A 230686-nucleotide genomic window follows, 5' to 3' on the forward strand; every position below is an offset into this window, starting at 1 on the left:
TCATGTCGGTTCAACGGGAGAATCCGGTGATGTGATTTCAGTGGAAGAACAGGGCAACAGAACAACCGATTTTCTGCTGGTGGTTCTGGAACATCTGGAGCGCAAAAGTATGCCTGAATCACTGCGTCAGGGAATGCTCGGTGTATTTGAAGTGCTTTCGAGGAATGAGCAGCAACGGCCCCGCTGTCGTCTTCTTCAGAGTGTAAAAGATTATTATCAGGAACACCGGGATTCATGGATCAAACATGTGCTCAAGCGTTTTGTCGCCGCAGAAATCAGCCGTAATGGTTTCCCATTTATTTCTACCACACCGGCAGGAAAAGACTATGGAACGACTCTGGAGGAATGGGCGGCTACTCTGTGCCTGAGAACGTTATCATTGCGTCTTTTCCTGACAACTTCAGCCGTTCATATAGCCACTCCTGAACAGCCGGTGCCGGATGAAGACACGATTGTCGGATGGGTTTATCGTTTTTGCCGCCGGATAAACCATGATACAACCGGTCCGCTGGAACTTCGTATGCGCCAGATGATTATGGAATCTGAAAGTACACGGTTACGTGAATACCTGGACTTCAGCCGACTCTGAAGTGGCTTTGATACAACTGGCGGATGAAAACAAAGGAGTTTTTGGTGTCATGGCCCGACAGTGATACAATCCGCCCAGTTTTAATCAGTACACAATAGGATTCGCTTTGACTTCGTCACAGCCTCAGCCTCAACAACCGCAGGCGCAACCCAATTCCCCTGATACACTTCGTCATGCTTTGAACGAATGTATGCTTAAAGACCGGTTTCGTCTGAACAAACGGATTCAGGGGGCAAACAGAATTAAAAATCCCAAGGCCAGACAGGCTGTCTTTGATGAAATCGCTCAGGAAATCGCCAAATCAATGATGACGGCCGAGCTCAGACAGCAAAGTTCTGCGACGTTGGAATATCCGGAAATTCTTCCCGTCAGTCAGAAACGGGATGATATTGCCCGGGCTATTGAAAATCATCAGGTTGTTATTGTCGCCGGGGAAACCGGTTCAGGAAAAACGACCCAGCTTCCCAAAATCTGTGCCGAACTGGGCCGGGGAACTTATGGTGTGATTGGTCACACGCAACCGCGCCGGCTGGCGGCACGCTCCGTTGCTGCGCGAATTGCTGAAGAGACCAAAACATCTCTCGGCGATTTTGTCGGTTATAAAGTTCGCTTTAACGATCAGATATCCGAACAGACTCAGATTAAACTGATGACTGACGGGATACTGCTGGCTGAGATTCAGCATGATCGGTTTCTCAATCAGTACGACACGATCATTATCGATGAAGCGCATGAGCGGAGTCTGAATATTGATTTCATTCTCGGCTACCTGAAACAGCTGTTGCCCAGACGCCCGGACCTGAAAGTTATTATTACGTCGGCAACAATTGATCCTGAACGTTTTTCCCAGCATTTTGACGGTGCACCAATCATTGAAGTTTCCGGAAGAACTTATCCGGTTGAAACCCGTTACCGGCCTTTAGCCGGTGAAGATGACAGCGAGCGAGACCAGCTTGATGGTATTTTTGACGCTGTCGATGAACTGTGTGATGAAGGACCGGGAGATATCCTGATCTTTATGAACGGAGAACGGGAAATCCGGGATACGGCAGATGCACTGAGCAAACGAAATCTGAAACATACCGAGATTGTTCCTCTGTATGCCCGTCTTTCTGCCGGTGAGCAGAACCGGATTTTCCAGTCGCATAGCGGCAGAAGAATTGTGCTGGCGACGAATGTTGCCGAGACTTCTCTGACGGTTCCGGGGATTAAGTATGTGATTGATCCGGGAACCGCCCGAATCAGTCGTTATAGCTACCGGACTAAGGTTCAGCGTTTGCCGATTGAACCGGTATCTCAGGCGAGTGCCAATCAGCGGAAAGGACGTTGTGGCCGGGTTGAAGCCGGGGTTTGTATTCGTCTTTATTCAGAAACCGATTTTCAGTCGCGTCCGGAGTTTACCGATCCTGAGATCCTCAGAACCAATCTCGCATCGGTTATCCTGCAAATGACAGCTTTGGGACTTGGTGATATTGAAGCGTTCCCTTTTGTTGAAGCGCCGGATAAGCGAAATATTCAGGATGGTGTACGCCTGCTGGAAGAATTAGGTGCGATTCAGACGCAGAATCAGGAACGTAAAAAACGTCTGACGGCTGTCGGACAAAAACTCTCCCGTCTACCGATCGATCCTCGTCTTGCCCGGATGGTGCTTGAAGCGCCAAAATGGGGATGTCTGAAAGAAGTCATGATTATTACATCCGCACTGTCGATTCAGGATCCCAGAGAGCGTCCTTCGGACAAACAGCAGTCCGCTGATGATAAACACCGGCGCTTTTACCATGAAGAATCCGATTTTCTGACTTTTGTAAATCTCTGGGATTATGTGAAACAGCAGCAAAAATCCCTGACAGGCAGTCAGTTCCGGCGTCAGTGTAAAAGCGATTACCTGAATTATTTACGCATCCGGGAATGGCAGGACGTCTATTTTCAACTGCATCAGAGTATGCATGAAATGGGGATGAAGCTGAATGAAGAACCCGGTAGTTATCAAGGGGTTCATACGTCGATTCTGGTTGGTCTGCTTTCTCATATCGGGATCAAAGATCTGGAAAATAAAGAATATCAGGGAGCCAGAAATGCCCGTTTTCATATTTTCCCGGCTTCAGGTCTGTTTAAGAAGCAGCCTAAATGGGTTATGTCGGCCGAGTTGGTGGAAACCTCGAAGCTCTGGGCCAGAGTTGTCGCAAAAATTCAGCCGGAGTGGGTAGAACCGCTGGCACAGCATTTGATCAAACGGAGTTATAGTGAGCCGCACTGGTCGAAAAAGCGGGCTGCGGTCATGGCTTATGAAAAGGTTACGTTATTCGGTATACCGATTGTTGCAAAGCGTCTGGTCAATTATGGTCCGATCGATTCGGTTCTCAGCCGGGAGATTTTTATTCGCAGCGCGCTGGTTGAAGGCGACTGGGAAACCAGGCATGCATTCTTTAAACAGAACCGGAAATTGTTGCAGGAAGTCGAAGAGCTTGAACACAAATCAAGACGCCGGGATATTCTGATCGATGATGAGTCCCTGTTCCAGTTTTATGATCAACGGGTCGGAACTGAAGTTGTCTCCGGGCGCCATTTTGATTCCTGGTGGAAAACGGCCTGCCGGGAGAATCCGGAGCAGCTCCATTTTGAAAAAGAGATGCTGCTGAGAGGAGATGCGAGTCATGTCACTGAGCTTGATTATCCGAACTTCTGGCATCAGAACGGTATTAAACTCAAGCTCAGCTATCAGTTTGAACCCGGTGATGACAGCGATGGTGTCACTGTTCATATTCCTTTGGCGGTGTTGAACCAAATTGAACCGGTAGGCTTTGACTGGCAAATTCCGGGGTTGCGTCATGAGCTGGTGGTCAGCTTAATCAAGTCATTACCGAAAACAGTGCGGAAGAACTTTGTACCGGCACCGAATTATGCTGATGCATTTCTGGCCCGGACAACAGCGATGGAGCTGCCATTGCTGGATGCGCTGGAAAAAGAGCTGAAACGGATGACAGGTGTAACCGTATTACGGGAAGACTGGCATGTTGAACAGATTCCTGATCATTTGAGAGTTACTTTCCGGGCGGTCGATCATCACCATAAAAAGCTTAGGGAGAATAAGGATCTGTTCGAACTGAAAGAGAGCCTGAAGGATAAGGTGAAAGAAACCCTGTCACAGGTTGCTGATGACGATATTGAACAGAAAGGGTTACATACCTGGAGTTTCGGTGAACTGCCCCAGGTTTACCAGCAAAAAAGGGGCGGCTTTGATGTAAAAGCCTATCCGGCATTGGTTGATGAACGGGATAGTGTTGCGATTCAGTTGTTTGAAACGGAGCAAGAGCAGCAACTTGCCATGCGAGGGGGTGAACGGCGGCTGATTTTGCTGAATGTTCCGTCTCCGGTGAAGTATCTGCATACGAATTTACCGAATAAATCCAAACTGGGACTTTATTTTAACCCTTATGGCAAAGTGCTGGATCTGATTGATGACTGCATTGCCTGCGGTATCGATAAATTAACCGAAGAGCAGGGCGGGCTGGTCTGGCAGGCTGAAGCTTTTGAAGCGTTAAAAGAGCATGTTCGTGCTGAACTGGGAGATACTGTTGTTGATATTGCTAAACAAGTTGAAGAAATCCTGACAACTGCCTACCAAATCAACAAGAAACTGAAAGGAAAGGTTGATTTTACGATGGCATTTGCACTTTCGGATATCAAAGCTCAGATTGAAGGGCTGATTTTCAAGGGCTTCGCGACGGAATGCGGTTGGAAAAAGCTACCGGATATCCTAAGGTATATGAGAGCAATCGAGCGCAGACTGGAGAAATTACCTATTGATCCGAATAAGGATCGGCTGCATATGCTGAAAATAGAATCGGTGACACAGGACTATCGGGAGTTGTTGAACAAAATCCCGAAAGGTGTGGCAATACCGGAAAATGTTAAGGAAATCCGCTGGATGATTGAAGAATTGCGAGTGAGTTTTTTCGCACAACAGCTTGGAACACCTTACCCGGTTTCTGATAAACGTATCAAAAACGCAATCAGCGAATGTTAGAGCAGGTCTGTTTTTTGCATATTGAGAGTGAGTGCAGAAAATTCTGTTAAATTTTTGGCGATAGGCGGCAATGTGATGCCGTCTGATACGACCATCGATGGAAAGTAGAGAAGGTTCATCATGAAAAAGACATTAATTGGATTGGCACTGCTGGGTGCTTCAACATCTGCCTTTGCAGACTCATGGATTTATGGCGGAGCCTCAGTCGGACAGTCTGACTATAAAGGTGAACATGGTACTGCTTATAATGTCCATGTCGGTTCAGGTATCCTGCCATTGATTGGACTGGAAGCAGGTTTTACTAAGTTTGAAGAGATCGATACGTCTGCGACAGATAAAACCACAGCAAGTACAGTTTATTTTGCGATTAAGCCTAGTGTCGATTTTGGTCCGCTACATATTTATGCCAAAGGCGGACTCCATTCCTGGGATGAGAAGGTCAATGGTGCCAAAGTTGATGATGGTGTTGATATTATGTACGGTGTCGGTGCCGAATATTTCCTGATGGGGCCGGTCTCAGTCGGCGCAAGCTATCAGACTTATGTTCTGGGTGATAATGACATGAAAACTTTCAACCTCAACGCGACATTCCATTTCCTTTAATCACATTTTATTTTTATATAAGCCAGCATTTTGCTGGCTTTTTTACATTCAGAGCCTTTCGCTATCTGTGGTTATCCAGCCAGTTTTTCAGTTTATCTATCTGTTGTAATGTCTGAATCATTTCCTGTTCGTTCCAGTCGGCGAACATTTCTGCCATCCGGGGTGCAAAGCTCTCGTAGGCGGCAGCAAGTTTTTCCAGTCCTTTGTCATTCACGGTGATCCACTTTTTTCTGCCGTCAAATGCATCTTTCTCTATATCAATCAGACCCATTTCATCAAGTTTATTGATGACTTTGGTTATGCCTGGCTGATTCATTTGCATCACTTGTGCAAGCTGACTGATGGTACATGGCTGCTCCTTATGACGGGAAAAATGAGTCAGTACATGAAACTGAGACTGGTTTATGCCATGTGGTGCCAGCTGTTTAGTTAAGAAACTGTCTGTAAGTTGATGAACAATTCCTAATGAAATAAATAACTTATTGGATAGTTCTTTTTTATTGAGTGACATTTCGGATAAGACTCCTTGAAACTATATTCCTTGAAATTACATTCCTTGGAATGTATATTTATATTCCAAGGAATGAATTTTAGCAGACTAATCCAGAGGAGAACAGAGATGAATAGACGTCAATTTATTCGGGTGATAGGTGCCGGAACGGTCATATTTGCCGCTTCTTCATTGATGATTGAACAATTTAGTTCAGGGAATCGACAGGCTTTAAGGCCTCCGCTGAAACATTCAGATCTTCGTGAAACCTTGCTTGGTTATGCGATGTTATGCCCGAATCCTCATAACAAGCAGCCCTGGAAGGTCGCATTCATCGGGAAAAATGTCATTCGTCTGTATGTAGATGAGGAAAGGCTGTTACCACAGACCGATCCGGTTTACCGACAAATACATATCGGGCAGGGGACATTCATTGAAACTTTAGTGATTGCTGCCAGCCAGTTCGGTATTTGGGCTGAAGTCGTTTATTTCCCATTGGGAGAGTATGACAATCAAAGTCTCGAAGCCTTACCTGTTGCAGATATCACTCTGATTCCTGACACTCATATTCAACCTGACAAATTATTCTCTCAATTGTTGACCCGCCAATCCACAAAAACACCTTATTCAGACGAGTCATTTGATACAGCGCTACTGGCAGAAGTACTGGATGTAGTGCAGGAGGAGCAATTCGGACTTAATATGATTCACCGGGAACAGGATAGGGCTGCGATGAGAAATTACCTGACTCAGGCCATGGAGATTGAAGAGAGTGATCATAGGAGAAGTCTGGAAACAATCGCAATGTTTCGTTTTAATGATCAGGAACTTGCCGAATACCGGGATGGTTTCGGGCTTGAACAGAATGGCATTGTGGGTGTGAAGAGAAAGCTGGCGGAGACATTTTTTATCAGCCGGGAAAAAGCTGAAACAGATCCAGAAGCTTTTGGCCGGGAAAGTGTTCAGCAAGTCCGGAAAATCGTTGCGAATACACCCTATTATGTTTTGCTTTCCAGCCATGATAATCAACGTACAACACAGCTCCGGATTGGAAGGGTCTATCAGAGAATTAATCTGCTGGTGAATTCACTGGGATTGGCCATGCATCCAATGAGTCAGATTCTTCAGGAATATGATGACATGCTGACGTTACAGGATGAGTTTAAACAACATTTTGGAATCAGCCATAGTGATACTGTGCAGATGTTGTTCCGATTAGGAAAAGCTGAAGCAACACCTTTAACACCGCGCCGGGAGATTGGTGCGATTATCATATAGAGATTCTGCGATGCGACATTGGTGGATTTTGATGTGGATCGGATGAAGTCGGCCCCATATCTGGGGGAGTGAACCATCTTGGTCCAAGGCCATAGATACGGGGCAGACAGGCAGTGTAATTGAGGCTTAGAACAGGTATTTAACCCGCAGACGTGCGCCACTGTCTGTGTTGTCGGAATCTTTTACGTCAGAGTAATAGGCACCGACATATAGCGCCAAGTCTTCAACATCCATGATATTCGCGAATTTATAGGATGAATAGACAGTTTTAACTTCTGAAGTTGTTCCGGTGTCAGTTTCACCGTATACATAGGCGATAAAGAAGTTTTTATACTGGGCATTAATGCCGTATGTAGTATCTTCCTGTACTGTTGTATCAAAGTCACGGGTTGCATAACTAACGTTCATGTTGAAGTCGCCAGTTGCATAATTCAGTGTTGCACCGTAGCCGGCAAAATCGTTAGCCGCATCTTCAGAATCAGCCGTAGCGTTAACTTCAGCACCAGCAGATAATTTCAGTGAATCGGTCAGTGTGACTGCGACGACCGGGCGGAGGAAAACAGCATTGTTTCTTGCGCCTATATTGTCATCATTATTTTCCATGAAGTTTGTGCTCAGCTCGAAATAGACGCGCTCAGTTGTTTTGGAAAGGTTGATTTGACCATTATCACTACGACCACGAGCATACTTAGTCATATATACATCCTGAGCATAGTTGACCACGGTATCCTGACCTGCCGGGAATAAGTCGTATGCTTCAAAACGTCCTAGTTTGATTTCCCAGTCAGCTTTCTCACCGATTGCAATCCAGGCATCATCAGCAGTGATATCACCGTCCAGATGAAGCAGTGTCTGAGCATTGGCACTGATATAGCCATTGCTACCTACATCACGCATGCCGGAAACGCCAATCAAAAGACGACCGGTTTGATCATAAGTTGTTGTATCCGGACCTGATACTTCTTCATTGCGATAGTTGGTATCAAACTCCACATCTCCGCTGATCGCAAAAGTTCCCATATCGTTTGTAATACTGGTTCCGGCGTTGACGTTTAGTGCTGCAGAAGTTAGTAGGGCGACAGCCGATAATTTCAAAATACCACTTGCTTTCATCGTTATACTCCATAAATGTTGCTAAGTTTTGTCCCGGTAGCGATTTATTCCGCGATTATTATTTTCCGGGGGATACAACCATTGATTGAATTTGATTTCATCCTGGTGATGGTTTTGAAGATTACATTTGTTATTTGAATGAAACTTTCGGTTGGATCACCTTTTGGTATCGTTCCCAGTTTTTGTGCTGTGAAATTTGATTACCTTCATATAATTGACTTTGTAATTAGTAATTGATGCTGATTATCTATAAAGTTGATCGATTTCTCAGTATGAATTCATGCTTTTTTACCGTGAATTTCCAGCTATATTGCTTGTTTTATTGCTTAACACGGATGGGAACGTTGTCATTTTTGCTGTTGGTGCCAGCGGCAATATAGGTAAATGGCGGGTTATTGAAAGGTATAAAATAAAAACCGCCTCAAATGACAGATTTGATAAGCGGTTTCTTTATTTACTCGAAGGAGCAGCTTGAATTCCGTCCAACATGTTTGCCCTTCAATCTAGTGAAGGGCAGATATTACAAATAACGAGTTTTTTATAAATAACGAATTCCTTATAAATAACGAGTAGTTAAATGCTCTTTGAAGTAGTATGCATTGAGTGTCTCACCCGTTGCCTGTTTAACCAGTTCATCTGTGAGGAATAAGCTCCCTTTACTCCAGATTTTTTCAGATAACCAGTCAAAGACTGGTGTTAAATCTCCGGATCGGATCGCGTCATCTACATTAACGGTTTTCTTCATAGCTGCCATAAACTGGGCAGCATACATGGCGCCGAGTGTGTAGGAAGGAAAATAACCAAATGAACCATCGGTCCAGTGGATATCCTGCATACATCCCTGACGGTAATTGCCCTGAGTTGATAAGCCCAGATAATCCTGCATTTTCTGGTCCCATAGCTCCGGGACATCACGATATTCGATCGCTCCGTTCATAAGATCGCGTTCGATTTCATAGCGCAGGATGACATGAGCAGGGTAGGTTAATTCATCAGCATCAACCCGGATAAAGTCTTTTTTGACTCTGGAATAAAGTCTTTGCAGGTTTTCAACAGCGAATACCGGATCATTGTGAGCATTAAAATGCTGTGTAGCCAGGCGAGCCAGATGCGAGATAAACAACGGATTCCGGCCAATCTGCATTTCGAAGAAGAGAGACTGCGACTCATGAATTCCCATTGAACGGGCTTCTCCGCCGGCTGTGCCTGCATAGGATTTGGGTAATCCCTGCTCATAACGGGCGTGTCCGGTTTCATGAACAATCCCCATCAGCGACTGAACAAATTCCGTTTCGTTATAGCGTGTCGTGATGCGTACATCGCTTGGGACTCCGCCACAAAATGGATGAACGCTTTCATCGAGACGACCGTGATTAAAATCGAACCGGAGTAGTTTCATCACATCTAATCCCAGTGCCTTTTGATTGGCACACGGATAGTTGCCCTGCGGCATGATAACGGATTCACCTGATTGCTTTTCAAGGACATGGTTAATCAATTCTGGCAGCCAGGATTTAACATCATTGAATAAATGGTCCAGAGCTTCACTTGATGCGCCGGGTTCATAAATATCCAGCATTGCATCATAAGGCGTTTTTCCGGTGGCTTCTGCCCGAATTTGTGCCTCTTCCCGTGAAAGTTTCACCACTTCTTCCCAGTTAGCAGCAAACCCTGTCCAGTCATTTTCCTGTCGTTGTGCACGCCAGGCATGTTCACACCGGGCTCCGGCGATCGATTTTGCCTGAACCAGTGATTCAGGCAGGACGGTGGCCTGTTGCCAGCCCCGTTTCATTTCCCGAAGGACGGATTGCTGGTCTGCTGATAACGAGGCTTGTTCTGCCTGTTCAAACCATTCAGCAAGCTGAGGCTGATTCATCAACTGGTGAATATGGACATGTAATGCTGCCATCGCCTGAGCGCGTGCTTCAGCACCACCGTTTGGCATCATTGCTGCCTGATCCCATCCGCATATTGCAGAAAGATGATGGAAGTTGGAGATGTTTTTCGCATGTTCGACCAACTGATGATATGCGTCCATAGATTCAGCCTCTGTTTCAAGTGGTGATAAATGAACTAAAAGGGTATACCAAGATGTTGTGAAACACACAATGATTTTTAAATTTTATGACTTATTGATTTTTATATAATTTTTCTATTGTTCGGTTGAATTGTTAAGTGACTCTCAAAAGTGATCCAAAACGCAAAATATGGGAGTCATGATGAGATGAATATTGATAATATCGTTTGATTTATTCATATGAGTTTACAATTATTCTCAAAAGAGATTTTTACGGTAGAAATAAGCTGCTTACTGGATCTCAGAGGAGCCCATGGGAGAATCTTTTTATTCTCCGGTATAGTAAGGAATGATAATGACAGTCGCTTTCAGTTCTCTCATCAGTCATCACGATCACATCATGATTAAACGGAACTTACCCGGTTTGCTCTTTTGTATGAGACGAGGCTGAGAAGATGAGTGCATTTCAAACGGAGCAGGCAATACCTGATATGACACCGGAGGATTCACGCTGTTGCCTCTATCTGTTTGTCGATGGCAGACAAGTTGCTCCCTATAGCCGTTCGAACTTTCCCGACGATGATATTGTCGAATCTGATGCAGTTTATCTACATGAGTCAGATGAAGAGCCTTCACCGTATCTGTTAGCCGCAGATTGTTCGATCAGGCAATGGTTCCTCGCACAACAAGAAGGGTGTGGCGGTTTTTTCTTCACTTCATTCTGGTCTATCCGGAAACTACGTGAACACTTCAGACAACTGATACAGGTACAGTCTCCATATGGTACGGGAAGCTATCTCAATATGGCTCATCCAGAAGTGGCATGGACTCTGCTCAGTTCATCATGTTGCTGGTTCTGGCGACCGATAGAAAAGGCTTGGCTTCCGACTCACTCAGGATGGAAAATCCTCTCACGTTTCGACGCTGAACCAATGATAGAGGTTCCACTGCCGTTACAGTTAACACCGTGGCAATGGCAGAGACTGGACCACATTGCGTGGAGGAACCTTCTGAAAGTGGTATACCATCATGTTCAGCATCACTTCCCTGAGATTTTGTTTCAGCAGGAACGTGGTGATTTATGGATAGAAGCTCATGCGCAGATTGCCCGTCAGAAGGGATTCATCACACCTCATGACCAACTAAATTACTTTAATATCATTGGATTACTGGGAGAAACTGCGGTTACCGGAGAGCAGTATCCGGAAATTTATCGGTTACTTCATTTTCCTTCGCCTGTTCTGAAGACCCCCGGACAGCGGGTGCGTCATGCTGCCCGGCTGGCAGAACAATACGTTCAGAGAGATTGACGAATGAGTTATTAATAGTTTTGTCTTGTGAATGTTTATGCGGAATTATATCTAATTTTTATGGGTTTATTTTTGCTAAATTTTAGTTGAGTGGACAATTTTAAGAGAAGGTTCCATGCTGTAACCGATTGTTTTGAAATAGATCTGATTATTGATTTGATTCTTTTTTTGTTATTGAAGTCAGTTGATTGAAATGCATAATCAATCACTTGTCAGCATCATAAAAAACAATAGAGGTGATAAGATGAAAGTAAGTCAGCTGGTTAAAGCAGTGAGTCTGCTTGCTCTGGGGGCAGTATCGACAATGGCTGCCGCAGAATCAAAAGTATCGTGGGAAGAAATGATTCCATATTCACGCGCACTTTCCAGTGTCAGTTCGGTGACAAATGCACTTGAAAACGGCGCTCAGGTTAATGCAACGGTTGATCTGTCACAATGTGCACGTCAGGGCGGGGGAGCAACGTCAGAAACCAAAGGTGGTTTAGTTGTCTCTCCATTCCGGATTCAGGGAAATGGTATGCTTTCATTCTCTGATTCTCACTTTACCGTTTCAAGCCGGACGAATTCTCCGATCATGCAGTTCCTTCGTTATCAGGTAGCTCCGGAAGGTGGAATTACGGTGACTTCGTACATCTATACGGTGCCTGATTACAGTCTGTTGAGTCAATCGGCGTTTGATTGTCAGATCAACGAAGGTGTTAATTTTTACGCGGCATACTAATTTACGTTGCATATTAAGCTGTAGCGTTCTGCTGTAAAAACCACGAGAAATTTTCCTTTTGGAAGAAATTCCCCAATCACCCTCAGTCCAGTATCTGAATATTCTGTTGCTGTGGGTTTCTTGTCTTTTCCCTATGCAATGCAAATGTCATATAACTCACGTAACGTCATCGTTATCCGTCAATCTGCGCTAAGAAAATTGTGATGCCGGGAGCTTTTGCTCATATCACTGCGGTGAATCAGGCTTTTATGCGGGGAGAGGAGAAGTATCATCTGCCCAGCCGGTTGCAACGAATTCTGCTGGTCAACCAGCGTTATGTTGAAATGGGGGCCGTTTCCCCGGATTTTCCCTATCTGAAACTAACCGACTCTCTCCAAAGCGTCTGGGCTGACCGGATGCATTATGACTGTATCGGCGATTTGCTGCGTAGCATGATTAACCGGGTACGTCGTTTGCACGGGGAGCAGCAGGATCGGGCTTTTGCCTGGCTCAGTGGTTTTCTTGCACATGTGATCACTGATATTAGTATTCATCCGGTTATTGAATTCAAAGTCGGGGATTACCGCCAGAACAAACAGTTGCACCGGGAATGTGAAATGCATCAGGATGCATTTATCTGGCAGCGGATGGGGCTTGGCCATATTGGTCATGTTGAACGATTATCACGTCATTTACTTCATTGTGCTGAGATCCACTCACCGACTCATATCGATCATGTGATTGAGGCTTTGTGGCGGGAATCTTTACTGGATACTTATGGACGACGAGCTTACGGACAACAAACCGGTATACCGGATATTCATGCCTGGTATATGGCTTTTATCCGGGTCATTGAACTGGTTGAAGATCAGTATCGGTTGTTTCCGTTTTCCCGCCATGTTGCGGCTTTCCTCGGTCTGGTGTATCCACAGCAACAGGAGGTTGATCAACAGTATATTGAGAATCTGCAAACGCCTTATGGCTGTTGGCATTATGACCAGATTTTTGATTTCACTGTCGAAAAGATCGTTTTATATCAACGCTTACTGGGAAATGCTGTATATGAGTCAGGAGCAACAGACTGGTTGAAAAACTGGAATCTGGATACCGGGCGGTGTGAACAGGGAAATCTGACACTCTGGACGGGAGAGTTAATGTTGAGCGCTGACATGGTAGATCTTCTGCCGCGCTCAACTGGTGTTATTTAGGCTTTCACAAGTGAGGACGTGATACCGGAACGGAAAAACATCACTGTTTCTTCGACAACAACTTTTCTTAACAGCAACAGACCGATCAGGTTCGGAATTGCCATCAGACCATTCACAATATCAGCGATGATCCAGATCAGTTCCAGATGCAGAAAAGCACCAGAAGCAACCAGAGCGATGAAAATCAGTTTATATGGAAGTACACCCTTCGTACCGAACAAGAATACTACACAGCGTTCACCGTAGTAGTTCCAGCCGAGAATGGTAGTAAATGCAAAAAATATCAATCCGATCGAAACCAGAAGAGGTCCGATTGTGTCAGAGTTCAGGCCAACAGCAAAAGCGTGTGTGGTCATTGCCGCACCGGATAAATCACTTTGCCAGGCATTGGTGAGAATTAAAGCCAGCCCTGTCATCGTACAGATCAGGATTGTATCGAAGAATGTTCCGGTCATTGAGATCAGCCCCTGACGGACACAGGAATCTGTTTTTGCTGCGGCAGCAGCCATTGGAGCACTTCCCAGGCCAGACTCATTGGAGAATACTCCCCGGGCAACGCCGGACTGAATTGCCAGCATGATCGTTGCACCTGCGAAACCACCTGTTGCCGCCGTTGGTGTAAATGCCGAATGAATGACCAACAGAACTGCGGGGATAAACTGATCGGCCTGCATGACCAGAATTGCTAAGCAAGCCAGAATATAGAACAGAGCCATCGTCGGTACAATTTTACTGGCTACTTTAGAAATTGACCGGATACCACCAACAGTGACAACTGCAACTAAGAGCGTCAGAATCACAGCTGCAACTTCTCTGGAAATTCCGAATGAGAGATGGGAAGCATCAACAATAGCGTTAACCTGAGGGAATGTGCCTATTCCGAAAAATGCTACACCAATGGCAAATACTGCGAAGGCGGTTGCCAGTAGTTTCGAGCCGACACCGTACTGAAGAAAATACATCGGGCCGCCAACCATCTGACCTTTCTCATCTGTTTTGCGGTATTTTACGGCCAGCAGGCACTCTGCATATTTTGTTGCCATCCCGAATAATGCGGCGAACCACATCCAGAAGAGTGCGCCGGGTCCGCCAAGTTTGATTGCCGTCGCTACCCCGACAATATTGCCGGTACCAATAGTGGCAGATAATGCAGTACATAAGGCAGCAAAACTGGAAACATCGCCGGTTTTACCTTGCTGAGTACGGCCAAACACCAGTTTTAATGCGGTCGGTAAATGACGAAACTGGAGTAATCCGAGACTGAATGTGAAATAAATACCGGTGCCAACCAGCAGGATTAGTAATGGCGGACCCCAGATAAAGCTATCGATAGAATTGAATACAGATTGCAGGTGGTTCATTATTTCCCCTTAAAATAAATTTCTATAAGGAGAAGAGGAAAGGTAGATCATAAAGTGAACGTCCCGGAAATACGGGGCGATACTAACAAATAAGTTTTCAGAAAATGTGCCTTTCACTCCTCTGTCCTTTTGCCTGAGAGTTTCATCCCGGATGGGACTTGCTCCTTCGGCGACCGATTCAACGGTTCTCTCCAGAGGTTCCTCCAACTACAGTCCTCGTATACTCAAAAGCAGAGTGATACACCTGAAAGATTTACTTCTTCGGCGGGATATGCCAACCTTAATGTTAATATTAGGTTAACAGCCTCTCTCCTGTAGTCTTCACTGGAACAATCATCTTGACTGATGATTAACGAAACGATGGTAATCCAAAAATTTTGTGATGTCACCAACAGAATTTACGTAAATATATAAAAATTGATGACTTGGTACATTATCAACTTTTCTCTGACCTTAAATATAAGAATCATGATATAAATTCAATGAGGTAAGGCGGAATTATTATGGTTAGACTAATTGCAATTGTTGCTTTAATCGCTCTTGCATATCTTCTGGTTCGATATCAGACTCGGGAAAACATACAGAAGGGCATTATTGCCGTTCTTTGTGGCGCTTTTGCAATTTACCTGATTACCGTTGTTGTGATTGAATTGATGCGTTAAAGCAGATGGAGTCATCGTGAATAAACAATCTGACGGCTTAGATGATGAAGACGTAGTCGTTATCGAGCAAAGAGATAAAAAAACATATATCTATATTGGTATTGCAGCTGTCATTGGTATTGCAGCTGGCGGTCTGCTGGGTGGTATTCTGTCAGGCCAACGCTGGGAGCAGGCTTATCAATCTCTGGAATCCCGGTATCATCAGCTTGAGCAGGCTAATCAAAAGACACTTGTTACTTCAGATCAGCAGACTCGTGCACAAATTCAGCAACTGACAAAAGAGTTTGATCAGAAACTGGCGGAAGAAAAGAGTCATTATCAGCAGCAAGTGGATGAACTGAATGCACAAATAGCTACGCTGACGCAGGAAAAATCAGCGTTGGATAAGCAATTATCCGATCAACAGTCACAGATGAGTCAGGTGAATGAAAGAAACAACCGGCTGAACCGACAGGCTGATTTGCAGGCATCATTATTTGAACGTTCCAGAGAGCTATTTCAGAAAGAGCTGAAAGTAAAACAGTCACTGGAATCTCTGGAGAAGGAAAAGGAAACGTTACAGCAGAAGATCAAGGCACTGAAAAAAGAGTGTGACCTTTATCTGGAGGGAACATCATGGGATGCACACTCCGATGCGTGTGACCAGCAAGATGAAGCCAATGGACGTTTAGGAAAGGTGAATCAACTGATTCGGGTGAATCAGATGGATTTGAAAGAGATTCAGTCACTGGCAAAAGAGTTGGGGGTTGAATAATTCCTATCGGTGAACCGGAGTTATGCCTTCCGGTTCACTGAACTTATGATAAAAACCGTTCCGGAACGTCACTGAATATTGCATCCACTTCAGACATCCAGCGAAAGCGCGGATTGTTCACCGTATAGCACCAGATTTCTACTTCTTTTTCCCGGAGTTTCTTAATTTGTCTTTTGGTGAGCCAACGTGCATTGACGTGACAACTGAAAGCTGACGTTTCATCAATTAATCTCATTATCTTCCGATTAACTCTCTCCGTTAGTACTCCGAGACGAAAGCCGGGAAGTTGTTGGCTCATCTCGCGCATCACATCATGATGGAAACTGGATAATAAAATGGCGTCCGGTGAAATCTCATTTTCCTGAAGCTCTTTTTTTAACCGGGTTATTACCGGTCCGACGGCATGATGATCCAGTTTTACTTCCAAGTTCACATGCAGACCCGAGGTCTTTGCCAACTGCAATAGTTGTTGCAATGTCATGATTTTTTCTCCGGCAAACTCTGGGGAAAACCAGCTTCCGAAGTCAAACTGCTGTAGCTGTTGCAGGGTATGATGATCAACCCGTCCGCTCCCGTTACTGCACCGGTCGATCTTGTGGTCGTGACAGACAACCAGCTCCTGATCCTGTGTCGGCTGGATATCGACTTCTACCCACCGGAGACCCAATTGAATGGCTGCCATGATACTGGCCTGTGTATTTTCCGGATAACTCCCGGCGACACCACGGTGTCCGACGATCAGCGGTGACATATTGTACTCCTTACGGAAAGATGGATTGAATATATACCGAACTGACTTCAAGGGGTAGGATTTCACAGAAATTCAGGCTATCCAGCCCGTTTTCATACAGTCCGAAAGGGTCATTTAAACGAAGATGAACAGAGAATTGATTTACCTGTTGATAATGAGAGTTTTTCTCATTAAGATGGAGGCAATTTCACATAAACCGTTTTTCACTATGAATCGTTTCAGATACAGCGCGATAGTTTTAGCTGCACTGTCAGCTCTTCCGACGTTTGCTACACAAATAGATCAGGCAAAATCCATTCAGAACCGAACCAATCAGGCATCGGCTCACAGTCAGACCGTCATTGATAAAAGCGCATCTGCGTCGATTGAACTCAAAACGTCAATAGAAAGATTGAGAGAAGAGGTCAATAATCTGCGGGTTTACCGCAATCACCTCAATACGTTGATCCAGAGCCAGAATTCTGAGATGGCGAGTCTGGAGCAGCAGATTAGCGATATCAAAGAGACCCGTCAGGGAATTGTTCCCCTGATGTATCAGATGATTGAAGGACTCAGACAAATTGTGGCTCAGGATAAGCCGATCAAGCTGACACAACGACAGGAACGAATAGAAAAGCTGACTGCTCTGATGGGAAGGGCTGATGTCAGTGAGGCTGAAAAGTATCGTCGTATTCTGGAAGCCTATCAGATTGAAATGGATTACGGCAATAAAATTGCAGCCTATCAGGATGAAATTACAACTACAGATGATGTTACCCGTGAAGCCGATATTCTCTATGTCGGACGTCTGAGTCTGGTTGCCAGAAGCTTGAATCATCAGCAGTTCTGGTCTTGGGACACTCAATCCCGTCGCTGGGTTGATGGAGATATTTCACATCTGGCACAAATCAATCAGGCTTTTGACTTAGCCAATCAGCAAATCGCCCCTGCTTTACTGGATTTACCGGTTTCTCTTACCGTTGCGGAGGCGAAATAAGATGAAATTGAACCTCAAGATGAAACTGAATGTAGCATTCAGCCTCTGTCTGCTCAGTTTGACCACTTCAGTGATGGCCGATAATGCGGGAGAGAATAACTTAGTCGATCAGGCTCAAATGTCTCAGCGGCAGGAACAGCAGCATAACCGCACCAGAGAAGCATCGTTTAAGGAAACGGAGCAAACGTTACGTGCGGAAGCTGAACGTCTGGAAAAAGCAAAAGCGACACTACAGAAAGAGATCGATTCTCTGACAGCACAATTCAGTAAAAACGAAAGTTCGCTGGCAAAACAGGAAGAAAAACTCCGGCTTGAAACCGGAACTCTGGGCGAAATATTCGGGGTTGTCCGCCAAAATGCCAAAACCCTCAAATCAGATTTGTCTCATTCGATCACCAGTGTTGATCGGCAGGTTTATGCTCCGATTGTGGATGATATTGTCGAAGCCAAGTCTCTTCCTTCTCTGAAACAGCTCAATGGTCTGTGGCAGAGCATGAACGAACAGATTCAGGCTGGCGGTGAAGTTGCTCAGGTGAATATCCCTTATGTCAATGATGGCGGTGTCAAAAACACTGAGCAGGCCGTCCGTCTTGGTTCATTTGGTTTAATTACGGCTCAGGGCTATGTGGCCTGGGACAATGGCAAACATGTTGCGATACCTTATCTGAAGCAACCTGATGATGGTCCGACTCTGACAACTGTTTCGCCGCTACTGGAGGGACAAACTCAAACTCTGGTGGTTGACCCGTCGAAAGGAACTCTGCTGGCTCAGTTAGCAAATGCTCCGACACTGATGGACCGTCTGAAAGCCGGTGGTGTGGTTGGGAATATTATTCTCGTCATTCTTGCGATTGGTCTGATCATCGGGCTTCTGCGCGGTATCTCACTGGTGGTAATCAAACAGAAAATTAAAGTCCAGCTGAAAGATCCGCAGCAACCGGGAAATAACCCGTTGGGCCGGGTTCTGAGTGTGTACGACAAAGAGAAGCACCGCAGTGTTGAAGCACTGGAATTGCGCTTACTGGAAGTTGTTGTCGATGAACAGAGCCATCTGGAAAAAGGCTTGTCCATGCTGAAACTTCTGGCTGCTCTGGCGCCAATGCTTGGGCTGCTGGGAACTGTAACCGGCATGATCGACACATTTCAGGTGATTACTCAGTTCGGTAACGGCGATCCGAAGGTAATGGCCGGTGGTATATCGATGGCACTGGTGACGACGGTTCTCGGGTTGGTGGCAGCGATGCCGATGTTGCTTGCTCATAATATTCTTTCTTCTCAGGCTGAAAGTATTCGAACCATTCTTGAGAAACAGGGCATTGGCTTAGTGGCTGCGCAGGCAGAAAAAGACCACTCCACTGAGGGTGAACTGGAGCAAGCTGCGTAATGGAAAGCTTTATCCCGTTTCACCAACTGTTTCTGCCACTGAGTCATTTTATGGCTCAGGGTGGTACGGTTTTATGGTGGCTGGCTGCGGTTGTCTGCCTGAGCTGGATTTTGGTGATTGAACGGTTGATCTATCTGTTTTTTTACTTTCCTAAACAGAGACAGCACTGGATTCAGGCCTGGACTCTGCGTCATGATCAGGCTTCATGGTATGCCCGCTCAATTCGGGAAGGATGGTTAGGGCAGGCACATGATGCGCTGTATCAGAATCTGAATATCATTAAAGTTCTGGTCAGTATTTGCCCCATGCTGGGGTTGCTTGGAACGGTTACCGGAATGATTTCTGTATTTGATGTTATGGCTAATCAGGGCAGCAGTAATCCGAAACTGATGGCATCCGGAATATCGCTGGCAACATTACCGACAATGGCCGGTATGGTTGCCGCTCTGGTAGGGATGTTTATTCATGCCCGGTTGTATAAAAAATGCCAGTGGCTTGAAATGAAACTGGAAAAATCACTGAGGAGCCGCTTATGAGACTGGGAAGACGCCCGGTAAAGCAGGATGAGGCTCAGGTCGATCTGACCTCAATGCTTGATATTGTATTTATCATGCTTATTTTTTTCATCGTGACCAGTTCTTTTGTCCGTGAATCTGGGGTAGAAGTGAATCGTCCTCAGGCTGCGCATGCAGTGAGTCAGAAGCAGGCCGGTGTTTTTGTTGCGATAACCGCAGCCAATGATATCTACATCGACAAACGGCGGGTAGATGTCGAGCGGGTACAGGCAACACTGGAGCAGATGTTGCTGGACAAACCGGATGCATCCTTGGTTATTCAGGCCGATGAACATGCTTACAACGGAACCGTTGTACAGGTCATGGATGCCGCAAAAAGTGCCGGTGTGAAGCAGATTGCCCTTGCTGCGGAGAAGCGGCAATGATGCGTTGGTTGCTTGCGTTGCCGGTCGCCATTGTATTCTCTTTCGGCCTGTTCAGTTTCATGGCCTGGATGGTAGATAACGGTTCGCAGCAGAAACCAGCAGACCGGTCAGCTTTGCAGTTTGATATGTTCATGGCTGAACAGGAAGATGCAGTGCAGCGGCGCCAGAGAACTGTTCCGGAAAGGCCTAAGCCGCCGGAAGCACCTCAGATGACACCTGTTTCCCAGCAGCAGGCCTCTGTTAACCATATGCCGATGACTGCAACTGTGCCGGCATTGGGATTGTCATCAGGTTTACAGGGTATCGAGATTCAGGCGCCTTCTTTTGATGTCAGTGCAATCGGAAGCAGCCAGCAGGCTATCCCGCTGTATAAGGTGAAGCCTGACTACCCGCCCCGGGCAAAGCGACGGGAGATTGAAGGGACAGTAACATTAAAGTTTGATATTGATGAAACCGGCAGGGCTGTGAATATTCATGTGGTTGATAGTCAGCCGAAACGGATTTTTGACCGGGCGGCCAGAAGGGCTCTCAGATACTGGAAGTTTCAGCCTCGTATTGTTAACGGAAAGGCAGAGAAGCAGAATGGTATGACCCAGATCATTAAGTTTGAGATGGATAAATGAAGATGAAATACATTCTTGTCGGCTTACTATGGTTATATGCGGGGGTTGTCCCGGCGGTTGAGCTGAGTAGTCATGTTGCATCCAAAATTGTTCTGGCACAGAAGCAGGCTGCTAATCAGCACCTGGATAAAGCGATTCAGACTCTGCAATCGGTAAAAAGTGCCAAGCCTCATGATCAGGCTTATGTTGCTCTGATTTTAGCAAACTACTACTGGCAGAATGATCAGAGTCGACAAGCAATAGAGCAGGCGCGTTACGCGGTCACATCTGATCAGCTCAAAGATGAGTTAGGCTGGAATGCAAAGCGGATGTTGGCGGATCTGTTGGCGAATGAGCAGCAGTATCAGGAAGCGGTCGCTTATTATCAAGAGTTGACAGATAACGCACCAGCAAAAGAGAAAATTTCAGAATTATGGCTGCGTATCGGACAGATTCATTATCAGTTATCACAGTGGAAACCTGTTCTTCAGGCTGTTGCTAAATATGAGCAGTTTCACCTTCCGGATGCCGTAACACCGTTGTCGATTAAGCTGGGTGCTCAAATCCAGCTGGAGCGTTACAAAGCTGCAATTCCGACCATCAAACGTCTACTGACGCTCGAACCTGATCATAGAAACTGGTGGTTGCAACTGGTAAATATGGAACTGAAAACCGGACAGTCCGGAGCTGCCCTCAGTTCACTGGAGCTGGCCCGGATGAAAGGGGTCGAATTATCCGGACAGGATTTGAAATTACTGGCCAGCCTTTATGCCCGTAACGGCATTCCTGAAAGAGCTGCAAGGGTGATGATGTCGCTCTCAGAGAAGTCTGAACCGAAGCTGGATGATATCACGCAGACTGCCTATTACTGGCAGCGGGCAAAAGAATGGGATAAAGCAATTGATAGCTGGCAGTTGGCTGCACAACAGGATGCCGGCTATTATCGGGAAATTGCCCGTCTGCAATTACAGCAAGGCCGTTATCAGGCTGCACTTGATGCTTTGGCTCGGTTGAAAGGGCATGATCAAGAAGCTCGTATCGCATTGTTGCGGACTCAGGCACTGTATAAACTGAATCAGTTCGAGTCAGCATTAAGTCAGGCGAGAAAGTCTGACAGCATCCAACCCTCTCAGGAAGCGAAAAGCTGGATCAAATATCTGACTCAGTTACGCCAGTACCAGCAAAAAAGAGAGTCTTAACCGAATCTCCCCGGTGACATATCACATGATTGATGAAACTGATATGTCACCCATTGATGGGAGAGTTTGTGATGGCATGAAGCCTCACCCAACATGATATGACATTCCCTCTACACTCAGTCATTTTATCCATGAACCAACGGATTAAAGGATATGACTGCTGTGAAAATCAAAATGACACTTCTTTCACTCCTGCTACTGACTCATTTCTCTGAAGCTGGGGTTGTCCATGAATCTTCCGAACCGGTGATGCTGGCGAATACATACCACCCGGAGCAGGATATTGTGTTCAGTCACTATCGGGTCAGCGAAAAACTGGACGGTATCCGGGGAGTCTGGAACGGAAAACAGCTGATGACCCGCAATGGTAACCATATTTACGCACCGCGGTGGTTTTTGCGGCAGCTTCCGCCATTTCCTGTTGAAGGTGAGTTGTGGGCTGGGCGGGGATTGTTCCATGTGGTTCAGCAGACAATTCTGGATCAGCTCCCGAACTCGCAGGCCTGGCACCGCATTTCTTTCATGTTGTTTGACATTCCTTTCGGCCTTGGGCCTTATCATCAACGCTACCAGAAAATAAAGTCCTGGTTACTCAGACAGCCAGAGACAAAGAATCTTCGTCTGATCCGACAATATCCACTGGCATCTCAAAAGGATCTGGATAAGTTTATGCAGCAAGTGGTTCAGGATAATGGGGAAGGGATTATGCTGCGTGACTGGTATGCTTCCTATCATTCGGGCAGGAGTGATACTTTGCTTAAGATGAAACCTTATATTGATGAAGAAGCTCAGATCATCGGTTATAAGAATGGAAAAGGAAAGTATGAGAACCAAATTGGCGCCTTACTGGTCAGAAATCGTCGCGGAACTGAATTTTATATCGGTAGTGGTTTAACGGATCAACAGAGAGAATCTCCTCCGGAGATCGGTTCCTGGATTACTTATCGTTATGATCGGGTGACTCAGAAAGGAAAGCCCCGTTTTGCCCGATTGTTACGTGAGAGAGTTTATTAGAAATATGGTTTATAGAAATATGGTTTATGCAAAAACAATGAGGATGCTAAAAGCATCCTCATTGAACGACGTAACGCATTGATCAAATTAATAATTGTGATCGTCAGGATGATGAAATGGCATTCAGTTTCGAGATATCATGTTGCTTGAAAATCCAGGTCAACCGAGCCCCCAGCATCAGTGCGGCAGAAGAAAGACCGATGATAAATCCGATCCAGAATCCGGCGACTCCCATGGGTTCAACAATCCAGTCAGTCAACGCCAGAATACAACCGAAAGGCAATCCAAACAGCCAGTAGGCAATGAAAGTCATATAGAAGATTGCTTTCATGTCTTTGTATCCTCTCAGAGCACCGGCAGAAACGACCTGAATAGAGTCGGTACACTGATAAACGGCAGCAATAAACAGGAGCTGAGTTGCCAGTGTGATGACTTCCGGGCTTTGTGTATACATCCACGCGAGTTGTTCACGGAAGAGAACCGTTAATGTCGCGGTAATAATTGCCGTACTGAGACCCAGCCCGATTCCGACTTTGGAAGAGATGACCGAACCTGCAAAATCATTTTCTCCCAGTGTATGGCCGACACGGATACTGACCGCTGAACCGATACTCATCGGTAACATAAACACCATTGAAGAGAAGTTAATAGCAATTTGGTGGGCTGCAACAACCGTAGCACCAAACGGAGCAACAACCAGAGCTACCACAGCAAATAATGTGACTTCAAAGAAAAATGCCGCAGAAACAGGGAAACCTAACCGGAAAATACGAATCTGCTCATTTTTATCCAGACGGGAAAGTGACTTGAATGGTGATAGATGTGCAAGTCTCTGTGAAGTGATGACGTAGAAACACAGCATCAAAAACATCAACCAGTAGACGATTGCTGTCGCAACACCACATCCCACACCACCTAAGGCTGGTGCGCCGAATTTACCGTAAACGAAAATCCAGTTCAGCGGAATATTTATCAGTAAGCCAAGAAAGCCGATGACCATGGCTGGTTTAGTCATTGACATACCATCAGTGAAGTTTCTGAGCGCCTGAAAGAGGAGAAAGGCTGGAACACCAAACATCATGGCATACATGTAATTGCCGGTTTTTTCTGCTAATGGGCCGTCAACATCCATCCATTCCAGAATTTGATTAGTCTGAAATAACACCAGAATGATCGGGATTGTCAGCAAAAGCGCGGTATAGATACCTTGCTGAACCTCATAAGGGATCCGATCCTGTTTACCTGCACCATTCAACTGGGCAATTACAGGAATCAGAGCCATCAGAATACCAATACCGAACAAAATGGTTGGCATCCAAACACTGGCGGCAACCGCAACCGCTGCCATGTCCACTGCACTGGCGCCACCCGCCATTACCGTATCTACAAATCCCATCCCAGTCTGTGCAACGGATGCAATCAGAACCGGGACGGCAAGATTAAATAATTTTTTCGCTTCTGCTTTATATAGGTGCACAAATTTACCCAATGAGACAAAAAATAAAACGTGTTAGATTTACTGCTATTCAAACAACAGCAGCCCGATAGTCTGAGCCCTGCCTGAGATCACACGGTATATCCAGGTAACCTCATCATATATCTGCTTATCCCTGCACCTGGTGACTCTCAATGAGACTATTTTTGAGGTCACTTGAACATATTCTATCACTGTCATACCAAGGAGGCAGCATAATGTTTACAGGAATCGTCCAAGGTACAGCAAAAGTTATTCGAATAGAAAGAAAAAATGGTTTGCACACTCATACCCTGGAACTAAAACCCCCTCTGAATAAAGGGCTGATGATCGGTGCTTCGGTTGCCCATAATGGCTGTTGCCTGACAATTACTGACATCCGGGAAGAATTGGTATCCTTTGATTTAATTGAAGAAACTCTCCGAATCACTAATTTAGGACAGCTTGAAGAAGGTGAATGGGTGAATATCGAACGAGCAGCAAAGTATGGTGATGAAATCGGTGGTCATACCATGTCCGGTCACATTGCATGTACCGCAGAGATAGCTCGTATTACGGCATCGGAAAACAATCGTACACTATGGTTCAGATTACCACCGGACAAAATGAAATACGTCATGGCTAAAGGTTTTATCGGGCTGGATGGTTGTTCTCTGACTATTGGAGAAATTCATGAGGATATGTTCAGTGTTCATCTGATCCCGGAAACACTTCAGCAGACCTTATTCGGACAACGTCAGACCGGCGATCAAATCAATGTTGAGTTCGACCCTCAAACCCAGACAATCGTAGATACGATAGAAAGAGTTCTCAAAGAAAAACAGCTCGGATGAGGTGTGAGCTTTCCCTGCGCTGAGAACTATGAAGATTCTTCCAGAATATTACGGATAATCTGCTGTGCATCGTTGAGATAGTGTCCGCCAAAGCAGTTACAGTGGTTGAGAATGTGATACAGGTTATAAATATGCTTACGTTCTTCATAAGCGAGTTCTAGCGGTAAAATACTTTCGTAGCCCTGATAAAATTCAGGTTCGAAGCCACCGAATAGCTCTGTCATCGCGATATCACATTCTCTGTCTCCCCAGTAGCAGGCAGGATCAAAGCAGAAAGGTTCCAGTCCGCTGTCTGCGACATTACCATGCCATAGATCACCGTGAAGCAGGGATGGCTTTGGTTGATGGTGGGCGAGTTGTTGTGCGATAAGTTCAACAAATTTGTCGATATCAATAAAAACAATACCTTTCTCATAGAGCAGCTGTAATTGCCAGCCAATTCGCTGTTCGGCAAAAAAACGGTGCCATTTTTTATTCCATGAGTTCGGCTGGATTGTCATACCAATATAGTTATCCTGATCAAAACCGTATTCTTTCTGTTCTCCCCATTGATGGAGACGGGCCAGTTGTTCTCCGAATAGGTAGCTGCGTTCACCACTTTCCAGTGGTTTCAGGCTGATGTGTTGCAGAACCAGAAATGAATGGCTCTTTGAGCTGCCGACTAAGAGTACCTTGGGTGTATTGACGCAGTGAGTCTGAGCGAGTGTTCTGAGATTATCCTGCTCACAGATAAACTGAGAGAGATCCTCTTTCTCATTGATTTTTACAAAATATTTGTAACGTCCATCGCTAATCACATAGCTGGCATTGATATCACCACCATGGATTCTCTGCTTATCGAGAATTTGAAATTCTCGGCCTAATGTCAGTGATAATTGCTGAACTATACCTTGCCACATAACGGTTACCCTGCTGACCACGCCTTCATAAGTCTAGGTGAGAGTTAATAATTTTTCCTATTCTTTACGAATGAATCGTTACTTGAACATGTGGCATAACCCGGAGAATGTGATTTCCTGCATATTCTGTTGAGCGGATTCGATCATTCTGTTCTTGAAATCAGCTACGGATTGTCTATAGACTGTGGTAAACGTTCAAAAACCAATAATTTTCTGAACGGCACTACTGTAAAAATTACATTCTATACTTAGAATAAAAGTATTGCTGGCTTGGACATGAATCGCGGAGTACAAAAGTGGTTGTAGAAACCGAAGGCTATTTGGCATTAATTGAGCATTTATCGCTGAACCTCGATGTATTCATGCACGAAGGCGATACAGGGCAGGAGAGCGTCGAAGATGTTGTTACTGATCTGGTTGCAAGTAATATCATGGATATTTTCGAGCAGAACCCGGAGCTCCACTCAAGTGTCCGCTTTCAACTGTTGAAAGAGGCCGATATGGTTGCCGAAGATCTGGAAGAAGTTTTGGCCGGATGCTGGAAGAAAAAAGCAACCAATGAACAGATTGGTTTTCTGGATGAGTTTATCTCTCTGATGAAAAACCTGTTTGATACGGCTGTTGCAAAATATGATTGAAGGTTTTTCAGACGCTTTAGCGTTTGAATTACTAACATGATTATCACTGTCATGGTTTTGTCATATAACTGTTACACGACTGCAATTTTTTGTTCTTAGCATCTACGCAGGATTCACCAGATGACCAACTCAGATGCTACATATTCTCAAGTTCTTTTCTTCATCTTCTCTTATCAGGATCATCAGCGCTTGTTTCGTTGGATTTATTCTGTTTGTCGTCCTGCTGTCCTATCAGGGACTCAGCGGGCTCAATTCTGTTGCCGGGCAGTTTAACCATTTATCAAACCGGGCACTTCCTCTGGCAATCACTAATGCCAGACTGGTTCAGGCGATTCTGGAAAATACCAAGTTAATGAGTGCCGGGATCCGAACTGAAGCACCTTCTGAACTGACAACTATTCAAGCCGACATTCAGCAAAAAATCAGCGTTGCTCAGACTTCTCTGGAGCAGCTCCGACAATATGTCGATCATGGCAGTCAACAGAGTATTCTGAGCGAAGAACAGGTCAGTGCAATTACCACTGATGTAAATACTCTGGAAAAACTCAGTCAATCGCTGATGTCGATACAGGCACAAAAACTGAAGGAACAGGCTCTGTTAAAAGATCTGGCAGAAACTTTTCGTTATGGTGTCAGTTCTATCGGGCCAGAGATGAGCCGTATTGCCAATATGCTGGCTTTTGAAAATCCGGAAGCGATGGATGCAGCAAACCGCTTCGTTGCAAATGCATCAAAAATGGAAAGCTTATTTTTGATGCTGATGATGGAGAAAGATGAAACAACTGCCCGGACATTTTACAAAACGCTGAGAACTCGGGAAGCAGGTGTTTCGCTGGCTTATGATGATTTTCGGGAGTGGTATCCGGAAGTGACCGAATTTACCAGTCTGACGGCTCCGTATGAACTGATGGAAAAAGGATTCGCTGACAACGGTGTTATCCGGCAGGTTCTGGCTCAGATTGAATTGGTCCGTAAACAGGGCGAGCAACTGAATCAGGCCATCAGTATTTCAACCGGGACAATCCAGAAACTGGACGAAATATCACAGTCAGCAGGCAGTCAGATTCAGGATAAGCAGTCATTAGTTGAAGATACCATTTCTCTGACAACTACGTCTCAGGTGTGGTTCATGGTTGTTGCGATCCTTGTATTGGTTGTCATCTGGTTCCTGTTACGCCGCTGGGTTCTGCATAGCTTGCGGCATATTCTGGAAGAGCTGCATTCGCTTGCGCAGAAGGATTTCTCAGATAATCTGCTGGAATCCGGTCCTTCCGAGCTCAGAGGTGTTGCCAGAAATCTGAATGAAGTAATTGATGCGATGCGTTTATCACTCAATCAGGTAACAGAAACTTCCTCGGCACTGTATCAGGCTTCTGAAATCAGTCATCAGGCTTCAGAAAGCAGCCAGCGACGTCTGACACGGCAGAATGAGGCTCTGAGTGGTATGAGTACGACGATGACAGAGATTGAAGCCTCTATCAGTGATATCGCCTCGATTACCAGTGAGACTTATCAGGAGAGTCAGGTATCAGTTTCTCATGCTCAGAAAGGTCTGGAAGTTCTGACTCATAATCAGGATTCGCTGAAATCGCTGAATTCCCGTCTGGACAGTAATGATGAGGCCATGAATGAACTGGTTGAGCGGGTTGACCAGATTCAGGGAATGGTCGATTTGATCAGTGGTATTGCTGAAAATACCAACCTTCTGGCTTTAAATGCAGCGATAGAAGCGGCACGGGCCGGAGAACAGGGAAGAGGATTTGCCGTTGTGGCGGATGAAGTCAGAAAACTGGCTAGTGGGACTTCAGAACAGACCATGAACATTCGTGGCTTAATGGCGGAGCTGGTTTCATCCGTTAACCGTTCCCGCCAGGCAGTGAAAGATTCCCGTGAACAGATGTCTTTTGCTTTGCAATCCGGGGAAGAAGTTAAATCATCTTTCACGTCGATTGAATCATCGGTACAGGAAATCTGTGCCCGAATTGAACAAATCTCCGTAGCTGCCGGCCAGCAGGAAAAAGCAACGGCAGAAGTGAACCAGTCTATTGTGCTGATCGCTGAACAGGGGCATCAGACTGCACTAAGCTTGCAGGAAGTTGTTGGTAGTGCGGGGCAGGTATCCGATATTGCCAATCAGCAGCAGACTATGTTGTCACAGTATCAATTATCATCGTCAACGTCTGTTTCATAACTCATTCGGCACCATTCTGAAGTCTTCTCTATTTGGTGCCTCTCCTCCTATGGATGTATCATGACTGAACCGGATACAGCTGAAACTGTATCCGGACAAAACGTGTGTTGACGGAGCGAATGTCAGCCGGACACCGATAAATATAATGAAACACGCGTCTGAACACTCTAAATCATGTAGGAGTCAGTACCATGTATTACGGCTTTGATGTCGGTGGAACGAAAATTGAGTTCGGTGCATTTGATACAACGCTGACGCGGGTCGCAACCGAACGGGTATTTACCCCACGGGAGGATTACGAGCAGTTTATCGAAGTCATTGCTGAACTGGTCGGGAAATACGATGCAATTCTGGAGTGTACCGGTATGGTCGGATTGGGATTGCCTGGTATAGAGCAGGCTGACGATGGGGTGCTTTTGACAGCCAATATTCCCTGTGTAAACGGACGTTGCCTGCGTCAGTATCTTGGAAAAAGACTTAATCGTCCGGTCAGGCTGGAGAATGACGCAAATTGTTTTGTTCTTTCCGAAGCATGGGATGATTCAATCCGAAACAGCCCTTCCGTTATGGGGCTGATTCTGGGAACCGGACTTGGCGGCGGCTTGGTTTATCACGGGGAAGTATTTTCCGGCAGAAACCAGGTGGCCGGAGAAGTCGGTCATATGAGAATGCCGATTGATGCGTGGTTCCTGCTGGGAGATAACCCGCCATTGTTATCCTGTGGATGCGGCAAGCAGGGATGTCTGGAAAATTATATTTCCGGCCGGGGATTTGAAATATTGTATGAACACCGGCATGGCGAAGCGAAAAATGCAGTTGATATTATTCAGGATTATCAGGCCGGAGATGCAACAGCAGTTACTTTCGTCGACTTTTTCATGGAGCTTCTGGCGATATGTCTGGGGAATATATTTACGGCCTGTGATCCCCACATTGTTGTTCTGGGTGGTGGACTGGCGAATTTTGAACAGCTTTATCAGGAGCTTCCCCGCAGGATTCCCCGCTATTTGCTGCCGATTGCCCGATGTCCGGAGATCAGGAAAGCCAAATATGGTACCAGCGGGGGCGTCAGAGGAGCTGCATTTCTGAATCTGAAGCCCTAAAAATTCCGTATATATTGCTGTATGAATTCAGCGATCTGAACCACATCGTTTAAGTTCAGACACGGAAGGCGGCAGTCGATGGTTACATCCGTTGCGACGGCAATAATATCCGGATCATCCGGATATAACCACGGGCGTGTGATTTCGTGACGATGTAGCTCAATTTTTGGCAAGTGTTTTTCTTTACATCCTTCAATCAGGATCACATCCAGATTCTCAGTGTCGAATTGTTGGAGTAAGTGATAGAAATCGGCAGAAGAGTCTGGGAATTCAGTCGTCAGTATTGCACGCTCCGGTGTTGCCAGCAAAGTTTGAGATGCGCCGGCCTTACGGAGCCGGAAACTATCTTTTCCGGGTTGATCCTGTTCAATCACATGGTGTGAATGTTTGTATACACCGACCCGGATTCCCTGTCGGATCAGTTCGGGAATCAACGATTCCAGCAGTGTTGTTTTTCCCGTTCCGGAAAACGCCGCAAAGCCGAGAACAGGAATATTCGGTAGTATGGATGAATTAATCGTCATAGTGTTTTACTCGCGGTTGTTCTTACTGGGTCTGCTGTTTTTCCAGATTTAATAGCTGTTCCGGAGTATTTACATTCATGAACATAGATGGAATATCATGACAGTCAACGAGATGAGCTCCGACTTGATCAAAAAAGAGTGCGACTTTCCGGTCACCCTGTTCCAGAAAACTTTCAAGCTGACTGAGCACTGAACGATGGGCAAGGGCGTAAACAGGCTGGCGTTTTTCACCATCATGGGCGACATAAATTTTTCCGTCTTTAGTGACTGCCCGGCAAAAACGCTGAACCAGATCACTACTGATTAACGGACCATCGCAGGGAAGGATACCAATCCATTCGGTTTCGGCATGCTTTAGTGCGGTATGTAATCCTGCCAGAGGACCGGGATAATCCGGATAGAGATCTTCGATAACAGGTGCATATTGCCGGTAAGCCGACTGATTACGATTTGCACAAATCCAGATGGAGGAAGCCTGAGGTTTCAGTGCTTCAAGTACGTGTTCTATCAACGGGCGTCCCTGATAAAGAAGCAGGCCTTTATCCTGACCGCCCATCCGTGAAGATTGTCCTCCGGCAAGAATGACCCAGGTAACTTGATGTTCTTCGAGCATATTGCATTCACTTCATATTGGTATAGGGACTCACTTTATCTCAACTACAATATAATTTGAAATAAGATCACGAATCTATCGTAGAAATGACAGTGAATAGACGATTATTCCGGATAAATGACGACAATAGTTTATGAGTGAGGAAAAAATATTCCGCACATCATTCTGAATAAATGATATGTTACTTTTAGTTATTAACATATTTATCGATAATAGTAACCCGGCAGCCAGGAATGACGACACTTGTGAAACCACTGACTGAACGACAGTACCAGACATTTTCTGTTTTGGTTATCAGCCATCAGACTGAAACGCAGATGCAGCTTCAGCAGGCATTGTCCGGTCATGTTTCCCGATTAGATACAGTCACCACTCCTGAAAGCATGATGCACAGTAGTCAGTTACTTGCACTCTATGATCTGATCATATTTGATACACGTGCCTGCCAGCAACATGAGCTAAACCATATCGTATCCTTTTTCGAAGGGGAGATTTTACTTATCCTCAGTGAAAATGAACTGAAATCGGAGATCGTTCAGGGCCGGTATTATCTGTTGTATCCAATGACTGATCATCAGATCCAACAAGCGGCTAAATGTGCGCTGCAGCGGTTGATTGAGACCCAAAAATATACGGCACTTGCTCAGGATCTGCAGAAATATCATCAGACTACCATTGTCGGAGCTTCAGAGAAGACCAAGCAACTCAAACAGCAAATTAAGCAGTACGCATCATCCAAAGCCCCGGTTCTTATTGAAGGAGAAGCTGGTACAGGTAAAGAACTGGCTGCCAGAGCGATTCATGAAGCAAGTGGGCGTGTCGGACCTTTCGTTGTTGTCAATTGTTCAAAACTCAGCTCTGATTCAGCAACGGCTGAACTGCTGTGTAATCATGGTGGTTCACTGCGCCTTGCAAATCACGGCACTCTGTTTCTGGATGGAGCCGAAAACATTTCTGCTGATTTTCAGCATATTTTAGTTCAGCTACTTGAAGGACGGACAATTCAGTCTGTCAGTGGAAATTCTTCTTATCTGATCGATGTTCGTCTGATCTCTGCCAGTACGAAAGGAATGCTCAATGCTGTTATGGAGAATACTTTTTCCAGAGAATTATATGAGCGATTGTCTGTACTGAAAATGAATATCTCTCCTTTACGTGAAAGGCCTGCTGATCTGAGAGAATTATTCCCTTATCTGACCGGCCGTCTTTGCAATAAACTGTCACTCCCGGTGCCGGAATGGCAGAATGAATATGATTTTGAACAGGGAACATATGAGTGGCCTGGAAATATCAGAGAAGTGAGAAACCTGATTGAACGCTGTTTACTTTTGAATAAATCGCCCAATGATTATTGGCAGGAATATATGCTTCAACAGTCACGTCATGCCTCAAAAGTTGTGATTGCAGTTTCTCATCATAGTGAAATCCCTGAGTTTCAGACAATAGGGACGTCATCAAGGCGAGGTTATCCGAGTGACTGGAGTCTCCGGGAAACAGAAAAAGCACATATTCAACAAGTAGTTGATTTTTTTGATGGGAATAAGTCTGCTGCGGCCCGTCAGCTTGGCATTTCGCGCAAGACACTCGACAGAAAATATAAAGAGTAGCAATCAGCAGAAGATAGGGCAGATTAAAGAATGGTCTATTATTTTCGTTATTCTCTTTTTCTGAATCTATACCCGGAATAAATACCGGAATCCTAATGTTTATACCCTCCCAAAAATGAGACATCGTCTGGTTTTTCTATACGTTATCCTATCTGTCATACCCGAACTCAGATCTTTATTTCTGCCTGTATTTATACTGACGTTATATACAAACCAGCAGGAACTGTTCGGATATTTTTATACTCAGGTCACCTCAAAATACAGCAGTCTGAGTATTTTGATATCGCTTGGGTGTATCAGTCTAATAAAATTAAGAGAATAGTAATGTCACATTCAACAAAACGAATTAAATCAGAGACGATGTGGCCGATTGAATGTCAGTTTATTGAGCATCAAATCACATCGGGTGCATGGGTTACTCAGCAGACCCAGCTTGTCGGTTTCAAATTGATTCCTGACGATTTATCGGCGAATCTCGGAGTTTTACAACTTCAGCGTAGTGAGAGGAAAGACTATCGGAATAATCTGAAAGCAGATCCTCCCAAACTATACGCGATATTATATACAACGCCTCAACGGGAAATCTGTACCCTGACGGCTTCTCCCAGAGCGGCTCAAAGGTTTATGGATCAGAAATTTCTGGTTTTATCAAATCAGATGCCGGAAGAAGTCAGGTTGTGGATTGAATCATATGTACATAAGCGCTAAGAGTACTTGATGATTATATTTGCACCAGAATGATTGCCCAATATTGATGCAATTATTCAATAATGGTGCACTATGCCTGTTTTTATTGTTTGATTATTACAGTGTAACTTTTATTTAATTTATATAATTCAGTGTATTAGTTGTATTTTTTACTTTGGTATTCATGTCTCCTTAAATTGGCATGAATACTGCTTGTTTCGCATCAAATAACAATTTTCCCCAAAATGGGGATTTTTCATTTTTATTGGCACTATCTTAGGGCGTGTTGTGACAGAAGCGTTTCACTTCCGTCTCTGCCCGGTGCAAGTTTATGGAGAGAACGCGAATGGAGCACAACTTAAGCCAGGTGCAGGGTGCTGTACAAACACTGACTCAAAGTTCGGATACACTGTTTTTGCTGTTGGGAGCCATCATGGTTTTCCTGATGCATGCCGGATTTGCTTTTCTGGAAGTCGGGACTGTCCGGAAGAAGAATCAGGTCAATGCTCTGGTCAAAATACTGGTTGATTTCGGCGTATCGACTATTGCTTATTTTTTCATCGGTTACTGGGTTGCATACGATACGACTTTTTTCTCCAGCGCCGAAGTTCTTGCGGCCGGTAACGGTTATGAATTGGTAAAATTTTTCTTTCTGCTTACCTTTGCGGCAGCTATTCCTGCAATCGTCTCTGGTGGGATTGCTGAGAGAGCCCGCTTTTACCCAATTATGATCGCAACATTTTTTACGGTTGGTGTGGTTTATCCCTATTTTGAAGGCATTATCTGGAACGGTAACTATCAGTTTCAGAACTGGCTTGAGAGTCACTTCGGTTATGCATTTCATGATTTTGCCGGTTCGGTTGTCGTGCATGCTGTTGGCGGATGGATTGCCTTGGTTGCTGTGATTTTTCTGGGAATGAGAAAGGGGAGAATCCGTGCCGGGAAACATACTAACTTCGCACCGTCAAATATTCCGTTTCTGGCTCTGGGAGCCTGGATTCTGAGTGTCGGATGGTTTGGATTTAATGTGATGTCAGCCCAGACACTGAACGGTATCAGCGGACTTGTCGCAATGAATTCTCTGATGGCTATGGCCGGAGGAATTCTGGCAGCATTTGTTGTCGGGAAAAATGACCCCGGATTTATTCACAATGGTCCTTTAGCCGGTTTGGTTGCTGTTTGTGCCGGTTCCGATCTGATGCATCCGCTTGGGGCATTGATTACCGGTGTGGTTGCCGGTGTACTTTTCGTTTGGGTATTTACCTGGTTACAGAATAAAACCCATATCGATGATGTTCTGGGTGTCTGGCCGTTACATGGTTTGTGTGGTGCCTGGGGTGGCGTTGCTGCCGGTATTTTCGGTCAGCAATCACTTGGCGGACTGGGTGGTGTAAGTTTCGTTTCCCAATTTATGGGAACTGCTGCTGGTATCATTGTTGCTTTACTCGGTTCCTTGATTGTCTATGGTTCACTTCAGAAACTCATCGGATTAAGACTTTCTGAAGAAGAAGAATTTAATGGTGCTGATTTGTCTATTCACAAGATATCAGCAACAAACGAAGAATAATCCGGAATCTGATGATGCGCGGGCAGTGTCCGCGCATCGATATTCCCGGTTGTTTTTCTCATCATCTGATACACGCATATTAACTCACTCTTCTCGCATAAGTTTTTCTTATCGATATAATTAAAAACAATCATGTATAGCACGTAAATTTCGTGACAAAGATTTGCTTTTATTAAGCTCACACATAAGTTAAGCCTGTTCCGTATTCCCAAATCTTCTCATTGCTGTTGAAATATAGGCGCATTCTATTTCAATAGAATTTTATTTTACCGATGACGAGAAACTTAACATGAATACAACAGTATTAGCACAAAGTAACAAATATTCATCTGGTAAATGGACTTACAAAGATTTTACATGGTGCCTCTCTCTGTTTGGAACAGCAGTCGGGGCTGGCGTACTTTTCCTGCCGATTAAAGCCGGAGCCGGTGGTTTCTGGCCATTGGTCATTCTGGCCCTTATTGCCGCTCCGATGACATGGTTCGCTCATAAGAGTCTGGCTCGTTTTGTTTTGTCTGCTCACCATCCGGAGGCTGATATTACGGATACGGTGGAAGAACATTTTGGTAAGACCGGGGCAAATTTGATTACATTTGCTTACTTCTTTGCAATTTACCCCATTGTTTTAATTTATGGCGTTGGAATCACTAACACCGTGGATTCATTTCTGGTTCACCAACTGGCACTGCCATCGATTCCCCGCTGGCTACTTTCCGGGGTGTTGATTCTCGCGATGACCGGTGGTGTGGTTTTTGGTAAAAACCTGATGCTGAAAGCGACCTCTCTGATGGTTTATCCTCTGGTTGTGATTCTGCTGGCATTATCGGTTTATCTGATTCCTGACTGGAATACTTCAATGCTGGAAGTAAAGCCGGACTGGCAGGAGATGCCAATGATTATCTGGCTGGCTATTCCTTTGATTGTTTTTTCATTCAATCATAGTCCGATTATCAGTCAGTTTACTAAGGAGCAGCGTCTGGCCTACGGAGATGACGCATCGCAGAAAACCGACATGATCACCGGTGGCGCAGCAGTGATGCTGATGGCATTCGTGATGTTTTTTGTCTTCTCTGTTGTGCTGTCGCTTTCACCGGAGCAGCTATCTGTTGCTCAGGAGCAGAATATTTCTGTGCTATCTTATCTGGCAAACGAGCATGATTCTCCGCTCATTTCTTATCTGGGGCCAATCGTGGCATTTGCTGCAATTACCTCCAGTTACTTTGGTCACTTTCTGGGTGCTCATGAAGGTCTGGTTGGTCTGGTTAAATCCCGTAGTGAGATGAAGGTGAAATCAATTGAAAACTATTCTTTAATTTTCATCGTATTGAGCACCTGGATTGTTGCAATCGTCAATCCGAGCATTTTAGGTATGATTGAAACAATGGGTGCACCGATGATTGCTGCCATTCTGTTTATCATGCCGATCTATGCAATGAGACGTGTACCTGCAATGAAAAAATTCAGTACCTCTGTACCGGTACAGATTTTCACTGCAATATGCGGGTTGGCTGCTATCACATCCGTTATCTGTAGTGCTTTGTAATATATCCCGATCTTTCTGAATACACACAACCCCGGAGATGTAACAATCGACGGGGTTAATTATATGGGTATACGAACGTCTATTTTTCTACACTCAGGAGATCGGGTATATTATACCCAAGTAAGACAAAAGACATGAAGCCATAAGGATATGACATGGATTATCCATATCGTAACATTGTTGTACTGACCGGAGCTGGGATCTCCGCAGAATCAGGAATTCAGACATTCCGGGCTCAGGATGGTTTATGGGAAAACCACCGCATTGAAGAGGTTGCGACTCCCGAAGGATTTGAACGTAACCCGGAGTTAGTTCAGGACTTTTATAATCAGCGTCGTCAGAAACTACTTTCTGAAGTCATCCAGCCCAATCCGGCTCATCTTGCATTGGGGCGCCTTGAAGCAGAATTGGATGGTCAGGTCACGATTGTGACGCAAAATATAGACAACCTCCACGAGCGGGGCGGGAGTAAGAACGTTATCCACATGCATGGTGAATTACTGAAAGCCCGCTGTAGCGAGTCTCAGCAGGTCATTGAGCAGAGTGAAGACCTGAAAATGGGTGATCTGTGCCATTGTTGCCAGATTCCTTCTCAGATGCGGCCTCATATTGTGTGGTTCGGAGAAATGCCGCTCAGAATGGGAGATATATACACGGCTCTCGAACAGGCTGACCTGTTTATTTCAATTGGGACTTCCGGAGTGGTTTATCCTGCGGCCGGTTTTGTTCATGATGCAAGAATGCATGGTGCACATACGATAGAGATCAATCTTGAACCGAGTGCGGTAGAGAGTGAATTTGTCGAGAAACGTTATGGGAAGGCCAGTATTGAAGTTCCAAAACTGGTTGAAGAGTTGCTTCTGGCTGAATAGATTCCCATCTGTTTTTATCGGTTGAACCGAACAAATGCCTTAATCCTGAAACATCAATAAAAAAGTGGCGTAAAGCCACTTTTTGTCTTTTGTAAGAGTCAATGATGCAGGTTTCCCCGAGCAATCAGTCACTAACCTTCAATTTCTGGAAATATTCTTCGTAAAGACGGTTTGCATCTCCGACTTCATCCTGCCAGGTACCGTTATCCATGACGGATTGTGGTGGGAAGATGTTCGGATCATTAGCAAATTCGCCTGGCAGTAGTTTGTATGCTGCTTTTACCGGCGTTGGATAACCGATTTCCAGCGCAATTTTTGCAGCATTTTCAGGACGAAGCAGGAAGTTAATCATCTTATGAGCAGCTTCAACATTTTTGGCTCCTGAAGGGATTGCCAGACTGTCCATCCAGAATATCGCGCCTTTTTCAGGCCAGACAATATCAATCGGAGCGCCTTCCTGACGTGCCATATAAGCAGAGCCATTCCACAGCATTCCCAGAGATACTTCGCCGGCAATATATGGATTAGCTGGGAAATCAGAATTGAAAACCAGAACGTTCGGGATCAGTTGTTTCAATGTTTCATAGGCCGCTTTGATTTCGTCCGGGTTGGTCGTATTCGGTGAATATCCCAGTTTGGAAAGGGCGATATGAAATACTTCCCGGGCATCATCCATCAGAAGTAGCTGGCCTTTCCATTTACTGTCCCACAAATCATCCCATTTGTGGAGTGTCGACTTATCGACGACATCCGTGTTGACTCCGATACCTGTTGCTCCCCAGATATAAGGAATCGAATAGCTGTTATTAGGATCAAAAGACTTATTCAGGTAATTCGGATCAAGTCCGTCAAAATTGGATAGCTGAGTTTTGTCAATGGGTTGCAGCATCCCTTCTTTGCGCATCTTGGAGACAAAGTAGGTCGATGGTACAACAAGATCATAACCCGATCCCTGTGTCTTTAATTTGGCATACATAGTCTCATTTGATTCATAAGTTGAGTAAATGACTTTAATGCCGGTTTCTTTGGTGAAATCCTGAAGAACTTCGTTAGGAATATATTCAGACCAGTTGTAAAAATAAAGCTCCTGATCATCACTTGCCATACTATAGCCAGAAAATAACGCTGCTGTAGACAAAATGCCTGCATAAAATTTGTTTTTCATTGTTACTGTGTATTCCTGTCAATCATTGGAAATTATCATCACTGGCCGAATAGATGCCACATTATGACCTCTGTCCGGGAGTGAATTTATATAGCTGTGTTCAAAGCGGCTGATTATAGCAGCGAAGTTACCAATAAAATTAAAAGAATGGTTTGTTTCTTATTTTTGTGACAGTTTTATTTATATACCCAAGTAACATCAAGATTCAGGATTCAGACTGTCTCAAACTATTTCAGTAAGTTTCACTTTTGCTTCGACTGATATTTGTCTCTCCCGATGTAGTGGGAGATGAAAACCAGAGTGAATGAAATAAGTAACATAATCGTGGCAAGTGCATTCACTTCCGGAGAAATACCCACTTTAACCATTGAGTAAATTTTTAAGGGGAGAATTTCGTAGGCTGGTCCGGTAACAAATGAGCTGATAATGACATCATCCAGTGATAAGGTAAAACTGATTAACCATCCTGAAGCGATGGCTGGTTTGGCGAGGGGGAAAATTATTTTCTGTAAAATGACCCACTCACCGGCCCCGAGATCCCGGGCTGCTTCCAGCATTTTTATATCGAAACCATTCAGTCGTGTATAAACGGCCACAACAACAAAAGGCAGGCAGAATGTGATATGGGAGAAAAATAATGTCAGAAACCCCAGATGAATTCCCATGACAAGAAATAATGCCAGCAGAGAAATTGCCATTACGATATCCGGTGACATCATCACCACAAACAGCATACCATTGACAAGTGTTTTTCCACGGAACCGATAGCGAAACAGGGCAACAGCGGTCAGACTTCCAATTATTGTTGCCGCAGTTGCAGAAAAGACAGCCACATTCAGAGAATGCCAGGCTGCCTGCATCAGGCCTGCATTTTCTGTGAGCGTTCCATACCATTTACCTGAAAAACCATCCCATCTCATTCCGAATTTATTGGCATTAAATGAGTTTGCAATTAAAACAAGGATCGGTAGATATAAAAAGCTGTATACAAGAGTCATTAAACCGAAGCGAGCTGTTTTTAGCATGATTTAAAGTTCCATTTTTCTGTTTAACAGCCGTCCGGCTTTATAATAAATATATAGGAGTAGTGCCATGACGATCGTCAGAGAGATACTGGTTGCTGCTCCGGCAGGCCAGTCTCTGGAATTAAGAACCTGATTTTTGATCACGTTGCCGATCAACAGGTTCTTCGCACCACCAAGCAAGTCTGAAATATAAAACATACCAAGTGCCGGTAATAACACCAGTAAACAACCGCCGATAATTCCCGGCATGGTTAAAGGAATAATAATTCTGGTTAAAGTTTGTACTTTATTGGCGCCTAAATCTCTGGCAGCTTCAATATAAGCATAATCCAGTTTTTCGAATGCAGAATAAAGTGGCAGTATCATGAAAGGGAGCAGAATATAAACTAATCCGATCATGACTGCCGTTTCGGTATACATAACCCGAAATGGTGTGTCGATGATTCCCAGAGCCAGTAATGATTTGTTGAGTATCCCATTGGTTCCCAGTACGATTTTCAGCCCATAGGTCCGGATGAGAGAATTGGTCCAGAACGGGACAATGACCAGAAACAGCATAAAAGGACGCCGGGATGCAGGCATTCTTGCGATAGCAAATGCAAAAGGATAACCAATGAGCAGGCATAAAACGGTTGCGATACCAGCCATGTAAAATGAGTGGGCGAGCACCCTGGCATATAAAGGATCAATCAGCCGGGTATAATTTTCCCACGTCAGGGTAAAGTCGATAAGGTGGACATTATCCCGAGTCAGAAAACTGGTTGCGATAACCATCAGATTAGGAATAAAAACAAAGATCAACAACCAGCCGACAACCAGATAGATAATGGCCTGACGAAGATTAATGTTGCGTATTTTCATCCAGAACCACCTCCCAGCTTTCAACCCAGGTTAAAACAACTTTTTGTCCGAGAGAGTGGTCGACGTCCGGGTCATCTTCGTTGAAAAATTCACTAACCATAACCCGGTGCCCGGATGTTAATTCAACGACAGAATCCAGCGTCATCCCTTTATAGGTTCGTTCGATAACATGTCCGGTGATGCCTTCACCATCTGTTTCCTTCACTTCTTTCAGGCGGATATCTTCTGGCCGCAATAAAACCTGAAGAGATTGTCCGGGCATGACAGGTTTATCAAAGTAAATGACGGCATTCGTTCCTTCAATAGTAGTCAGAATCCGTTTTTCATCGATTCTTTCAATTGTGACCGCATCAAAAACATTAATTTCACCAATGAAACGGGCAACAAAAAGGCTTTTCGGATCTTCGTAAATCTCTTTGGGAGTGCCATCCTGTTCAATGTTGCCGTCTTTCATGACAATGATTCGGTCTGACATCGATAATGCTTCTTCCTGATCATGCGTGACAAAGATAAAGGTAATCCCCAATTGTCGCTGAAGCTGTTTGAGTTCAATCTGCATTTGCTGACGCAATTTATAATCGAGAGCCGATAAAGACTCATCAAGCAACAACACCTTCGGCTTATTAACCACGGCTCTGGCAATGGCGACCCGCTGCTGCTGTCCTCCGGATAACTGATGAGGCTTGCGTTCTGCATAGCTTTCCAGTCTTACAATCTTCAGGACATCCTGAACTCTGGTACGAATCTCTGCTGCCGGTACCTTTTGCATCTTCAGGCCAAAAGCAACATTGTCAAAGACAGACATATGCGGAAACAGCGCGTAACTCTGAAAGACGGTATTGACATTCCGGTGTTCTGCCGGAATGGAGGTGACATCCTGCCCATCCAGAAACACATTTCCCTGATCAACAGCTTCAAATCCGGCGATCATTCTCAAAATGGTGGTCTTTCCACATCCGGATGGCCCGAGAATGGTTAAAAACTCACCGTGATTTACTTGCAACGAACAGTGATCAATGATTTTTTTACCGTCATAGCTCTTACTAATCCCCGCAAGAGAAATAACCGGATATTCATGAGGTTGTGCTGATTTCAATGTTTCCATATCTCCATCAAAAGCTGAGATTGAGTGGATATACCCAAATGACCTTCAAGATGCAGTTTCAGCGAGAATTACTGGGTACAGAGACAAGGCAGAGATTTGAGTCATAGCCATTCTATGGCGAAAATCTGTATATTTATATTTTTCCGCAGCATCATAATATTCACCAATATGAAGTCAATGCTATTTTCAGTCATTTGTGATGAATTTAGGCTGGGTATCAGAAACAAAACACATGAAATGTCTTTGATTGGCGGCGAATTACCAGCGAAGCCGGAAAAATGAATAAAAAAAGTTACATCTATACAATTTCGACTTGAAATCAATTTCAGTATAATGATCCTCTTTGTTGTATATACGGTGGTCGAATTTACAACCATCCAAGAGGTAGCATGAATCAGAAAATTGAAAAAGAGTTTAATTTAGGGGGGAGCCTGGAGAGAGCTTTGAGCGGAGATTATCAGCTGAGAGTCGGAGCGATTCTCAGAGAAGGGGTTTCATGTACGATCAAAAATTTCTGGTCTTTTACTCCGGCAGTATTTATTTTACTCGCGGTACAGCTTCTCATTTTCTACATTGTTCTGAAACTTCAGCTACCTGACCTGAGAGCAATTCTTGAAGGGTTGCAAAATCCGGAACAGATTGATCCCCGGTTTGTTCAGGCTTTTGTTATTGCCGTATTCAGTTTTGAAGTTGTCAGTGCACCGATATCCGCTGGTGCCAGTCTTATGGCAATGAGTCACGCTGCTGGTTTAAAGACACAGACCCGGCACATCAGTAAAGGGTTACAGTTTACGGTTTCCGTGATTCTGGCTACATTGATTATCCAACTGACTCAATCAATCGTCGGGCAATTGTTCTGGATACTTTCGATGTATGCTTCAATTGCATTCAGCCATACGATTCTATTGATTTGTGAAAAACGTTTGCCAATATTTAAAGCCTTGCTGATTTCTCTGAAAGCAACCAACAGAAAAATCATTCCACTTACCACTATCTATTTCATCATGATGCTTTTAACCGGATTTGCAATTATCTTCTATGGTATTGGTTTCATTTTTGTTTTACCTTTCTTCTTACATGTAAAAGGCATCTTATACCGGAACATGTTTGGTATCCGGTTAACCATTATTTCTACATCAAACAGTGATCAGCAGAACAAGGTTTTCAATGCGTAAACTGATTTATTTCTTTTTCTTCGCTGTCGTGCTTATTCTGGCCAGTTGTACTTATTACCAGTTTCATCTGGAGAGCCGTTCGACAGTTGAAAATAAGCAACCACAAGGTATCAGTGTTGAAGAAGCACCTGATTTTAAAGCGATCAAGAATCTGGCCCAGAGAAAACATGCTTTTTTCTCTTATCTCAAACCGGGTATTCGTTACGAAAACCAGAGAACTCAAAAAGAGCGTGATTTCTTACTAAACAGCAGAAAAGGTATCGAATCAGGCCAGCTCTCTCAGGCGGAAGTTCAGCAACTGGCCGAACTCAGTTTGCTTTATTCAGTCAAAATTCCAGTAGAAGGGCCGGATCTGGTATGGCTTGATAGAATGCTGCATAAAGTGGATGTTCTCCCTGAAGCTCTGGTTCTGATTCAGGCCGCGAATGAATCTGCCTGGGGAACGTCGCGTTTTGCCCGAGAAGCAAACAATTATTTCGGGCAATGGTGTTACCAGAAAGGCTGTGGGCTTGTGCCACTTGCAAGAGAGACGGGGATGACTCATGAGGTTGCCAAATTTAAATCCGTGCAGGAGTCGATCCATCGATACTTCATTAATGTAAATCGTAACCGGGCTTACCGGGAGTTGAGAAACATTCGCTATCAACTGAGAAATGAAGGAGAGGATCTCTTCTCTAATCAGAGTGCTATTCAATTGACCAACGGACTGACTAAATATTCTGAGCGGGGAGTGGATTATGTGAAATCACTTCAGGCGATGGTCCGTCATAATCAGAAGTATTGGGAAGATGCTCCTGAAGAAGCTCCCAAAACAGTGAAATAACACTATTGTCGCCGGGTTTTATCTGAGCAGCCCGGCATATTTTCCCCCCTGTTTTCCGTGATGATTCTATCCTGAATTCATTTAGACATAGCGGTTATAGAGTATTTCAACCCGCGGGAAAAATCCGTATAATCCACGCCCTACAGAGAACCAATCAGGAAATCTACAGTCGGAACAATCGACAGTGTGAGAAGTCTTCATGAATCAGAAAGATACCAGAAAAGAAACCCTTGAATTCAACAAGCTCCAGAAACGACTGAGAAGAAATGTTGGAAATGCCATTATTGATTACAGCATGATTGAAGAAAATGATGTTGTGATGGCATGTATCAGTGGCGGAAAAGATTCATTTGCGATGTTAGATATTCTGTTGAATCTGCAAAAGGCGGCACCGATTCAGTTTGAAGTTGTTGCCGTTAATCTCGATCAGAAGCAACCCGGTTTCCCTGAGCATGTGTTACCGCAGTATTTTGAAAGTTTAAACATTCCGTATTATATCGTGGATAAAGATACCTATTCTGTCGTCAAAGAAAAAATACCGGAAGGGAAGACAACGTGTGGGTTGTGTTCTCGGTTACGCCGGGGAACGCTATACTCGTTTGCCGAGAAAATCGGCGCGACAAAAATAGCACTTGGCCATCATCTTGATGATATTGTCGAAACACTGTTTTTGAATATGTTTCACGGCTCACGAATGAAAGCGATGCCGCCAAAACTGCGTTCGGATGATGGTCGTAACGTCGTGATTCGGCCATTAACCTATTGTCGGGAAAAAGATCTGGTGAAATATGCTGAGCATAAAGCTTTCCCGATTATTCCCTGTAATCTGTGTGGTTCTCAGGAAAATTTGCAGCGTCAGGCCATTAAAGCGATGTTGATCGAGTGGGATAAGAAAACACCGGGGCGTGTTGAGAGTATTTTCAAATCTCTTCAGAATGTCAGCCCAAGTCAATTGGCGGATAAATCTCTTTTTGACTTCATCGATCTGCCATTAGCGCGTGAAGGGGACAGAGATGAATACGCTTTCAGTGAAGCGATCGTCTCGTCAACAAATATTGATGAATCGATGTTCATTGATGTGACGAACGTTTAGGGTCTTCGTTCGCTAAAACTGCTGTAACAGTACATTCTGCCCGGACATATAATTGGTATTCCGGAATAAAAAAACCTTGAGCCACGGGCTCAAGGTTTTTGTCGAAATAAAGAACGATTAATTCTGAACCGGATCGAGTGGACTGATATATCCTTCCGGTTTGATAGCCAGTACGTCACAGTCGATTTTATCAATGACGTGCTCCGCCGTATTCCCGATGAAAATCGAAGAAAGTCCCGTCCTGCCTGTTGTTCCGATAATCACCATCGCGGCATTAAGCTGTTTGGCCTGCTTTGGAATAATATCTTCAGGCAGCCCTTCTTCCACAATGGTTTGTTCACTGTCGATACCGAAAGACTGCCGCAGTTCTTTCATTGAGGTCAGACAGTGGGAGCGAACAGCATCCCGGTAGCTTGTAATATCAAATTCGGGCAATTCAATCGTAATATTGTTCGGAGTTACCGGATATGCACTGACCAGATAAGGTGTTGCATCCAAATGTTCCGCAATGTTCAGGAGTTGTTCGGTAAGTTTCACATTCAGTGAATGGTGGACTTCATTTTCAGAACCAACATGAACCGAAGCGATAATGTTGGACTGCTTTTTCCATTCAGCATGTTTTACCAGCAAAACAGGGACAGGGCATTTGCGCATCAGATGCCAGTCAGTTGGTGTAAAAATGACCGACTCCAGAAAATCGTGCCGGCGTGTTGCTTTGATGAGAATGTCGTATTGGCCGGAGAAAACTTCGGCAATAATGGCTTCATAAGGTCTGTGATACCAGACAACCTTCACTGTAAAATCGACAGTATTATCTATATAAGGTTCGGCAATACTTCTGAGCCAAAGCTCTCTCTGATGAATAACACCTCTGCGCATGGCTTCCCTTTCATCAGACGATAGCATGGAAGTCATATCATAGGAGAAATCATAGATGGAAAGGAACAAGGTGATATGACTGATTTCTTTACTTTTCTTTGCCAGCAGCATTGCTCGTGCGAGCGCAGGCTGCTCGTCATGGTTGACGTCGGCAATCACCAGAATATTGTTGTAGATGCTCATTATATATCCCTCATATAATGGGGTTTCAATACAACTTTAGCTTAAAGTGAGTCAGAAGATGAGAAAAACAGAAGGGGAGTCGATAGAATTTTGATGCAGCTCATTCATTGAATGAACTGCATTGCCTGAATTAGTCGTCAGCGGAGACACCAGCCAGTTCCATCAGAGAATCATGATCTAAGATGGTGATATATTTACCTTTTACACTCAATATCTCAGATTTCTGGAATCGGCCCAATAAGCGACTGATTGTTTCAACGGTCAGACCCAGATAATTACCGATATCACCCCGGGTCATTGTCAGACGAAACTCACGGGGACTAAAGCCACGCTGAGCAAATCGGGTTGACAGATTAAACAGGAAAGCGGCTAAACGCTCTTCAGCGTTTTTCTTCGACAACAGCAGAATCATCTCCTGATCGCCTTTAATCTCATTACTCATCAGACGCATAATCTGCTGTCTTAACTTCGGCATCTTTCCTGACAGATCGTCCAGAATCTCGTAAGGAATTTCACAAACCATTGATGTTTCCAGCGCCTGAGCAAAGCTGGGATGAGAATCTCCGGTAATTGCATCAAAACCGACTAAATCACCGGCAAGATGAAAGGCTGTAATTTGTTCGTCACCCTGTTCGGTAATCGTATAACTCTTAATGGTTCCGGAGCGAATCGCGTACAATGACCGAAGCTCATCACCGGCTTTAAATAGTTCCTGTCCTTTTTGGATAGGTTTTTTCCGCTCTATAATTTGATCGAGCTGATCTAACTCTGACTCGTTCAAAGTAAAAGGAATGCAAAGTTGGCTAATACTGCAATCCTGGCAGTGAATCGCACACCCTCCAGATTGAATCCGTTTCGCAGCTGGCTTATCTGAAATCATAATAACCTTTCACTATCTTGATATACATCAATATTTTACCATCCCTTGATACTAAAGAATAGTCAAAAAAAGAGTACAGGAATCATGCGATTATATAGAACTCTTTGAGAATTGACAGATAAAATTCACCTGACCCGTGATTGTTCTCTTCTGACGAATGCTTTGTCTGATGATGGTCATCGTCCCTAATTGTAAAACGCAACAGATGGCATACAAAGGTGGTGTGAATCGAATTTCCCCGGGCGGACTTCAATGATACACTGGCGAAACTTTCCGGCGGGTTCCGCAAACTTCAGACTGAGATGGATACGGGTTGTATGGCAGCAGAAAAACTCACGAAACAAAGATTAATACACATCATTGTGATTTTAAGTGTTCTGAGTGCTGCATTTTTCTGGCGGACTTATCGCTATGCTGATCCGGTACAGCTTCATTGTGATCTTCAGTGCAGTTTTTCGATTGATGGTCATTCAGTCCATATTGTAACCGATGCAGAAACAGGGATGATTTCTATTTTCCCTGCGCAAAAAAGCTGGTCAGTCACCGAGTTCCCTGCGATAAACCGGGAAGATAAAAACGGCCAGATGAAACTTGTCTTTATGCCGGATGGGCAGTCTCAGTTTACGCTGGTCATTAATGCGTATGAAAAATATGTTGTACAGATGAAAACCCGATAGAAAGAGCCCGGAGCAGATTGTATCTAACGCATTTATTGTTAAAATACACAATAAATTTAAATAATTATGAGCGGTGGAAACATGCGATTCTTAACCCGGATCTCTCAGATTATCGATCCATCCGCAGCAGTATCCTCATTGATTTCATCTTTGGATCATACGCGCCTGTGCAGCGTGTTTTTCTACTATACCGAAGAATATTCCCCTGAAAGCCTGTGGAAAGAGCTGATTCGCTATTTGCCTGATATTCCGATTGTCGGTTGTTCATCGTACCGGGGGATTATGACGGAGAAGGGATATTTTGATGGGCCGACTGTCGCCTTGATGGCGGTTTATCACGATTCCTGTACATTCGGGACTGGTTTTGCTGAGTTTTCTGATCATGTCTCTCCTGATGCCGCTGTGCAGCATGCTGTCCATCAGGCATTGCTTCACGCTGAGAGAAGTGGAGAAGTTCCGGATCTGGTTGTTTTACACTCAACGCCAGGGCATGAAGAAAAAATCATCGCGACGATAGATGCAATTTTTGGTGTGCCGGTTCCAATCATTGGTGGCAGTGCCGCGGATAATCTCATCCAGCAAAAATGGTCAGTGATGACGGATAAAGGCTGGTCTGATAATGCTGTCGCGATTCAACTCTGCTTTCCTTTCAGACCTGTAGCCACAGGATTTTGTGCCGGTTATTCATCAACAGAGTGTGTCGGGACAGTGACAAAAGCTCACGGACGCTTTCTGGAAGAAATTGATGGGGAACCTGCAATTGACGTTTATAAAGCTTGGATCTGTGATCATTCAAACCGCCTGATATCCGATGAATATATCTTTCAGCATATTACCAGTTTTCCACTTGGCCGGATTGCGGGATACGTTTACGAACAGCCCTATTATAAGTTGACACACCCGGTACAAATGGCAGATTCGGGAGCGTTGGAACTCTTTGCTGATATCCATTGTGGTGAAGAAATTACACTGATGACCGGTTCCAGAGAACAACTCATTCACCGGGCGGCCAGAGTGTTGAAAGAAGCAAATGCAAAGAATTATGCCCATAGTGAAATACTCGGTTCTGTTTCTATTTTCTGTGCCGGTTCAATGGCCCGGCTGGGTTCAGATATTCAACGAGTACAAAAACAGATGTGTGAACAGTTGGAGCATCAGCCATTTATCTGCCCGTTTACATACGGGGAGCAGGGACGATTTGCCGACGGAGAAAATGCCCATGGGAATTTAATGATCTCATCTGCCATTTTTTATGAGCCGGAGTCATTGTCATCATGATGTATCTTGAGCATATGGAAGAACTGAATGAAACCCTGCTTGAACTACGCAGAAGCCGGGAACGGGAAATTAGTCTGGCAGAAGAGAACCGGGTGATTCTGGCAACTTTATCGTCACTGAGTCAGTCGGAAAATAAATATCAGATATTTGATGAGCTCAAAAAAGTGTTAGGCCGCTATATTTCTTTCAGCGACTTCATCGTTATCTCCAAACCCAAATCGGCAGAGACATTCTCAACTTTTCTGACCACCAATCCAGTGTTTGAACACCGGGACTGGCGCTACGGGAATAAATTCCGGCGAGTTCTGGATGGTGAATGTATTCTGCTATTCCAGCCCGATTCTCTGACTGAATTCAGCTTTTTGAGTGAACCACTCAGACAGAGCATATGCATGGCACTCATGATTGGGATCAGAGCTCAGGCCAGTGACTCGGTTTTGTTGCTTCTCGGCTCGGAAAAGGGGCAGTTTAATATTGAGACCAAATCAACATTGCTTCGCTTCCGTCCACTTATAGAACGAGCGATTAGTGATATTGAACATAAAGAAGCACTGCAAAATATTGTTGATCAAAGAACTAAAGAGTTGCAGGAAGCCCGCCAGATTGCGGAACAGGCCAACGAAACCAAATCCCAGTTTTTAGCCATGATGAGTCATGAACTGAGAACCCCTTTAAATGCCGTCATCGGGATGATTGACATCCTGCAGCAGGATTCTGATGACTATCAGAGTGATCTGTTGGCAAGAATGGGGCATTCAGCCGAGTTACTGCATGCAATTATCGGAGATATCCTGGATATCAGTCAGATAGAGTCAGGGCATTTTAAACTCAATCGTCAATGGACCAATTTAAACGAACGTCTGACAGACTCTCTGGAACATTTTCAGCACACTGCCCGGCAAAAGAATCTGACATTTCATGTTTCAGTTCAGGTTTGCCACCGGTACGAATATTTTGTCGATCCGGTGCGGATCATGCAGATTATTTTTAATCTGATTGGTAATGCGATTAAATTCACCGATGAAGGGGATGTCCGCGTTGAACTGATGACTTCAGCAGACCAACTGACTATTGTCGTTGCCGATACCGGCATTGGTATCAAACCAGAGAAGATCCATCAGTTGTTTACACCTTTTATTCAGGCTGACAATACCACAACCCGGAATTATGGCGGAACAGGTCTGGGGCTGGCTATCACCAAACATCTTGTTGAGCTTATGGGAGGCAGGATTCAGGTCGATAGTGTATTGGGGAAAGGGACGACTTTTCATGTAAGCCTGCCACTGTTGTTAAAGAAACCGTTTGTTGTCTCTGAGTATGTTGCTCAGGTGGTTTCTCCAATCTCTGGGAAACCGGCAACCCGGAAAAAGATATTGGTGGTTGAAGATACAAAGACAAACCAGATGGTAATTCAGGTTCTGTTAGAACGATTAGGTTACAATGTCACAATTGCCGGGAACGGGCAGGAATTTCTGGAAGTAATCGCGAAGAGTAGCGATTTTGATCTCATATTGATGGATATATCCATGCCGGTCATGGACGGTATTGAGGCAACGAAGAGACTACGTCATCACAATATTCTGACTCCGGTAATTGCACTGACCGCACACTCAACACCGGAAGATAAAGAAAAATGTCTTCAGGCTGGTATGGACGACTTTATTGTCAAACCGATCAGAAAGCATCATATTCAGTCTATTGTGAATAAGTATCTGGATGAAAACAGATAACTAGTTTTACAGGGAACATTTCATTCATACATGCCGGGTATGGCAAATGACATAAAATAATGCCGGTAATATTTACCGGCATGAAGATTAGAATCGTTACTTGTCACTTGATGTCAGCTCAAATGGAAGGTGGTTATCCATAAAATCTACCGATAGCGACTCAGGTGTGTACTGGCAGATCTCCGATACCGGAGTCAAAGTTCCGCTCCAGCCGTATAATTGGCTGAAAGAAATCGTATATCCCCAGTTTTGTTGCTGCTTGTCGGACAGTTCAGCAAATTTCATCTCAGGATCAATACATTCACTATCATATGATATGTCCACATAAGCCTCTACATAGTAAGGTTGTTCAAGGACCATGTCATTCAGAGATGTATCACGAATCACGGGATCGATCTCTTCTTTCTGAGAGACAACATCCCTGACTTTTGCTTGCAGCGTACCGGACCAGAATAACGGTACATCAAGAGTATACTTTCCGTCTTTATTGGTCTGGGATTGTCCCAGATAGCCATATATTGTTGCACCTTTTACCGGTAGAAAATCCTGAGTCAGAACCTGACCGGACAGAGTCATAGTCGGGAATGCATATGTGTATAAGAAAGAGTTTTGGGCACCGACGAGCAATGTGCCCTGATTGAAGCTAAATGAATAACCAAAAAGATAATTGGATGCTTCTCCTTCCAGTACATCACTGTATTGCCACTTTCCTTGCCTGTCTAAATCGAACCGATAGATTTTTTTGAGTTCATCGTCTCCAACCAGCAATGTTGTGCCATCCAGCTCTACTTTGTGACCAAAATGTCCCTCTGCAGAATCGATATCGGATTGGTAGATCATCTGGCTATAAGTCCACATCGGATTGAAATGGTTCCGGGTATAAATACGAACATAGGCGGAACCTTTCATATAGCTGCTGATCGCCAGAACGTGGTGGTTGACATCAAAAGAAAAAGAGAATTTCTCATTGACATTGGGGTCTTGTGTTGCAGGAGCTTCAATAACCTGGTGTCTTTTCCATTGCCCTTTGATCTGTTTAAACACAAAAAGCCGATCGGCTCCTGAGTCACTGATATAAAGTTCATTTCCTACCCGATGCATGGTCATGCCGAAAGACTGCCAGTTGGAACGGGGAAGCTCTTCAGCGCTGAGAGTTGAATTTAGTTCCCAGTGGCCACTACGTTGTGTATAAAGATAAACAAGTTGTTTGCTTATGTCTGCAACGGCAATAAGATGATCATCAACATAAACGGAGTCACCGTACCCCTGGCTTTCACTCTCTGCTGGTGGGGTTATTGTTGCTTCTTGGTGCCAGTCATTCCCGGAACGGCGGAAAACCCATACAGTATTTTGACGAACAGAGCTGATTACAATCAGATGATTACTGATCCCAACATGGTTCTGGCCAGAAAAACTATCTCCCTGAACTGGTAACACCGGCCCTCGGTGCCATATACCATGCTGTTTATAGATTACCTGGTTACCTATCATTCCAACATTCCGATAGAGTGCAGTTCCGGCATTCGCACCATTAATACCATCAATTGATTGTTTACGACTGAGATCCGGGAGCAGTATATGCGCAGATGAAATCCCGGAAAATAAGATGAAGGAAAGAGTTATCCAGTATGGGAATAAAGACGATCGGATACTTGTTATTTTTCTATAAATAAGAGTCATATAACCATAATCCTTTAAAAGTGTACGATGAAATATTTGTATAAAAAACACACAATCGATTGGCAGCCTATATGCATATGATAAATAAATCAATTAAAAGTAATTCGATTGAGATTTTGTTTCCATGTATGTGTGAGAGATATGATGAACTGCATGCACTTATTGCATCCAGTTCTCCTTAATTACTTGAATTGAAGATATTTAATTAGTTTTATTCAGGACGAATGAGAGAATAAGTACGCTGTTTCTTCGGCTGCCGTTTTATTCAACTGAGAAGTGATTATTCTTGTGGTTAGAATAGTAGAAATTCATGTCGGCAAATATTGCCAACATGAATTTCTGAGTCTGTTATTTGTTACTGGCTGTCAATTGAAAGAAAAGACCGGTATCCATAAAATCTACTGATAAAGATTCTGGCGTGTACTGACAGATCTCCGAGACTGGAGTCAAAGTCCCGCTCCAGCCATATAACGTATGGATAGAAATCAAATACCCTGAGTTACGTTGTTGTTCATCGGACAACTCGGCAAATTTCATTTCAGGATCGATACATCCTCTTCTGCCACCTGTAATGGCCACATGTGCATCAACATAGTAAGGTTGCTCAAACACCATATCATTCAGAGAAGTATCACGGAACACTGGATGGAGTTCTTCTTCCTGAGAGAAAATATCCTGGATTTTTGCACGCAGAGTACCGAACCAGAATAATGGTACATCGAGAGAATACTCTCCATATTCATTGGTTTGAGGCTGTCCCAGATAACCATATATAGTTGCGCCTTTAACCGGTAGAAAATCCTGAGTCAGAACCCGTCCTGACAGAGTCACAGTCGGAAATATATGAGTGTATAAGACGGAATTTTTTGCACCGATGAGCAATGTACCCCGGCTAAAGCCAAATGAGTAACCAAAATCCGAGTTAGACGCTTCTCCCTCTAACACATCGCTGTATTGCCAGTGTCCCTGCAAATTCAAATCAAAACGATAGATTTTTTTGAGCTCATCATCTCCGATCAGTAATGTTGTACCATCCAGTTCTACATCGTGACCAAAATATCCCTGATCAGAGTCGATATCGGACTGATAGATCGTTTGAGTATGAGTCCAGGGCTGTTTGAAATGGCTCCGGGTATAAATACGCACATAGCCAGAGCCCATCATATAACTGCTGACTGCAAGAACATGACGACTGACGTCAAAACCAAAAGAGAATTTCTGGTTAATATTCGGATCTTCTGCCGCAGGGGCTTCAATGATCTGACTTCTTTGCCACTGCCCATGTTCTTTCCTGAATATCAGAAGTCGGTCCGCTCCGGAATCACTAATGTAGAGTTCATTGTTGACGCGTCGCATTGTGATACCAAAAGACTCCCAGCCGGAGCGGGGAAGTTCTTCAGCACTGAGGGTTGAATCCAGCTCCCAGTTATCGCCATGTTTTGTATAAAGATAAACAAGTTGCTTGCGTACATCGGCGACAGCGATGAGATGATCATCGACATAAACAGATTCACCATAGCCTGAACTTCCGTTATCTGCGGGGGGAGTTAGTGTTGCTTCCTGATACCAATTATTTTCTGAACGGCGAAAAACCCATACGGTATGCTGGCTTCGGGAACCGATTACAATCAGCCGCTTACTGACACCGACATGCCGGTTAGAATAACTCTTTCCTTTCACTGGTAATACCGGACCACGTTGCCATATACCATGCTGTTTATAGATCACCTGATTTTCAATCACTCCGACGTCACGATAGAGAGCTGCTGCTCCCGATACGCCGTCAATAGGCTGCTTACCGCTAAGATCCGGAAGCAGAATCTGTGCGGATGAAGCTCCAGACAGAAAAAGGACACAAAGTGTTAGCCACTGTTGTAATAGTGGTATTCGAATGCCGGTTATTTCTTTATTGATGAGTGTCATATGATCATGATCCTTTAGAAGTTTTATAATGGATGTGTTGTACATAACACATAAGAACGGCTAATAATCTATCTGTAGATATTCAACAAAACAATTAAAGGCAGTAATGATGGGATCTTGTTTCCATATATGCACTAGCATGATGACAATCCCATTTATTTGTAATTAATTTAGTATTTAAATCATAATGTTAAGGTTATTCATATGATGCAAAGCATACAGAAAAATAAGAGCGAACTCATAGGCGTACTGACACTGGTCACAAGTTGTCTGATTTTTTCAGTTCAGGCCGACCCGAAAATGCCGGGTACAGAACCAGGATTGAGTAGTGTTGATATGATCAAGCAAAGCCAGTCCGGCCCTTTGAAATGGGTTTCCGTCGATGAACTACGGCAAGAGCTTGGCAAAAAGCCACCGATGGCGGTCGGTTTTGATATTGATGATACGGTTTTATTCAGTTCTCCGGGTTTTTATCATGGTAAAGCCGTTTTTTCACCGAACGGGTATAGCTATCTGAAAAACCAGAAATTCTGGGACAAAATGAATTGTGAGTGGGAGGTTTTCAGTATGCCGAAAACCAGCGCCAAAGCATTGATCGCAATGCATCAGGCTCGGGGAGATGATATTTATTTTATTACGGGGAGAACCGGCTCTGCGTGTGAAATAACTACAGATTATATTCAGAAAACTTTTTCTATTCAGAATATGCACCCGGTTATTTTTGCCGGTTCAAGCCGAACGGAATATACCAAAACAGCCTATATCAAACAGCATCAGATAAAAATCTACTACGGCGATTCCGATGGTGACATCATTTCTGCCCGTCAGGGCGGAGCCGAGGGCATTCGGGTGATTCGATCTGCGAATTCAAGTTATCAGCCGGTGCCAAAAAACGGAATTTACGGAGAAAGAATCGTCAGAGATTCACAATATTAGTCTATTTTTCCATTTCAGGCGCGGGTGATACCCGCGTCAACGAATATACCGGGTTGTTTTCACAACTGACTCAAAACCTTCAGAAATCTGTAAAGCTGCCAAGGCAGACCATCTGAGAGCCATAGCTCGTCATCACCGCCTGACATATTTATGCAACAAATGTTTATTTGACAATAATAAACAATTTTCATATTACTATAAGTGTTAAATATAATTACTTGATAACAAATTCTAAACATTTATGTGTTGCGCTGATTAAGCAATACCTGAAGCCGCAGGGACCGTTGTTTCTTCCGTGTTGCAGGAAAACCTGTCAACTCAAACCTAGACCAGCTATGGGATATAGCACCAGATATCGAGGCTAGGAAGTATCCGGAATAGCTTGAATCAACGCAGGAGGCGTTATGAAGTATTCTCTCTCCATCCATCATCTCAATGGGTTATGTCGACTCGCCATTGTACTGAGTATATCCATTTTTTCTCTGGTCAGTGTCGCGAGCAGTAGTGTCTCGGCAGGTTCCACAAAAACGATGCAGGCAGGTGTATTTCCCTGCATTTCAACGGACGGAACTTATCATTCTTTTAAATATCCCGGTATTACCTCAGGACTGCCGTGTAATGTTGATACTCAGGCTGTTGCTAAGGCTAAAACTCTGGCACAACAGCAGCGCTACTTCGATATTTACTCCTGGCAAACTTTCATTGCACTGTTCTGGCCCACGGAAAAAGCTGGTCATCGGCTTGCTCCGGATCTTAACCGAAAAGGGATTCCCCGCTGGAATTACTGGAAAGAAAGTTATCAGGTCTATCTCGCTGACGGGAGTCAGCCGAAAGGGTGGAACACTCCTTATATTCCTGCCGGAGTCTGTAAAAATCAGAGCGAAGTCGATATGAGCCGTAAGCTTCTGTATCGCACCAATAAAATGAACCTGACACATCATGTAACGGTTGCCAATGAGGTCGAACAGGCTTTCACTTACCCGTTAGTTGACCAAAGTGGCAATGTGGTTCGATATGAAGTTCTGATGAATTATGATGAATTTAATTATCTATTAAACAATCAGTTATACAACATTGATGGTCAGGTCGCGTTTGCCAAAGGCGGAAAAAGCGTTAGCTTTCCAAAAGGGGACAACGACGGCTTAATCACCGGAGCGTTCGAACTGAAACTGGCCTGGAAAGTCCTGACGGACAATGATCCGACCGAGCGTTATTACAGTTTTGAAGCAGTTGTTCTGGAAAAAGATGGTAACTGTCGCGAAGTCGATGTCGGTCTGGTGGGAATGCATATCTCTCACAAGACACAAAACAACAAACAGTGGATTTGGTCTACGTTTGAGCAGGTTGACAATGTCCGGACCAATGGGCTGGATCAGGTGAAATTGCGTAATGGGAAGAAAGCACCGCTTGTTCCCAGTTTTAATGATCCGTCCTGTCCGTCCTGCCCGGTCAATCAACTGGCATCATACAACGCCAAAGGCCGTCAAATGCCGACTCAAACAACCCGGGTAATTCCGATCGACAAAAATACCGAAGAACTGAATCGCCAGGTTCAGAAGATGCTGACGAAACATCACTCAGTTTTCCAATATTATGAGTTAGTCGGAACACAGTGGCCGACTGATGAATCGGCATTACCGGCTAATCCGAATCAGTACAACGCTCCGAATGATCGGGCATTAGAACAAATCGATAATAAACCTGGTGGAAATCCATTCCCGGTTTTTCTGATTAATACAACGATGGAAACCTATATGCAAAGAGGCAATCAGGAAGCTCAGTTGCAAATTCAGGGATTTCCATTCAACCAGACGCCGTCTTTCGGTACAGAAAGTTGTATGGGTTGTCACTATTCAGCCGGGATTTACGTTGATGTAATTGAAGATGGTTACGGGCAGAAACAACCGGTTGCCGGTCCTGCCACATCCGGGGATTTCAGTTGGCTGCTACAACTGAAAGCACAGTTTCAGACAACACAACCATAATGTGAAAAGGAGTTTCCATCATGGTAGATTATCGCTTTGTTCAGGTAAATGAATTTCAGGCCAATAATCCGGGCTGGAATACTTTTGGTAATGCGACGGTGACCAAAGTCAGTAATACACAGTGGCAACTAACGTCAGCAAACGCCAATCAGCCCAGCCTGATGCTGTATATTCTCGGGCCAGCCGCGTTCCGGGTTCGTTTTAACCCGGATCAAAACTACGACTTCAGTACTGATAACTCTCTGGCGGTCGTTAACCGGGATTTGGGACTGAAGAACCTCACCGTCAAGAGCACCCAGAGCGACAGCCAGCTTCAACTGGATATCGGTTATCTGGTGCTGGTTATCGATCTGGCACCTTATCGTCTCAGTGTTTACCGGCCAAATACTCACGGCACTGGCCCCAATGGCTGGCAACTGATTCACCGGGATATTCCCGGTAGCGGTACGGATTATCTTGGCCGGGAAAACAAGAACATCATGTGGGCAGAGGATGGGAGTTCTGTTGCAAACCTGAAACAGTTTCCGGCCAATGCCCAATATGTCGGATTTGGTGAAAAAGCAGGTACGCAGCTGGTTAAAAACAGCTATACCATGACATTTTTCAACTTCAACAACTACGAGTACGGTTCTCCCGGTGTTATTCCTCCCGGTAATCAGGGTGGGCCGCTGAATCCCAGTGATCCACTGTATAATTCTATGCCTCTGACAATTGAGAATAATCTGACGCCTGACGGGGATTATCTGGGAGATTCATATTCGTATCTGCTGTTTCTGGATAATGTCTCTCAGTCTTATTTCAATATGGGAGCCAATGATTATTCAAATATGTCCGGACGTTATTATTTCGGAGCACTTTACGGTAGTCTGGATTATTACTTTATGGCCGGAGACACCACCCTTGATGCAATACGCCAGTATCAGACGCTGACAGGGCCGTCACCGTTACCTCCAATCTGGTCTTTGGGATTTCATCAGGGGGCTTATGGCTATTTTGATAACTACAAGCTGTTCAATATCGCTGAAAGTTATCGCAAATGGCAGATTCCCATTGATGGTCTGCACATTGATGTCGACTTTCAGAATAACTACCGGACCTTTACCAACAGCCCGGCTAAGTTCCCGAATGTGGCGGAGATGTTTGCTCAGCTGAAAGGGCTGGGATTTAAATGTTCCACCAATATCACCGGAATGGTTACGGCCAATCCTTACGATGAAAACGGACAAACTTCAACGCCTTATACCACTGCAATTGAAGGGCGGGAGAAAGGTTATTTTCTTACCGATCACTATGCAGGCGGAGAAGACAGCAATAACTTTTTTATTGCGAAGGAAGATTACGGACAGAACTTTGGTTCCAATCCGTTCTCTTATCCGGTTCCGGGTGCCGACTATTACCAGAATGAAGCGCCGTTGAAAAATCCTGAGTTGCCTGCGCCGTTGACACCGACACAAGTAATGAGCCAGACATTGCAGGCAAATGAACCTTATTCGGTTATTAACCTCGGAACTTCCGGTTACTACCCGGATCTCGGACAGGATGCTGCTTCAGAGTGGTGGGGGCAGCAGTACCAGTATCTGATTGAAGCCGGACTGGAAATGGTATGGCAGGATATGACCTGTCCGGCAATGGCCGGTAACTTTGATAATCAGGACGGTAACTATATTCAGACATTACCATTGAATCTGAATATGACCTACTTCGGAGAAAAGAGACCGAATGCCGAAGTTCATAATGCTTTTGCCCTGATGCTGATTCGGGCAACGTATCAGGGGTTACTCAAACTTCAGGGGGATAAACGTCCTTTTATTATTGGCCGGGGTGGTTATGCCGGTGTACATCGATATGCAGCAATCTGGACCGGCGATTCTGCATCCAGTTGGGACTTTTTGCGGATTAATGTGCCGGAAGTGCTGAACTTTGGCTTGTCCGGTGTACCGATATCCGGTTGTGACATCGGTGGTTTTGGACCGGGTTCAGGTTGTGTTCCGTTTGATAATGGTGAATCGGGGACCGGGACACCTTACGTGGTCGGGGGATTGATTAAAGGGGGAGTAACGAACTATGAACTCTTTACCCGCTGGGTCACGATGGGAGCATTTCTGCCCTGGTTCCGCATTCATTATGACGGTTATAACAAAGAGTTTCAGGAACCATTCTACTACGGCTCTCCCGTACCGGAAAATTGTCGGTTGTTTATCCGGATTCGCTATCGCCTGATTCAGATGTTTTATGATGCCATGTACGAAAATACTCAGTCTGGATTGCCGATCGCCCGGGCATTGTTCCTGAATTTTCCGGCAGATAAAAATGTTTATGGTCAGAGTGGCTACTGGCTCTGGACTGAATTTATGGTCGGTGACTCTTTATTGGTTGCTCCGATTATGGACCCGGATAATGAAGGTGGTTCAAAACGGGATATTTATCTGCCGATGGGAAGTAACGGTCAGACCCAGTGGTATGCATTTACCAATGATCAGGCACCACTTGGTGCACCTGTTTCCGGTGGTACGGTGGTTCATGGTTTCTATGCTCCGATTGAAAACCAGAATCTGTATCAGGTGCCGATTTATGTCAAAGCCGGTGCAATTATTCCGACTCAGGATGTTGCCCAGTATATCGACCCGGAAAGTCCCAATCCGATTACCCTGTCGGTTTATCCGGGAGAGAACTCTTCCTATAACCTTTATCAGGATGATGGTCTGACTCGTGCTTATCAGTCAGGTCAGTACCGCTTGACCAAAATTTCCCATCAGGGGATCACCAATGGTCAGCAGATATTGATCCAGCCACTGATAACCACGTTCTCACCGTTGGTGAACTATTACTTTATCTCGCTTCCGGGAACAAAGCTCCCGAGTGAAGTAACCGTCGATGGCAATGTAATTCCGAATCTGGTTCGATCAACGCCGGAGGCTGCTGCCGATGCGCTGGCAGATTCTTCCGTTGATGCCTATTACTGGAATGCCAATATTAAAACGACCTTTGTAAAAGTTTTCTTTGGTAATCAGGATATTCAGGTCAATGCATTTTTCTGAGGAGCCGTAAGGAATCTGATGAAATATGGAAACCAGCCCGGTTTCGGGCTGGTTTAAATCATAATGATGAATGTCTGCGTTACACAATAAAGGGAATGAAACACTTCACTTTACGTTTATAGTTTTCCCACTGCTCCCCATAGCGTTCACCTGACATTTTTTCACTTTTAGGAATGGCATCTCCGTAATACTGACCAATATTGGTCAGGGGCGCGATCAGACCGATCCAGTGGTTTGCCAGTAAGCCGAAACTGACAAAAATCAGGAAGTCACCAAAATAGTTCGGATGACGGGAAGTTCCCCAGAAACCTGTATTCAGTAGCTTGCCGCGATTGATCGGATTCTGTTTGAAGCGGCGTTTCTGGTAGTCACTGCCGAAGTGATAGACGGTGCCAATCAGATAAACGACGATCGCCAGCCATTGCATCGCACCGAATGGTCCCTGAATATCGGCCGCCCAATAAAATGGCAGACAGTAGAGCCAGCCAAATATATTTACCATGACAACAGCCAGAATGGGTTGCTGCTGATCGGGGATTACATCTCCGAGCTTTGCAGCCGCAGTATTCACGTACCAGCGGGTCAGTACAATATTCATCCGCAACAGATAAATCCCGACAAATGCAAGGATCAGGACCTTATGCGCAACGTCACCGCTTCCCCAGTAACAATAGGCTATCGCGACCGGGGCCATACTATTGAATCCCCATAAAAACATCGGTCGGGGATCTTGTGCTTTTTGGGTTGAACGATAAGCCAGTCCTGATAAAACCAACATGACAACAATTAATGTGATCCAAACTTCCATAATAACTCCTTCTTACGAGGACAATTTTTTTCTAAGAACAATTAGCTTTCTCTCTGTAGCTGAGGGCTTAATCGATGGTTAAAATACTGCTTGAAGCTCTTCGCGGCGAAACTTCCGCTGCAACTTTTATCTGTCCGAACCGGGCAAAAAATACCGGTAAATGTGCCATTCCCAGTGTTTTTGCCAGTGTGGCTTTTGGCAAATCATGCTGAACCAGCACACTCAACGGATGCACACTCCAACCCCATTGCTGGAGCGTGAGCCATAACTGTGCCAGTGTCATACCGGTCAGAAACAGATTGTGCCTGTTGGGTTCCGGCACACTGAGTGCCAGATATTGCGGTCCTTGTTCAACTAACTTCGAGAATCCCCGGGCCATGAGCTGAGGTAGCCTCAGAAGCCGGGTTAATGGGTTCAGTCCCGGGTGGAAACCGATACGGAACAGCCACTCTGCATATGACGGAAGTTTGCCGAACAGATGATGTAAGAAGAATCCATCATCAACCGGTTTATTTTTATCAAAATGAATAAAGCTATAGGTTTCCTGCCAGGCACGCTTGTCGGCAAAATCCAGTGCGGCATAGCGATAAACTAATGCGGCAACTTTTTTACGGCTTGCTTCATCCTGCCACAGTTCCAGCTGCACCGGAGAATCCGTGACAATTTCCTGAAGCCGGGATTGTTGTAAAGCCGACAGTTCCGTTGTTTCATAAGGCATACGATTGGTATGACGATTCTGAATCAGACCAGACAGTTCACGATATGCCTCCGGGTTTTCCATTCCCGGCTCTTCCGGATAGAAACAGAGCAGGCCTTCCTGATGTGAAGGAAGGGGCAGAGTTGCAGTATGTGACTCGTCATACCATGCCCAGTTGAGCGGGACTCCGGCATTCTGCATCAGCGCCTGAATATGCTGGAAGAAAATACCACAGCTCATCAGCATCTCATTCTCCAGCGATGGCAACCCCTTCAGGGCCCGATTGCGATCGATAGCCAGACATCCCATGCGGGATGATGAGTAGTGGATTGCCCAGGGTTGGCAGTTATGAGAAGAGGGTGCAGAGCGGGCAACTTCTATGGCATCTGTTAACTTTTGTTCAAAAGATTGGGTGGACATAACTATTTCCTCCTGCCAGACAGATCTGTACATAGTACCGATGTCCGTAAATTATCCGGCATCAGCACCGGAGCACGACTTCCGGGGTGGTAACAGATCGCGCAAACCCAGTACAAGCCGTAGAAAATCCAGAACATACGCTCACTAAGCCCGGTTGTGGTGTCAGAGACCAACCGTCGTTGCCAGTCGACCTGAATTGTCCGGAGTGAGTAAGGCAGCCCTTTGCCGTGACTTTTAAGAAAAGCTTCCCGGACCGCCCAGACTGCACAAAGCAATGCCATCGACTGGCCGTGTTCTTCTGCTGTAAAAGCCAGTTGCAGTGCTGACGGTCCAAAATGGCGGTAACACTGAAGATCTATACCCAATGTTTGTTGTGGTGCTGTTGCAATGGCATACCAAACATCACTGTGGCTGAGTGATAATGCACACTGGCCTAACGTTGGATGGATTCCGTACGGTTGCCCTTGCTGAGTATACTGAATGCGAAACTCAGTGCATTTTGTTTTCGGTGCGTTTGTGCTCCGGGATACAGAATTCCATACACGGGTAAGCCACTTTTGGGTCTGTCGGTGAGCTTGCTCTCTTACCTGTGCCCGGTTTTCTGTCATGGAAACACGAGGACTTAGATCAGCCCTGGTGATGACGAAGCGGGGAACGTCCGTTCCTGCTGACAGCTGAGTTTCCGTGATTCCATCATGGGAGACAATTTTACTGCTGGTAGCCATTGCCGATTCTTTCTCCGGAAATTTCTTCAATGACTTCTGCCATCTGATCGAAACGGGCGACCAGACTCTGAAACAGCGGTGTCTGCATATCGCGCTCGAAATCTTCCAGTGAATTGAGGCGAATGATCTCAATAAAATGGAACTGAGCATCTGCCGCCTGACTGACGTCAATAACATCAAATGCCAGAACTGAATCGAGCTGATAACAGGCCTCATAGTCGGTATGAACAACCCAATCCCGGAACTCATGGTAGAGACTGATATCTTTCAGGCGAATCTTGTGCACAATCGTTTTCATCTTCTTATCCTTTTCTGTCGGTTATTCTGACAGGCGCTGTCGCCTGTTATTTATTTCCATCGGTTGCCGGACCAGCCTGTTCGATCACCAGATGATAGTTGATGCCTCCTGTGCCGAACGAATTGATAGCTGCCATTCGTCCCCCTGACTCAGGATAAGGCCATGGAATGGTTTCCTGAGGAATGTCAGCCGGAAGATCTGCCAGCATAAGGCGGGGATTGATGTTCCCGGGCACTGGGGTCGGTGGAATCTGTTCGTGTTCAAAGGCACTGAGCACTTTACATAAGCTCAGTGAAGCAGCACCGGCAAAGCAGTGGCCGAAGTTGTATTTTACCGAGCCGATATACAGCGGATGCGATTGCTGCTTTTCATCTGCGGTTTTCTGGTCAGGTTTATGCTGATAATGCTGCCGGATAGCACTGATTTCAGAGACATCTCCCAGAGCAGTCCCGGTACCGTGTGCCTCTATGTATTGAATCCGGCCCGGTTTCACATCAGTCAGAGCCAGCGTTTTTTCAATCGCCAGTGCTTGTCCTTCCGGATCCGGCGCTGTCATCGAGCGACTGTCACAAGAACCGGAAATTGAACGAATCGTTGCCAGAGCTTCCTGACTATCCGGCTCACGGGAGAGAATAAAGATTCCGCCGCCATCACCGGGGGTAAAACCGTCATTTTCGTCGGCGAAAGGACGAATCCGGGTAGTGGAGAGCATCATCTGGGCGCTGCATAACACCAGATCCCGTTCTGTCGTTGCCATCTCAATGCCTGCGACTATGACCTGATCATAGCGGCCGGACTGTAATCCTCTGACAGCATCGTGGAGTGCAGCCATTGAGCTGGCGCACGCTGCTTCGACAGCATAGCAGTCCGCCTGAATACCTAATTGCTGTGCTATCAGCATTGCAGAGCCAATTCCGCTTGCGCCATACCAGCTCCAACGGTTTACCGTGACAGGCTGGGGGCGGGGAAGTGGGAGCGTCTGAGGCAACTCATCCCACAGATGACGAACGGTCCGGACTCGGTCCGGAGTCAGAGATAAGTTTGAGGCAACAATGATCGCTGTGTGTATTTCATCTTGCCGGGACTTCATATGAGCCGAGGTCAGAGATAAACGCGTACAGGCGTTTAGCAGATACTGTTGTGTGACATCCAGCCGGTGCTGTTTAGCCGGCATCATCGCTTTTACCGGCGGAACATCCCGAATGTCGTGGCTGGTAAAACACATGGCCTTACGAATGTAAGTACTGAGTTTTTGCGGATTCTGGCGGAATAAGGCGGTCTGATTCAGTTGCTGTCCGGATAATTCCTGAATGGTATCACTGCCCTGATCCAGCGTTTGCCAGAATGGGGCTTTATCATCTCCGAGGGCAGTCAGCGGACGGTAATCCAGCAGTTGAACCGGAGCCTGTGCATATGTAACGGTTCTGGGGGTTGGCATCGGGCCGATTTGCCATCCGGAGCCGGTAAATGAATAACCGGAGCAGTGCTGCTTCTGCTGAGACAGCATTTCCAGCACCTGACTGAATATCTGATTTGCTCCGGAAAAATACGGGCAATCACTCTCAGACTGAGTGGAAGCATGTTGTGTACTCATGTCTCCTAATTCTGCGAGAATCGGCCACTGGTTGTCTTGTGCGACGCTGACCGGACAAACCAGCAGACTGATTGCACCTTCCAGCCAGATCTTATTCGGTGAAACGCCTTGCGCTAGCAACAGATTCGCCTGTTCGGCATGGTGAAAACACTGCACCGATGTCAGCAGGGCAATCCGGCTATCCTGAAAACGAAAACTGTCCTGTGCCAGTTGCAGCAGACGCAAACCACCGAGATCCGCACCATCTATAGTCTGACATTTTCCCCGGGTTTGGGCAAAATGAGCAATTCTTGCCGGGATACTGGATGCCATTTCACCAATGCGATCATGGGATGATGCGCCCAGAGTCTGTGCAAGCTGAAGTTTGTACGCATCGACCTGCTGTTCAATTTCCTGAGGCGAGTATCCCTGACTAGTCAATGTCTCTGCCAGATTGCGTAACGCCTGAACTTTGGTCGCATTGCGATAAGCTGCATCACTGCCCAGATGAACGGCGCAGTATTGGTCGCAGTGATCCCGCAGGGATTCGGGGATCGTTATCTGTCTGAATGCATCATCAGCGGCTAGCAGTGCCAGCCGGGTTTCTTTACTGACAGCCTTACGAAACAGGGGAGGAATGGAAAATTTTCTGAAATCGAAGTCCTGATCGCTGACCTGAGCAACAGAAAGAGCAGCATCGGTCTCACTCCAGGGCGTAGTATAGTGATTCTGCATCAGTTGGTGCCACGCCTGTGGTTCGGCGAGATGTTCGAAATGACGCTGGCCGGGAAAAAAACACCCGGCACTGATAATCGCCACTCTGTTGTCCGGCTGGTCTGATGGTTTGTTTGAACGGGTGCTCTTGTCTGAACTCATCGCTGTGCAACCTCCGCTAATCGTTGCCGGTCCACTTTACCGTTCGCATTCATCGGCAGTTGCTCCGTAAGCACCAGTTTCTGCGGGAGCATATAGGCAGGAAGTTTCTCTCGCAGAAACTGTTTGATGGCAAGGAGACTCAGTTTGTTTTCCGTATCTTTCAAAACTGCCACCATGACCAGTTGCTGGCTGAGTTCTCCGAGTTCGACAAACAAAGCAACCTGACTGATCGCCGGATGCTGATATAACGCGGATTCAATCTCACCCAGTTCAACCCGATAACCATTGATTTTCACCATGTCATCGATCCGGCCACGATAAACCAGTCCGTCCCGGGTCATTTCTACCCGATCTCCGGTCGCATGGCACCGTCTGGCATGGAGCTCGGTTTGTCTGGACTCCGGTGTATTGAGGTACCCCGGAGTAACACAGGGACCGGAGATCAGTAGCTCACCACACACGGTCTCGTTCTCAGGAATCCGGTGATATTGTCCGGCATCATCTTCAATGACCGCCTGAAGACCGGGCAGAGGATAACCGATCGGAATATGAGATAGCTGAGCTAACCGGGAGCGATCAACTGTGTAGGCGGTACAGACGTTAGTTTCTGTCGGCCCATACCAGTTACTGAGTCGGCACTGTAATGGAATATGTTCAAGTAGCTGACGGAATGCCGCAATCGGATAAGCTTCTCCGGCGAAAACAATCTGTCTGAGTGACGTTGTCACATCGCGAACGAGTAAACCACTTTTTTCCATCATCGCCAGAATAGAAGGGACGCTGTACCACACCGTAATCTGGTGCGTTGCAATTCCCCGGATTAATGCCGGACAGTTTTTCTGTTCTTCTTCGCGGATAATCCAGACACAGGCACCGACTGAAGCTGAAGCAAACAGATCGAATGTACTCAGGTCAAAGGCAAAACTGGCATGATTTGCCAGTGTATCCCTTGCATTTAATGCAATGTCATCGATTGCCCACTCAACGAAAAAACTGAGCATTGTGTGGGTAAGCTGAACACCTTTCGGCTGACCGGTTGAGCCTGAGGTATATAAAACGGCAGCAAGCTGATGAGTAAACGTCTGGAAGTCATCGATGGATATTGTTGTTTCCGGTTGCTGATCGAGTGTGTCCAGCCAATCCTGATCCAGAATCAGGGTAGGCTGAGCAATGTCGATAATGCGCTGAATCCGTGAATCCGGCTGACTGAAATCAACCGGAATATAGTGGTTATCCGTCAGCCAGACCGCGTAAATTGCCGCAACAGTGGCCGGACCTTTCGCCAGATTCAGCAAGACACCCTGGCGGGATATTCCCGCCTGCTGCAATGCTGCAGCAATCTGCAGCATGCGTTGACCAAGATGCGCATAAGTCCAGCTCGATTCTCCACAAATCAGAGCGGGGCTGTTCGGCGAGTGGCGGATATGAGACAGCAAACGGTTTAAAATCGTTGGTATCGCCATATTATGCCTCCGCGACGGCATCTTTTTCCCGTACCCGAGCAACGTCTGCGACAGGAACGCCGACTTCAAGCGCTGAATCTACCAATATCTGATAGGCTTCATCGAGATCCTGACGGGTATGTTCACTCGTGACACTAATCCGCAGGCGGGCATCGCCGACACTGACTCCGGGGAATACAACGGTCTGACAATACATGCCCCGTTTTCTCACCGCACGGCCGAACAGTAGCGCTTTGGCATCGTCACCGACAACCACCGGAATGATGGCTGAGTCCGAGTTTTCCAGATCAAATCCGGCATTGAGCAGGCGGGTCCGGAAGTAATAGATATTGTCCCACAACCGGGTAAGCCGCTCCGGTTCCCGCAGCATAATATCGATTGAGGCGATCACACCGGCAGCTACGTGAGCCGGAATGGTGGCAGCAAATACATAAGAGTTGGAATAAAAACGCAGATATTCGACGACGTCACCATCGGCACACACATAACCGCCGAGACCTGAAAGTGACTTACTCATGGTTCCTAGTTCCAGATCAACCTGGCCTTTCATATTGAAATGCTCTGAAGTTCCTGAACCGGTTTTGCCCAGAACACCGGTTGAATGAGCATCATCAACCAGCACTTTTGCGCCATAGCGTTGTGCCAGTTTGACCAGACGGGGCAGGTCGACAACATCACCATGCATACTGAAGACACCGTCGGTGACAATCAGTTTGCCGCCGGGATGATCAGCATATTTCGCCAGTGATTTCTCTAGGCTGGTCAGCGAGTGATCGTAAATTTTGCGCTGTGCTCCGGCTAGTTTACAGCCGTCCTGAATACTCATGTGGTTGATCGCATCGGTAAAGACCAGATCGTGTTTACTGGTCAGGGCCGAAATACATCCGAGGTTGGCGGAATAACCGGATGGATACACAATACAGTCATCACGTCCTTTCAGTTTTGCCAGTTTCCGTTCCAGCTCAAGGTGTAACAGGTTACTTCCGGCAATAATCCGGCAACCGGTGTTTGTCGCTCCATATAAACCTGCGGCATCCTGAATTGCCTGAATCACTTCAGGGTGGCTGGACAAGCCAAGATAGCTGTTTGAACCGAACATCAGGAACTCGCGGCTTTTTCCGGTGGTTTCATCAAAAATCACCGCCCGGTTTTTACATGGTGTTTCTAAAGGCATGCCATACCAGTAGAGCTGGTTATCCCGTTTCTCATGGTAGAACTTCCGGAACTCGCGGGCTTTGTGAAACAGATCCGGATGCTGGATACCGACGAAATCACGCATAGTCCGGGGATCGCCGATTTGTTTCCGATCTTCCTCCGAAGACATTGCGAGGTGTGCATACGGGTCTTCATCATTATCCAGCTGTGGTTCTTCGGCTTTTGCAGTCACTGGTGGCCGGTATTGATCGCTATCCTGAGGCAGTTGTCCGGCAAGTGCTGTTTTAAGTGCTGCCAGTGTATCTGCTTTGGGAAGTGCTAGTTTGGGATCCAGTCCCAGCATTGTCAGGAGTTCGCTTTGGACCGATAAAACATTGATTGAGTCGATTCCCAGATCATTTTCGATCTGGGCATCCATACTTAACGTCTCAGCCGGATAACCACTATGCCGGGCAAATACCTGACAGATCATGTCATCAAGCCAGTTGAGCGCTGGTGCTGAAGTCGCAGTTTTCGCTGTAGGTAACTGATAATCCGAGTTTTCGATGTCTGCTACGATATCAGCAATGGTGTGAAGTCTTTCGGTGATTAAAGGCACAGAAAGCCGTAACTGTTTAGTCAGCGAAGTGGCAATATCCGCCAGTGCAATCGAATCTACACCCAGATCATTTTCCAGATGGCTTGCAACAGACAGAGACTCAACCGGGTATTCGGTAATCTCGGAAAAAGTTTGCAGAATAAATTGTTGCAGGGCCTCTTTGGATGCCGTTTGAGGTTTTTGCGTGTCTGTCATGCTTTTTCTCCTTCAGTTTTATTGGCCTTCAACCGCTCAACAAGCGATACCATGGCTGCAACGGATGCGAAATTTTCCGGATAGATATCCTGCATTTTTATCTCAACCTGAGCTTCACTTTTCAGAAAATCGACCAGATCAAAAATTGCAGCAGAATCAACAATATTCAGTTCAAATAACGGTGTTTGGCTATCAAGACCATCACTGTCTCCGTCAAGGAACTGCTGGGCGATATGCTGAATTAAATGGGTTGCTAACATAGAAAGCTCCTTAAAGACTGGCCGATTGAGGTTTATCACCGCAGATTAATGTCCGGGGACCGGAAATATTGATGAGTCTGACATTTTCAAACCCAACAGCCCGGAAACGTTCCAGATATTCTTCGGTACTGCTTTCGATACCGCCATCGGTTGATACCAGCATGTTCAGAGAGAGTAGTGCTGTAAATTCCGGGCCGGATTTTTCATCGTTCAGCGGGGTTTCTGAGGCCATGAAGCATCCGCCGGCTGGCATCGCATCGTAGATATTTTTCAGAATAGTCATCTGAATTTCCGGAGCATAGTCATGCAGCATCCAGCCCAAATGGATCAGGTCATAGTCCTGCAAGGCGAGTTTTCCGGCGATCACATCACCTTCAATGACATTAATTCGGTCGCCGTATCCCTGTACGGCGAGTTTATCCCGCAGAAATGCACAGGCCTGAGGCAATTCGCAAATCGTCAGATGAATATCCGGATTGATACCGGCGACAGCAATCGGTAACGTGCCGATACCACTGCCGATGTCCAGAAATGAACGGTGTTGGGAGAAATCGTAATCCTGTACGAATCCGTGAATAAAAGGGGCTGCAAATTTGCCGAGGAATTCCTGAAAATCCGTTACATCTTCCGGATTCTGATAGAGAATATCAAACCAGCTCCGGTCATCGCCGAATACGGCCTGACGTTGGTTTGTGTCACTGGTAACAGCCGATTTCAGTTCTCCCCATAACGGATAGAGGAAAGTATCGATATGACGTCCCAGCCATCCCAGCCACATGGGTTCATGGCTGACCAGAAACGAGGCATGTTCCTGTGGCAGGTGGTAGTTGTCGCCCTGTTTTTCCAGATAACCCATGGCACGCAAGCCGATTAATAGCTGCTCAACGGAGCGGAGCGGGCTTTTGAGTTTATCGGCAATCTCTCCGGCACTCAGATCCTGAGTGTGTAAGTGGTCAAATAGTTTTAAATCTAATGCGGCTGTCAGTGTTTTAGCCTGAAAAAAGCCCATCATCTGATCAACTGCGTCTTGTTTGGTTAATGTCATGAGAAATTCCTTTATTCTTGCTTGTTTAATTCAGCTATTTAATCCAGCTATCAATCCATAAATGTCGATAGTTCTTCACAGACATCTGCAAAAGCGGCGACAAATCGTTCCATCTCTTCCTGAGCGATGATCAGAGGAGGCTGAATACGAATGACGGTTGAGCTATTCGCGGTAATAAAAGTCAGAATGTTGTGATCCAGACACAGCTTGGTTACAAATTTCATACAGAACATTTCGCCTAGCGACTGTTCCATACGGGTCATGGCAATTTGCAGATGTTCACGAACCGGGTCAGGCAGGAACTTCCACATGGTGTGCCAGTCACCAGGCAGACGGGTAGCAAATTCACGGGCAGATGCAGCAACTGCACCGGCAAAGGACTGTTCAAACTGGATTCCCAGCATCAGACCCCGGCCACGAATTTCCCGGATAAACGGATACTTGGCTGCTATTTCTTCCAGTGCCTGTTTCAGGTACAGACCTGAGCGTGCAGCCTGTGCAGGCAGGTCTTGAGCGACCATTTCCCGTAGGGCATTCAGGGCAACGACTGAGGCTACGTTTCCGCCACCGAATGTAGAGCTGTGAACCAGAAAACGATCCGCAGTGCCATAAGCCTGTTGCCAGAGATCAGCCCGGCACAGCGTTGCTCCGATCGGTACCAGACCTCCGGAAAGGGACTTCGACAGCATCAGTACATCAGGTTCCAGGTCATCCCATTCGCAGGCAAACAGCTTGCCGGTACGTCCGAGCCCGGTCTGTACTTCATCAACCATCAGCAGCGTTCCTGTTTCCCGACATAAGCGCTGGGCTGTTTGCAGGTAGCCGTCCGGGAAGACATGTACGCCACCTTCTCCCTGAATGGGTTCAATCATCAAAGCACCAACATCTTCGCGGCGTAACGCGGTTTCTAATGCTTCCAGATCGGCAAAAGGCACTTCAACCATGTGCTCCAGCAACGGAGAGAAATAACGACGATGCTTATCCCGGCCGGTCAGAGACAGTGCACCGAGGGTTTTACCGTGATAACTGTTGTTGATGTATGCGATACCGGGTTTACCCGTTGATGCTTTCGCAATCTTAATTGCAGCTTCAACGGCTTCTGTGCCTGAGTTACTGAAGAAGACGCGTCCCATATTGCCGGGAGCGAGATAACACAACAGTTCTGCCAGTTTTGCCGTCTGTTCCGGAATTGAAATGTACTGAATGAAGTTTGGTCCTTGAGCATCCAGATAATCCTTCAAAGCAGTGACCAGCGGCTGTGGATTGTGTCCCAGGCTCAGACAACCGTAACCGGCGACCATATCGAGAAACGGTGTGTTGTCTGCGGTCCACAGTGTGGTTCCTGAAGCTCGCTCAAAAACATTGTCACAGTGTTGCAGGCGGAGAAAATCAACCATCATCGGATTGACGTACTGGCGATAGCGATCCAGTGTATCTTCACGTTCAGCGGTCTGGTTAAGCAGCCCGTCGATGAAAGCCAGTTGTGTTGACTGGGTTGACATATCCGCACGATTGTCATAGATATCCTGATGATAATAGCGCTTGAGATTTGTGACTTGCTGACGTTCGATCCGTTCACCGTAAGAGGCCAGCGGATAGGCATAAAATCCGTGTTTCTCGGCAATTTCACCGATCTCAAGGACTTTTTCCGGGGGCAGGTAGCGTCCCAGTGAGAACTTTTCCCGGCGTCCTTCAAGCGCCAGCACAATGGTTTCTGCCATGCAGCCGTTTAACTGCTGTTTGATCGTGACATTGAGCGATTCTCCACCCAGTTTGACTGCATCCGTTGCGGTGACGCAGCCGCCATCAATGATCAGAATATCTTCTCTGTCAGGACGGACATCAGTATCGACATCTCTGGGCAGGGCAATATCAATAAAGATCGAGCCGGGTTGCAGTCGGGCAGTTTCAATAATTCCACCGGAAGATGTTGCTCCGGCAAACAGCCGACAATTCTCGTAGAGTGTCTGCGGGTCGCCGGTTAACGTGACGCGGTCACGGTATTGTTCCGGCAGGTGACTGAGAAGTTCTTCCTGATCTTTATGGCTAGCCCGGTGTAGCAGGTAGAGCGAATAGCCTTCAGCCAGTAACAGCCGGCTCAGAGCCAGACAGATTGAACCGGGATAACCGACAATCGCAATGGGTTCTTTCTCCGGATTAATCTCCAGCCATTCGGTAATTTGCCGTAAAGCCCGGTATCCGGCATAAGTCGTCAGTGAATTACCAGAAGTCACCGGCACCGGTGATTTCTCGGCAGTTGCTTCTCCGCGCCGGCCGACAATCGATGTAAACCCGCCTAAACCGACCAGCTCAGCGCCATCTTCAACCAGTTCTTCAATCCCCTGAAGAACCCGCTGGGCAATGACCCGTGGTTCCGCCAGCATTTCGTCGGCGATCAGCGGCATATAGCGAATGATACCTTCACAGGTTGCACCGCTTGCCGAAGTGACCCGGGCAAAATTCATAAACGGCACCAGATTCTCTTTGTGCCATAACTCACGGCTGTAACCACTGTGAAGCTCATTTGAACTGCGCTGGAGCATATCCAGCATCTTGACATAACGTTTTAACCCAACGGATGTTGGATGAGCAATGAACCCAAACTTCATGATGTGACTTCCTTCGCTTGAATTTGATCAAATGACTGGCTGGCCGATTCGGATTGACTGGCTGCCGCCGTACGTTGCTGTAATGTCTCTTTGTCACAGGGATCACGTTGCCAGCCTTTGGCTGTAGCCAGTGAGATCCCGTCGCCTTCATTGTTATGGCCAAGAACAACAGAGAATAGGTTGAGCCGTTTAGGACTGGTCAGAGCATCCCGGATGACGGTTTCATCAAAATGCGTCAGAGTCTGACTTTTAATCTGAAACTCATTGATGGTCTGTTCAAATCCCGGTTGGTCGAGATTCATCAGACGCATCTGCCGGGATGTCCGGTTAAAGAGAATTCGTTCCTGATAGGTGTTAATGACCGATAATCCGCCATTACAGAAATAGAACACGGTAATGCTTTTATGCAGCAGATCCGGGTGAGTCAGAATGTTATCGATAAATGCCGGGAGCATATCGGGCACAATGCCTTTGGCTCCGTCACCGATGAAAGCAATGACATGTGTCGGACTGGTGTGTGCCAGATAGTTGGTTGCAAGCAGAGCATCGCCCATCAACGCACGCCCATACCAGCCGGAGAACCCGCGCCGGGTTCTGGCAACATTTCTGACGGCTGAAATACCGCATCGTCCGACATCGTAAACACCGGTGTAGTCATACGACTGGGTTTCGATCAGATCTTCAATCACGCCATTGAGTTGAGAGAAGAAATAATTCGGTGACATAGGAAGTGTCGGCAGACGGCTGACTACATCCGAAGGAGAATCCAGATATGACTGGATCAGCGACTGGCGTTTTTCCCGCAGAGCATCACTGACATTCAGATTCGCTTTGACTGCCTTCAGGAAAGTCAGACAATCCATATGCAGATGAATATTGGCATAAGGCGAGAGATGACGTTCATCATGGGTCAGCTGAACGAGATGAATTTTATTTTCCAGACGTCCGTCAGAGAATGGGGTAGTGATCTGCGCAACCCGGCTTTTAATCATGAACAGGCTTTGTTCGCTGATTGGATTGATTTTGTCCCGGGTGTGCATGAAGTTATATACCCGAGGGCTATAACCGTAGATAGCCAGCGTTCCCAGATAGTGAGGGTTGCGTTTTCCCTGATAATATTTTGGTGCCGTACCGGGATGGGCAAGAGAATCAACCAGTGCAATACCGGCTTTTTCTGCAATCTCATGAATGAGCGTGTATTCATCATCAGTGACCGGACCTAACTGCCAGATCAGTTTTTCCGGACCGGTATTGATCAGTTGCATCGCCTGTTCAAACGCTTCACCTGATACCGGAGACGGGTCTGAAGGCTGAATCGGCAGGCTGGCGGTTTCGCTGATAACATGATCCAGCGGCAGACTCGATTCCAGTACATTCTGAGTGGCAAGAATAACTACCGGTCCCTGATTGAGGTGATACAGACGGAAAACTTCCGTCAGCCCTTCAGCCAGTTTATTTACATCGTGAATATAGACATAGGGAATCCGCCGGGCTTGCAGCACTTCGCGCATATCTTCCGTCGGTGTCAGTGTCCCCTGGAAGCTGTACCACTGGTTATTACGGTTCTCGGCAACAACAAGAATCCCTTTGGCAGCGGTTTCCCGCAAATTGGCTAGTGTTCCTTTGAACTCATCCATCATGCCGGAGGTAACCACACCGAGGAAAGGCATTCGGTAGAGCTGCCAGTTTGCAATTGCACCGCAGGCGATCGCATGTTCATTCGGTCCCCGTAGGGTCAATGCTCCGTGTGCTTCAGCATGTTTATCCAGATAGCCGATCAGATTGGAAACGATTGAGCCGGTGTAATAGGAGAATAGCCACTGGTCCGGCGTAACATCTTCGAAGAAACGGATCAGCTGATCAGCCAGCGCATTATGCAGTGCCATGGCTCCTTCGGGTTTTACCCGGCGGTTGGTATAATTCATTTCGAAGAAGTCCATCCACAGACAGAGCAGTTCCGTCTGGAAGACTTTCGGATCTTTGGAACGGACGATCTCCCGGTATTGCTGAGGAAGGTAGCGACAGGGCGAACGCAGGTTACGAATGAATGTTACTGTCGAAAACGTGGTGTAAAACGCTGGAATCCCGGTTTTTTGCATCGCACAGTAGAATGCGTCCAGATCCCGGTCAATTTTTTCAATCTGATCATCGCTTTGTCCTAAAGAGGCCTGATCATAAAACAGCATCCCAACCTGAAATGCCGATTGTTCTTCCAGCGCATGGGTATAGACGATTTTGCCGGTGGCTTCAGCCAGACTGCTACATTGAATAACCTGAATATTAATAGCTTTTTTCTGCTCTTTCAGAAAATGAATTGCTTTTCCCCGGGTCTCCAGATAGAGATCGTCATAGGATAAACCGAGGAGCTGTAAAGGAAGATCCGACTGGATATGTACCTGATTAAATGAATAATCCCGGATGTCATTTAATACGCTCAGGCCGGTCTGAAAAAAAGAGGGATCTCGGGTTACGACAATCACACCAACAGTAATGGTGTCGAGTTTCATATGAGATTGCTCTTCCTGACTCGCTTGCCAAAACTGCTCATATAAGGCTCCGGAAGCGGTTGTTGCTTGTCCTATCATGTATCAGTTCCTTGTTTTCGCTGAAATCATGCAAGTTGTGCAAATCGCATGTTTGTCAGGCGGGGAAACGCTGCATTTCATCAATGACGCCCAGAAAAAACCGCAGCCGTCCCCGCCGAATCATCAGTGATGATTCGATGTCTGTGTGCTAAATAATGGTGATCATGGCGACAGTTTCTGCCGCCGGTATTCTTGACTTTTGTCTCTGGTGACTACTCTTCCTGACGCTGAATCATGATGTGTCCGTTATCCCCGTCGACAATGAGCGTATCGCCGCTTTTGATCTGCTGGGTGGCTGTTTTCAGATTGACCACCGCCGGGATACCAAACTCACGGGCAACAATACAGCTGTGGGAGAGGGCGGAACCGATATCAGTGACAACACCACCAGCCAGAGCAAACAGTGGTGTCCAGCTTGCATCGGTGAATCGTGCAACCAGTATTTCACCGGGTTGTAGTTCTCCGGCCTGCGCCTGCAAATCGGTAATTACTCTGGCTTTGGCAACGATTTGTCCCGGGCTTGCCGCCAGTCCTTTTAACTGATCGGTATTATCAGACGCTGCAACTCTGAGTTGTGGCGTATAGCCTCCGATAATTGCCAGTGGCGGTTCATCGGCATGCGTATTCAGCAGATGCTGATGACGATTTTCATTGAGCACATCCGCGGAGAAGGCTTCGTCGGCAGAAATACGTCCGGCGACATAATCGCGAAAACGCTGAAAATCGATGTAGGGCAGATCTTCACGGCGCACAATTTCTTTAGATTCCAGACGTCCCAGAACTTCTAACATGATGATCCGGTAAAACCATGTCTCCGTGATAAATGTCGGACGGGTGGCTTCCCGCCGCTCTGCCATCACACCGTAGAGCTTCATCAGCATTTTCAGCTTCAGCCGCGCCATCCGGGGAAGTCCGTTTAATAACTGAGCACTGTCCTGATTCCGGAGCGTTTCCGTTTCTTTGAGTTTTTCCTGAAGATTGACCGGGTGCTGGAGATACATCTTCATCACTTGCAGCAGATAGCTGGGATCATCCCGCCAGCGTGGAATACTCAGTTCAAACTCCTGTCTGCCTCTGGCACCGAATTCAAACAGAAACGCTTCAAATGGCCCGTTCCAGAATGTCCGGCCTTCACTGTCTTGCTGAAGAATATCTGCAAGTTCAGACGCATCATGTTGTTCGAAAAGTTTTTTCAGTTGGGGCTGGCGATTAATAGTTTCAACCAGCTTAATAATTCCCAGCGTGACTTCAATTGTCCGCAGGTTATTCATTGATGCTTTAATCCGGTTCTGCAAACCATTTCCCTGATCTCCCAGATACTTATCACAGGTTTCGGTTAAAGCATCATACAGTGCGAAAGATTGCAGAAAGAAAGGCATATATGCTGCACAACTTTCCAGAAAATACTTATCAGCCCGTTCCAGTTCCCGATTGAGATCTGCCAGAGTCATTTTGCTTAAATCCAGAGCCAGAAAACGCTTAGTTTCCTGCTGGCGCAGCTCGATCATCTGTTCCACGATTTTCGGTGCATGGCGGACATTATGAATCTGCTGTTTCAGCCAGTGCCAGGCACTTTTGGCATAATCCCATCCCTGAACACCCGGACCGTAAGGGTTCTGATAATGGCTAAAATCAATATCGTCAGTGGCGTAGCGCGTGGTAAATTTCATCTCATCACGGGTTGGCGGACATTGTCTGAGCATATGTGCCGAGCCGGAAATATTCAGATAGACATGTCCCTGAATGTAACCCATATAAATGGTCCAGTCGGAGATGTCCGCCATCCCCATGGTCTGGATCGCAGGCCCGTGAATATGTTTCTGATAATACTGGCAGAATGAAAGGCCCAGCGGTGTCATCAGGCCGGTGACAATTTCGCCGGTATCCATCCGGGAAAATAAAGCGCCTTCTTTAACCGACTGACGGGTTTCCCACGGGTTGGCATAGATAACAGTCGCAGCTTTTGCTTCTGTCGTGACCGGACGAGCCTGTAACAGCCAGACTTTGTTATCTTTGACTGCCCATTCAATATCCAGATCGGTACCGTAGATAAGACGGGCCTGCCGGGCCAGACGGTTCAGCTCGGCAAGATGTTCCTGACTCAGACTTGGAACATCGCGTAAAGGTTCGGGAGTCGGGAGAATTGTTACCCGTCCTTTGTCGTCACACTGACAATAGTTGGGTTTTGAACGAACCTCCTGAGCGATGACCGTCCCAGTAGCTTTGTCGAGTGTAAAGGTATCTGTTGTCACCTGACCGGAAACAACACCTTCACCCAGTCCCCAGCAGCTGTCGATCACGACATGATCCTGATTGCCGGATAGTGGATCCCGGGTAAACATTACCCCGGCAGCATCGGCATCAATCATTTCCTGAAGGACGACAGCAATCGCACTCTGAGATACATGTCCCTGACGATGTTCCTGACGATAAAGTTCAGCCCGGTCAGCCCAGAGTGAAGCCCAGCATGAACGAACCTTATGCAGCACATCCTGAATTCCCTGAACGTGCAGATAGGTTTCGTACTGACCGGCAAACGATTGTGACTGACCATCTTCATCCAGTGCCGATGAACGAACTGCGATACGGGGATTCTCTCCCAGATTCTGATAAGCCTGCTGAATTGCCTGTTTGATGGACTCAGGAATATCGGCATTTAAAATTGTTTCCCGGACTTGTGCCATTTCTCCGGATGTCAGGAGCGGGGCAGGCAATGTCTCCCGGATGAACTGCTGATAGGCATCAGCAGTAACACAGAATGCGACCGGGACAGGAAGACCGGCATGCACCAGATGATTGAGCGAATAAGCTTTCCCACCCAGATGCTGATGGGCCAGTTGCTGATCCCCGGAAATACCGACAACAATATTTGAATCTGTCATAGTACAGCCTCCGCCAGAGAATCTTCAGCTACAGTTTGGTGAGAAACGGAAGAATGCAAACGCTGTTTCACTGTTTTTGATGCTTTCAGTCCGGAGAAAATTGCACCTTCGATATTCCCGATACCGATACTGTCCTGATTGGCAAAGTGAATACACTTGAATGGCTCACCGGCAGCGTTAAATATACCACGACTCTGGTGTCCTTTTACTGAGGTCACCAAACCACCGGACCAGTGCCAGATCTTAATGTCTTCAATCACATCCGGACTCATACCGATATTGGTCAGCAATTTGGAAATTTCAAAATAGGTTTGTTTTTGCAGTGCTCTGAACTTTCCGGTTGCATCGCGACCTTTTCGCTCCGGACGTGTTGTTGGCATCAGCAGGGATAACACTCCGACTTCAGATTTATTGGCAGAATCCATCCAGTTTGCCACCAGACAGGTTCCGGGTTTGCACCAGTGATACGGTTCATTTGCTGAAGCATTTTCAGGTTCGATCATGTAACCACCGAAGGAGTGGCTGAGAACCGGTTTCGAGAGCAATACACTGGCCAGATAATAGTCTTCATAGCAAATGGTCTGAATTGCATCGAGCTGGCTTTTCGGCAGAGCAGGGAGGTGTTTTACAATTTCTGTTTTCTGTACCGCCCAAATGACCTGACGGGTATTTATCTGTACCGATTGTCCGCCGACCATGAGTTGCAGTTCTGCATGATCATCAGCAAGCTGGCTGATGTGTTCTAATGTAGAATCTGTAATCATCGTGACATTTTCTTTTTTATCAAGGTAGCCGCACAGTCCGGCACTGAATCCGCCATTGCCTCCGGGCAGCGTCATCAGATTGCCCCGTAAATATCCGATCAGGAAGTAGAGACCGGCATAAGCGGAGATATCATGAAGATCAGAACATTCAACCCGTAGTGCAACTCTGACAGCGTTTTCAACTAATTTTCCCAGAGAGACGGGCGGGCGCAGATGCTGAGGGAAACCGGCAAGTTTTTCGGGTTCAAACAGGTAAGTATATAACGAGGTATTATCCAGCAACTCCATCTCTTCCCGGGGCCAGCCGCTTTCTTCGGTCCAGGGAACCTGAGGATAGAGGCGTGTGCCGGGAGCAAAGCGGTCCAGAAAACGGTAAAGTTCAGCAAAGGTCGGATCGCCGAGCTGTTTGGCTGAGCTCACATAAGGTTTGCCAATAATCGCATTGAGGAAAAGCTGACCGGTCAGTCCCCAGACCGAAGGTTTGAGCAGATAAGCCGGTTGTTTGAGAAAACCGACGACGATTTCACCCAGACAGCGCATCAGTAACATTGTATCGAAAAAGACCAGTGTATCTTCAGCATTAGAGCGGTACATTTTATCCATACCGATCTTTTTCAGGATATACATCATTTCAGAATCGGGGAGTGGTTCCTGAAAACAGACACCGCCTACAGGATGTTTGAGTCCCTGATATTGTTCGTAGCGGGCATTTCCGCCCAGTGATGCACTTTTTTCAACTACCAGTACCCGTTCCTGATCAAATTCGCTGGCAGCAGTTAGTCCGGCAACGCCACCCCCGATAATTACCACATCGTATGAATCTCCTGACTGAGGACGAGTGGTTCGGGCAGGTTGATCCGATGCCGGCTGATGAACAGAAAAATCACGGGTAGGAAAAGTGCGGGCTCTGGGCGTCCGTCGGGACTGGACTCGCAGCATGTAGAGTGCTGCCAGAGCAAAAACAACATCCAGAGGTACAACCTGTGGTTGTGAACGGTGTAACAGGGTGACGAATACAGCCATCATCAACAACTGACCGTAGATGACCCATTTTGTCCAGGGAGGATTAATTAACAGAACCAGACCGGAAATAAACAGGATAGCTCCGACCAGTAAGTTGACAAATTGTGCATGAGCACCGATCCAGACAGAGACACCTTCATACCAGGTTCCCTGATTTGCTATAGCGGCGACTTTCAGCTCTGCTACAACATCTTCAAACTGAGGAAAAAGTTTAGCAATGCCTGCAAGCATATAAAGTACAGCGAAAATACGTTGAATAATCATTCGATAGTTACCTCTTAAAGCCAATTTTGCGAGCGATGATCATTGATATCGTTCGAAGCGGACAACTAATCGGGCGGTCAACTCACCTTTTCCTGAAATCATCAAATCCTGAGAAATTACACAACTTACTACCACTGCCGAAACGATGGAATTTCTGGATATACAGATTGTTGGTCACGAAAATTATTTACTAATACGCAGCACTAACCTTATATCTATTGATATAATTAAATATTATTTGGCATGCTTAAACTATTAGTAAAATAAAGATCATGATGGTCAGCCCTGACGTTGTTATATATTATTAATCAACAAAACAATCATTAATATGTTTGTGAAATTATTGTTTTGTCTCTGATGCTATACCTCTGTTCGTTCTTCTTTCGAACAAGACCATTCTGCAAGATGGCTATGTGTTTATTGTTATAAAGGAAAAATATTAAACTTTTAAGTCAGAAAAAATATAATTGAATTTAATTTATGTTTTGTCTGTAAAAATAGTTACCACAAAAGATGTGCTGCTATCAAGATATATAAATTCGGAAAATAAGTGCTGAACAATTATTAAGCATATTTTTTACTGTTTAAAATCAACATGTTATGTTTTGTTTTTTATGTTGGAAAATATTTCCTGAAAATTTCAACATGGGATAGAGTTCTCAAAATATAAAGTAATATTAACAATGGATTACAGTTCCATCGTTGATTAATTTAAATTTCCTTTATTGATGTACTTCTTATTATTCCGTTTCATAAATAATAAAACAGTTAAAATGATACAAGTTATAATATTATCAAAAAATAAAGACTAACCATATTTATGGTGTACTCAACACCAAATCCTGGAAACATTTTTCTGACTATCAATGCAATTTTATTCGGATAAAATTCATTTGTTTTCTTGATTGTTTTATCAAGTGCAAAATATTCGCAATCAACTATGACTAATTTGTGATATTGACTTTAGTCATAAAATTCTTGTTGGTTATATAGAAACAGTTATATAGAAATGGTTATATAACTAACATCAAATAATCTAACTGCTTTTATATATAGAAAAATTTTATGGGCTCATCAGAAATAATGATAGTGAAGGTTATGACTGATGTTCATCAGAAATGACATGGTCATTTTCGAACCTGACAACCATTGTTATAAAACAGACAATCCCAGTCATTTTGTCTGGATTATTTTACTTGAAATTAAATTAATCTATTGAATTTAAAGTAATTAAGTCCTTGGCATAATATTCGCTCAATAAGCTGTGCGTCTAATATTACAAGGAGACAGACCATGGCAATTCGTCAATGTGCAATTTATGGAAAAGGTGGGATCGGTAAATCGACCACAACACAGAATCTGGTTGCGGCGCTCGCCGAAGCCGGGAAACAGGTCATGATCATCGGCTGTGACCCGAAAGCAGACTCAACACGTTTGATCCTGCATTCGAAAGCGCAGAACACCATCATGGAAATGGCTGCTGAAGCCGGAACTGTGGAAGACATCGAACTGGAAGATGTTCTGAAAGTCGGTTTTGGTGGTGTCCGCTGTGTCGAATCGGGTGGCCCTGAACCAGGTGTCGGCTGTGCCGGACGGGGTGTTATCACTGCGATCAATTTCTTAGAAGAAGAAGGTGCGTACGAAGACGATCTTGACTTTGTTTTCTATGACGTACTCGGTGACGTTGTTTGTGGTGGATTCGCGATGCCAATCCGGGAAAACAAAGCGGAAGAGATCTATATCGTCGTTTCCGGAGAAATGATGGCGATGTATGCCGCCAACAATATCTCGAAGGGGATTTGTAAATATGCAGCTTCCGGTAATGTTCGTCTGGCCGGTCTGATTTGTAACTCCCGCAACACTGATCGTGAAGATGAGCTGATTATGGCTCTGGCAGCCAAACTCGGAACTCAGATGATTCACTTTGTTCCTCGTGACAATGTGGTTCAGCGTGCCGAAATCCGGCGGATGACCGTAATCGAATACGATGCCAAATGTAGTCAGGCTGACGAATACCGGACACTGGCGCAAAAGATCATCGACAACCAGCTTTTTGTCGTACCACAGCCTGCCACGATGGATGAACTGGAAGCTCTGCTGATGGAATTCGGCATCATCGATGAAGAAGATGAATCGATCATCGGTAAGAAAGCGGATGAAGAGACGGTAGCGGCTTAATCAGAGCTGAGAATACACGCCATCTTGATATCAATGGATGAGGAATACAGGATGCAGATGAACAAAGAACAGACTCAGGCGCTGATTGATGAAGTGCTGGAAGTTTATCCTGAGGTTGCAAAAGCCGATCGGGAAAAACATGTGGTTGTCAGTGATAACACCACCGACAGCGGTAAATGTATTACTTCCAACCGTAAATCTTTACCGGGCGTAATGACAGTCCGTGGTTGTGCCTATGCCGGTTCAAAAGGTGTGGTCTGGGGACCGGTCAAAGACATGATCCATATTTCCCACGGGCCGATCGGCTGCGGACAATACTCTCGCGCGGGTCGGCGGAACTATTATGTGGGTGATACAGGAGTGGATACATTTGGCACGATGAACTTCACGACCGACTTTCAGGAACGGGATATTGTTTTCGGGGGTGACAAAAAGCTCAGTGCTGCAATTGATGAGCTTGAATCACTGTTCCCGCTGGCAAAAGGCTATTCCATTCAGTCGGAATGTCCGGTCGGTCTGATTGGGGATGACATTGAAGCAGTTGCCAAAACCAAAGGGGCTGAAATTGGTAAAACCATTGTACCGGTGCGTTGTGAAGGCTTCCGGGGCGTTTCTCAGTCCCTTGGTCACCACATCGCTAACGATACATTGCGTGACTATGTGCTGGAAGGTGCGGAAACCGAAGATGCCGACAGTACGCCGTATGATGTCGCCATTATCGGCGATTATAACATCGGTGGTGATGCGTGGTCTTCGCGGATCATTCTGGAAGACATGGGCCTGCGGGTTGTCGCACAGTGGTCCGGAGACGGAACATTACCAGAACTGGAAAACACACCGAAGGTGAAACTGAATCTGGTGCACTGTTACCGTTCGATGAACTACATTGTGCGTTTTATGGAAGAGAAACACGGCATTCCATGGATCGAGTACAACCTGTTCGGTCCGACCAAAATTGAAGAGTCAATGCGCAAAATTGCCGCACTATTCGACGATAAAATCCAGCAGCAGACCGAAGCGGTGATCGCCCGTTACCGCCAGCAGTGGCAGCCGGTGATTGATAAATACCGTTCACGGCTTGAAGGCAAAAGAGTGATGTTATACGTCGGTGGTTTACGGCCTCGCCACATTATCGGCGCCTATGAAGATCTCGGCATGGAAATCGTCGGCACCGGGTATGAATTTGCCCATAACGATGATTACGCCAAAACCACACCGGAACTGAAGGATTCAACCCTGCTGTTTGATGATGCCAGTGCCTATGAGCTGGAAACCTATGTCAAACGGCTGAATCCGGATCTGGTTGGCTCCGGGGTCAAAGAGAAGTATGTGTTCCAGAAAATGGGCTTCCCATTCCGTCAGATGCACAGCTGGGATTATTCCGGCCCGTATCACGGTGTGGATGGCTTCGCGATTTTTGCCCGCGACATGGATATGACGATTAACAATCCATGCTGGAACATGATGACACCGCCGTGGCTTAAAACTGACGAAGCCGTGTCTGAAAATATGACCGAAGAAAACAGAGCGGAAAAAATCGCCTGACCGAAGACGGAAGTGGCTTCATGTGATCGTCAGTGATCTCATGCGAGCGGCAGTAAATAGCATGAAGCGAAAGGGACTTCCACCATATTCAACCGAACCGGAGTTCACAGATGAGTGGCACGGTAGGAGAAAACCTATGACTCAGAATGTCGATGATATCAAATCGGGTTATGCGCTGTTTCAGCAGCCGGAATATCAGGATTTGATCGCCAGTAAGCGTCGTGATTTCGAAGCAGCCTATGATGCTGAGAAGGTCAAAGAGATCTTTGAATGGACCACGACCAAAGAATATCAGGAAATTAATTTTAACCGTAAGCATATCACCATTGATCCGGCCAAAGCCTGCCAACCGTTGGGTTCAGTGCTTTGTGCGCTGGGATTCGAAAATACTTTGCCTTATGTGCACGGTTCGCAGGGATGTGTTGCTTACTTCCGGACCTATTTTAACCGTCACTTCAAAGAACCGGTGGCTTGTGTTTCTGACTCGATGACCGAAGACGCTGCGGTTTTCGGCGGTCAGAACAATATGTTTCAGGGATTGCAGAATGCTTATGCGCTCTATAAACCGGAGATGATCGCCGTCTCGACCACCTGTATGGCCGAAGTTATCGGAGATGATCTCAATGCGTTTATCAACAATGCCAAAGAAGGCGGTTATCTGCCGAAAACAGTGCCAACACCGTTTGCGCATACACCAAGTTTTGTCGGCAGCCATCTCACTGGCTGGGACAGCATGTTTGAAGGTGTTTTGCGTCATTTTACCCTCAATAGCGGGGAAACTTATCAGCCCGGCAGTAACGGTAAACTCAATATTGTGCCCGGATTTGAAACCTATCTCGGCAATTATCGGGTGATCCAGCGGATGCTCGATGAGATGAATGTTGATTACGCATACCTGTGTGATCCGTCCGAAGTGCTTGATACGCCAGCGGACGGGGAATATCGCATGTATGCCGGAGGAACGCCGGTTGCACAGGTGAAAGATGCGCCGAATGCCAAAGCGACCCTGTTGCTTCAGGGCACTCAGCTTCCCAAAACGAAGAAATTCATCGAAAACAACTGGCAGCAGGATGTTCCGCAGATCGATATCCCGATGGGACTGGAATGGACCGATAACTTCCTGATGAAAGTTGCGGAACTGAGCGGTCAGCCAATCCCGGACTCAATCACCAAAGAGCGGGGCCGTCTGGTTGATATGATGACCGACTCGCACACCTGGCTGCATGGTCTGAAAGTCTCACTTTACGGCGATCCGGATTATCTGCTGGGCATGTGTAAATTTCTCACTGAGTTAGGCTGTGAAATCAAACATGTGCTGTGTCATAACGGTGCCAAACGCTGGAAGAAAACGATCGAAACGATGCTGGCCCAGACACCTTACGGAGAAGAGGCCCAGGTGTTGGTCGGTAAAGATCTGTGGCATCTGCGTTCTCTGATGTTCACCGAGAAGCCGGATCTGTTGATCGGAAATTCCTACGGGAAGTTCATTCAGCGCGATACCAAAGCCAAAGGGGATGAATTTGAAGTCCCGCTGGTGCGGATCGGTTTTCCGATTTTTGACCGTCATCATCTGCACCGTGAGGCGACGCTGGGTTATGAAGGAGCAATGTCTATTCTGACCACGCTGACCAACGAAGTGCTGGCAAAACTGGATCGGGAAACTATGGTGATGGGCACAACCGATCTCGGCTTTGATTTGGTGCGCTAGAGAGCAGAGTCAATCGAGCTGAACAAGTGAGAGATGAGGCCGGGTGGAATTTCAAAACTGACTCGCCATGGATGGCGAGTCAGAGCTACAGGGATGTATTCATGCGATTTTAAAATTCTGCCCGGCCTCATTGAGTGATAACTCAGTGAAAAGGATAAATTCACGATGGCAAATGTGATGATTCAATACAATGAAGCGGGTGCATTATCGCTTTATCTGACCAAGAAAGATCTGGAAGAGACCATCATCCGGCTGGAATTTGATTCGGATGAGCAGTGGGGCGGGGAAGTCCATCTTGCCAGCGGTGCAGTTTATTATATTGAGCCCATTGGTAAACCCAAACTGCCAGTTTCCGTTCGAGCGAAACGGTTACAGGCAGCCTGACCGGGAGATAATCTTATGTCTCAAATGATCTACCCAATGAACCATTCAGACCGATCTTCATCAGACCGTTCTTTATCAGAAACGGCGCAGCAAAACGGTGACGCATCCGGACGTGATACAATGACTGCTCAGGCAGCCCTGCGGATCGCACTGGCAGCCAGACAACTTCCCGGTATTGATGTCCGGGCTTTACTCGGCCTGCTGATACAACATCTCAGTGCCCCTTTATCTGAAGAAAAACTGCTGAAACTGTCACCGAAAGCTTTCCGGCTGATGGTTAGCTCGATTCAGGGCGGTCCGGGGCGCAAGGAGACAGGCAATGCTTATGCGGTACTGACGCAGACACAACCTGAAGCGGAACCGCCAAGAATCAAAGCAGTTGAACCACTTGCAGCACCGAAACTGTATGCAGCCGTTACTTCTAATCAGGGAGAAATGATCGATGGTCATTACGGTTCCTGTCTCAACATCCTGGTATATGAAGTAAACCGGGATAGTTATCAGTTGATCGATATTCGTCCCGTGGAGCGTCATCTGCAGGGCGAAGTGCGTTCTCAGAAGCTACTCGAACTGATCCACGACTGCCAGATACTCTTCACACTATCGATCGGTGGCCCGGCCGCAGCCAAAGTGACCCGGGCTGATGTGCATCCGATCAAGCGGGCAACTCCGACTGAAGCTGGTGAAGTCATGACTGAGCTGTCTCAGGTGATTTGTAATTCACCACCGCCGTGGCTGCGTAAACAGCTTGGTTTACCGCCTGACTTTTCAGCATGGTTGTCTGACGATGCTGAAGCGATATAACGTTTTTTATTTTCGACAATCTTCAATTATTTCTTTTCTTTGCGCTTCATTCATATGAAGCGCTTTTTTATCTTTTGTGATCCACTACCTGCGGAATCCGGGCGTAAGTATGTAGAACGATTGTCGCTTTTACGACAATGTCCGACATATCTCGGTATGGATTAAATACAAAATCATTTATTTTCAATGAATTACTCCATGGTTCATATTTTGCAGCACTGCCAGACAGCGTGTTGGCTTGCGACAGAAGTCATCAGGGAAAACGGCAGGAGGCGGAATGAAACGATCAGAAATCAAACTCTTACAGGATGAACCGGCCTGTGAACATAACCGGGGAGAGAAAAGCGGATGCAGCCGCCCGCAACCCGGAGCCACTGCCGGAGGATGCTGCTTTGACGGCGCACAGATCAGCCTGTTGCCGATTGCCGATGTCGGCCATCTGGTACACGGCCCGATCGGCTGTGCCGGGAACAGCTGGAACAATCGTGGTACCCGGGCAACCGGCACCAATCTGTTCCGCTATGGATTCACCACCGATCTGAACGAACAGGATGTGGTGATGGGCCGCGCCGAAAAACGTCTGCTGCATGCGATTAAACAGCTCATCGAACAACACGCACCTCCGGCGGTTTTCGTCTATATGACCTGTGTTCCCGCGCTGGAAGGCAACGACATCGAATCGATCTGTCGGCTGGCTCAGCAACGCTGGCAGATCCCGGTGATTCCGGTGGATGCTGCCGGATTCTACGGTAATAAAAATCTCGGCAACCGGATTGCCGGGCATGTGATGGTCGAGCGGGTTGTCGGAACGGCAGAGCCGCCGCCAAAACCACGCATGAAACACGATCCGAGCCGCTGGGTGCATGACATCGTCCTGATCGGCGAATACAACATCGCCGGAGAGTTCTGGCATGTATCTCCGCTGTTCGAAGCGCTGGGACTGCGGGTTTTATGCTGTATGGCCGGAGACACACAGTTTCATCAGATTCAGACCATGCACCGCGCCGATGCGGCGATGGTGGTTTGCTCCCGGGCGCAGGTCAATGTGGCCCGGCAACTCAAAGAACGCTGGTCAGTGCCGTGGTTCGAAGGCAGTTTTTACGGTATTGAAGATACCTCACGGGCGCTACGCAATTTTGCCGCACTGATTGACGATGAAAAGCTAAGTCAGGAAACCGAAGCGCTGATTGAACGGGAAGAAGCCCGGATTCGCCGGCAACTGGCACCTTATGTCGCCCGTTTAAGCGGAAAAAGAGCACTGCTGTATACCGGAGGTGTGAAATCATGGTCGGTGATCAGTGCACTCAAAGAGCTGGGAATCACCTGCGTCGCCACCGGTACACGCAAATCAACCCAGTCCGATAAGAAGCGTATCGTCGATATAATGGGAGAAGACGCACTGATGCTGGACGAGGGCAGTGCCACCGTTTTGCTGGATACATATCATCGCTTTCATGCCGACATCATGATCGCCGGAGGCCGCAACATGTACACCGCGCTTAAAGCCCGGCTACCGTTTCTCGACATCAATCAGGAGCGTGAGCACGCCTACGCCGGTTATGAAGGTATGCTCACACTGGCACAAGAGTTGTGCCGGACACTGGAATCTCCGATCTGGCCCGCAGTCCGCAGCACTGCGCCGTGGTTAAAACTAAACAACGAGCCAGAGCAGAACATCTCTGAACAAGACAAGGCTGTGGAAATTGTTAACGGAGGAAAATACTGATGAAAGTGATCCGGCAAAATACCCCGTTAGTCACGCAGCCGCTGAAAACCAGCCCGGCGACTGGAGCAACACTGGCGTGTCTCGGCATACTGCGTAGTATCCCGCTGATGCATGGCTCGCAAGGATGCAGTGCGTTTGCCAAGGTTTATCTGATTCAACATTTGCGCGAGCCGATTCCGCTGCAAAATACCGCTATCGACCAAATCTCAGCCGTGATGGGCGGCGAGGATAATCTGGCTGAAGCACTCAGAGTGCTGTGTGAGAAACAGGCACCGGAGCTGATCACGGTGATCACCACCGGTCTGACAGAAATGCAGGGCTGCGATGTTTATCATGTGATCAGCAATTTCCGCCGTAGTTATCCGCAGTTTGCTGCCACCCGGATTGTCTCGGTTTCTACCCCGGATTTTACCGGCTCGATGCAAACCGGCTACGCCGAAACAGTGCGCAGTCTGGTCAAACAACTGGTCCAGCACAAATCCGATCGTCCCGGCCAACGGACTCAGGTGAATGTTTTGTGCTCCATCGGCCTGACCGGAGCCGATATTGAAACCCTCAAACGCTATTTTGCAGCTTTTGCCCTTGAGCCGGTTTTCGTCCCGGATCTGTCATTATCGCTCGACGGTCATCTTGGCGATGCTCAATACAGCGCGACCAGTACCGGCGGCACGTCAGTGCTGGAACTGGAAATGATGGCCGACAGCGCTGCCACGCTGGTGTTTGGTGACGCATTAGTCGATGTCGCTCAGTGGCTGGAGCGTCGTTTCGGTGTGCCGTATCATGAGATGGGCATGGCTATGACACTGGGCAGCACCGATGCGTTGATCCTGCAACTGAGCCGCCTGAGCGGGCTCGAAGTCCCGTACTGGCTTACCCGCGCCCGTCAGCGGCTGCAAGATGCGATGCTCGATACTCATTTTCTGCTCAGCAGCGAATCCTGCTCTATTGCGCTGGAACCTGATCTGGCTGTCGGTTACGCTGAAATGCTGGCCTCAGTCGGCGGTCATGTCGCGCAACTGATTACCACCGTTGATGCGCCCGGACTGGCGCAACTGACCGGCGTAGATGAAGTGATCATCGGCGATCTGTCGTGTATCAACGGTGACAATCCGCATCTCAAAGCGGTGATCAGCAACACCCACGCAGCCCACATCTGCGAACCGGATCTCCCGGTACTGCGCGCCGGTTATCCCTGTCATGATCAGTTCGGCAATATGGACATCCGCCAAATCGGTTACGAAGGTGTTCGCGAACGACTGTTCGCACTCGCTAATCTTTGCCTGCATCATCATCAGGATGAAGTCGCACCTCACTTGAGTGCTTACCGGTTTGAAGCACATGAAGTCAGACAGAATCAGGAGGGATAATGCCAATCAGCAAACGCAAACTCCATATCGAACCCGAACCGGATGAGAAGCGGGTTCAGTTGCGGGTGGCTTTCGCAACTCAGGATCGTCAGGACGTCAACCAGCACTTCGGCAGCGCTGCCAGTATGATGATTTACGGCATCAGCCCGGACGGCTGGCACTTACTCGAAGTCATTGAATACGTCACCGCCGGAAAGCCCCGTGATAAGGCAGAAGAGCATGATGCAACGCAGGTTCATGACCGGCTGCCGGACCGCATCCGCGATTTGCAATCCTGCGCGGCGGTGTACTGTAATGCCTGCGGTGCGTCGGCCATTCATCAGTTACTGGAATACCAGATTCAGCCGGTCAAAGTCGTAGCGGGCAGCAACATTCATACGCTGCTATCACAGATTCTCTACGAATTAAATCACACCCCGGCAGGCTGGCTGGCCCGTTCACTGAAACGCCGCAAATCCCCGGATAACTCCGCCGACAGTCTGCAACGGCTGTCGCAATTAATCGACGAAGATTGGTCATCTACACAAGGAATAACACAGTGAGTACAAAAATCAGTTACACCCGCGGCGGCGAGCCGTGGGAACCTCAATTCATCCAGTCCATCGACCAGCAACGCTGCATCGGCTGCGGCCGCTGTTTCAAAGTCTGCTCGCGGGATGTGTTTGATCTGGTCGAGAGAGAAATCAGTGATGAGGATGAGGACGATTATTTTGATGAAGACGAAGTGATGATGGTGATGAGCATTAAGGATGAGCTCGACTGTATCGGGTGTACGTCGTGTCATAAGGTTTGTCCGAAGGGGTGTCAGAGTTTTGCGCCTGCGGCGTAGGCTTTTTGTTGCCTTTGGCAGGCGGGCTTTGGGATCTTGTCTATACTATGAAAGTTGGTGGGTATAAAGCCGGGGTTTCCGGCTTTTTTAATGATTGAGTGGAGTGTGGTGCTTACTTTGGGCTTGTAATTGAGTGGGGTTGTTATTGGGGGAAGCTGTTTGGTGCGCAGTTTGGTTGTTGATCTCTTTGGCATGTGATGCACGCGCCCCAGGTACTTTTGCCTGGCCGCAAAAGTACCCCAAAAGGCCTTTGGTTCGAGCGCGCGGGCCGGTCGGCTCAATTCGCTCCTGCTCATAAGAGCCTGAAATTTCATCCATGAAATTTCCCCTAGAGTTTGGGATTGTAAGAAACAAGTTGATATGATAATTTTTTCTTGCCCTGTCGGTGTGTTTATTCAAGCCATTGAAAATGGTGATTCTAATCATGAAGCGGATATCCGCTTACTTCCTTTAGGAAGTAGCCCTTTATTAGGGCGTTAACGGTTCTTAATGTTGTCCCGCAGGGCATCTATTTGGAGACAAAATGAACAAGGATAGTATTTGGTGGACAAGGAAATCATGGATCAACGCTGAAGCAAGACTCTTGAGTTTTGAATCATGGTCGAAAAAGTTCCTTTTCTGGTATTCTCTCTGTAGTGTTTTTTTCTCTATTTTATTACTTGGCAAAGAACAGCCTGAAGTTATATCAAAAGTTTTTGTCTGCTTCTCTGTATTTTCTTTTTGTAGCTCATTGTTTGTTTCACTTGGTCGATTCACCGAAAGGGCTAATAGATTTAAGAAAGGATATATACAACTACACACTTTGTATAATAAAGTAGGAAATAACTCATATTTATCTGATGAAGAATCAGATAAATATCGTACAATTTTAGAGTCTTGTGAAAATCACACAAGCCTTGATTTCATGAATGCAAAAGTTGATGCATATATACATACTAAAGATAAAGACTCTCTAACAATAAAAGCGACTTCGATTGAAATAGTTCTGTATTATATATTGAAGATAATTAAGATATTTATATCAATTTTATTAATCTGTGCTCCATTAATAATATATTATCATTTAACCATACAGATAGGAGCTTTTTAGTGAGACTCACAATTTCAGATGCTTTTACTTCAGAGAGATTGAGAGATATATACATATCCACATTTTCTACTACTAAAGTTTCAGGTGTTGATAATATATTGCCTAAACATTTCTTAAAGCATCAGAGTAGAGAGATAGATATAATTGTTGTGAAAGTATTTTTTCAAGATTATAAATTCACAAGGTACAAGGAAAAGCTAATATCAAAAGGTGCAAAAAAACTCCCAAGACAAATAGCAATACCTACTTTAAGAGATCGCATTGTATTAAAAGCACTAAATATTTATCTTCAAACAAACCTTTCAGAAAAACTAGCTTTACAAGTACCTCAACAAATTACAAGAGATGTAAAGTCAGCATTATATTCAATGCAATATGAAACAGTAATCAAAATCGATATTCAAGACTTTTATCCGACTATCAACCACAATTTATTAGAACAGTTTTTAAAGACAGAAGGTGTTGAAGAAGAAGCAATATCACTTATCAGAAGTGCTATTTCTACTGGTTTTTCCAAAGATGAAGTCAGTAATATAGGAGTACCTCAAGGACTTTCAGTATCAAACATTTTAGCTGAAATATATATGATATATATAGATAATATATTGAAAGGCAAAGAAATATTTTATCGTAGATATGTTGATGACGTACTGATTTTTTGTAACAAAAATGAGGCTCAGGATATTTTTGAAGAATATGATAGATATACTCAAGAATTAGGATTAAAAATTCACTCCTTAGATGCGGGTGCTGACAAAACAATAATTAGAGACATAAAACAAGAGTTCTCTTACTTAGGTTATGTTTTTAACCCTCAAAATAAACATGAAAGTACAAGCATATCAGTAAGAGAATCTAGCAAAAAACGTTTTATCGATTCTATTGCCGCCCTATTTACATCCTATTCTAATTCAGGAAAAAAACGCTCGAAAGGACTATTATATTGGAAGCTGAATCTAAGAATAACTGGTTGCATTGCAAAAAATAAATGTAAAGGATGGTTGTTTTTCTTCTCTGAAATGGATGATATGCTCATGTTGTTCGAAATTGATAACATGATAAAAAAATTATGCTTAAGGAATAATGTTGACTATAAGGGAATAAAGAAATTAACTAGAACAATTCACGAGATTAGATACAACAGATGGGAGAGTAGTTATTTCCCAAATTTTGATTCATATAATTATAAAAATATGAAAGAAGTAATATCCTTTGATAAAGGAATAGCAATGCATAAGCTTAGGCTATCAGATTCAGATATTGTTTCAAGATTTTGGAGTATAGTTAATCGAGAGATTCGCTCAATGGAAACCGATATATCTTCATTCTCGTAGAAAAATAATTCTTGGAAGAATTAAAAATCAATAGAAAGAGGACACATACCTTAAAGCTTCGGTTTATCTTAAGACTAGGGCAAATTTCATCCTTGAAATTTGAGATTTTAATGAGCAGGAGCGAATAAAATCGTCCCGGACAGCGCGCTCGAAACCCAAGGCCTTTTTGGGCACTTTTGGGGCCAAGCCAAAAGTGTCTGGGGCGCTTACATCAATGCCACAGAAACAGATCAAACCCATCGCGCACCATACAACAGTATCCAAATTGACCACATCAAAACCTCAACCGTGAAGCCACTCGCATAAACCAGCAACCACCATGTCACCCAAAGTATGAATTCCTCCGACAAACCACAAAATCCCAAAACCATTCAATAGAAACAAAAAGCCAATACAACTACGCTACACAAGCACCGACAAAACCCGGTGCCGGGATTTAGGACTCCCGACAATCTACATGTGGCACAAAATGTCAGCAAATGCTGATAATTTCGTGCACAGCTCTGACTCATCTGAATGTGGCAAATTTGCCTGTTCTTAGGCATACTTGTGCCTGAATTTATGGTGAGCTGGGCAAGGGCAGCTTCGTGCTGGCCGTTTTCACATGTAGCGGTAGTCCTAACCCTTCTTAGCTCGCCACCTCGTTGATTAGGACCTTTGAGCGTGGTGATTCTTCAGAATATACATGTGGAGTCTTTATCAATGACTAATACCGAACCCCAAACCCAATCAGATCAAACCCGCCGCGATCCAAACCTTCACCACACCGCCCGCGAATACCTCATGATCCTCCAAGGCTCATGCACCGAACCCAGCACCAACTACTGCGAACTCTGGCATGTGCTCACGTTTCTGCATAATTTGATCACCGAATCGGAAAACGAGGTTTTACTGGAAGACTAAGAAAAGAGCAGGGCAGCTGAGGCTGCCTTTTCAAATGAATTATATCAATCACTCATCTGAGAATTGGGACTTTCATTCCACTTGGCCTTTGGCTCACTTTACAGAGCAAATGAAACTAATTTACTATCGCAACTAACTTGTTCCAATTACACCCAGAGGTATTCAATGCCTGTTTCTCATGTCAAAGGAGACTTTTGTAAAATAGAAGGCTTCAAACCCAGCTCCCAAACGACAGATGCAATCAATAGAATGAATGAGATTATCGACATGTCAGGAGTTCTTGAAAAATTACTCATGGGAGTTCCTGTCTATCAGATATTTGCCGGTAGAGATACATACATCTCTGCTACGATTGCTAGTATCGGATACAATGTAACAACTTATGACTGGCAATTATTTGCTGATTCGGTAAAAAGTGTCGGAAAAATAAGAAGAGTCCAACTAGAAAAAATAGCAAATGAAATGGCTTTGTTTTCCATTGGTAAAGAATATAAATTTTGGAGATGTGTTGGTAATGCGTTGTAAACTTTTATTATTTATCTTTTTCGGAGTTTTCTCTTTTCAATCAGTCGGTCAGACTTGGGAAGACCATTTAAAAGATAATATGACAGAATCCTATACTGCTTTGGAAAGTAAGATGGAATCCTGCGATAAAATCGAAGAAAAACTTCCCAAAATCAATGAACAATGGTTCATCAAACTATCTAAGAAAGAGAAATATGCTGCCGCTAGTTACCTTGATTACCTTGCTGATATGAACTGTTATGGGAACGAACAGCAGAAATATGAGTCGGCGATGCTAGCTTATACAGCAGAGTCAAAAGATAAACATGATCTTGAAGAGTGGTTTTCTTCTGCGCGGGTGTACCGAAGTCCTGAATTCGAAAACACATTCTCAAAACTAGATATATCCAGACTCTTGCACTGGTATAAACAGCATGGTGAGTTAAAACCATTCGATATTGTTCAGTTTTTGCAGCAGTATCCGGAGTTTCAACAGCACTAAATCAACTATAGAATCCATTAAAAAATGGATATCAAAGCTACGAAAGCAACCAACAACCCAATAACACTCAATACCCGCATCGCACGCTCCGAATAGCGGGTATACAACTCAGGAAATATAAACGTTACATAAGCTGCTGACGGAATCCCAAGATAAAAACTCCCGATCCTTGAGTTGGTCGGGATCTCTGAATTTGTCACCAGCAAGACAGCATAGACAAGATAAAAAGCGGTAAATCCCCATTCTGCACTTTCAAAATTTCGCCATTGGAAGAGCACGATAATCAGCGGTAAAAATACAAATTCCATCAAATTTTAGTCCATGCAATCATTTGAAAAATAAATAAAATGAGATGCTAAAGTGTATTTGTTTATGTCCACTTAGCCAATGCATGATCCCAAATCAAGGGGAAATTTCAAGGATGAAATTTCAGGCTCTTATGAGCAGGAGCGAATAGAGCCGACCGGACAGCGCCCTCGAAACCCCAAGGCCTTTTTGGGCACTTTTGGGGCCAAGCCAAAAGTGTCTGGGGCGCATTCACCAATGCCAAAGAAATCGATCAAACCCACTGCGCACCATACAACGTTAAATGTATAAAAAAGGCCAGTCATCAGACTGGCCTCTTGCATACAAGTAGTGAAGAAGCAAGCGGCTACTCTTCTTCAACTCTTATCAACCGCAGGTAAAATAACCCACCGGCAATACTACCGTCAACAGAAGCAAATTCGACCCGGACAGGTTCTCCCGCCGTGATGAGTTCAGGGGGAACATCATACGTCACATCAAAAAACTCGTTCGGGTGAGCTCCGGTTAAATTCTCCTGAGCGATCACCGTACCATTCACCAGAATATTAAAGATGCGATTAGTGTCTCCTCCCCAATAGCGAGCCATGACTCGAACCTGTGTTTCATCTTCCGGGCTCATTTGATAGCTAAAGTAGCCATTCGTTGCATCTCGCCAGTATTCACCCTGATGAACCCCGGTTTTGGAGTTTTTGCTTTGCAGATAATGATCGGATTCCGGCTGTTGCTGACCCGGTTGCAGTTGATCCAGCGTAATGGCTTCTAGTGCGGCTTCACGTTCTGCTTGTGCACGCATCTCTGCTTCGCGCTCTGCCCAGTCATCAGGAGAGACTTCGTTAAAGTAGATACTGTAACGTGAATCATGCAGGCGGAAGAAAGGCACTAACAGGATGGGCTCATCCTGGTTCAGCTCGGCGTTGCCCGAAGTAAAGGTCAGTGGCATACCCGGTACCGGTTCAATGTTATGAATAAAATCCGTCCCTTCACCGATAAAGATCGGTGCTTCATCCAGCGGACATTGCTGGCCGCTGGGGATATGATCTGAACGACCACTGCCGGCAAAAAGATCCAGTTGCTCATTCGGGAACGGATCTGCTTGGTTTGCGAGGACGATTGGACCATGCAGAATGGAGTAATAATCGCTGCCATCCGGGAGTTGTTCAACCGTGGTTCGCATCGGCATTTGCCAGCGGATTACATCACCATCATGCCAGTCACGCTGCAAGTGAATATAACCATCAGGATGGGCATCGACTGTTTGTGTTGCTCCGTTAATCGTTAATGTTAACGCACCATCAGCCACCCAGCCGGGATAACGGATATTCATGGCGAAGTTACCGTGACCATGGATGGTTAAAGCACTATTTTCCGAATCCGGAAATTCAGTCGATTGAGTAAAGCTGATGTCATCACGCCATTGCACTGTTGAGTCAACAAACAGGTTTACATAAAACTCGTTCTGAGATTCAGCGTAGATCATGGCACCATATTTACTGTGGCTTTCAATCCCGGAACCCACACAACACCACATGGCTTCTTCACCGGGATTGTTGGTGGAATACACACGGTAATGATTTGGCCGCATGGGTGTAAAGTAAACCAAGCCACCGTCTCCGGGATGCTGAGTAGAGAGAATATGGTTAAACAGAGCACGTTCGTAATAATCGATATACTCAACGCTTCCTTCATCCTGATACAAAGAACGGGTGAGTTTTAGCATGTTGTAGGTATTACATGATTCCGGCCCCTGTACATTGGTGATCATCGAGGTGAAATTATTCTTGTCGTTAAAATACTCCTGCACGCTATTGCCGCCGATAGACACAGAGCGTTCATGCACCACGGTATCCCAGAAGAATTTAGCCGCATCTAGCCAATCGTTATCATCAGCAAGCTTACCGATGCGGGCGTAACCGATGACTTTCGGGATCTGGGTATTGGCATGTATACCGGTGAGCTGATCCTGATGGTTGATAAGCGGATTCAGAATGGCCCGGTGAGAGAACCGTTTAGCTAGGTTGAGATATTTATCTTCATGTGTCAGTTCAGCGACATCAGCAAGGACTTCATTCATGCCTCCCTGTTCAGTCGTCAGGATTTGCTGCATCTGCTGATCAGACAGATTGGCCGTGATATTGATTGCCCAGTCACTGAGACCTTGCAAGATTTGCAGAGCCGTTTCATTGCCGGTATATAAATAAGCATCACGTAATCCGGCATAGACTTTATGCAGGTTGTACCACGGAACCCACATATCATTGAGGTGGAACGTCTGGGCATTAATATTGCCGGCCGCAAGCGCCTGCCAATGAGCTTTTGCATCCGGGATCCCGCCAATATAGCCATCACCGTTGGCGATCTGTACTTTCTGTAACTCACTGATCATGTAGTTGAGTCGATCCAGTACTTCCTGTTTTTGCGGATTCTCATCAGGTAATGAAGCGTACATCAGAGATAACGCTGTCAGATAATGGCCGCCGATATGACCATCAAGGCCTTCCGATTCCCAGCTCGGATAAGGATCTGCCTGCATTTCTAACCCAGCTTCACGACGATAGGGTGCCAGAAAGCGATCCGGATTCAGCCCTAACATATAATGCAGGTTGGTGAGTTCGGCAGTATAAAAAGGCCCTGATGTAATCCGAACGTGATTCAAAGGAATCGGGGTATAAGTGATAACGGGTTGTTCAGCTAACACCGTGACCTGAATCGTTTTGCTGAATGTGTGGCCACGAAATTCATAACTGACCGTCAGGGTAACCGTGACATCATCTTCTCCTAATGCGGGGCGGGTAACGTGACCATCAGCACTGAGCACAGCCGGATTAGAAGAAAACCAGTGCAGCGGTGTGCCGAATAAACCGGCGGAGGGAAGTTGTATATCATGAGTGACCGCTGAAGCATCTGTATCAGCGTCCAGACCAATGTGATCTTTGATACGCTGAGCGATTTCAGCTTCCGGTAAGTTATCAATATCCAGCGCGGTGACTTCATCCCCATTTAATGGCCGATCATAAATCCGAACTTCATCGATTAAGCCGTTAAATGCCGGATCCCACCAGTTAACCCCAATACTAAAGAGCTCCGCGCCATTGCTGAACAAGTCCGATAATGGACTCCCGGAGTGAACTAACTGGCCATTTTCATAAATATTGACCAAACCGTTATCGACACTAAACGCAATATGGTGCCAGCTATTTAACGCAATCAGGTGACCAAATCCACCGTTGTACCACTGCTTACTGCCACTCCAGAGCATCGTCTGGCTGGTATCCCATGACATGGGCGTTAAGCTCAGCCAATGATTATGATCCCGGGCACCAAAAAAGGTTGTGGTGTGCTGTGTTTCTTTGTGGGGATTGACCCATAGTGAAACCGTGTAAGTATTCGTGGTGATGAGATCGGCCGGTAATCGGATACCGTAATTGCCATCCATCGCCAGTGCTTGTCCATATTTTCCTGCAACATAAACCGGGCTGACATCATCCGGCACCGGATCGCCGAGCAAGGCTCCTGTTACAGTGCCTGAAGGATGAGCAGATAAATCATCTGCCAGCGTGTTATCAAACGAATAGGAAGCAACCCGACCATATGCGGTACCATCTGAGGGGATTTCCCCGCTCCATCCAACAGCAGAAATAGACATAAGAATGGTACACGCCAATGTGAGTTTTTTCATAATGAATAACTCCTTTTTATCATAGGGTAGTCGTTATTAATGGCGTGGAAGAACAGCGTTACCGAGGCTGATTAATAACTTGAGTGAAAAGCCAACGTGTGTAGGAACAGGTTTAAGAGCGGTTTCTTTGAGTTATTTCAGAAGCACAACACCTGATTATTAAGACGATGATGTGGCGTTGAAAAAGTGGCAGCAAAGTAACGCATCTTACTAGCTAAAAGTAACTAAACGCCGGTAAATGACAATGAGAAGAAAATGAATGGATATTCATATGTGACTGGTATCACTGGTTAACGTTACTTATGTTTATATTTTGTAATACGCATCACTAAACATTATAAGTATCTGTTTTTTAGTTAATTTTATATATGGAAGTGATTATTTTGCTGAATTGATGGATTTTTGTGTCTTTTCGTATTGTTTGTTGGGGTTTTTCTTTGGCTGAGAAAATGTCTCTTTGTGGCCTTTGACAGGCGGGTTTTGGGATTTTGTCTATACTATGAAAGTTGGTGGATAGGAAGTCGAATCAAGTTTGGTTTTTTGTGGGTTCTGTTTGAGTGGGGTTGTTATTGGGGGACGTGGTTTGGTGCGCAATTTGTTTGATCGATCTCTTTGGCTGTTGATGTTCGCGCCCCAGATACTTTTGCCTGGCCGCAAAAGTATCCCAAAAGGCCTTTGATCTGAGCGCGCTGGCCGGGCTGGTTTTATTCGCATCCTGCTCATGAAAACCTCAAAAATTCGTCCTGAATTTTTGCCCTTGGTTTAGTAGATCTAAACTAGTTATCAGTCTTTTTTCATTGAATAAAAAGTTATCATTAACATAGAGATGATCGTATATGGAACACGATTATAAAAGCTATATAAAAGAAATATCTGATGATATTTCAACGTGTTTGGACAGTATGGGTGTTCAACCAATCCTTTTTGTTGGTTCAGGCATCTCACAGAGATACATAGGCACTCCCACTTGGGATTTGCTTTTGAAGAATTTATCAGAAAGTTGCCCGATTCTTGATAAAAGCTATGCGTATTATAAACAGAAGCATACATCTCTTATTAAAATTGGTACTGAATTTTCTGAAGCTTATCGAGAATGGGCTTGGGGAGAAGGGCAGAGCGAGTTTCCAGACGAACTCTTTTCAGAATGTCAACCACCAGAGATTTATCTGAAATTTCACGTTGCTAAATATTTTGAGGAGATAGTAAACTCTTCTTCAGTAGAAGATGCGAAAAAAAATCACTTGGATGAGATTACTGCATTTCAAAACATTCGACCTCATGCTTTAATCACAACTAACTATGACGGTTTTCTCGAGGAAATTTTCCCTGATTATACGAGAGTTATAGGGCAATCAATTCTAAAAGCTAACTATACTGATGTAGGAGAAATATTAAAAATACATGGGTGTTCATCAGATCCTTCAAGTATAGTTTTAATTTCATCTGATTATGATGAATTTCAAGCAAAGAAAAAGTACTTGAGCGCAAAATTATTAACATTTTTTGCTGAACACCCTCTAGTATTTTTAGGGTATAGTGCAGAAGACCCAAATATAAAGACTATACTTTCTGATATTGATGAGATCCTTTCGCCAGATAATGAATTAATTCCCAATATATATATTATTGAATGGGATCCTAATGCAGAAAATGAATCATCATATCAAAGAGAAAAACTTATATCAGTAGATCATGAGAGAAGTGTTCGAATTAAAAGCATAACTGCAAATGATTTTACTTGGATATATAAGGCCTTTGGCTCTTCGGATGCGATAGAAGCAATTAGTCCTAAAATTCTACGAGCTCTATTAGCACGAACCTATTCACTTGTAAGACATGATATTCCCAAAAGAACAATTGAAGTTAATTACCAGACATTAGAACATGCGGTATCAGAAGAGGGTGAACTTGCGAAACTTTATGGAATTACAACTCTCGATAATCCAGCGGCAGTTAATGCAATGTTTCCGTTCACACTTACTCATGTAGGTAAGGCTCTTGGTTATAAAGGTTGGCACCAAGCTAATCAGCTAATAGTCAAAATCGAGCAAGAAAAAGGAATAAATATAAAAGAGAGTGATAATAAATATCATGTGGCAATCATGGTAGGACAGGTTATGCAAACTCATAAATATTCACAGAGTGTAATAGATCTTCTGACTATTGTAAGAGATGGCGGTGAATATGATGTGGAGCAGTGATCCCCTAAATGAATTCAAATCAAGGGCAAATTTCAAGGATGAAATTTCAGGCTCTTATGAGCAGGAGAGAATAGAGCCGCCCGGGCCAACACACTCGAAACCCAAGGCCTTTTGGGATACTTTTGCGGCCCAAGCAAAAGTATCTGTCAATGTCGCAGAGATCAACAAACCCACTGCGCGCACACCACCCAACTCATGTTCCTTAATCACATCCGACAGGAAAATCAATTGCTGGAAACTATACTGTAAAAATCAGCTCAGACTGCATAGGAAAGTGAAAATGCCAAGAAGACTCACTCAGACCAAATCAGAAACACACCAGACAATGAAAAACACTTCATTTGAGAGCATGGTCGTCAGTTGGTTAATGCAGGATGGCTGGCAGGTCTTTATTCCCATACTGGATCATGGTCATAAGACAGATTTACTCATATCAGATGGTCCGAACTATTACCGAATTCAGGTGAAAACCGTAGAAGCATCCGGAGATGCTCACGTTGTCCAGAACCGTTGGGAGGGAAGTAATATTGATGTGGTTATTTTCTTTGCCCGGAATTCGAACTGGGGTGTTATTGCGCCTGGCTTCCACGAGAAAGAGCGACCTTTAAACCATGAAACCCATCGTAAATTCATTCAAAGCAAGAAAGAGTTTTTACGTGAGTTTCATCAACTATGACAATAAATAAGCACTGTTGCTTTCAATTTATTTTGCCCATATGGCATTCACTTTTTGTATTTTTTCATCAGTCGTGTAATTAATAGGATCTGAATAAAACTTGAAAAACTCACTCATATTTTCCGGTCTGATTTCACTATCAGCATCAAATTTTTTCAGAACCTGAACCTTCACTGAATGACCGACAATATCAAAAATATAATATCCGGACTCCAACACAACATGATTTTTAAGCTCTTCATAGGTGCAGTCACCGGAGAAAATCATCCGGTAATTGAAACCTGTATAGATCTGTGAGCTACAAGATGCATCGTCATACATGATCTGGTTATTTTTATAGTAGTATTTGTGTAATGCCTGAACTGCTTTGAGTTCATCTGTAACGCCTGAATCTCCGGTTATCGCTTTCGTTTTGGCAAAATCGGGCTGATCCATTTTTGCCAGTGCGATAAGACGACAGACTTTACTCCAGATACCGCTATTTGATTTATCAGGAATCACATTAAGATAGTCCGTTAAATCATCTTCTTCAGGTATTAAATCATTGAGGGCGACAATCCATTCAGAATCACTGCTGATGGATTCAGTATCGTAGTATTTCACCCCCGTCTTGACTCTCAGTAGTTGATACTTGTGGATAAATACTTGTTTCAGCCTTGGTAAAATACCTTCCGGGCAATAAGCGCTATCGGTGAAAGCCTCAATTTTGGTTTTTGCATCGTCGGGAGAATCCGGATGAATGATCATTTCGATAGAGCAACCCAGTTTTTGTTTTAAGCAGGCCAGTAGTTTGGTCTTAGTTGTCGCATCTTCATATAAAGCTTTTATCGAAGCTGTCGCTTGTTTCTCCACTGGTAACAATTTGACAAGTGGTTTTTTGCTGTCTGCTGTGGAAAAACTTTTCTCATATAAACTTTTACTGACAATCAGCGTCTGGTTTTTTTCATCGTATATCATGGTTAATCGCCTTCTGTATTACCACTCATCATCACCAAATAAATTGCCGGTAGAGAAATCATCCTCATGGGCTTTACCGGTAGCACACATGGCATCCCAGAATTCATCAAGTTCCGCTAAATCAGAAAGAGGGATCCAGCTTAAGCGTTCTTCTCCGGAATCATCTCTGAATATGCCCATCCATTGTGGGACAACTCTCCCCATGCTACCGATTGTTAAAGATGGAGCGAGTAGAACAAATGGTTCAGATGGGGAACCGAATTTATGTTTCATTGCTTCCAGCCAATCATCCAGTTCTTTCTTGTGTAAAGGTGCACCACCAATACCATGCAGCAGGCCAGCATATAATTTTGTGCAATCTTTAAATGGCGATTCATACTGAGTAAGGGCGCTAGCACTCATTGACTTGCCTGTCATATGATTGTTGCTCCAGCTTTGACTTAAACCAAATTCTTTGCCCTCAAAGGCTGCAAATGGGTCAAGTCCGAGTAAAAGCTTTGTACCATTCGACCACTTATTGCGAATATGGGCTTCAGGAACCCGAACAGTTAAAACGATGTCACAGCCGCTGACGGATTCAGGTGCTCGTTCAAATTGATCATTCTGATTCGCAAGAATTTTTCCGTCCAATGTTGTTGTCCACTTGTTCAGATTCGTGTCATAAGTAGATTTATGGCCATCGTTATGGGCAAAGTCACCACGATAGACATAATTGAAATAAGACTTCTGACTAACCTGAAGGGTTAAGTTCTGAAGATTAAATACGGTGGTTAAGTCCAGTGAATCAAGGAGTGATTTCAACTCACGGATCGAATTTGCTTCATCGTCACTGTGTTCATCTCTGACCCAATATCGGATCACATCACTTTCTCTTCGATAGAATCCTTCCAGCATTATCATTCCTCATCTGGTTGAATCGATATTGTGAGTGATTATTAAAAATAAGTGGATGAATCGGCTCGGAGAAATATCTTAAAAATGAAGAGGAAACGCTGAATGTATCGGCAAAATTGATGATGAAGATATTCTCATCAATAAATACATTGAATAAATCCTCCCCTGAAAGAGCATCCAGTAGCTTCATACGACAAAATAATAAGAAAACCCTAGCCATTCATAATTTATGTTATTCAGCCCATCGACTAAACTCTCAATATGCAACATTTTTCTTTCGTGCATAAAGTCAGGGGGCGTTATGGCTATACAGTCCTACATAATCAAAGTGACCAAATTTATTGGTCTGTATATTTTGATATTATTGCTAATTTCTGTCGGTATCCTGATATATAAAACACCTCAGGTTATGACGTCGATCTCTTATGAGCAGTTCATTCATCGCAAACAGTTAGTTTTGGAAAAGATTGAGGCAGTGAAGAACGAAAACATATATAATATTCAACTACTTATTGAATCCAAAAAGGAATATAAAGACAGAAAAACACATGAGAGCACAGTGAACCGAGAGCCTGAATTATCTCGAGAACTGCTTCAGGAGCGGGAGGTACCATTTTCCTCTTCGCATCCTATGGAGCCGATCACATCCCCGAGATTTTCGGGCAACCATTTGAACAATGAAAAATTAAACGCTGATCCTTTAACCGAGGCCCAATCTTTAGCATCTGATGCTCACTCTTATCTGATCAAACTTGAAGCTTCCGAAAACGTACCTCTCGGTGACGATGGAGTGATGTCTGTCTGGCTAGGAAAGAAAGAATATGAACCCCGCACCTTATCTGGAAATATCAGCGATACAATGATCAGAGAAACCACGGCAGTAGCAGCCAGAGTCGTTCCCATAGAGCGTAATGGAATGACTTACAAGCGGATATCGGATCATTCTGACGGTTGTATGCTGTTGGGGCCGGAAGGAACGGTCGATATGTTTACATTTACGGCATCGAAAGCGGGAAATCATGATGTCAGCGCATTGGTGCACTTTTATCATAATCAGCAGTGTAACGGCAGTTCATCAGCGATTCAGACAGAAAAAGTGTCCGTCACGGTAAAAGTTGCGGGATTCTGGGAAACAGCAAAAAACTCAGTTGATCATTACAATTTCGTTGGCAAGGCCGTCACTCAGTTTTTGGACTGGCTGATGCAAGGTGAAAATATGCTTCTGCAAACGCTCTCCGGTCTGATTCTCTCTGTATTCAGTTTCTATTTCAAGAACCTTAAAGAAGCGCTGGTGAGAAAGTTTGTGCATCATGAAGTGCACTGATTTCTGATTGAAATTGCTCCGGACAAGCTATGTTCGGGGCAATTACTTCCATACAACAAAATTACCAGTACTTCACACCATTACTGCTTTAATTTCGAAATAAAAGGGATATTACGATACTTATTCTGCCACGGTAATCCGTAACCGATCAGCAGATCATCATTTTCCATTTCATAGGCATAAAACTGCTTTACAGGGATATTGACTCTGCCCGGTTTGACAAACAAGGTAGCGACAGAGAGCGACTTTAAAGAGTATGTCTGAGTCAAATGTTCAACCAGACGTTTCATCGTGCCACCAGACTCAATTGCATCATCAATTAAAATGACATCTTTGCCGTGAATACCGATGTTATTGTGAAATACAATTGTGGATTGGTTGTTCCGCTCTCCGGGTGTATGCGGACAGGAAATATAATCCATACAAATATCGAAATTAAGTTTCCTGACCACATCTGCGGTAAATAAAATACCGCCGGGAACCACCGTAATCACAACGGCATCGGTGAAGTGATCGTTCAGTTGCTGCGCAACGATTTCAACGCCTTTCTGAATAAATATTTCATCCAGAACCAGTTCACCGATATGTTTGTTATTCATTTATTTCCGCCTCAGTCAAAATCTCTTCATCAATTGCAGTGGGTGCAGTTCATGAATTAAATTGCATCAAAGCGTTATTCTAATTTCATATCAGTGAACTGACATTATAAGATTTGTTAAAAATGATCAGAAACTCATCCTTCAAAAATCTGAACACCGGTCAGCGGTAAATTTACCAGTTCTGCAATACTGTTGAGCATCGCTTTGAAATCCTGCTGGTGAAATTCAAATTCACCGTGATTGGGTTCAAAGATAAGCTTTTTATCTTTTTCTGATTCAGCAAAGGCCAGTGCATGAGCACCGTCATCGCTATAGATGGTGATGATGCCTTGTTTCACACTGCTTAGTCCGGTTTGAAAAGTATCATAGGCCGGGCCATTATCCGGCATATCCAGCATCAGAAATGGCAGCGCTTCCGTGACCTGATTCTGAAGTACGGGTTTGAGATGAATATCTTTATATGCAGCGGCCTCAATGACACTATTCGTTCCGGCAAGAGACGCTTTGATAATATCTCCTTCCGCTATCGCTTCCTTCATCTGAGACGCATGATCATGGCGGTAAAAATTATGAATAATGCGGGAGTGAACAACACCTTCGAAAGATGAAAGGTAATTCATTCTTTCTGTAGCAGCTGGCTGGCTGGCATGAGCACCGTGGTGTTTAATTCTTTCTAACCAGTTCAAAGCAAGACCGTAACACATGGCCCGGGCGTCGATATCATGCCTGTTCGTACATAAATCCTGATCAAACCGGGCAAGTACGCGATGTTCAAGTAAAGACGGAAGACTCTGCCATTGTGAATGATGTAAGTCTGACGGAGATGGCATTGTCGGCTGACTGGATTGAGAACCGATTATTTCAACAGATGAATGAAGAGGATGAGTTGAATGAGTCAATGCATCGACCATATTTTTCTCCAGCATACAAATATTTAACATGAGTACATGCTAGGACAGCAAAGTTCCCGGCATCCTGAAATTTTTTACAAATGTTACTTTCATTCCATATATGCCAACGATCATTTCGGTGAAATATCTATCAGCAACGATGGCTATGCTGCCATTTGCTCCGGCAAGTGGCTGAACAATTTCGGCACCCTGGTGTCTTAATTGTCATTCCCCTGAATAGTAAATTGATGTACGGTGCAAGGGACATGCAGCACAACACTCTGTTCATGGTTGAACAGAGCTATCAAACATCAGAATAAGAAAGGAGTCACTCTCATGATTTTACAAGAAAAATTCACTCTAACGAATGGTGTTGAGATCCCTAAACTGGGCCTTGGCACATGGATGATTCAGGGAGAGTCTGCTGAGAAGGCAGTGAAAGACGCAATTCAGATCGGTTACCGGCATATCGATAGTGCGCAGGATTACGGTAATGAAGCAGAAGTTGCCACAGCAATTAAATCATGTGGTGTCAGCCGTGATGAGATCTTTCTAACCACTAAACTGGCGGCACAGTATAAATCATATCAGGATTCAGTTGCGGCCATTGATGGATCTCTTCAGCGGATGGGGCTGGATTACGTTGACCTGATGATCATTCACAGCCCGCAACCCTGGGGGAATTTTGGTGCCAGTGACCGTTTTTATGAAGGTAATCTGGAAGCATGGCGTGCACTGGAAGAAGCATATCAGGCTGGAAAAATCCGTGCGATAGGTCTTTCTAACTTTCAGGAACAGGATATTGAGAACATTCTGAAATCCTGTTCGGTTGCGCCGATGGTCAATCAGATTCTGGCGCATATAACCAATGTGCCCGATCAGTTAATTCAGTATTCACAGGAGAAAGGCCTGTTAGTCGAAGCCTATTCACCGGTCGGACACGGTGAGCTGTTTAAAAACAGTCAGATTGCTCAGATGGCCGAAAAGTACGGCGTTTCCATCCCACAATTGTGTATTCGCTATACGTTGCAACTGGGATTGCTGCCGCTACCGAAAACAGCAAATCCTGATCATATGAGAAACAATGCAGATCTGGATTTTGTGATTTCTCAGGAAGATATGAATGTTCTGAATCATCTGGAAAAAATTCAGGACTACGGAGATGCAAGCATGTTCCCGGTTTATCGCCTGAGCTAATTGACAGCAGTTCTTTTATATCGTCATGATGACGGTAAGTAAAATAACCTCCTTTCTGACAACAGAGGGAGGTTATTTTTTATATGGATGATTTCTTAGACAGAGAGTTAATAATAAAAAAATTAATATAAGCTCAAATAATAAAAGCAATTCATGTTGATTCATATAAATATAAATTAATTGATTATTTATTATCTATAAAAGTTATAAATCAATTGGCTGAACTATACTCATAACAGACAGACACGACTCAATCGTGTATTTGCTTACTTCTTACCAAACAGGGTCAACAAGGAGGATTGAATATGAATTCAGCTGTTGATTTAGTAAAAGCCGACTTTTCCGGCACTTATGAACAGGATCATGGTGTCTTAAAAGGTGAGCTGAATCTTGGCGGAATCGTTGAAGTTGATGGTAATACCAACTTGAGTGAAGTGATTCACTTTAGTGAAGGGGGTTATGTTGAAGCGATACAGTATGTCCCTCAAACCAGCGTTTTTCCTAACCAGATTCAGGTTCTCGGTCAGGCGCCTTCACGTATCAACGGTCATATTGACATGGTCTTTAAAGATTCGGAAGGCTCAACATATTCTTTATCGATTTATGCGACCAACCCTGAACAACATACGCTAGATATATTTGGTCATCCGGTCACTATAGTCGAAATTTCGTGGGAGAGAGCTTAATTATATTGAATGCTTTTAGTGAGTTACTTATGGCGTCAGAGAATTAAACTCAGTTTCTTATTTAATTCTGTATGGCGCCATTTTTGTGTCTGACGGTCACTTTTGTCTGAAATTTTATATCTGCCTGCCTTTTATCTATTGATGGTGCTTCTTAAGCAATGTATCAAAACGGCTATCCATACAGATACTGATATCTGTCGTTACAAACTGACCGTTATAGTACAGAGAAAAAATGGTTGCCGGTGTTGGTGCAGACTGGGCTTGCTCCTGTGTTTCCAGCCGGACGACTTTTAGCGGCAGGTTCCTTTTCCGGGCTGTTTCAGTTAAAGATTCCTGCACATGATATTCCGCAAAAGGGCAACGATTCGAATAGTAAACGACAATTCCGTTGGTTTCCGGACATCCGGTTTCGATAGCCGACGGATTAAAAAACGGTGTCATAGCATCATTATTAAGTTTTCTGACTAACAGGCAGAAACCGTCTGTGGTTGTCGCGCATATTTCAAACCCTTGATTCAGTAGCCATTTGGTATCACTCATAAAATGGTATTTTTTAACACCTGCCACAGTGACAATACCGTCTTTCTTATGAGCTTGAGCATCGTCCAGAGCCTGTTGTAACAGCGCTTTACCGTGACCTTGCCCTTTATACTTACCAGAAACCCAAAAGCAGTTGATTAACAGATAATTGGGTGCATTAACCGGCACCCAGCCATGTTCTGCCGGGCCGTATTCGATGAAAACTTTCGCCCGTTCATCAAGACGCAGAAATGTATAGCCATTGCTGAATTCTTGTTTTAGCCACGCCTTTTTCAACTGATAACCCTGAGTGCATTTTTTGTCAGAAAATGCACAGCAGATGTGTTCAGAATCAATATTCTCTTCGGTCAATGTGATGTATGACATAAAACATTTCTCTATGAGTTCAGATTTGTATGGTTACTGTAGAAAACAGACCAATTAACCATACACAACAATACCCATATAAAATGTAGTTTAATTCAGTTATTTGATAAAAATGATACTGAACGGGGGAAGTGAGGAAAACTGCTTTCTGAAAGAATCACTCAGAAAGCAGTATGAGTCCGGATTAATTCTGATGGCTGAATGCCAGACGAATGCCGAAATAGAGAAACAGAGTGCCGGTACATTTGGTCAGGATAGCAGTCAGACGCTGACTCTTTCTGAATTTATTGCTGATCGCCGATGCGCTCCAGGCAAGGAAATGACACCAGAGCATCCCGTTGATGTTGAACACCAGCCCAAGGAAAATAAAAGAAAATGCTTTATCCGGTGCATCCATAGCGATGAACTGAGGGACAAATGCCAGAAAGAACAGGGCAACCTTCGGGTTCAGTACATTGGTTAAAAAACCCTGCATAAAAATCTTAGAGAATGGCATTGGTTTTTTATTCGGAGTTATCTCTTGCTGAGGTGTATTCCCGGCAAACAGCATACTTGCTCCGATATAAAGCAGATAAAGACAACCAATGACTTTAATGACAGTGAAGGCCATGGCGGAAGTCGCCAGAAGAGCAGATAAACCAAACGCTGCGGCCAGCACATGAATCATTGTTCCGGTTCCGATTCCCAGTGCAGCAACAGAACCAGCCTTAAACCCCTGACTGGCACTTCTGCCGACGATATATAAAGAATCCGGGCCGGGAATCATATTCAGGGCCAGTCCGGAAATGACAAATAACCATAAATCAGTTACACCAAACATCAGCTACCTCCATATCTCTGCGCATTAAAAAAAACCGGTGATATTACACCGAAAACTATCTTGTTCACAATCACATCACATTGAATACATCAATTGGTCTGTTCTGATGAAAAATTCGGGTACAGACCAGCATATTTGTCGCAAAACCAACAAACAAACAGACAAAATGTCATTTTGTCTGGCGCATGTTTCCCCCACGAACTCAGATAACTCATCATAAATCAAAATCTTATAAAAACAATCCTCTCGGACTATAACTTGCAACAGTTTTGAAACAAATTTCTCACAACGCTCAACCGCTCAGGGATCAGCAAAGTTAAGGAGAACCTATGTGGGATTATTCTGAGAAAGTGAAAGAGCATTTCTTTCATCCTAAAAATGCCAAATTAGTCAAAGATGCCAATGCGCGTGGTGACGTCGGTTCCATCAGTTGCGGTGATGCACTGAGTCTGACACTGAAGATTAATCCGCAGACTGAAGTGATTGAAGATGCGGGATTTCAGACCTTTGGCTGTGGCAGTGCTATTGCGTCTTCATCTGCTCTGACTGAAATGATCATCGGTAAATCGGTTCAGGAAGCATTAGCTATTACCAATCAGGATATTGCGACCTTCCTTGATGGTTTACCCCCGGAAAAAATGCACTGTTCCGTTATGGGAATGGAAGCTTTGCATGCCGCTGTTGCCGATTATCGCGGTGAAGCCATTGACGATGACCATGACGAAGGCGAACTGATCTGTAAATGTTTTGCCATTGATGACCGGATGATTCAACGGGTCGTTAAAGCAAACCATCTCAGTACACTGGAAGAGGTGATTCACTATACCAAAGCCGGCGGTGCCTGTACTTCATGCCATGAGAAAATCGAATGGGTACTTGAGGCTTGTCTGGCAGAAATAGCGCAGGAAGCCGAAGAACAGGAAGACGTTACAGATGTTGCAGTTACAGATATAACAGCAGCCGATAATCAGGATATGGCGACTATCGCAGATATTATCGAATCAGTACGTCCGGGGGTTCAGGCTGATGGCGGAGATATTCATCTGATCGATGTGGAAGAAAATCTGGTATTTGTTTCGATGAGTGGTGCATGTACCGGTTGCGGTTTATCCGGGCTGACACTCGCCAATATTGAAAACAAGATCAGTCAGGCATTAGGGAAAAACTACACCGTTTTTCCGGTTCAGGAGACCGGAGCATTTAGCCGGAAAAAAGAGGGGAGTTATGATGCCTAATTCAACAGAAATAACCCGGATGGTTTATCTGGATAATAACGCAACAACGCGAATTGATCCCCGGGTGCTGGATGTCATGATTCCTTATCTTGATGAGTATTACGGTAATCCGTCTTCTATTCACAAACTCGGTGCCAGAGTGGGTCAGGCAATGGAAATTGCCAGAGAGCAGGTTCAGCAGTTGATTGGTGCTCACTACACCAGTGAGATTATTTTTACTTCCTGTGCTACTGAAGCAACCACCACCGCTATTCTTTCAGCGCTGGAAGCTAGCCCAGATAAGCGTGACATTGTCACTTCTAAAGTGGAACATCCGGCAACGCTGCAACTATGTCAGAATCTGGAACGTAAGGGCTATCGTGTTCATTGGATCGGTGTCGACCAGAAAGGCCGTCTGGATATGAAGGCTTATCGGGCAGCTTTAAGCGAGCAGGTTGCGGTTGTCTCACTGATGTGGGCCAATAACGAAACCGGAACAATTTTTCCGGTAGAAACCGTGGCCCGTCTGGCAAAAGAATACGGCGCACAGATGCATGTCGACGCGGTACAAATGGCAGGGAAATGTCCGATTGATGTGAAAAGCCTCGATATCGACATGCTATCAATCTCCGGGCATAAGTTTCACGCACCAAAAGGTATTGGTGCCTTATATCTCAGACGTGGCACACGTTTCCGGCCATTAATGCGCGGCGGGCATCAGGAGCGGGGCCGCCGGGCCGGAACAGAAAATGCGGCATCGATCATTGCCATGGGCAAAGCTGCTGAACTGGCGTATCAGGCACTGGATACGGAAACTTACCGGATCCGGCAGATGCGGGATCGGCTGGAACATGGCCTGCTGGCCAGAATCCCGAATACTTTTGTGACCGGCGATCCTCAACAGCGTGTCCCCAATACCACCAATATTGCGGTGGAATATGTTGAGGGAGAAGCGCTGCTGTTGATGATGAATCAGGTTGGAATTGCCGCTTCATCCGGCTCGGCATGTACATCCGGCTCACTGGAACCTTCACATGTCATGAAAGCCATGCAGATCCCATTTACGGCAGCCCACGGCACACTGCGGTTTTCTCTTTCCCGTTTTACCCGGGATGAAGAGATCGACATGGTGCTAGAACACTTACCGCCAATTGTTGCGCGCCTGCGGCAGCTTTCTCCTTATTGGGACAACGAGACCAATCAGGGATCGGTAACAGAGTTTGTCCCGGCGTATGCATAGATGAGGTGAAATTGTGTATCAGCATGAGGATATTCATATGGCGTTGAACTCATTACAGTGCCCGTCGGTACTGATCAACGACACCACGTTACGGGACGGCGAACAAAGCCCGGGGCTGGCATTTACCGCGGAAGAAAAAATACAGATAGCACTGTTACTTGAGGCTGCCGGTATTCCTGAGATCGAAGTCGGTATTCCTGCGATGGGGGAACTAGAGCAGGAAACGATTCGCCTGATCTGCGCCTCGCTTTCGTCGTCCCGTACCATGGCCTGGTGCCGGATGCTGGCACAGGATGTCCGGAGTGCCTGTGGATTAGGGCTGGACTGGGTTGATCTTTCCATTCCGGTTTCAGCCCAGATGATTCACCACAAACTGAATACTTCCGTAGAAATCCTGCTTCAGCAGTGTGAACGGGTAATCAAACAAGCTTTAGATGCCGGGTTGAAAGTCTGTCTGGGGATGGAAGACGCATCACGGGCTGAAGACGAACTTCTGTACCGTGTCGCCGAAATTGCTGCCCGTTGTGGTGCTCAGCGATTGCGCTTTGCCGATACGATGGGAATTCTCGATCCTTTTTCAACTTATCAGAAAATCAGTCAGCTGCGGCAACAAACCACACTAGAAATTGAAATGCATGCACACAATGATCTGGGACTGGCAACCGCAAATTCACTGGCAGCGATCCGCGCCGGAGCGAATTCCGTTAATACATCGATCAATGGGCTGGGAGAACGGGCAGGGAATGCTGCACTTGAAGAAGTCGCCGTCGCTCTGGATGTTTTACAACAGTCAGTCACAGGTATCGATTTATGCCAGTTACCTAATCTTTGTCACTATGTTCATCTGGTTTCCGGACGCCCGTTATCACAGCACAAAGCTATCACCGGTGAAATCGTGTTTACCCATGAATCGGGAATCCATGTCGATGGTCTGCTCAAAGATGTTCGTAACTATCAGGGCTTTTCTCCGACGCTGATCGGACGACAACACCGGCTGGTTCTGGGCAAACATTCTGGGCTCCGGGCGATCGCTCAAATCTACCGGGAGATGGGGATTCTGCTGACAGAAACGCAGTGCCAGTCGATCCGTCATGAACTGCGGATCTGGTCGGAAGCCAAAAAATGTATTCCCAGTCCGGATGATCTGCTGACCATTGCCGCGCCTTATCTGGGAAGCGGATATGTACCGGGCAGTATGACTCCGGAAAACGGAGGAATGCTGCAATGAACCGGCAAGATGATTTTCGCTCAGATCTGGCAATGCTTGAAACAGCTGAAGACATTCTGCATTACTTTGCGATCGGCTATGACGATGTACTGGTCCAGCGTAAACATGTTCAGTTGCTCCGTCTGTTCCACAAGCTACTGAGTCAGACAGCAGAACCCGGTTTTGACGATTATCGCCGGGCATTACTGCTCGCTTATCAGCAGATCAGTCTGGGACGTGAGCCATTGTTCAATGCCAGCCACTGCCTGCAATGCAATAGTCCCTGTGACTCTTTTTATGATTCTCCTGACTGTAATGAAGGATAACCTGATGGAAAAATTTGCTCCGGGCAGTGAAGTGCGGGTCATCCGTTCAATCCGTAATGACGGCAGTATTCATGATCTGGAAAAAGGGGAACTGCTGATCCCGGCAGGAACCATCGGTATAGTCCGGAGTTATGGCTACTTTCTGCAAACTCAGTTGATCTATCAGGTGTTTATTCCACAGCTTAACCGTGTGATTGGCGTCAGAGACTCCGAAGTTATTGATGCAACGCTGGCATGGGTACCGTGTTTGTTCCGTTCTCAGGATAAAGCAAAACTGAAATACAGTTTACAGATGTTTGACAAACGTCTGGCGAATAAAGGGGATGTTATCGAGGTCTACCGGGTTCATCGCAACCTGAAAGATGGCTCACTGGCGTATGAAATTAAATTCGGACCACATTATGTGCGGTTAGATGCCAGCGTGCTTGAGCCATTGTCTTCAACCGCACTTTAATCACCGCAACGACAGAGGGGAAAACGTGTGATGCAGACGTATCAAAAACACTATCCATATCAGAAACACTATCTGACCGCAAAGGTCGCCACTGATTTATTCAATCTGAATCCTCAGTTGCTCTCTGAGCAGCAACGCCTTCAGGTAGATCGCCTGGTCAAGCGGGTCAGTCACATACAAAATGCAATATTACACAGCCGTGAAGCAGAGCAGATTGAAGTCACACCGCAGGAAGTCGAGTCTGCTTTTGCCCAGTGTGTTGCCGGCTATGCTTCCGTTGATGAGTTTCACATCGCACTGCATCGGCAGCACCTTGATGAATCTCAGTTAAAACAAGCGCTCAGTCATGAGATTGCCTGTGAGAAGGTGATGTCATTCATATCTCAGGATGTTCCGGTATTAGATAAAGATAAAGCATTGGCTTATTTTCATGATCATCAGCAGGAGTTTTCCCGGAACAGTAGCTGGGAAATGAGTCAGATCCTGATTACCATCAATGAACAGTTTGTAGAAAATCACCGCCCGGCAGCTTTGCAACGCATCCGGGAAGTGAAAGAGCAATGTGATGTCTCCGCTTTTGAAACACTGGCCCTGAAGTATTCAGAGTGTCCGAGTGCGCTGTCCAACGGTTATCTGGGCTGGTGTGAAGAAGGTAAACTCTATCCGCAGGTGGTTTCTGCACTTCAGATACTGCCGACAGAAATGGTCAGTTCACCGGTTGAAACCGAACTGGGATTTCATCTGGTTCGTTATCACCAGCATCGTCCCGCCCGCATAGCAACATTCGAAGAAGCTTATCCGTTTTTACAACAGAAGCATGAACAACGGGCCCGGCAATATTTGCAAAAACAGTGGCTACGTCAGTTAATGGTGATGAGTAGTTAATACCTCAACCAGCCATAACTGATTAAAGATATGGCTGGATCATCCAACAATTTAGATCTCTTCATTTACCGACTTTCCTTTTAACCTGATCCTCAAAGCATAAATTCAATAAACAGATGAGAACTCTTCAGAGAGTTCTTGCTATCAGTCACATTGCCTAACATTGAGTCACTATTTGTAATCGTTATCTGTTTTATTAATAACATTACTCCTACCTATACTTAAGTAGTCATTCATTACAAATAATAAAAATAAAAGAAGATGTAAAAAAATGGGGAGATTTACACGTATGTGTAAGAGTTTCTATCTTGCCGGCGATTTTGTTGGCAAGCGATTTGTGACCAATGATTTTATTATTAATGATTTTCTTCATCATAACTTTTTTACCAGACATACAAACTTTAGCAAGTATACAGAACGGGCTCAGAAGGCAGTTAACCGGAAAGGGCGTTATACCATTCTGGCCGCAGGGATAATATTAAGTCTTCTGAACCTGCCTCAGGCTAATGCTGGCGATGATCTGACCCGGGCCGGAGATTATCTGCATGTAGGCATTCCAATCACTGCGGGGATCATTTCAATAACCAAAGGAGACACACAAGGTCTGGCCCAGCTTGTCGAGGGTGCGATCTGGACTTCGGTTGCAACCACAGTTTTAAAAGAGACCGTCAAAGAAGAGCGGCCAAATGGAGAAAACGATCGGAGTTTTCCTTCTGCACATGTCTCTGCGGCAATGCAAGGTTCGGTATATTTGCATCTGCGCTATGGGCTGGATTATGCTGCCCCGGCCTATGCGGCAACGGCTGTGGTCGCTTATTCTCGTGTCGATGGTGAGTATCACTACTGGCATGATGTTATCGCCAGTATGATCCTTGCCGGAGGCATCCAGTATTCGATTTCAGAAATGGGATACGGCATCTCAAATCTAAGCCTGCTGCCTGTAATTAGTGAAGACTATTACGGCTTTAACCTTTCATTCAGCTTTTAGGCATCTATTGGCAGAGAGTAAGAAGTAAAGTTGACTCACTTTATTTTACTCCGTTACATTCATGGTTGAGGCCATTCATTACAGTAGTCAGGAGCCATGTCGTGAGTCAGAACATCAAACAAATCAACCCACTGGTATGCCCATTATGCGGCCAGCCAAATGCCTGCCTAAATCTGTCAACCCGGGATGTCACTAAATCATGCTGGTGTAATGATCCCAACATCCGCTTCCCTGAAGGGTTGAGAGCTATGGTTCCGCCGGAAGCAAAAATGAAAGCATGTATTTGCAAGGCGTGTGCGTTGAAATATCAGGAAAGTCAGGAAAAAAATTGAACCGGCTGAAACCTGCGAATTAAACCAATTTTCCAACTCTGCCTATACTTGAAATAATTAAAAACAGAAAACCAGCTCAATCCGGTATATATACTCATTCGGACGATCAACTGAATAATCCGATGAAAGGTATATGCGGACCGATTAAACATTGCCGGACCTGAATTAAAAAAGGCTTCACTCTACATGACAAAAAATCTGGTAATAAAACTGAGTAAACACAGTATTGATCATATTGGCAGAGTTGGAAGTGGTCTGGCTGTTTGCCCCATGAGCAAGGGAATCGCATATGTATACCCAACAGGACAAAAAATCACAATCAAATCATCGTCAGGCTATATATCTACCTGTTACTCAAAGAGTGGGCAATAAAATAACCGGGCTTGTCGATAATCGTCCGGAAATAGCTGATGCCCTGACTACTCGTGAATCATTAAAAAGTACGCCGGCAGTACAACAGCGGAAAGTACATTCGATCCCGGGCAGCGCTGGGGCTGTCGTTCAAAGAGAACCAATACCTGCGACAGTCAACGGGATTAGTCATTTAGTCAAAATGGAAGGTAAATCAATTTTCAGGGGTACGGAGTTACCCGGAGAGATTGTGCACGGACAACAACTGATTATCGAAACCAATGGAGCCAAACGTTCACGACGAGGCCCTAATCAGGAACGGTTTGCCCATGAGGATGAAGAAAGAGGAACACACATTTACCGATGGTATCGGGTATTGCAAGTTGGCCCTCATCGAATGCCGGAAGGTGTTTATGTTCGTGAAGATGCGATTCAGATCGGCGCAGAATCCAACGGAGACATTGGTTTCATGCAAAATCATCCACCATCATTAGAAACGCGGGTGGGTGAACGGGTTCCTCATATGAGAACACCTGAATCCAGAGCAATGGATCGTTTGTCCCGGGCTTTCTGGATTCCGATGATGGAATCATTACACCGAAGTGAATATCCTCCACACCTTGCCGCAACACTCATTGGCGGACGATTACATATGCGAGGTAATTTAGGGGATCGGGAAATACCACAAGATCGTGACTGGGGCAAAGAATTCACTTCATTTGTGGCGGGAGAAAAATATGGCGGCCCAAAATGGGCTGTGAAGAAAAGAGACAAAATGAAGAGAAAATTACAGGGGCAGGCAGCGGGAAAATACCATCCTCCGGGCATCACAGATATGACAACGATGGCAGCAGTTCAGGCGGCCATCGTTAACCCTCGAAGCATTGACTTTGGCCGTGGTGAAGGAGAAAGTCGCGAGGTTGTTCACGGAGAAATGCGACTACAGGATGAAATCGCTTCAGGAATCGGTGGCCGAGATCAAAGGATGCCTCGAAGACGGATCAGACAGCAGCATATTTCCGGTGTTCTGGAAGACTGTGCTTTTTGTCACTGGGCTCATGCCATATTTAATCAAGTCATCGGGGAAAAGCATGGTATTCAACTCACGTCTGCCGGGACTCATGGTGGCATTCCGGCAAAATGGAAGGCTCCAGAGTGGATGATTGCTAATCCGGAAGCAATGGAGATGTTTATCAAAAAACTCCATGCTGAAGGAATAAAATTTAAAGTGGCTGGTGGTTACATCACGGTGTTGCAGGCACCGAAAGCTTCAGGAAATCTGCCTGATGACTCGGATTCAGATGATGAGCATATTAGATGATATGTATCATCTCTAATATGTTCAGCAACTAACTGATTCGCTACTCATGTCTGATTTCTTCAATAATGTTGATTATCAATATGGCGTTCCCCCTAATTCTGTCATATGCCTTATGTAAAGAGTCATCAATAATGCATGGCAGATAGAATATGAATAATATGGTTCGTTTCTTCTTGTTTTCTTTAACCTTTCTATTTTTTCTTACCACACCGAACTTGGTCCGCGCAGGTGGACAACTTACACATACCGGAGATATTGCTGAAATTACAGTGCCGCTCACTGCCGGTGTCATATCACTCTGGAAAGATGATACCGAGGGATTTTATCAGCTTGTGGAAGGTGCGTTATACACTGCTGCCGCCACACATACTCTTAAAGCCTTAACGCATGAAAGAAGACCAAATGGCAGTGGTTTTGATTCTTTTCCTTCCGGACATGTTTCGGCAGTCACGCAGGGAGCAGCATATTTACATTTTCGTTATGGTCTCGAATATGGTCTGCCTGCTTATGGTGTTGCTGCATTTGTCGCACACTCAAGAGTCGAAAGCCATAAACACTCCTGGTATGACGTGGGTGCCGGGGCAGTATTAGCTATCGGAATTCAGTATGCAGTCACAGAAATGGGTTACTCATTGACTCAGGTCTCTGTATTACCTTATACCCATGACGATGAAGTAGGGATTATCGCTCATGTTCGTTTCTGAATCCTGAACCTTGAGGTTGTCTGGGGATATCACTACCATTGAATGAGTGCCTTTCGGAGATGAGATATGGGGAATAAGAGAATTGCCGTTCTGATTGACTCAGAAAATACACCTCACACAAAGCTCAATTCAATCATCGAAGAATTATCAGGTTTCGGGCAAATTATTGTGAAACGGGCATATGGAGATTTTTCTGCTGAACAACTGAAAAACTGGAAACAACCATTAAATGAACTGGCTATTCAGGCCAGACAGCAATTTGCCTATACCTTAGGGAAAAACTCAACCGACTCATTAATGATTATCGATGCGATGGATCTGCTTTATACCCGGAGGTTTGATACATTTGCCCTGATTTCAAGCGACAGCGATTTTACCAGTCTTGCCACAAGGTTGAGAGAATCAGAAATTCATGTCATCGGAGTCGGTCGTTTGACAACGCCCACGTCATTTAAAAATGCCTGCAATGATTTTATTGCACTTGAGAACTTAGGTGGAGATTTGAGAGATGATACAGAATTGAACGAAACACAACCGAGTGAGACTCAGGAAAGTGAGCGTGAATTATGGCGGCTCATGCATCAGGCCTGGCAACGTTACAAAAACGAATCGGGCTGGGCAAAGCTAGGAGAGGCCAGAAGTTACCTGAAACGCTTGAAATCGGATTTTGATCCGCGTAATTACGGTTTGAAAAACCTGTCTGACTTTTTTGACAGATTCCCAACCCGCTACAATATCCGTAACAAACATTCAGGATTAGAGTTTCAATTAATCACCAAGTCTGACCGGCAAAAAAAGTGAAATCACTCGCACAGAGTAGTGAGAAACGATAACTTAAAAAACGGTTTTCTCCGACGTGCAGCTCAGAATTCTAACCAACTGCTCGGCATTAATTTTTCTTACATTATTCTGAGTCAATGAGCCAAACTGACTTAAGAAGTTTATGTTGATTTTGCATTTTACTCTCAAAGTTCTTAGTATTGTGTTAACTATTCACACAATAGAACATCACACAATGTCATCTACTGAAAGATCTCGTACCACAAGCGTTACAATCGGTCCACAACTGGATGAATTTGTCCGTCAGTTGATAGCTTCAGGCCGTTATGGTTCAACCAGTGAAGTCGTTCGCTCAGCATTGCGTTTGCTGGAACGACAGGAAAAACAAACAGCCGCATTAAAAAATATAATAGAAGCTGGTGAAAACAGTGGGGAATGTGAATTGTCTCTTCATGAGATTGCAGCAAGCATAAAACAGAAACACAATGTATAGACTCTCAAATCTTGCCGCAAAAGATTTCGGGCACATTTTCGAGTACACCTTACTGAATTTTGGTGTCAAACAGGCCGATAGCTACACAGAAAGTATGCACAATGCACTACAAACTTTAGCGTTAAATCCTTTGATGGGATATGAGTGCCCTGAAATTGCTGATCACATCCGTCGCCATGACCATCAGAAACATGCCATTTTCTATTCTTACCAATCTCCGAATATTTTCATTCTGCGTATTCTTCATCAGCATATGGAACCACTCAAACACTTTTCTCCTGATTATGATGAAAATCTACTCTAATCATGACGATGAAACTTTCATGAAAAGTTAATACAGACAACGTAGTCTTAGATAGCAAAGCATTCTAGTCTTCATGGTAAAGTCGTCCAAGTCAGGCTATGGTTATTATCGATATGAACCTACATGAACAAGGGCGTCACCATGAAAAAGTTTGCGGTTTTACTGTTATTACTTTCTGCCTATGGTTTGAATGCAGCTCAGATTCCACAGGTTGATGAATGTGTTATCAAAGATGCGTGGCTATACAAGAACTATGACACACATCCGGAACAGATCCGGGATATCAAAACCGATTTCTTTTTACTCCGCTTTTCGAACTCTCCTTCTTTTTGTGATTATAAACGCAGCAAACATCAAGAAAATGATGTTCCTTTTCAATGCCAGTCACCCAGCACAAAATACAACCACTTTCAATGGGTTGTACACGGCTTGTGGGGTGAAAACCGACAGGCATACCAGTCAGGTAACAACAATGGACATCCGCAATATTGTCAGGGCGATTTACCTAAGCTGAAGCTGACAGACATCAAACCTTATCTGTGCATGAGCCCCGGCACATCACTATTGCAGCATGAGTGGGAAAAACACGGAGCCTGTGATTTCGACTCGGCTCAGGCGTATTTTCAACAAGTCAAAGCTCTGCGTAGTCAGTTCGTGCTGCCTTCTGCCAGTCTTGACGCAAGACAAGCGGTAAGATGGATGAAAGCCAATAATCCTGCACTGGCAAACACCTGGCTCGATCAAACCAACCATGAGTTCGGTATCTGTTTTACTACTAATTTTCAGATTATGAACTGTCCGCGCAAACGTTAATGATCTACCGGACGAGATAGCATCTACACCTGGTCCGGTAAATCAATTCAAGTAGGAGAAAGCACCATGCGTAGCGGCTATACCAACGACTTCCTGCCCGGTTTTTTCATTGAAATGCCCACACCGAATCTGGCAGTGCAGGGCGACATACTCCAACCACCCGGATTACCGGAAGGGAAGGTGGTTGTTCCCTATATTCACTATTCATTACTCATGAGTAAATCGACGAAACAGGCTTTGTGTTCAGCAGCCAATGTTGATAACAGCAAGCAGCAAACCATTTCTGGTGCCAAAGGAAGAAAGTGGTTTATCGATGATCGGGTTGGCAAAGAGCATCAGATTATCAATGATGCTTATACCGGCACACCGTGGGATCGCGGACACTTAACCCGCCGTACCGCCGTCACCTGGGGCGATTACAGTACCGCTCTGGCCGCCAGTAACGATAGTTGTGCTTTTACCAATGCCTGTATGCAACACGAGAACTTTAACGAAGACGAATGGCGCGTTCCTGAACTCGCGGTCGCTAACTTCAATATGGCGAAAGAGAACAGACTGAATATCATGACCGGCCCGGTTTTCACACTTTGTGATCGTTTCTTTACCAAAGGTCCGGGATTTGATCCAGTCCGGATTCCTTCCGGATTCTGGAAAACCATCACTTATGTTGATGCTAACTCCGGCGAACTGATCACCGCAGCTTATCTCTTCTTTCAGGATATCGATACCCTGAAAACCAAAAAGGCTAAACAACGTATCCAGCTCAGAAATTTCAGAATCACCACCACAGAGCTTCAACTGTGGACTGGTTTACAGTTCGATAAGCAGATGTTCGACAGCAATCCGCTCAAATTCTACTCCGGTCCCGAAGCGGTAAAAGTCACCCGGCTGAAAGATCTCTCAGATCCGACAGAAGCTCTGTTGGCCGCCGGAATTGCCGAGACCGCAGTGATGGAAGAAGCCCGAACCCTGATCGAGCTGGATAAACTGTATGAGCTGATTGATGAACTAAGTTGGTATTGAATTGGTGAGAATTATGTAATTTTTACAGACCAGATGATAAGAATGAATACAACGCAGACACATATTTACTGATAGCCTATCTGACAGTATGTTGATAAATTAGACAAATATTGATTTGATTGAATGAAACATCATATTTCTCATATAGCTAAATTCGAAACAGTCAAGGAGTGATGCGTTGTTTAAAATTGCAGTTATATATTTCACCAAAACAGATGTAACCGGTCAGCTGGCACAGGCTGTTATTTCAGGAATAGAGGAACATGAAGATGTCCGGGCTGTAGAGCATCGCATTCAGGGCAGAGAAATAGTTGAAGGAAGATTTGAAAATTCTGTTCTATTCGAATCTCTTCTTGGGTGCGACGCAATCATCATGGGTTCTCCAACATACATGGGAGGCGTTTCTGCACAATTTAAAGCCTTTGCGGATGCGAGTAGTGAATATTGGTCTGAACAGCAATGGGCTGACAAAGTTGCTGCTGGTTTTACATGTGGTAGCGCACTAAATGGTGATCAATCGAGTAGTCTTCAGTATATGAGTACATTAGCTAGCCAGCACGGTATGTATTGGGTTGGCTTAGATGCCGCTCATGGTTATCGGGACTTCGGGCTAAACCGGTTAGGTTGCCAGCTTGGCGTCGTTGCCCAGTCAACGGATTCAATAGCCGACGAAATTGATATCGCATCAGCAAAATACTTAGGGTCAAGAGTTGCCAAACTGGTAAAACGCTTGAGGGCCGAATAATCGCCTGAGAGAAAATCATATTGGCCAAAATCAGAACAGTAACTCATACATGATCTGACTTCTGATAAAAAGTAGGTCAGGTATGAGCTGTTTTTTCAACGCAAACTATATTCAAGTTTTCTTCATCATTCGGAGATTCAAAATACTGCGTCACATGGTGAAAAACAGCTTCGGTATCGAAGTGAGCGCGTTCCGGCTGTTGAATCCGACGCTGCTCGATTTGAGATAAACACTGGCTGTCACTGAGGTTGAGATAAATTAACTCATGTTCACAGCCCAGCTCCGAGCACAGAGAAATAAACCAAGTCCTTTGGTTGATAGTATTGGCCGGAAAATCCATCACCACATTGGTTCCCACTTTTAAGATATTCTGAACATGAGATTTGATAAACGGTTTAATGCGGCCAGAAAGTTCAATGTAATCATCAAATGTCTGAATCTGATCGGGATAATGAACAGATAACCACTCATCTTCTGAGATAAGTACCGCATCATTCTCATGAGCTACGATTTTAGACATTGTCGATTTTCCCGCGCCCATCTTCCCACAGAAGAAGAACAGTTTACCCTGATGTTTCATTTATCCTCCAATGACATAACGACCAACACACCATCATAAACACATCAATCCGTTCAAATCACTAACGTTTTGAAAACTGATGCTAAACCGTGAAATCACTCGCATAAGCGTGTAAGAGACAATGTTCCCAAAGTATGGTTTTCTCCGATTCATCATGCAGTCCAGCACAGCGCAACTCGCCACCAAGCCTTACTGCGTTTACCTTGTCACCACTGGCAAAAATCCAGTCACGGGATTGGAACCCCGACGAGAAACTTCTGGCACATAAATGTCTACCTTGTGTAGAAATAATTTTATGTGTAGCCTTAGCGCACCTGAATCATGGTGAGCTAGGCGAGGCAGCCTAAGGCTGGCCGTCCCGGAAGTGCGGTAGTTCCAACCTTACCTAGCTTACCACCCGAAGATTGGAACCTTTGTGTGGTACATCGTTTATACAGATATAACTTCCGGAGGTCTCAATGACAAATCCTCACCATCAGTCCGAAAACCAGAATCTTACTGATCAAGCTGAATCCACCATTCACGATCTTCATCTACATCATACTGCGCGTGAATATCTGATTACCTTGCAGGGAGCATGTACCGAAGCAAACACTAATTACTGTGAACTATGGCATGTACTGATTTTTCTACATAACCTGATCACTGTCTCTGAAGAGGAGTTTCTGCGCGAGGATTAAGCGAAACTTTTTATGACCGTCTACACTATACACATTGTTTAATAATAAAAGCCGGATGTAAGTGATTTATCTGGCTTTTAAATTATAAAAGCGTCATATCCCCAACGGGGTTAGGTACTTAACTTAAAGCTAACATGCAGAAGCTAGAGTTTTTATCATGAACGATTTTTGGAAAGGTGTATTAGCAGGCATTCTGCCAACCATTATTCTGACAGGAAGCAGCTTTCTGTTTTTCGATATTTTTGTAGAAAGGGCCGTGGTTCCTAATGTTGTAGAACAACTAAAACAGCAGAACTATATTAATCAGAATCTCAAAGAAGGCCGCTATGTTGCAACCACACAGGATGCATTTAATAAGAATTATGTCATTGATTCTAATATCTTAATTAATCTAAAAAATGAATCCTATGCATTGGTGCGGCAAGTCGAAGATCTGCAACGGCAGAACAATGAAAAACTCCAGTCAGCCACAAAACAGTACCAGAAAATTGCCTTTCAACAGTCAGAGCAGGTGGCACTGACCCATTCAAGAATAGATAAGCTTCAAAATACAGTTAAGATACTAAACTCTAGGTTGAACCATGGGTTTGAAGTGAAGATTTATTATCATAATAACCCAGAATATAAGGGAGAAATTCAACTCAATACCGATAATGTTTTGATTCGTAGCCTGTTAACTAATGGTATGGAATACAACTTGTCACAGGGAAATAATAAAGCAGAATTCCGAGCCTTACTTCGCCCATTAAAGGTTGAAGGAGAGTTTAGTAGTGATCCAGTAGCAAACTTATATATTGATGATCATAAAAAACTTTTTATTGGCACTAAAAGTTCAGGTGTAGGGAAAGCTTACCTGACATGGTAGTAATAATTAAAAAGAAACACACCATAAAAACATCCAGAAATCCCAGGTTAATGTAGTGCAGAAAGCCATTTATAGTGTTGTTTGGCATCTTAAGTCGACATTAGCACTCAAGATATAAATCTTTATTGATAAGGTACCGATAATGGACAGAAATCAGATTGCAATGATCATAATATTGGGCACATTTTCCTTGACGGTACTTTTTACGGTTTGGCTCACTAAAAGAGCCTACCCGGACAAGAGATTTTTTTGGTTTATTGGCTGTTCTGTAATAACTGCATTTCTTCTTGGTGTAATCCAAGCTCCCATATCAATAATCGCTTCTTTATGCATATTGGCATTTATCAAGAAAGAAAATGACAACCCACTAAGTGATGTTGGTAGTGGTTTTCTTATTGTTATTGGTTCGGGTATTCAATTAGGTTTCTTTGCTATTTATTTGTTGCTTGGTATTGGGGGAATATATTGGTTATGGGTTGCAATTCAACTGAAAAGTTTCATGATGTTTTTAATTGGTATTTTTCCACTTTTCCTTATAGTAACAGCTCCAGTTGGTGCTTATTCACTTGTATTTGATACCCCAGAGTGGATTCTGAATTGGTTTGGTTAAAAGTGTAAAATACACAATCAGCTTCCTACCTAATTTTATCATGACTTCAGAAGAAGAATGATTGTGGAAGAGTTAAAGAAGCAGGGCAAAAATCACGACGATTTTTGAGGTTTTTCTGGGCAAGGGACGGCCCATAAAAACCGCCCCGGCCAGCGCACTCGAAACTTAAGGCCTTTTTGGGCCAAGCCAAAAGTATCTGGGGCGCTTGTATCAATGCCAAAGAGATCGAGCAAACCCATCGCGCACCACACAACGACACCGAATAACAACCCACCGCAGATAAACCTCATTAAACTACCTCAAATTTATATGTAATTAAATGCATCAATCCTGTATATTGCGAACAAATATAAACTCACATGAACACAAAAGGAGCAACCCAACAATGGCGCATACCGCCTACATCACACTCAGAGGTGCAAAACAAGGGCTGATTTCCGGTGGCTGCAATACCAAAGATTCAATGGCAAACCGCTATCAGGAAAATCATACTGACCAAATCACGGTTCTGGCCTGTGACTTTTCCATGTACAAAGATCCGCATCAACATAGCCTGAGCCACGATGCCATTCGCATTACCAAATCGATTGATAAGTCTTCACCTCTGCTGGCAATGGCTTTTGCCCGACAGGAATATCTTGAAGGCACCATTGATTTCTACCGCACCAATGAAAAGGGCTACAACGAAAAGTTTTATTCTGTCGCCTTACAAAAAGCGGTGATCTCCGGGATCAGTTCGGAGTCGCCGCATTCAATACTGTCGTCCGGAAAGGAAATGAGTGAGACAATTTCCCTTCGTTATCAGGGAATACAACAGGAACACTTGATTTGCGGCACAATGGCATTCGATGGCTGGGAAAATGACAACACACTTGCTGTAATGCAAGGTTATCAGGATATTGTCGCTCGAAAACCACTCCCGACAACTCCGCCGGAACAACCCGTCATTAATCGTGAGGCGACACAAACACCGGAAAAAGTCTTTGCCAAATCACCTTTAGTTCCTTCCGGTACCTGCAATATCGGTATTCAACGCGAAACTCTGTCCTCTGTCGGTCAGTACGCTGCTTACACAGCAGTGCTAAACAATGGCATCGCAGAAGCGGGTTTATCCCGCGTGGCCGGTCAGGCTCTGGCTGAGATTGAAGGAATGGCAGTACGGCTGGTTGGTCTGGCTCCGGCAGCCGCAGCAGTGACTTTGGGAATGCTTGTTCCCAGTCCGTTAGCAGACGGAACCTTGTACGATGAATCAGAGATCCGCCAAAAGAACACAGTCAAAACCAATATCCGTTTAGGCATTGACGATAACGGTCAGGTTTATGGTTATCATGTTGACGGTGATAAAGTCCCAAAACGGGAGGTTGTTCAGTATGGTGACAAGTTCACCGTAGATTTAGAGCCGGGCATCTCGATTGAATGGATACCGATTAGCGGGGATTTCGGCGGAAAACCGATCCTTGTCAATCCAATCCCGGATGTGGAAAAATCAGATATCTGGATTCATCCGCAAGCCGAGCAGGGGAAAGCGTTTGAGAAAACTTACATCACCCCGATTCAGGACGCGGGCTTAAAAGATTACATCCTGACCTTCCCGGCAGACACCGGATTACCGCCGTTATATGTCGTCTACAAGGAAAGCCCCCGAAATGAAGCAGGAGTTGTCACCGGAACCGGTGAAGATATAACAGGCCAGTGGCTGGAAGCCGCCGGAAAAGAGTTAGGCTCACCAGTGCCGTCGCAAATCGCGGATAAGCTTCGAGGACGAGAGTTCAGTAGTTTTGATGAGTTCCGGGAAGCATTCTGGCTTACGGTGAGTGAAGATAAAAGCTTAATGTCTCAATTTAGTCGTTCCAACCAAACTCTAATTAGAATGGGTAATGCACCTTATTCAGTTCCAGAAGATCAGGCGGGTGGAAGAAAAACTTATGAAATACATCACGTTGAAGAGATACAGCATGGCGGTGCTGTATATGATGTAGATAATATGAGAGTTAACACTCCTAAAAATCATATAAATATTCACAGGAATAAATAATGTTATTTCAAAAAAAACAAAGCCTTGATGAGTATACAGAGTCGGAATTTTTAGACTTAATGTCTGAATTTTTTGATAACAAACATAACTTATCAGGTGAGCAGTTTGGCAAACATATTCGTGAACTGACGGATTACTTTGAAGAAATCACACAGCATCCATATGGTAACGGTGTGATTTTTAATCCTAAAGATGGTCAGGATGATTCTCCGGAAGGCATTGTTGCTGAGGTCAAACGATGGCGAACTTCACAAGGCTTACCCTGCTTCAAACAAGAGTAATCCCTTAATTTAAAAGATCTCACTGAATCAGGGCAAAAATCACGACGATTTTTGAGGTTTTTCTGAGCAAGGGACTGCTCATAAAAACCGCCCCGGTCAGCGCCCTCGAAACCCAAGGCCTTTTTGGACACTTTTGGGGCCAAGCCAAAAGTGTCTGGGGCGCACTCACCAACGCCAAAGAAATCGAATAAACCTTCTGCGCACCAAACCACCTACATTCCAAAATAGCTACATTTCAAAGCAACTATGCAACAAACCTATAAAACAAAAATACAAATAGCAAATTATGATATGGTTTAACAACAACATAACAACTGAAGCCAAAATATGAAAATCACCACCAAGCGCCTGAAAATGCTCCCCGTTACTGAAAATGACTGGCCGCTTTTCGTGCGCTTGTATTCCGATCCCGGAGTCACAGCACTGTGCTTTGATCAACCGAGTGATGCCGAACTCAAGGCAAAATTTGAAGCGCGTTTACACCCGTGGAAGCCCAATAGCGACTTCTGGTTATGTCTGGTTATTTTCGACAACATATCCGGCGAAGCAGTCGGAATTACAGGCTTCTGTATGCAGGATGGAATTGCAGAAGTCGGCTATCTGCTGCTCCCAGAATTCCATGGTAAACAATACGGAACGGAATCACTTGCCGCACTGCTGAACTGGGCTGTCACAAATCACGGCATTACCCATTATAGAGCCGTTGTTACCGCCGGAAACGTGGCATCTGAGCGTGTGCTGATCAAATGTGGTTTCCATCTTGATCAAATCGTCCCCGATGCCTACGAAATTGGCGGCACACGATACGCAGACCATATTTATATTTGCACCAGAAATGAAGACAACAGCTAAACATTACACAAAACAAGGTGAGCTATGGACATATCACTATCCGGCGTCATTATTTATGCCAAGGATGTAGAAAAGACAGCCGAGTTTTATACAACTCATTTTGGCCTGGATGCACACCGGGAAGACCGCTTGATCTCGCTGAGAAAAGATAATCAAGAGGTCATTCTGATTCACAAAGCCGGTGCTGCGGTCAAACTAGGTCAAGCGTGCATTAAACTGGTATTCTCTGTCCCGGATGTTGAAGCATTCAAAGCACATGCGCTTAAAAACGGTTTGAAATTTGGCGCGACACACAAGGGCAATGGCTATCTGTTTGCCAATGCAAAAGACCCTGATAAAAATAATGTATGCATCTCCAGTCGGGCCTATGCACAATTCAATCTTTCAACGTCAGAAAGATAATCAATTGTTTGTCTCTGGCATTCATGTTGGAAAAGGTATAGGGAAACAGTTACTTAATCAGCTTGAGTTATTTTGTATTCAAAATGAAATCTCACGAATTTCCTTAAGAACCATGAAAGAATCAGATGCATTGCACTTCTATAAAAAATGCGGATTTTCAGCAAGTGAAAAATTAATTTTTCTATCTAAAACAATAGATTAAAAATATAAACATTTGCATGCAATTGACGCTCACAATCATGGGATTTGTTGTAGAAAAATTCAGAAAAATATCCAAGAAATTCCCAGACAAGGGCAAATTTCAGGGAAGAAATTTGAGGTTTTTCTGAGCAAGGGACTGCTCATAAAAACCGTCCCGGTCAGCGCCCTCGAAACCCAAGGCCTTTTGGGATACTTTTGCGACCAGGCAAAAGTATCTGGGGCGCGAACATCAATGCCGAAGAAATCGATCAAACCCATTGCGCACCATACAACTATCTTCAAATCAGCCATATAAAAAGATAAAAAAACTCAACCAGCTACCTCAAAACATTCCCCATAACTCGAACACTCCCCACAACTCGGCGCCCGGCAGACATAATCTCCGCCACGCTCGCACAACTGACGGTACAGGAAGCGCTTCCAGCGCATGTTGTTAACATTCAACTGACGCAGGGCAGGGAAATAATAGCCGAACAGGTCAGTTAAGCGGGGACGCTCCGGCATGGCTAAATCCCGCCATAAATGCTGGCCGCCCATACACGCGCAGGACAATACAGTTATCATCTGGACACCAAACTGAGTCTGGGGTTGTAAATAGTCATGAAGTAACCGGCTGAGTTCATTCATTTCATCCCGGCGTAGCCGGAGTAGTTCTCCCCGGAGCTGCAACGACTGAAGATCAGCGGGAAACATATCCACCATTCCACATGCTTCAGCAATCACCTGATACTCGGCTTCGGTCAGCCCCAGTGATAAAGGCAGAGCAGTGTGTCCGGACAGATAGCCGGACACAATCGGTTGCCAGTAAGCTGTGATAGCATCCTGAGTCATCCGCACCTCCCGTCAGGGAAGGGAATTAAACTTCCCACCGGATTTAAAGGCTGCTGATAGCGATCCAGAATCGCTTCCTCAACCGGACAAATACTGGCACATTGCGGATCAGGATAGTTCTCAGCACATTCCTGACAACGTTTCGGGTGAATCCGGAATTGCCCCGGAGTTTCCGGATCCGGATAAACTGCACGGTTCGGACAAACAATATAGCAGGCGTGGCAGCCAACACATTTATCGCTGATGACAAAGCTCATCTTCATTCTCCTGCTGGTCATGACTAAATTGGCGGGTAAGATGTGCCAATGCTTCGGTAATCGGCTGATAAGCGAAATCTACATTGGGCTGAATTCCAAGTTCTTCCGCCTGACGCCAGGGTGAAATTCCCATCCGGGCGCTGAAAACCGTCAGGCAGTCGGCGATAGTGGCAAAAACGGCTTGCAGTTGAGATTCCTGCTCTTCGGCATCGGGACAGTCACTTTTTCCATGACAATACTGCTCGATATAACGACTTTCCTGATAAAGAAACTGCCGTTGCGTTTCACTATACTGGTAGATTTCAAATTTTGTTGCATGTCCGAAATGAACCCGAATGGTTTCACTGTCATCACTGGCGACAGCAACCCGAATCAGATTTGATCCAGAATCTTTGGCTGCACTGCTGCAAGGGGAATCGCCGAGCATTCCAACCGCATCAGCACGGCACTGACGACAGTGAGTCATCTGAGGCATGTATATGCCGGACAGGCTCCGGGCCGTAGCCAGTTCCTGTTCCGTTGGTCCGCGCTGACCGGTTAGTCCAAAGTATGTCCCGTGTTCCGGTTCGGAAATCAGCGGCATGATGTTATGTAATAGTGCACCCCGATGCTTAACCTGTACCGATACATCTGCAATATGATGATCATTAACTCCGGGGATCAAAACCGTGTTAACTTTCACCAGCATCCCTGCGGCAGCAGCCAGTTCCAGCCCCAACAGTTGTCGTTCAATCAGCGTCCGGGCCGCTTCGCGTCCTTTAAGACGCTGATGATTGAAGAATATCCATGGATAGATTTTTTCACCAATTTCTTCGGTTACACAGTTGATGGTAACCGTCAGGTGATGAACACCGAGTTGTACCAGCGTTTCAACATGCTCTGCAAGTGCCAGTCCGTTGGTGGAGACACAGAGCTGAACATCAGGGTCAAACTGCCGGATTTGCTTTAATGTCGCAAAGGTCGCCTGCGGATTTGCCAGTGCATCACCCGGTCCGGCAATTCCGGCGACGGTCAGGTTAGGTGCCCGTTTTTTGATCAGCATATACTGCCGGAGTGCCGCACCGCTTTCCATCACCTGTGAGACCACGCCGGGGCGGGACTCATTACTGCAATCATATTTACGGTTACAGTAATTACACTGAATATTACAGGCCGGAGCGACCGGAAGATGAATGCGTGCGTACTGATGTGCCTGTTGAGAATAACAGGGATGTCTGGCGATCTGCTCCTGTACTTCTTTAGCAAGAAAATGACGAACTTTGTCCTGAACCGGATGGCCTGATTCAGAATCCCGGATACTCAAAGCCTGAGAACTTTCCATCGCTCCTCCTTGTGATGAATCAATCCGTTTAATCCTTATCTGCAAGCTTCATTCCCTTGGAGATTCCATAATTAACATTTTGTTTTATAAACATTTAATCAAATACCCAAGCGACAATCATGAACTGTAATGTCATAAAACGGACAACAACGACACTAGTTGATGTCACATCTGCTTCATCTCAATGTTCATGATCTGAATCCGGTAAGCAATTTGTCGCGGCGTCATATTCAGCAACCGGGCGGCTTTTGCTTTTACCCATCCGGAGCGCTCCAGAGCATCGATCACTCTTTCCCGCTCATCCGGAATATTTTCTCGTGACGTTGTCACAAAATCGTGACGACCAGAAGGCATTGCAACCTGCTGAACTGGTGATGGGGCAGATGACACCAAGCCCGGACTTAGACCAATATCGACCTGATTTAAAGTAATCAGATCAGCCCCGATTACTCCGGATTCACTCAACACCGATGCCCGTTCCAGTGTATTTTCCAGTTCACGAACATTTCCCGGCCACTGGTGAGTCATCATTAAGCGGATTGCCGAATCACTAAGAGACAGCTTACGTTGCTGTGCTTTGCTTAACTTTTGCATCATATGTTCGGCCAGTTCCGGAATATCCTGTAACCGTTCGCGTAAAGGTGGTAAGTACATCGGCATCACATTGAGCCGATAGTAAAGGTCTTCACGAAAGGTTCCGTTGGCAACATCTTCTTCCAGATGACGGTTCGTCGCAGCGATAATCCTGACATTGACTGAGATTGTCGCTGTACCACCAACCCGTTCGAACTCCTTTTCCTGCAAAACCCGCAATAGCTTGGCCTGAAAAGCCGGACTGGTTTCACCGATTTCATCCAGAAAAATAGTGCCGCTGTCAGCCAGTTCAAACCGGCCTTTACGCTGTTTTACCGCACCGGTAAATGCGCCTTTTTCATGACCGAATAGTTCCGATTCCAGCAGATTGTCCGGCATCGCAGCGCAGTTCAGTTTGACAAACGGCTGATTGGCGCGGGGAGAGTTGTAATGAATTGCGTTGGCAACCAGCTCCTTACCGGTACCAGATTCACCGCGCAGCAATACTGTCGAATCCCAGCGTGAAACCAGACGAATCTGCTCAAAGATCTGACGCATCGATTTGGTATGGCCGACCAGATTACGAAAGCTATAGTTATTGCGGACTTTACGGCGCAGACCATCCCGTTCATCTTTCAGTCGCTGCTGATGACTTTCAACCTGATAAGCCAACTGGACATTTTTGGCGATCAGGTTAGCAATCATGTCGAGAAACTTCGTTAATAACGTGATATTGGCATCGGTCAGGTTCGGCGGCTGGGCGGAGAGGGCGCCAATCACATTGGCACTGGTATCTTTGAGCGGCACACAGATAAAAGGTTTGTCATAATCGTACAGCGCCAGTTTATCGGCAAAACGCAGATCGCTGCCCAGATTGCGCAATACAATCGAACTGCCCTGACGCAACACTTCACCGACGATGCCTTCACCCACTTTATAAGAGACTTGTTTTTGCTCCGTCATTGAATTCGGCAAGGGTGAGTGAACAGATTTAATCAGCAGAATATCGCGGGTCCGATCCAGAATCGTCAACATACCACAGTGCAGCTGACATTCATTATGAAGCACCTTCAGGATCTTATCGGATGATTCAATATAATTCAGACTGGTATTCAGCTCGCTGGAGATTCGGTACATTGAGGCCAAGAGCTGATGTTCCAGATTCAGAAGAGAAAGATCTTCAGCCATAATCAATCACCATTGGTTAAGCGGAAATGAAAGACAGACTCGCGCCCCTGAAAGTGACTGCCCATCATCAATAGTGATGGTCGCAGAATGTTCATTGAGTACCTGCTGGACGATGGACATGCCAATCCCGCGACAGCCGGACTGATGTTTCGGCTTGGTACTGAAAAAAGGCTGAAAAATCACAAACCGGAGTTTCTCCGTAATACCATGCCCGCTGTCTTCAACCACAATTCTGATTTCTTCTTCGCTTTCTTCTGAAGTGATCAGGATCAGACGTTCCGTACTTTTCGCCACCTGAATGGCATCGATAGCATTGTCGATCAACTGTTTGATCGCCAGAATCAAACGGTGTGGCATTCCGCTGATAGTTGAGAGCCGGGTTGCGAGATGCAGCTCGATTTTCGTTGAGGATTTGAGCAGCTCGTCGGTACTGATATCCGTCACATCACGAATTACCTGATTCAGATTGACCGGCTGGAATGCTTCGCTGCTGCGTTCGGGAATTGCCAGCTGGATATCATGCATCGCCTCCAGTGCACTCGCCATGGCTTCATCCATTGCGACAAGACCGGGGCAGGAAGGATTGGTGCGTTTTAAAATATTGATCGCCGATTCGATCATATTGAACGGCCCCTGCAACTGATGCAGTGTGCCCATCAACGCTTCCTGCATGGCATGGACGTATTTGTTGTCGCGGGCCATCAGTTTCACCGAATTGATACGCCGCTCTTCGACCAGTAACTTCTCCCGGGTGCGCTCGCTGATCGCAATCACCATGTAGTGATCATCTTCCGGAAGAAAATATGTATCGACTGTGGCATCGCTAATCGGAGTTTTGACCAGCACATACTCGAACCAGCGTTCCCGGATGGGTTCCTGATCGGGAATATAAACACTTTTGGAGCGTTGCTCATGACTACCCATAAAATCATTGAGCGACTCATGTCCATAGTCACTATGCAGGCAATTCAGTAAAGCCGTTACCGGAGACTGACCGATACTTTGTTCGATCCGGGTAAATTTCTGATTGCTGAACAACAGATGATCGTTTTCATCGATCAATGCAATGGCTATCGGCGCTGCATTGAGAACTGACTGGAACATGGCAAACTGATTTTTCTGATGGGTAATCAACTGGTGACGCTCGCTGATATCTTTATGAATCGCGTAGTAACAGGTTTTTCCCTGAAAGTGGTCCAGACGAGAAATGGAGATTTCAGCGATATAGGCTTCACCGTTTTTCTTGCGGTTGACCAGCTGTCCCTGCCAGTGTTTCCCGGCAGTAATGGTTGACCACAGACTCTCGTAAACTGATTGAGGTGTCGCTTTATACGAGAGGAGTGAAGCGTTATGCCCGATCAGTTCGTTCAGACTATAACCGGTAATCTCAATGAAGGTTTGATTGACGAAAAGTATCTTTCCGGTGTCGTCGGTAATACTGATAGCCACCGGCGCGTTTGCAACGATTTGCTCAAAAGCCTGAGCATTAAACATGGACGGAATTGAACCATCTGCGATCACATCAACTTGTCCCATAAGTGCCATCCTTTGCGCTATATAACCCGGTAACCCCAAAACACTAAATTCACAATGTTCTGAGATCAGTTGGGGACATTATTTATTATCCAAAGGGATGCTATGCATGAACTATTCCGCATGACATGCCGTGGAATCATGGGAAGCAGTGTGATTCATGCTTGTTTGATTTCAGACAAAATTAGCGTCGGGTATGGTAATTGTCGGCTTTGCGACAAACGTTTTTACACCACTTTTCTCCAGAAACCCGCTCCGTATCAATTGCTGAAGTATCAGTCATATCAACCCATAACGCGGGAATGAATGACTCATGTTAGTGCATCAGATATGACTGGCATAGCGTATGCACCAGAGTGGAAAAACAAGGTAGGGAACAAGTCTTGAGGAATAAGAATGATGTCTGATGTGTTGGTTGTTTTTCTGAGTGCGGCATTCGTCAATAACGTGGTATTGGCTAAGTTTCTCGGATTGTGTCCATTTATGGGCGTATCCGGAAAGATCAGCAGTGCGGTCGGCATGGGCGTCGCAACCACGTTTGTCCTGACGTTTGCAACTGTGACCACCTGGCTGGTTGAGCTGGCGATACTACGTCCGCTCGGGCTGGAGTTCATGCGAATCATTGCATTTATTCTGATTATTGCGGCGGTAGTTCAGTTTACCGAATTGTATGTCAAAAAAAGCTTTCCGGAGCTGTATCAGGCGCTTGGTGTTTACCTGCCATTAATTACGACGAACTGCGCAGTATTCGGTGTCGCACTGCTCGCGGTACAGGATAACTTATCTTTCACTGCGATGCTGATGTTCAGCTCCGGCTCCGCAGCAGGCTTTTTGATTGTGATTACGTTGTTTGCGGGGTTGCGTAGCCAGTTGGTTCTGAGTCACGTACCGGCGGCATTCCGGGGAACACCAATCGCATTTATCACGGCCGGTTTCTTATCGATGGCTTTTATGGGCTTTGCCGGAATGGCCTGAAACAGAAGGAGAATTCATATGTGGGTTGTTGGGATTTTATTTTTTATCTTGCTGGGTGCGATTCTGGGGATTGTCCTCGGATACGCTGCAATTCTGTTTCGTGTCGAAAGTCATCCGTTAGTTGATCGGATTGAGTCAATGCTTCCCGGCGGTCAGTGTGGTCAGTGTGGGGAAGCAGGGTGTCGTCAGGCCGCCGAGAAAATGGTATCCGGTTCATTGCGTCCGGACACCTGTCCTCCCGGAGGAGCAGCACTGGCGGTCTCAATTGCAGAAATTCTGGGAGAGTCTATCGACATGACCAGTGAAGAAACGCATTGGATCGCACAGATCGAAGAGTCTTTATGTACCGGTTGTAACCGTTGTTATAAGGCTTGTCCGTTTGATGCTATTGTCGGCGCTCCGAAACAGCTTCATACCGTGATTCAGGATGTCTGTACCGGGTGCCAACTGTGTGAGAAAGCCTGCACGCAACACTGCCTGACCATGGTTGAATCCAGTCCGGATGTCGCCGGTTGGTACTGGCCGAAACCGACTATTCCGGTTGCAGTGTAGGAGCGAGCCCATGCTGAGTTTTTTCAGACAACCTTTTCGCGGTGGTATTCACCCGAAAACATATAAAGAACTGACTAATGACCGCCGTATTGATACTGATTTCTGGCCACGTCAAATCTATCTGCCGCTTCAGTTGCGTAATGGTGCGCGCCTGAAACCTCTGGTTGGTATCGGCGATCAGGTTTTCCGGGGACAGACATTGGCAGTCGGCAAAACGGATATGATTGCGCCGGTCCATGCATCAGTCAATGGTATTGTCACCGCAGTAACCGAACTGCTGACCACTCATCCGGCCAGAATAAAGTGCGAAACACTGGTAATCCGGGCCAATGACGATCGCAACTGGGGCATTGATTATCGTGCGGGAAGTATTCGTCATCTCAGTAGTGAGATTATCATTGCCCGTATTAAAGCGGCCGGGATTGTCGGACTCGGTGGTGCCGGCTTTCCGACTGCGGCAAAACTCTCCTTTGCCCGTACCGCTAATGTCAACACACTGATAATCAACGGTGGTGAGTGTGAACCGTATTTAACCTGCGATGATCTGGTCATGCAAAGCCATGCCAGTGAAATTATCAGTGGTATTCAGTTTATGCTCACAGCCAGTGGTGCACAGCAGGCAATCGTCGGTATTGAAGACAACAAACCCGAGGCATTTGACGCAATGCTTCATGCGGCTGATGGCATCAGCAATATTCAGATCCGTCAGGTTCCGAGTGTTTATCCGATGGGCTCGGAAAAACACCTAATCAAAACACTGACCGGGAAAGAAGTCCCTGCCGGTGGTTTATCAACTCATATTGGCATTGTTGTGAACAACATCGGGACGGCCAGAGCCGTATATCATGCTGTCCGCTTTCAGCGTCCTTTAACTCAGCGTGTCGTAACTGTTTCCGGTAAAGGAATCAACCAGCCACAAAATATTGAAGTGCCGATAGGAACCCCGGTCAATGAAATCATTAGTTACTGCGGTGGCCTGAATGAATCGACTGAACGGCTGATTTTCGGCGGCCCGATGATGGGACAGGTGATTCCATCATTACAGGTTGCTGTCGATAAAACCGTTAGCGGTATTCTCGCCCTGACCGATGAAGAAGTGTACACCGACAATAAACATCAGCAGTGTATCCGGTGTGGTCAGTGTGTCCGGGCCTGTCCGATGCATCTGATGCCGTTTCAGATTGCCGGATACACCAGAGTTTCTGATTTTAAACGGGCTGAGGAATTAGGCGTAGAGAACTGCCTTTCCTGTGGTGCCTGTAGCTATGTCTGTCCTTCTTCGATTCCGCTGGTGCAATACTTTATGCATGCCAAAGGCGTCATTCATGCGAATCGCCTGACTGAAAAGAAAGCAGCCCAGGCCAAAGCCTTAACAGAAGCCCGCCAACAACGTCTTGAGCAGGAAGCGTTAGCCAAAAAAGCAGCGCAGTCAGCCCGGCGGCGTCCGGCGCGCCAGCCTTCACCCGCAGGCGCTTCCTCAACTGTGACAACAGCCCGACCTTCGCGTCCGCCAAGACCGGTTCGTGTCGTCCATCATGAAGAGGAGAAACAGTCATGATTCAATATGAAGCCGTTGCCGGACCTTTCGGTCATAGTGCCAATTCCAGTACCCGAATCATGTACACCGTTATTCTGACGCTGCTGCCAGCCTGTCTCTTTGGTGTATTACAGTTCGGTCTTCATGGACTGTATGTCCTGCTTTCCAGCTGTATCGCCGCGGTTATGGCTGAATGGTTTTGCCTGCTGCTGATGAAAAAACGACTGCTTGCCTGCATGGATGGATCGGCTATTCTGACCGGCTTACTACTCGCTATGAGTTTACCCCCGGCATTTCCGCTGACTCTGACGGTGTTTGGTAGTGTTTTTGCTGTTGTACTCGGCAAACAGATTTATGGCGGGTTAGGGCAGAACCTGTTTAATCCTGCCATGCTGGCCCGGGTGATGCTGTTAATCTGTTTCCCGGTAGAAATGACTCAATGGATCGATCCGACACCGATTGATTTCAGCCACAACCAGGTGACTGTCCCTGCAACATGGCTGCACTTTGATGGAATGAGTTCAGCAACAGCACTCAGCCCGGAGAATCACACAGCTCTGCCATGGATGGATCTGGCTTTAGGGAACCAGTCCGGCAGTCTGGGAGAAACATGTGCGTTACTGATTCTATGTGGTGGTTTGTATTTACTTTACCGGCGCATCATTCACTGGGCGATTCCCGTCACTTTCTTCATCGGCCTTGGTGTACCGGCGTTACTGGCTCATCTGTTCAATCCAGAGCACTACCTGCCTTTCTGGACTCAGTGGACCTCTGGCGGAGCCATACTTGGAGCCTTTTATATCGCAACTGATCTGGTGACATCCCCAACCAGTATTCGGGGACAGATTCTTTATGGACTGGGTTGTGGTTTTCTGGTGTGGCTGATTCGTACTTTCGGTAGCTACCCTGAAGGTGTCGCATTTGCAGTACTACTCATGAATGCAGCCAGCCCGGTCATTGATTACTACCTCCGACCTAATATTTTCGGCAGCAATAACGCCTCTGCCAGGGAGAAATAATCATGAGGCAATTGATTGAAAAATGGAAAAATTATGCTGCTTATCAGTCCGGACTTCTGGCAGTTGTCTGTGGGATTGCTGCAATACTGCTGGTTACAGCTCAGTGGCTGACACAACCGGTAATTGCTCAGCGTATCGCGGAAGATCAAAATGCGCTTCTGCACGCGGTCCTGAATGGGAAGTCATACAGCAACTCAGTGTTTTCTCAGGGTGAAACTATCAATTTTGAGGGGTCGTCATTTGATCTTTTCCCGGTAAAAAACGATACCGGAAGCGTGATTGCCTGGGTCATCAGAGGAGAACAGGAAGGCTACAGTGGCCCGATCCGTTATCTGGTCGGGGTCGATACCCGTGGCGAGATTCTGGGCGTCAGAATTATCAGTCACAGTGAAACTCCCGGTCTGGGAGACAAAATCGAACGGATGAAAAGTTCATGGATACTTGGATTCAATCACCGTTCACTTACCAATACACCACTCTGGGCCGTTAAAAAGGATGGGGGAGATTTCGATCAGTTCACCGGTGCGACAATCACCCCACGTAGCGTGGTAAAAGGTGTTCATAAAGCATTGCAGGCGCTGGCGCATCAGAAGGAGAACGGTCATGAGTAAAGAAATCCATTATCGTTCAATCATCAGCAATGGTTTGTGGGATAACAATATTGTCCTCAAACAAATTCTGGCGCTGTGTCCACTGCTGGCCGTTACCAGTAGCGCCACCAACGGACTTGGCCTTGGGCTGGCAACCATGGTGGTAATGATCGTATCCAATGCACTGAATTCACTGGCAAAAGATATCATCAGCCAGACGGTTCGCATTCCAGTGAATGTCATTATTATTGCGACACTGGTGACGTTAACCGATGCATTGCTGAATGCTTATCTGCATTCACTCCATAAAGTGCTCGGACTCTTCATCCCGCTGATTGTGACCAACTGTGCCATTCTTGGCCGGGTTGAAGCATTCGCCAGCCGTTCGGCATTTTTACCTTCAGTGACCGATGGTTTATTTATGGGACTGGGCTTTACCTGGGTTCTGACAGCTTTGGGGGCGATTCGGGAGATCATCGGCAGTGGAACGCTGTTCAGCCATGCCAGTTTATTGCTCGGCTCATGGGCATCATTTTTAGAAACTACAGTGTTTCCGGACTACCGGGGATTACTGCTGGTTATCCTGCCTCCCGGAGGTTTTCTGATACTGGGGCTGGTTTTCGCGCTGAAACAGAAGCTTGAATCAATCTCTCTCAGAACAACTCAGCAGGTCATTGTCAGTGCGGAGGAACAATCATGAAAGTCAGCGTCGTGTATGCACTACCGTCAGAGCAGGTATGGCTACCGGTTGAAGTGGGTGAACAGGATACGGTTCTGACAGCGATTCACAATTCAAAAATTCTGGAAATGTTTCCCGCGATTGCACTGGATAAGCAGAAAGTTGGTATTTTCGGCAAGGTGACATCACTTGATGCCAGGTTAAAAAACGGCGATCGGGTTGAGATTTACCGTCCGCTGATCTGGCAGCCGGATGATGAGGAAGATGATGATGATTAATCAGTAATGCATTACGTTATGTTAAATAACATCATCATGAAAAACTTGAATTTTCAATCAAATAGATCACAAACACAGCATGAAACAGAGATATTCACAGGAGTGACATATGAGTAAAATAGGCATCTTTTTTGGCACAGATACCGGCAGCACACGTAAAGTTGCTAAATTAATCCATAAACAGCTCGGAGAATCAATTGCGGACAAACCCAAGAATATCAATCGTGTTGAAGTCGATGAATTTACAGCTTATGACTATCTGATTCTGGGAACACCAACATTGGGTGAAGGACAGTTGCCCGGATTATCTTCCGAATGTCAGGAAGTTAGTTGGGAAGAATTTGTACCTAATTTCGAAAATATTGACTTAAGCGGCAAGAAAGTTGCGCTGTTCGGGCTGGGCGATCAGGTCAGTTACAGCAACGAATTCGTCGATGCATTGGGAGAGCTCTATGATTATGTCGCGAACAGCGGCGCAGAAGTTGTCGGATTCTGGCCGACAGGCGGTTATGAGTTCAATGCATCGAACGCAGTCGACAATGGTATGTTCCTGGGTTTAGTTATCGATAAAGACAACCAGTCACATTTAACCGACGAGCGCATTGCCGGCTGGGTTGAGCAAATCAAAGCAGAAATGGTGTTGTAATTTAATGAGTGCGGAGAATAAAAAAGGTCACACATAATTATCATTGATGCAAAAGGAAAAGCACACTGTGGCAGGTAAACCAAAACAGCCACAGTGTGTTTGTTTTTGGTAGTGAGCAGAGCGAGAAAGAAAATTTACATTGTTCAGAAGACTGAGGCGGAACAAAGGACAAAGCATTGAATATTAAAACAAACCTTATTTAACATAATATATATAATACGTACTTACATTTGTTAGAACTATTTAGTAATGTCCGGTTTGAGCCATTTTAAAATGTCCTCTTAGGATATTTATATGATATTTAATGGAATCACTATCTGGCTGACCTGATTTCCATATATACGAGATATACAAAATCAAAACAGCCAGAAAATTTTGCGCTGCGTGCTATACTGCCTGCTGCTTGTTGTTTAACTTTTTTCTGACGGCTGGATGAACAGCTCCCGAATGGTCACATGCCGAGGCCGTGTTGTCATATAGACGATCCCATCAGCAATATCCTCAGCTTCTAATACTTCTACCGAAGCAAATACGGCGTCCATTGCTTCTTTAACGGCACCCACATGATGGTCATTGAGTTCTGTTCTGACGGCACCGGGCTCCAGAACGCCAACGCGAACATGCAAAGGCGCAAGTTCCTGACGTAATGCTTCACTGAATCCATTAACACCGAATTTAGTCATGTTGTAGACAGCAAACTTAGGTATAGAAACCCGGCCAGCAAGTGAAGAAATATTCACGATATCGGAGACTCGCCGCTGTCCGTGCTCAGCAGCCTGTTTTAAATAAGGAAGCGCCGCTTGCGTCATGTAAAGCAAACCTTTCTGGTTCAGGTCAATCATCCGTTCCCAATCCTCAATCGTCTGCTCATCTACAGGGTTAACAATCATCACGCCAGCGTTGTTGACTAGGATATCCAGCTGAGAGAAATGCTCAATGGTGGCTTTTACTGCCGCTTGTGCTTGTGATGAGTCGGTAATATCTGCGACAAAAACCAGCGCTTCACCACCAGAATCACGGATTTCATTCGCCAGTTGATTCAATCGCTCTTCCCGTCTGGCAACGAGCACTAATTTTGCACCCTGTTGAGCTAACAGCTTTGCTGTTGCTTCACCAATACCGCTACTTGCCCCGGTGACAAGCGCTACGCACCCTTCTAATTTTGACGCCATAAGAATTCCCTCTGATAAAAATGTGGTTTATCTGTGTTGCCGTTAATTATTCTCTATCTGGCTGTCTTATGGATATATAAATACTGCAAGATTATTGCCTAATCGTCTGAAAAAATCCCTGATATCACTATTAATATCAGGGATTGGAACTTATCAATATTTCTTAATTATTAAAGATTGGGAAATAGTCTTCATTAGTAAAACTTGAAGCTCCAAAAGCAAAATGAGTACTATTCCCTACATTACTCACATCCCAAGAGCTTAAATCCTGATTGAAATCATCAGTATAAGCAAACATCGCATACATGGTAGTCACCTTAGAGGTATCCCAGTATCCGATATCCTGATTAAAGGCAAAGGCACCGTAAAACATATAATTCATATGGGTAACATTAGAGGTATCCCAATGACCGATATCCTGGTTAAATTTATAAGCATACCAAAACATCCCTAGCATTGCTGTAACATTGGACATATCCCAATGACCGATATCCTGATTGAACTGTTGAGCATTCATAAACATCCGCACAGTATTTTTTACGCTGGAGGTATCCCAATATCCTATATTTTGGTTAAAAGCTTTAGCATACCTGAACATCGCTCCCATTCTTTCAACATGAGACACATCCCAATAGCCTATATTTTGGTTAAAGTTACTTGCCTCATTAAACATCGCTAACATATTTGTAACTTTAGAAGTATCCCAATGACTAATATCCTGATTAAATACTTCTGCTCCTTCAAACATCTGCTGCATAGAAGTAACATTCGATGTATCCCAATCGCCGATTGGCTGATTAAAAGTGGCAGCATTTAAAAAAACTTCTGACATATCTGTCACATGAGAAGTACAAAAGCGAATATTACCGTTTTCCAGTTTATTCAGATAATCTTTATTTTTGATTAAATTATTATCAACAACTAAATAAATTTCACCTTTGCGAATAAATGTGGAACCGACAGTATTATCTAAACAGTCAACTGCATAACCGGCAAAGGCAGGTAAAGCACAGAACGTACCCAACAGACCGAAACCTAACTTAATGGAATTATTTATTCTTGTATGATTCATTGCTATTCCTAACCTCAAATATTTCATTAATGAATAATTAACTTACCTAAATTATACCCACGCACATTTATGTAACACGGGAAAAGCTCTAAAACTCATGAATATAGCTATCCATAATTGAAATGATTATATTCTTAAATAAATAAAGCGAGTGAATTATATTGCCAAATCAATATAGTTCCAGCTAACGATGATATAACTAACAAATAAAACAGCAACTTGATTTATATTTGTGATGATTATTCTTATTCTTTAAATAAAATTTAATTATTTAGGAGTTGGATTTATTTTATTTTGATTAAGTCAACTAGTTATAGTGCATCAGAATATATAATGAACAAGGGCGAAATCACAGATTAACTAAGCATCTCAGCTCCAGGCTCTTCAGCTTCTTCCTGCTCTGAAGGTAATGAAGATTGTTTCTCCACGCTGAAACGCCCGACAACCTGACAACGTCCCCGATCTTTGGCTTCATATAAACCTTGATCTGCCTCATTTAATAATTCGGCAACAGAATCTTTTCCAATCGATGAACTCACACCCAGACTGATTGTGACCTGACCTGTATGCCTGAAATGGTGCTCAGACACAATGGTGCAGAGCTTATTTGCCAGATGATACGCTTCCATATAATCAGACTGAGGACAAATCACTATAAACTCTTCACCTCCCCAACGGCCAATCTCATTAGGCTGGTTTAAAGAGTGCTGAAGCAAGTGCGTCATTTCTATCAGTGTATTGTCTCCGACCAGATGCCCGTGCTCATCATTGATTGCCTTGAAATAATCAACATCGATCAGGATGATGGCAAACTCCCTGCCAGACTTATCTGACTGAGCCAGATAACCCCGGAGCAATTCATCAATTTTCATCCGGTTATAAATCCCGGTCAGCGGATCCCTTTCTGCCATACGTTCAACGAGCTTTCTGTCTGTTCTGTCGGTAAAAATTGCCATATAACCGGTCAGATTCTGCATTTCATCAAATCTCGGGATAATTGATGTATGTAACCACAGCTCATCTCCGCCACGAGTCTGGCTATGGAGTTCGCCTTGCCACTGTCTGCCAGGCAAAAGTGTTCTGAACATTGAAAACTGTAACTGATTCGCAGCCAAAGGATGACTGAGCATGCCGTAGGATCGGCCGAGTAATTCAGTTTTCGCATAGCCGGTTAACTGCGAAAATGCGTCATTGCAACGTTGAATGCATCCCTGCTTGTCAGTGAGAACCACCGGTACATACTGATCGATAATATCCAGACTTTCCTGACTTTCTACCGACAGCCTATTTAACATAATCTGACGGCGAGCAGTTTTCCATGCAATTAATGCCCCAATCGGTACTGAAAACACGACCACGATAGCAATCAACAAAATGGCATATGTTGAACGTGGCATACCAAGTTCCTGCTCAAAGGCATCCTGAACCCGGTATGCCAGAGTTAATTGATCCGGCCCGGGAATGATATGTGACAGATGAAAAGTGGAAAACCCTATTGCCCTCCACATCACTAAAGATTTTGGTCTCGGTGTAGTTACGGATGGTTGATTCTCACTTTCCCATGCATCTACCGGAACCTGATTCGAATATAAAACGTGACCATATTTATCCAGTAAATAGTTTTCAGCACCAGAGGGTTTCAGAAGTTGCCGCAATAAATTCCCGGTATCCAGTTTTGCAACAACGACACCAGCAAAACGGGAGTTAACAAAAACCGGCAGACCAACCTGAAGTGTCAGCTTTAACTCCCCTCTTGAATCAGCCAGTTTTGTGAGCCCGGAAAACCAGATATCGGTCGGTCTGGCTTTACGAAGCAGATGAAAGTCAGGAAATTGTGGTATCTCATAAGCAGACAGAATGTCAATCTTCACATTTGGAGGACCTGCTTTTACGAAATCTATTTGCGAGCTTCCGTTACTATCCAGAATAGTTAACTGATAAATAGCAGGCAGACTCTGAGTCACCTGTTGAATCATTGACCGGAGCAATATCTGATTTTCATGCTCCGGATGCACCATGAAATCATGTAAAACTTCACTTTCCTGCACAAACTGAAGTGAGTTTTTCACCTGATTCATATAAAGTTCAGTATATTGCTCAGCTCTGGAAAAGAAAGACTTAGCATGGCTTTTCGCCATTGTGTTACTTTGATTTTGGAAGGTAATGAGGATAACAAACGTAGAGGCCATTGAAATAATGACCCCGAAAATGAAGAAATAAAAAATGTGCTTAGTATATGTTTTCGACAGAGCCATGACATTGTTCTTATTCCTTTAGCCAATATAAAATCTAGCTCATAATCAAGGAATTGCAACATAAGGCAGGCTTATAATTTTTAATGCTTATTTCTTTTAGTGGCGTCTGATTTTTTCAGGTTACTGAAAGGAAAAACATTCCGAATGCGTTGCTGGGTATTCTTCGGCACCGAAGGAGAAAATTTGAGCCGAATTCCCTCCCGACGCTGATACGCTTTCAGGTATCCGTCAAAGGGAGAATGATGGCCAATTTCACTCAGGTTATGTTTTAACGTCCCCGGCAGATGCCCTCTCACCTTGGCCATTTGACCATCTTTGAAATTTACATACAAAACTGGCCGATCGAGAACCAGCAACCAAAAAATCACTGCCGCAGCAATGATAATGACGTACATCATGAGGCTACCCCCTTGATTAATCAGATAATAGTCGGTTCAAATCTTCTTTCAGCGAGCTCATCTTCTGACTCGCCTTTTCCGTTTTAGATGCTTCACTGAGGAGATACTCAATTGCCTCAGATAAAGTACACCCTAATTCACTAGCACGATAAGACAGTTTTTCCCATACCCGATAATCCAGATCAATTGACTTTTTCCGGGTATGAATCTGTTCAGCATTGTAATGCCTTTTTCGTTTCGCCCGAATCGCCTGCTTCAGTTTGTTATCCAGCTCAGGAGACATATGTTGCTCAATCCATTCTAAAACATGGACTGGTTCATGCTCAATGTTGTTTAATAACGAAACGGCATGGTCAACTTCACTTTTATCGATATAACGGGTGATCTGAACACCTTCCTGATATCGGTGCATGAGGTACTGCCATTTCCATCCACATTCCAGATTTTCAAGTTGCTGGTATTTCATCTGATTGGTAACCTGCTGTCTTTAATGCGGTGACAGCGTAACCCATCATATGAATAACTGCAAATAGTTCATTGATGAATGAGATGTGAATCTGTTTTCCAGGTAACTTTTTCTATATAATCTCTCATCTTTCAATTCATTCGAATATGCAATGACAAATGATATATGGCGCTCTGTAACGCCTCAGTTTGACGACTACAGCACACAAATAACACAATATCCATCCATCCAACCCGCTGATTTTATGTCAACCCAGCCCCGGCTCCAGTCGACTTTGCGTCGATTTACCGAGCTGAGCGGCCTGAGCCGATTACTGATCATTCATGCACCGGACAACTCAGTTTATCGCCATATCATCAAGAATAGTCTCTCTGCACAGCTTCCTGAAGATGTACCGGTCATTACCAGTGAATCTCTTGAAACAGAACACATTTTTACCACAATCAAAGCACAGGACGGGCATCTTGTCAGTGAAATCTCCGGCCTGCTCGATAAGGCGGATGGTGGCTATCTCATCATGTCGCCCAACTGGCTGATAAAAAATGCAGACCATTGGCCAATTCTGAAAAGTGTACTGTTGGGTGAAGAAATTCCGGCACTGAACTGTGATAAAAAATCGCCATTACAGTATGAATGGTCTAAACGTTACGACATCAAATTAATACTGTCCGGAGACCGGGAACAGTTGGCAACTGTCGATTATATTGACGACGATATTCGCAGTGGCTTATCCCTGTACACCGAAATTGAACTGGAACTGAAAGTTGATCCGGACAATCTAATCCGTTATTTTGCCTATCTGAAGTGGCTACTTCAGACTTACCAGTATCCGGCACTTTCAGAGCATGCGCTCCGGTTATTACTGGCATCCGGTGTTCGCGAGACTGAAGATCAGCAGTACATTCCATTGTGTCTGTTCTGGCACAGAACATTACTGGAAGAGGCAGTGATGGAATCCGGTAATGATACCATTGAAGCTCAACATATTCAGTCTGCACTGGACAAACGTTACTATCGGGAGAGCTATCTTCCTGAACGGGCACTCAGCGACATTTTGAATGGTCAGGTACTCATAGAAACACAGGGGAAACAGATCGGTCAGGTCAATGGCTTAACGGTTATTGATATTGCAGGACATCCGGTTTCTTATGGAGAACCTGCCCGGATTTCGTGTGTCGTCCACTTTGGAGATGGTGACATCAATGATGTTGAACGTAAAGTTGATCTGGGAGGAAATCTCCATGCTAAAGGCATGATGATCATGCAGGCATTTGTCAGTAGTGCACTGGAATTAAATGCACCTCTACCCTATTCTGCTTCTATTGTGTTCGAACAATCATATAGTGAAGTTGATGGAGACAGCGCCTCTCTGGCCGAAGTCTGTTCGCTGGTCAGTGCGTTATCCAATATAGCCATTGATCAGCAAATCGCTGTCACTGGTGCCGTGGATCAATTTGGCCGGGTACAGGCTGTCGGAGGATTGAACGAGAAAATCGAAGGTTTTTATCACGTTTGCTGCCATCAGGGTTTGACCGGCAAACAAGGAGTGATATTACCGAAAACCAATTTAAGAAATCTGGCACTTCACCATACGCTAGTCAACAGTATACAGTCCGGAGAATTTCATATCTGGCCGGTATCAACCGTTGACGAGGCGATACCACTGCTTATGGGGAAACCGTTTCGTGGTAAAGATACAGAGAGTGTCATTCAAAAAATAGCTGAAAGAATTGAACTATTCGAGCGTGGAGAGAATCCGGAAAATTTCTGGGAAAAACTCATGAACCGGTTAAATTTTTACTGATCGGAGTTGTTTCACATACATCGGTTCACTAACATGCTGACTGTTGATATTTGGAGTAATAAATTAATGCAAAATAAACGTGAATCTTATAATCGTGATGACCTTCTGGCATCAAGCAGGGGTGAGCTTTTTGGACCAGGATATCCGCAGTTACCTGCTCCCAATATGTTAATGATGGATCGTGTAACCAAAATGTCTGAAACAGAAGGTGATTTTGGTAAAGGTTTGATTTTAGCAGAGCTTGATATTACTCCGGATCTATGGTTTTTTGACTGTCATTTCCCTGGAGATCCAGTTATGCCTGGATGTTTGGGACTTGACGCAATGTGGCAGTTGGTTGGTTTCTTCCTGGGTTGGGTCGGCGGTAAAGGCAAAGGCAGAGCTTTAGGCGTTGGTGAAGTGAAATTTACCGGTCAGATCCTGCCAGAAGCGAAAAAAGTCACTTATGAAATTAACATGAAACGTGTTGTCAATCGTAAACTTGTTATGGGTGTTGCTGATGGCCGCGTTTTGGTTGATGGAAAAGAAATTTATGTAGCAAAAGATCTGAAAGTTGGTTTGTTCCAGGATACTTCAACTTTCTGATACCAGATAATAACTAATAACGTTCAGTTGGTATAAACGGTTCACATACGAGCCGTTTTTTTAATTATAAGAAAATTAGTTATAGTGCATTAGTTATTTCAAAAGAAAGCCCCTGCTGCAGGGGCCATTTTCTCATTGTATGGAGATACTATTGTATGTGGAATGTTTCGTTATTTATAGAGACCCGAACTTTTATCATCTCTGGCTTCACGCCAACCGCCCATCCAATAGGAGCGAACATCCATCTGTTGATAAGGGCACTCTTCAGCAGAACGACCATTTAAACCCGCTTTATACCCCTGAGACTGTGCTCTTCCCAGACGATCCCGCTTTTGTCTCTTCATAGTAAAGTCCTCATACATTAACGATTCATTAACTGACAACTGTTACAAAAGTGTGGCTTTTTTATGACCACACCCTAAGAATCGCTCAATTAAGAATCAGACTCAAGCACAAAAAAAGGTCAGAATGAACGCAAATCCAAATCTGTGACTCAATCCTATTATTGACAAAATTCATCGTCTCCGACGGAACAAAAGCAGACTTAGCAGTGCCAAACCTGCACCACCGAAGGCTGCACCACTTCGCTCAATATTGCTCGACTCATATCCTCTGGCCCTAATGTCACTATTAGTTGCATTCTCAATTGGAATCAACTTCACGGCAACGGTTGTTTCTACCTGATCACCGCTGCCACAAGTCGCATTATGAGCGGTTGAATCATATCCTCCGCTACATTTGATCGCTGTAGCAGCAATTACTCCGGCATCATTAATATCAGAGGCAGTCAGAATGCGGTACTGATTATTGTTGGAAGACACATTACCGTCATTGGTCAGATCATCAAGCAACCAAGCATGATTGGAGAAAATTCCCATTCTGGTCGAATTACTACCCGTTCCGTTATATGGATAGATAAAAGCACGTTTACGGCGCGGCTTACCGCCACTTTCCCGGCTGGATTCCGTATCTATCTGACCAACAATTTCATTGTAATTGTTAATCGCATTTGCATGACCACCGGCACCGGAAAATGAAATATTATCAGAAATAAATGCAACAGCTGGCGATGCAGCACTTACATCAGGAACAACAAACAGACGATTCACAGCCGAACCACCGGAAGGACGGCTCCCTGTCCGTTTCGCCTCACCAATGGCAATCAGATTATTGTTAACGGCGGTTAAAACCGTATTACTGTATGTATAGTCACCACCAATCTCTACTTGAGCATCATTAATTTTCGTAGAAGTCCAGAGACTCGCAGTGGCATAATCAGAAGTATTGACTTTAAATACAGTTGCGTTCATGTAGTTGTTATCACTGTCATAGGTGTTATAACCGACCCCGTAGATCGTACTCCCGTTAACGGTGAAATCACGCATGCTTCCCTGAGCAAGACGCTCATTTTTATTTACATTAACACCGGTTTCCCAACCAATTGCTACAGCAATACCATTGCTCCCCCAGATGGCAGCGTTTGAACTATAATAATTACCATAACTGTTTGTAACATTATTTGAAACACTGCCGACAGTATAAGTACCGTCAGTTTTCCAGGCTCGGAATTTATCAAATGCTCCGGTAGGAGTCACAGTTGCTAACGCATTAACAGAAGTACGATTATTGCCAAGAGAACTCTGAATACCGATAGCATCCAAACTGCTTGTCAGACTATTGATTACTGTATTAGGTGAGTTATAAGAAACGCCACCTTCCACAAAAGCAGTTGCATTTACAGTTGTATCGCCAGTGAGTTCACGCTGCCACTCAGTCCAAAATGGTTGAGCCCATGCACCACATGTAGAATAAAGCAATTGACTTGAACAATAATTCTCGAAATCGCTCAGTACCTGAGCATAAGAAAACGCATTATCCATTCCAAATGGAGCTTCTTCACGATAACTGAGTCCATCAACAGCCTGACCAGCCATCGTTTTCTGAAGACGAGTTTCCCCGGCAAGAGCAAAGCTTGAGCAGGACGTTCCACCAATGCTACCGGCAAGAAAACAGCTGTTAAAGTTTGTCGCAGAATTACTATCATTACTGGAAGGTTGAATTGCGACGCCAAAGGCACTTTGGTAGCTGCCTGAAGTGGTTGGACTCACCTCAACCACATTATAAAGGGCAGCATTAGCCTGGGTTGCCGCCAAAATAGATAGGGCTAATAACGTTATCTTCGTATTTGTTTGTATCATTATAATTTACTGTCCTGTTGTAATGCTTCAAGCTCTTCCCATCGTTCAAATGCCAGCTCAAGCTCTGCTTCTGCCGCAGTTAACCGATCCAGAATGGGTTGAGTCTGTTCCACGCTCTGCGTAAAAAAGTCTGCACTGTTAACCTTCTCCTGAAGGCTACCTATCTCTTGTTCCAGAGTCTCAAGCCTTTCCGGAAGTGATTCCAGTTCACGCTGCTGCTTATAGGATAACTTTTTACCTTTATTAGTTTTAGCCGGAGTATTCGTTTTAGTCGATGATGCTGCCTTATCCGGAGAAATTTCCGAATCCGAAGTTTTACTCCCGATAGCCTCTTTTCTCGTTTCTAATACTTGCCGCCGCTGTTGTTGAGCATCATGATACCCACCAACAAATTCTTCAATTCGGCCATTACCTTCAAAAATCCAGCTCGTGGTCACTGTGTTATCGACAAAATGACGATCATGGCTGACTAAAAGCAATGTACCCTGATAATTGGCAAGTAAATCTTCCAAAAGTTCCAGAGTTTCGATATCTAAATCATTTGTCGGTTCATCCAGCACCAAAAGGTTGTTGGGACGAAGAAAGATCCGAGCCAGCAACAAACGATTTTTTTCACCACCAGACAGTGCTTTAACCGGCGTTCTTGCCCGCTTCGGAGAAAAAAGAAAATCTTGCAGGTAACTTAGAGCATGACGCTGGCGGCCGCCAACCATCACTTCCTGCTTCCCGTCAGCCAGATTGTCCATCACAGTTTTTTCCGGATCCAGCTTTTCCCGATACTGATCAAAATAGGCAACTTCCAGTTTTGTCCCACAATGTAAACGACCACCCGTCGGCTGAAGTTGTCCCAATAACAATTTCAACAGTGTGCTCTTACCGCAACCATTCGGACCAATCAACGCAATCCGATCGCCACGCATTACATTAAAACTAAACTTATCAATAATACACTGACCATCAATTTCGTAACAAAGATTTTCTGCCTCAAATACAATCTTTCCGGAACGAACTGTATCATCAAGTTGCAGGTTTACTTTCCCCTGTACATCTCGTCGTTCACTCCGCTCCTGACGAAGCTTTTTCAGTGCTCTCACCCGCCCTTCATTCCGGGTTCTGCGGGCTTTAATGCCCTGACGTATCCAGACTTCTTCCTGAGCCAGTTTCTTATCGAATTCTGCATTTTGCAGTTCTTCTACCCGTAAAACTTCTTCTTTTTCCGTCAGATACTGGTCATAACTAGCTGGGAATGAAACAAGTTTTCCCCGATCAAGATCCACAATCCTCGTAGCCATAGACTGAATGAAACTACGGTCATGAGAAATGAAGATGATCGATCCTTTGAAATCTTTCAGAAAACTCTCCAGCCACTCAATCGTTGTAACATCCAGATGGTTCGTTGGTTCATCAAGCAGCAATACATCCGGATCACAGACAAGAGCCCGAGCCAGTGCAGCTTTACGCTGCCATCCTCCGGACAAATCAGTCAACAGAGTATGTCCATCCAGATTCAGTGACGCCAGTACGTTTTTAATCCGATCATCAAAACGCCACGCATCACTGTGGTCCAGTTTCTCCTGAACCTGTGCCAGCCGGGAAATATTCTGTTCACTCGGATCACTTTCTACTTTCTCCAGCAATTCTTGATAAAGTTGTAAATGTTTTCCGACATCAGCAAGACCATCAGCAACGTACTCAAATACTGTTCCTTCCTGATCTCTGGGAGGATCCTGCTCCAGACGCGATACAACTACATCCTGAGTCACCGTCATCTTTCCATCATCCAGATGAATTTCTCCATCGAGAACCTTCATCAAGGTTGACTTACCGGTGCCATTTCTGCCAACCAGACAGACACGTTCATTTTCTTGCAGAGAAAAATCAATGTGATCCAGTAACGGATGATCACCAAACGCTAAATATCCGCTATGAATACTTATTAATGCCATGAGCTTCTAACCAAATCTTTAATTCTGTGAGTGAGAACGGCCAGTTCAATTCCTGATCCTGAAATCTGAAGACCGGAATCGTGACACCGTAACGATCATATAATGTTTTATCACCAGCAATATCAATCTGTTGTACCAACTCCGCAACACCTGCTTCAACAGCCAAAGCAAAAGCCTGCTCACAAAGATGACAATACTGTGTGCCGTAGAGAATAAGCAAAATCAGTTATTCCGACGGGACTTCGCAATGACGGATGAGCCAACAATTATGGATCTGCTGATTGCGCTTAAAATCTAAAGGTAACGTCTGTGATGAGATATTTTCCGCAGAGAGTTGCAACTGAGCCATCGCTTCCATATCCATCTTAAACTGGCGCTTATTATTGGAGAAAACAATCACGCCATCTTTGCGCAGAATACGTTTCAAATGCTGCATTAAGTGGATATGATCCCGTTGAACATCAAACGTACCCGTCATTCGCTTCGAGTTTGAAAACGTCGGCGGATCAATGAAAATCAAATCATACTGACCTTTTGCCTGCTCAAGCCACTGTAGACAATCTGCCTGCTCGTATCGGTGTTGGCGTCCCTTCTGGCCATTGAGGGTCATGTTTTCTTTCGCCCAGTCCAGATAAGTTTTCGACATATCAATAGTGGTAGTCGATTTTGCACCGCCCAGCGCCGCATGCACAGTTGCTGTTCCGGTATAAGCAAACAGGTTAAGAAAATCTTTCCCTTTTGCCATTTCTCCTAAGCGACGACGAGTCAGCCGGTGATCAAGGAACAGACCGGTATCCAGATAGTCATATAGATTGACAATGAACCGGGCACCATACTCATGTACTTGTGTTGTTTTTGCTTTAGTGGACATTTTCTGGTACTGAGCATGCCCTTTCTGTTTTTCCCGAACCTTCAGCACAACATGGTTGGCATCGACATCCATCACCTGAGTTGTCGCACGAATCATATCCGTCAAACGCCGTTTGGCTTTTTCAGGAGCAATTGACTTCGGCGCGGCATATTCCTGAATAACCACATGATGGCCATATACATCAATTGCAGCATTGTAATCAGGAAGATCTGCATCATAAACACGGTAGGAATCAAGCTGTTCACGTTTCGCCCATGGAGTGATTTTTGCGATATTTTTGCGCAGGCGGTTGGCAAAGTCAGCTGCGACCTCCTGAGCTGCAGACTGAATCTGAGCAGCATCACGTTCAGCAATAGAGTAGAGTTTTAAGTGACAAGGTAACGAACCATTCCTCATTTTGAACTGCTTGTCGGCCCGCATTCGCAGACAACTTAACAATTCATCTGAGCTGGAAAGAAACATTGCCTGGCATCCGCCAAATTCAGATTTAAGTTGAGCGCCTAAGGAAGCATACAGTGCAATCAAACCCGGTTCAGTCCCTAAGCGTTCCCCATAAGGTGGATTTGAAATAATCAATCCACCCTGAAACGATTCGGGACGCTGTAACTTTGTTGCATCCATCTGCTGAAAATCGATCAGCTCACTGACGCCGGCACGACGAGCATTTTCTTTTGCCAGAGTCAGCATCTTCGCATCGTAATCATAGCCGTAAATAGGAACAGAAATCTGTTTAAGACCTTTTTTCGACTGGACACTTGCCTGAGTTTTAACTTGTGTCCACAGTTCCGGATCATAGTCAGGTAAAGATTCAAACCCCCAGCGGGAACGTTTAATGCCCGGAGCAATCCCCGCAGCAATCATTGCAGCTTCAATGACCACGGTACCGGAACCACACATAGGATCCATTAAAGCAGTTTCTCCGCCCCACCCGCTACGCATAATCATCGCAGCAGCCAGTGTCTCTCTCAGAGGTGCCGCGCCAGCTTCAGTTCTATATCCCCGAACATGCAGACTGCCACCAACCATGTCGATTCCCAGTATTGCTTTTTCTTTATTCAGACGAACATGAACCCGAAGATCCGGACGATCTTTGCTGATCGTCGGACGAGGTAAATTCTTCTTCGTAAAATGATCAACAATTGCATCTTTAACTTTGACTGCACCATATTGACTGTTACGGATAGAACGGTTCGTTCCATTAAAATCAACAATCAACGTTCCTGTTGCCTGTAAATAATCACTCCACCGAACAGCAGATGCTGAAAGATAAAGATCCATGTCATCCTGACAAGTGAACTCAGAGATAACCCGAATGAAACGTGAAGCAATTCTGCTCCAGAGGCAACAACGATAAATAAGCTCATTGGAGGCGCGGAATCGGACACCGGCCTGAACAATCTGAGAGTCGTTAACACCTAAACGGTTCAACTCCTCTGCTAATAAATTCTCAAGTCCGATTGAAGTAGTGGCTAAATACTGATGCATCGATGGTCTTTACTCTGAAAATTGGCCCGCAATTATACCTGACATTCATCTGTTTGGGTAAATCAAACCACGGAATTTTTCTTTTTCTCCTCTGAAAATACTCATTCTCTTTATTGCTGCCATAACAGCACCTTCCCGGTAAGTGAGTATTTATTCACATTAAATTTGGTCTAGACCAGAGCCTTATTTACATTGTAAATTAGTTACAAAAACAGGCCAAAAGAGGAACTATTGACTGAAAAAAGTCATTATTGCTGAGGTTATAACCGCTGTATTGATGATAAATTTATCGAAATTTATGGATGAATCTCACAGTTGAGATTGTCGATATCATGAGATGAAAACGAGTGCTGGGGTTTCAACAGACAAAAAAAATCGGCTTTGCAGCCGATGGGAAATAAAAAAGGAACAAAATACGAATGGAAATCACTAGCCAACTAAGGCTACAGGTTGTGAACCAAGGTTCACGTACTCCATACGATCATGCATCACTTTGATAGCCTGACCATACATGAGTTCTTTACCGGGAGCGAGTGTAAATGCTTCAAGCTCAATACTTGCACATAAGCTTGCATTCTCACCCACTTCCAGGACAATAAAACGACCGGCGTTCATCCGGTTCTTCAACTGGACTATCTCTCCCGCATGTGGGACTGTCTCAGTATTCTGAATATCAAAGAACCAGCTTTTCGGCTGAACCGGTTTATGAAACCTTTTCGCCGCGACACAATTTAAAATCAGTTCAACTTTTCTCGGTTCTGACAAGTCCAGATACTCAACACTCTCTTTGAAAGTTTGATAATCACTCGCGTCATCGACAGTAAACTGACCAGAAGTAAATGCACAAGCAACAAGTAGCTTTTTGGGCAGAAGGGTTTTAAAAACCATCTCATTTCCCAAATCAAGCATTAAGTGGCCTTCTCTGTCACAGAAATACCAGTTCCATTTGTCACTCGGTTTAAGCATATTACAACTCTTTTCATGCGTATCATTCAGTGGCATCAGCGCTCTCCACAGAACAGCTTTACCAACGATTCAATATCCATTCTAAAAGTGAAAAGAGAAAAAAAAAGAGGAAATGAATTCTCATTTCCTCTGAATAATTTCAGGCTGATTTGCACCAAATCAGGCAAATCATGCGGGATAACTATAGGTTTTTCACAATATCTTTTACTAGACCAGGACCATGGTAAATAAAACCTGAATAAACCTGCACCAATTTAGCACCAGCCAGTAGTTTTTCCTTCGCTGCAACATAAGAGTCGATTCCACCGACCCCAATAATCGGAATCTGCTCACCAAGTTCCTGATAGAGCTTGCGGATCACTTCGGTACTTCTCAATTGCAGAGGACGCCCACTCAATCCCCCGGTTTCATTTGCATGTTTCATTCCCATCACAACAGAACGATCCAAAGTGGTATTAGTCGCGATCACTCCGTCGATTTTGTTCCGAAGCAACGACTGACAAATTTGTTCCAACTCTTCATCGCTTAAATCGGGAGCAATTTTCAATGCCAACGGAACATACTTATCATGCTGCTTTGCTAACTCGGACTGTTTTGCTTTCAGCAAGCTTAACAGCTCATCCAGGGCTTCCCCATACTGCAACGAACGTAATCCCGGTGTATTAGGAGACGAAATATTCACGGCAATATATCCGGCATACGGATATACTTTCTCCATACAGATCAAATAGTCATCGGATCCTTTCTCAATCGGCGTATCTTTATTTTTACCAATATTGATCCCCAGAATACCATCGTAGTTAGCCTTTTTGACATTCTCGATCAATTGATCAACACCCTGGTTGTTAAAACCCATGCGATTAATGATCCCTTCAGCTTCCACCAGCCGGAACAGTCTGGGTTTATCATTACCGGGTTGTGGCCTTGGTGTTACCGTACCGACCTCAACGAAGCCAAATCCCATTGCACCGAATGCATCAATGCATTCTCCATTTTTATCCAGTCCGGCAGCCAGACCGACCGGGTTCTTGAAAACAAGCCCCATGCATTCTACCGGACGATTCGGTAAATGCTGGCGATAAAGAAGATCGAGCGGTGTCCCTGTGAAACGTTTAAAGTTCTGAATTGCGAGATCATGTGCCTTTTCGGCATCCAGTTGGAAAAAGCCACTTCTGGCGATACGGTAAAGCATTGTGCCTCCGAAAGAAAAAAAGCCCCGTACAAACGGGGCCTTATTATTTACTCATTTGCCGAACAATTCAAATTTAATAATGCAAGTTCCCTGAGTGCCACGGAGAATTTAGCGAATTCATGGACAGCTCCCACTTTAAATTCATTCAGGATATTCTCCCACCGTTGCAAGGCTGTATTGTTACCTTCGATCCACTGATCCAACAACTGAATTTCATCAAACGATTCTCCCAGACAACCGCAGGAAAGTACCTGAGATGTCAACTGACGTTGCTGCCAGTCCAGATCTTCCCGGAATGCCGCACGGGCCAGTGCCTGCCAGTTGTTATCCACAGCCTGATGATTGATTTGCTGCAAGAACCAGTGGAGTGACAAACGAACCCCCAAATGGAAATAAAGTTTGGCTGTCTGCTGAACTGTAATCCCTTTCTCTTTCGCCACGATACAAATATCCAGTGCCGAATTCAGACTGGACAAGCGGGAAACGTAATGAGCAACATCTTCATCAATACCCTGTCCGATCCAACGGCTAGCCAGAGCATCATGATCGCTGACTTCTCTGCCGACCAGTACTTCATTCAGATGAAGAGCTATCTGCTGAACATCATCTTTATAGAGATCAATCAGTTCATTGACTGATTTTTTCCCCATATGATTGCGGAGAATCCACCGGGACAAACGTCTTAAAATCCGCCGGACAAATCCCAGCACTTCATACTGTGCCATGGTTGTGGCCTGATTATCCAACAGACGCACTTTTTCCATAATCTGATCGAGATTATAAATATCCCGGGCTGCACAATAGGCATTGGTAATTTCGACAACACCGGCACCTGTTTCTTCCTGCAAACGGGAGACAAAGTTACATCCCATTTCATTGACCATCTGATTCGCAAGCGCTGTCGCAATGATTTCACTACGCAGCGGATGCGTTGGAAGTAACTCTGTATAGTTACGGCGTAACTCAGAAGGGAAATACTGAATCAGCTGCTCGGCATGGTAACTATCATTTGCGATTCGGTCATCCGCCAACTGCTCTTTCAAGACCATTTTACCGTAAGCAATCAGTACAGAAAGTTCCGGACGGGTCAGACCGACTTCCCGCTTTTCCCGCTCCAGAAGTGTTTCATCGTCAGGCAGATATTCCAGCCCACGATCCAGTGAACCACTTTTCTCCAGTGTATGAATGAAGCGAATCTGCTCTTTGACCAGTGAAACTCCCTGAACTTCAGTCACAGAGATCGATTCAGCCTGCTGATAAGCATCAGCAAGAACAATATCCCCGACTTCATCCTGCATCGATTGCAGCAACTGGTTACGTTTTTTCACCGTCAATTCACCGTGAGCAACCAGAGTATTCAGGAAGATCTTGATATTGACCTCATTGTCAGAGCAGTCAACCCCACCGACATTATCCACAAAGTCGGTATTTACCCGACCGCCCTTGAGAGCGTATTCGATCCGTCCCAGTTGCGTCATCCCCAGATTACCGCCCTCACCGACAATTTTCGCCTGCAAGTCGATACCATTGATCCTTACAGCATCGTTGGCACGATCACCGACATCAGCATCCGTTTCCTGAGCGGCTTTCACATAAGTTCCGATCCCGCCATTCCACAATAGATCAACATCCATTTTCAGGATCAGACGAATCAGATCATTCGGCGCCATCCGTTTTTGATCGGTTTGCAGCATTGCTCTGACTTCTGAAGAAAGAGTTATGGACTTGGCCTTTCTGGAGAAGATCCCACCACCTTTAGAGATCAGTTTCTGATCATAATCTTCCCATGAGGATCTTGGTAGTTTGAATAAACGATCCCTCTCCTGCCAGCTTTTCTCTGTATCCGGATCCGGATCCAGAAAGATATGTAAGTGGTTAAAGGCTGCCAGTAAACGTGTATGCTGTGATAACAACATACCATTACCGAACACATCCCCGGCCATATCACCAATTCCGACCGCAGTAAATTCGGAAGTCTGACAATCGATTCCTAATTCCCGGAAATGACGTTTAACCGACTCCCATCCGCCTTTTGCTGTAATCCCCATGGCTTTATGATCATAACCATTAGAACCACCGGATGCAAATGCATCCCCCAGCCAGAAACCGTAAGCTTCAGAAACCGAGTTTGCAATATCTGAAAATGTTGCAGTTCCTTTGTCTGCGGCAACAACTAAGTACGGGTCATCCGGATCGTGTCGGACGACATCAACCGGTGGAATAACTTCGCCTTCTTTAATGTTGTCTGTAATATCCAGCAATCCCTGAATAAACTGGCGGTAACAACGTTGCCCTTCAGCAAAAATTTCATCGCGGTTACTGAACAGATACTGTTTCTTACAGATGAAACCACCTTTCGCACCAACCGGAACAATCACCGTATTTTTAACCTGCTGGGCTTTCACTAATCCCAGGATCTCGGTACGGAAATCTTCTTGTCGGTCTGACCAGCGTAATCCACCCCGGGCAACTTTACCGCCACGCAGATGCACACCTTCAATATCCGGTGCATAAACAAATATTTCATAAGCCGGAACCGGAGCCGGAATATCAGGAATATCACGGGGACTAAGTTTCATCGACAACCAGGGCTTTGGCTGCCCATGAGCATCGGTCTGGAAATAGTTCGTGCGCAATGTTGCCTGAATCATTTCCATGTATCGACGCAGAATCCGGTCATCATCCAGACTTTCAACGTCTTCAAGCTGGGCAGAAATATCATTAACCTGTTTTTCAAATGTCCGCTCTCTCTTCTGTTCATCAAGAGCAGGATTGAAACGTTCAGCAAATAGTTCAACCAAGCCTTTTGCCAGTTGCGGATAATGGTTGAGTGTATCTTCAATATACTGTTGACTGAATGGGAAACCGACCTGCCGCATATAACGGGCATAAGATCTCAGGATAGAGACTTCTCTTCCCGTCAGGGAAGCACTCAGTACCAGCCGGTTAAATCCATCATTATCCAGTTCACCCCGCCAGATCGCAGCAAAAGCCTGCTGGAAACGATCCCTTGACTCCCGGATATCGATCGCCATTTCCGTCTTATGCAACATCGAGAAATCAAGTATCCAATAGGTCTGTCCATTGGTTTTATCAACTTCATAAGGAGATTCGCCAATGACCCGGAGCCCCAGATTTTCAAGCATTGGCATAACGTCGGACAGATGAATCGGTTCATCCCGGTGATAGAGTTTTAGTTTGACGACTTTAGAACTGCTATCTTCCTCCTGTGGACGATAAAACAGCATTCCCAGTTTATGATCTTCACTCAGAGATTCCAGCCGTTCGATATCCGCAACAGCAGTGCCCGGCATCATGGCTTCTTTATAGGAGCGAGGGAAAGCCCGCATATACTCTTTCGAGAGTGGTAATCCTTTACTTTCACCCAAGTTGGCCACAATCGCTTCAGATAACCGGTCATCCCAGCTGGTTGAAGCTTCCATCAGATTCTGCTCTATTTTTTTCACATCAATATCCATATTGTTGTTATCGACCCGCACAATATAGTGCGTACGGGCTAAAGGACTCTCTGAGAAATAAACTGTGTAATCAACCGGTTGTTTCGATTCAAAATAGTCGGCGAGCACGGCTTGTGTTTTCTTCCGTAGCTCAGTCGTATGACGATCCCTTGAGACATAAACCATACAGCTGAAAAAACGTCCGAAAGGATCTTTACGGACAAACAGACGTAACAGATCCCGATCCTGCATCTGTACGACGCCCATCCCGACTTCCAGTAACTCTTCTTCACTTGCCTGAAGCAGTTCATCCCGTGGATAATTCTCAAGAATATTATGCAGGGCTTTATAAGAGTATGCTCCTTCCCGGTAGCCGCTGGCAGCAAGGATCCGCCCGGCTTTTTCCCGGATCAGCGGAATACTGCCAATCGTCTGATTATATACGGCTGAAGTATATAAGCCGGTGAAACGATGTTCCCCGATAACTTTGCCATTCTTATCGAATTTCTTGATCCCGACATAGTCGGTATAAGCCGGACGGTGGATCCGGGACTGTCCATTTCCCTTCGTCAGGATCAACAGAAATGGTTTGGTTGCTTCCAGCCGGGCTGAATCTGAAAAATCAGAGAGCTTCACCCCTCGAACCCGAGCCGGATCAGAGAAAAGTCCAAGTCCTGCGTCATCTGTAGGACGCAGCTCCCCACCTTCCACCGTATCGATCAGATCATATTCTTTATATCCCATAAAGGTAAAATTATGGTTCGCTAACCACCGCAAAAACTCAATGGTTTCTGAAAAACGTTCAGCATCGATCGGTATCTGCTTTTTCTGTTTTTCCAGTTGCTGAATAACATGGTTGAGTTGTTTAACCATCGGCGTCCAGTCTCTGACGACCAGAGAAGTATCGGCAATAACCCGGATAATTTCATCGTGCAGGTGTTTTATTTTCTGACTATCGGTCAGGCGATCGACTTCGATATGGAACATCGAATGTAGTTCACCCTCACCCTGACCAATACTGAGAATTTTATCATTATTATCACGTTGTATCGGGGCCGGGCCATGAAGCATTAAATGACAGGCAAGATCCAGACGGCTCAAAACCATCTTGATGGAATCAACTAAAAATGGTGTATCGGGAACAACGACTTCAATAATAGTATGGGTTGACTGCCATCCATGTTTGCTGACAACCGGATTAAAGACTTTCACAGATTGTTCCGTAATCTTCGCTTCGTTTAAATGATGCCAAAGACTAATCACGGCACCGTACAAATCAGACTCCGTCCGATTAATCAGGTCGTCCTGTGAAATGTTATTGAAAAGATGCTGCGCAAGTTGCTTGACGACAGTATGCTGCTCGGAATCTAACTTCGTTTGGATCAGTTGGAATACTTTCTCGACTAAAACTGGCTGTAATGTGTCGCGTGAACCCATAGAAACCTCATCTATTACTGGATTACTCGTTATTTTTATTAGTTTATGCGTTAAGCATAATAGTTCCGTAAAAGAAACAACTGAATTGTGAATTAATTTTGATAAAAATTAACTAATTTGCATCACAAAAGAGAAAATGTGTTGCGTTAATGTCAAATTAATTCGAGTCTCTGGAATTTATGCTGTTCATCTGTCGTCAGACGAAACCGACCTTTCAACCCGAACTGGGTCAGATATGGACGGAAGTGAGTCGCAGGAAGTTGAAGGGTTAGACCATTGTCCGTTCTGACCACAATGTGACTTGCCGAGCCGGAATAGTGAGCAAGATATTCCTGATAAGGAATATGAATGGAAAAATAAAAATACTTCATCGGCGTAAAACAACCGTGGCAATACCTGCCACGGTCTTTCCTTATCTTAAGCAAACGATACGATTAAGCTTCCAGTGCTTTGGTCACTTTTTCATATAGATCTTTTGCCAGATCATCCATATTAAGTAAAGCTTCTAACTCTTGCTTCATTAATTTCTGGCGCGTTTCATCATAACGTTTATATTTCAGCAACGGATCAACCAAACGTGAAGCAACCTGAGGATTGGTAGCATTTAATTTCTGTAAAATTTCACCGGCAAAACGGTAACCTGCACCAGATTTATCATGGAACCGGGCTGGGTTCTGATTCAAAAATGAACCAATCAGACTCCGGATACGATTTGGATTTTTCAGCGTGAAGGCTTCATGATTCATAGCATTCTGAATCACGGTCAACGTATCTTTCGCCGGGTTGGTTCCCTGTAGTGCAAACCATTTATCCATAACCAGTCCATCATGTTTCCACTTAGCACTATAGTCATCCATCAACGTTTCACGGCAAGTCAACTCGGCTTGATTCGCTGCCGACATCGCTGCCATCGTATCCGTCATATTATTTGCATTCTGATATTGAGCCTGAACCAGAGATTCCCCTTGTTCCGTCAAAGCCAAATAAGATAAACAGGTATTTCTTAAAGAACGCTGACCAATCGCCGGATGCTCAATAGTATATTCATCCTGCTTCAGCGAGTGATAAAGTGCCGAAAACTCATCCTGTAATTCCTGACCTAAAGAGATTTTGATTGAGTGAAGAACTGACTCAATTGCGTCAACATCAACAGAATCAAACCAGCCTGACACTTCATTATGGTTTGGTAATGCCAGCATTTCTGCAATAAATGCATGTTCCAGAGATGGATCAAGCAATACACCCCGGAATGCATCAATAACAGACTCCGGCAGTTCAACTGACTGTTCCTGTTGTACCCGCTCAATATTTGAACGAATATATTTCCCGATCAACATTTGTCCGGCATCCCAACGGGCAAATTCATTTTTCGCATGCACCATCAAAAATGCCAGTTCTTCGTCACGGTAATCATAAACGAGTTTAACCGGTGCAGAGAAATCTCTAAGCAAGGAGACAATCGGCTGACTTGTGACCGATTCAAATACAAACGACTGCTCGGTTTCAGTGATATCCAGAACATCAGAGACAGCCTTTCCGTTACACTGTAACTCAATGATATTTCCCTGTTGGTCATAAATTTCTATACCTAAAGGAATATGAAGTGCCTGCTTTTCTTTTTGATCTGCGGTTGATGCCGTGTGTTGTCTGACTGATAAAGTAAATGTCTTATCTGCTTCATGATAAACACTACTGACCCGCAGTTCAGGAGTACCAGACTGGCTGTACCATAAGCGGAACTGTTTCAAATCGACACCGGAAGCATCTTCCATTGCCGAAACAAAATCTTCGCATGTGGCTGCCGTACCGTCATGGCGTTCGAAATAAAGCTTCATCCCTTTCTGAAAGTTACTTTCTCCCAGTAAAGTATGAATCATACGAATCACTTCACTCCCTTTTTCATATACGGTCAGAGTATAGAAGTTATTCATCTCAATAACTTTTTCAGGACGAATCGGATGTGACATCGGTGATGCGTCTTCGGCAAATTGTGGCCCACGAATAATCCGGACATTATGAATCCGGTTTACAGCTCTGGACCCCAGATCCGAAGAAAATTCCTGATCACGAAAAACAGTCAACCCTTCTTTCAGACTCAGTTGGAACCAGTCCCGGCAGGTTACACGATTCCCGGTCCAGTTATGAAAATATTCATGACCGATAACAGCTTCAATTCCCAGATAGTCATTGTCTGTAGCGGTCTGGTCATTGGCCAGAACAAACTTGGAGTTAAAAACATTTAACCCTTTATTTTCCATAGCTCCCATATTAAAGAAGTCAACGGCCACCACCATATAGATATCCAGGTCGTATTCCAGCCCGAATCGCTGTTCATCCCATTTCATTGCATTAATCAAAGAGCGCATTGCATGGTGTGCACGATCCAGATTACCTTTATCAACGAATATTTCTAACGCAACATTACGTCCGGAAACAGTCTGGTAGCTATCCCGAAGAACATCGAAATCACCGGCAACCAATGCAAACAGATAAGACGGTTTCGGATGTGGGTCTTCCCAACGTACCCAGGATTTTCCATCTTCAGTTACACCTTCTTCAACTTTGTTGCCGTTGCTGAGGAGATAAGGATAATTTTGTGGTGCAATAATTGTCGTTGTATAACGAGCCAGAACATCCGGTCGATCCAGATAATAGGTGATCCGGCGGAACCCTTCTGCTTCACATTGTGTACAGAATGCCCCATCAGACAGATACAGCCCTTCCAGAGCAGTATTCTCTGCCGGATTAATCAGTGTTTCAATTTGTAGCTCAAATTCAGCAGGAAGATCATTCAGTTCAAGAGTCGTATCCACAACCTGATAATGGCTCCATGGTTGCTGGTTCACCTGAACACTCACCAACTCCATATTCTCCCCATCTAAAATCAGCTGATTTGTCTGCTGTAACTGTTTTACCTGAGAAATGGCAACAACCCGGGTTTGGCTTTCATGAAGATCAAAGGTGAGATTAATATCGGTAATCGTATGAGAAGGCGACTGATAATCTTTACGATATTTGGCTTGAAGCGTACTTGCCATCTTGAATCCTTTTGAGTTAACGATACAAAACCGCACACCGGCATCATACCAGCAAGTGTACGGTTTTCTTCAGACACGGAACGTCCTCCGTTCCTATAGATAGAGCTACTCTAGGCGATTCTTATGCAATTCTCAATGACTGACGTGAGATTATCTCGTTATTCAACTGTTTCCACAAATAAACACTCCTCATCAGATCTGAAAACAACATTCACTGGACCCGATTCAAAACAGCAACCATGGCTCCGTTTTCAAAATTCAGGGTCAGTTGATCAGAATTGATATGAAAACGGGTATCGTGTTCTCCCTGTTCGTATAATAAAACCAGATGATCATTTTCCGTATAGTAAACACCGTTATGAACCACTTCATGTCCCCGGTCATCACTGGAACGAATAAAAAATAAGAAATCAGGTTGCAGTACAAGCTGAATCTGTGTCACTCCGACTTCATCCAGTTCCGAACCGGACAGACTCTGACTCTGCCAGTAACCAACCAGTGACCGGGATAATGCTTTGAAGAAAGTCACACCGTTAAGCATCAGCCGGTTGTGGGTGCTGACATAGGAATAGACTTGCGGCGTGACACTCTTAACTCCCAGCGTCAATGTATCCTGATTGGCAGCATAACCACCTTCCCAGTATTCAACCGAACTATCACGTTTTTCAATCTGAACCGCAAAAGTGTAACTGGAACTGAGTGTCAGATGTATCGAAGTGAAGTCCTGAGACGAGTCTTCCGGATCGGCATTCACCAGATACCAGTCACCAAGCAGAAAGGGAAAATCAAACTGAGTAAGGTCGTTCTTATTACTACTACTGAATAATGTACTACTGAGCACTGTTCCCGAACAAACAAGGCAAAAAACAGCAACATACCATTTCATATTTCTCATCATCAGACAAAACTCCCCACTTTTTTCTTTAAGCTTAGGTTCCATATACTGATAAAGCGAACAATTCCATGATTAAGTCATGACTTGTCGGGGGAACATCAGATTTTCGGGAAGAAATGTTTGAAAACACAAAAGAAAAACGCGCCTTTCAGCGCGTTTTCAATCAAATATCCATCAGATATGCTTAAGAAGAACCCAGGTAGACCATATCCACCGTAATCGCAACGGCCTCATCCAGATAAGCATCTGGTGCCACATAGTCTTTCGGTACATCTTCCAGTTTAGTGTAAGGTTTATGCCCTTCACTTTTCTGACGCAGATTAATCCGTTTCAGCGTCAGTGCATCTGCGGCATCAGCTTCACGGTGTCTGACTGCTTCATTCAGAGAAAGTAAATTATCATCTTTCTCTTGCTTATATTTGGCAATATCTTCCGCAATAAACTGAAATTCCATATCTTTTGCGATCCGCTTTTCATGGCGCTTTTGCAGCATCTGGATCAACTTTTTATAATGATGAACTTTGCTGTATTCAGCTTTACCGATGCTGTCCCAGGGTAAAGCATTATCTTCAACACTTTCTCCGGTTTCACTCGGGTCAACCGCCGTCGGAAACGCAATGTCAGGAGCAACGCCCTTATCCTGCGTACTGCCACCATTGATACGATAGAATTTCTGAATCGTGTACTGAATATATCCCAATGGCTCACTGAATAAATCATAGATACCATTCAGCGAATAGTGTTGCTGAACAGTTCCTTTACCATAGGAATTCTCACCCAGAATAACCGCCCGATCATAATCCTGCATGGCCGCGGCAAATATTTCAGAAGCTGAAGCACTGTAACGGTTAATCAAGACAGTTAACGGACCATCATAGCTGCTCTTGTCATCAGTATCACTGTTAATATTTACCCGTCCCCGGCTATCACGAACCTGCACAACCGGACCTTTCTGAATAAACAGACCAGTCAATCCTGTTGCTTCGGTCAATGCACCGCCACCATTATTTCGCAGATCAACAATTACACCATCGATATGCTGCTGTTTGAATTCACTCAGCAACTTATCGGTATCCCGGGAAAGGCCGACATAAAAACTGGGAACCTCAAGTACACCAATTTTTTTACCATCCCGTTCAATTACTTTTGATTTCACCGCCCGGTCTTCCAGACGAATCTTATCACGGGTAATAGTGACAACGTAACTCTTAGCGTTTTTGCCTTCAGGAAGCACCTGCAGTTTAACAATCGTGCCTTTCGGTCCCTTGATCAACTGCACGACATCATCCAGACGCCATCCAATCACATCAACGATATCTTTACCTTCCTGACCAACACCGATAATCCGATCACCTTCGGCAAGCTTATTACTCTTATCGGCAGGCCCGCCGGCAACCAATGAACGAATAACCGTATAGTCATCCGTCAATTGTAACACCGCACCAATACCTTCCAGTGACAGATTCATTTCAGACTTAAACTGCTCTGCACTACGGGGAGAAAGATAACTGGTATGCGGATCGATCTGACGGGCAAATGCATTCATATACAGCTGGAACACATCTTCACTATGCGTCTGGGTCAAACGTTTAATGGCATTGTTATAGCGTTTCGTAAGCGTTTCTTTAATTTCCGGCCATTTTTTTCCGGCTAATTTCAAATTCAACGCGTCATATTTTACCCGCTTGCGCCATAAGTCATCCAATTCCTGCTGACTCTTAGGCCAAGCCTCCTTGGAACGATCCAATTCGATGGATTCATCGGTGTCAAATTTGATCTCATGATCCAATAACGAAAGCGCATATTTAAATCGCTCGTATCGTTTTTTAACCGAGATGTTATACACATCAAAAGCAATCTGATCGCTACCTGAATTCAGTTGATCATCCAATTCAACCGACCACTGTTTAAAACCATCAATATCTTTTTGAGTAAAGATATTACGGTTGTAATCCAATAGTCCGAGATAACGCTGAAATATCTTTTTGGAAAAATCATCATCCAGATAGATATGCTTATAATGCGATTGGGTAAATTTATTCTTAACCCGTTCCGTCGCAAGCGAATGCTGTTTTTCGGGAGCAAGAACGGGAAGATCTGATTCACTGATTGAAGGCGCTGAGGCTTGAACAGAAGAGACTGCCAGCCATAGGCCAGCAGCAATTAATGTCAGTTTTGAACGGCATTTCATGCGTAGGAGGTTCTCCTTTATGCGCGCAAGTGCTCCGCTTTTACAACCATTTGCAGGCCATTTCCAAGCTGTACGCGCACATCTTCCTTATTGATCTCAACAATGGTCGCAGCCATGTTGCCTTTACCCATATTTACTTTAACCTGACGACCAACACTTAGCTCATCAACCTTCAAAGCACGGGCTTGTACAGTTTTTTCCTGAACTCGTTTTGCAGTTTTCGCCTTAGGATTCGGTTTCTTGGCCTTAGGCTGAGAATTCTTTTCCTGCTTTTGTTTTTCTTTACGGCGAGCCTGAACTTTCGCTTTGCTCTCGGCCAGCGTATTCTGGGCATGCTCGACATGTTCCTGCTCTAATGTACCACACGGGTTCCCATCTAAGTCAACTCGTTCTGCGCCGGGTTTCACACCATGCAGATAACGCCATGAAGAAGTATATTGTCTCAACGCAGCACGAAGCTGAGTCTTACTCACCTTCGGATCACCTTCCAAGCGTTCAACAAGATCTTGAAAAATACCAATTTTCAGTGGTTTTGCTTCACCTTCCAGAGTAAAGCATTTTGGGAAACATTCAGCAATATATGCAATCACTTCTTTGCTGTTTTTTAACTTTTCAGTGTTTTCCATGTGGGTTCCTGGTTATTACGGTTCTATTCCGTAAGACATGAAGATATCAATGTTCGGGTATTATAGTGTTCTGAATCGGAAAAACCACCGTCAGACTATAAATAATGACGCGTTAGTCTGTGAATTAAACAGCTTTTCTACATGATTCATCATTTCTGTCAAACCTTGTGCATCAATCTCAGAAAATCGTCCCTGAATCGGACTATCGATATCAAGAACGCCGATCAGTTGACCATTGGCAGAAAATGGAATGACAAGTTCAGAACGACTGGCTGCATCGCAGGCGATATGTCCTTCAAACTGATGAACATCATCAATACGTTGTACACTTGAGGTCTGGATTGCAGTTCCGCACACGCCCCGTCCTACCGGAATTCGGATGCAGGCTGGTTTGCCCTGAAACGGCCCCAGAATTAATTCATCATCCCGTAACAGATAAAACCCGACCCAATTGATATCAGTCAGTTCCATATTGAGAAGTGCGGATAAATTTGCCAGATTGGCGATCAAGTCGGTTTCAGCCCCAATCAACGCCACAGCTTGCTTTGTTAAAAGTCGGTACTGCTCAATTCCCATAAATTTTTCCATCGTTATACAATTTCTGCATCATCAGCAGAGAAATTAATCCCAGAGCGGCTCACTTATTTTCTGATAATACTCATTTTCTGACAATTCCGGTAAAACTGTCTTTGAAGCTAAGCGGGTCTGTTTCTGACTGATTGATAATAAAAACGAAAATTAACACCCATGTTACTTTGATGCAAATACATCCATATCCCTCAATAACCTAATGGTGCAATTTCATGCCAAGCTACTTTATAATACAACTTCTACCAGCCAGTGCGCTTCCGGTGGACTGAGCACTATCATCATATGGATATGGAGCCTTGGCGTGAAAGAAACAAACTCATCGTCTATGGATTACCCACTCAGGCACTGCCATGGCTGCGAACTTCCGGTCATCACCCCTCCCGTTCAACGGGGAAAAAATGCCTATTGCCCCCGCTGCGGAACACAACTTTATCGCGGAGGGCAGCCTTCCTTTTCCGGAAATCTGGCACTTGCACTCACCTGTCTGATCCTGTTTATTCCCGCCTACGGATTTGATTTTCTTTCTATCCATCTGCTGGGAAGCGAACTGAAAGCTTCTGTCTTTCTTGGTGTATTCAGCCTGTTCCAGTCCGGCTTTCCTATTGTTGCCGGATTAGTGCTCTTCTGTGGCGTTATTGCACCATTCGCCATGTGCTCTTCAGTGGTTCTGGCACATACTGCGCTATACTACCGACACCATCGCCTCCTGATCCTTGCACTAAAACTGATGGAGCGACTCAGAATCTGGTCAATGATTGACGTATTTCTGGTGAGTGTCGTTGTTGCCTGTTTTAAATTAAGAGATTACGCCGATATCTTCGTTAGTCCGGCGCTGTACGGTTTTATTCTTCTGCAAATCCTTTCAGTCATACTGATGGGAAGAATCAGTGTCAGACGCTACTGGGAAAAATGGCAATCTGAATCAACCTATGACGAAGCAAATGGTGAAAACTACTGCTCCCATTGTCATCTTTCCCAGAACAATCATGAATTCTGTATCCGGTGTAGTACTTCTTTATTACCGGGAAAAAGAAATAGTATTCAGAAAACATGGGCCTTACTTACTGCTGCTGCCATTTGTATATTTCCGGCGAACCTGCTGCCGATGTCGATTCTGTTCTCAAGTGGAAAACGTCTGGAAGACACTATCTTCAGTGGCGTTGTCAATCTGATTCAACTCAATATGGCTGAGATAGCCGTGGTTATTTTTGTCGCCAGTATCCTTGTTCCGGCGATCAAAATTATCGGGCTGGCCTACCTTTTAATTGCGACTCAGTTCAGCGCACATAGCTATCAGAGACAACGTATGTTCCTCTATTTTTTACTGAAGTGGATCGGGAAATGGTCCATGATAGACCTGTTTGTCATTGCGATAATGCTCACACTGGTTGACCGGGGACAACTTCTGGACTTTACACCAGGCACCGGAGCCACGGCGTTCGCACTGGTCGTAATATTTACAATGTTAGCCACCACCCAGTTTGACCCTCGCCTGATTTGGGAGACAGAGAACAAGACCACTGCGGGAGATGTGTATGAATAATGAGAATAATCATAAACAAACCTATACACCGAAAATCAAAACTACTTATGGCATCTCCCCGTTATGGATTCTGCCACTGGTTACACTCTGCTTAGCCGGCTGGCTGGTTTATCAGGCAATACAAGAGTCCGGCCACCGGATTCAGATCTATTTCTCGGATGCTCAGGGACTGGTTGAGGGCAGAACCCCCATTCGCTATCAGGGACTTGAAATAGGAATGGTCAGACGAATTAAACTGACTCAGGACACGAATAATATTTACGTTGAAGCAGAAATCTACCCGGAAGCCACTTACCTTCTGACCCCGACGACCAAGTTCTGGCTGGTCAAACCGACAGCGACACTTTCGGGAGTTTCAGGACTGGATGCTTTGGTATCCGGCAACTATATCGGCATACAACCCGGCATAAAACAAGATGATGAGTCCTTTGATCCCGTCTTTTACGCCCTGAAAACAGCCCCGATCGACCTGAAACGATCACAAGGTTTAAATATCACACTTCGGGCACATGACTTGGGTGGTATCAATATTGGCAGCAAGATTCTTTATAAAAAAATCCCTATCGGAGAAATATATAGCTATCGATTAGACAGCGATGCAAAATCAGTCCTGCTGCTTGCTTCAATTCAGGATGAATACCGCCAGCTCATTAACAATAGAAGCCGTTTCTGGAATGTCACTTCGTTACGCACAGAGATCAACTATCAGGGACTCGAAGTTCAGTTAGAAGGATTGAGTGCTTTACTGAACGGTGCAATTGCCGTTGATTCGCCGGAAGGCGGACAAAGCATACAGAATCACACGGAATTTCAACTGTACAGTGATCTGAAATCTGCCGGACGGGGAATCCCGATTCAGATTGCCCTGCCGGAAAACAACCAGATTAAGAATAATTCAGCCCCCATTATGTACCGGGGAATTCAGATCGGACAGATTACCAATGTCCATTTCGATCAGAAGCGGAAAACCATTCTGGCAGATGCTGCCATTCAACCAGCCTTTAATGACCTTCTGAATACAGGCAGCAACTTTGTGTTGGAAGAAGCCACACTATCTTTTGCCGGTGTGGCCAATGTTGCAAACTATATCAAGGGTAACTTTTTAACTCTGGTGCCGGGAACCGGCTCCCCCAGCCGGGTTTTCCATGCAACCCGGACATCACACCAGCCGCCATCTGATGCCATAACTGTCACATTACATGCTCAGCAGACTTATGGTCTGGAAGCCGGTAATAAGGTGAAGTACCGTGGTATTTCTGTCGGACAAATTACCGATATCAGACTGAATCAGGATGATATCCGGTTCACTATTTATATCGATAGACAGTATCAATATCTGCTGAAAGACAAAAACCGCTTTTATGTAACAGGTTCAGCCAGTGCATCCCTGACCGATACGGGTGTCATGGTTGATCTTCCGTCAGCCAAAGAGCTGCTGGTCCACACCATCAGTTTTATCAGTGAAGGAAAAGCATATCAGCACTTATCTGGTTACCGGTTATATCCGAATCAGGAGACTGCAGCACTGGCACAAGATTCAGAGCAGGCTTCACAAGTCTACACGCTGGTGTCATCCCAACCTCCGCCACTAACTAAAAATGCACCGGTTCTGTACCGGAATATCATTGTGGGTCATGTGAAAAATTTTCGCCTCTCCGCCCGGACTGTCCTTATTGACCTGCAAATTGATCACCAGTATCAGCACCTGATTACTCAGGACACCGTTTTCTGGAACACATCCGGTCTGGAAATGAACGCTTCACTGCAGGGAGTAACCCTGAAAACTGCACCAATATCCTCTCTGGTCAACGGTGGCATTGCTTTTGATGCGCTGACCGGGACTCAGAACAGACAGGATAAATACTGGGTTCTTTATCCTGACTATGAACGGGCAAGTCATGCCGGACAACTGGTCTGTCTGAACAGCGAAAGTACCTATCAGGTGGTTCAGGGAACACCGATTCAGTTTCACGGGGTGAAAGTCGGCGAAGTTCGCACTGTTCAACCTGATTTTCAAACACGTCAGGTAAATATCTGTGCAGACATTTACCCTGAATACACAACACAGATTGCTCGTCAGGGAAGCTATTTCTGGGTCACATCCGGTAATCAGCCCATTACCCGGCTAAAAAACATTAAGTCGGCGCTGATTCAGTCGATTGATGTATTTCCCGGAGAAGGGCAACCGCTGAGCCACTTTATGCTCCATACACTTCCCTTCCAGCCTTCAGGACTTCACCTGACACTACAAAGCAACCAGATGGGTTCAATTGAAACCGGAGCACCCGTCACTTTCCGGGGGATGAATGTAGGAAGAATCACACGGGTCCGGCTGGGCGAACTATCAGATCGTGTTCTGATTGACCTCAATATTCGTCCTGAATATGCCTATCTGGTGCGAAAAAATAGTATTTTCTGGAATCAGTCCGGAATCGATGTTTCTATTGGATTAGCAGGTGCCGATATCAAAACAGGCAGCTTAGACAGCCTGTTACAGGGAGGAGTCGCTTTCAATACTCCGGAAGCAAAACAACTGGCTCCTCCGGCAGCTAATCTGGATACATTCTTCCTCAACCCGGCCCGTGAAGCAGAATGGTCAGAATGGAATCAGCCCATACCTAAACCACATGAAAATCGTGCATTGTGACGGGAGAATGACGACATTACCCGGCGTCGGATTTTGTATCTTGAGGTTACTTAAGTATATAATGCAGCGCTTCCCAGCAGTTGAAAGTTAAATTGAGAGTATTACTTTGCACACGAATGTTTATTTGCCGGATGAATTTCTGCAGACGATAGAACAAATACTGCCATCTCAACTCACGATGGATGATTTTATTGCCGCCTGTCAGCGCCCGCTGCGCAAAAGTATTCGCGTCAATACCTTAAAGATTTCCGTCGCTGATTTCTGTCAGAGAGCGAGAGAGAATGGCTGGAATCTGGAGCCGATTCCCTGGTGTCCGGAAGGTTTCTGGATCGACATAGAAGATTTCACAACCCCGTTGGGAAATACATTCGAACATATGACAGGCTTATTTTATATTCAGGAAGCCAGTTCAATGATGCCGGTCAGCGCCTTGTTCCATCAGCAGGAACAGCGATTTGAATCGGTACTGGATATGGCTGCTGCTCCGGGTTCAAAAACAACGCAGATTGCAGCACTGATGAATAATGAAGGCATCGTTGTTGCCAATGAATTCTCAGCCAGCCGAACCAAAGCACTTTATTCCAATATTGAAAGATGTGGCGTCAGAAACAGCGCACTAACCACTTTTGATGGTCGTGTTTTCGGTGAGTGGCTTCCCGAGCAGTTTGATGCAGTATTAATTGATGCGCCCTGTTCCGGGGAAGGAACAGTGCGAAAAGATCCGGAAGCGATGAAAAACTGGAGCCCGGCCTCTATTGCCGCGATTGCTGAAACGCAAAAAGCGCTGATTGAAAGCGCGTTCTATGCCTTGAAACCCGGCGGCACACTTGTTTATTCAACCTGTACACTCAGCCGCGAAGAAAACCAGAATGTTTGCTATCATTTGCAGCAGACTTTCGGTGACGCCGTCACCTTTGAATCATTGGAAGCATTATTCCCACAAGCCAGTTCTGCTTTGACTGAGGAAGGTTTTCTGCATATTTTCCCTCAGATTTATGATTGTGAAGGTTTCTTTGTTGCCCGGATTCGTAAAACGGCTTCTGTTCCGACACCCCAAAACAACAAACGATTGGGCAAGTTCCCCTTCACTAAAGCAACGAAAGCTCAGTCTCAGAGCGTGAGTCAGGCATTAAAACAATCTCTGGATGTTGAGCTACCGGCACAGAGTCATATTTGGCTGCGCGATAATGAAGTCTGGCTTTTCCCGGAAGCCCTGGAACCCATGATTGGCCGCTTCAAGTTCTCCCGCATGGGAATCAAACTTGCCGAAGCGCATAAAAAAGGTTACCGCTGGCAGCATCAGCTTGTGACTTCTCTGACAACAGGACAGGAAATGAAAGCAATCACGCTCACATTAGACGAAGCTCGTCAGTGGTTTATGGGTAAAGATATCCGACCGGAGCAGATCGATGTCGGTCAGGGAGAAGTTCTGGTTCAATATCAGGATGTAATACTCGGTCTGGGGAAATGGGTCGGAAACCGGATTAAAAATGGTTTACCGAGAGAGCTGGTCAGAGACGGTAATCTGTTTTAACTCCCCTTTTTCTGCATGGCCCGAACCAGAAGACTGGCTTCGGGCAACATTCGGCATTCGGGAGCACGGTTTTCAGGTTATCCTGGCAAACACGTTATGAAGGGTCATTCACCAAACGAATGCCATCGGCTTCAATCACAATCACTCCCTGCTTATAAAGCTGACCGATCGTTTTCTTATAAGTACCTTTACTGGTACGGAAAGCCGCAAAAATAGCTTCTGGTGAAGATCTGTCTCCCAGTGGCAGAAAACCACCCTTCTTACGTAACTGCTCGACAATTTTGCCACTCAGTTCATCTAATTTCGCCACACCAAGTTTTTGTAGTGAAACATCAATTTTACCGTCATCACGAATCTGCTTAATGAATCCTTTCAGCTTCTTACCGATAAAAACTTTACCAAACACATCCGACTGGAACAGCATTCCCCAGTGCTCACCATTGATTATCACTTTGTATCCCAGCGAAGAGCGCTCCGCGACCAGTAAATCAACTTTCTGATTGGGCGTGTAACGAGCCGGGGTTTTGTCCAGCCATTTATTGAATTTGGTCGTCCCGACAATTCTTCCGGAAGCTTTATCCGTATAAACGTAAACCAGAACCGACTGTTCAGCAGCCAGCCGTCCCCGCTGCTCACTGAAAGGAATCAATAAATCTTTTTCGCTGATTCCCCAGTTCACAAAAGCACCGGTATTATTCACACCGACAACTTTCATCATGCCCCATTCCCCGACACAGGCAATCGGCGTTTCCGTCGTAGCAGCCAACTGGCTGTCAGAATCAAAATACAAAAATACATCCACCAATGCACCGATTTCTACCGGCTGACGCATCAGCTTTTTCGGCAACATCACCATGCCATAGTCTTTTGCGTCCAGAAATACACCAAAATCGGTTTCCCGCAAAATCTCTAGCTGATTGATTTGTCCTATATTAATCATTAAATGGGTCTCATCTTAAATTTGCAGAGATTATACGCGATCTCTGATATTCTTTCTCTATCATTTATAAATATACCCAAGTAACCTCAAGATGCAGGATTCAGATATAAGGGCACGTTTTCCGGAGGCAGTTTGATCAAGGTTAGCAAACATGATGCAATTACATTGAAGATCTCACACACCATGTCAAAGAGTAAGCTTTCCAGTCTGGAAATGTATTTATTCGTTCCGGGAGAGATCGGTTTGAATAAAGATATCATGCCCGAACCCGAGCTTTATTATAACTGTCTGACCCAGAAACGAGCTTATTACAGTGATAAACATTTACTACCGCTGATTCACAGTCGTCTCGCCCAGCGGGGAAGATTGTCAACAACCCAATACCGGATCAGTCTGAGTCTGTTTGCCTACCAGTATGTGATTGCTCTCGATACTGCTGTCAGTGATTTGCTTCATGAGAGTGACAGCGTCACGGAAACTGAAATTGATAATGTTGTGGAGCTGACATTAGATATTTTACGCCGGCTCAGACGTACAATTCCTTATGAAGAAACTCTGAAGCGGTATTATGCAAATATCGATAACTATCTGTCCTGGTATACAGAGCAGAAATTTCTCTCTCTGGTTGCTCACTTAACCCGGGATAGTGAGTATAAAACCATCAAAGACCGCCTGATCGTACTGGCAGAGAAAGAACAGGCACACCGGGCACTGCATCACTACAATTCAGAACAGGCCGCTCAGGATATTACCCGCATGAGTAATAAGATGCGTCTGTTGCGCCGTTTGATTGAACATCCGGTAATTCTGAAAGAAAAACCGGTTTCACTGGGAAATAATATCCTTCGGGCAGTAAAAGGGATTGCGACTGGATTCGTGATGCTCTTTGTCACAATGATGGTTGTCTTTGCCCGGGATTACTGGGGAGAAATTACCGTATCATTCATCATCGCGATGTCTTTCATTTATGCCCTCAGAGAAATATTCAAGGATGATCTCAAAGACATACTTTGGCGATGGCTGCGCAAAGGAAAGCCGAAATGGAAAAGACGTTACTTTGATCCCAGTACAGGAAAGCAGGTTGGGCAAAAATATGAATGGTTGAATTACCAGTCGATTAGCAGCCTCCCCGATCGTATTCAGCGCATCCGTAAGAAACGGATCGTACAGCGGGAAGAGCAAGTCATCAGCTATCGTTCTGAAACGGAAATGTCAACGTCACGTTTTATGAGTGGTTACGAAGAAACCCGTGAAACCATCTATTTTGATTTTCGCGAAATCACCCGGCTTTTTGATAAAGATACTTATCGAGTCTATCGCCTTAACAACGGTCAGGTCAGCCGCGAAAAAATTGAAAAACGTCATCTGTTTAATCTCATTATTAAGCAGGATAATCATACGGATGAGCCAACTTACTATCGCTGGAAGGTTGTACTGAACCGCAGCAAAATCGTCGCGATCGAACCAATTGAGCTCACGCCCAAAGAACTTGGATAATCTAGACCATGAAAACCGATGAACTAAGAACAGAACCTCTGGGGCTTATGCCAACTCCTGACCAGTTGCGTACGCAACATCCGGTAAGTGCTTCTGTAGCCCGGCATATATCACAGAGCAGAAAACAGATTGAAGCCATATTGCATGGCAGGGATAACCGCCTGTTAGTGATTACCGGACCATGCTCCATTCACGATCCGGAAGCAGCATTTGACTACGCCAAACGATTAGATAACCTGCGCCAGCGTTATTCTGACAATTTATTCATTGTCATGCGGACTTACTTCGAAAAGCCCAGAACTGTCGTAGGCTGGAAGGGGCTGATCACAGACCCGTATCTTGATGGCCGTTATGCGCTGGAAGAAGGTCTGAGTAAAGCCAGAGAAATTCTGCTGACAATCAATCAGCTTGGTCTTCCGACTGCAACCGAATTTCTGGATATGATTACCGGACAATATATTACCGACCTGATTTCCTGGGGTGCAATCGGAGCCAGAACAACAGAATCCCAGATTCACCGGGAAATGGCATCGGCACTTTCTTGTCCGGTTGGTTTCAAAAATGCGACAAACGGCAGTGTAAAGATTGCTGTTGATGCTATCAGAGCAGCCAAAGCATCTCACTATTTTTATTCGCCGGACCGGCAAGGCAGAATGACGGTTTACCGTACCAGTGGTAATCCGGACGGACATATCATTCTGCGTGGCGGTGAAAACGGGCCAAATTTTGACAGTCAATCTGTCCAAAACGCCTGTGCTCAATTAGAATCACACCACCTGTCTCCCCGGGTTGTGGTTGACTTCAGTCATGCAAACTGCCAGAAAGAACATAAACGCCAGTTAAGTGTTGCTGAGGATATCTGTCAGCAAATTCGCCGGGGAAGCCATCAGATTGCAGGGATTATGGCAGAAAGTTTTATTATGGAAGGTAATCAGCCGATTGCCCCGATGCCCCAGCTAACATATGGTATGTCAATTACCGATCCATGTCTGAGCTGGTCTGATACCGAGCAGATGATCACACAGCTTGATTCCGCTGTGCATGATAGAAATAACGATAAACGATAAAAACAAGGAGCAGGCCCATGCCTTCTTTTGATATTGTGTCAGAAATTGATACAGTTGAATTAAAAAACGCCGTTGATAATGCGAACCGTGAACTGTCGACAAGATTCGATTTCCGAAATGTAGAAGCAAGTTTTGAACTGAAAGATGAAATCGTCAAACTCTCTGCTGAAGGTGATTTCCAACTGAAGCAGATGCTGGATATTCTGCGTGGTAATCTGGCAAAACGAGGAGTCGACGGGAATGCGATGGAATCCCAAACCGCAAGCCAGTCCGGGAAACACTGGCATCAGGAAGTTCTGTTCAAACAGGGAATCGAAACCCTTCAGGCCAAAAAAATCGTCAAAAGTATCAAAGATCAGAAACTTAAAGTTCAGGCTTCCATTCAGGGCGATAAAATCCGTGTTACCGGCAAAAAACGTGATGACCTGCAAAGCGTCATTGCATTTATCAAATCAGAAGATTTTGGTCAGCCATTTCAGTTCGATAATTTCAGAGACTAAATAGATCAGACGTCCCTAAGGTACATCCTGGACCGAAAACGCCCGCCCTGGCGATCTCACAGGGCGGGCGTTATGATGTTGGACAAATCTTATCAGCACTACATGCCAGCAAGTTAAAACTTACGTGGCGCAAAACCCGTCATCACTTCCAGACGCATCGCCTTACCCAGCTTGGTCGTCGGATGAACGATGACAAGCCCCTTGACCGACTTCTTCAGTTTACCGATATCCGCTTGCTCTTCCCGGGTGATTTCCCGTGAAAAAGCCAAATCGGATAATCTTTTCCGCTCTTTATTCAAATCGTATTCCTGCTTACTCCGCAGCGAATTGATCTGTTTATCCAACGCATCAATCTCATCGGTAAATTTACTGATCATCTCGTTATCACCCCGAGATTTGGCTGCTTCCAGCTTATGTTTACACTTGTCTAGTTGGTTGTTCAGTTGCTGGGTCTGCGCTTTTAAACTCATAGGAAATAACTCTCATCTGTTTGATAGCCGCGTAGTATACCATAAACCATGGAGATGTTACCGACACGCTGATGTCACCACTCGCTTTATCAAGATCTAGTTTGTCATCAGGTTTTAGTACATTTGGTAAAAAGCACTGCCGAAATGACGATCACCCGAAGCTCTCAAATCAGCAACCGACGAAAATACATCCGCAGTCACGACAACACAAAGACAGCGGGTTTCGTTTCTGGCTTCACTGAGTAAGTTCAATAGCTGCTCACGATTGTGAAAAGCAGATCTTTCAGCATCACGCCGACACAGCTCAAGTCCTGCCGGGGGAATATCCCGATGATAAAGTACCCGGTCGGATTGTTGCATAAACCGAACGGCTTTCATCGGCAGAAGTTCAACATCCGCATCGCAGACAACCCATACGACTTCCTGCACCAGCGTTTCAGGCTCAGCCATGCAGCGTTGATAAATCGTTTCCAGAACAGCCGGATCGCGGGTATCTTTCACCATAGGATCTGCCAGAAAAGTTTCCCAGAAACGACGACGGGCACTGACGTCAGGCAATGCGGCTTTAATGTGTTCCCTCTTTTCACCGCAAAACTGCGCCAGAACAGCCAGATTCTGAGCCAAAATAGCTTCGATTGATTCGCGAATATTTCGCACCAATACCGGCGAAGCACCACCACTTGAAATCGCAATCTGAATCTGTCCCCGATCAACCATCGCCGGAGTAATAAAGTCACAATAGGGTTGGTCATCAACAACATTGACAGGTATTCCCAATACCTTTGCATCCGCATAGATCTGATGATTCAGTTGAGGGGAATCGGTCGTTGCCCAGACCTGAACATAATTCCGGGTCAGAAACGCCTGATCATATCGCTGCTGAATCCACCGAAGCTGGCCTTCATACCATAATTCCCGAAGTACATCAGAGAGCTCTGGTGACAAAACTGTCACTTGCGCTTCAGATCTGACTAAAGCTTCCGTTTTTCTACTTGCGACTTCTCCCCCGCCAATTACTAAAACTGCTTTTTCCGTTAAATTCATAAACAGTGGAAAATATCGCATAACAATTTTAACCCTACATTAACAACTTTTACTAACTATACTACCAAAAAAGGTGCAGCAGTTTTATCGCCAGATGATGATTCGAAAATAATTGATTAAATTAACATCTAAAAATGGAATAATAATCCAATTAAATCATAAATTTTGAAATTTAAATCCAAACATTTAGTAAATAAATATACAGACGCGCTATTGCACTATTATTGAACTCAATTGCACTATTTACATTTAAATAACAATTCGCCATGCTAGCAGCAGGCTTGGTTTGTGATTACATTATAATTCCTTTTCGGGGAAATTTGAGAAAAACCTAATCCTTACCTACGCTTACAGACGATTGTTGCTAAAAAAGGAATAACGTTCTGGACAAATAGCGGTTTCGACCGCCAGAACAAATAAATACAAAATGAATTACTTGTGTCAGGAATGCCTGATTACGTTACGTATGGATCATACAGGAAGGATACAGACTAATGGCAAACACACTCAAACTTATTGCTTCGGTTGCTGCCGCATCCGCTGCAATGATGGTCACCCAATCAGCTTCAGCAGCTGACAGCACACTTGATAAAGTCCTGTCTCAGGGTTTTGTAACCTGTGGTGTCAGTACCGGTCTCCCAGGTTTCTCCAACCCGAATGCAAAAGGAGAATGGGAAGGTATTGATGTTGAATACTGTCAGGCTTTGGCATCTGCTGTTCTTGGCGATAAAAGCAAAGTAAAATTTGTTCCCTTAACAGCAAAAGAACGTTTCACCGCCCTGCAATCCGGCGAAGTTGATGTGTTATCCCGGAACACAACCTGGACACTACAACGTGATACCGCATTAGGCCTCAATTTTGTCGGTGTAACCTACTACGACGGTCAGGGATTCATGGTGAAAAAGAATCTCGGAGTCAAAAGTGCCAAAGAACTTGACGGTGCTTCTGTATGTATTCAATCCGGAACAACAACAGAGCTGAACCTTGCTGACTACTTCCGCAAAAATGGGATGTCATATAAGCCTGTAGTTTTTGATACATCAGCTCAAACAGCAAAAGGTTTTGACGCTGGCCGGTGTGATGTCCTGACTTCAGACCAGTCTCAGCTCTATGCGCTACGTGTTAACCTTCAGGATCCGAAGTCTGCTGTCGTTCTTCCGGAAATTATTTCCAAAGAACCGCTAGGGCCGGTTGTTCGTCAGGATGATGACAAATGGTTTAACGTTGCAAAATGGACCCTGTTCGCACTAGTCAACGCAGAAGAATACGGTATTACATCGAAAAATGTTGATGAGATGAAAAAATCAACCGATCCAAATATCAAACGTATTCTTGGTCTGGATGGTCCGAAAGGCACTGGCCTTGGTATCCGCGATGACTGGGGTTATCAAATCGTCAAGCAAGTCGGTAACTATGGTGAAGTATTTGAGCGTTCCGTTGGTTCAGGCTCTCCGCTTCAGATTGCCCGTGGTGTGAATGCACTATGGAATGCGGGCGGCTTCATGTATGCCCCGCCAATCCGCTAATCATATTATATAAAAAAACGGGCGGATTCATCCGCCCTTTGTCGGAAATGGATTTGAGGTTATTGCTGTATGAAGCCTGAAAATACTCATGTGTCCTCAACGAACAATGCATCTGCACCCAAAAAAGCGACACATTTATTCTACAATCCCACTTTTCGATCAGTTGTCTTTCAGATAGTAGCTGTTTTAGCACTGGTCTTTTTTATCTACACGATCGTAAATAATGCCCTGACGAATCTGGAATCCCGCGGAATTACCACCGGATTCAGCTTTCTGGATCAACCGGCAGGTTTCGGGATCAGTTTGTCTGTAATTGACTATACCGAAACCGATACCTACGGCAAAACCTTTGTCGTCGGCCTGTTAAATACTCTCCTTGTTTCGGTTATCGGTATATTCTTCGCAACGGTACTGGGATTCATCCTGGGGATTGCCCGTCTGTCATCCAACTGGCTGGTTAGCCGTTTTGCGACAATCTATGTGGAAACCTTCCGTAACATCCCACTTCTGTTACAGATTCTTTTCTGGTATTTCTCTGTATTACAGGCACTCCCCGGAAAAAGGCAAAGTCTGTCGATAGGCGATTCAGTCTTTATCAACGTCAGTGGTCTGTTTATCCCTAAACCAGTATTCGGTCCGGGAAGCGGTCTGGTATTTACTATTTTTGTTCTGGGTATTATCGCCACGATGTGCATGCATATCTGGGCCAAAAACAGGCAGAAGATTACCGGTCAACAGACCCCGATTGTCAGTATTGCTCTTGCACTCATCGTCGGTTTACCTGCCATTGCGTATTTCTGGACCGGTATGCCAATTTCAGCAGAGTATCCGGTTCTGAAACGGTTTAATTTTCAGGGTGGTATTGAAATTATTCCTGAGTTTGTTGCCTTGCTGGTTGCACTCAGTGTCTATACCGCCGCATTTATTGCGGAAATTGTCCGCTCTGGAATTAATGCAGTCAGCCACGGTCAGACTGAAGCAGCCATGTCTCTGGGGCTTCCCCGGGGTAAAACACTTAAGCTTGTCATTATCCCTCAGGCAATGCGGATTATCATTCCACCGTTAACCAGTCAATATCTGAACTTAACCAAAAACTCTTCACTCGCAGTTGCGATCGGCTATCCGGACTTAATCAATGTATTCGCGGGAACAACCCTGAATCAGACCGGACAGGCAATCGAAGTGATTTCAATGACTATGGCAGTTTATCTGACGATCAGTCTGGTGACTTCATTCCTGATGAACACATATAACCGTAAAGTTGCTTTGGTGGAGAGATAAGATGAAAGTACATCAATTTCAACCTGATCTGCCGCCACCGACGAATACAACCGGTGTGTTCGGCTGGATGCGTAAACATTTATTCAGCAGCGTATTTAATTCAGCGCTGACTATCGTTCTGGCTTATCTGGCATTTACAGGACTATATCATCTGATCGACTGGGCACTGATCAAAGCCGATTGGGTCGGCGAAACCCGGGATGCCTGCTCAAAAGAAGGTGCATGCTGGGTATTGATTAACGTTCGTTTCAATCAGTTTATGTTTGGGTTCTATCCGGAAGCTGAGCTTTGGCGGCCTAAATTCTTCTATGCAACGCTGGCAATTCTGATTGCCCTGCTGGCTTATCCGAAAACACCTAAACGTGGCTGGTTGGCACTGTTTACACTGACTGCGTACCCAGTTTTGATGGCCGGACTGCTGCATGGTGGACTTCTGGAACTGCCGGTTGTCGAAACCTATAAATGGGGCGGCCTGTTGGTCACACTGGTACTCGCTCTGGTCGGTATTGTGGCGTCACTGCCTATTGGGGTATTACTCGCTCTGGGCCGCCGTTCTCATATGCCGGTCATTCGGAGTTTATGTACTGTGTATATTGAAGTCTGGCGGGGTGTTCCTTTGATCACCGTACTGTTTATGGCTTCAGTGATGCTCCCGCTGTTTATGTCAGCCGGCTCAGAAACCGATAAGCTGGTTCGGGCTCTGATCGGGGTAACCCTATTCAGTGCCGCTTATATTGCGGAGGTTATCCGGGGAGGCTTACAGGCTATTCCGAAAGGACAGTATGAAGCTGCGGATTCTCTGGGACTCAGCTACTCCAAAAAAATGGGGCTAATCATTTTACCTCAGGCTTTGAAAATCACGATTCCTTCGATCGTGAATACATTTATAGACCTGTTTAAGGATACCAGTCTGGTACTCATTATCGGTATGTTTGATGTGCTTGGTATCGGTCAGGCTGCGAATACCGATCCGAACTGGCTTGGTTTCTCAACCGAAAGTTATGCATTTGTCGCGTTAGTGTTCTGGGTATTTTGTTTTGGCATGTCGAGATATTCGATCTGGCTGGAAAACAAATTGCATACGGGTCACAAACGGTAAAAATTTCAAGGAACGTATTATGACGCTACAAACCCAAGATAAAGAAGTCGTGATCCAAATTAAGGATATGAACAAGTGGTACGGAGAATTCCACGTTTTGAAAAATATCAACCTGAACGTGGCAAAAGGTGAACGTATTGTTATCTGCGGTCCTTCCGGATCCGGAAAATCTACCATGATCCGTTGTATTAACCGTCTGGAAGAGCACCAGAAGGGACAAATTATTGTGGCTGGACATGAACTGACTGAAGACTTAAAAGATATCGAAGCGGTTCGCCGTGAAGTCGGCATGTGTTTCCAGCATTTTAACCTTTTCCCTCACCTGACGGTTCTGGAAAACTGTACACTGGCACCAATCTGGGTCAAGAAAATGCCAAAGGACGAAGCAGAAGCCATTGCCATGAAGTATCTGGAGCGGGTTAAGATTCCCAATCAGGCGAATAAATATCCGGGGCAGCTTTCCGGTGGTCAGCAACAACGTGTTGCAATTGCCCGTTCTCTGTGTATGAATCCTCACATAATGCTGTTTGATGAACCCACTTCAGCGCTGGATCCGGAAATGGTCCGGGAAGTGTTGGATGTAATGGTTGAGCTGGCAGAAGAAGGCATGACCATGTTATGTGTTACGCATGAGATGGGCTTTGCCAAAGAAGTGGCTGACCGGGTTATCTTTATGGATGCAGGTGAAATTATTGAAGAAAACAACCCGAAAGATTTCTTTGAAAACCCTCAGTCGGACCGGACCCAGAACTTTCTGGCGCAAATCTTACAGCATTAATAGCAAATTAAAACAAACTGTTTTACTGATAAGGCGCTTTATGCGCCTTATTTTTCATCTGGTATCCTTCATTGAGGGCTATGAGTTGTTTTTTCTCAGAAAAATTGTGTTACAACTTCATCACAGTATTGAAGTTCATTTTTGACTAAGATAAGGTCATAACATTGGTGAAAGGGTTGAAGTGAAGAACTTTTGCCCCCATAAAGAGTCTTAAGTAACAGACAATCACAGTACGAGGAAGCGTATGAACCGTCCTATGTATTCACGCACATCAACTATCGATAGTGCATTTCAAACCAACAAAGTGCTGAGAAACACCTATGCCTTATTAGGGATGACGCTCTTATGGTCTGCCCTTATTGCAGGCGTTTCCATGGCGATGAATCTTCCCTCTCCCGGATTGATCATCATGTTGGTCGGCTTCTATGGTTTACTGTTCCTGACCGAAAAGAACCGCAATAACAGTATGGGACTGGTCTTTACCTTCCTGTTTACCGGTTTCCTCGGCTACACACTAGGCCCGATTTTAAATATGTATATCGGTGCCGGTTTGGGAGATGTTGTCGTTATGGCACTTGGTGGCACAGCGCTGACCTTTATGGCAGCTTCAGCTTACGCACTGACAACCAAACGTGACTTGTCATTCCTGAACGGTATGTTAATGGCTGGTTTTGTCGTACTGCTGGTCGGTGTTATTGCAAATATATTCCTGCAATTACCGGCGCTGCATCTGGCAATCAGCGGGCTATTCGTCCTGTTTTCAACCGGTGCAATTCTGCTGACAACTCAGCAAATCATCCGCGGCGGAGAAACCAATTACATTTCCGCAACCATTACGTTGTATGTTTCGATCTACAACCTGTTCCTCAGCCTGCTACAATTACTCGGTGTAATGAACGACGATTAATTGTCCTACAGAATGAGCAAAGAAAAGGTCCGGAATCCGGGCCTTTTTTATTGGGTGCATAAAAAATTTTCTGGCATGATATTGTTTCATGACGAGAGCTTCGCTACCCTTATCGCGTTCTAATTGATGAGGCAGTACATAATTTATGTTCGAATATAACGGTCAGACAATCGAAACAGACAGTGAAGGCTACCTGCTCGACCACTCTCAATGGGAAGAAGGTATGATTCCCCTTCTGGCCGAATCCGAAGGCATCGAATTAACCGAAGCACATCTGGAAGTTATTCATTTTGTCAGAGAGTTCTACGAGGAATACAACACCTCACCGGCCATTCGTATGCTGGTCAAAGCGATGGAAAAAGCCCACGGCCCGGAAAAGGGAAATAGTAAATATCTTTTCAAACTATTCAGAAAGGGGCCGGCAAAGCAGGCAACCAAACTGGCAGGATTGCCCAAACCGGCCAAATGTCTGTAGCTTCAGCTGTTATAGCCGAATGCAATAATTAAACGATAACAGCCCAGGCTAAATCGTCGTAGAACAAACCACCCGGCAGCAGATTACTGGATAGCAAATCCCCGATATGGTTTCTCACTCTTAAAATCTGCCCGGACAACATCTTCCACACGAGCCATCGGAGAACCCTGATGGAGCCAGCGATAAAATGATTCCAGTTTATCGGCTTCACCACAGGCAACAACCTCAACATCACCGTTATGCAGATTTTTTGCGTATCCGGTTAATCCAAGTTTCAACGCCTGATGCGACGTGTAATAACGAAAGCCAACGCCCTGGACGATTCCTTTCACAATAAAGATTTCTCTCTTTTGTTCCATATTCAGCTCCTTCTTTGCTGGGCGTGAAACTCGCTCACCGGGATAATGATACCGGATCAATACGCCATACTGACAGTATATCCAAATTCTTAGCGAATGTTACGGAGCCTGTCTCACTATCAGTCATAACCGTCGCCGATTGCTTTTCATCATCACATCATCGACAATACGCCTTTTTTCAAGCAACAGAAAATGCCTATGACAGCCGCTATCTATCTCGCCAAAGGGCGGGACAAATCTCTCCGCCGCCGACACCCATGGATCTTCTCCCGTGCAATCGAACATGTGAAAGGTGATCCGGTCTCTGGTCAGACGGTTGATGTCTACAGCCATGACGGCCAGTGGCTGGCAAAAGCCGGCTTTTCTCCGCAATCACAAATCCGGGCTAGAGTCTGGAGTTTTGAACAAACAGAGATTGATACTGCCTTTTTCATTCAGCGTATCCGGCAGGCACAGCAACTCAGAGAAGAGATTATCCGGCAGGGTCAGTTAACCGGCTACCGTCTGATTGCCGCAGAATCCGATGGCTTACCGGGCATTACGATTGATAAATACGATCATTATCTGGTCTGTCAGTTATTGAGTGCAGCAGCCGAATACCTGAAACCATCGCTGGTTGAAGCACTCAGAACATGTTACCCCGAGTGCCATATTTACGAACGTTCAGACGTTGCCGTCCGTAAAAAAGAAGGTTTGCAGGAACAGGTCGGTGTTCTGTATGGCGAAGCCCCGACAGCTCCGGTTGTCATTGAAGAGAATGGAATAAAAATTAGTGTTGATATCATCAATGGACATAAAACCGGCTTCTATCTGGATCAACGGGACAGCCGCCTGCACGCCATGAAATATGTTCAGGATAAAGAGGTATTGAATTGCTTCTCGTATACCGGCGGGTTTGGACTCTATGCACTCAAAGGTGGCGCTAAACGAGTGATTAATGCTGATGTTTCCCAGCCGGCACTCGATACAGCGAAAGCTAACGCATTATTAAATGATTTCGATATTTCCAAAAAACGGGCCGTATTTCTGAATGCCGATGTATTTAAGCTATTGCGAGAATACCGTGACCAAGGCACCCGGTTTGATGTCGTTATTATGGATCCGCCAAAATTTGCCGAGTCAAAAGCACAGCTCAATGGCGCCTGTCGGGGATATAAAGATATCAACATGTTGGCGATGCAGATTCTCAGACCGGGTGGCACACTACTCACCTACTCCTGCTCCGGCCTGATGGACCAGATGCTGTTTCAGAAAATTATTGCTGATGCGGCACTGGATGCCGGACGGAGCGTTAAGTTTGTTGAACGTTTTGCTCAGGCAGCCGATCATCCGACCGACTCAGCTTATCCAGAAGGCTTCTACCTCAAAGGCTTTGCCTGTAAGGTGTTTTAACCCGATGGGAAAACAAGCCGGGATAACAACTTCCGGCTTGTTATCCATTCATAGAACAAGTTTTCCCAAACCAACTCTTAAACAACAACGGGCAACAATCTGGGCCCGCTTCACCAGTGTCCCCAGATCACAGAACTCCTGAGTTGTGTGCATATAAGCCCCGACCGGCCCTGTTGCACATAAAGTAGGAATTCCCATTGCCGCCGTCCATCCGGCATCAGAGCATCCTCCGGTAAATTCTCCGGTTATATTCAGCTCACCAAGCGATGCAGCCTCTTGCTGATAAACTTCCAGTAACGACTGGCTCATCCGGGGCTCAAGGGGCAGAAAATAGGCTAATCGCTGCATTCTGGCACTTGCACCTTCAACATAATGACTTTCAAGACAAGTCTGGAGCGCCTGATGCAAAAACTCTCCCTGTGCCTGAGTTTTAAACCGGATATCCACTTTCGCCTGAGCTGATTCAGCAACAGTATTCGGTGTTAAGCCCCCGGAGATCACACCAACATTAGTCGTAAGCCCCTGCTCATAATCGGTTAACTGGTGAATTTTCTGAATAATCCTGACCAGAGCTTCAACAGCACTCACACCATCCTGATGACTTACGCCGGCATGAGCGGCACGCCCCGAGACATCAATCTGATAGACAGCTCCGCCTTTACGTGCAGCAACCACATTGCCACTGATTCTCCCCGGCTCGGCATTCAGTACCGCCTGAGCACCCTGAATATAACGCTCGATCAACGCCCGTCCCCGGGGAGAGCCAATTTCTTCATCAACCGTCAGCAACATTTTTACAGTAAACGGTAATAATGTACCTGACTCCTGCTCCAGTTGCTGCAATGCGGCCAGAACAAAACAGTTCATCATGACGCCGGCTTTCATATCGGCTACACCCGGCCCATAAGCTTTTTCACCCTCAACCGAATAAGGCCGTTCACCAGCAGTTCCCCGGGGGAAAACGGTATCCAGATGGCCGGTCAGAAAGATAACAGGCTGCTTATCCGAAGAACCACCAACCCAGGCCAAAACACCACAAGTGTCTTGCTCTTCCAGTAAAATATTCTCAATCCGCTGTTCAGTCAGCCAGTGACAGACTTGTCTGGCAATAGCACAAACATCATCACGATCATGACTGAACGAATCGCAATTTACCAACCAGGCCAGCATTCGTTCCATATCGGGGCGCTGCCTGCTTAACCATTGAGTTAACCAGTCAAACCATAATTGTGATTTCACAACCTTTGCTCCCGGACTAATTGACCCTGTGCTCCCAGATCCCAGAAAATACCGGTCATCAGTTGCAATGATTCCAGCGCCACCGAACCGAGCATATGCTCATTGGGACCATGTTGCAGGCAGGCAGGATACGAATGAGGAATCCAGACTGTTGGTAACCCAAGCGTATTGGCAAAACAGTCATTCGGCAGTGATCCTCCCAGATTAGGCAATAAAATGGCTGTTTTTCCAGTTGATTGCTCAATGGAACTCAGAGCCCAGTGAACCCAGGGATCTTCCGGCTCAAGCCGGGTTGCTTCCATCTGCACAACGCCACTGGCTTCAACCACAACATCGTCAAAGCCGGATGCAGCCAAATGTTCCCGAATCGTTTTCAGAAAGTTGTTACTATCACTGCCGACAACGTAGCGGATCTGAGCATGTAAAGACGCTTCTCCGGGAATCGCATTTGCCGGAGCATCCGGATTACCAGCCTTACAGGCTAGAATCTCCAGAGTATTCCAGCCAAAAACCCGCTCTGCGGGAGTCAGCCCCGGTTCTCCCCATGCAGTACAGATTTTGGGATCATTTTCACCCTGTCCCACAGGAACATCCTGTACCGCCCGGCGGACAGACTCCGGTAAAGACGAAGGAAGTAAACCCGGTACCAGAATCCGTCCCTGCGCATCAATCAGAGTACTCCAGGCATGCATTAAACGAGTCCCGGCATTGACTAAAAGTCCGCCCCAGTTCCCGGAATGATGAGCTCCATCTCTGAGCCTGACCCGCATATCAAAATTTAACGATCCCCGGGAACCAAGGAATACTGTCGGATGTAACGCAGCAGCTCTCGGACCATCCGATGCTATAAACAGGTCGGCAGCTAAACGGGAACGATGCAGGCGACAGAACTCCGCCAGTCCCGGAGATCCAGCCTCCTCTCCCATTTCAAACAACACTTTAACATTGAATCCAAGGTGACCCCGCGTTTCCAGAACAGTCCGGAGCGCTGCCAGATTAATGGTATGTTGCCCCTTATTATCTGCCGTGCCCCGTCCATAAAGGAAGTCACCATCAACAGTTAGTTGCCATGGATTGAGCCCTTCCTGCCATTGCGTATCATACCCCCGCACGACATCACCGTGTCCATATGTTAATAGTGTTATAGCATCAGGATCTTCAATCCGTTCCGCCAATAAAAAAGGCCAGGCCGATGGATTTTCCGAAGCAGGGTTCGGCAGTATGTCACACTGAAACCCCATCTCGCATAAATAAGGGATTACCTGTTCGGTCAGATATTGTGCCAGAGCCGGATATCCGTCAGGAATCTGGCTTTCGCTGCGAATCGCAACACGCTGACTCAACTCATGGATAAACTGTCCCCGATGATAGTATTCGGAAACCTTTTCAATGGCTTGCTCACGAGTCATCATCTCTCCTTAGATTCATTTTATCTTTTTAAGTACGGAACAAACCCCCGGCATTCACTTCAGGTGAAACCGTTCAATATGGAGAAGGCTTCTCCATTTCAGGTATAGAATTTGTCCCATGACAAAAATGGTAATGGCGAAAATTCAGCTTTCAGGTAAACACCGTTATCCCAAAGAGCTGAACTACTGCCAGTGTATTTCCGGTAGCTCAGGAAGATCCAAACCGGGCTCCGGTGTCAGAATCGAAGCCAGCAACGCTTTGGTATATTCGTGTTGTGGTGAATAAAAAACCTGCTCACAGTCACCTTCCTCAACAATTTCTCCCCGGTACATTACAGCGACCCGGTCAGCCAGATGCTCAACTACAGCCAGATTGTGACTAATGAACAGATAAGTCAGTCCCAGCTCTTCTTTCAGTTCAAGCAGCAGATTCAGAATCTGAGCCTGTACTGAAACATCCAGAGCCGATGTCGGTTCATCACAAATCAGAATTCTGGGTTGCAAAATTAAAGCCCGGGCAATTGCAACCCGCTGCCGCTGGCCTCCGGAAAGCTGTCCGGGATACTGTGCCAGCAGGCGGTCAGGCAAGCCGACCTTTTCAGCAATCTGACGAACAGCATCTGCCTGTGACGCCCGGTTTCCCTGTTGGTGAAGCTGTAAAGGCAGACGGATAATTTCACTGATTTTCTTGCGTGGATTGAGAGACGAATAGGGATCCTGAAATACCGGCTGAATCATCTTTGCCAATGCCAGACGATCAGACAAATCAATCTGCTTATTGGCAATCAGAACATCGCCGTCACTGGGAGAAAGTAATCCCAGAATCATTTTTGCCAGAGTACTCTTACCGCATCCCGACTCTCCGACCAGACCTAGGACTTCTCCGGGTCGAATTCTCAGACTAACCTGATTCACTGCGGTAAAACGGCTTTTTTGTTGCCACATCCCCTTCTTCATATCGAAATGGCGGGAAAGATGACATAGCTCCAGTGCATAATTCATTATGAGGCCTCCTTCCATAGCGTCGTTTGATGAAGTGGACAGCGCACCCAATGCTGTGGTCCGGACTCTATTAGTGACGGTGTCACAGAGTCACATGAGGCAGAACGCCGTGAACAACGGTTTGCAAAAGCACATCCCTGCATCTCTCCAATCAGACTGGGAACGACACCGTTGATTGTCGCAAGCTTCCCTTCCGGACCAGTTTTTCCGGGGACCGGAATACAACTTAATAAACCTTGTGTATACGGATGATGCGGTGAGCGGAAAATTTCTGTCACACCACCACTCTCAACCACCTGCCCTGCATACATTACTGCAACCCGGTCAGCAATCCGGGCAACAACCCCCAGATCATGCGTAATAAAAATGACTGCAGTACCAAACTCCTGTTGTAATTCCCTGATCAAACGGAGAATCTGAGCCTGAATCGTCACATCCAGGGCAGTCGTCGGCTCATCGGCAATAATCAAATCAGGGCTACACATTAGTGCCATAGCAATCATAACCCGTTGCCGTAATCCTCCGGATAGCTGATGAGGATACTGATTGAGGCGCTCTTCGGCATGTGGAACTCCGGTGCGTTGTAACAGATAAATCGCTCTTTCACGAGCTTCGGCCTTACTGATCCGTTTATGGGCAATAATACCCTCGCATAACTGATCTCCCAGCTTGAGCGATGGATTAAGCGAAGTCATCGGTTCCTGAAAAATCATCGACATCCGTAAGCCACGAATCCCGCTCTTCGGCGTACTCAGTAAATCATGTCCATCAAATGTCATGGTGCTGGCTTCACAACGTGCTTTTTTCGGAAGCAATCCCATCAAAGCCATAGAAGTCATAGATTTACCGCACCCGGATTCTCCCACGATACACAGCATTTCTCCCCGGTTGACGGTTAAATCAACACCCCGGACGGCATGAAGCGGACCATTAGCTGTCGGTAAAGTCACTTGCAGATCACGAATAGTTAACAATGCCTGTTCCATAATGTTCTCCTTAATTCCGGTTTTGAGGTGCATTCAAATCACGAAGCCCGTCACCAACCAGATTAATTGCCAGTACCATGATCATCAGAGCAATTCCGGGAATCCCAATCACCCACGGCTGAAAAAACATATAGGCTTTTCCTTCGGCAACCATCAGTCCCCAGGAAGGAAGCGGCGGCTGAACACCTAATCCCAGAAACGATAAAGTTGCTTCCAGCAGAATGGCATGTGCCATTTCTAGTGTTGCCACCACAATCAGCGGACTCAGAATATTCGGGAGTAACTCCCGGAGCAGAATGTAATAATTCGAAGCACCGAGCACTTTCGCAGCAGCAATGAATTCTGCTTCCCTTAACTGCTGTGTTGTGGCTCTGGCAACCACAGCAAAGCGATCCCATAACAGTAGCCCCAACAGTATAATGACTACCTGCAGTGAACCACCAACTAGTGAAGCCATCGCCAAAGCGACCAGAATCACCGGCATCGCCAGACGCGTCGTGATCAGATAGCTGATTACCGCATCGGTTCTGCCACCGAAATAACCGGCAACAATGCCTAATGTGGTCCCAATCAAACCGGAAATCATGACAGCAGCTAAACCAATCACCAAAGAAATCCGCGCACCGTATAGCAACCGACTGAAATAGTCCCGCCCTAGCTTGTCGGTTCCCAGCCAATGTTCCCAGCTTCCCTGATCATGCCAGACCGGAGGAATCATCCGCTGCATAACATCCTGCGCATATGGATCCTGTGGTGCAATCCATGGAGCCAGAAGTGCAATCACTGCAATAACAAGTAAGATAGTTCCGCCAAGCATCAAACTCTTATAGCCGAGCCAGCGGTTGATAGCCCGGCGCCACGGTGGAATTTCAGGCAAATGTTGAGAGACAGAATGAGAACAGGTTGCCGATACCATAATGAACTCCTTATCAGGCGATTCTCAATTTTGGATCCAGCACCGCATTAAGCAGATCTGCCAGAAACGTCAAAACGATATAGAAAACAGCAATCAGCAAAACAATTGCCTGAACAACTGGATAGTCATTACGAGCAATAGAATCCCATGCAAGCTGTCCCAGTCCTCTGAGTGAAAATACGGATTCAATGACAATCGAACCACCCAGCATAAAACCAAGTTCTACCGCTAATAATGCAACCACAGGGATCACTGCATTTCTCAGCGCATGTTTCAGTACAACACGAGTTTCGCTAATCCCTTTCGCTCTGGCCGTCCGGATATAATCTGCACCCAGCACTTCCAGCATCCCGGTTCGGGTCAAACGCATGATCGACGGTGTCGCATAATATCCCAAAGCAATAGCAGGTAAGATAAAGTGCCGCCAGCTTCCGGCACCACCAGCCGGAAGCCAGTGCAGATTAACGGCAAAGATAATGATAAGTACCAGACCAAAAAAGAAACTCGGCATCGCCTGACCAAAGACTGCAATAAGTAAAGCCAGTCGATCAATCCAGCTGTCTTGCTTAATGGCGGCGACAACTCCTAAAGGAATAGCGACAAAAGTTGCAATACCCAGCGCCACAGCCCCTAATGTCAGCGTTACCGGTAGCCGTTCACCAATCAGGGACATCACAGACTCCGGGAAATAATATGAATCACCGAAATTAAGCTGAAGCGCATGCCATAACCATGTCAGATATTGCAACATAATCGGCTGATCAAGTCCGAACTGGACCCGGATCTGTTCAACCTGATCGGCTGTCGCTTCCGGCCCGGCAATCGCTGTAGCCAGATCGCCGGAGAGATGGAGTAACATAAAACAGATAGCTGAGACGGTCAGCGCAACACTCAATGCCATGATCAACCGCCGGAAAGTATACCCAAGCATGAGAAACCTCCTTGTTGTGCTGTTATTTCCAGCTTGCTTCCCAGAATCTCGGTAGCTCGTCGGGATAAGCCTTAAAATTCAGATCGGATGTAAATGCATAATTACTGGTATAAGAGAACATCGGAGCCCAGTAAGCTTCCTGAGTAATCTGATGAATGGCCTTCTGGTAGTAATCCTGCCGGACCTTTGGATCAACTGAGTTGTCTGCTGTTTCCAGCCACTGTTTAACCTGTGTGTCCCGGTCCTGATCATCGGCACCACCTTTGAAGTAGATACTGATAATTGCTGAAGCATCATTGATAGAGTAAGAGCCCCAGGTCTGGAATGACATCGGTACATGTCCGGCCCGTAGTTCATCCCGTAAAGCCGCATACGTCATATAATGGAGTTTGGCCTGTATACCGATCTGGTGCAGATATCCAATCACAGCTTCAGCATAATCTCTGTCCCGGTAAGCATAGATATCGGTTGAAAAACCGTAGGGATATCCGGCTTCAGCCAGAAGTGAACGGGCTTTTTCCGGGTTATACGGATATTTCACCGCTGCATCATCTTCGCAACCAAACTGTTCAGGAAAGCAAGGAGTATAAAGCGGACGGCTTCCACCACGGACCAGTTGATCAGCCAATACCTTCCGGTCGAGGGCATAATTGACTGCTTCACGAACTTTCAGCTTTTTAAACGGGGAATCCTCACGATCCGTTCCCCGGCTATTCAATGACAAGTATCCGACCCGCATGGTTTCACTACTGAGAACGGAAATGTTCGGCATGCTTTTTAACTGTTCAGCCTGATCGGATGGAACCCGCCAAATCCAGTCAACCTGACCGGTCATCAGCTGTGCCAGACGGGTATCCTGATCAGGAATCAGGACAAACTTCAGTTTCTTTATTTTGGGTTGTCCAATCGGGCTATCACTGAAGTAATCGACATTTCGTTCCAGATCAACTTCCTGCCCACTGATCACTTTTACAATTTTATACGGGCCAGTTCCAATCGGTGCTTTGTCAAAACCAGCCAAACCGACCTTCTTGAAATATTTTTCCGGGTAAACAGGCAAGGGTCCGGCAAGATATTCCAAAGCCGCTGGAAACGGTTTCTTCAGCTCAAATTCAACCGTGTATTGATCCAGTTTTCTGACCTGCCTGATCCAGTTGACATTCTGTAATGTCACCACTTTGGACTCTGGTGTCAGAACATAGTTGAAAGTAAAAGCCACATCATCAGCTGTTAGTGGATCACCATTCTGGAATCGAACTCCCTGACGCAGATTAAATACCAAATGTGTATCATCCTTCCATGTCCAGTCAGTGGCCAGCATCGGTAGATATTTTCCACTGTCAGGATCACGATAAACCAGTGTGTCCCAGGCCAAGTGGCCGAGAATGACGCCTTCCCGCAGATTATTATGGTAAGGGCTGATATTTTCCGGCCAGCTGTTCGACGCATAAACCAGTGTATCATCAAATTTTCCAGCCAAAGCACTGCTTGCTAAAGTCAGGCTTCCCAAGGTCACTAAAAATGTAATCGTCCACGCGGTAACACGTTTTATCCAAAACATAAGCTCTTCCTTAATCCTGTAAAAATCCCTTTCGTACCGGATCGGTGCTTATCTGCCGATACTCTATTTATCGATACTATGGGAAGAGAATCGTTGCTACAATTAGAAAATAAGCAATATATCGTTGCCTTAAATGCAACTCTAATGCTTCAAAACAGGGCACCAAAATGGTTATATTCTCGATAGTTATAGAAAAATAGCTCGGAGGAACACGAATGGCTGCGATCCACCACCTGACTGCACCCGCACTACGATATTTTCTCGAAGTAGCCCGATCCGGATCTATCCGGGAGGCTTCAACTCACCTTAATGTTGCAACCAGTGCGATTAGCAGACAAATCTCAAACCTAGAAAATTTATTAGGAACTTCCCTGTTTGAACGACGTCCCAGAGGGATGGTTCTGAGTGCATCAGGAGAACTATTGGCTGCTTATGCACGGAAAGTCCTGCTGGAAACGGACCGGATTCTCGGAGAAATAGAATCACTGGAAGGACTCCAGAGAGGTAAAGTAGTGCTGGCAAGCACCGAAGGGTTTGCCATGGAGTTTCTCCCGTTGTGTATCGGACAGTATCAGGAAAAATTCAAAGGGATACAGTTTCAGATCGATGTCCGTTCTCCGGGAGGTGTATCTGAATCTATCCGCAATGGAGAGGCAGATATCGGGCTGACTTTCAGTATTCAGCCCAGTCAGGAAATCAAGGTAGTTCATACCCAGCCTGCGCCGATTATGGCCATTGTTCCTCCGGGTCATCCACTCTCGGAAAAAAAGAAAGTCAGTCTAACGCAAATTACAGCCTATCCACTGGCCCTTCCCCATGCCGACACTACCGTACGGCAATTGTTCGATATCTGTACCAGTCAGCAGCAACTCCGTTATGAACCGGCACTCATCAGCAGTTATATGTCGGCTCTCAATCAATTCACTATCAGCGGTGCCGGAATTTCACTTTCCGGTGAAATATCTGTCCGGCGTTTGATACAGAGTGGTTTTGTCAAAGCCATTCCAATCACCGATCGGGGTATGGGGATCAGGAATACTGAAGTACAGGTTCTTACAGGAAGAACGCTTCCGAAAGCTGTTTCCTCGTTTCTGGATTACCTGATCACACAAATTCAGACAGAGCCACAGATCTGACCAGAGGAAAAGCAGGGTTCCACAAATCTCAAAAATGAGATATTGCTTCATAGTTTGCAATGTAATGCCAAGTAAACATAAATATAAATGTGCCATTCATGACGGATTTGTACTTCTAACCTAATAAAAATAAAGGAAAGATTTAAAATATAGTGGCAGTTTGAATTTCTCCTTATTAAACAATAAAGTAGCTAGGTGATGGTATACATCACGAACAACATACAAGCCAACCGTATCATTATGAGTCTCACCGGAAATCTATTCATTCAGTATTCCATATAGTTCTTGGAAACATTGAACTTGTGCGCAGTAGATAGTGTACAAAATTCAGACTACCGATTTTCCGATGACTTTATTTCACTCAGTAGGAAATGTGAATGTTTCAGAATCGTCTCACCTTAAAATTACGACTGATTATTGCTGTTGCAATTCCTTGTATTGCGCTGGTTCTCGTCGGTATCAATAGCCTCCATAAAATGGCCAATATCCAACATCAGTCCGAACAACTCTATGTCAACACGGCAGAACCTTTACGGGCGATGGCGGAAGCTTCATCCCGGATCCCGAGAATGCGGGTCGGTATCGATATGATGCTAATGCAGGACACATCCCTGAAAGATAAAAAAAGCATTCAGAAACGAGTTGAAGAAGCCCATCAGGAAGATATTCCTGAAATGCGTCAGGCAATGCAGCTGGCCGTAGATACTCAGGTTGACCCGGCACTCAAACGTGATGCACTGAAGTTGCAAAAAGACTATGAAGACATGATCACTCAGGCATTAAATCCGCTTCTGGATGCCTTGGGACAAAACGATCTGGAAGCAGCCAGAGACATCTATAAAACTCGCTATGTCGGTTATTACAATACAACCCGCAAAGCCTCAAACAAGTTACTTGATGCCCTGTTGACACAGGCGCAAAAACACAATCAAACCGGTGTTGATACCTACAGTCAGGCCCAAATGATGATGATCATCACTATTGCACTGAGTCTGCTGGCTTCTATTATTGTATCGACATGGATCGTAATCCAACTGAGAAAACGGGTCGATTCCCTTAAAAATTCAATCACTTATGCAGCAGACAATCTGGCTCTGCATACACGCATCAATCTATCCGGTCAGGATGAGATCAGTCAGATTGCTGAAAGCTTCAACCGGTTTATAGAAAAAATCCACACTTCTATGCGTGCCCTTTCCGATAGTGCCCGGGAGCTTGCAGAAACAGCACAGGATGTTGCACAACAATCCAAGCTGACACATAACAACTGTACCCGTCAGAGTGAACGTATTATTCAGGTGGCAACAGCAATTACTGAGATGGGAAGTACTGTCAGTGAGATTGCAGCAAATGCTGCCGGAGCAGCCGAGACAGCACATCAGGCAACTCAACAGACATCAGAAAGCAACCAGATTGTCATGCGCTCCCAGCAGGAGATTGAAGCATTGACCGAGACCTTAGATCAGTCAAGTGAAGTGGTACAGTCACTCAGCCATCAGGTCGAAGATATCAGTACCATTCTTGATACAATCCGGGGAATTTCTGAACAGACGAATCTGTTGGCGCTCAATGCCGCTATTGAAGCGGCCAGAGCCGGTGAACAAGGCCGGGGCTTTGCAGTCGTTGCTGATGAAGTCCGCAATCTCGCAACCCGCTCTGCTGCATCAACTGATGAGATTCAGGAAGTAATCGAAAGGTTGCGTAATGAATCTGCCCGGGCAGTTTCAGCGATGGAGCTTGGAAAAGACAAGAGTCAAATCGTTGTCGAACACGCTATGGCAACCAGTCATTCATTGCAGGAGATCAGTCATCACATTCATCAACTGAATGATCAAAACACACAAAATGCAGCAGCGACCGAAGAACAGTCTTCAGTGGTGGCCGAACTCGGTGAAAATATCGAGGATATTAATCTGCTCACCAATGAAACAACCACTCTCTCAGATAAAATGACCGATGCCAGCCATCATTTGCACAATGTTTCCCGGCAGTTAGATGAACTGGTTAAGTACTTTGATCTGGGCAAACAATAACCCGTAAAATCAGAGCGCGTTTTGTACTAATGTTCATTTTAATCACGATGAATAACCACACAAAACGCGTTCTCACTTCCAGAAAGCGTAAGAATTTTTATACTTTCTTATCGGTTAGCCACTCTTCTGTGACGATTTTTCCACAAATATATACATGAAATAAATAATTACCTAAGTTCTTATTTAACCGAGTGAATTTTTCTTTCCTACATCAGATAAATTGCAGTTATTTTATAAAATAAATAGTAAAGGGACTTGTCGTCCGGCAAATTTTTCGCCAAAATACAGACTCACTATGGTACTCAACACATAGTCCATCTTTTTTCTGGTTCCGGGTATTTCACCCCCTATCCAAACGAAGTTCTGTTCGACAGCATAATTCACAAAACTGTCCGGGAAGTTATCTCTCATATATCCGGCGTATGATGCCTATTGCTCATATTTTGGAAGCAGAATCCGTTGTAGGTCGCTCAAAGTGAGTTGCCTGGAATCCGTACGCTCATAATTATTATTTCACGGTAAAAGGATATTTCTCATGATAGGTCCCCTTGTCAATGCCTCGGCTATAATTCTTGGCAGCGGTATCGGCGCATTATTTGGCGACAAAGTTCCTGAACGGTTACAAACAAGAATGCCCGTTGTTTTCGGACTCGCTTCCATGGGTCTCGGTATAGCAATGATGGGCAAAGTCCAGCTTTTAGCAGCAGTGATCCTGGCGCTTCTGATTGGTTCAACACTGGGAGAACTGATTCAGCTGGAGGAACGCATCAAAGGCTTTGCCGGTCTGCTTAAACATGGTATGGGGAAAATTTCCTCGCCGCCTGACTCAACGATGCACCACCATGATTATATGGATAAATTTATCTCCGTTCTGATCCTGTTCTGTGTCAGTTCTACCGGAGTATTCGGTGCGATTAACGAAGGTGTCACCGGAGATCCTTCGCTCCTGATTGTAAAATCATTCCTGGACTTATTTACTGCAACTATTTTTGCTATCAGACTGGGGCTTCCGGTGGCAATGCTGGCAATTCCCCAATGCCTGATACAGCTGATACTCTACTTTTCAGCCAACGCGATCATGCCATTGACAACACCAGAAATGATTGCCGATTTCTCTGCTGTCGGAGGTCTGGTCATGCTGGCTACCGGTTTCAGAATTTGTGGTATCCTGACTTATCCGGTTGCCAATATGATTCCCGCATTAATTCTGGCAATGCCGGTTTCAGCACTGTGGGGTTATTTCGTATTGTAGTTATTATCATGCCAGCAGTTGAAAAGGAGTGTTCACCATGTCGCTGTTGATTGACAAGCTTGCAGAACGGCACATCCAGTCAGCACTGCAAAAAGGAGAGCTTGATCATCTACAAGGTTCCGGACAACCGTTAGCGTTAGAAGACTGGAGCCTGATCCCGGAATCTCTGCGAGTCGGTTATCATCTGCTGAAAAACGCAGGTTATATTCCACCGGAGCTGGCACAACGACAAGAAGCACTCCGGTTATGCGAACTTCTGACAACCGTTCAGAATCAAGCAGATGATGGTGAAGTTACCGATAAATTACATCAGTTACACCGACTGGAACTAAAACTACGAGTTCAGGGTATTGATACCCGTTTTATTCACCGGTATCTGAGAATAATTCAACAAAAAAACCTTCGATAGCAGCAGTCAACTACCGAAGGGCAACCACATCAAATGTGTTACAAATTCCATGAAACTAGTCTTTACGCGGGAAGATTTGCTCCAGTTCAGCAATTAACCAGGTCACAGCAAGTAAATCAGCGCTTCCCCCCGGACTTAAATTCCGTTCGATCAGGCAGCGATCAAACTGGCTCAATGCAGCTTCAATATCCGGAGCAGAAACTCCCCCGGCAGCCAATATACTGAGTGCATATTCCTGAGCATACTGTAATCCCGCCATTCCCCCTCGGGAAAGTAAGTTAGTGTCCTGATTATTGGCAACTAATACCAGTAATGTCTGCCATAACGCCTGCTCGGTCGAAAAACCCTGCTCAATACAGGATTGATATGCCGGTAAAGCATAAACCATAACCGTACTAAAACCAGACGCAGCCTCACCTCTGGCTCCGGTAACACCATACTGCTGATACAGTTTTTCTCCCTGAGTCACCGGTAACCGATGGCACAGATCTCTGAGTTCGTTCCAGACCAGATGTTGGCAACACTGACTCACCGCTTTACTGATATAGAGAGAATCAACATTTAACCGGTTCGCTTTTAACCAGCCGACAACTCCACATATCAGCCCCATAGAAAAAATCATTCCCTTATGCGTATTTACACCACTTGTCGCCTCAAACATTGCTGCTTCAGCCTCAATGCCAACTGGTCTTAGCATAGACAGTAGTGATGCCACCGGTAGATTGTGATGTTGCCATCCAGCCCGGACAAAACGGGCCATGTAAGGTGCCAGAGCATTGGCACTCTGAACGAATAAATCCAGATCCATATCCTGATGAGCACCCTGATTCACAGTATCGACCAAACCAGGTTTCGGTGTCAGATGGACTTCCAGCATCATGGCATGATAAGCCAGATTTCCAACCAGTTGATCAAGCGGAAACTGACCATCAATGTGACAATGTAACGCACCAATATTTTCAGAATTTAATAACCATTGTTGCTCATCAAATAATAGATCAATGACAGCACTCGTCTGCATGAGCCATTTCCTCTATCTTTGCTAAAAGATCCTGAAGTGGATGCCTACGGGAACGAGCACAGATAACAGCGTCTTCCTGACACAATAAGCACTTTCGCCGCCCTATCTGATATGCCTTTCTGCTAATGCTCTTCCCTTGTTTATCAATAACATCAAGGTCCATCAGTCGCCCTATCGGATGTGTTTTCTCTATTTGCATCATCTGTTTTTTCAGAACAGATGCACTCACTCCCTGAATCGCAAAGATTCCCTCAGGACCCGTTTTATCATGATGAATCTGCTGCGCCGATATTTTCCAGCCCTGCGCGCGGCAGGCGGCTTCTAATGCTGCCAGCCCTTGAGAGAAAACATGCTCACTGGTTGCATTGAGCTTTACCGGCCCCGGCATATTGATACTGAAAGAAACCAATGGAACACCATATGTTCTCAACCAGGCCAACTGGGTTTTCGCCCGCAACTCTTTTCGATCCAGTAACTCACACAGATTAACTGGTGTTTCTGCTATATGTGTCATTCTGCCACCTCTTTGATTACATCAATTACGGAACCATCCCGATAACGAACAAAGGCAATTGTTCTATCCGTGAACCGAATAGGTTCTGGTTTGCCGGTAATGAGTTCAGCCCGTTCCTGCAATGCATCGATAGAGAACACCGGAATTGAAATTGTCTTCAGCTTTTCGAGCAGATCTTCGCGTCTTGGATTAACGGCAATCCCATGATCCGTCACCAGCACATCAACTGAAGCTCCCGGAGTCACAACATTTGTTACTCGCTCAACAACGGTCGGGATCCGCCCTCTGACCAACGGTGCAACCACAATCGTCAGATTAGCGGCTGCAGCTGTATCACAATGACCACCGGAGGCACCACGAATGACACCATCTGAGCCGGTAATCACATTGACATTAAAATGCGTATCAATTTCCAGAGCACTGAGAATCACGACGTCCAGGCGATCAACCACTGCTCCTTTTGACGAAGGATTCGCATATTCATTGGCTGAAATTTCATGATGATTCGGGTTGCGGGACAAAGAGTCAGCTGCAACAGCATCAAAACACTGAACATCCAGCAATGTCTCAATCAATCCCTGCTCATGTAAATCAACCATCGTTGCCGTAATGCCACCTAAGCCAAATGATGCGACTATATTATTCTTTACCATTTTATCTTTCAGAAAGCGGGTAACGGCCAGAGAAGCCCCACCAGAACCGGTCTGCAGAGAGAAGCCAGACTTAAAATATCCGGAATGTTCGATCACTTCGGCGGCATGTTTGGCAATCAGTAGCTCACGCGGATTCTTCGTCATCCTTGTTGCATCGCCACCAATTTTATCCGGGTCGCCCACTTCAGGCACCTGAACAACAGCATCAACACAATCCTGACTGATCGAAGCCGGAGCATTCGGATAGTTGACCAACGATTCTGTCAGAATGACAACCCGATTCGCATACTGAGCATCAACCTGAGCATAACCAAGAGAACCACATCGTGATTTACCCTGAACACCATTGGCATTACCAAATTCATCACTGCAGGGAACACCGATAAATGCCATATCAATATGAAGTTCGCCACTCTGAACCAGATGTACACGACCACCATGAGAGTGAATATGGACGGGTTCTTTGAGTAATCCCCGAGAGATTTCTTCAGCAAGCTCACCCCGTAATCCAGATGTATAAATTTTGCGTACAACACCGTTGCGGATATGTTCGACTAATGGTGAATGGATTGAAGTAAGTGAACTGGAAGCCAACGTCAGATCTTTGAAACCCATTCTGGCAATCACATCCATAACTGCATTAATGGTTTTATCGCCGCCCCGGAATGCGTGGTGAAATGAAATCGTCATTCCATCGGCCAGACCCAGTTCCATAATGGCCTGTTCCAGTGATCCTTTGAGTTTTCTTCCTTTTTTAAATCTTTCCTCCGCCAGATGCGGCGTCATAGCATTCGGGCTTGTATATGGCGTTAACGAATGAACTTCCAGTTCATCAAGAGAAATTGGATTATTTAACGTACTGACACTCATAACACACAGCCTCTATTGTTTGATACCGGATTCAGCACGTTGCAATGTCCAGCGTGCACGTTCAATGATTGGACTATCGACCATTTTGCCGTTCAGAGAGACAACACCTAATCCCTGTTGCTCTGCTTCTTCAGCCGCTTCAATCACTGCATAAGCGTAATCGACTTCTTTCTGAGTCGGCGCATAAACGTTATGCAGCAGGTCTATCTGGCGTGGGTTAATCAATGACTTACCATCAAATCCAAGCTGTTTAATATGCTCAGCCTCCCGCAAAAAACCCTCTTCGTTATTGGCATCCGAGTAAACCGTATCAAATGCCATAATCCCTGCCGCACGTGCAGCCTGCAGAATACTGCATCTGGCGAAAAGTAATTCCGTTCCCTCCGGGGAACGGTTTGTCCTCAGGTCACGGACATAATCTTCAGCCCCGAGAGCAATACCGATCAATCGGGAAGAACTATGAGCAATTTCTACCGCATTGTTAATTCCCTGAGCACTTTCAATCGCAGCCAATAATTTCGTACTTCCGACTGCGCGGCCACAGGCTCTCTCAATTTCTTCAATCTGCCTTGCCATCAGAGTGACATCATGTGCCGTATCAGTCTTTGGTAAACGAACCACATCAGCACCGCCTCTGACAACGGCATTTAAATCATTCATACCGAATCTGGAGTCGATAGGATTCACCCGTACCACCGTTTCAATATCCTGGTACAAAGGATGTTGCAGCGCACGATAAACCAACATCCGGGCAGTATCCTTTTCCCGTAATGCTACAGAATCTTCGAGATCGAACATAATGGCATCCGGTTTATAGATAAAGGTATTACTCAACATTGCGGCATTGGCTCCGGGAACAAACAGCATACTTCTGCGCAGTCGACTCATGACAATAGACTCCAATCGATCTGTTCTACATCACAGGCCCGCATCACCGCAGCCTGCACCCGTGCCTGAATTACACAATCCAGAGCACCCTTATCTTCAATGGTTAAAATTGCATCACGAACCTGCAACTCCCGCAGAGATTCAAGAACAACTTTCCTGATTACTTCTCCGAATTGCTTTTGCACAGTACTGTCGAGATGAATAATGATGCCACCTTCATCATTAGGAACGATCCGAACCTGAAGATCACTGGACTCCAGAGTTCCTGCAAACGCTGGTTGTTTAATTTCCATGAGTTTGGCCTTTTTAATTTTAAATTCTCTACATGGGATGCCGTTCAGGCCGCAACAGACTTTGGCGTATTGTGGCGCAGAACATCATCACGAAATAAAATCTGGCAGGTAGTTTCCGGTACGAGTTCCGCAACCTGCTCATAGTCTTGCTGGATTAATAATTGACGTACTCTTGAAGCTGATACCGGCTCACCACCAATCACTTTCCTTGGCACTTCTATGATTTCAATAGCCCGAGGTAATGAAGCCGACGTTTCCAGCCAGTAATGCATCGATTCGTTATAATGGCTGGTCACCGGACAGAGCGGCTCTGTACCGACATACCGGTGAGTTATTCCCAGTGCAGGGACAATGCCGTCACGGAATAATTTAAGATCCAGAGCGGTATGACAGTAATTGATTTTTTTCTGATCTTTGATGAAATAGGTCGGAAATGTTGCCCGCGAGATCATATAATCCGAGCCGGGATGAACCGTGATATTTTTCAGATGTCGTGTCCCTTCCCGAATCATTTTCAGCCGTTCAGTATAAGAAAAATCTTTCCCTTCTTCCCGGACAACAAACAGATGAACCCAATCACATTCTGCGCAAGCTTTGTCTACAAGATACTGATGACCCAGAGTGAACGGATTTGCATTCATCACAATACTACCGATACGATGGCCGGAGACTTTCAACAGTTTGAGTTGCTGACAGTATGAACGGAAGCGGTTCGGACTATTTTCCATGAGAATCATGGCATCATCGACTTGAGCAAGCGGGAAAAAACCAGACTGGCGAAATAAATTAAAATTCTGAGGTTTGGTAAACAGAAACAGATTATAACGTCCCAGCTCATAAGCAAAATTAGTTAATTCTGTCATGAGTGTTAAAGAAAGCCCGCTTCCCCGGAACGTTTTCTCAATTGCAATCGACTTTAAAACTTTCCCGGCGATTGCCCCACAGGCTAATATCTGACCGGATAAATGTTTCCCTACAATGAAATATTCTACATCTTCATCAATATCCAGTCCGTTACTCGCCAGAAAGCTTCGAATTTTACTTATCTTGCAGCGATTCGTAATCGGAACCCGGGAAAAGGATATCTCGTCTAACATGCCGTACTGCCTCTGTATACCATACTTGTCACGGCATAGTGTGCGACTTTTATATCCATAAAATAATGATATGAATCACTTTATATGCGAGCTTAAAAACTCTTTATGAATTTAATGATTTAAATTACATATCTCATTGTTTTTAATAATAATCAAATAATAAAAACCATTAACGTCATTGATAATTTTAAAGCCACCCCATTCAATGAACTTTTTCACAATTATTGATCAATTTTTTCTCTAGATTGTTAAATTGAACATCAACCTACGGAAATTGATTATGAATGAAAAAACGTTACGAATAACAAAAACAAGTGACGTATCCAGCGGTCAATCGCTTCTGTCACAAATAAAAATATTCGGCATACCATTCCATTTGTTTGCCCTGCTATTTCTTGTAGTTCTGGCAGCACACGTAACTGATACACTACCAAATAATATTGTCGGTGGTTTCGGCTTCATGTTTGTCATTGGTGCAATCTTCGGAGAATTAGGGAAGCGCCTGCCTATATTCAATAAATATATTGGTGGTGCACCTGTTATGATTTTCCTTGTGGCAGCCTGGTTTGTCCATATGGGGCTGCTAACTCAGAAAGAAGTCTCGGTTGTCACTGATGTGATGAAAAAGACTGACTTTCTCGATCTATTCATTGCGGTATTAATTACCGGTTCAATTCTTGCCGTGAATAGAAAACTGCTGCTTCGTTCTCTGGTCGGTTATATTCCCACTATTCTTGCCGCAGTTGTTGGCGCATCTATTCTCGGAATTTTAGGCGGCCTGGCTTTCGGTATTCCTGTCGATCGGATCATGATGCTTTATGTTTTACCAATTATGGGCGGCGGTAATGGTGCCGGAGCAATTCCTCTGTCTGAAATCTATGAATCTGTCACTGGTGGCTCAAAAGAGCAGTACTATTCAGTTGCCATTGCCATCCTGACCATTGCAAACATTGTTGCGATCATCGCAGCAGCAGTTCTGAATGGTCTGGGAGACAAAATGCCTTCACTGACCGGTAACGGAGAATTGTTACGCAAATCGCAATTCAATGTCGAAGAAGATAACAAAACACCAAACATTACACCTCGTGAAATTGCTATTGGCCTGATGCTTGCTGCCTGTGTATACACCTTCTCAGTTTCATTATCCAAACATATCCTGCCCGGATTCGGTGATATTAAAATCCACACATTCGCTTACATGGTCATTATTGTCGCCATTATCAACGCTGTCGGTATTTGTACTGACGAAATAAAAGAAGGTGCCAAACGTCTCTCTTCCTTCTTTTCGAAACAACTGTTATGGGTTCTGATGGTTGGCGTCGGTATTGCTTATACAGATCTGGGTGAAATTATGAATGCCTTAACATTCACCAACGTCATCATTGCAGCCTTGATCGTATTCGGTGCAATTATTGGCGCCGCGCTGGGTGGCTGGTTCATGGGATTCTACCCGGTAGAATCCTCAATTACTGCCGGTTTGTGCATGGCCAACCGTGGAGGCTCCGGTGACCTTGAAGTTCTGGCAGCCTCCAACCGGATGAGCTTACTGTCTTATGCTCAAATTTCCTCACGTCTCGGTGGCGGTATCGTGTTGATCATCGCAAGTGTCGTGTTTGGTCTCTTCACTTAATACCATTCGACTTCATCTTTCAGCGCGCCATCCGGCGCGCTCAACCTGAAAGGTTCTCTTCAATGTCTGGACAATCACTATTTATGGAAGGAGTGAATCTCCTTGTCCTAGGGATGGGATTTGTTTTTATCTTTCTCGTTTTCCTTGTTTTTGCAACAAACGTCATGTCAAAGATGATCTGCCGTCATGTCGCTAAAACACAAACACCAGAAGTCCCACTTTATCCGGAGATATCACAACCGGCATCAATTGATGATGCTCAGCTTATTGCAGTGTTAACTGCTGCCGTTCACTGCCATCGTGCAAAACATTCTCAGTCGTAAAGGAGATATTTTGATGAATTCTGTTAAAAAAAGTATTGGTATTACCGATGTTGTTCTCAGAGATGCCCATCAATCTTTATTTGCTACCCGCCTCAGACTTGAGGATATGCTGCCGATTGCTGCTGAACTGGATGATATCGGTTACTGGTCTCTCGAATGTTGGGGAGGTGCAACATTTGATAGCTGTATCCGTTTTCTGGGAGAAGATCCCTGGGAAAGACTCCGGCAGTTGAAACAGGCGATTCCCAAAACCCCGTTGCAAATGTTACTCCGCGGTCAAAATTTACTGGGTTACCGGCACTACGCCGATGATGTAGTCGACACCTTTGTCGAGCGCGCGGTCAAAAACGGTATGGATGTTTTCCGGGTCTTCGACGCGATGAATGATGTCCGTAATATGAAACAGGCAATTCAGGCGGTGAAAAAAATGGGGGCACACGCTCAGGGAACCCTATCCTACACCACCAGCCCGGCCCACGATTTGAACACTTGGATCGATGTCGCTCAGCAACTGGCAGAAATTGGGGTTGATTCTATCGCACTCAAAGATATGGCAGGAATACTAACGCCTTACAGAGCTGAAGAACTGGTGTCTACGCTGAAAAAACAAGTCGGTGTCGAACTACACTTACACTGTCATTCAACTGCCGGGCTGGCAGATATGACCGTACTGAAAGCCATCGAAGCAGGTATTGATCGGGTTGATACAGCGATTTCATCAATGAGCGGAACCTATGGACATCCGCCGACAGAATCACTGGTTGCCACATTAGCCGATACACCATATGACACGGGACTGGATATTATCCGCTTAGAAAGAATCGCTGCTTATTTCAGAGACATCCGTAAGAAATATGCCTCGTTCGAAGGACAACTCAAAGGTTCAGACTCCCGGATTCTAGTTGCACAGGTTCCCGGTGGTATGTTGACCAACATGGAAAGCCAGTTAAAACAACAGAATGCACTGGATAAACTGGATGAAGTTTTAGAAGAGATTCCCCGAGTACGCAAAGATCTCGGCTACCTGCCTCTGGTGACGCCAACATCACAAATTGTCGGTACTCAGGCCGTCATTAATGTCATGCTGGGAGAGCGTTACAAAAATATCACGAAGGAAACAGCTGGCGTGTTGCGTGGAGAATATGGCAAAACACCGATGCCGGTTGATCCAGAACTTCAGAGTCGGGTACTGGAAGGCAAAGAACCAATTACAGCTCGTCCGGCAGACTATCTTGGTGCCGAAATGCAAAAGTTATCAGAAGACGTCGTCAACGAAGCAAGAAGCAAAAATATTCCCCTCTCTACTCCACCGGTAGATGATGTCCTGACTATTGCTCTATTTGGGCAAGTTGGCTGGAAATTCCTTGCTAACCGTAACAATCCCGATGCTTTTGAACCCAAACCGGAAGTAGAAGTAAAACCGGCAGAAACGGAATCAGCCAAACAATCGGCAGTCACTCAGAGTGGTCATGGCGTGTACACCATCACAGTCAACCAGCAAAGTTATGTTGTGCAAGTTGATGAAGGTGGAGATATCAGTCAGGTTACAACCACCTCAGTAGCGGCATCCTCACCGGAGCAAAAAGATTCAGCGACGGAATCAGCCGATGGTGAAGTTATGTCAGCGCCGTTAGCCGGAAATATCTGGAAAATCCATGCCCAACCGGGAGAAACAGTACAGGAAGGTGATGTATTGCTGATTCTGGAAGCAATGAAGATGGAAACAGAAATCAGAGCGCCCAAAAATGGTGTTATCCAGCGAATCACGATCAGTGAAGGTGATTCCGTGCAGGTGGGTGACGCTCTGTTGATGATTGCGTAACAAGGTAAAATGATATGAACCAAGCGATCGCACTAATCAATGACTTTGGCCTGTTCCATATCTCTCTGGGACAAACCATCATGATCCTGGTCGGACTGTTACTCCTCTATCTGGCCATTGTTAAAAACTTCGAACCACTACTTTTGGTTCCTATCGGTTTCGGCGGGATACTGGCAAACTTACCGGATGCAGGTCTGGCACTTTCAGCAATTGAAAACGCCATGCATGCAGCCAGGCCAGAAGTCATGGCTGAGTTTGCCCGGATACTCCACACATCCGCAGATTCTACCGAGATCGTCAAGCAGGCTATGCTCACGGCTACACCGAAACAACTGACAGAAATTCATCTGCTCGCTGAACAATATCAGTATAGTGATGGAATGTTATATCAGTTTTATAAAGTTGCTATTGCATCTGGTGCCGCCCCTCTTGTGATTTTCATGGGCGTCGGTGTAATGACTGACTTCGGCCCTTTACTGGCTAATCCCAAAACATTGCTGTTAGGTGCTGCGGCACAGTTTGGTATTTTCTCTACCATTCTGGGAGCTCTGGGATTGAGTAGTCTGGGAATAATGGACTTCAGTGTCGCACAGGCCGCATCGATCGGTATCATCGGTGGAGCCGACGGGCCAACAGCAATTTATGTGTCCAGCCTTCTGGCCCCTGAATTACTCGGAGCAATAGCCGTCGCGGCGTACTCCTACATGGCTCTGGTTCCGATGATTCAGCCACCGATTATGCGGGCGCTGACCACTCATGAAGAGCGGAGTATCCAGATGAATCAGTTGCGCCCGGTCCATAAAGCAGAGAAAATCTGTTTCCCTCTGCTACTGTTGATACTGATTGCGCTGTTGCTCCCGTCGGCAACTCCGCTGCTGGGAATGTTCTGCTTCGGTAATCTGATGCGCGAATGTGGTGTCGTCGATAGGTTATCCGATACGGCCCAGAACGCATTGATCAATACAGTGACAATTTTTCTGGGTCTTTCAGTCGGCTCAAAATTAGTTGCGGAGAAATTTTTACAGCCACAAACAATCGGCATTCTGACTCTCGGAGTCGTTGCATTCTGTGTCGGAACGGCAGCCGGAGTTTTGATGGCAAAACTACTCAACCGTTTTTCCACACAGAAAGTAAACCCTCTGATAGGTTCAGCGGGAGTATCCGCCGTACCGATGGCTGCCAGGGTTTCCAATAAAATCGGCCTAGAGACTAATGCACAGAATTTTTTGCTGATGCATGCAATGGGACCGAATGTCGCTGGTGTCATTGGTTCGGCAGTCGCTGCCGGCGTAATGATCAAATATGTACTCGGGTAGCTATCAGCCCGGAAATATTTCAGGGGTATTGTCTGGATAAACCCAACAATACCCCTGAATATATTCGAAATAGAATAATTCGGTATTCAGTGCTTAAAGATGATTTTTATAGACAACCATCAATTCTATTCATTGATAGAATCGATACACTAACCTGATAAAAGATAAGTACTTTACAGTCATGTTCAAAACGATTTTTCAAGTTGCTCATACTCAGATATGCCAGAAGCTTTCATTCAGACTCCGAGTCGCGCTTCTGCTGATCTTTGTAATTTCTATTCAGTTGACACTTGTCACGGTCTTTTTTCATATAACACTCAGCAAAAGTCTGGAACATCAGATCAGAACCAAAGCAGTTATTCAGGCCAGAGAGATCGCACATAACAAGGTACTGATTCAAAATATTGAACACCATAATGTTGAAGATATTCAGAAAACAGTCCGGGAACTGCAGGGTATTTCTGATGCTGACTTCATTGTCATCGGCAATAAAAAAGGTATTCGTCTGGCGCATCCTGACTCTGATAAAGTCGGTTTTCCGATGCAAGGCGGTGATAATGTCCGGGCATTAAAATATGGAGAATACTACTCTTCCCTGAGAGAAGGCAGTTTGGGATTTGCTATTCGCGGTAAATCTGCAATCATTAATCGTCAGAATGAAATTATCGGTGTGGTTTCGGTTGGTTATCTGGTCAATAGTATCAGCGACTGGCTGGCATTTTATTCTTACCCGCTTTTTTATGCTGTTTTTGCACTATTAATTTTATCGACTCTTGGCGCGTGGCTGTTCACAAAACATATCAAACAACAAATGTTTGATATGGAACCAGAAGAAATAGCCCTATCTCTCCGTTTACAAAGTTCAGTATTACAAAGTGTTTATGAGGGCATCATTGCGGTGAATACCAGTGGCGAAATATTGTCGGTGAATACCCGGGCGCTAAAAACTCTGGGAATTGTCCACCCGCCCAAATATCTCCTGGGCCGCATGATTACTGAGTTTGTTACTCCGGCTTCATTTTTTATGGGAACCGATCCACACGGTAAAGCCGATACCAGTGATCAACAGGATGAACTCATTACCTGTAATGGAGAAACCCTGATTGCCAACCGGGTGAATATCTGGGATCACGAAAAAAACATTGGTTGGGTTGTCAGTTTCCGGCGTCGGGATGATATCAATACACTGACATCTCAAATTTCACAAATCCAACAACATACGGAAAATCTACGGGTACTGAGTCACGAATATGCCAACCGGTTATCAACCATCGGCGGGTTAGTCCAGATTGGCGCTTATGATGAAGCGATTCAGGCAATTCGTAAAGAAACACAAAATCAGCAACAACTGATCGATTATATTGCCCAGACGTTCTGCTCGCGGATCGTCGCCGGACTACTTCTGGGAAAATATAGCCGGGCAAAAGAACTCGGCCTGCAGCTGGAATTTGATCCACTCTGCCAAATGCAAAAAGAACCACAAGGCATATCATCTGACGAACTTGCCGCAATTTTGGGTAATCTGCTTGACAATGCCTTCGAAGCTACCTTAAAAAACGATAACAGTAATAAAGTCATCTCTCTGCTTCTGACCGATGCTTCTGATGAACTCGTGATTGAAGTTGCTGATAATGGCACAGGTATTCCTGAAGAGATTTCTGATTCACTTTTTACCAAAGGCGTCAGTAGCAAGGAACAGCCGGGACATGGAATCGGTTTATATCTCGTTCATCGTCTTGTGACACAAGCCAATGGCACTATATTGACTGACCATGCTGAGCCCAAAGGTACTATTTTTTCTATTTTCATCCCTAACGTGAGTACATAATAATGGATGTATTTGATGTATTAATTGTTGAAGATGAAGTCAGTATTTCTGATTTTCACACTTACTACCTGAATCAAATGCCAAGATTTCGCCCCATCGGTGTTGCCCGCACTCTGACCGAAGCGCGCAATATGATCCGTCTTTTAAAACCACAACTAATTATATTGGATAACTTTCTGCCTGACGGACGAGGTCTGGATTTGCTAAAAGAAATGATCTCAGGCGGTAGTATGCCCGACGTTATTTTTGTCACTGCAGCTTCAGATATGGAGACCGTCAGAGAAGCTGTTCGCTGTGGTGTTTTTGACTATTTACTCAAACCGATTGCCTACGACCGTTTGCAGGATTCACTGGAACGGTATTTAAAATACACCAGTTCTCTGAAAGCTTCTGACAATTTCAATCAAAGGCACGTTGATGAGTTGCTGAACTTTCAGTCAAAAGCCCAATATCAGGACAATTTGCCCAAAGGTATTGACGAACTGACACTAGATAAAATAAAAGTCATCTATCAGGAAGAGGACGTTACCCACACTGCCGAGTCTCTGGGAAAACTGGTTGGTATCAGTAAAACAACAGCACGAAGATACCTTGAGTACTGCACGTCAACCAGTTTTCTTGAAGCAATCATTCAACATGGGCGGGTCGGCAGACCTGAAAGATTATACCGTCGAAGATAGAAATAGTTACGAGTCAGTCTGGTGACTGGCTCCTTTCTGAATCTGAGTCCAGGCATCTTGCCATAATGTATACATTTCATGACTGAAAAGAAAAAATGAAAGCTGTAACTGATGAAATTCCGGTTCACAGCACACCTTCAATGCGATCAGTGCGGCTTCATGAGGCGGATACCCATAAATACCACACGAGATTGCCGGTAATGCTACCGATCGACACTGATTAGCTAAAGCCAGCCGTAATGAAGCCCGGTAAGCTGATGCCAGATGCAATGCCGGAGCTGGATCGGTGTGAAAAATTGGCCCAACTGTATGAATAACATATCTTGCGTTCAGCTTTCCGGCCTGAGTTATTCTCGCTTCACCTACCGGACAACGGATACCATTCACATCCGGAAGCTGAGCACATGACTCAAGTAATGAAGCTCCGGCACCACGATGGATAGCACCATCGACACCACCACCACCTAACAGGCCGGGATTCGCAGCATTGACAATTGCATCAACCTGAGCCGAAACAATATCTCCCTGAATAAATTCAATATGTGCCATGTTCGTTTTCCTTCCTCAGGAATATAACGTTTGTTCAACATAACAAATCAGCCGAACAGACTAAATGACATCCGGCTTCAGCCATTTGGTTCAACGCATTTTCTTCATCGCCGGAATTCAGATTAACAGCACGGCAGGCATCCTGAATCACATAGGTTTTAAAACCCAGCGCTGCTGCATCAAGTGCTGTAAATAAAACGCAGTAGTCTGTTGCAAGCCCTGCTATATATAATTCACATGGATGAATCGTATTCAAATAATCATTAAGTCCGGTTGCCTGTTGCTTTCCGTTATCAAAAAAACCACTGTAACTATCAATATCCGGATGACTGCCTTTATATACGATATGCTCGATTTTATCCGTGGTTAACCCCGGGATAAATTCAGCTCCCCAGGTAGACTGAACGCAGTGATCAGGCCATAGAATCTGTTCAACACCATTAAGCTCAATTATTTCACCAGGAGACTGATGATGAACGGAAGCAAAACTGCCATGTCCGGCAGGATGCCAGTCCTGAGTGGCTATCACGTGGTCAAAGTAAGGCATTAACCGGTTAATCACAGCAACGACACTATCACCATCCGGAACAGGTAAAGCACCAGAAGGTGAAAAATCATTCTGAACATCAACTATAATTAAAGTTTTACTCACACCATCCTCCTGAATGTAACGATTGCTATATGACTGCACAACAAGAACTCACAATGATATATGACATATATCTGACACAGAATCGATATCGTTTATGTGATATGTATCGGTCGAATGCAACATAGAAAATTCACAGCGACCATACAAGTTTGTTACATAATTCGGTTTAAATTTATTGATCATATTGATAGTTTGTAACTATCTAACGAAAGGAACCAGATTTTTTACTGATTATTATCCGTCAAATATTATATGTGTCTATTAAATCGGCATGCAAACGTTAACGCTTTTACATCCTTCTGACGAGAGAGAGGAAAATTACGAAAAGAAAAACGAAGAAATTTTTCTCACATTAGAGACTATATAGCACATTTTTTATTTTTTTAGATAATTTTAGTTTATTTTATATTTTATTCACTACGCCGCTTCCCTCCTAGAGATTTGCTATCTGTACCAAGATAACCCTCCCCTTTTCTGACAATTATGACGATAAGCAACTATTTACATTAAAACCAAGAGCAAATAACTTAAATTCACATGGAGGATTCAAAAAGGGAATAATTTGTTTCAGGACATTCACAAACGAAATAAAACCATTCTTTTCATAAGGAATGATTTTCATTTTATGTATCAATAATAATGATGTAACGAATATGTTTTAAAAACATATAAATAAGAGAGTTCAGCTCCTCAATTAGGGTTCACTTATCTATTGCTTGTTAGCCAGCGTATGGCAGCAGATGTTTTAGAAAGGAACTCACTTAAATTTAAACAAAGAAGCATCGAATCGGGTAGCGCTATATGTGGTTGTCATCCCATACAGAATCACATTGCAAAATGTGGCGATGATAAACAATTGAACAATTGAAGTTTGGCGGTAGGTAGATATGAATAACGTTATATGTAGCAAATACGGCATCACACTACGGAAATGGAATGATGAAGACATTCAAGGGTATGCAACACTGGCTTCTGATGAAGAGAATATGAAGTTCATTTCTTCCGGAAATGCCAGAACAATCGATATCATCAAAGATGAAGTTGATCGGTTCAGACAAAACCAGGAGCAGAAAGGATGGGCTCGTTGGGTTGTTTCACAGGGTCCTAATGCTCCTTTTATGGGTTACGCCGGATTTGAAGAGAAGCAGTTCGGTATTAACTTCGGTATGCGCTATTTGCCGAAATATTGGGGAACGCCCTGGACTTACCTTGCGGGACATGCAGCACTATGCTGGGCCTTTGATGTTCTTGGTTTTACTTCAGTCTATACACTCACCAACATCAAACACACACGTGCAATTCAGATGAATCTGAAATATCTCAACCTTGATCGTCGTCAGTGTCGGGTGGTTTCAACTCAATTTGGAGATCACTTAAAGATTGACTACACCAGAGATAATTTCTTTGCAGTCAGAGATAAAAACGAAAACACTGCTCAAAAACTATTCCAGTACATTCAGAAACAGGAAGCACGGGAAACAGTACATGCAAAATATTGAGCAAACCATATCATGCCGGGATGTTCCCATCTCGGCATTATGTGATGTGAAATTATGGAACCATTTCTCGCCACTCACAGCCTTGTATATGCCGTTTGGCTTTTTATTACTGCTTTTCCGTCTGCTGCTTATCGGTGCTTACGGCGTGATATTCCCACTGTTCCCCGTTTCCCGGAGAAAAAGGATATATCGGATCTTCATTCGCATGCTGGGTATACGGGTTCGCTGTAATATGACATCGCAGGAAGTCGGTCAACATACTGCCGGATGTGTGGTTGCATCAACACATGTCAGTATTTTTGACCATATTCCCGGTTTGGCAATGCCACACGCCACGCTGATGATAGACAAGTCAGACAGTCCATTGGGTAAATTTGTCGGCTATATACTATTCAAAGGTTCGGATTCCAACTATTGGCTGGTAAGAAATCAGCGTCAGTTGGTGCAATGCTTCAGACAATGGAACAAATCTCCGGAACAACATGCGCTGTACATCACACCGGAGGCAACAATCAACAACGGTAAAGCACTTTTCAGGTTCCGTCCTGAGTTCATGATCAGAGGACAGCCGGTTGTACCTCTGGCGTTGAAAGTTAAATTACCTTTTGGTTTATCTCCAAGTCCAATGATGTCTCCGGGATATGTCCGCTTCCTGACGATCCTCATGATGCCATACATTCATTTTGAGGTGACTTATCTGGATAAACTCCACTATTCCAAGGAGCAGGCACCACAGGAATTTGCAGATACAGTTCAGCAGGCTATTGCAGATTATCTGGAAATTCCGGCAACACGCTGGACCAAAGACGACAAATACAGTTACAGAGAGCAGTTAAAACAGTCATGAACGTCATTTTTGATTTTGATAATACTTTACTCCCGGAAGAAAGTACGGTTGAAGTATTGAAAATAGCATTAAGCCATAAAAAAGGCGGCCATGAAACGATGCAGTATCTGGCAGATATCGCTCCCCGGGCATTTGCCGGAAAGTCGACATGGCAGGAAAAACTGTTAATGCTGAAAACAGCCATGTCTGTCACCAGACAAACGGTAGATCAGTATGTCGCCAGCCGGGTTAATGCTTTAAACCCGGTATTAAAGGAAACACTGCAGTCCCTGACCAACAAAGGCGTAAAGCTGCATGTGATTTCGGGAGGTTACACTGAATGGATCACGCCACTGTTAAGTGCCTGGGAAATTCAGTGTGATCAGATTACCGCAAATCGTTTTATCTGGCTGGGAAACCGGGTCGTGGCAATACGTCCCTCCCCCTTACTTTCATCGAAAGGAAAAGTTCAGGTAATTCACCACTGGAAAAGCCAGAATAAAACAACCGGGAAATTCATTATTGTCGGAGATGGTTCAGCCGATCAGGACACACTACGCTACAACGCCAGTGACGCTTTCGTTTCTGCTGAATATTTTCAGAATAATCAACTTCCTGAAATGGATCAGATGAGGCGTGCTTCAACCCCCGAAGAAGTTGGTCAGCACATTGATCATTTTTTAACGCAGCTCTCCCCCGCTGTTGTTTATTAACGCCTCATCTACCACACCTTCAGTGGACCATCCGGTCCACTGAGTCTTCTTTAAAACTATTCTTATTATTTCTTCTAAAACTATCCTTTACGCTGATAACACCGTTCCGGTCGGCCGACAGTTCCATAGTTCACATCAGAGATCAGCTCTCCCGTTCCAATCAGGTATTCCAGATAGCGTCTTGCTGTTGTTCGGCTTGCTCCCATTTTCTCCCCGGCTTCATCCGCGGTCAGACTGACATTTTCATGAAACAGCTTGCGAATTTTATCCAAAGTTACCGCATCGATGCCCTTCGGCAATTTTTCTGTCCCACTTACCGATGCTCCGGTTGAATTTGACAGCATCTTATCCACCAGCCCCTGATCCAGACCACCGGCTTCCGTCAATTGCTGGCGCAGTAACTGATACTTCTGCATCGCTGCTTCAAGACGGGAGAAAACCACGGGTTTGAGCAAATAGTCGACAACACCGTAACGCATTGCCTGTTGCAACGTTCCGACATCTCTGGCTGCTGTAATCAAGATCACATCACACTCATCCTGATTGGTCCTCGACTGCTGCAAAATATCCAGACCGGTACCATCGGGCAAATAAACATCCAACAAAACTAAATCCGGTGACAACAGGGACAACTGCATCTCTGCTTCCACTTTATTGGTGGCAATTCCAACAACTTCAAATCCACCAATCTGTTCCAGATAACGCTGGTGAAGCTGAGCAATAACCAGATCATCTTCAATAATCATGACTCTGGTATTCATACCAATGGTTCCTTCGGCAAATAAACCGTCATTCTTGTACCACTTCCTTTTTTATCGAACATTTCCAATTGTCCGTGATATCTGTCGGTTAACTGCTGTACCAGAAACAGTCCGACACCACGCCCCTGATTACTTTTACTGGAAACGCCTCTTTCGGTCAGAATATCAGCACTTACCCCTTCCGGCAGTCCGCATCCCTGATCATCAACTTCCAGAACAATCTCATTGCCATAGTCACTGACAGATACCTCAATTATACGTCTCTCATGGGCAATATGTTTACTCTGCCGTACAGATGTCAACACAGCATCAAAGGCATTATCAATCAGGTTTCCCAAAATGGTGACAACATCTTCAGAGTGAAGATGGCCCGGCAAAACGTCCAGTTTGGTCCCTTCTTCAACCCGGAGTTCCAGTGACAATTCACGGGCTCGCTCACTCTTGCCCAGTAACATCCCGGCAATCAACGGATCTTTAATGGCTCCACGCAGAAATTCGATCAGCGTTTGATAATGTTCAGTTTCCTGACCGATCAGCTGCTGCACCGCTTCAAGCTCCCCCATCTGTACTAATCCACTGATAGTATTCAGTTTATTCCTGTGTTCATGGGTTTGGGAGCGTAAAAGCTCTGCATACGCTTTTGTCTGGGAAAGTTGTTCTGTTAAGTCATTAATTTCATCACGAAGCCGGAAACTGGCAACGGCTCCGACCACACGTCCATCGACCACGATCGGACTTCGGTTGGCAATCAACCATTTACGATTCAGGTACAGCTCGATATCACTATCGGTTTTTCCGGTTTCCAGCAATGTATAAAGATTACTGTCCTGCAGAGAATCGGTTAACAGCCGATTTAATGCCGTCTCTTTATGAATACCCAGAATATCGCAGGCACTACGGTTGACAGAGCGAAGATAACCCTTTTCATCAATACTCAGAATTCCTTCTTTCAAGGTACTCATCGTCACATCAAGCTCACCATAAAGCCGGCCGATTTCTTCAGGTTCAAACCCTAAAATGGCTTTTTGAAAACGGCGGGATACATAACCGGAAATCAACCCATTCACGATGACGACCAATACAACAATGATCAGTAAGTAATGCAAATAAGGTTCAATTCTGTCTTGCAAACGTTCAATCAGGTATCCGACAGACACAACACCGATAATATGACCGGATGCATCAATGACTGCTGATTTCCCCCGTACGGAGCGACCGAGTGAACCATGAGCAAATGAGACATAGGACAGTCCTTTCTGAAGCGCTTGCTGGTTATCTCCTCCCACCATAGGCAAACCAATTCTTTCGTCCAGCGGGTGAACCAGCCGAATTCCCCGATTATCACCAATAACAATAAATGCAGCGCCAATCATATAGGCCAGATCACGATAATGCTTTTGCTGACTCGTATCTCCCTGATGAATCATATCGATCACTTCCGGGGACTCGGACAGATACGTAGCTACGCGCAATGCTTTTTGCCCCATATCTTCCTCTTGCTGATGTCTGATATAGGAAAAACCGGCTAAAGCCAGAATCAGCAGTTCAATTAGTCCTGAGAAAGTCATCATGATCAGCATCCGTTTGCGAAAGCTGATCTCATTCCATGTCATATGTACCTCCAGAAAAGAAGCCGTACATTAACACTTATCTAACATTGTTAAGAGTACCATGATGAATAACTGTGATTGATTCAACGCATTCATATATCACCGTGCACAATATGAACAAAATGCCCGTAATACCCATTATTCCAATTTATTACCACAAACAAGACAACCAATTAACATTTATATAACTTTTGCAATGCAATACCGCATGGATTGCCAACCCTGCAAATACAATAAATAAATTGCACCCTGCAAAAGGAACGTGAAATATGAAGCGACTGAAATCCCGCCTGATGATATCCATCCTCGCTGCTGGCTTTTCTGTAAGCACACTGGCCGCAGATATTGAAAAAATCCACTTTCTGATTCCCGGAGGTGCCGGTGGCGGCTGGGATATGACAGCCCGTGGAACCGGTGATGTCCTGCTGAAAACCAAACTGATTGATACCGTATCTTTCCAGAATATGTCTGGTGGTGGCGGTGGAAAAGCAATCGCCCATTTGATTGAGACGGCAGATCGTCAGGAAGATACCCTGATGGTAAATTCAACTCCGATTGTTGTCCGCTCTCTTTCAGGCGTCTTCCCTCAATCCTTCCGGGATTTAACTCCGGTTGCATCGATTGTTTCCGATTACGGCGCGATCGTTGTTTCTGCCGATTCCAAATATAAAACCTGGGAAGATGTTGTCGCCGACTTCAGAAAGAACCCGCGTAAAGTAAAAATTGCCGGAGGTTCGGCAAGAGGAAGTATGGATCATTTGGTCGTTGCCGCAGCGTTTAAAGGCGAAGGTTTTGACCCTAAATCAGTCCGTTACATCGCTTATGATGCCGGTGGTAAAGCTATGGCTGCTCTGCTTTCAGGCGAAACACAACTGCTGTCAACCGGGTTAGGCGAAGTGCTGGAAATGTCGAAAGCGGGACAAGTCCGTATTCTGGCAACGACAGCACCGAAGCGCTTACCTTCCGCACCGGATATTCCAACGCTGACAGATTACGGTAACCCAACCGTTTTTGCGAACTGGCGTGGTTTCTTTGCCGCTCCGGGAGTCAGCAAAGAAAAAGTGGCCGAATGGGACAAAGTTCTGGAAAAAATGTACCAGACACCAGAGTGGCAGGTCGTCCGGGATCGTAACGGCTGGATCGATAACTATAAACCAAGCCCTGAATTCTACACTTTCCTGACAGAGCAGGAAAAACAGATGGGTGCTCTCATGCGTGAATTAGGCTTTATTAAATAATCAGCCATCTTACCGCAACTTAAACCGTCATATACAGGCTTGTTGAAAATCCTTTGTTGGATGACCCGTCCAGGCAGCCTGTATATGACCCCTTACACCAAATGGAGTAGGACATGTCTACCAGAATTAACAAACTGCTCTCAAGCGAATATTTATTATGCCGGGACCGGGTCGGTGCACTGATCTTTTTAGTGTTTTGTCTGGGTTACGGTTACCAAACATTCAACATTCCGCTTTTCCCCGGAGATGAATATGAACCCTTCACTGCCAGAACGCTACCCATACTGCTCACTTATCTCGGGATCATTCTTTCCGTCGCACTTCTGGTCACAGGGCAACCAGACAGTAAAAGCGGTGCCGTACTCAACTTCAACTGGAAGTTACTGATCAGTTTTCTGCTCTTAATGGTGCTCTATGGTATCGGCCTCACTTATGCCGGTTTCGTTATCGCGACCACCCTTTTCCTGGCTATTGGATTTTATCTGCTGGGGGAACGACGTAAAAAAGTACTGTTCGGTGCGTCTTTTCCCTTTGTGTTCACCTTTTATATGTTACTGACACAAGGTCTGGATATTTATCTGGAACCCGGTGTTATCTTCACCATCTGGTAAGGAGGTTGTGATGTTAGACGGAATTCTTCAGGGACTCAGTACAGCCGTCCTCCCGATGAATCTGATGATGGTGGTTGTCGGTTGTTTTGTCGGTACTTTTATCGGTATGTTACCGGGGCTGGGACCGATCTCAGCCATTGCACTGATGATCCCGATTACCTACGGCCTCGAGCCCTCTTCCGGCCTGATTCTGATGGCTGGTGTTTACTATGGAGCCATCTTCGGAGGTTCAACCTCATCAATTCTGATTAACGCTCCGGGTTGCTCTTCAACGGTCGTAACTGCCTTTGACGGATACCCGATGGCTCAGAAAGGACAAGCCGGTAAGGCGCTGGCGCTGGCAGCCTATTCCTCATTCACCGGAGGCACACTTTCAGCAATTATGCTGCTATTCGCAGCACCTGCATTAGCAAGTGTTTCACTCAGTTTTCAATCTTCTGACTATTTTGCTCTGATGCTGGTCGGTTTATCAGCCGTTGCCGCTTTCGCCGGAAAAGGGCAAGTGATCAAAGCCTGGATGATGACCATATTTGGTCTGATGCTCTCTACTGTTGGAATTGATAAAGGTGTCGGCGTCGAACGCTTTACCTTTGGACTGACCGACCTGATGGATGGATTCAGCTTTCTGATGCTGGCCATGGCGACATTTGCTCTGGGTGAAACCTTAGTGGGTATTCTGAAACCGGAAGCCAATACTCAAGATGCGGAAACTCAGAAAATGAGCGATCTCGGAAGTATGAAGATCAATAAGGAAGAGTTCAAGGAAGCAGCCCCGGTCGCACTACGCTCTTCAATTCTCGGCTTTTTTACCGGTGTACTACCGGGTGCCGGTGCAACAATCGCAGCATTCCTCAGCTACGGTATGGAACGTAATCTGGCTCCGAAAGAAAAGCAGGAGGAGTTTGGTCACGGCTCTATTCGTGGTCTGGTTGCTCCGGAGTCCGCCAACAATGCATCATCCAGCGGTTCCTTCGTTCCTCTGCTGACATTGGGTATTCCCGGCTCAGGAACGACAGCCATTATGCTGGGTGCGTTAATTGCTTATGGTATTCAGCCGGGACCTCGCCTGTTTGTTGAACACCCTGATGTATTCTGGTCGGTGATCATCTCGATGTACTTCGGTAATATTGTTCTGATTATTCTGAATCTTCCTTTGATTCCGTATATTTCCCGCTTACTTGCCGTCCCGAGAACTGTGCTGTTGCCGATGATTCTGTTTTTCTCGATCACCGGGGTTTATCTGGTATCGTTCAATACGATGGACGTCTTCATCATGATTCTGATTGCTATCGGTGCCATTATGCTGCGGCTGGCAAACTTCCCACTGGCACCGTTATTACTTGGTTTCATTCTGGGCGGGCTGATGGAAGAAAATCTACGCCGGGCGCTGATGATCAGCGACGGAGAACTCAGTTTCCTTTGGGAAAGACCTATAACTTTCACCTTCACATCTCTGGCTGTTCTGTTATTACTCAGCCCCCTGATGAGTACCATACTCAATCGCCTGAAAACCCGAAAAACCTCATTACATCATTCCTGATGTCCAGCCCGGAACCATCCGGGCTTTTTTATTTCACTCTTGCTTATTTTGCCTTTTAGTTTACTTTTTTTTAACAAATCAAACATCGCCCCATCGAACCAAACGTAACTTCCTGCTATGATGATGAAAATGCTCGTTACAGGGACACAACATGCATGCAGAATTACTGGAAATTAAACAATTTCTTGCTCAATATCCACCATTCAGCGAGTTTGAAGATTCAGTACTTGAAGAGATTACTCACCAGATAGAAATCACCTACTTCCGTCAGGGAACGCCGATAATTCAAAACGGCGGAGCAATTCAGGATCTCTTTATCATTCGGAGCGGTGCAGTTGAAGTGTACCGGAGAAAAGGGGAACTTTATAACCGACTCTCTCAGGGTGATCTGTTCGGACAAATGGGATTACTGACCAACAATAAAGTTGTTTTTCCCGTTACAGCGATTGAAGACACTCTGGTTTACTGTATTCCGGAGGCTCTGTTTCAGTCTTTATATGATAACTATGAAGTCTTTGCTGATTTTGTAGAAGTCAATGATAAAACCAGACTTCGCCACGCCGTCTCCAGTACGGTTGAAGAGAATGATCTCTCGACAGCCAAAGTGAAGAATCTGCTCACCGGGGAAGCCGTCTGGATTACACCGGAAACTTCGATTCACCAGACTGCGCAAAAGATGGCAGAGGAAAACGTCTCTGCTCTGCTCATATTGAACACAGATCAACCTGAATCTGACGGTCTTGATGACAAACCTCAGTTAGGCATTATCACAGACAGAGATCTCTGCAAGCGTGTACTGGCGAATGCGGTACCACCACATCAGCCGATTCGTGATGTGATGACAACTGAACTACTGACCCTTGATCACAACGCTTATGTTTATGAAGCGATGATGCTGATGCTGCGTCATAAAATTCACCACTTACCAATTCTGAAAGAAAACAAACCGTTAGGTATTCTTGAAACAACAGATCTGGTCCGTTATCAGTCACAGAACTCTCTGCTGCTGGTCAGTAGTATTTTTCATCAGAACAGTATTGATGATTTGGCTACAATCGCAGAACAGGTGAAAGAAAGTTTTGTCCGTCTGGTCAATGAAGATGCCAATGCTCACATGATCGGCACGGCAATGTCAGTGATCGGACGAAGCTTTAAACAGCGGATTATCGAACTGGCAGAAGCCGAGTACGGCACACCACCGATTCCCTATTGCTTTCTGGCACTCGGCTCAATGGGAAGAGATGAACAATTGGTTGTTACCGATCAGGATAACGCCATTATTCTTGATAACCGTTATGATGCTCAAAAGCATGACGCCTATTTCAGCAAGCTCTCCCAGTTTGTATGTGACGGACTGGCACGTTGTGGTTACAGTTACTGTACCGGAGATATTATGGCAACCAATCCAATCTGGCGTATGACCCGCCGGGAGTGGGAAGCCTGCTTTTCTGACTGGATAGACGATCCGAATCCGAAGGCGCTGCTGAATGCATCAATTTTCTTCGATCTGGATGGCGTATACGGTCAGACTCGCTGGGCCGAACAGCTGAATCGTTTTATTGTCAGACGGGCGCAGAGAAGTCCACGCTTTCTTGCCTGTCTGGCTCGTAATGCCCTGAACCGCACACCACCTCTGGGATTTTTCAAAAATTTTGTGATGGAAAAAGATGGCCGGCATAACAATTCAATTAATTTGAAACGACGTGGAACAGCCCCACTGGCTGATGTAATCCGGGTGCATGCGCTCGCTGTCGGTTCTTATGCCAGAAACTCTTTTGAACGACTCGACGACATCATTGAGTCAGGTCTGCTCCCCAAAGGAGGCGGAGAAAATCTCAGAGATGCTCTTGAGTTTATTTCTATGGTTCGGATTCGTCATCAGGCCTACGATGTTGAAAACCGCATTGAACCGGATAACAATATTGAACCGGAAAACCTATCCGATTTTGAACGGCGCAATCTGAAAGATGCATTTCAAATTTTGAGCAATGCACAAAATTTTCTGAAATATCGCTATAAAGCCAACAGCTCAATTCGTTCATCATAATGCTAAAAAAACTATTGAAAGCACCCAGTATCGACTGGCAGAAAAAATACCAACTGAAACAGAAACGGGTGACTCACCCGTCTCTGAATTACTTTTACCAACAAATGCTTCCGGAGGCACATACACCACTTGAAGAAGTGGAGTTTCTGGCACTGGATTTTGAGACGACAGGTCTCAATCCGGCCAAAGACGAGATCATCACTATTGGAGCGGTTCCTTTTACACTGGATCGGATTCGTCTGAGTCAGTCCAGGCATTGGCTAGTCCAGCCCCGCCGCCCTCTGAAAGAGTCGTCAATCATTGTCCATGGCATCACCCATACAGATATTATGGGAGCTCCGGATTTAAACGATTTTCTGGATGAGATTCTGCACCTGATGGCCGGAAAAATTATTGTGGTCCACTATTATCCGATAGAGCGACAATTTCTCGACCAGGCATTAAAGAAGAGAATTCAGGAAGGGATTGAATTTCCGGTTATTGATACGATGAATATTGAAGAACGGATTCTGGTACAACAGTCCGGCGGTATTCTGAACCTCCTGAACAGCTTTAAAACAAAGCCTTCAGTACGGCTTGGCAATACCAGAGATCGTTACGGATTACCGGCTTATCCCATGCATGATGCATTGCTCGACGCTTTGGCGACTGCTGAATTACTTCAGGCACAGATAGCGAATCATTATGATCGTTCACAGCCGATTAGTGATTTCTGGATATAGTCTGTACTACTTAAATCTTCTTCTGACGCGCCGGGTGGCGCGTCAGAAGTCTGCTTATCCGTTCAGTCTTAAAGCTTAAACTGACGAATTTCTTTTTCAAGCTCATGAGAAAGACGGGACAATTCTGCCGACTGCTGGGCAGCATCTTCCGCTTCTATTGCAAACTCATTCGAAACATTGCGGATACCTTCCGTATTTCGGGTGATTTCAGAAGTAACGGATGCCTGCTCTTCCGCAGCAGAAGCAATTTGTGTTGCCATATCACTAATCTGAGTGACAGCGTCACGGATAATAGCCAGACTACTTTCCGCGGCATTGGCTTCATCAACACTGTGATTTGCTAACGTACTACTTTCCGACATCATTTTTACTGCTTTGCCGGTTGTTGTCTGCAATGTGCTAATCATCTGCTGAATCTCTTCAGTGGATGCATGAGTTCTCTGACTGAGCAAACGCACTTCATCAGCAACAACGGCAAATCCACGTCCCTGTTCCCCGGCCCGGGCGGCTTCAATTGCTGCGTTCAGGGCCAGTAAATTGGTCTGTTCAGCAATTTCCTGAATTGTCGCTAGAATCGAACTAATCTGATTACTGTGAGCATCCAGCTCCCGGATTACATCGGTTGCAACCTGAACTTCATTTGCCAGAGAAAGAATCGATGCCTGAGTTTTAGAAACCTGCTGTGCACCATCCAGACAGGATGTCACGGCATCATTAGAATTCTGCGCCGTATGTTCAGCATTTCCTGCGATTTCCTGTGTTGCAGACGCCATCTCATTGATTGCGGTCGCAACCATATTGATTTCATCCTGTTGGTGGCTGATACGCCGACTGCTTGTACCTGAATGCTCAGCAGCATGTCTGGCCTGTTCAGACAGTGAAGCGGCAATCATACTCAGTTTTGAAACCATGGCATGCATATTACTGACGAACTTATTGAAGTTATTTGCCAGTTGCCCCACTTCATCTTCAGTTCTCGGCATCAGTCTTTGTGTTAAATCACCATCTCCGGACGCAATTTCTGCCAGCGCTTCAGACACCTGACGCAAGTCTTTAATCAGGAAACTGACCAACCAGGAAACGAGAATAATCACCAGAACAGTAATTACAGCAGCAATAAACAATAACCAGAGAAATGTATGCTGGAATGAAAGCTCTTCAGTGCTCCGATCAACTTCAACGGCAAAGATCCAGGAAGACTCCGGAACTCTGGTAAAATAAAACCACTTCTCTTTTCCATTGATAGTCAGAGGAAGCATCTGTTCGGAATCCGCAGCCTGGAGGATCGATCGCATTGAAAGTGCAGAAGAAAGTTCACTAATCGGTTTCAGTGTCATTCCTTTATCGGGATGAGCCAGAAAGTTACTTTCACGGCTATCAATCAGCATAGTGTAAGCATTTTCACCAGCATCAAGATTGAGAACATCACTGATGATCTGATCAATCAGAACATCAGCACCAACGACACCGGCCAAATTTCCATCTTTCATGATCGGCTCGGCAATCGTCACCATTAATGCGCCGGTGCTGGCACCAACATAAGCTTTGGTTACCACCTGAGATCCGGACTGAACAGCAGCTTTATACCAAGGGCGCTGACGCGGATCATATCCGGCTTTATTCCGCTCAGGATGAGAACGGAACATTTCGCCATTCACTGTACCATAATAAATATCATCAAATCCGCCAGCCAGACGAGCCTGCTGTAAATGCGGAACAACATTGGACGTTTTTGCGTACTCGTCAGCTGACGATGTAATTTCTTGTTTTGTCTTAATCCAGCCGGAAATACCAGTAGCGGCTGCAGTGGAAAGTGATTTAGCACGCTCGTAAACCCCATTGCGTGTCTCTTGATATAACTGATGCTCTGATAGCCATGTCAGAGCAATTGCCATCAATAAGCCACCGGAAATACTGGCCATGATAAGCTTTTGTTTGAGTGTCAATTTCATTGAACTGATTTATCCTCGGTATGATGAATAATATGTAACAAAAATATTAATATACCCAAATGACATCAATTTATGACGAGTTCTATACAATAAGCCTTTGTATTTTAAGTCAATCAGATACAAACAGGATGTGGTTTCCCCAGCCATTGTCACCCACTGCAAATAAACGCCATGCCAAACTGATGATCTACCCGGACAGAAAAAAGCCGGCATATGCCGGCTTTTTCGCAACTTCCGAGACCATCAATTATTAACGTAATCGCTCGGTTTTCATTCCCATAATCAGACTGACACACATCATGAGCAGAACAATTGTAAATGGGAGTGCTGTCGAAATTGCACCGGCCTGTAATGCCTGGACAGCTTCTGTTCCACCGATCCATAACAATGCAATCGCAATTGCACCTTCGATCGAAGCCCAGAAGATTCTCTGTGGAACCGGTGCATCCACTTTACCACCTGCGGTAATACTATCGATTACCAGTGATCCGGAATCAGAAGAGGTAATAAAGAATACCAAAACTAATACAACACCGATCAAGGAAAGTATTTTACCATAAGGTAGTACATCAAACA

The 230686-nt window shown here is 45.2% G+C and carries 205 protein-coding genes and 2 riboswitches (2 of these 207 only partly in view); of the genes, 118 read left to right on the forward strand and 87 right to left on the reverse strand.

Annotation, left to right across the window (positions count from 1 at the left end):
* The 3 genes from fliB to OCU74_RS07790 form a co-directional block, all read left to right on the forward strand.
* On the forward strand, positions 1-589 hold the end of the coding sequence (gene fliB / locus OCU74_RS07780; RefSeq protein WP_087479181.1) for a flagellin lysine-N-methylase. 626 nt of this gene lie to the left of the window's left edge; the window shows 589 of its 1215 coding nt (coding positions 627-1215); its start codon lies beyond the left edge, outside the window; it ends in the stop codon at positions 587-589.
* 106 nt (positions 590-695) lie between these two features.
* On the forward strand, positions 696-4616 hold the full coding sequence (gene hrpA / locus OCU74_RS07785) for an ATP-dependent RNA helicase HrpA (protein ID WP_087479182.1): 3921 nt from the start codon (positions 696-698) through the stop codon (positions 4614-4616).
* Positions 4617-4736: 120 nt separating this feature from the next.
* Positions 4737-5219, forward strand: a complete 483-nt coding sequence (locus tag OCU74_RS07790) for an outer membrane beta-barrel protein (protein ID WP_087479183.1) — start codon at positions 4737-4739, stop codon at positions 5217-5219.
* Positions 5220-5280: 61 nt separating this feature from the next.
* Here the strand turns inward: OCU74_RS07790 and OCU74_RS07795 are convergent, their stop codons facing one another.
* Positions 5281-5730, reverse strand: a complete 450-nt coding sequence (locus tag OCU74_RS07795) for a MarR family winged helix-turn-helix transcriptional regulator (RefSeq protein ID WP_087479184.1) — start codon at positions 5728-5730, stop codon at positions 5281-5283.
* A gap of 108 nt (positions 5731-5838) precedes the next feature.
* Between OCU74_RS07795 and OCU74_RS07800 the strand changes: the two genes are divergently transcribed.
* Positions 5839-6987: an Acg family FMN-binding oxidoreductase gene (locus tag OCU74_RS07800; protein WP_200807643.1), complete on the forward strand. Its 1149-nt coding sequence runs from the start codon at positions 5839-5841 to the stop codon at positions 6985-6987.
* A gap of 126 nt (positions 6988-7113) precedes the next feature.
* Here OCU74_RS07800 and OCU74_RS07805 read toward each other — a convergent pair whose 3' ends face one another.
* A complete protein-coding gene (locus OCU74_RS07805) occupies positions 7114-8100 on the reverse strand; it encodes a carbohydrate porin (RefSeq protein WP_087479185.1) in 987 nt (328 codons plus the stop codon).
* A 556-nt stretch (positions 8101-8656) separates the two neighbouring features.
* The gene (locus tag OCU74_RS07810; protein WP_087479187.1) at positions 8657-10138 is read right to left on the reverse strand and encodes a carboxypeptidase M32; all 1482 of its coding nucleotides are present in this window, start codon (positions 10136-10138) and stop codon (positions 8657-8659) included.
* A 434-nt stretch (positions 10139-10572) separates the two neighbouring features.
* On the opposite strand from OCU74_RS07810, the gene OCU74_RS07815 reads away from it, so the two are divergent.
* From OCU74_RS07815 to OCU74_RS07825, 3 genes are all read left to right on the forward strand, one after another.
* Positions 10573-11427 (forward strand): DUF4123 domain-containing protein, encoded by an 855-nt coding sequence (locus tag OCU74_RS07815; RefSeq protein ID WP_087479188.1) that lies wholly within the window; start codon positions 10573-10575, stop codon positions 11425-11427.
* 244 nt (positions 11428-11671) lie between these two features.
* Positions 11672-12148 carry a VirK family protein gene (locus OCU74_RS07820; protein ID WP_159457371.1) on the forward strand — a complete coding sequence of 159 codons (477 nt, stop codon included), beginning with the start codon at positions 11672-11674 and terminating at the stop codon, positions 12146-12148.
* A gap of 203 nt (positions 12149-12351) precedes the next feature.
* Positions 12352-13335, forward strand: a complete 984-nt coding sequence (locus tag OCU74_RS07825) for a zinc dependent phospholipase C family protein (RefSeq protein ID WP_087479190.1) — start codon at positions 12352-12354, stop codon at positions 13333-13335.
* Here the strand turns inward: OCU74_RS07825 and OCU74_RS07830 are convergent.
* Entirely contained in the window at positions 13332-14696 is a 1365-nt protein-coding gene (locus OCU74_RS07830) for an alanine/glycine:cation symporter family protein (RefSeq protein WP_087479191.1), read from the reverse strand. The genes OCU74_RS07825 and OCU74_RS07830 overlap by 4 nt on opposite strands.
* A 118-nt stretch (positions 14697-14814) precedes the next feature.
* A riboswitch (glycine riboswitch) is annotated at positions 14815-14894 on the reverse strand.
* A gap of 2 nt (positions 14895-14896) precedes the next feature.
* Positions 14897-15021, reverse strand: a riboswitch (glycine riboswitch).
* 178 nt (positions 15022-15199) lie between these two features.
* On the opposite strand from OCU74_RS07830, the gene OCU74_RS07835 reads away from it, so the two are divergent.
* Both OCU74_RS07835 and OCU74_RS07840 read left to right on the forward strand, forming a co-directional pair.
* Entirely contained in the window at positions 15200-15358 is a 159-nt protein-coding gene (locus OCU74_RS07835) for a hypothetical protein (protein WP_087479192.1), read from the forward strand.
* A gap of 16 nt (positions 15359-15374) precedes the next feature.
* Positions 15375-16112 (forward strand): chromosome partitioning protein ParA, encoded by a 738-nt coding sequence (locus OCU74_RS07840; RefSeq protein WP_087479193.1) that lies wholly within the window; start codon positions 15375-15377, stop codon positions 16110-16112.
* Positions 16113-16155: 43 nt separating this feature from the next.
* On the opposite strand, the gene OCU74_RS07845 is transcribed toward OCU74_RS07840, so the two are convergent.
* Positions 16156-16863 (reverse strand): glycerophosphodiester phosphodiesterase family protein, encoded by a 708-nt coding sequence (locus tag OCU74_RS07845; RefSeq protein WP_087479194.1) that lies wholly within the window; start codon positions 16861-16863, stop codon positions 16156-16158.
* A gap of 208 nt (positions 16864-17071) precedes the next feature.
* Here OCU74_RS07845 and OCU74_RS07850 point away from each other — a divergent pair, with 208 nt between their 5' ends.
* From OCU74_RS07850 to OCU74_RS07880, 7 genes are all read left to right on the forward strand, one after another.
* Positions 17072-17839 carry a DUF3450 domain-containing protein gene (locus OCU74_RS07850; protein WP_087480067.1) on the forward strand — a complete coding sequence of 256 codons (768 nt, stop codon included), beginning with the start codon at positions 17072-17074 and terminating at the stop codon, positions 17837-17839.
* A 19-nt stretch (positions 17840-17858) separates the two neighbouring features.
* Complete coding sequence (locus tag OCU74_RS07855) at positions 17859-19223, forward strand: MotA/TolQ/ExbB proton channel family protein (protein WP_087480068.1); 1365 nt, start codon at positions 17859-17861, stop codon at positions 19221-19223.
* A complete protein-coding gene (locus tag OCU74_RS07860; RefSeq protein ID WP_087479195.1) occupies positions 19223-19759 on the forward strand; it encodes a MotA/TolQ/ExbB proton channel family protein in 537 nt (178 codons plus the stop codon). The genes OCU74_RS07855 and OCU74_RS07860 overlap by 1 nt, the downstream gene beginning before the upstream one ends.
* A complete protein-coding gene (locus OCU74_RS07865) occupies positions 19756-20163 on the forward strand; it encodes an ExbD/TolR family protein (protein ID WP_087479196.1) in 408 nt (135 codons plus the stop codon). The genes OCU74_RS07860 and OCU74_RS07865 overlap by 4 nt, the downstream gene beginning before the upstream one ends.
* On the forward strand, positions 20160-20786 hold the full coding sequence (locus OCU74_RS07870; protein ID WP_087479197.1) for an energy transducer TonB: 627 nt from the start codon (positions 20160-20162) through the stop codon (positions 20784-20786). The genes OCU74_RS07865 and OCU74_RS07870 overlap by 4 nt, the downstream gene beginning before the upstream one ends.
* A gap of 2 nt (positions 20787-20788) precedes the next feature.
* The gene (locus OCU74_RS07875) at positions 20789-21964 is read left to right on the forward strand and encodes a tetratricopeptide repeat protein (RefSeq protein ID WP_390623644.1); all 1176 of its coding nucleotides are present in this window, start codon (positions 20789-20791) and stop codon (positions 21962-21964) included.
* A gap of 153 nt (positions 21965-22117) precedes the next feature.
* Positions 22118-22978, forward strand: coding sequence for a DNA ligase (locus OCU74_RS07880; RefSeq protein ID WP_234993513.1), 861 nt, complete (start codon positions 22118-22120; stop codon positions 22976-22978).
* Between the two features lie 103 nt (positions 22979-23081).
* Here OCU74_RS07880 and OCU74_RS07885 read toward each other — a convergent pair whose 3' ends face one another.
* A complete protein-coding gene (locus tag OCU74_RS07885; RefSeq protein WP_087480070.1) occupies positions 23082-24455 on the reverse strand; it encodes an MATE family efflux transporter in 1374 nt (457 codons plus the stop codon).
* Positions 24456-24670: 215 nt separating this feature from the next.
* Here OCU74_RS07885 and OCU74_RS07890 point away from each other — a divergent pair, with 215 nt between their 5' ends.
* Entirely contained in the window at positions 24671-25285 is a 615-nt protein-coding gene (locus OCU74_RS07890) for a riboflavin synthase subunit alpha (RefSeq protein ID WP_087479199.1), read from the forward strand.
* Positions 25286-25311: 26 nt separating this feature from the next.
* Here OCU74_RS07890 and OCU74_RS07895 read toward each other — a convergent pair whose 3' ends face one another.
* Entirely contained in the window at positions 25312-26184 is an 873-nt protein-coding gene (locus OCU74_RS07895; protein WP_087479200.1) for a fructosamine kinase family protein, read from the reverse strand.
* Between the two features lie 296 nt (positions 26185-26480).
* Between OCU74_RS07895 and OCU74_RS07900 the strand changes: the two genes are divergently transcribed.
* From OCU74_RS07900 to nagK, 3 genes are all read left to right on the forward strand, one after another.
* On the forward strand, positions 26481-26822 hold the full coding sequence (locus OCU74_RS07900) for a DUF3802 family protein (protein ID WP_087479201.1): 342 nt from the start codon (positions 26481-26483) through the stop codon (positions 26820-26822).
* A 133-nt stretch (positions 26823-26955) separates the two neighbouring features.
* Positions 26956-29013 (forward strand): methyl-accepting chemotaxis protein, encoded by a 2058-nt coding sequence (locus OCU74_RS07905; protein WP_087479202.1) that lies wholly within the window; start codon positions 26956-26958, stop codon positions 29011-29013.
* A gap of 191 nt (positions 29014-29204) precedes the next feature.
* Positions 29205-30116, forward strand: a complete 912-nt coding sequence (gene nagK, locus OCU74_RS07910; RefSeq protein WP_087479203.1) for an N-acetylglucosamine kinase — start codon at positions 29205-29207, stop codon at positions 30114-30116.
* Here the strand turns inward: nagK and mobB are convergent.
* Entirely contained in the window at positions 30113-30640 is a 528-nt protein-coding gene (gene mobB, locus OCU74_RS07915) for a molybdopterin-guanine dinucleotide biosynthesis protein B (RefSeq protein ID WP_087479204.1), read from the reverse strand. The two genes, nagK and mobB, sit on opposite strands and share 4 nt — an antisense overlap.
* A 22-nt stretch (positions 30641-30662) precedes the next feature.
* Positions 30663-31253: a molybdenum cofactor guanylyltransferase MobA gene (gene mobA, locus OCU74_RS07920; protein ID WP_087479205.1), complete on the reverse strand. Its 591-nt coding sequence runs from the start codon at positions 31251-31253 to the stop codon at positions 30663-30665.
* Positions 31254-31486: 233 nt separating this feature from the next.
* On the opposite strand from mobA, the gene OCU74_RS07925 reads away from it, so the two are divergent.
* The 5 genes from OCU74_RS07925 (at position 31487) to cobB (ending at position 37529) form a co-directional block, all read left to right on the forward strand.
* Entirely contained in the window at positions 31487-32860 is a 1374-nt protein-coding gene (locus OCU74_RS07925) for a sigma-54-dependent transcriptional regulator (protein ID WP_087479206.1), read from the forward strand.
* A gap of 324 nt (positions 32861-33184) precedes the next feature.
* The gene (locus OCU74_RS07930; RefSeq protein WP_087479207.1) at positions 33185-33568 is read left to right on the forward strand and encodes a DUF3305 domain-containing protein; all 384 of its coding nucleotides are present in this window, start codon (positions 33185-33187) and stop codon (positions 33566-33568) included.
* Positions 33569-33893: 325 nt separating this feature from the next.
* A complete protein-coding gene (locus OCU74_RS07935; protein WP_087479208.1) occupies positions 33894-35114 on the forward strand; it encodes an ammonium transporter in 1221 nt (406 codons plus the stop codon).
* Between the two features lie 289 nt (positions 35115-35403).
* A complete protein-coding gene (locus OCU74_RS07940) occupies positions 35404-36657 on the forward strand; it encodes an aromatic amino acid transport family protein (protein ID WP_087479209.1) in 1254 nt (417 codons plus the stop codon).
* Positions 36658-36812: 155 nt separating this feature from the next.
* Positions 36813-37529: a Sir2 family NAD+-dependent deacetylase gene (gene cobB, locus OCU74_RS07945; RefSeq protein ID WP_087479210.1), complete on the forward strand. Its 717-nt coding sequence runs from the start codon at positions 36813-36815 to the stop codon at positions 37527-37529.
* Positions 37530-37653: 124 nt separating this feature from the next.
* On the opposite strand, the gene OCU74_RS07950 is transcribed toward cobB, so the two are convergent.
* The 4 genes from OCU74_RS07950 to potA all read right to left on the reverse strand — a co-directional run bounded on the left by OCU74_RS07950 (position 37654) and on the right by potA (position 41685).
* Positions 37654-38694 (reverse strand): extracellular solute-binding protein, encoded by a 1041-nt coding sequence (locus OCU74_RS07950; RefSeq protein WP_087479211.1) that lies wholly within the window; start codon positions 38692-38694, stop codon positions 37654-37656.
* A 242-nt stretch (positions 38695-38936) separates the two neighbouring features.
* Positions 38937-39719: a spermidine/putrescine ABC transporter permease PotC gene (potC, locus tag OCU74_RS07955; RefSeq protein WP_087479212.1), complete on the reverse strand. Its 783-nt coding sequence runs from the start codon at positions 39717-39719 to the stop codon at positions 38937-38939.
* 3 nt (positions 39720-39722) lie between these two features.
* Complete coding sequence (gene potB, locus OCU74_RS07960) at positions 39723-40580, reverse strand: spermidine/putrescine ABC transporter permease PotB (protein ID WP_087479213.1); 858 nt, start codon at positions 40578-40580, stop codon at positions 39723-39725.
* Complete coding sequence (gene potA, locus OCU74_RS07965; RefSeq protein WP_087479214.1) at positions 40561-41685, reverse strand: spermidine/putrescine ABC transporter ATP-binding protein PotA; 1125 nt, start codon at positions 41683-41685, stop codon at positions 40561-40563. The genes potB and potA overlap by 20 nt, the downstream gene beginning before the upstream one ends.
* 389 nt (positions 41686-42074) lie before the next feature.
* Between potA and OCU74_RS07970 the strand changes: the two genes are divergently transcribed.
* The 3 genes from OCU74_RS07970 (at position 42075) to ttcA (ending at position 44776) form a co-directional block, all read left to right on the forward strand.
* Positions 42075-42860 (forward strand): hypothetical protein, encoded by a 786-nt coding sequence (locus tag OCU74_RS07970; RefSeq protein ID WP_087479215.1) that lies wholly within the window; start codon positions 42075-42077, stop codon positions 42858-42860.
* Positions 42853-43683 carry a glucosaminidase domain-containing protein gene (locus OCU74_RS07975; protein WP_087479216.1) on the forward strand — a complete coding sequence of 277 codons (831 nt, stop codon included), beginning with the start codon at positions 42853-42855 and terminating at the stop codon, positions 43681-43683. Before OCU74_RS07970 ends, OCU74_RS07975 begins: the two co-directional genes overlap by 8 nt.
* 199 nt (positions 43684-43882) lie before the next feature.
* On the forward strand, positions 43883-44776 hold the full coding sequence (gene ttcA, locus OCU74_RS07980) for a tRNA 2-thiocytidine(32) synthetase TtcA (protein WP_087479217.1): 894 nt from the start codon (positions 43883-43885) through the stop codon (positions 44774-44776).
* Between the two features lie 117 nt (positions 44777-44893).
* Here the strand turns inward: ttcA and uspE are convergent, their stop codons facing one another.
* Entirely contained in the window at positions 44894-45838 is a 945-nt protein-coding gene (gene uspE, locus OCU74_RS07985; protein WP_087479218.1) for a universal stress protein UspE, read from the reverse strand.
* Positions 45839-45968: 130 nt separating this feature from the next.
* Entirely contained in the window at positions 45969-46718 is a 750-nt protein-coding gene (locus tag OCU74_RS07990; protein ID WP_087479219.1) for an FNR family transcription factor, read from the reverse strand.
* Positions 46719-47035: 317 nt separating this feature from the next.
* Here OCU74_RS07990 and OCU74_RS07995 point away from each other — a divergent pair, with 317 nt between their 5' ends.
* The 3 genes from OCU74_RS07995 (at position 47036) to OCU74_RS08005 (ending at position 50403) form a co-directional block, all read left to right on the forward strand.
* Positions 47036-47395 (forward strand): hypothetical protein, encoded by a 360-nt coding sequence (locus tag OCU74_RS07995; protein ID WP_087479220.1) that lies wholly within the window; start codon positions 47036-47038, stop codon positions 47393-47395.
* Between the two features lie 150 nt (positions 47396-47545).
* Positions 47546-48673 (forward strand): FIST signal transduction protein, encoded by a 1128-nt coding sequence (locus OCU74_RS08000; RefSeq protein ID WP_390623648.1) that lies wholly within the window; start codon positions 47546-47548, stop codon positions 48671-48673.
* The gene (locus OCU74_RS08005; protein WP_087480071.1) at positions 48673-50403 is read left to right on the forward strand and encodes an ATP-binding protein; all 1731 of its coding nucleotides are present in this window, start codon (positions 48673-48675) and stop codon (positions 50401-50403) included. The genes OCU74_RS08000 and OCU74_RS08005 overlap by 1 nt, the downstream gene beginning before the upstream one ends.
* 96 nt (positions 50404-50499) lie before the next feature.
* Here OCU74_RS08005 and OCU74_RS08010 read toward each other — a convergent pair whose 3' ends face one another.
* Together OCU74_RS08010 and OCU74_RS08015 are read right to left on the reverse strand one after the other, a co-directional pair.
* Positions 50500-51894, reverse strand: coding sequence for a hypothetical protein (locus OCU74_RS08010; protein WP_143693095.1), 1395 nt, complete (start codon positions 51892-51894; stop codon positions 50500-50502).
* Between the two features lie 537 nt (positions 51895-52431).
* Entirely contained in the window at positions 52432-54006 is a 1575-nt protein-coding gene (locus tag OCU74_RS08015) for a hypothetical protein (RefSeq protein ID WP_087479223.1), read from the reverse strand.
* Positions 54007-54210: 204 nt separating this feature from the next.
* On the opposite strand from OCU74_RS08015, the gene aphA reads away from it, so the two are divergent.
* The 3 genes from aphA to OCU74_RS08030 all read left to right on the forward strand — a co-directional run bounded on the left by aphA (position 54211) and on the right by OCU74_RS08030 (position 59965).
* Positions 54211-54942 (forward strand): acid phosphatase AphA, encoded by a 732-nt coding sequence (aphA, locus tag OCU74_RS08020; RefSeq protein WP_234993514.1) that lies wholly within the window; start codon positions 54211-54213, stop codon positions 54940-54942.
* A 404-nt stretch (positions 54943-55346) separates the two neighbouring features.
* The gene (locus OCU74_RS08025) at positions 55347-56927 is read left to right on the forward strand and encodes a hypothetical protein (RefSeq protein ID WP_087479224.1); all 1581 of its coding nucleotides are present in this window, start codon (positions 55347-55349) and stop codon (positions 56925-56927) included.
* Positions 56928-56947: 20 nt separating this feature from the next.
* The gene (locus OCU74_RS08030; RefSeq protein ID WP_087479225.1) at positions 56948-59965 is read left to right on the forward strand and encodes a glycoside hydrolase family 31 protein; all 3018 of its coding nucleotides are present in this window, start codon (positions 56948-56950) and stop codon (positions 59963-59965) included.
* Between the two features lie 79 nt (positions 59966-60044).
* Here OCU74_RS08030 and OCU74_RS08035 read toward each other — a convergent pair whose 3' ends face one another.
* The 13 genes from OCU74_RS08035 to OCU74_RS08095 all read right to left on the reverse strand — a co-directional run bounded on the left by OCU74_RS08035 (position 60045) and on the right by OCU74_RS08095 (position 80205).
* Positions 60045-60773 (reverse strand): DUF1295 domain-containing protein, encoded by a 729-nt coding sequence (locus tag OCU74_RS08035; RefSeq protein ID WP_087479226.1) that lies wholly within the window; start codon positions 60771-60773, stop codon positions 60045-60047.
* Positions 60774-60840: 67 nt separating this feature from the next.
* Positions 60841-61890 (reverse strand): hypothetical protein, encoded by a 1050-nt coding sequence (locus OCU74_RS08040; protein ID WP_087479227.1) that lies wholly within the window; start codon positions 61888-61890, stop codon positions 60841-60843.
* Positions 61891-61892: 2 nt separating this feature from the next.
* A complete protein-coding gene (locus OCU74_RS08045) occupies positions 61893-62615 on the reverse strand; it encodes a 4'-phosphopantetheinyl transferase family protein (RefSeq protein WP_087479228.1) in 723 nt (240 codons plus the stop codon).
* The gene (locus OCU74_RS08050) at positions 62599-62913 is read right to left on the reverse strand and encodes a RedY (RefSeq protein ID WP_087479229.1); all 315 of its coding nucleotides are present in this window, start codon (positions 62911-62913) and stop codon (positions 62599-62601) included. The genes OCU74_RS08045 and OCU74_RS08050 overlap by 17 nt, the downstream gene beginning before the upstream one ends.
* Before the next feature lie 46 nt (positions 62914-62959).
* On the reverse strand, positions 62960-65362 hold the full coding sequence (locus tag OCU74_RS08055) for a beta-ketoacyl synthase N-terminal-like domain-containing protein (RefSeq protein WP_087479230.1): 2403 nt from the start codon (positions 65360-65362) through the stop codon (positions 62960-62962).
* Positions 65359-66825 carry an AMP-binding protein gene (locus OCU74_RS08060; protein ID WP_087479231.1) on the reverse strand — a complete coding sequence of 489 codons (1467 nt, stop codon included), beginning with the start codon at positions 66823-66825 and terminating at the stop codon, positions 65359-65361. Before OCU74_RS08060 ends, OCU74_RS08055 begins: the two co-directional genes overlap by 4 nt.
* A gap of 1 nt (position 66826) precedes the next feature.
* Positions 66827-68773, reverse strand: a complete 1947-nt coding sequence (locus OCU74_RS08065; RefSeq protein WP_087479232.1) for an aminotransferase class I/II-fold pyridoxal phosphate-dependent enzyme — start codon at positions 68771-68773, stop codon at positions 66827-66829.
* On the reverse strand, positions 68770-69033 hold the full coding sequence (locus tag OCU74_RS08070) for an acyl carrier protein (RefSeq protein ID WP_087479233.1): 264 nt from the start codon (positions 69031-69033) through the stop codon (positions 68770-68772). Before OCU74_RS08070 ends, OCU74_RS08065 begins: the two co-directional genes overlap by 4 nt.
* Positions 69034-69043: 10 nt before the next feature.
* A complete protein-coding gene (locus OCU74_RS08075; RefSeq protein WP_087479234.1) occupies positions 69044-70078 on the reverse strand; it encodes a methyltransferase in 1035 nt (344 codons plus the stop codon).
* 50 nt (positions 70079-70128) lie between these two features.
* Complete coding sequence (locus OCU74_RS08080; protein ID WP_087479235.1) at positions 70129-72687, reverse strand: aminotransferase class III-fold pyridoxal phosphate-dependent enzyme; 2559 nt, start codon at positions 72685-72687, stop codon at positions 70129-70131.
* Positions 72684-75272, reverse strand: coding sequence for a biosynthesis protein PigD (locus tag OCU74_RS08085; protein ID WP_087479236.1), 2589 nt, complete (start codon positions 75270-75272; stop codon positions 72684-72686). The genes OCU74_RS08080 and OCU74_RS08085 overlap by 4 nt, the downstream gene beginning before the upstream one ends.
* 212 nt (positions 75273-75484) lie before the next feature.
* Positions 75485-78154, reverse strand: coding sequence for a PEP/pyruvate-binding domain-containing protein (locus tag OCU74_RS08090; RefSeq protein WP_087479237.1), 2670 nt, complete (start codon positions 78152-78154; stop codon positions 75485-75487).
* Positions 78151-80205: a DUF6041 domain-containing protein gene (locus tag OCU74_RS08095; protein WP_087479238.1), complete on the reverse strand. Its 2055-nt coding sequence runs from the start codon at positions 80203-80205 to the stop codon at positions 78151-78153. Before OCU74_RS08095 ends, OCU74_RS08090 begins: the two co-directional genes overlap by 4 nt.
* A 1293-nt stretch (positions 80206-81498) precedes the next feature.
* Here OCU74_RS08095 and nifH point away from each other — a divergent pair.
* The 9 genes from nifH (at position 81499) to fdxB (ending at position 90746) form a co-directional block, all read left to right on the forward strand.
* Positions 81499-82383 (forward strand): nitrogenase iron protein, encoded by an 885-nt coding sequence (nifH, locus tag OCU74_RS08100; RefSeq protein ID WP_087479239.1) that lies wholly within the window; start codon positions 81499-81501, stop codon positions 82381-82383.
* A gap of 51 nt (positions 82384-82434) precedes the next feature.
* The gene (nifD, locus tag OCU74_RS08105) at positions 82435-83928 is read left to right on the forward strand and encodes a nitrogenase molybdenum-iron protein alpha chain (protein ID WP_087479240.1); all 1494 of its coding nucleotides are present in this window, start codon (positions 82435-82437) and stop codon (positions 83926-83928) included.
* Positions 83929-84064: 136 nt separating this feature from the next.
* Complete coding sequence (gene nifK, locus OCU74_RS08110) at positions 84065-85636, forward strand: nitrogenase molybdenum-iron protein subunit beta (protein ID WP_087479241.1); 1572 nt, start codon at positions 84065-84067, stop codon at positions 85634-85636.
* 165 nt (positions 85637-85801) lie between these two features.
* Positions 85802-86020 (forward strand): putative nitrogen fixation protein NifT, encoded by a 219-nt coding sequence (gene nifT / locus OCU74_RS08115; RefSeq protein WP_087479242.1) that lies wholly within the window; start codon positions 85802-85804, stop codon positions 86018-86020.
* Between the two features lie 15 nt (positions 86021-86035).
* Complete coding sequence (locus OCU74_RS08120; protein ID WP_234993515.1) at positions 86036-86824, forward strand: dinitrogenase iron-molybdenum cofactor biosynthesis protein; 789 nt, start codon at positions 86036-86038, stop codon at positions 86822-86824.
* 277 nt (positions 86825-87101) lie between these two features.
* Positions 87102-88550: a nitrogenase iron-molybdenum cofactor biosynthesis protein NifE gene (gene nifE / locus OCU74_RS08125; protein WP_087479243.1), complete on the forward strand. Its 1449-nt coding sequence runs from the start codon at positions 87102-87104 to the stop codon at positions 88548-88550.
* Complete coding sequence (nifN, locus tag OCU74_RS08130) at positions 88550-89917, forward strand: nitrogenase iron-molybdenum cofactor biosynthesis protein NifN (protein WP_234993516.1); 1368 nt, start codon at positions 88550-88552, stop codon at positions 89915-89917. The genes nifE and nifN overlap by 1 nt, the downstream gene beginning before the upstream one ends.
* A complete protein-coding gene (locus OCU74_RS08135) occupies positions 89917-90459 on the forward strand; it encodes a NifB/NifX family molybdenum-iron cluster-binding protein (protein WP_087479245.1) in 543 nt (180 codons plus the stop codon). Before nifN ends, OCU74_RS08135 begins: the two co-directional genes overlap by 1 nt.
* Complete coding sequence (gene fdxB / locus OCU74_RS08140; protein ID WP_087479246.1) at positions 90456-90746, forward strand: ferredoxin III, nif-specific; 291 nt, start codon at positions 90456-90458, stop codon at positions 90744-90746. Before OCU74_RS08135 ends, fdxB begins: the two co-directional genes overlap by 4 nt.
* An 87-nt stretch (positions 90747-90833) precedes the next feature.
* Here the strand turns inward: fdxB and OCU74_RS08145 are convergent, their stop codons facing one another.
* Positions 90834-91172 carry a hypothetical protein gene (locus OCU74_RS08145; protein WP_087479247.1) on the reverse strand — a complete coding sequence of 113 codons (339 nt, stop codon included), beginning with the start codon at positions 91170-91172 and terminating at the stop codon, positions 90834-90836.
* Positions 91173-91269: 97 nt separating this feature from the next.
* On the opposite strand from OCU74_RS08145, the gene OCU74_RS08150 reads away from it, so the two are divergent.
* The 5 genes from OCU74_RS08150 (at position 91270) to OCU74_RS08170 (ending at position 95079) form a co-directional block, all read left to right on the forward strand.
* A complete protein-coding gene (locus tag OCU74_RS08150; protein ID WP_087479248.1) occupies positions 91270-91836 on the forward strand; it encodes an SLATT domain-containing protein in 567 nt (188 codons plus the stop codon).
* Positions 91836-93170: a reverse transcriptase/maturase family protein gene (locus OCU74_RS08155; RefSeq protein ID WP_159457372.1), complete on the forward strand. Its 1335-nt coding sequence runs from the start codon at positions 91836-91838 to the stop codon at positions 93168-93170. Before OCU74_RS08150 ends, OCU74_RS08155 begins: the two co-directional genes overlap by 1 nt.
* Before the next feature lie 702 nt (positions 93171-93872).
* Positions 93873-94073, forward strand: a complete 201-nt coding sequence (locus tag OCU74_RS08160; RefSeq protein ID WP_143693097.1) for a hypothetical protein — start codon at positions 93873-93875, stop codon at positions 94071-94073.
* A gap of 165 nt (positions 94074-94238) precedes the next feature.
* A complete protein-coding gene (locus OCU74_RS08165) occupies positions 94239-94598 on the forward strand; it encodes a hypothetical protein (protein ID WP_087479250.1) in 360 nt (119 codons plus the stop codon).
* 79 nt (positions 94599-94677) lie between these two features.
* Positions 94678-95079, forward strand: coding sequence for a hypothetical protein (locus tag OCU74_RS08170; protein ID WP_143693099.1), 402 nt, complete (start codon positions 94678-94680; stop codon positions 95077-95079).
* A gap of 17 nt (positions 95080-95096) precedes the next feature.
* Here OCU74_RS08170 and OCU74_RS08175 read toward each other — a convergent pair whose 3' ends face one another.
* Together OCU74_RS08175 and OCU74_RS08180 are read right to left on the reverse strand one after the other, a co-directional pair.
* Positions 95097-95387 carry a hypothetical protein gene (locus tag OCU74_RS08175; protein ID WP_087479252.1) on the reverse strand — a complete coding sequence of 97 codons (291 nt, stop codon included), beginning with the start codon at positions 95385-95387 and terminating at the stop codon, positions 95097-95099.
* 344 nt (positions 95388-95731) lie between these two features.
* Positions 95732-99061 (reverse strand): beta-L-arabinofuranosidase domain-containing protein, encoded by a 3330-nt coding sequence (locus tag OCU74_RS08180; protein WP_087479253.1) that lies wholly within the window; start codon positions 99059-99061, stop codon positions 95732-95734.
* A gap of 836 nt (positions 99062-99897) precedes the next feature.
* Here OCU74_RS08180 and OCU74_RS08185 point away from each other — a divergent pair.
* Both OCU74_RS08185 and OCU74_RS08190 read left to right on the forward strand, forming a co-directional pair.
* Positions 99898-101262 carry an SIR2 family protein gene (locus OCU74_RS08185; protein ID WP_087479254.1) on the forward strand — a complete coding sequence of 455 codons (1365 nt, stop codon included), beginning with the start codon at positions 99898-99900 and terminating at the stop codon, positions 101260-101262.
* 280 nt (positions 101263-101542) lie between these two features.
* The gene (locus OCU74_RS08190) at positions 101543-101938 is read left to right on the forward strand and encodes a PDDEXK-like family protein (protein WP_087479255.1); all 396 of its coding nucleotides are present in this window, start codon (positions 101543-101545) and stop codon (positions 101936-101938) included.
* 27 nt (positions 101939-101965) lie between these two features.
* On the opposite strand, the gene OCU74_RS08195 is transcribed toward OCU74_RS08190, so the two are convergent.
* Both OCU74_RS08195 and OCU74_RS08200 read right to left on the reverse strand, forming a co-directional pair.
* Entirely contained in the window at positions 101966-102895 is a 930-nt protein-coding gene (locus OCU74_RS08195; protein WP_087479256.1) for a hypothetical protein, read from the reverse strand.
* A gap of 18 nt (positions 102896-102913) precedes the next feature.
* Positions 102914-103789 (reverse strand): hypothetical protein, encoded by an 876-nt coding sequence (locus OCU74_RS08200; RefSeq protein WP_087479257.1) that lies wholly within the window; start codon positions 103787-103789, stop codon positions 102914-102916.
* Positions 103790-104459: 670 nt separating this feature from the next.
* On the opposite strand from OCU74_RS08200, the gene OCU74_RS08205 reads away from it, so the two are divergent.
* Positions 104460-105113 carry a hypothetical protein gene (locus OCU74_RS08205; protein ID WP_261856165.1) on the forward strand — a complete coding sequence of 218 codons (654 nt, stop codon included), beginning with the start codon at positions 104460-104462 and terminating at the stop codon, positions 105111-105113.
* Positions 105114-105193: 80 nt separating this feature from the next.
* Here the strand turns inward: OCU74_RS08205 and OCU74_RS08210 are convergent, their stop codons facing one another.
* Both OCU74_RS08210 and OCU74_RS08215 read right to left on the reverse strand, forming a co-directional pair.
* Positions 105194-105712: a phosphoribosyltransferase gene (locus OCU74_RS08210; protein WP_200807644.1), complete on the reverse strand. Its 519-nt coding sequence runs from the start codon at positions 105710-105712 to the stop codon at positions 105194-105196.
* A gap of 134 nt (positions 105713-105846) precedes the next feature.
* A complete protein-coding gene (locus OCU74_RS08215; RefSeq protein WP_261856166.1) occupies positions 105847-106623 on the reverse strand; it encodes a YopT-type cysteine protease domain-containing protein in 777 nt (258 codons plus the stop codon).
* A 315-nt stretch (positions 106624-106938) separates the two neighbouring features.
* On the opposite strand from OCU74_RS08215, the gene OCU74_RS08220 reads away from it, so the two are divergent.
* A complete protein-coding gene (locus tag OCU74_RS08220) occupies positions 106939-107799 on the forward strand; it encodes an aldo/keto reductase (protein ID WP_087479260.1) in 861 nt (286 codons plus the stop codon).
* 305 nt (positions 107800-108104) lie between these two features.
* Positions 108105-108485 (forward strand): hypothetical protein, encoded by a 381-nt coding sequence (locus OCU74_RS08225; protein ID WP_087479261.1) that lies wholly within the window; start codon positions 108105-108107, stop codon positions 108483-108485.
* Between the two features lie 135 nt (positions 108486-108620).
* Here the strand turns inward: OCU74_RS08225 and OCU74_RS08230 are convergent, their stop codons facing one another.
* Both OCU74_RS08230 and OCU74_RS08235 read right to left on the reverse strand, forming a co-directional pair.
* A complete protein-coding gene (locus OCU74_RS08230) occupies positions 108621-109391 on the reverse strand; it encodes an N-acetyltransferase (protein ID WP_087479262.1) in 771 nt (256 codons plus the stop codon).
* Between the two features lie 184 nt (positions 109392-109575).
* Positions 109576-110211, reverse strand: a complete 636-nt coding sequence (locus tag OCU74_RS08235) for a LysE family translocator (protein ID WP_087479263.1) — start codon at positions 110209-110211, stop codon at positions 109576-109578.
* A 329-nt stretch (positions 110212-110540) separates the two neighbouring features.
* Here OCU74_RS08235 and nifU point away from each other — a divergent pair, with 329 nt between their 5' ends.
* The 16 genes from nifU to OCU74_RS08315 all read left to right on the forward strand — a co-directional run bounded on the left by nifU (position 110541) and on the right by OCU74_RS08315 (position 123391).
* Positions 110541-111446, forward strand: coding sequence for a Fe-S cluster assembly protein NifU (nifU, locus tag OCU74_RS08240; protein ID WP_087479264.1), 906 nt, complete (start codon positions 110541-110543; stop codon positions 111444-111446).
* Complete coding sequence (gene nifS, locus OCU74_RS08245) at positions 111436-112665, forward strand: cysteine desulfurase NifS (protein ID WP_234993517.1); 1230 nt, start codon at positions 111436-111438, stop codon at positions 112663-112665. The genes nifU and nifS overlap by 11 nt, the downstream gene beginning before the upstream one ends.
* Positions 112666-112702: 37 nt before the next feature.
* Positions 112703-113893: a homocitrate synthase gene (nifV, locus tag OCU74_RS08250; protein ID WP_087480076.1), complete on the forward strand. Its 1191-nt coding sequence runs from the start codon at positions 112703-112705 to the stop codon at positions 113891-113893.
* Positions 113890-114198, forward strand: a complete 309-nt coding sequence (locus tag OCU74_RS08255) for a nitrogenase-stabilizing/protective protein NifW (RefSeq protein WP_087479265.1) — start codon at positions 113890-113892, stop codon at positions 114196-114198. Before nifV ends, OCU74_RS08255 begins: the two co-directional genes overlap by 4 nt.
* A gap of 4 nt (positions 114199-114202) precedes the next feature.
* On the forward strand, positions 114203-114652 hold the full coding sequence (locus tag OCU74_RS08260; protein WP_087479266.1) for a nitrogen fixation protein NifZ: 450 nt from the start codon (positions 114203-114205) through the stop codon (positions 114650-114652).
* A 30-nt stretch (positions 114653-114682) separates the two neighbouring features.
* Positions 114683-115537: a peptidylprolyl isomerase gene (locus OCU74_RS08265; protein ID WP_087479267.1), complete on the forward strand. Its 855-nt coding sequence runs from the start codon at positions 114683-114685 to the stop codon at positions 115535-115537.
* Between the two features lie 289 nt (positions 115538-115826).
* The gene (locus OCU74_RS08270) at positions 115827-116525 is read left to right on the forward strand and encodes a phosphatase PAP2 family protein (protein ID WP_087479268.1); all 699 of its coding nucleotides are present in this window, start codon (positions 115827-115829) and stop codon (positions 116523-116525) included.
* A 101-nt stretch (positions 116526-116626) separates the two neighbouring features.
* On the forward strand, positions 116627-116857 hold the full coding sequence (locus OCU74_RS08275) for a cysteine-rich CWC family protein (RefSeq protein WP_087479269.1): 231 nt from the start codon (positions 116627-116629) through the stop codon (positions 116855-116857).
* A gap of 289 nt (positions 116858-117146) precedes the next feature.
* Complete coding sequence (locus OCU74_RS08280; protein WP_087479270.1) at positions 117147-118529, forward strand: hypothetical protein; 1383 nt, start codon at positions 117147-117149, stop codon at positions 118527-118529.
* A 149-nt stretch (positions 118530-118678) separates the two neighbouring features.
* Complete coding sequence (locus tag OCU74_RS08285; RefSeq protein ID WP_234993518.1) at positions 118679-119233, forward strand: phosphatase PAP2 family protein; 555 nt, start codon at positions 118679-118681, stop codon at positions 119231-119233.
* A 66-nt stretch (positions 119234-119299) separates the two neighbouring features.
* A complete protein-coding gene (locus OCU74_RS08290) occupies positions 119300-120034 on the forward strand; it encodes an NYN domain-containing protein (protein WP_087479271.1) in 735 nt (244 codons plus the stop codon).
* Positions 120035-120248: 214 nt separating this feature from the next.
* Entirely contained in the window at positions 120249-120506 is a 258-nt protein-coding gene (locus tag OCU74_RS08295) for a type II toxin-antitoxin system ParD family antitoxin (protein ID WP_087479272.1), read from the forward strand.
* On the forward strand, positions 120499-120810 hold the full coding sequence (locus OCU74_RS08300; RefSeq protein ID WP_087479273.1) for a type II toxin-antitoxin system RelE/ParE family toxin: 312 nt from the start codon (positions 120499-120501) through the stop codon (positions 120808-120810). Before OCU74_RS08295 ends, OCU74_RS08300 begins: the two co-directional genes overlap by 8 nt.
* Positions 120811-120951: 141 nt before the next feature.
* Positions 120952-121623: a ribonuclease T2 family protein gene (locus OCU74_RS08305; protein WP_159457373.1), complete on the forward strand. Its 672-nt coding sequence runs from the start codon at positions 120952-120954 to the stop codon at positions 121621-121623.
* A gap of 66 nt (positions 121624-121689) precedes the next feature.
* Entirely contained in the window at positions 121690-122646 is a 957-nt protein-coding gene (locus tag OCU74_RS08310) for a DNA/RNA non-specific endonuclease (protein WP_087479275.1), read from the forward strand.
* A 178-nt stretch (positions 122647-122824) separates the two neighbouring features.
* Positions 122825-123391 carry a flavodoxin family protein gene (locus OCU74_RS08315; RefSeq protein WP_087479276.1) on the forward strand — a complete coding sequence of 189 codons (567 nt, stop codon included), beginning with the start codon at positions 122825-122827 and terminating at the stop codon, positions 123389-123391.
* Positions 123392-123467: 76 nt separating this feature from the next.
* On the opposite strand, the gene OCU74_RS08320 is transcribed toward OCU74_RS08315, so the two are convergent.
* On the reverse strand, positions 123468-123971 hold the full coding sequence (locus tag OCU74_RS08320; protein WP_087479277.1) for an AAA family ATPase: 504 nt from the start codon (positions 123969-123971) through the stop codon (positions 123468-123470).
* A 458-nt stretch (positions 123972-124429) separates the two neighbouring features.
* Here OCU74_RS08320 and OCU74_RS08325 point away from each other — a divergent pair, with 458 nt between their 5' ends.
* From OCU74_RS08325 to OCU74_RS22090, 8 genes are all read left to right on the forward strand, one after another.
* Positions 124430-124651: a hypothetical protein gene (locus OCU74_RS08325; RefSeq protein ID WP_087479278.1), complete on the forward strand. Its 222-nt coding sequence runs from the start codon at positions 124430-124432 to the stop codon at positions 124649-124651.
* Positions 124652-124808: 157 nt separating this feature from the next.
* Positions 124809-125516 (forward strand): hypothetical protein, encoded by a 708-nt coding sequence (locus tag OCU74_RS08330; RefSeq protein WP_087479279.1) that lies wholly within the window; start codon positions 124809-124811, stop codon positions 125514-125516.
* Positions 125517-125658: 142 nt separating this feature from the next.
* On the forward strand, positions 125659-126126 hold the full coding sequence (locus OCU74_RS08335; protein WP_087479280.1) for a hypothetical protein: 468 nt from the start codon (positions 125659-125661) through the stop codon (positions 126124-126126).
* Between the two features lie 385 nt (positions 126127-126511).
* On the forward strand, positions 126512-128161 hold the full coding sequence (tssD, locus tag OCU74_RS08340; protein WP_159457374.1) for a type VI secretion system tube protein TssD: 1650 nt from the start codon (positions 126512-126514) through the stop codon (positions 128159-128161).
* Positions 128161-128442: a bacteriocin immunity protein gene (locus OCU74_RS08345; RefSeq protein ID WP_087479282.1), complete on the forward strand. Its 282-nt coding sequence runs from the start codon at positions 128161-128163 to the stop codon at positions 128440-128442. Before tssD ends, OCU74_RS08345 begins: the two co-directional genes overlap by 1 nt.
* A 327-nt stretch (positions 128443-128769) precedes the next feature.
* Positions 128770-129294 (forward strand): GNAT family N-acetyltransferase, encoded by a 525-nt coding sequence (locus tag OCU74_RS08350; RefSeq protein WP_087479283.1) that lies wholly within the window; start codon positions 128770-128772, stop codon positions 129292-129294.
* Between the two features lie 24 nt (positions 129295-129318).
* Positions 129319-129696: a VOC family protein gene (locus OCU74_RS08355; protein WP_087479284.1), complete on the forward strand. Its 378-nt coding sequence runs from the start codon at positions 129319-129321 to the stop codon at positions 129694-129696.
* Positions 129662-129898: a GNAT family N-acetyltransferase gene (locus OCU74_RS22090; RefSeq protein ID WP_159457375.1), complete on the forward strand. Its 237-nt coding sequence runs from the start codon at positions 129662-129664 to the stop codon at positions 129896-129898. Before OCU74_RS08355 ends, OCU74_RS22090 begins: the two co-directional genes overlap by 35 nt.
* 308 nt (positions 129899-130206) lie before the next feature.
* Here OCU74_RS22090 and OCU74_RS08360 read toward each other — a convergent pair whose 3' ends face one another.
* From OCU74_RS08360 to nifL, 5 genes are all read right to left on the reverse strand, one after another.
* Entirely contained in the window at positions 130207-130728 is a 522-nt protein-coding gene (locus OCU74_RS08360) for a nitrogen fixation protein NifQ (protein WP_087479286.1), read from the reverse strand.
* Positions 130725-130985, reverse strand: a complete 261-nt coding sequence (locus OCU74_RS08365) for a 4Fe-4S dicluster domain-containing protein (protein WP_087479287.1) — start codon at positions 130983-130985, stop codon at positions 130725-130727. The genes OCU74_RS08360 and OCU74_RS08365 overlap by 4 nt, the downstream gene beginning before the upstream one ends.
* Positions 130963-132306, reverse strand: coding sequence for a nitrogenase cofactor biosynthesis protein NifB (nifB, locus tag OCU74_RS08370; RefSeq protein ID WP_087479288.1), 1344 nt, complete (start codon positions 132304-132306; stop codon positions 130963-130965). Before nifB ends, OCU74_RS08365 begins: the two co-directional genes overlap by 23 nt.
* Positions 132307-132471: 165 nt before the next feature.
* Positions 132472-134067 carry a nif-specific transcriptional activator NifA gene (gene nifA / locus OCU74_RS08375; RefSeq protein ID WP_087479289.1) on the reverse strand — a complete coding sequence of 532 codons (1596 nt, stop codon included), beginning with the start codon at positions 134065-134067 and terminating at the stop codon, positions 132472-132474.
* A 6-nt stretch (positions 134068-134073) separates the two neighbouring features.
* The gene (gene nifL, locus OCU74_RS08380) at positions 134074-135603 is read right to left on the reverse strand and encodes a nitrogen fixation negative regulator NifL (RefSeq protein WP_087479290.1); all 1530 of its coding nucleotides are present in this window, start codon (positions 135601-135603) and stop codon (positions 134074-134076) included.
* Positions 135604-135999: 396 nt separating this feature from the next.
* Between nifL and rsxA the strand changes: the two genes are divergently transcribed.
* The 8 genes from rsxA (at position 136000) to OCU74_RS08420 (ending at position 141876) form a co-directional block, all read left to right on the forward strand.
* Positions 136000-136575 (forward strand): electron transport complex subunit RsxA, encoded by a 576-nt coding sequence (gene rsxA / locus OCU74_RS08385; protein ID WP_087480078.1) that lies wholly within the window; start codon positions 136000-136002, stop codon positions 136573-136575.
* An 18-nt stretch (positions 136576-136593) separates the two neighbouring features.
* The gene (locus tag OCU74_RS08390; protein ID WP_087479291.1) at positions 136594-137127 is read left to right on the forward strand and encodes an RnfABCDGE type electron transport complex subunit B; all 534 of its coding nucleotides are present in this window, start codon (positions 136594-136596) and stop codon (positions 137125-137127) included.
* A 10-nt stretch (positions 137128-137137) separates the two neighbouring features.
* Complete coding sequence (gene rsxC, locus OCU74_RS08395) at positions 137138-138685, forward strand: electron transport complex subunit RsxC (RefSeq protein WP_087479292.1); 1548 nt, start codon at positions 137138-137140, stop codon at positions 138683-138685.
* Positions 138682-139683, forward strand: coding sequence for an RnfABCDGE type electron transport complex subunit D (locus tag OCU74_RS08400; RefSeq protein WP_087479293.1), 1002 nt, complete (start codon positions 138682-138684; stop codon positions 139681-139683). Before rsxC ends, OCU74_RS08400 begins: the two co-directional genes overlap by 4 nt.
* Positions 139684-139685: 2 nt before the next feature.
* Positions 139686-140294 carry an RnfABCDGE type electron transport complex subunit G gene (locus tag OCU74_RS08405; protein WP_087479294.1) on the forward strand — a complete coding sequence of 203 codons (609 nt, stop codon included), beginning with the start codon at positions 139686-139688 and terminating at the stop codon, positions 140292-140294.
* Positions 140287-140973 (forward strand): electron transport complex subunit E, encoded by a 687-nt coding sequence (locus OCU74_RS08410; protein WP_087479295.1) that lies wholly within the window; start codon positions 140287-140289, stop codon positions 140971-140973. The genes OCU74_RS08405 and OCU74_RS08410 overlap by 8 nt, the downstream gene beginning before the upstream one ends.
* On the forward strand, positions 140970-141230 hold the full coding sequence (locus OCU74_RS08415) for an RnfH family protein (RefSeq protein ID WP_087479296.1): 261 nt from the start codon (positions 140970-140972) through the stop codon (positions 141228-141230). The genes OCU74_RS08410 and OCU74_RS08415 overlap by 4 nt, the downstream gene beginning before the upstream one ends.
* Before the next feature lie 109 nt (positions 141231-141339).
* Positions 141340-141876, forward strand: coding sequence for a flavodoxin (locus tag OCU74_RS08420; protein WP_087479297.1), 537 nt, complete (start codon positions 141340-141342; stop codon positions 141874-141876).
* 410 nt (positions 141877-142286) lie between these two features.
* On the opposite strand, the gene OCU74_RS08425 is transcribed toward OCU74_RS08420, so the two are convergent.
* From OCU74_RS08425 to matP, 5 genes are all read right to left on the reverse strand, one after another.
* Positions 142287-143048 carry an SDR family oxidoreductase gene (locus tag OCU74_RS08425; RefSeq protein ID WP_087479298.1) on the reverse strand — a complete coding sequence of 254 codons (762 nt, stop codon included), beginning with the start codon at positions 143046-143048 and terminating at the stop codon, positions 142287-142289.
* Positions 143049-143211: 163 nt separating this feature from the next.
* Positions 143212-144120: a BspA family leucine-rich repeat surface protein gene (locus tag OCU74_RS08430; RefSeq protein WP_087479299.1), complete on the reverse strand. Its 909-nt coding sequence runs from the start codon at positions 144118-144120 to the stop codon at positions 143212-143214.
* 356 nt (positions 144121-144476) lie between these two features.
* A complete protein-coding gene (locus tag OCU74_RS08435; protein ID WP_159457376.1) occupies positions 144477-146258 on the reverse strand; it encodes a sensor domain-containing diguanylate cyclase in 1782 nt (593 codons plus the stop codon).
* A 197-nt stretch (positions 146259-146455) separates the two neighbouring features.
* A complete protein-coding gene (locus tag OCU74_RS08440) occupies positions 146456-146773 on the reverse strand; it encodes a DUF3634 family protein (protein WP_087479301.1) in 318 nt (105 codons plus the stop codon).
* Between the two features lie 16 nt (positions 146774-146789).
* Entirely contained in the window at positions 146790-147239 is a 450-nt protein-coding gene (matP, locus tag OCU74_RS08445) for a macrodomain Ter protein MatP (RefSeq protein WP_087479302.1), read from the reverse strand.
* 151 nt (positions 147240-147390) lie between these two features.
* Here matP and OCU74_RS08450 point away from each other — a divergent pair, with 151 nt between their 5' ends.
* Together OCU74_RS08450 and fabA are read left to right on the forward strand one after the other, a co-directional pair.
* Complete coding sequence (locus OCU74_RS08450) at positions 147391-149043, forward strand: S16 family serine protease (RefSeq protein WP_087479303.1); 1653 nt, start codon at positions 147391-147393, stop codon at positions 149041-149043.
* Between the two features lie 66 nt (positions 149044-149109).
* Complete coding sequence (gene fabA / locus OCU74_RS08455) at positions 149110-149628, forward strand: bifunctional 3-hydroxydecanoyl-ACP dehydratase/trans-2-decenoyl-ACP isomerase (protein WP_087480079.1); 519 nt, start codon at positions 149110-149112, stop codon at positions 149626-149628.
* A 170-nt stretch (positions 149629-149798) separates the two neighbouring features.
* Here the strand turns inward: fabA and rmf are convergent, their stop codons facing one another.
* The 14 genes from rmf to OCU74_RS08525 form a co-directional block, all read right to left on the reverse strand.
* Positions 149799-149972, reverse strand: a complete 174-nt coding sequence (gene rmf / locus OCU74_RS08460; RefSeq protein WP_087480080.1) for a ribosome modulation factor — start codon at positions 149970-149972, stop codon at positions 149799-149801.
* Between the two features lie 171 nt (positions 149973-150143).
* Positions 150144-151826 carry a DUF3466 family protein gene (locus tag OCU74_RS08465; protein WP_087479304.1) on the reverse strand — a complete coding sequence of 561 codons (1683 nt, stop codon included), beginning with the start codon at positions 151824-151826 and terminating at the stop codon, positions 150144-150146.
* Positions 151826-153772, reverse strand: a complete 1947-nt coding sequence (locus tag OCU74_RS08470; protein WP_087479305.1) for an ABC transporter ATP-binding protein — start codon at positions 153770-153772, stop codon at positions 151826-151828. The genes OCU74_RS08465 and OCU74_RS08470 overlap by 1 nt, the downstream gene beginning before the upstream one ends.
* On the reverse strand, positions 153750-153992 hold the full coding sequence (locus OCU74_RS08475) for a glutaredoxin family protein (protein WP_200807645.1): 243 nt from the start codon (positions 153990-153992) through the stop codon (positions 153750-153752). The genes OCU74_RS08470 and OCU74_RS08475 overlap by 23 nt, the downstream gene beginning before the upstream one ends.
* A 6-nt stretch (positions 153993-153998) precedes the next feature.
* Positions 153999-156128, reverse strand: coding sequence for a bifunctional 23S rRNA (guanine(2069)-N(7))-methyltransferase RlmK/23S rRNA (guanine(2445)-N(2))-methyltransferase RlmL (gene rlmKL / locus OCU74_RS08480; protein ID WP_087479307.1), 2130 nt, complete (start codon positions 156126-156128; stop codon positions 153999-154001).
* Between the two features lie 429 nt (positions 156129-156557).
* Entirely contained in the window at positions 156558-157094 is a 537-nt protein-coding gene (locus OCU74_RS08485) for a cell division protein ZapC (RefSeq protein ID WP_087480081.1), read from the reverse strand.
* Between the two features lie 181 nt (positions 157095-157275).
* Positions 157276-158286 (reverse strand): quinone-dependent dihydroorotate dehydrogenase, encoded by a 1011-nt coding sequence (gene pyrD / locus OCU74_RS08490; protein ID WP_087479308.1) that lies wholly within the window; start codon positions 158284-158286, stop codon positions 157276-157278.
* 47 nt (positions 158287-158333) lie between these two features.
* Positions 158334-163181 (reverse strand): NAD-glutamate dehydrogenase, encoded by a 4848-nt coding sequence (locus tag OCU74_RS08495; protein ID WP_087479309.1) that lies wholly within the window; start codon positions 163179-163181, stop codon positions 158334-158336.
* Positions 163182-163333: 152 nt separating this feature from the next.
* A complete protein-coding gene (locus tag OCU74_RS08500; RefSeq protein WP_087479310.1) occupies positions 163334-163552 on the reverse strand; it encodes a DUF2835 domain-containing protein in 219 nt (72 codons plus the stop codon).
* A 63-nt stretch (positions 163553-163615) separates the two neighbouring features.
* Positions 163616-166219, reverse strand: coding sequence for an aminopeptidase N (gene pepN, locus OCU74_RS08505; RefSeq protein WP_087479311.1), 2604 nt, complete (start codon positions 166217-166219; stop codon positions 163616-163618).
* Positions 166220-166430: 211 nt separating this feature from the next.
* Positions 166431-167105: a hypothetical protein gene (locus tag OCU74_RS08510; protein WP_087480082.1), complete on the reverse strand. Its 675-nt coding sequence runs from the start codon at positions 167103-167105 to the stop codon at positions 166431-166433.
* Between the two features lie 193 nt (positions 167106-167298).
* Complete coding sequence (prc, locus tag OCU74_RS08515; protein WP_087479312.1) at positions 167299-169305, reverse strand: carboxy terminal-processing peptidase; 2007 nt, start codon at positions 169303-169305, stop codon at positions 167299-167301.
* A gap of 17 nt (positions 169306-169322) precedes the next feature.
* Positions 169323-169931, reverse strand: coding sequence for an RNA chaperone ProQ (proQ, locus tag OCU74_RS08520; RefSeq protein ID WP_087479313.1), 609 nt, complete (start codon positions 169929-169931; stop codon positions 169323-169325).
* A gap of 90 nt (positions 169932-170021) precedes the next feature.
* The gene (locus OCU74_RS08525) at positions 170022-170507 is read right to left on the reverse strand and encodes a GAF domain-containing protein (RefSeq protein WP_087479314.1); all 486 of its coding nucleotides are present in this window, start codon (positions 170505-170507) and stop codon (positions 170022-170024) included.
* Between the two features lie 340 nt (positions 170508-170847).
* Between OCU74_RS08525 and OCU74_RS08530 the strand changes: the two genes are divergently transcribed.
* The 3 genes from OCU74_RS08530 (at position 170848) to rsmF (ending at position 176246) form a co-directional block, all read left to right on the forward strand.
* Positions 170848-172065: a paraquat-inducible protein A gene (locus tag OCU74_RS08530; protein ID WP_087479315.1), complete on the forward strand. Its 1218-nt coding sequence runs from the start codon at positions 170848-170850 to the stop codon at positions 172063-172065.
* Positions 172058-174712 carry an MlaD family protein gene (locus OCU74_RS08535; protein ID WP_087479316.1) on the forward strand — a complete coding sequence of 885 codons (2655 nt, stop codon included), beginning with the start codon at positions 172058-172060 and terminating at the stop codon, positions 174710-174712. Before OCU74_RS08530 ends, OCU74_RS08535 begins: the two co-directional genes overlap by 8 nt.
* 106 nt (positions 174713-174818) lie before the next feature.
* Positions 174819-176246, forward strand: a complete 1428-nt coding sequence (gene rsmF / locus OCU74_RS08540; protein ID WP_087479317.1) for a 16S rRNA (cytosine(1407)-C(5))-methyltransferase RsmF — start codon at positions 174819-174821, stop codon at positions 176244-176246.
* A 94-nt stretch (positions 176247-176340) separates the two neighbouring features.
* Here rsmF and OCU74_RS08545 read toward each other — a convergent pair whose 3' ends face one another.
* A complete protein-coding gene (locus OCU74_RS08545; RefSeq protein WP_087479318.1) occupies positions 176341-177186 on the reverse strand; it encodes a CvfB family protein in 846 nt (281 codons plus the stop codon).
* A 132-nt stretch (positions 177187-177318) separates the two neighbouring features.
* Here OCU74_RS08545 and OCU74_RS08550 point away from each other — a divergent pair, with 132 nt between their 5' ends.
* Genes OCU74_RS08550 through OCU74_RS08560 form a run of 3 tightly spaced genes read left to right on the forward strand, consistent with a single transcriptional unit; the run spans position 177319 to position 180250 of the window.
* Entirely contained in the window at positions 177319-178683 is a 1365-nt protein-coding gene (locus tag OCU74_RS08550; protein ID WP_087479319.1) for a hypothetical protein, read from the forward strand.
* A gap of 8 nt (positions 178684-178691) precedes the next feature.
* The gene (locus OCU74_RS08555) at positions 178692-179750 is read left to right on the forward strand and encodes a 3-deoxy-7-phosphoheptulonate synthase (protein WP_087479320.1); all 1059 of its coding nucleotides are present in this window, start codon (positions 178692-178694) and stop codon (positions 179748-179750) included.
* A 17-nt stretch (positions 179751-179767) separates the two neighbouring features.
* Positions 179768-180250 (forward strand): YajQ family cyclic di-GMP-binding protein, encoded by a 483-nt coding sequence (locus OCU74_RS08560; protein ID WP_087479321.1) that lies wholly within the window; start codon positions 179768-179770, stop codon positions 180248-180250.
* Between the two features lie 113 nt (positions 180251-180363).
* Here OCU74_RS08560 and OCU74_RS08565 read toward each other — a convergent pair whose 3' ends face one another.
* Together OCU74_RS08565 and OCU74_RS08570 are read right to left on the reverse strand one after the other, a co-directional pair.
* Positions 180364-180720 carry a YibL family ribosome-associated protein gene (locus tag OCU74_RS08565; RefSeq protein ID WP_087479322.1) on the reverse strand — a complete coding sequence of 119 codons (357 nt, stop codon included), beginning with the start codon at positions 180718-180720 and terminating at the stop codon, positions 180364-180366.
* 114 nt (positions 180721-180834) lie between these two features.
* Positions 180835-181785: a precorrin-2 dehydrogenase/sirohydrochlorin ferrochelatase family protein gene (locus OCU74_RS08570; protein WP_087479323.1), complete on the reverse strand. Its 951-nt coding sequence runs from the start codon at positions 181783-181785 to the stop codon at positions 180835-180837.
* Positions 181786-182258: 473 nt separating this feature from the next.
* Between OCU74_RS08570 and OCU74_RS08575 the strand changes: the two genes are divergently transcribed.
* From OCU74_RS08575 to OCU74_RS08600, 6 genes are all read left to right on the forward strand, one after another.
* Positions 182259-183290: an amino acid ABC transporter substrate-binding protein gene (locus tag OCU74_RS08575; protein ID WP_087479324.1), complete on the forward strand. Its 1032-nt coding sequence runs from the start codon at positions 182259-182261 to the stop codon at positions 183288-183290.
* Between the two features lie 69 nt (positions 183291-183359).
* Positions 183360-184571 (forward strand): amino acid ABC transporter permease, encoded by a 1212-nt coding sequence (locus tag OCU74_RS08580; protein ID WP_087479325.1) that lies wholly within the window; start codon positions 183360-183362, stop codon positions 184569-184571.
* Between the two features lies 1 nt (position 184572).
* Positions 184573-185670 (forward strand): amino acid ABC transporter permease, encoded by a 1098-nt coding sequence (locus tag OCU74_RS08585; RefSeq protein ID WP_087479326.1) that lies wholly within the window; start codon positions 184573-184575, stop codon positions 185668-185670.
* Between the two features lie 19 nt (positions 185671-185689).
* Positions 185690-186448, forward strand: coding sequence for an amino acid ABC transporter ATP-binding protein (locus OCU74_RS08590; RefSeq protein ID WP_087479327.1), 759 nt, complete (start codon positions 185690-185692; stop codon positions 186446-186448).
* A 244-nt stretch (positions 186449-186692) separates the two neighbouring features.
* Positions 186693-187355: a Bax inhibitor-1/YccA family protein gene (locus OCU74_RS08595; RefSeq protein WP_087479328.1), complete on the forward strand. Its 663-nt coding sequence runs from the start codon at positions 186693-186695 to the stop codon at positions 187353-187355.
* A gap of 145 nt (positions 187356-187500) precedes the next feature.
* The gene (locus tag OCU74_RS08600; protein ID WP_087479329.1) at positions 187501-187830 is read left to right on the forward strand and encodes a TusE/DsrC/DsvC family sulfur relay protein; all 330 of its coding nucleotides are present in this window, start codon (positions 187501-187503) and stop codon (positions 187828-187830) included.
* A gap of 83 nt (positions 187831-187913) precedes the next feature.
* Here OCU74_RS08600 and yccX read toward each other — a convergent pair whose 3' ends face one another.
* On the reverse strand, positions 187914-188189 hold the full coding sequence (gene yccX / locus OCU74_RS08605; protein ID WP_087479330.1) for an acylphosphatase: 276 nt from the start codon (positions 188187-188189) through the stop codon (positions 187914-187916).
* Positions 188190-188387: 198 nt separating this feature from the next.
* On the opposite strand from yccX, the gene OCU74_RS08610 reads away from it, so the two are divergent.
* Entirely contained in the window at positions 188388-189581 is a 1194-nt protein-coding gene (locus OCU74_RS08610) for a class I SAM-dependent methyltransferase (RefSeq protein WP_087480083.1), read from the forward strand.
* Positions 189582-189629: 48 nt separating this feature from the next.
* Here the strand turns inward: OCU74_RS08610 and OCU74_RS08615 are convergent, their stop codons facing one another.
* The 7 genes from OCU74_RS08615 to OCU74_RS08645 form a co-directional block, all read right to left on the reverse strand.
* Positions 189630-190820, reverse strand: a complete 1191-nt coding sequence (locus OCU74_RS08615) for a M20 family metallopeptidase (protein ID WP_200807646.1) — start codon at positions 190818-190820, stop codon at positions 189630-189632.
* On the reverse strand, positions 190817-192232 hold the full coding sequence (locus tag OCU74_RS08620; RefSeq protein WP_200807647.1) for a M20 family metallopeptidase: 1416 nt from the start codon (positions 192230-192232) through the stop codon (positions 190817-190819). Before OCU74_RS08620 ends, OCU74_RS08615 begins: the two co-directional genes overlap by 4 nt.
* A gap of 180 nt (positions 192233-192412) precedes the next feature.
* Complete coding sequence (locus tag OCU74_RS08625; protein WP_200807648.1) at positions 192413-193231, reverse strand: ATP-binding cassette domain-containing protein; 819 nt, start codon at positions 193229-193231, stop codon at positions 192413-192415.
* On the reverse strand, positions 193231-194217 hold the full coding sequence (locus OCU74_RS08630) for an ABC transporter ATP-binding protein (protein ID WP_087479334.1): 987 nt from the start codon (positions 194215-194217) through the stop codon (positions 193231-193233). The genes OCU74_RS08625 and OCU74_RS08630 overlap by 1 nt, the downstream gene beginning before the upstream one ends.
* Positions 194218-194227: 10 nt before the next feature.
* Positions 194228-195133 carry an ABC transporter permease gene (locus OCU74_RS08635; protein WP_087479335.1) on the reverse strand — a complete coding sequence of 302 codons (906 nt, stop codon included), beginning with the start codon at positions 195131-195133 and terminating at the stop codon, positions 194228-194230.
* A 13-nt stretch (positions 195134-195146) separates the two neighbouring features.
* Positions 195147-196064: an ABC transporter permease gene (locus OCU74_RS08640; RefSeq protein ID WP_087479336.1), complete on the reverse strand. Its 918-nt coding sequence runs from the start codon at positions 196062-196064 to the stop codon at positions 195147-195149.
* 22 nt (positions 196065-196086) lie between these two features.
* Positions 196087-197625 carry an ABC transporter substrate-binding protein gene (locus tag OCU74_RS08645; RefSeq protein WP_087479337.1) on the reverse strand — a complete coding sequence of 513 codons (1539 nt, stop codon included), beginning with the start codon at positions 197623-197625 and terminating at the stop codon, positions 196087-196089.
* 215 nt (positions 197626-197840) lie between these two features.
* On the opposite strand from OCU74_RS08645, the gene OCU74_RS08650 reads away from it, so the two are divergent.
* From OCU74_RS08650 to OCU74_RS08665, 4 genes are all read left to right on the forward strand, one after another.
* Positions 197841-198761: a LysR family transcriptional regulator gene (locus tag OCU74_RS08650; protein WP_087479338.1), complete on the forward strand. Its 921-nt coding sequence runs from the start codon at positions 197841-197843 to the stop codon at positions 198759-198761.
* Between the two features lie 377 nt (positions 198762-199138).
* Entirely contained in the window at positions 199139-200794 is a 1656-nt protein-coding gene (locus tag OCU74_RS08655; RefSeq protein WP_087479339.1) for a methyl-accepting chemotaxis protein, read from the forward strand.
* Positions 200795-201329: 535 nt separating this feature from the next.
* A complete protein-coding gene (locus OCU74_RS08660) occupies positions 201330-202046 on the forward strand; it encodes a DUF554 domain-containing protein (RefSeq protein WP_087479341.1) in 717 nt (238 codons plus the stop codon).
* A 37-nt stretch (positions 202047-202083) separates the two neighbouring features.
* Positions 202084-202455: a DnaJ family domain-containing protein gene (locus OCU74_RS08665; RefSeq protein ID WP_087479342.1), complete on the forward strand. Its 372-nt coding sequence runs from the start codon at positions 202084-202086 to the stop codon at positions 202453-202455.
* A gap of 55 nt (positions 202456-202510) precedes the next feature.
* On the opposite strand, the gene citG is transcribed toward OCU74_RS08665, so the two are convergent.
* From citG to citC, 6 genes are read right to left on the reverse strand one after another with little or no spacing between them, the layout of a single operon-like run.
* The gene (gene citG, locus OCU74_RS08670) at positions 202511-203476 is read right to left on the reverse strand and encodes a triphosphoribosyl-dephospho-CoA synthase CitG (protein WP_087479343.1); all 966 of its coding nucleotides are present in this window, start codon (positions 203474-203476) and stop codon (positions 202511-202513) included.
* Positions 203454-203990, reverse strand: a complete 537-nt coding sequence (gene citX, locus OCU74_RS08675; protein WP_087479344.1) for a citrate lyase holo-[acyl-carrier protein] synthase — start codon at positions 203988-203990, stop codon at positions 203454-203456. Before citX ends, citG begins: the two co-directional genes overlap by 23 nt.
* On the reverse strand, positions 203987-205513 hold the full coding sequence (gene citF, locus OCU74_RS08680; protein WP_087479345.1) for a citrate lyase subunit alpha: 1527 nt from the start codon (positions 205511-205513) through the stop codon (positions 203987-203989). Before citF ends, citX begins: the two co-directional genes overlap by 4 nt.
* A 12-nt stretch (positions 205514-205525) precedes the next feature.
* Positions 205526-206401 (reverse strand): citrate (pro-3S)-lyase subunit beta, encoded by an 876-nt coding sequence (gene citE, locus OCU74_RS08685; RefSeq protein ID WP_200807649.1) that lies wholly within the window; start codon positions 206399-206401, stop codon positions 205526-205528.
* Positions 206398-206694, reverse strand: a complete 297-nt coding sequence (citD, locus tag OCU74_RS08690; RefSeq protein WP_087479347.1) for a citrate lyase acyl carrier protein — start codon at positions 206692-206694, stop codon at positions 206398-206400. The genes citE and citD overlap by 4 nt, the downstream gene beginning before the upstream one ends.
* A gap of 44 nt (positions 206695-206738) precedes the next feature.
* A complete protein-coding gene (citC, locus tag OCU74_RS08695; protein WP_087479348.1) occupies positions 206739-207791 on the reverse strand; it encodes a [citrate (pro-3S)-lyase] ligase in 1053 nt (350 codons plus the stop codon).
* Between the two features lie 280 nt (positions 207792-208071).
* On the opposite strand from citC, the gene citS reads away from it, so the two are divergent.
* The 6 genes from citS (at position 208072) to OCU74_RS08725 (ending at position 215390) form a co-directional block, all read left to right on the forward strand.
* A complete protein-coding gene (citS, locus tag OCU74_RS08700) occupies positions 208072-209421 on the forward strand; it encodes a citrate/sodium symporter CitS (protein WP_087479349.1) in 1350 nt (449 codons plus the stop codon).
* A gap of 62 nt (positions 209422-209483) precedes the next feature.
* A complete protein-coding gene (locus tag OCU74_RS08705; RefSeq protein WP_087479350.1) occupies positions 209484-209744 on the forward strand; it encodes an OadG family protein in 261 nt (86 codons plus the stop codon).
* 13 nt (positions 209745-209757) lie between these two features.
* Positions 209758-211566: a sodium-extruding oxaloacetate decarboxylase subunit alpha gene (gene oadA, locus OCU74_RS08710; protein WP_087479351.1), complete on the forward strand. Its 1809-nt coding sequence runs from the start codon at positions 209758-209760 to the stop codon at positions 211564-211566.
* A 14-nt stretch (positions 211567-211580) separates the two neighbouring features.
* Complete coding sequence (locus OCU74_RS08715; RefSeq protein WP_087479352.1) at positions 211581-212882, forward strand: sodium ion-translocating decarboxylase subunit beta; 1302 nt, start codon at positions 211581-211583, stop codon at positions 212880-212882.
* A gap of 181 nt (positions 212883-213063) precedes the next feature.
* Positions 213064-214710 carry an ATP-binding protein gene (locus OCU74_RS08720; protein ID WP_087479353.1) on the forward strand — a complete coding sequence of 549 codons (1647 nt, stop codon included), beginning with the start codon at positions 213064-213066 and terminating at the stop codon, positions 214708-214710.
* Complete coding sequence (locus OCU74_RS08725; protein WP_200807677.1) at positions 214710-215390, forward strand: response regulator; 681 nt, start codon at positions 214710-214712, stop codon at positions 215388-215390. The genes OCU74_RS08720 and OCU74_RS08725 overlap by 1 nt, the downstream gene beginning before the upstream one ends.
* Positions 215391-215396: 6 nt before the next feature.
* On the opposite strand, the gene OCU74_RS08730 is transcribed toward OCU74_RS08725, so the two are convergent.
* Complete coding sequence (locus OCU74_RS08730) at positions 215397-215939, reverse strand: macro domain-containing protein (RefSeq protein WP_087479355.1); 543 nt, start codon at positions 215937-215939, stop codon at positions 215397-215399.
* A 34-nt stretch (positions 215940-215973) separates the two neighbouring features.
* Positions 215974-216591 (reverse strand): bifunctional nicotinamidase/pyrazinamidase, encoded by a 618-nt coding sequence (gene pncA, locus OCU74_RS08735; protein WP_087479356.1) that lies wholly within the window; start codon positions 216589-216591, stop codon positions 215974-215976.
* An 887-nt stretch (positions 216592-217478) separates the two neighbouring features.
* On the opposite strand from pncA, the gene OCU74_RS08740 reads away from it, so the two are divergent.
* Genes OCU74_RS08740 through OCU74_RS08750 form a run of 3 tightly spaced genes read left to right on the forward strand, consistent with a single transcriptional unit; the run spans position 217479 to position 219629 of the window.
* Positions 217479-218090, forward strand: a complete 612-nt coding sequence (locus OCU74_RS08740) for a GNAT family N-acetyltransferase (RefSeq protein WP_087479357.1) — start codon at positions 217479-217481, stop codon at positions 218088-218090.
* Positions 218077-218937, forward strand: coding sequence for a lysophospholipid acyltransferase family protein (locus OCU74_RS08745; RefSeq protein ID WP_087479358.1), 861 nt, complete (start codon positions 218077-218079; stop codon positions 218935-218937). The genes OCU74_RS08740 and OCU74_RS08745 overlap by 14 nt, the downstream gene beginning before the upstream one ends.
* Positions 218934-219629, forward strand: coding sequence for an HAD-IB family phosphatase (locus OCU74_RS08750; protein WP_087479359.1), 696 nt, complete (start codon positions 218934-218936; stop codon positions 219627-219629). Before OCU74_RS08745 ends, OCU74_RS08750 begins: the two co-directional genes overlap by 4 nt.
* A gap of 80 nt (positions 219630-219709) precedes the next feature.
* Here the strand turns inward: OCU74_RS08750 and OCU74_RS08755 are convergent, their stop codons facing one another.
* Both OCU74_RS08755 and OCU74_RS08760 read right to left on the reverse strand, forming a co-directional pair.
* On the reverse strand, positions 219710-220390 hold the full coding sequence (locus tag OCU74_RS08755) for a response regulator (RefSeq protein WP_200807650.1): 681 nt from the start codon (positions 220388-220390) through the stop codon (positions 219710-219712).
* Complete coding sequence (locus tag OCU74_RS08760) at positions 220387-222003, reverse strand: sensor histidine kinase (protein ID WP_087479361.1); 1617 nt, start codon at positions 222001-222003, stop codon at positions 220387-220389. Before OCU74_RS08760 ends, OCU74_RS08755 begins: the two co-directional genes overlap by 4 nt.
* Before the next feature lie 266 nt (positions 222004-222269).
* Here OCU74_RS08760 and OCU74_RS08765 point away from each other — a divergent pair, with 266 nt between their 5' ends.
* The 5 genes from OCU74_RS08765 to OCU74_RS08785 all read left to right on the forward strand — a co-directional run bounded on the left by OCU74_RS08765 (position 222270) and on the right by OCU74_RS08785 (position 228158).
* Complete coding sequence (locus tag OCU74_RS08765) at positions 222270-223238, forward strand: tripartite tricarboxylate transporter substrate binding protein (protein WP_087479362.1); 969 nt, start codon at positions 222270-222272, stop codon at positions 223236-223238.
* Between the two features lie 113 nt (positions 223239-223351).
* Positions 223352-223849: a tripartite tricarboxylate transporter TctB family protein gene (locus tag OCU74_RS08770; RefSeq protein WP_087479363.1), complete on the forward strand. Its 498-nt coding sequence runs from the start codon at positions 223352-223354 to the stop codon at positions 223847-223849.
* Positions 223850-223859: 10 nt separating this feature from the next.
* Positions 223860-225389, forward strand: coding sequence for a tripartite tricarboxylate transporter permease (locus tag OCU74_RS08775; protein WP_087479364.1), 1530 nt, complete (start codon positions 223860-223862; stop codon positions 225387-225389).
* Between the two features lie 151 nt (positions 225390-225540).
* The gene (locus tag OCU74_RS08780) at positions 225541-227436 is read left to right on the forward strand and encodes a DUF294 nucleotidyltransferase-like domain-containing protein (RefSeq protein ID WP_087479365.1); all 1896 of its coding nucleotides are present in this window, start codon (positions 225541-225543) and stop codon (positions 227434-227436) included.
* Positions 227436-228158 (forward strand): 3'-5' exonuclease, encoded by a 723-nt coding sequence (locus OCU74_RS08785; protein ID WP_087479366.1) that lies wholly within the window; start codon positions 227436-227438, stop codon positions 228156-228158. The genes OCU74_RS08780 and OCU74_RS08785 overlap by 1 nt, the downstream gene beginning before the upstream one ends.
* 68 nt (positions 228159-228226) lie before the next feature.
* Here the strand turns inward: OCU74_RS08785 and OCU74_RS08790 are convergent, their stop codons facing one another.
* Together OCU74_RS08790 and OCU74_RS08795 are read right to left on the reverse strand one after the other, a co-directional pair.
* Positions 228227-230110: a methyl-accepting chemotaxis protein gene (locus OCU74_RS08790; protein ID WP_087479367.1), complete on the reverse strand. Its 1884-nt coding sequence runs from the start codon at positions 230108-230110 to the stop codon at positions 228227-228229.
* Between the two features lie 250 nt (positions 230111-230360).
* A protein-coding gene (locus tag OCU74_RS08795) for a BCCT family transporter (RefSeq protein WP_087479368.1) crosses the window boundary here: on the reverse strand, positions 230361-230686 show its 3' end. 1249 nt of this gene lie beyond the right edge of the window; only the last 326 of its 1575 coding nucleotides appear in the window; its start codon lies beyond the right edge, outside the window — the gene reads right to left on this strand; it ends in the stop codon at positions 230361-230363.

This window comes from Vibrio mangrovi, assembly GCF_024346955.1.
Lineage (GTDB): Bacteria > Pseudomonadota > Gammaproteobacteria > Enterobacterales > Vibrionaceae > Vibrio > Vibrio mangrovi.

Bases quoted from the DNA above. Each gene is read 5' to 3' on its own strand.
- OCU74_RS08055 (WP_087479230.1), bottom strand. From the start codon at position 65,362: ATGAGTTCAGACAAGAGCACCCGTTCAAACAAACCATCAGACCAGCCG.
- OCU74_RS07935 (WP_087479208.1), top strand. From the start codon at position 33,894: ATGGAGCACAACTTAAGCCAGGTGCAGGGTGCTGTACAAACACTGACT.
- OCU74_RS07905 (WP_087479202.1), top strand. From the start codon at position 26,956: ATGCTACATATTCTCAAGTTCTTTTCTTCATCTTCTCTTATCAGGATC.
- OCU74_RS08410 (WP_087479295.1), top strand. From the start codon at position 140,287: ATGAGTAAAGAAATCCATTATCGTTCAATCATCAGCAATGGTTTGTGG.
- OCU74_RS08590 (WP_087479327.1), top strand. From the start codon at position 185,690: ATGACGCTACAAACCCAAGATAAAGAAGTCGTGATCCAAATTAAGGAT.
- OCU74_RS07860 (WP_087479195.1), top strand. From the start codon at position 19,223: ATGGAAAGCTTTATCCCGTTTCACCAACTGTTTCTGCCACTGAGTCAT.
- OCU74_RS08720 (WP_087479353.1), top strand. From the start codon at position 213,064: ATGTTCAAAACGATTTTTCAAGTTGCTCATACTCAGATATGCCAGAAG.
- OCU74_RS08290 (WP_087479271.1), top strand. From the start codon at position 119,300: ATGGGGAATAAGAGAATTGCCGTTCTGATTGACTCAGAAAATACACCT.
- nifD (WP_087479240.1), top strand. From the start codon at position 82,435: ATGCAGATGAACAAAGAACAGACTCAGGCGCTGATTGATGAAGTGCTG.
- rsxA (WP_087480078.1), top strand. From the start codon at position 136,000: ATGTCTGATGTGTTGGTTGTTTTTCTGAGTGCGGCATTCGTCAATAAC.
- aphA (WP_234993514.1), top strand. From the start codon at position 54,211: ATGATGCAAAGCATACAGAAAAATAAGAGCGAACTCATAGGCGTACTG.
- cobB (WP_087479210.1), top strand. From the start codon at position 36,813: ATGGATTATCCATATCGTAACATTGTTGTACTGACCGGAGCTGGGATC.
- OCU74_RS08295 (WP_087479272.1), top strand. From the start codon at position 120,249: ATGTCATCTACTGAAAGATCTCGTACCACAAGCGTTACAATCGGTCCA.
- OCU74_RS08260 (WP_087479266.1), top strand. From the start codon at position 114,203: ATGGAAAAATTTGCTCCGGGCAGTGAAGTGCGGGTCATCCGTTCAATC.
- OCU74_RS08235 (WP_087479263.1), bottom strand. From the start codon at position 110,211: ATGTTTGGTGTAACTGATTTATGGTTATTTGTCATTTCCGGACTGGCC.
- OCU74_RS08425 (WP_087479298.1), bottom strand. From the start codon at position 143,048: ATGGCGTCAAAATTAGAAGGGTGCGTAGCGCTTGTCACCGGGGCAAGT.
- OCU74_RS08335 (WP_087479280.1), top strand. From the start codon at position 125,659: ATGGACAGAAATCAGATTGCAATGATCATAATATTGGGCACATTTTCC.
- OCU74_RS07880 (WP_234993513.1), top strand. From the start codon at position 22,118: ATGACTGCTGTGAAAATCAAAATGACACTTCTTTCACTCCTGCTACTG.
- OCU74_RS07975 (WP_087479216.1), top strand. From the start codon at position 42,853: ATGCGTAAACTGATTTATTTCTTTTTCTTCGCTGTCGTGCTTATTCTG.
- OCU74_RS08135 (WP_087479245.1), top strand. From the start codon at position 89,917: ATGCCAATCAGCAAACGCAAACTCCATATCGAACCCGAACCGGATGAG.
- OCU74_RS07870 (WP_087479197.1), top strand. From the start codon at position 20,160: ATGATGCGTTGGTTGCTTGCGTTGCCGGTCGCCATTGTATTCTCTTTC.
- ttcA (WP_087479217.1), top strand. From the start codon at position 43,883: ATGAATCAGAAAGATACCAGAAAAGAAACCCTTGAATTCAACAAGCTC.
- OCU74_RS08715 (WP_087479352.1), top strand. From the start codon at position 211,581: ATGAACCAAGCGATCGCACTAATCAATGACTTTGGCCTGTTCCATATC.
- OCU74_RS07835 (WP_087479192.1), top strand. From the start codon at position 15,200: ATGGTTAGACTAATTGCAATTGTTGCTTTAATCGCTCTTGCATATCTT.
- rsxC (WP_087479292.1), top strand. From the start codon at position 137,138: ATGCTGAGTTTTTTCAGACAACCTTTTCGCGGTGGTATTCACCCGAAA.
- OCU74_RS08555 (WP_087479320.1), top strand. From the start codon at position 178,692: ATGAAAACCGATGAACTAAGAACAGAACCTCTGGGGCTTATGCCAACT.
- OCU74_RS08740 (WP_087479357.1), top strand. From the start codon at position 217,479: ATGAATAACGTTATATGTAGCAAATACGGCATCACACTACGGAAATGG.
- OCU74_RS07875 (WP_390623644.1), top strand. From the start codon at position 20,789: ATGAAATACATTCTTGTCGGCTTACTATGGTTATATGCGGGGGTTGTC.
- uspE (WP_087479218.1), bottom strand. From the start codon at position 45,838: ATGAGCATCTACAACAATATTCTGGTGATTGCCGACGTCAACCATGAC.
- OCU74_RS08220 (WP_087479260.1), top strand. From the start codon at position 106,939: ATGATTTTACAAGAAAAATTCACTCTAACGAATGGTGTTGAGATCCCT.
- proQ (WP_087479313.1), bottom strand. From the start codon at position 169,931: ATGGAAAACACTGAAAAGTTAAAAAACAGCAAAGAAGTGATTGCATAT.
- OCU74_RS07825 (WP_087479190.1), top strand. From the start codon at position 12,352: ATGCCGGGAGCTTTTGCTCATATCACTGCGGTGAATCAGGCTTTTATG.
- OCU74_RS08575 (WP_087479324.1), top strand. From the start codon at position 182,259: ATGGCAAACACACTCAAACTTATTGCTTCGGTTGCTGCCGCATCCGCT.
- OCU74_RS08530 (WP_087479315.1), top strand. From the start codon at position 170,848: ATGGATTACCCACTCAGGCACTGCCATGGCTGCGAACTTCCGGTCATC.
- OCU74_RS08470 (WP_087479305.1), bottom strand. From the start codon at position 153,772: ATGGCATTAATAAGTATTCATAGCGGATATTTAGCGTTTGGTGATCAT.
- OCU74_RS08005 (WP_087480071.1), top strand. From the start codon at position 48,673: ATGTATCTTGAGCATATGGAAGAACTGAATGAAACCCTGCTTGAACTA.
- OCU74_RS08595 (WP_087479328.1), top strand. From the start codon at position 186,693: ATGAACCGTCCTATGTATTCACGCACATCAACTATCGATAGTGCATTT.
- OCU74_RS08785 (WP_087479366.1), top strand. From the start codon at position 227,436: ATGCTAAAAAAACTATTGAAAGCACCCAGTATCGACTGGCAGAAAAAA.
- nifS (WP_234993517.1), top strand. From the start codon at position 111,436: ATGATGCCTAATTCAACAGAAATAACCCGGATGGTTTATCTGGATAAT.
- nifT (WP_087479242.1), top strand. From the start codon at position 85,802: ATGGCAAATGTGATGATTCAATACAATGAAGCGGGTGCATTATCGCTT.
- OCU74_RS07800 (WP_200807643.1), top strand. From the start codon at position 5,839: ATGAATAGACGTCAATTTATTCGGGTGATAGGTGCCGGAACGGTCATA.
- OCU74_RS08660 (WP_087479341.1), top strand. From the start codon at position 201,330: ATGATAGGTCCCCTTGTCAATGCCTCGGCTATAATTCTTGGCAGCGGT.
- OCU74_RS08355 (WP_087479284.1), top strand. From the start codon at position 129,319: ATGGACATATCACTATCCGGCGTCATTATTTATGCCAAGGATGTAGAA.
- OCU74_RS08365 (WP_087479287.1), bottom strand. From the start codon at position 130,985: ATGAGCTTTGTCATCAGCGATAAATGTGTTGGCTGCCACGCCTGCTAT.
- potA (WP_087479214.1), bottom strand. From the start codon at position 41,685: ATGGAAACATTGAAATCAGCACAACCTCATGAATATCCGGTTATTTCT.
- OCU74_RS08400 (WP_087479293.1), top strand. From the start codon at position 138,682: ATGATTCAATATGAAGCCGTTGCCGGACCTTTCGGTCATAGTGCCAAT.
- rlmKL (WP_087479307.1), bottom strand. From the start codon at position 156,128: ATGCATCAGTATTTAGCCACTACTTCAATCGGACTTGAGAATTTATTA.
- nifB (WP_087479288.1), bottom strand. From the start codon at position 132,306: ATGGAAAGTTCTCAGGCTTTGAGTATCCGGGATTCTGAATCAGGCCAT.
- OCU74_RS08610 (WP_087480083.1), top strand. From the start codon at position 188,388: ATGACAGCCGCTATCTATCTCGCCAAAGGGCGGGACAAATCTCTCCGC.
- OCU74_RS08215 (WP_261856166.1), bottom strand. From the start codon at position 106,623: ATGGTCGATGCATTGACTCATTCAACTCATCCTCTTCATTCATCTGTT.
- nifL (WP_087479290.1), bottom strand. From the start codon at position 135,603: ATGGGACAAGTTGATGTGATCGCAGATGGTTCAATTCCGTCCATGTTT.
- OCU74_RS08465 (WP_087479304.1), bottom strand. From the start codon at position 151,826: ATGATACAAACAAATACGAAGATAACGTTATTAGCCCTATCTATTTTG.
- OCU74_RS08755 (WP_200807650.1), bottom strand. From the start codon at position 220,390: ATGAATACCAGAGTCATGATTATTGAAGATGATCTGGTTATTGCTCAG.
- OCU74_RS22090 (WP_159457375.1), top strand. From the start codon at position 129,662: ATGCACAATTCAATCTTTCAACGTCAGAAAGATAATCAATTGTTTGTC.
- rmf (WP_087480080.1), bottom strand. From the start codon at position 149,972: ATGAAGAGACAAAAGCGGGATCGTCTGGGAAGAGCACAGTCTCAGGGG.
- OCU74_RS08745 (WP_087479358.1), top strand. From the start codon at position 218,077: ATGCAAAATATTGAGCAAACCATATCATGCCGGGATGTTCCCATCTCG.
- OCU74_RS08330 (WP_087479279.1), top strand. From the start codon at position 124,809: ATGAACGATTTTTGGAAAGGTGTATTAGCAGGCATTCTGCCAACCATT.
- OCU74_RS07805 (WP_087479185.1), bottom strand. From the start codon at position 8,100: ATGAAAGCAAGTGGTATTTTGAAATTATCGGCTGTCGCCCTACTAACT.
- OCU74_RS08630 (WP_087479334.1), bottom strand. From the start codon at position 194,217: ATGGAACAGGCATTGTTAACTATTCGTGATCTGCAAGTGACTTTACCG.
- citS (WP_087479349.1), top strand. From the start codon at position 208,072: ATGAATGAAAAAACGTTACGAATAACAAAAACAAGTGACGTATCCAGC.
- citC (WP_087479348.1), bottom strand. From the start codon at position 207,791: ATGTTAGACGAGATATCCTTTTCCCGGGTTCCGATTACGAATCGCTGC.
- OCU74_RS08790 (WP_087479367.1), bottom strand. From the start codon at position 230,110: ATGAAATTGACACTCAAACAAAAGCTTATCATGGCCAGTATTTCCGGT.
- OCU74_RS08070 (WP_087479233.1), bottom strand. From the start codon at position 69,033: ATGTTAGCAACCCATTTAATTCAGCATATCGCCCAGCAGTTCCTTGAC.
- OCU74_RS08640 (WP_087479336.1), bottom strand. From the start codon at position 196,064: ATGCTTGGGTATACTTTCCGGCGGTTGATCATGGCATTGAGTGTTGCG.
- OCU74_RS07925 (WP_087479206.1), top strand. From the start codon at position 31,487: ATGACGACACTTGTGAAACCACTGACTGAACGACAGTACCAGACATTT.
- tssD (WP_159457374.1), top strand. From the start codon at position 126,512: ATGGCGCATACCGCCTACATCACACTCAGAGGTGCAAAACAAGGGCTG.
- OCU74_RS08770 (WP_087479363.1), top strand. From the start codon at position 223,352: ATGTCTACCAGAATTAACAAACTGCTCTCAAGCGAATATTTATTATGC.
- oadA (WP_087479351.1), top strand. From the start codon at position 209,758: ATGAATTCTGTTAAAAAAAGTATTGGTATTACCGATGTTGTTCTCAGA.
- nagK (WP_087479203.1), top strand. From the start codon at position 29,205: ATGTATTACGGCTTTGATGTCGGTGGAACGAAAATTGAGTTCGGTGCA.
- OCU74_RS08090 (WP_087479237.1), bottom strand. From the start codon at position 78,154: ATGACAGATTCAAATATTGTTGTCGGTATTTCCGGGGATCAGCAACTG.
- OCU74_RS08750 (WP_087479359.1), top strand. From the start codon at position 218,934: ATGAACGTCATTTTTGATTTTGATAATACTTTACTCCCGGAAGAAAGT.
- OCU74_RS08185 (WP_087479254.1), top strand. From the start codon at position 99,898: ATGGAACACGATTATAAAAGCTATATAAAAGAAATATCTGATGATATT.
- OCU74_RS07850 (WP_087480067.1), top strand. From the start codon at position 17,072: ATGAATCGTTTCAGATACAGCGCGATAGTTTTAGCTGCACTGTCAGCT.
- OCU74_RS08765 (WP_087479362.1), top strand. From the start codon at position 222,270: ATGAAGCGACTGAAATCCCGCCTGATGATATCCATCCTCGCTGCTGGC.
- OCU74_RS08305 (WP_159457373.1), top strand. From the start codon at position 120,952: ATGAAAAAGTTTGCGGTTTTACTGTTATTACTTTCTGCCTATGGTTTG.
- citX (WP_087479344.1), bottom strand. From the start codon at position 203,990: ATGACACATATAGCAGAAACACCAGTTAATCTGTGTGAGTTACTGGAT.
- OCU74_RS08025 (WP_087479224.1), top strand. From the start codon at position 55,347: ATGAAGTATTCTCTCTCCATCCATCATCTCAATGGGTTATGTCGACTC.
- OCU74_RS08485 (WP_087480081.1), bottom strand. From the start codon at position 157,094: ATGCTTAAACCGAGTGACAAATGGAACTGGTATTTCTGTGACAGAGAA.
- OCU74_RS07950 (WP_087479211.1), bottom strand. From the start codon at position 38,694: ATGAAAAACAAATTTTATGCAGGCATTTTGTCTACAGCAGCGTTATTT.
- OCU74_RS08210 (WP_200807644.1), bottom strand. From the start codon at position 105,712: ATGAATAACAAACATATCGGTGAACTGGTTCTGGATGAAATATTTATT.
- OCU74_RS08195 (WP_087479256.1), bottom strand. From the start codon at position 102,895: ATGATATACGATGAAAAAAACCAGACGCTGATTGTCAGTAAAAGTTTA.
- nifK (WP_087479241.1), top strand. From the start codon at position 84,065: ATGACTCAGAATGTCGATGATATCAAATCGGGTTATGCGCTGTTTCAG.
- OCU74_RS08585 (WP_087479326.1), top strand. From the start codon at position 184,573: ATGAAAGTACATCAATTTCAACCTGATCTGCCGCCACCGACGAATACA.
- OCU74_RS08170 (WP_143693099.1), top strand. From the start codon at position 94,678: ATGACAGAATCCTATACTGCTTTGGAAAGTAAGATGGAATCCTGCGAT.
- OCU74_RS08190 (WP_087479255.1), top strand. From the start codon at position 101,543: ATGCCAAGAAGACTCACTCAGACCAAATCAGAAACACACCAGACAATG.
- OCU74_RS08265 (WP_087479267.1), top strand. From the start codon at position 114,683: ATGCAGACGTATCAAAAACACTATCCATATCAGAAACACTATCTGACC.
- pyrD (WP_087479308.1), bottom strand. From the start codon at position 158,286: ATGCTTTACCGTATCGCCAGAAGTGGCTTTTTCCAACTGGATGCCGAA.
- nifN (WP_234993516.1), top strand. From the start codon at position 88,550: ATGAAAGTGATCCGGCAAAATACCCCGTTAGTCACGCAGCCGCTGAAA.
- OCU74_RS08435 (WP_159457376.1), bottom strand. From the start codon at position 146,258: ATGGCGAAAAGCCATGCTAAGTCTTTCTTTTCCAGAGCTGAGCAATAT.
- OCU74_RS08145 (WP_087479247.1), bottom strand. From the start codon at position 91,172: ATGATTAGAATCACCATTTTCAATGGCTTGAATAAACACACCGACAGG.
- OCU74_RS08430 (WP_087479299.1), bottom strand. From the start codon at position 144,120: ATGAATCATACAAGAATAAATAATTCCATTAAGTTAGGTTTCGGTCTG.
- OCU74_RS08645 (WP_087479337.1), bottom strand. From the start codon at position 197,625: ATGTTTTGGATAAAACGTGTTACCGCGTGGACGATTACATTTTTAGTG.
- OCU74_RS08060 (WP_087479231.1), bottom strand. From the start codon at position 66,825: ATGGCGATACCAACGATTTTAAACCGTTTGCTGTCTCATATCCGCCAC.
- mobB (WP_087479204.1), bottom strand. From the start codon at position 30,640: ATGACGATTAATTCATCCATACTACCGAATATTCCTGTTCTCGGCTTT.
- OCU74_RS08390 (WP_087479291.1), top strand. From the start codon at position 136,594: ATGTGGGTTGTTGGGATTTTATTTTTTATCTTGCTGGGTGCGATTCTG.
- citE (WP_200807649.1), bottom strand. From the start codon at position 206,401: ATGAGTCGACTGCGCAGAAGTATGCTGTTTGTTCCCGGAGCCAATGCC.
- OCU74_RS08535 (WP_087479316.1), top strand. From the start codon at position 172,058: ATGAATAATGAGAATAATCATAAACAAACCTATACACCGAAAATCAAA.
- nifV (WP_087480076.1), top strand. From the start codon at position 112,703: ATGGCGTTGAACTCATTACAGTGCCCGTCGGTACTGATCAACGACACC.
- OCU74_RS07890 (WP_087479199.1), top strand. From the start codon at position 24,671: ATGTTTACAGGAATCGTCCAAGGTACAGCAAAAGTTATTCGAATAGAA.
- nifE (WP_087479243.1), top strand. From the start codon at position 87,102: ATGAAACGATCAGAAATCAAACTCTTACAGGATGAACCGGCCTGTGAA.
- matP (WP_087479302.1), bottom strand. From the start codon at position 147,239: ATGAAATACCAGCAACTTGAAAATCTGGAATGTGGATGGAAATGGCAG.
- OCU74_RS08325 (WP_087479278.1), top strand. From the start codon at position 124,430: ATGACAAATCCTCACCATCAGTCCGAAAACCAGAATCTTACTGATCAA.
- nifU (WP_087479264.1), top strand. From the start codon at position 110,541: ATGTGGGATTATTCTGAGAAAGTGAAAGAGCATTTCTTTCATCCTAAA.
- OCU74_RS08230 (WP_087479262.1), bottom strand. From the start codon at position 109,391: ATGTCATACATCACATTGACCGAAGAGAATATTGATTCTGAACACATC.
- citF (WP_087479345.1), bottom strand. From the start codon at position 205,513: ATGAGTGTCAGTACGTTAAATAATCCAATTTCTCTTGATGAACTGGAA.
- OCU74_RS08780 (WP_087479365.1), top strand. From the start codon at position 225,541: ATGCATGCAGAATTACTGGAAATTAAACAATTTCTTGCTCAATATCCA.
- OCU74_RS08450 (WP_087479303.1), top strand. From the start codon at position 147,391: ATGACAAATGATATATGGCGCTCTGTAACGCCTCAGTTTGACGACTAC.
- yccX (WP_087479330.1), bottom strand. From the start codon at position 188,189: ATGGAACAAAAGAGAGAAATCTTTATTGTGAAAGGAATCGTCCAGGGC.
- OCU74_RS08500 (WP_087479310.1), bottom strand. From the start codon at position 163,552: ATGAAGTATTTTTATTTTTCCATTCATATTCCTTATCAGGAATATCTT.
- OCU74_RS08570 (WP_087479323.1), bottom strand. From the start codon at position 181,785: ATGCGATATTTTCCACTGTTTATGAATTTAACGGAAAAAGCAGTTTTA.
- OCU74_RS07815 (WP_087479188.1), top strand. From the start codon at position 10,573: ATGAGTGCATTTCAAACGGAGCAGGCAATACCTGATATGACACCGGAG.
- OCU74_RS08665 (WP_087479342.1), top strand. From the start codon at position 202,084: ATGTCGCTGTTGATTGACAAGCTTGCAGAACGGCACATCCAGTCAGCA.
- OCU74_RS07790 (WP_087479183.1), top strand. From the start codon at position 4,737: ATGAAAAAGACATTAATTGGATTGGCACTGCTGGGTGCTTCAACATCT.
- OCU74_RS08415 (WP_087479296.1), top strand. From the start codon at position 140,970: ATGAAAGTCAGCGTCGTGTATGCACTACCGTCAGAGCAGGTATGGCTA.
- prc (WP_087479312.1), bottom strand. From the start codon at position 169,305: ATGAAATGCCGTTCAAAACTGACATTAATTGCTGCTGGCCTATGGCTG.
- OCU74_RS08525 (WP_087479314.1), bottom strand. From the start codon at position 170,507: ATGGGAATTGAGCAGTACCGACTTTTAACAAAGCAAGCTGTGGCGTTG.
- citD (WP_087479347.1), bottom strand. From the start codon at position 206,694: ATGGAAATTAAACAACCAGCGTTTGCAGGAACTCTGGAGTCCAGTGAT.
- OCU74_RS07795 (WP_087479184.1), bottom strand. From the start codon at position 5,730: ATGTCACTCAATAAAAAAGAACTATCCAATAAGTTATTTATTTCATTA.
- OCU74_RS08320 (WP_087479277.1), bottom strand. From the start codon at position 123,971: ATGAAACATCAGGGTAAACTGTTCTTCTTCTGTGGGAAGATGGGCGCG.
- OCU74_RS08160 (WP_143693097.1), top strand. From the start codon at position 93,873: ATGACTAATACCGAACCCCAAACCCAATCAGATCAAACCCGCCGCGAT.
- OCU74_RS08510 (WP_087480082.1), bottom strand. From the start codon at position 167,105: ATGAAATGGTATGTTGCTGTTTTTTGCCTTGTTTGTTCGGGAACAGTG.
- OCU74_RS07820 (WP_159457371.1), top strand. From the start codon at position 11,672: ATGAAAGTAAGTCAGCTGGTTAAAGCAGTGAGTCTGCTTGCTCTGGGG.
- OCU74_RS08225 (WP_087479261.1), top strand. From the start codon at position 108,105: ATGAATTCAGCTGTTGATTTAGTAAAAGCCGACTTTTCCGGCACTTAT.
- OCU74_RS08300 (WP_087479273.1), top strand. From the start codon at position 120,499: ATGTATAGACTCTCAAATCTTGCCGCAAAAGATTTCGGGCACATTTTC.
- potB (WP_087479213.1), bottom strand. From the start codon at position 40,580: ATGAAAATACGCAACATTAATCTTCGTCAGGCCATTATCTATCTGGTT.
- fabA (WP_087480079.1), top strand. From the start codon at position 149,110: ATGCAAAATAAACGTGAATCTTATAATCGTGATGACCTTCTGGCATCA.
- OCU74_RS08045 (WP_087479228.1), bottom strand. From the start codon at position 62,615: ATGGCTACCAGCAGTAAAATTGTCTCCCATGATGGAATCACGGAAACT.
- OCU74_RS08150 (WP_087479248.1), top strand. From the start codon at position 91,270: ATGAACAAGGATAGTATTTGGTGGACAAGGAAATCATGGATCAACGCT.
- citG (WP_087479343.1), bottom strand. From the start codon at position 203,476: ATGCAGACGAGTGCTGTCATTGATCTATTATTTGATGAGCAACAATGG.
- OCU74_RS07940 (WP_087479209.1), top strand. From the start codon at position 35,404: ATGAATACAACAGTATTAGCACAAAGTAACAAATATTCATCTGGTAAA.
- OCU74_RS07895 (WP_087479200.1), bottom strand. From the start codon at position 26,184: ATGTGGCAAGGTATAGTTCAGCAATTATCACTGACATTAGGCCGAGAA.
- OCU74_RS08255 (WP_087479265.1), top strand. From the start codon at position 113,890: ATGAACCGGCAAGATGATTTTCGCTCAGATCTGGCAATGCTTGAAACA.
- OCU74_RS08620 (WP_200807647.1), bottom strand. From the start codon at position 192,232: ATGATGACTCGTGAGCAAGCCATTGAAAAGGTTTCCGAATACTATCAT.
- OCU74_RS08065 (WP_087479232.1), bottom strand. From the start codon at position 68,773: ATGACAGACACGCAAAAACCTCAAACGGCATCCAAAGAGGCCCTGCAA.
- OCU74_RS08175 (WP_087479252.1), bottom strand. From the start codon at position 95,387: ATGGAATTTGTATTTTTACCGCTGATTATCGTGCTCTTCCAATGGCGA.
- OCU74_RS08760 (WP_087479361.1), bottom strand. From the start codon at position 222,003: ATGACATGGAATGAGATCAGCTTTCGCAAACGGATGCTGATCATGATG.
- OCU74_RS08775 (WP_087479364.1), top strand. From the start codon at position 223,860: ATGTTAGACGGAATTCTTCAGGGACTCAGTACAGCCGTCCTCCCGATG.
- OCU74_RS08285 (WP_234993518.1), top strand. From the start codon at position 118,679: ATGAATAATATGGTTCGTTTCTTCTTGTTTTCTTTAACCTTTCTATTT.
- OCU74_RS08420 (WP_087479297.1), top strand. From the start codon at position 141,340: ATGAGTAAAATAGGCATCTTTTTTGGCACAGATACCGGCAGCACACGT.
- OCU74_RS08165 (WP_087479250.1), top strand. From the start codon at position 94,239: ATGCCTGTTTCTCATGTCAAAGGAGACTTTTGTAAAATAGAAGGCTTC.
- OCU74_RS08030 (WP_087479225.1), top strand. From the start codon at position 56,948: ATGGTAGATTATCGCTTTGTTCAGGTAAATGAATTTCAGGCCAATAAT.
- nifA (WP_087479289.1), bottom strand. From the start codon at position 134,067: ATGGCTGAAGATCTTTCTCTTCTGAATCTGGAACATCAGCTCTTGGCC.
- OCU74_RS07855 (WP_087480068.1), top strand. From the start codon at position 17,859: ATGAAACTGAATGTAGCATTCAGCCTCTGTCTGCTCAGTTTGACCACT.
- OCU74_RS08545 (WP_087479318.1), bottom strand. From the start codon at position 177,186: ATGATTAATATAGGACAAATCAATCAGCTAGAGATTTTGCGGGAAACC.
- OCU74_RS08565 (WP_087479322.1), bottom strand. From the start codon at position 180,720: ATGAGTTTAAAAGCGCAGACCCAGCAACTGAACAACCAACTAGACAAG.
- OCU74_RS08560 (WP_087479321.1), top strand. From the start codon at position 179,768: ATGCCTTCTTTTGATATTGTGTCAGAAATTGATACAGTTGAATTAAAA.
- OCU74_RS08650 (WP_087479338.1), top strand. From the start codon at position 197,841: ATGGCTGCGATCCACCACCTGACTGCACCCGCACTACGATATTTTCTC.
- OCU74_RS08270 (WP_087479268.1), top strand. From the start codon at position 115,827: ATGTGTAAGAGTTTCTATCTTGCCGGCGATTTTGTTGGCAAGCGATTT.
- OCU74_RS08050 (WP_087479229.1), bottom strand. From the start codon at position 62,913: ATGAAAACGATTGTGCACAAGATTCGCCTGAAAGATATCAGTCTCTAC.
- OCU74_RS08095 (WP_087479238.1), bottom strand. From the start codon at position 80,205: ATGATTATTCAACGTATTTTCGCTGTACTTTATATGCTTGCAGGCATT.
- OCU74_RS08010 (WP_143693095.1), bottom strand. From the start codon at position 51,894: ATGATAGGTAACCAGGTAATCTATAAACAGCATGGTATATGGCACCGA.
- OCU74_RS08730 (WP_087479355.1), bottom strand. From the start codon at position 215,939: ATGGCACATATTGAATTTATTCAGGGAGATATTGTTTCGGCTCAGGTT.
- OCU74_RS07930 (WP_087479207.1), top strand. From the start codon at position 33,185: ATGTCACATTCAACAAAACGAATTAAATCAGAGACGATGTGGCCGATT.
- OCU74_RS08040 (WP_087479227.1), bottom strand. From the start codon at position 61,890: ATGTCCACCCAATCTTTTGAACAAAAGTTAACAGATGCCATAGAAGTT.
- OCU74_RS08280 (WP_087479270.1), top strand. From the start codon at position 117,147: ATGTATACCCAACAGGACAAAAAATCACAATCAAATCATCGTCAGGCT.
- OCU74_RS08120 (WP_234993515.1), top strand. From the start codon at position 86,036: ATGTCTCAAATGATCTACCCAATGAACCATTCAGACCGATCTTCATCA.
- OCU74_RS08085 (WP_087479236.1), bottom strand. From the start codon at position 75,272: ATGATAGGACAAGCAACAACCGCTTCCGGAGCCTTATATGAGCAGTTT.
- OCU74_RS08625 (WP_200807648.1), bottom strand. From the start codon at position 193,231: ATGAATTATGCACTGGAGCTATGTCATCTTTCCCGCCATTTCGATATG.
- OCU74_RS07865 (WP_087479196.1), top strand. From the start codon at position 19,756: ATGAGACTGGGAAGACGCCCGGTAAAGCAGGATGAGGCTCAGGTCGAT.
- OCU74_RS08580 (WP_087479325.1), top strand. From the start codon at position 183,360: ATGAAGCCTGAAAATACTCATGTGTCCTCAACGAACAATGCATCTGCA.
- OCU74_RS08655 (WP_087479339.1), top strand. From the start codon at position 199,139: ATGTTTCAGAATCGTCTCACCTTAAAATTACGACTGATTATTGCTGTT.
- OCU74_RS08035 (WP_087479226.1), bottom strand. From the start codon at position 60,773: ATGGAAGTTTGGATCACATTAATTGTTGTCATGTTGGTTTTATCAGGA.
- OCU74_RS08345 (WP_087479282.1), top strand. From the start codon at position 128,161: ATGTTATTTCAAAAAAAACAAAGCCTTGATGAGTATACAGAGTCGGAA.
- OCU74_RS08200 (WP_087479257.1), bottom strand. From the start codon at position 103,789: ATGCTGGAAGGATTCTATCGAAGAGAAAGTGATGTGATCCGATATTGG.
- OCU74_RS07845 (WP_087479194.1), bottom strand. From the start codon at position 16,863: ATGTCACCGCTGATCGTCGGACACCGTGGTGTCGCCGGGAGTTATCCG.
- OCU74_RS07995 (WP_087479220.1), top strand. From the start codon at position 47,036: ATGGCAGCAGAAAAACTCACGAAACAAAGATTAATACACATCATTGTG.
- OCU74_RS07990 (WP_087479219.1), bottom strand. From the start codon at position 46,718: ATGATTTCAGATAAGCCAGCTGCGAAACGGATTCAATCTGGAGGGTGT.
- OCU74_RS08405 (WP_087479294.1), top strand. From the start codon at position 139,686: ATGAGGCAATTGATTGAAAAATGGAAAAATTATGCTGCTTATCAGTCC.
- OCU74_RS08080 (WP_087479235.1), bottom strand. From the start codon at position 72,687: ATGAAGTTTGGGTTCATTGCTCATCCAACATCCGTTGGGTTAAAACGT.
- OCU74_RS08600 (WP_087479329.1), top strand. From the start codon at position 187,501: ATGTTCGAATATAACGGTCAGACAATCGAAACAGACAGTGAAGGCTAC.
- OCU74_RS08015 (WP_087479223.1), bottom strand. From the start codon at position 54,006: ATGACACTCATCAATAAAGAAATAACCGGCATTCGAATACCACTATTA.
- OCU74_RS08495 (WP_087479309.1), bottom strand. From the start codon at position 163,181: ATGGGTTCACGCGACACATTACAGCCAGTTTTAGTCGAGAAAGTATTC.
- OCU74_RS07830 (WP_087479191.1), bottom strand. From the start codon at position 14,696: ATGAACCACCTGCAATCTGTATTCAATTCTATCGATAGCTTTATCTGG.
- potC (WP_087479212.1), bottom strand. From the start codon at position 39,719: ATGCTAAAAACAGCTCGCTTCGGTTTAATGACTCTTGTATACAGCTTT.
- OCU74_RS07970 (WP_087479215.1), top strand. From the start codon at position 42,075: ATGAATCAGAAAATTGAAAAAGAGTTTAATTTAGGGGGGAGCCTGGAG.
- OCU74_RS08440 (WP_087479301.1), bottom strand. From the start codon at position 146,773: ATGATGTACGTCATTATCATTGCTGCGGCAGTGATTTTTTGGTTGCTG.
- mobA (WP_087479205.1), bottom strand. From the start codon at position 31,253: ATGCTCGAAGAACATCAAGTTACCTGGGTCATTCTTGCCGGAGGACAA.
- OCU74_RS08350 (WP_087479283.1), top strand. From the start codon at position 128,770: ATGAAAATCACCACCAAGCGCCTGAAAATGCTCCCCGTTACTGAAAAT.
- OCU74_RS07810 (WP_087479187.1), bottom strand. From the start codon at position 10,138: ATGGACGCATATCATCAGTTGGTCGAACATGCGAAAAACATCTCCAAC.
- OCU74_RS08310 (WP_087479275.1), top strand. From the start codon at position 121,690: ATGCGTAGCGGCTATACCAACGACTTCCTGCCCGGTTTTTTCATTGAA.
- OCU74_RS08180 (WP_087479253.1), bottom strand. From the start codon at position 99,061: ATGAAAAAACTCACATTGGCGTGTACCATTCTTATGTCTATTTCTGCT.
- OCU74_RS08075 (WP_087479234.1), bottom strand. From the start codon at position 70,078: ATGACATTAACCAAACAAGACGCAGTTGATCAGATGATGGGCTTTTTT.
- OCU74_RS08705 (WP_087479350.1), top strand. From the start codon at position 209,484: ATGTCTGGACAATCACTATTTATGGAAGGAGTGAATCTCCTTGTCCTA.
- OCU74_RS08360 (WP_087479286.1), bottom strand. From the start codon at position 130,728: ATGACTCAGGATGCTATCACAGCTTACTGGCAACCGATTGTGTCCGGC.
- nifH (WP_087479239.1), top strand. From the start codon at position 81,499: ATGGCAATTCGTCAATGTGCAATTTATGGAAAAGGTGGGATCGGTAAA.
- OCU74_RS08635 (WP_087479335.1), bottom strand. From the start codon at position 195,133: ATGGTATCGGCAACCTGTTCTCATTCTGTCTCTCAACATTTGCCTGAA.
- pepN (WP_087479311.1), bottom strand. From the start codon at position 166,219: ATGGCAAGTACGCTTCAAGCCAAATATCGTAAAGATTATCAGTCGCCT.